Origin of the sequence: Paenibacillus motobuensis, from assembly GCF_039521865.1 — a bacterium.
In the GTDB taxonomy this organism is placed as follows: Bacteria; Bacillota; Bacilli; order Paenibacillales; family Paenibacillaceae; genus Fontibacillus; species Fontibacillus motobuensis.
The window spans coordinates 379,818-610,503 of record NZ_BAAACX010000007.1 but is presented as its reverse complement, the minus strand read 5'-3'; the positions used below and the strand labels follow the sequence as shown (position 1 = coordinate 610,503).

The 230,686-nt window shown below is 45.6% G+C and carries 228 protein-coding genes, 2 tRNA genes, 4 pseudogenes, 1 riboswitch and 1 other annotated feature (1 of these 236 running past the window's edge); of the genes and pseudogenes, 61 read left to right on the top strand and 173 right to left on the bottom strand.

Going from position 1 to position 230,686, the window contains the following annotated elements:
• Positions 1 to 68: 68 nt before the first annotated feature.
• The 3 genes from ABD014_RS08060 to ABD014_RS08050 form a co-directional block, all read right to left on the bottom strand.
• Positions 69 to 362: a hypothetical protein gene (locus tag ABD014_RS08060; protein ID WP_343859650.1), complete on the bottom strand. Its 294-nt coding sequence runs from the start codon at positions 360 to 362 to the stop codon at positions 69 to 71.
• 391 nt (positions 363 to 753) lie between these two features.
• Complete coding sequence (locus tag ABD014_RS08055; protein ID WP_343859647.1) at positions 754 to 1,104, bottom strand: YlbF/YmcA family competence regulator; 351 nt, start codon at positions 1,102 to 1,104, stop codon at positions 754 to 756.
• A gap of 125 nt (positions 1,105 to 1,229) precedes the next feature.
• Positions 1,230 to 2,393 carry a DUF445 domain-containing protein gene (locus tag ABD014_RS08050; protein ID WP_343859645.1) on the bottom strand — a complete coding sequence of 388 codons (1,164 nt, stop codon included), beginning with the start codon at positions 2,391 to 2,393 and terminating at the stop codon, positions 1,230 to 1,232.
• A 191-nt stretch (positions 2,394 to 2,584) separates the two neighbouring features.
• On the opposite strand from ABD014_RS08050, the gene ABD014_RS08045 reads away from it, so the two are divergent.
• The 6 genes from ABD014_RS08045 (at position 2,585) to ABD014_RS08020 (ending at position 9,299) form a co-directional block, all read left to right on the top strand.
• Positions 2,585 to 3,952, top strand: a complete 1,368-nt coding sequence (locus ABD014_RS08045; RefSeq protein WP_343859643.1) for a YheC/YheD family endospore coat-associated protein — start codon at positions 2,585 to 2,587, stop codon at positions 3,950 to 3,952.
• 13 nt (positions 3,953 to 3,965) lie between these two features.
• Positions 3,966 to 5,075 carry a YheC/YheD family endospore coat-associated protein gene (locus ABD014_RS08040; protein ID WP_343859640.1) on the top strand — a complete coding sequence of 370 codons (1,110 nt, stop codon included), beginning with the start codon at positions 3,966 to 3,968 and terminating at the stop codon, positions 5,073 to 5,075.
• A 72-nt stretch (positions 5,076 to 5,147) separates the two neighbouring features.
• Positions 5,148 to 6,518, top strand: coding sequence for a YheC/YheD family endospore coat-associated protein (locus ABD014_RS08035; protein WP_343859637.1), 1,371 nt, complete (start codon positions 5,148 to 5,150; stop codon positions 6,516 to 6,518).
• Positions 6,518 to 7,630: a YheC/YheD family endospore coat-associated protein gene (locus ABD014_RS08030; RefSeq protein WP_343859634.1), complete on the top strand. Its 1,113-nt coding sequence runs from the start codon at positions 6,518 to 6,520 to the stop codon at positions 7,628 to 7,630. Before ABD014_RS08035 ends, ABD014_RS08030 begins: the two co-directional genes overlap by 1 nt.
• A gap of 26 nt (positions 7,631 to 7,656) precedes the next feature.
• Positions 7,657 to 8,187, top strand: a complete 531-nt coding sequence (locus tag ABD014_RS08025; protein WP_343859632.1) for a GNAT family N-acetyltransferase — start codon at positions 7,657 to 7,659, stop codon at positions 8,185 to 8,187.
• Positions 8,188 to 8,195: 8 nt separating this feature from the next.
• On the top strand, positions 8,196 to 9,299 hold the full coding sequence (locus tag ABD014_RS08020) for a YheC/YheD family endospore coat-associated protein (protein WP_343859630.1): 1,104 nt from the start codon (positions 8,196 to 8,198) through the stop codon (positions 9,297 to 9,299).
• Between the two features lie 35 nt (positions 9,300 to 9,334).
• Here ABD014_RS08020 and ABD014_RS08015 read toward each other — a convergent pair whose 3' ends face one another.
• Positions 9,335 to 10,030, bottom strand: a complete 696-nt coding sequence (locus ABD014_RS08015; protein ID WP_343859628.1) for an HAD family hydrolase — start codon at positions 10,028 to 10,030, stop codon at positions 9,335 to 9,337.
• Between the two features lie 153 nt (positions 10,031 to 10,183).
• Between ABD014_RS08015 and ABD014_RS08010 the strand changes: the two genes are divergently transcribed.
• On the top strand, positions 10,184 to 10,597 hold the full coding sequence (locus ABD014_RS08010) for a NusG domain II-containing protein (protein ID WP_343859626.1): 414 nt from the start codon (positions 10,184 to 10,186) through the stop codon (positions 10,595 to 10,597).
• Positions 10,598 to 10,722: 125 nt separating this feature from the next.
• Here the strand turns inward: ABD014_RS08010 and ABD014_RS08005 are convergent, their stop codons facing one another.
• From ABD014_RS08005 to ABD014_RS07985, 5 genes are all read right to left on the bottom strand, one after another.
• Positions 10,723 to 10,923 carry a hypothetical protein gene (locus tag ABD014_RS08005; RefSeq protein WP_343859623.1) on the bottom strand — a complete coding sequence of 67 codons (201 nt, stop codon included), beginning with the start codon at positions 10,921 to 10,923 and terminating at the stop codon, positions 10,723 to 10,725.
• Entirely contained in the window at positions 10,920 to 12,335 is a 1,416-nt protein-coding gene (locus ABD014_RS08000) for a sensor histidine kinase (RefSeq protein WP_343859620.1), read from the bottom strand. Before ABD014_RS08000 ends, ABD014_RS08005 begins: the two co-directional genes overlap by 4 nt.
• Complete coding sequence (locus ABD014_RS07995; RefSeq protein WP_343859618.1) at positions 12,322 to 13,038, bottom strand: response regulator transcription factor; 717 nt, start codon at positions 13,036 to 13,038, stop codon at positions 12,322 to 12,324. Before ABD014_RS07995 ends, ABD014_RS08000 begins: the two co-directional genes overlap by 14 nt.
• A gap of 137 nt (positions 13,039 to 13,175) precedes the next feature.
• Positions 13,176 to 13,394, bottom strand: a complete 219-nt coding sequence (locus tag ABD014_RS07990) for a DUF2933 domain-containing protein (RefSeq protein WP_343859616.1) — start codon at positions 13,392 to 13,394, stop codon at positions 13,176 to 13,178.
• Between the two features lie 229 nt (positions 13,395 to 13,623).
• Positions 13,624 to 13,911 carry a hypothetical protein gene (locus ABD014_RS07985; protein WP_343859613.1) on the bottom strand — a complete coding sequence of 96 codons (288 nt, stop codon included), beginning with the start codon at positions 13,909 to 13,911 and terminating at the stop codon, positions 13,624 to 13,626.
• Between the two features lie 371 nt (positions 13,912 to 14,282).
• Here ABD014_RS07985 and ABD014_RS07980 point away from each other — a divergent pair, with 371 nt between their 5' ends.
• Positions 14,283 to 16,313, top strand: coding sequence for an acyltransferase family protein (locus ABD014_RS07980; protein WP_343859611.1), 2,031 nt, complete (start codon positions 14,283 to 14,285; stop codon positions 16,311 to 16,313).
• Between the two features lie 205 nt (positions 16,314 to 16,518).
• Positions 16,519 to 17,469 carry a class I SAM-dependent methyltransferase gene (locus ABD014_RS07975; RefSeq protein ID WP_343859609.1) on the top strand — a complete coding sequence of 317 codons (951 nt, stop codon included), beginning with the start codon at positions 16,519 to 16,521 and terminating at the stop codon, positions 17,467 to 17,469.
• A 74-nt stretch (positions 17,470 to 17,543) separates the two neighbouring features.
• Here the strand turns inward: ABD014_RS07975 and ABD014_RS07970 are convergent, their stop codons facing one another.
• Positions 17,544 to 18,101, bottom strand: a complete 558-nt coding sequence (locus ABD014_RS07970) for a GNAT family N-acetyltransferase (protein ID WP_343859606.1) — start codon at positions 18,099 to 18,101, stop codon at positions 17,544 to 17,546.
• 66 nt (positions 18,102 to 18,167) lie between these two features.
• Positions 18,168 to 18,983, bottom strand: a complete 816-nt coding sequence (locus tag ABD014_RS07965; RefSeq protein ID WP_343859603.1) for a GNAT family N-acetyltransferase — start codon at positions 18,981 to 18,983, stop codon at positions 18,168 to 18,170.
• A 254-nt stretch (positions 18,984 to 19,237) separates the two neighbouring features.
• Here ABD014_RS07965 and ABD014_RS07960 point away from each other — a divergent pair, with 254 nt between their 5' ends.
• The gene (locus ABD014_RS07960; protein WP_379338090.1) at positions 19,238 to 20,695 is read left to right on the top strand and encodes a 4-hydroxyphenylacetate 3-hydroxylase family protein; all 1,458 of its coding nucleotides are present in this window, start codon (positions 19,238 to 19,240) and stop codon (positions 20,693 to 20,695) included.
• Between the two features lie 40 nt (positions 20,696 to 20,735).
• On the opposite strand, the gene ABD014_RS07955 is transcribed toward ABD014_RS07960, so the two are convergent.
• The 15 genes from ABD014_RS07955 to ABD014_RS07885 all read right to left on the bottom strand — a co-directional run bounded on the left by ABD014_RS07955 (position 20,736) and on the right by ABD014_RS07885 (position 31,427).
• Positions 20,736 to 21,425, bottom strand: a complete 690-nt coding sequence (locus ABD014_RS07955; protein WP_343859599.1) for a class I SAM-dependent methyltransferase — start codon at positions 21,423 to 21,425, stop codon at positions 20,736 to 20,738.
• Positions 21,426 to 21,456: 31 nt separating this feature from the next.
• The gene (locus tag ABD014_RS07950) at positions 21,457 to 21,840 is read right to left on the bottom strand and encodes a DUF6508 domain-containing protein (RefSeq protein ID WP_343859597.1); all 384 of its coding nucleotides are present in this window, start codon (positions 21,838 to 21,840) and stop codon (positions 21,457 to 21,459) included.
• 522 nt (positions 21,841 to 22,362) lie between these two features.
• Positions 22,363 to 22,869: an AAA family ATPase gene (locus tag ABD014_RS07945; protein ID WP_343859594.1), complete on the bottom strand. Its 507-nt coding sequence runs from the start codon at positions 22,867 to 22,869 to the stop codon at positions 22,363 to 22,365.
• Positions 22,870 to 22,914: 45 nt separating this feature from the next.
• Positions 22,915 to 23,310, bottom strand: coding sequence for an RDD family protein (locus ABD014_RS07940; protein WP_343859591.1), 396 nt, complete (start codon positions 23,308 to 23,310; stop codon positions 22,915 to 22,917).
• Between the two features lie 108 nt (positions 23,311 to 23,418).
• Positions 23,419 to 23,880: a DinB family protein gene (locus tag ABD014_RS07935; protein ID WP_343859588.1), complete on the bottom strand. Its 462-nt coding sequence runs from the start codon at positions 23,878 to 23,880 to the stop codon at positions 23,419 to 23,421.
• A gap of 29 nt (positions 23,881 to 23,909) precedes the next feature.
• On the bottom strand, positions 23,910 to 24,305 hold the full coding sequence (locus tag ABD014_RS07930; RefSeq protein ID WP_343859586.1) for a GNAT family N-acetyltransferase: 396 nt from the start codon (positions 24,303 to 24,305) through the stop codon (positions 23,910 to 23,912).
• A 30-nt stretch (positions 24,306 to 24,335) separates the two neighbouring features.
• Positions 24,336 to 25,007 (bottom strand): pyridoxamine 5'-phosphate oxidase family protein, encoded by a 672-nt coding sequence (locus ABD014_RS07925; protein WP_343859583.1) that lies wholly within the window; start codon positions 25,005 to 25,007, stop codon positions 24,336 to 24,338.
• 19 nt (positions 25,008 to 25,026) lie between these two features.
• Positions 25,027 to 25,425, bottom strand: coding sequence for a hypothetical protein (locus ABD014_RS07920; RefSeq protein WP_343859581.1), 399 nt, complete (start codon positions 25,423 to 25,425; stop codon positions 25,027 to 25,029).
• Between the two features lie 25 nt (positions 25,426 to 25,450).
• The gene (locus ABD014_RS07915; RefSeq protein ID WP_343859579.1) at positions 25,451 to 25,915 is read right to left on the bottom strand and encodes an NUDIX hydrolase; all 465 of its coding nucleotides are present in this window, start codon (positions 25,913 to 25,915) and stop codon (positions 25,451 to 25,453) included.
• A 2-nt stretch (positions 25,916 to 25,917) separates the two neighbouring features.
• A complete protein-coding gene (locus ABD014_RS07910; protein ID WP_343859577.1) occupies positions 25,918 to 26,916 on the bottom strand; it encodes a phosphotransferase enzyme family protein in 999 nt (332 codons plus the stop codon).
• A gap of 75 nt (positions 26,917 to 26,991) precedes the next feature.
• On the bottom strand, positions 26,992 to 27,333 hold the full coding sequence (locus tag ABD014_RS07905) for a GNAT family N-acetyltransferase (RefSeq protein ID WP_343859574.1): 342 nt from the start codon (positions 27,331 to 27,333) through the stop codon (positions 26,992 to 26,994).
• A 196-nt stretch (positions 27,334 to 27,529) separates the two neighbouring features.
• Positions 27,530 to 28,042, bottom strand: a complete 513-nt coding sequence (locus ABD014_RS07900; protein ID WP_343859572.1) for an HXXEE domain-containing protein — start codon at positions 28,040 to 28,042, stop codon at positions 27,530 to 27,532.
• A 317-nt stretch (positions 28,043 to 28,359) separates the two neighbouring features.
• Positions 28,360 to 29,217 carry a GNAT family N-acetyltransferase gene (locus ABD014_RS07895; protein ID WP_343859569.1) on the bottom strand — a complete coding sequence of 286 codons (858 nt, stop codon included), beginning with the start codon at positions 29,215 to 29,217 and terminating at the stop codon, positions 28,360 to 28,362.
• Between the two features lie 242 nt (positions 29,218 to 29,459).
• On the bottom strand, positions 29,460 to 30,530 hold the full coding sequence (locus tag ABD014_RS07890) for a polysaccharide deacetylase family protein (protein ID WP_343859566.1): 1,071 nt from the start codon (positions 30,528 to 30,530) through the stop codon (positions 29,460 to 29,462).
• 249 nt (positions 30,531 to 30,779) lie between these two features.
• The gene (locus ABD014_RS07885) at positions 30,780 to 31,427 is read right to left on the bottom strand and encodes a FusB/FusC family EF-G-binding protein (protein WP_343859564.1); all 648 of its coding nucleotides are present in this window, start codon (positions 31,425 to 31,427) and stop codon (positions 30,780 to 30,782) included.
• Between the two features lie 358 nt (positions 31,428 to 31,785).
• Between ABD014_RS07885 and udk the strand changes: the two genes are divergently transcribed.
• Both udk and ABD014_RS07875 read left to right on the top strand, forming a co-directional pair.
• Positions 31,786 to 32,418, top strand: coding sequence for a uridine kinase (gene udk, locus ABD014_RS07880; protein WP_343859562.1), 633 nt, complete (start codon positions 31,786 to 31,788; stop codon positions 32,416 to 32,418).
• Positions 32,419 to 32,535: 117 nt separating this feature from the next.
• On the top strand, positions 32,536 to 32,952 hold the full coding sequence (locus ABD014_RS07875) for a VOC family protein (RefSeq protein WP_343859560.1): 417 nt from the start codon (positions 32,536 to 32,538) through the stop codon (positions 32,950 to 32,952).
• A 90-nt stretch (positions 32,953 to 33,042) separates the two neighbouring features.
• Here the strand turns inward: ABD014_RS07875 and ABD014_RS07870 are convergent, their stop codons facing one another.
• The 14 genes and pseudogenes from ABD014_RS07870 to ABD014_RS07805 all read right to left on the bottom strand — a co-directional run bounded on the left by ABD014_RS07870 (position 33,043) and on the right by ABD014_RS07805 (position 41,786).
• Positions 33,043 to 33,525, bottom strand: coding sequence for an NUDIX hydrolase (locus tag ABD014_RS07870; RefSeq protein ID WP_343859558.1), 483 nt, complete (start codon positions 33,523 to 33,525; stop codon positions 33,043 to 33,045).
• A gap of 31 nt (positions 33,526 to 33,556) precedes the next feature.
• Positions 33,557 to 33,991, bottom strand: a complete 435-nt coding sequence (locus ABD014_RS07865) for a GNAT family N-acetyltransferase (protein WP_343859555.1) — start codon at positions 33,989 to 33,991, stop codon at positions 33,557 to 33,559.
• Complete coding sequence (locus ABD014_RS07860; protein ID WP_343859553.1) at positions 33,978 to 34,472, bottom strand: NUDIX domain-containing protein; 495 nt, start codon at positions 34,470 to 34,472, stop codon at positions 33,978 to 33,980. Before ABD014_RS07860 ends, ABD014_RS07865 begins: the two co-directional genes overlap by 14 nt.
• A 42-nt stretch (positions 34,473 to 34,514) precedes the next feature.
• The gene (locus ABD014_RS07855; RefSeq protein WP_343859551.1) at positions 34,515 to 35,045 is read right to left on the bottom strand and encodes a hypothetical protein; all 531 of its coding nucleotides are present in this window, start codon (positions 35,043 to 35,045) and stop codon (positions 34,515 to 34,517) included.
• A 113-nt stretch (positions 35,046 to 35,158) separates the two neighbouring features.
• Positions 35,159 to 35,797: pseudogene (locus ABD014_RS24825) on the bottom strand (transposase); the annotation flags it as partial.
• 139 nt (positions 35,798 to 35,936) lie between these two features.
• Positions 35,937 to 36,503 (bottom strand): hypothetical protein, encoded by a 567-nt coding sequence (locus tag ABD014_RS07845; protein WP_343859549.1) that lies wholly within the window; start codon positions 36,501 to 36,503, stop codon positions 35,937 to 35,939.
• A gap of 338 nt (positions 36,504 to 36,841) precedes the next feature.
• Positions 36,842 to 37,087: a hypothetical protein gene (locus tag ABD014_RS07840; protein WP_343859546.1), complete on the bottom strand. Its 246-nt coding sequence runs from the start codon at positions 37,085 to 37,087 to the stop codon at positions 36,842 to 36,844.
• A gap of 29 nt (positions 37,088 to 37,116) precedes the next feature.
• Positions 37,117 to 37,545 carry a DUF1801 domain-containing protein gene (locus ABD014_RS07835; RefSeq protein WP_343859544.1) on the bottom strand — a complete coding sequence of 143 codons (429 nt, stop codon included), beginning with the start codon at positions 37,543 to 37,545 and terminating at the stop codon, positions 37,117 to 37,119.
• 25 nt (positions 37,546 to 37,570) lie between these two features.
• Positions 37,571 to 38,035: a DUF4871 domain-containing protein gene (locus ABD014_RS07830; RefSeq protein WP_343859541.1), complete on the bottom strand. Its 465-nt coding sequence runs from the start codon at positions 38,033 to 38,035 to the stop codon at positions 37,571 to 37,573.
• Positions 38,036 to 38,061: 26 nt separating this feature from the next.
• On the bottom strand, positions 38,062 to 38,271 hold the full coding sequence (locus ABD014_RS07825; protein ID WP_343859539.1) for a hypothetical protein: 210 nt from the start codon (positions 38,269 to 38,271) through the stop codon (positions 38,062 to 38,064).
• Between the two features lie 31 nt (positions 38,272 to 38,302).
• Complete coding sequence (locus tag ABD014_RS07820; RefSeq protein ID WP_343859536.1) at positions 38,303 to 38,728, bottom strand: GNAT family N-acetyltransferase; 426 nt, start codon at positions 38,726 to 38,728, stop codon at positions 38,303 to 38,305.
• Positions 38,712 to 39,272, bottom strand: coding sequence for a GNAT family N-acetyltransferase (locus tag ABD014_RS07815; protein ID WP_343859534.1), 561 nt, complete (start codon positions 39,270 to 39,272; stop codon positions 38,712 to 38,714). The genes ABD014_RS07820 and ABD014_RS07815 overlap by 17 nt, the downstream gene beginning before the upstream one ends.
• A 314-nt stretch (positions 39,273 to 39,586) precedes the next feature.
• Positions 39,587 to 40,363 carry a response regulator transcription factor gene (locus ABD014_RS07810; RefSeq protein ID WP_343859532.1) on the bottom strand — a complete coding sequence of 259 codons (777 nt, stop codon included), beginning with the start codon at positions 40,361 to 40,363 and terminating at the stop codon, positions 39,587 to 39,589.
• A 1-nt stretch (position 40,364) separates the two neighbouring features.
• The gene (locus ABD014_RS07805) at positions 40,365 to 41,786 is read right to left on the bottom strand and encodes a sensor histidine kinase (protein ID WP_343859529.1); all 1,422 of its coding nucleotides are present in this window, start codon (positions 41,784 to 41,786) and stop codon (positions 40,365 to 40,367) included.
• 376 nt (positions 41,787 to 42,162) lie between these two features.
• Between ABD014_RS07805 and ABD014_RS07800 the strand changes: the two genes are divergently transcribed.
• Entirely contained in the window at positions 42,163 to 42,492 is a 330-nt protein-coding gene (locus tag ABD014_RS07800) for a NusG domain II-containing protein (RefSeq protein WP_343859525.1), read from the top strand.
• 38 nt (positions 42,493 to 42,530) lie between these two features.
• Positions 42,531 to 44,315, top strand: coding sequence for a flavocytochrome c (locus ABD014_RS07795; protein WP_343859522.1), 1,785 nt, complete (start codon positions 42,531 to 42,533; stop codon positions 44,313 to 44,315).
• A gap of 90 nt (positions 44,316 to 44,405) precedes the next feature.
• Here ABD014_RS07795 and ABD014_RS07790 read toward each other — a convergent pair whose 3' ends face one another.
• The 3 genes from ABD014_RS07790 to ABD014_RS07780 all read right to left on the bottom strand — a co-directional run bounded on the left by ABD014_RS07790 (position 44,406) and on the right by ABD014_RS07780 (position 46,164).
• Positions 44,406 to 44,912: a DinB family protein gene (locus ABD014_RS07790; protein WP_343859519.1), complete on the bottom strand. Its 507-nt coding sequence runs from the start codon at positions 44,910 to 44,912 to the stop codon at positions 44,406 to 44,408.
• 39 nt (positions 44,913 to 44,951) lie between these two features.
• Positions 44,952 to 45,488 (bottom strand): hypothetical protein, encoded by a 537-nt coding sequence (locus ABD014_RS07785; RefSeq protein ID WP_343859516.1) that lies wholly within the window; start codon positions 45,486 to 45,488, stop codon positions 44,952 to 44,954.
• 172 nt (positions 45,489 to 45,660) lie between these two features.
• Positions 45,661 to 46,164: a GNAT family N-acetyltransferase gene (locus tag ABD014_RS07780; RefSeq protein ID WP_343859513.1), complete on the bottom strand. Its 504-nt coding sequence runs from the start codon at positions 46,162 to 46,164 to the stop codon at positions 45,661 to 45,663.
• A gap of 230 nt (positions 46,165 to 46,394) precedes the next feature.
• On the opposite strand from ABD014_RS07780, the gene ABD014_RS07775 reads away from it, so the two are divergent.
• The 5 genes from ABD014_RS07775 (at position 46,395) to ABD014_RS07755 (ending at position 51,152) form a co-directional block, all read left to right on the top strand.
• Complete coding sequence (locus ABD014_RS07775) at positions 46,395 to 47,084, top strand: response regulator transcription factor (RefSeq protein ID WP_343859510.1); 690 nt, start codon at positions 46,395 to 46,397, stop codon at positions 47,082 to 47,084.
• Between the two features lie 160 nt (positions 47,085 to 47,244).
• Positions 47,245 to 48,375, top strand: a complete 1,131-nt coding sequence (locus ABD014_RS07770) for a sensor histidine kinase (protein ID WP_343859507.1) — start codon at positions 47,245 to 47,247, stop codon at positions 48,373 to 48,375.
• Positions 48,376 to 48,505: 130 nt separating this feature from the next.
• Positions 48,506 to 48,886: a hypothetical protein gene (locus ABD014_RS07765; RefSeq protein ID WP_343859505.1), complete on the top strand. Its 381-nt coding sequence runs from the start codon at positions 48,506 to 48,508 to the stop codon at positions 48,884 to 48,886.
• A 28-nt stretch (positions 48,887 to 48,914) separates the two neighbouring features.
• A complete protein-coding gene (locus tag ABD014_RS07760; RefSeq protein ID WP_343859502.1) occupies positions 48,915 to 50,471 on the top strand; it encodes an ABC transporter permease in 1,557 nt (518 codons plus the stop codon).
• Positions 50,472 to 50,480: 9 nt separating this feature from the next.
• Positions 50,481 to 51,152: an ABC transporter ATP-binding protein gene (locus ABD014_RS07755; RefSeq protein ID WP_343859499.1), complete on the top strand. Its 672-nt coding sequence runs from the start codon at positions 50,481 to 50,483 to the stop codon at positions 51,150 to 51,152.
• Positions 51,153 to 51,458: 306 nt separating this feature from the next.
• Here ABD014_RS07755 and ABD014_RS07750 read toward each other — a convergent pair whose 3' ends face one another.
• Complete coding sequence (locus ABD014_RS07750; RefSeq protein ID WP_343859497.1) at positions 51,459 to 51,929, bottom strand: NUDIX hydrolase; 471 nt, start codon at positions 51,927 to 51,929, stop codon at positions 51,459 to 51,461.
• Between the two features lie 13 nt (positions 51,930 to 51,942).
• A pseudogene (locus ABD014_RS07745) lies at positions 51,943 to 52,356 on the bottom strand (inositol monophosphatase family protein); the annotation flags it as partial.
• Between the two features lie 161 nt (positions 52,357 to 52,517).
• On the opposite strand from ABD014_RS07745, the gene ABD014_RS07740 reads away from it, so the two are divergent.
• Positions 52,518 to 53,030, top strand: coding sequence for a GNAT family N-acetyltransferase (locus ABD014_RS07740; RefSeq protein WP_343859495.1), 513 nt, complete (start codon positions 52,518 to 52,520; stop codon positions 53,028 to 53,030).
• Positions 53,031 to 53,035: 5 nt separating this feature from the next.
• On the opposite strand, the gene ABD014_RS07735 is transcribed toward ABD014_RS07740, so the two are convergent.
• Positions 53,036 to 53,830, bottom strand: coding sequence for a phosphodiester glycosidase family protein (locus ABD014_RS07735; protein WP_343859492.1), 795 nt, complete (start codon positions 53,828 to 53,830; stop codon positions 53,036 to 53,038).
• Positions 53,831 to 54,123: 293 nt separating this feature from the next.
• Here ABD014_RS07735 and ABD014_RS07730 point away from each other — a divergent pair, with 293 nt between their 5' ends.
• Together ABD014_RS07730 and ABD014_RS07725 are read left to right on the top strand one after the other, a co-directional pair.
• Complete coding sequence (locus ABD014_RS07730) at positions 54,124 to 55,506, top strand: ADP-ribosylglycohydrolase family protein (RefSeq protein WP_343859488.1); 1,383 nt, start codon at positions 54,124 to 54,126, stop codon at positions 55,504 to 55,506.
• A gap of 125 nt (positions 55,507 to 55,631) precedes the next feature.
• Positions 55,632 to 56,480, top strand: coding sequence for a helix-turn-helix transcriptional regulator (locus ABD014_RS07725; protein ID WP_343859486.1), 849 nt, complete (start codon positions 55,632 to 55,634; stop codon positions 56,478 to 56,480).
• A gap of 70 nt (positions 56,481 to 56,550) precedes the next feature.
• Here ABD014_RS07725 and ABD014_RS07720 read toward each other — a convergent pair whose 3' ends face one another.
• The 8 genes from ABD014_RS07720 to ABD014_RS07685 all read right to left on the bottom strand — a co-directional run bounded on the left by ABD014_RS07720 (position 56,551) and on the right by ABD014_RS07685 (position 61,467).
• Positions 56,551 to 57,306, bottom strand: a complete 756-nt coding sequence (locus tag ABD014_RS07720; protein WP_343859483.1) for an ABC transporter permease — start codon at positions 57,304 to 57,306, stop codon at positions 56,551 to 56,553.
• Positions 57,300 to 58,076 (bottom strand): ABC transporter ATP-binding protein, encoded by a 777-nt coding sequence (locus ABD014_RS07715; protein WP_343859480.1) that lies wholly within the window; start codon positions 58,074 to 58,076, stop codon positions 57,300 to 57,302. The genes ABD014_RS07720 and ABD014_RS07715 overlap by 7 nt, the downstream gene beginning before the upstream one ends.
• Positions 58,057 to 59,040: an ABC transporter substrate-binding protein gene (locus ABD014_RS07710; RefSeq protein WP_343859477.1), complete on the bottom strand. Its 984-nt coding sequence runs from the start codon at positions 59,038 to 59,040 to the stop codon at positions 58,057 to 58,059. Before ABD014_RS07710 ends, ABD014_RS07715 begins: the two co-directional genes overlap by 20 nt.
• A gap of 222 nt (positions 59,041 to 59,262) precedes the next feature.
• Complete coding sequence (locus ABD014_RS07705; protein ID WP_343859474.1) at positions 59,263 to 59,796, bottom strand: hypothetical protein; 534 nt, start codon at positions 59,794 to 59,796, stop codon at positions 59,263 to 59,265.
• A 164-nt stretch (positions 59,797 to 59,960) separates the two neighbouring features.
• A complete protein-coding gene (locus tag ABD014_RS07700) occupies positions 59,961 to 60,314 on the bottom strand; it encodes a VOC family protein (RefSeq protein WP_343859471.1) in 354 nt (117 codons plus the stop codon).
• Positions 60,315 to 60,369: 55 nt separating this feature from the next.
• Positions 60,370 to 60,651 carry a hypothetical protein gene (locus tag ABD014_RS07695; RefSeq protein WP_343859468.1) on the bottom strand — a complete coding sequence of 94 codons (282 nt, stop codon included), beginning with the start codon at positions 60,649 to 60,651 and terminating at the stop codon, positions 60,370 to 60,372.
• Positions 60,652 to 60,726: 75 nt separating this feature from the next.
• Positions 60,727 to 61,113 (bottom strand): VOC family protein, encoded by a 387-nt coding sequence (locus ABD014_RS07690; RefSeq protein ID WP_343859466.1) that lies wholly within the window; start codon positions 61,111 to 61,113, stop codon positions 60,727 to 60,729.
• 93 nt (positions 61,114 to 61,206) lie between these two features.
• A complete protein-coding gene (locus tag ABD014_RS07685; protein WP_343859464.1) occupies positions 61,207 to 61,467 on the bottom strand; it encodes a DUF3024 domain-containing protein in 261 nt (86 codons plus the stop codon).
• 82 nt (positions 61,468 to 61,549) lie between these two features.
• Between ABD014_RS07685 and ABD014_RS07680 the strand changes: the two genes are divergently transcribed.
• Complete coding sequence (locus ABD014_RS07680) at positions 61,550 to 61,897, top strand: nitrous oxide-stimulated promoter family protein (protein ID WP_343859461.1); 348 nt, start codon at positions 61,550 to 61,552, stop codon at positions 61,895 to 61,897.
• Here ABD014_RS07680 and ABD014_RS07675 read toward each other — a convergent pair.
• The 4 genes and pseudogenes from ABD014_RS07675 to ABD014_RS07655 form a co-directional block, all read right to left on the bottom strand.
• On the bottom strand, positions 61,894 to 62,883 hold the full coding sequence (locus ABD014_RS07675; protein WP_343859750.1) for an amidohydrolase family protein: 990 nt from the start codon (positions 62,881 to 62,883) through the stop codon (positions 61,894 to 61,896). The two genes, ABD014_RS07680 and ABD014_RS07675, sit on opposite strands and share 4 nt — an antisense overlap.
• A 103-nt stretch (positions 62,884 to 62,986) precedes the next feature.
• Positions 62,987 to 63,388 carry an SRPBCC domain-containing protein gene (locus ABD014_RS07670; RefSeq protein WP_343859459.1) on the bottom strand — a complete coding sequence of 134 codons (402 nt, stop codon included), beginning with the start codon at positions 63,386 to 63,388 and terminating at the stop codon, positions 62,987 to 62,989.
• 128 nt (positions 63,389 to 63,516) lie between these two features.
• On the bottom strand, positions 63,517 to 63,882 hold the full coding sequence (locus ABD014_RS07665) for a DUF4180 domain-containing protein (RefSeq protein WP_343859457.1): 366 nt from the start codon (positions 63,880 to 63,882) through the stop codon (positions 63,517 to 63,519).
• Between the two features lie 861 nt (positions 63,883 to 64,743).
• Positions 64,744 to 64,965 (bottom strand): annotated as a pseudogene (locus tag ABD014_RS07655) (isochorismatase family protein); the annotation flags it as partial.
• A 161-nt stretch (positions 64,966 to 65,126) separates the two neighbouring features.
• Here ABD014_RS07655 and ABD014_RS07650 point away from each other — a divergent pair.
• The 3 genes from ABD014_RS07650 (at position 65,127) to ABD014_RS24820 (ending at position 68,840) form a co-directional block, all read left to right on the top strand.
• The gene (locus tag ABD014_RS07650) at positions 65,127 to 66,668 is read left to right on the top strand and encodes a hypothetical protein (RefSeq protein WP_343859455.1); all 1,542 of its coding nucleotides are present in this window, start codon (positions 65,127 to 65,129) and stop codon (positions 66,666 to 66,668) included.
• Positions 66,669 to 66,694: 26 nt separating this feature from the next.
• Entirely contained in the window at positions 66,695 to 68,599 is a 1,905-nt protein-coding gene (locus ABD014_RS07645) for a TOMM precursor leader peptide-binding protein (protein WP_379338197.1), read from the top strand.
• A 112-nt stretch (positions 68,600 to 68,711) separates the two neighbouring features.
• Positions 68,712 to 68,840 (top strand): YjcZ family sporulation protein, encoded by a 129-nt coding sequence (locus ABD014_RS24820; RefSeq protein WP_379337991.1) that lies wholly within the window; start codon positions 68,712 to 68,714, stop codon positions 68,838 to 68,840.
• 198 nt (positions 68,841 to 69,038) lie between these two features.
• Here ABD014_RS24820 and ABD014_RS07640 read toward each other — a convergent pair whose 3' ends face one another.
• The 14 genes from ABD014_RS07640 to ABD014_RS07575 form a co-directional block, all read right to left on the bottom strand.
• A complete protein-coding gene (locus tag ABD014_RS07640; RefSeq protein WP_343859449.1) occupies positions 69,039 to 70,028 on the bottom strand; it encodes a hypothetical protein in 990 nt (329 codons plus the stop codon).
• A gap of 345 nt (positions 70,029 to 70,373) precedes the next feature.
• Complete coding sequence (locus tag ABD014_RS07635; protein ID WP_343859447.1) at positions 70,374 to 70,847, bottom strand: GNAT family N-acetyltransferase; 474 nt, start codon at positions 70,845 to 70,847, stop codon at positions 70,374 to 70,376.
• Between the two features lie 327 nt (positions 70,848 to 71,174).
• Positions 71,175 to 71,714, bottom strand: a complete 540-nt coding sequence (locus ABD014_RS07630) for a hypothetical protein (protein ID WP_343859445.1) — start codon at positions 71,712 to 71,714, stop codon at positions 71,175 to 71,177.
• A 59-nt stretch (positions 71,715 to 71,773) separates the two neighbouring features.
• The gene (locus ABD014_RS07625; protein ID WP_343859443.1) at positions 71,774 to 72,361 is read right to left on the bottom strand and encodes a hypothetical protein; all 588 of its coding nucleotides are present in this window, start codon (positions 72,359 to 72,361) and stop codon (positions 71,774 to 71,776) included.
• A 314-nt stretch (positions 72,362 to 72,675) separates the two neighbouring features.
• The gene (locus tag ABD014_RS07620; protein WP_343859441.1) at positions 72,676 to 73,410 is read right to left on the bottom strand and encodes a YfjL-like protein; all 735 of its coding nucleotides are present in this window, start codon (positions 73,408 to 73,410) and stop codon (positions 72,676 to 72,678) included.
• 854 nt (positions 73,411 to 74,264) lie between these two features.
• On the bottom strand, positions 74,265 to 75,203 hold the full coding sequence (locus tag ABD014_RS07615; protein ID WP_343859439.1) for a phosphotransferase enzyme family protein: 939 nt from the start codon (positions 75,201 to 75,203) through the stop codon (positions 74,265 to 74,267).
• A 397-nt stretch (positions 75,204 to 75,600) separates the two neighbouring features.
• Positions 75,601 to 76,929 (bottom strand): D-arabinono-1,4-lactone oxidase, encoded by a 1,329-nt coding sequence (locus ABD014_RS07610; RefSeq protein ID WP_343859436.1) that lies wholly within the window; start codon positions 76,927 to 76,929, stop codon positions 75,601 to 75,603.
• Complete coding sequence (locus tag ABD014_RS07605) at positions 76,917 to 78,062, bottom strand: amino acid deaminase/aldolase (RefSeq protein WP_343859747.1); 1,146 nt, start codon at positions 78,060 to 78,062, stop codon at positions 76,917 to 76,919. The genes ABD014_RS07610 and ABD014_RS07605 overlap by 13 nt, the downstream gene beginning before the upstream one ends.
• A gap of 344 nt (positions 78,063 to 78,406) precedes the next feature.
• Complete coding sequence (locus tag ABD014_RS07600; protein WP_343859433.1) at positions 78,407 to 78,886, bottom strand: hypothetical protein; 480 nt, start codon at positions 78,884 to 78,886, stop codon at positions 78,407 to 78,409.
• Between the two features lie 25 nt (positions 78,887 to 78,911).
• Entirely contained in the window at positions 78,912 to 80,069 is a 1,158-nt protein-coding gene (locus ABD014_RS07595; RefSeq protein WP_343859431.1) for a phosphotransferase, read from the bottom strand.
• A 266-nt stretch (positions 80,070 to 80,335) separates the two neighbouring features.
• Entirely contained in the window at positions 80,336 to 80,818 is a 483-nt protein-coding gene (locus ABD014_RS07590) for a GNAT family N-acetyltransferase (protein WP_343859428.1), read from the bottom strand.
• Between the two features lie 213 nt (positions 80,819 to 81,031).
• Positions 81,032 to 81,370: a cupin domain-containing protein gene (locus ABD014_RS07585; protein WP_343859426.1), complete on the bottom strand. Its 339-nt coding sequence runs from the start codon at positions 81,368 to 81,370 to the stop codon at positions 81,032 to 81,034.
• Positions 81,371 to 81,439: 69 nt separating this feature from the next.
• A complete protein-coding gene (locus tag ABD014_RS07580; RefSeq protein WP_343859424.1) occupies positions 81,440 to 81,949 on the bottom strand; it encodes a P-loop NTPase family protein in 510 nt (169 codons plus the stop codon).
• Positions 81,950 to 82,279: 330 nt separating this feature from the next.
• Positions 82,280 to 82,447, bottom strand: a complete 168-nt coding sequence (locus ABD014_RS07575; RefSeq protein ID WP_343859421.1) for a hypothetical protein — start codon at positions 82,445 to 82,447, stop codon at positions 82,280 to 82,282.
• Positions 82,448 to 82,727: 280 nt separating this feature from the next.
• Here ABD014_RS07575 and ABD014_RS07570 point away from each other — a divergent pair, with 280 nt between their 5' ends.
• A complete protein-coding gene (locus ABD014_RS07570) occupies positions 82,728 to 83,438 on the top strand; it encodes a CAP domain-containing protein (RefSeq protein ID WP_343859419.1) in 711 nt (236 codons plus the stop codon).
• Positions 83,439 to 83,637: 199 nt separating this feature from the next.
• On the opposite strand, the gene ABD014_RS07565 is transcribed toward ABD014_RS07570, so the two are convergent.
• From ABD014_RS07565 to ABD014_RS07485, 17 genes are all read right to left on the bottom strand, one after another.
• Positions 83,638 to 84,111, bottom strand: a complete 474-nt coding sequence (locus ABD014_RS07565) for a DUF4937 domain-containing protein (protein WP_343859417.1) — start codon at positions 84,109 to 84,111, stop codon at positions 83,638 to 83,640.
• Between the two features lie 357 nt (positions 84,112 to 84,468).
• On the bottom strand, positions 84,469 to 85,254 hold the full coding sequence (locus ABD014_RS07560) for a DUF695 domain-containing protein (protein ID WP_343859415.1): 786 nt from the start codon (positions 85,252 to 85,254) through the stop codon (positions 84,469 to 84,471).
• 14 nt (positions 85,255 to 85,268) lie between these two features.
• Entirely contained in the window at positions 85,269 to 85,517 is a 249-nt protein-coding gene (locus ABD014_RS07555; RefSeq protein ID WP_343859744.1) for a GNAT family N-acetyltransferase, read from the bottom strand.
• A gap of 38 nt (positions 85,518 to 85,555) precedes the next feature.
• Complete coding sequence (locus ABD014_RS07550; protein WP_343859412.1) at positions 85,556 to 85,798, bottom strand: hypothetical protein; 243 nt, start codon at positions 85,796 to 85,798, stop codon at positions 85,556 to 85,558.
• 75 nt (positions 85,799 to 85,873) lie between these two features.
• Positions 85,874 to 86,191 carry a hypothetical protein gene (locus ABD014_RS07545; protein ID WP_343859410.1) on the bottom strand — a complete coding sequence of 106 codons (318 nt, stop codon included), beginning with the start codon at positions 86,189 to 86,191 and terminating at the stop codon, positions 85,874 to 85,876.
• Positions 86,192 to 86,527: 336 nt separating this feature from the next.
• Positions 86,528 to 88,333: a vWA domain-containing protein gene (locus ABD014_RS07540; RefSeq protein WP_343859408.1), complete on the bottom strand. Its 1,806-nt coding sequence runs from the start codon at positions 88,331 to 88,333 to the stop codon at positions 86,528 to 86,530.
• A complete protein-coding gene (locus ABD014_RS07535; protein ID WP_343859405.1) occupies positions 88,333 to 89,394 on the bottom strand; it encodes an AAA family ATPase in 1,062 nt (353 codons plus the stop codon). The genes ABD014_RS07540 and ABD014_RS07535 overlap by 1 nt, the downstream gene beginning before the upstream one ends.
• A gap of 294 nt (positions 89,395 to 89,688) precedes the next feature.
• Entirely contained in the window at positions 89,689 to 89,784 is a 96-nt protein-coding gene (gene comI / locus ABD014_RS07530; protein ID WP_343859402.1) for a competence inhibitor ComI, read from the bottom strand.
• Between the two features lie 187 nt (positions 89,785 to 89,971).
• Positions 89,972 to 90,358, bottom strand: coding sequence for a VOC family protein (locus ABD014_RS07525; protein ID WP_343859399.1), 387 nt, complete (start codon positions 90,356 to 90,358; stop codon positions 89,972 to 89,974).
• A gap of 124 nt (positions 90,359 to 90,482) precedes the next feature.
• On the bottom strand, positions 90,483 to 90,944 hold the full coding sequence (locus ABD014_RS07520; RefSeq protein ID WP_343859395.1) for a pentapeptide repeat-containing protein: 462 nt from the start codon (positions 90,942 to 90,944) through the stop codon (positions 90,483 to 90,485).
• Positions 90,945 to 91,603: 659 nt separating this feature from the next.
• Positions 91,604 to 92,173, bottom strand: coding sequence for a manganese catalase family protein (locus ABD014_RS07515; RefSeq protein WP_343859393.1), 570 nt, complete (start codon positions 92,171 to 92,173; stop codon positions 91,604 to 91,606).
• A gap of 209 nt (positions 92,174 to 92,382) precedes the next feature.
• Positions 92,383 to 92,658, bottom strand: coding sequence for a spore coat protein CotJB (locus ABD014_RS07510; RefSeq protein WP_343859391.1), 276 nt, complete (start codon positions 92,656 to 92,658; stop codon positions 92,383 to 92,385).
• A complete protein-coding gene (locus ABD014_RS07505; protein ID WP_343859389.1) occupies positions 92,651 to 92,881 on the bottom strand; it encodes a spore coat associated protein CotJA in 231 nt (76 codons plus the stop codon). The genes ABD014_RS07510 and ABD014_RS07505 overlap by 8 nt, the downstream gene beginning before the upstream one ends.
• Positions 92,882 to 93,195: 314 nt before the next feature.
• A complete protein-coding gene (locus ABD014_RS07500) occupies positions 93,196 to 94,542 on the bottom strand; it encodes a hemolysin family protein (protein ID WP_343859387.1) in 1,347 nt (448 codons plus the stop codon).
• Positions 94,543 to 94,593: 51 nt separating this feature from the next.
• Positions 94,594 to 95,730: a radical SAM/CxCxxxxC motif protein YfkAB gene (gene yfkAB, locus ABD014_RS07495; protein WP_343859385.1), complete on the bottom strand. Its 1,137-nt coding sequence runs from the start codon at positions 95,728 to 95,730 to the stop codon at positions 94,594 to 94,596.
• A gap of 16 nt (positions 95,731 to 95,746) precedes the next feature.
• A complete protein-coding gene (locus ABD014_RS07490) occupies positions 95,747 to 96,844 on the bottom strand; it encodes an HD-GYP domain-containing protein (protein WP_343859382.1) in 1,098 nt (365 codons plus the stop codon).
• Positions 96,845 to 96,874: 30 nt separating this feature from the next.
• Positions 96,875 to 98,308 carry a bifunctional metallophosphatase/5'-nucleotidase gene (locus tag ABD014_RS07485; RefSeq protein ID WP_343859379.1) on the bottom strand — a complete coding sequence of 478 codons (1,434 nt, stop codon included), beginning with the start codon at positions 98,306 to 98,308 and terminating at the stop codon, positions 96,875 to 96,877.
• Between the two features lie 143 nt (positions 98,309 to 98,451).
• On the opposite strand from ABD014_RS07485, the gene moaD reads away from it, so the two are divergent.
• Both moaD and ABD014_RS07475 read left to right on the top strand, forming a co-directional pair.
• Positions 98,452 to 98,700 (top strand): molybdopterin converting factor subunit 1, encoded by a 249-nt coding sequence (gene moaD, locus ABD014_RS07480; RefSeq protein ID WP_343859376.1) that lies wholly within the window; start codon positions 98,452 to 98,454, stop codon positions 98,698 to 98,700.
• Positions 98,701 to 98,895: 195 nt separating this feature from the next.
• Positions 98,896 to 99,942, top strand: coding sequence for an HD-GYP domain-containing protein (locus ABD014_RS07475; RefSeq protein WP_343859373.1), 1,047 nt, complete (start codon positions 98,896 to 98,898; stop codon positions 99,940 to 99,942).
• A gap of 137 nt (positions 99,943 to 100,079) precedes the next feature.
• Here the strand turns inward: ABD014_RS07475 and ABD014_RS07470 are convergent, their stop codons facing one another.
• From ABD014_RS07470 to sufC, 6 genes are all read right to left on the bottom strand, one after another.
• Positions 100,080 to 100,196, bottom strand: coding sequence for a YjcZ family sporulation protein (locus tag ABD014_RS07470; protein WP_343859370.1), 117 nt, complete (start codon positions 100,194 to 100,196; stop codon positions 100,080 to 100,082).
• Positions 100,197 to 100,659: 463 nt separating this feature from the next.
• A complete protein-coding gene (gene sufB / locus ABD014_RS07465) occupies positions 100,660 to 102,057 on the bottom strand; it encodes a Fe-S cluster assembly protein SufB (protein WP_127001460.1) in 1,398 nt (465 codons plus the stop codon).
• A 45-nt stretch (positions 102,058 to 102,102) separates the two neighbouring features.
• Positions 102,103 to 102,525, bottom strand: coding sequence for a Fe-S cluster assembly sulfur transfer protein SufU (gene sufU / locus ABD014_RS07460; protein WP_251408030.1), 423 nt, complete (start codon positions 102,523 to 102,525; stop codon positions 102,103 to 102,105).
• Positions 102,525 to 103,739, bottom strand: a complete 1,215-nt coding sequence (locus tag ABD014_RS07455) for a cysteine desulfurase (RefSeq protein WP_343859360.1) — start codon at positions 103,737 to 103,739, stop codon at positions 102,525 to 102,527. The genes sufU and ABD014_RS07455 overlap by 1 nt, the downstream gene beginning before the upstream one ends.
• Positions 103,736 to 105,037 (bottom strand): Fe-S cluster assembly protein SufD, encoded by a 1,302-nt coding sequence (gene sufD / locus ABD014_RS07450; protein WP_343859357.1) that lies wholly within the window; start codon positions 105,035 to 105,037, stop codon positions 103,736 to 103,738. The genes ABD014_RS07455 and sufD overlap by 4 nt, the downstream gene beginning before the upstream one ends.
• Positions 105,038 to 105,057: 20 nt before the next feature.
• The gene (sufC, locus tag ABD014_RS07445; RefSeq protein ID WP_127001468.1) at positions 105,058 to 105,837 is read right to left on the bottom strand and encodes a Fe-S cluster assembly ATPase SufC; all 780 of its coding nucleotides are present in this window, start codon (positions 105,835 to 105,837) and stop codon (positions 105,058 to 105,060) included.
• 430 nt (positions 105,838 to 106,267) lie between these two features.
• Between sufC and ABD014_RS07440 the strand changes: the two genes are divergently transcribed.
• Complete coding sequence (locus ABD014_RS07440) at positions 106,268 to 106,822, top strand: hypothetical protein (protein ID WP_343859354.1); 555 nt, start codon at positions 106,268 to 106,270, stop codon at positions 106,820 to 106,822.
• A 131-nt stretch (positions 106,823 to 106,953) separates the two neighbouring features.
• Here ABD014_RS07440 and ABD014_RS07435 read toward each other — a convergent pair whose 3' ends face one another.
• The gene (locus ABD014_RS07435; protein ID WP_343859351.1) at positions 106,954 to 107,346 is read right to left on the bottom strand and encodes a DUF423 domain-containing protein; all 393 of its coding nucleotides are present in this window, start codon (positions 107,344 to 107,346) and stop codon (positions 106,954 to 106,956) included.
• Positions 107,347 to 107,507: 161 nt separating this feature from the next.
• On the opposite strand from ABD014_RS07435, the gene ABD014_RS07430 reads away from it, so the two are divergent.
• The 3 genes from ABD014_RS07430 to ABD014_RS07420 all read left to right on the top strand — a co-directional run bounded on the left by ABD014_RS07430 (position 107,508) and on the right by ABD014_RS07420 (position 109,799).
• Positions 107,508 to 107,924 carry a hypothetical protein gene (locus tag ABD014_RS07430; RefSeq protein WP_343859348.1) on the top strand — a complete coding sequence of 139 codons (417 nt, stop codon included), beginning with the start codon at positions 107,508 to 107,510 and terminating at the stop codon, positions 107,922 to 107,924.
• A gap of 116 nt (positions 107,925 to 108,040) precedes the next feature.
• Positions 108,041 to 108,898: a DegV family protein gene (locus tag ABD014_RS07425; protein WP_343859345.1), complete on the top strand. Its 858-nt coding sequence runs from the start codon at positions 108,041 to 108,043 to the stop codon at positions 108,896 to 108,898.
• Positions 108,899 to 108,944: 46 nt separating this feature from the next.
• The gene (locus ABD014_RS07420; protein WP_343859343.1) at positions 108,945 to 109,799 is read left to right on the top strand and encodes a DegV family protein; all 855 of its coding nucleotides are present in this window, start codon (positions 108,945 to 108,947) and stop codon (positions 109,797 to 109,799) included.
• Between the two features lie 501 nt (positions 109,800 to 110,300).
• On the opposite strand, the gene ABD014_RS07415 is transcribed toward ABD014_RS07420, so the two are convergent.
• The 7 genes from ABD014_RS07415 to ABD014_RS07385 form a co-directional block, all read right to left on the bottom strand.
• Complete coding sequence (locus tag ABD014_RS07415; RefSeq protein ID WP_343859341.1) at positions 110,301 to 111,731, bottom strand: SpoVR family protein; 1,431 nt, start codon at positions 111,729 to 111,731, stop codon at positions 110,301 to 110,303.
• Between the two features lies 1 nt (position 111,732).
• Entirely contained in the window at positions 111,733 to 112,896 is a 1,164-nt protein-coding gene (yhbH, locus tag ABD014_RS07410; RefSeq protein ID WP_343859338.1) for a sporulation protein YhbH, read from the bottom strand.
• A gap of 210 nt (positions 112,897 to 113,106) precedes the next feature.
• Positions 113,107 to 114,891 carry a glycoside hydrolase family 9 protein gene (locus tag ABD014_RS07405; protein WP_343859335.1) on the bottom strand — a complete coding sequence of 595 codons (1,785 nt, stop codon included), beginning with the start codon at positions 114,889 to 114,891 and terminating at the stop codon, positions 113,107 to 113,109.
• A gap of 93 nt (positions 114,892 to 114,984) precedes the next feature.
• On the bottom strand, positions 114,985 to 115,956 hold the full coding sequence (locus tag ABD014_RS07400) for an ROK family protein (protein ID WP_343859332.1): 972 nt from the start codon (positions 115,954 to 115,956) through the stop codon (positions 114,985 to 114,987).
• 44 nt (positions 115,957 to 116,000) lie between these two features.
• Positions 116,001 to 116,723 (bottom strand): 6-phosphogluconolactonase, encoded by a 723-nt coding sequence (locus tag ABD014_RS07395; RefSeq protein ID WP_343859329.1) that lies wholly within the window; start codon positions 116,721 to 116,723, stop codon positions 116,001 to 116,003.
• A 109-nt stretch (positions 116,724 to 116,832) separates the two neighbouring features.
• Positions 116,833 to 117,669, bottom strand: coding sequence for a YitT family protein (locus ABD014_RS07390; protein WP_343859326.1), 837 nt, complete (start codon positions 117,667 to 117,669; stop codon positions 116,833 to 116,835).
• A gap of 438 nt (positions 117,670 to 118,107) precedes the next feature.
• A complete protein-coding gene (locus tag ABD014_RS07385) occupies positions 118,108 to 120,003 on the bottom strand; it encodes a PrkA family serine protein kinase (RefSeq protein WP_343859322.1) in 1,896 nt (631 codons plus the stop codon).
• A 685-nt stretch (positions 120,004 to 120,688) separates the two neighbouring features.
• Here ABD014_RS07385 and ABD014_RS07380 point away from each other — a divergent pair.
• Positions 120,689 to 121,426 carry a DUF2161 domain-containing phosphodiesterase gene (locus tag ABD014_RS07380; RefSeq protein WP_343859319.1) on the top strand — a complete coding sequence of 246 codons (738 nt, stop codon included), beginning with the start codon at positions 120,689 to 120,691 and terminating at the stop codon, positions 121,424 to 121,426.
• A 96-nt stretch (positions 121,427 to 121,522) separates the two neighbouring features.
• Here ABD014_RS07380 and ABD014_RS07375 read toward each other — a convergent pair whose 3' ends face one another.
• Entirely contained in the window at positions 121,523 to 123,091 is a 1,569-nt protein-coding gene (locus ABD014_RS07375; protein WP_343859316.1) for an aminotransferase class I/II-fold pyridoxal phosphate-dependent enzyme, read from the bottom strand.
• A gap of 545 nt (positions 123,092 to 123,636) precedes the next feature.
• Here ABD014_RS07375 and ABD014_RS07370 point away from each other — a divergent pair.
• Positions 123,637 to 124,041: a hypothetical protein gene (locus ABD014_RS07370; protein ID WP_343859741.1), complete on the top strand. Its 405-nt coding sequence runs from the start codon at positions 123,637 to 123,639 to the stop codon at positions 124,039 to 124,041.
• Entirely contained in the window at positions 124,038 to 125,105 is a 1,068-nt protein-coding gene (locus ABD014_RS07365; RefSeq protein WP_343859313.1) for a phosphodiester glycosidase family protein, read from the top strand. The genes ABD014_RS07370 and ABD014_RS07365 overlap by 4 nt, the downstream gene beginning before the upstream one ends.
• A 438-nt stretch (positions 125,106 to 125,543) precedes the next feature.
• On the opposite strand, the gene ABD014_RS07360 is transcribed toward ABD014_RS07365, so the two are convergent.
• The 8 genes from ABD014_RS07360 to ABD014_RS07325 form a co-directional block, all read right to left on the bottom strand.
• Positions 125,544 to 125,789: an AbrB/MazE/SpoVT family DNA-binding domain-containing protein gene (locus ABD014_RS07360; RefSeq protein WP_068780187.1), complete on the bottom strand. Its 246-nt coding sequence runs from the start codon at positions 125,787 to 125,789 to the stop codon at positions 125,544 to 125,546.
• 251 nt (positions 125,790 to 126,040) lie between these two features.
• The gene (trmL, locus tag ABD014_RS07355; RefSeq protein WP_127001502.1) at positions 126,041 to 126,505 is read right to left on the bottom strand and encodes a tRNA (uridine(34)/cytosine(34)/5-carboxymethylaminomethyluridine(34)-2'-O)-methyltransferase TrmL; all 465 of its coding nucleotides are present in this window, start codon (positions 126,503 to 126,505) and stop codon (positions 126,041 to 126,043) included.
• Positions 126,506 to 126,925: 420 nt separating this feature from the next.
• On the bottom strand, positions 126,926 to 128,014 hold the full coding sequence (gene serC, locus ABD014_RS07350) for a 3-phosphoserine/phosphohydroxythreonine transaminase (protein ID WP_343859308.1): 1,089 nt from the start codon (positions 128,012 to 128,014) through the stop codon (positions 126,926 to 126,928).
• Positions 128,015 to 128,174: 160 nt separating this feature from the next.
• Positions 128,175 to 129,065: a hypothetical protein gene (locus ABD014_RS07345; RefSeq protein ID WP_343859305.1), complete on the bottom strand. Its 891-nt coding sequence runs from the start codon at positions 129,063 to 129,065 to the stop codon at positions 128,175 to 128,177.
• Positions 129,066 to 129,245: 180 nt separating this feature from the next.
• Positions 129,246 to 131,357, bottom strand: a complete 2,112-nt coding sequence (locus tag ABD014_RS07340) for a glycoside hydrolase family 36 protein (RefSeq protein ID WP_343859302.1) — start codon at positions 131,355 to 131,357, stop codon at positions 129,246 to 129,248.
• 95 nt (positions 131,358 to 131,452) lie between these two features.
• Positions 131,453 to 132,769, bottom strand: coding sequence for an ABC transporter substrate-binding protein (locus tag ABD014_RS07335; RefSeq protein ID WP_343859299.1), 1,317 nt, complete (start codon positions 132,767 to 132,769; stop codon positions 131,453 to 131,455).
• 123 nt (positions 132,770 to 132,892) lie between these two features.
• A complete protein-coding gene (locus tag ABD014_RS07330; protein WP_343859296.1) occupies positions 132,893 to 134,539 on the bottom strand; it encodes a response regulator in 1,647 nt (548 codons plus the stop codon).
• On the bottom strand, positions 134,532 to 136,355 hold the full coding sequence (locus ABD014_RS07325) for a sensor histidine kinase (RefSeq protein WP_343859293.1): 1,824 nt from the start codon (positions 136,353 to 136,355) through the stop codon (positions 134,532 to 134,534). The genes ABD014_RS07330 and ABD014_RS07325 overlap by 8 nt, the downstream gene beginning before the upstream one ends.
• A gap of 190 nt (positions 136,356 to 136,545) precedes the next feature.
• Between ABD014_RS07325 and ABD014_RS07320 the strand changes: the two genes are divergently transcribed.
• The 3 genes from ABD014_RS07320 to pepT all read left to right on the top strand — a co-directional run bounded on the left by ABD014_RS07320 (position 136,546) and on the right by pepT (position 139,699).
• Positions 136,546 to 137,433: a carbohydrate ABC transporter permease gene (locus ABD014_RS07320; RefSeq protein ID WP_343859290.1), complete on the top strand. Its 888-nt coding sequence runs from the start codon at positions 136,546 to 136,548 to the stop codon at positions 137,431 to 137,433.
• Positions 137,433 to 138,263 carry a carbohydrate ABC transporter permease gene (locus ABD014_RS07315; protein WP_343859287.1) on the top strand — a complete coding sequence of 277 codons (831 nt, stop codon included), beginning with the start codon at positions 137,433 to 137,435 and terminating at the stop codon, positions 138,261 to 138,263. Before ABD014_RS07320 ends, ABD014_RS07315 begins: the two co-directional genes overlap by 1 nt.
• Positions 138,264 to 138,460: 197 nt before the next feature.
• Positions 138,461 to 139,699: a peptidase T gene (gene pepT / locus ABD014_RS07310; protein WP_343859284.1), complete on the top strand. Its 1,239-nt coding sequence runs from the start codon at positions 138,461 to 138,463 to the stop codon at positions 139,697 to 139,699.
• Positions 139,700 to 139,723: 24 nt separating this feature from the next.
• Here the strand turns inward: pepT and ABD014_RS07305 are convergent, their stop codons facing one another.
• The 18 genes from ABD014_RS07305 to metA form a co-directional block, all read right to left on the bottom strand.
• On the bottom strand, positions 139,724 to 142,456 hold the full coding sequence (locus ABD014_RS07305; protein ID WP_343859281.1) for a GH36-type glycosyl hydrolase domain-containing protein: 2,733 nt from the start codon (positions 142,454 to 142,456) through the stop codon (positions 139,724 to 139,726).
• Between the two features lie 221 nt (positions 142,457 to 142,677).
• Positions 142,678 to 144,102 carry a type I glutamate--ammonia ligase gene (gene glnA / locus ABD014_RS07300; RefSeq protein WP_343859279.1) on the bottom strand — a complete coding sequence of 475 codons (1,425 nt, stop codon included), beginning with the start codon at positions 144,100 to 144,102 and terminating at the stop codon, positions 142,678 to 142,680.
• Positions 144,103 to 144,352: 250 nt separating this feature from the next.
• Positions 144,353 to 145,396, bottom strand: coding sequence for a 3-deoxy-7-phosphoheptulonate synthase (gene aroF / locus ABD014_RS07295; RefSeq protein ID WP_343859276.1), 1,044 nt, complete (start codon positions 145,394 to 145,396; stop codon positions 144,353 to 144,355).
• A 354-nt stretch (positions 145,397 to 145,750) separates the two neighbouring features.
• The gene (locus ABD014_RS07290; protein WP_343859273.1) at positions 145,751 to 146,698 is read right to left on the bottom strand and encodes a 4-hydroxy-3-methylbut-2-enyl diphosphate reductase; all 948 of its coding nucleotides are present in this window, start codon (positions 146,696 to 146,698) and stop codon (positions 145,751 to 145,753) included.
• 84 nt (positions 146,699 to 146,782) lie between these two features.
• Complete coding sequence (locus ABD014_RS07285) at positions 146,783 to 148,231, bottom strand: sensor histidine kinase (protein WP_343859270.1); 1,449 nt, start codon at positions 148,229 to 148,231, stop codon at positions 146,783 to 146,785.
• Positions 148,232 to 148,235: 4 nt separating this feature from the next.
• Positions 148,236 to 148,925: a response regulator transcription factor gene (locus ABD014_RS07280; protein WP_343859268.1), complete on the bottom strand. Its 690-nt coding sequence runs from the start codon at positions 148,923 to 148,925 to the stop codon at positions 148,236 to 148,238.
• Between the two features lie 220 nt (positions 148,926 to 149,145).
• A complete protein-coding gene (locus ABD014_RS07275; RefSeq protein ID WP_343859266.1) occupies positions 149,146 to 150,759 on the bottom strand; it encodes a S1C family serine protease in 1,614 nt (537 codons plus the stop codon).
• A 138-nt stretch (positions 150,760 to 150,897) separates the two neighbouring features.
• On the bottom strand, positions 150,898 to 151,551 hold the full coding sequence (locus ABD014_RS07270) for a response regulator (RefSeq protein WP_343859263.1): 654 nt from the start codon (positions 151,549 to 151,551) through the stop codon (positions 150,898 to 150,900).
• Positions 151,544 to 152,590, bottom strand: coding sequence for a sensor histidine kinase (locus ABD014_RS07265; protein ID WP_343859260.1), 1,047 nt, complete (start codon positions 152,588 to 152,590; stop codon positions 151,544 to 151,546). Before ABD014_RS07265 ends, ABD014_RS07270 begins: the two co-directional genes overlap by 8 nt.
• Before the next feature lie 4 nt (positions 152,591 to 152,594).
• A complete protein-coding gene (gene liaF, locus ABD014_RS07260; protein WP_343859257.1) occupies positions 152,595 to 153,608 on the bottom strand; it encodes a cell wall-active antibiotics response protein LiaF in 1,014 nt (337 codons plus the stop codon).
• 260 nt (positions 153,609 to 153,868) lie between these two features.
• Positions 153,869 to 154,024 (bottom strand): hypothetical protein, encoded by a 156-nt coding sequence (locus ABD014_RS07255; RefSeq protein ID WP_343859255.1) that lies wholly within the window; start codon positions 154,022 to 154,024, stop codon positions 153,869 to 153,871.
• Between the two features lie 180 nt (positions 154,025 to 154,204).
• Positions 154,205 to 154,948, bottom strand: a complete 744-nt coding sequence (locus ABD014_RS07250) for a 3D domain-containing protein (RefSeq protein WP_343859253.1) — start codon at positions 154,946 to 154,948, stop codon at positions 154,205 to 154,207.
• 131 nt (positions 154,949 to 155,079) lie between these two features.
• Complete coding sequence (gene thrS / locus ABD014_RS07245; RefSeq protein ID WP_343859250.1) at positions 155,080 to 157,017, bottom strand: threonine--tRNA ligase; 1,938 nt, start codon at positions 157,015 to 157,017, stop codon at positions 155,080 to 155,082.
• 467 nt (positions 157,018 to 157,484) lie between these two features.
• Positions 157,485 to 158,402: a sporulation protein YtxC gene (gene ytxC / locus ABD014_RS07240; RefSeq protein WP_343859248.1), complete on the bottom strand. Its 918-nt coding sequence runs from the start codon at positions 158,400 to 158,402 to the stop codon at positions 157,485 to 157,487.
• A gap of 154 nt (positions 158,403 to 158,556) precedes the next feature.
• A complete protein-coding gene (gene mqnC, locus ABD014_RS07235) occupies positions 158,557 to 159,693 on the bottom strand; it encodes a cyclic dehypoxanthinyl futalosine synthase (protein WP_343859245.1) in 1,137 nt (378 codons plus the stop codon).
• A 128-nt stretch (positions 159,694 to 159,821) separates the two neighbouring features.
• Positions 159,822 to 161,000, bottom strand: a complete 1,179-nt coding sequence (locus ABD014_RS07230) for a trans-sulfuration enzyme family protein (RefSeq protein ID WP_343859243.1) — start codon at positions 160,998 to 161,000, stop codon at positions 159,822 to 159,824.
• On the bottom strand, positions 160,993 to 162,177 hold the full coding sequence (locus tag ABD014_RS07225) for an aminotransferase class I/II-fold pyridoxal phosphate-dependent enzyme (protein WP_343859240.1): 1,185 nt from the start codon (positions 162,175 to 162,177) through the stop codon (positions 160,993 to 160,995). The genes ABD014_RS07230 and ABD014_RS07225 overlap by 8 nt, the downstream gene beginning before the upstream one ends.
• Before the next feature lie 36 nt (positions 162,178 to 162,213).
• The gene (metA, locus tag ABD014_RS07220) at positions 162,214 to 163,149 is read right to left on the bottom strand and encodes a homoserine O-acetyltransferase MetA (RefSeq protein ID WP_343859237.1); all 936 of its coding nucleotides are present in this window, start codon (positions 163,147 to 163,149) and stop codon (positions 162,214 to 162,216) included.
• 272 nt (positions 163,150 to 163,421) lie between these two features.
• Positions 163,422 to 163,543, bottom strand: a riboswitch (SAM riboswitch).
• Positions 163,544 to 163,975: 432 nt separating this feature from the next.
• On the opposite strand from metA, the gene corA reads away from it, so the two are divergent.
• Positions 163,976 to 164,911: a magnesium/cobalt transporter CorA gene (gene corA, locus ABD014_RS07215; RefSeq protein WP_127001542.1), complete on the top strand. Its 936-nt coding sequence runs from the start codon at positions 163,976 to 163,978 to the stop codon at positions 164,909 to 164,911.
• Positions 164,912 to 165,204: 293 nt separating this feature from the next.
• Here corA and ABD014_RS07210 read toward each other — a convergent pair whose 3' ends face one another.
• Positions 165,205 to 166,209: an HRDC domain-containing protein gene (locus ABD014_RS07210; protein ID WP_343859234.1), complete on the bottom strand. Its 1,005-nt coding sequence runs from the start codon at positions 166,207 to 166,209 to the stop codon at positions 165,205 to 165,207.
• A 227-nt stretch (positions 166,210 to 166,436) separates the two neighbouring features.
• On the opposite strand from ABD014_RS07210, the gene ABD014_RS07205 reads away from it, so the two are divergent.
• A complete protein-coding gene (locus tag ABD014_RS07205) occupies positions 166,437 to 166,736 on the top strand; it encodes a DUF3055 domain-containing protein (protein ID WP_343859232.1) in 300 nt (99 codons plus the stop codon).
• Positions 166,737 to 166,777: 41 nt separating this feature from the next.
• Here the strand turns inward: ABD014_RS07205 and modB are convergent, their stop codons facing one another.
• From modB to ABD014_RS07150, 11 genes are all read right to left on the bottom strand, one after another.
• Positions 166,778 to 167,434, bottom strand: a complete 657-nt coding sequence (gene modB / locus ABD014_RS07200) for a molybdate ABC transporter permease subunit (protein WP_343859230.1) — start codon at positions 167,432 to 167,434, stop codon at positions 166,778 to 166,780.
• 8 nt (positions 167,435 to 167,442) lie between these two features.
• Positions 167,443 to 168,309, bottom strand: coding sequence for a molybdate ABC transporter substrate-binding protein (gene modA / locus ABD014_RS07195; protein WP_343859228.1), 867 nt, complete (start codon positions 168,307 to 168,309; stop codon positions 167,443 to 167,445).
• 102 nt (positions 168,310 to 168,411) lie between these two features.
• Positions 168,412 to 169,302, bottom strand: a complete 891-nt coding sequence (locus ABD014_RS07190) for a 5'-3' exonuclease (RefSeq protein WP_343859739.1) — start codon at positions 169,300 to 169,302, stop codon at positions 168,412 to 168,414.
• Positions 169,303 to 169,327: 25 nt separating this feature from the next.
• A complete protein-coding gene (locus tag ABD014_RS07185) occupies positions 169,328 to 169,693 on the bottom strand; it encodes an arsenate reductase family protein (protein ID WP_343859226.1) in 366 nt (121 codons plus the stop codon).
• 40 nt (positions 169,694 to 169,733) lie between these two features.
• Positions 169,734 to 170,684, bottom strand: a complete 951-nt coding sequence (locus tag ABD014_RS07180) for an RluA family pseudouridine synthase (RefSeq protein ID WP_343859224.1) — start codon at positions 170,682 to 170,684, stop codon at positions 169,734 to 169,736.
• Positions 170,681 to 171,250, bottom strand: coding sequence for a cob(I)yrinic acid a,c-diamide adenosyltransferase (locus tag ABD014_RS07175; RefSeq protein ID WP_343859222.1), 570 nt, complete (start codon positions 171,248 to 171,250; stop codon positions 170,681 to 170,683). The genes ABD014_RS07180 and ABD014_RS07175 overlap by 4 nt, the downstream gene beginning before the upstream one ends.
• 191 nt (positions 171,251 to 171,441) lie before the next feature.
• Positions 171,442 to 171,633 (bottom strand): aspartyl-phosphate phosphatase Spo0E family protein, encoded by a 192-nt coding sequence (locus ABD014_RS07170; RefSeq protein ID WP_379338187.1) that lies wholly within the window; start codon positions 171,631 to 171,633, stop codon positions 171,442 to 171,444.
• A 222-nt stretch (positions 171,634 to 171,855) separates the two neighbouring features.
• Positions 171,856 to 173,064, bottom strand: coding sequence for an aminotransferase class I/II-fold pyridoxal phosphate-dependent enzyme (locus ABD014_RS07165; RefSeq protein WP_343859216.1), 1,209 nt, complete (start codon positions 173,062 to 173,064; stop codon positions 171,856 to 171,858).
• Positions 173,065 to 173,077: 13 nt separating this feature from the next.
• Positions 173,078 to 173,578 (bottom strand): Lrp/AsnC family transcriptional regulator, encoded by a 501-nt coding sequence (locus ABD014_RS07160; protein ID WP_127001558.1) that lies wholly within the window; start codon positions 173,576 to 173,578, stop codon positions 173,078 to 173,080.
• Positions 173,579 to 173,800: 222 nt separating this feature from the next.
• Positions 173,801 to 174,199, bottom strand: coding sequence for a spore coat protein (locus tag ABD014_RS07155; protein WP_343859212.1), 399 nt, complete (start codon positions 174,197 to 174,199; stop codon positions 173,801 to 173,803).
• Positions 174,200 to 174,239: 40 nt separating this feature from the next.
• The gene (locus ABD014_RS07150; protein ID WP_343859209.1) at positions 174,240 to 174,473 is read right to left on the bottom strand and encodes a hypothetical protein; all 234 of its coding nucleotides are present in this window, start codon (positions 174,471 to 174,473) and stop codon (positions 174,240 to 174,242) included.
• A 61-nt stretch (positions 174,474 to 174,534) separates the two neighbouring features.
• On the opposite strand from ABD014_RS07150, the gene ABD014_RS07145 reads away from it, so the two are divergent.
• Together ABD014_RS07145 and ABD014_RS07140 are read left to right on the top strand one after the other, a co-directional pair.
• Positions 174,535 to 175,263: an FAD-dependent oxidoreductase gene (locus ABD014_RS07145; protein ID WP_343859206.1), complete on the top strand. Its 729-nt coding sequence runs from the start codon at positions 174,535 to 174,537 to the stop codon at positions 175,261 to 175,263.
• A complete protein-coding gene (locus tag ABD014_RS07140; RefSeq protein WP_343859736.1) occupies positions 175,179 to 175,841 on the top strand; it encodes an NAD(P)/FAD-dependent oxidoreductase in 663 nt (220 codons plus the stop codon). The genes ABD014_RS07145 and ABD014_RS07140 overlap by 85 nt, the downstream gene beginning before the upstream one ends.
• 95 nt (positions 175,842 to 175,936) lie before the next feature.
• On the opposite strand, the gene ABD014_RS07135 is transcribed toward ABD014_RS07140, so the two are convergent.
• Both ABD014_RS07135 and ABD014_RS07130 read right to left on the bottom strand, forming a co-directional pair.
• Entirely contained in the window at positions 175,937 to 176,464 is a 528-nt protein-coding gene (locus ABD014_RS07135; RefSeq protein ID WP_343859203.1) for a hypothetical protein, read from the bottom strand.
• Between the two features lie 430 nt (positions 176,465 to 176,894).
• Positions 176,895 to 179,258 carry an endonuclease MutS2 gene (locus tag ABD014_RS07130; RefSeq protein ID WP_343859201.1) on the bottom strand — a complete coding sequence of 788 codons (2,364 nt, stop codon included), beginning with the start codon at positions 179,256 to 179,258 and terminating at the stop codon, positions 176,895 to 176,897.
• Positions 179,259 to 179,422: 164 nt separating this feature from the next.
• Between ABD014_RS07130 and ABD014_RS07125 the strand changes: the two genes are divergently transcribed.
• Together ABD014_RS07125 and ABD014_RS07120 are read left to right on the top strand one after the other, a co-directional pair.
• Complete coding sequence (locus ABD014_RS07125; RefSeq protein ID WP_068780150.1) at positions 179,423 to 179,785, top strand: phage holin family protein; 363 nt, start codon at positions 179,423 to 179,425, stop codon at positions 179,783 to 179,785.
• Positions 179,786 to 180,021: 236 nt separating this feature from the next.
• Positions 180,022 to 180,393, top strand: coding sequence for a cupredoxin domain-containing protein (locus ABD014_RS07120; RefSeq protein ID WP_343859197.1), 372 nt, complete (start codon positions 180,022 to 180,024; stop codon positions 180,391 to 180,393).
• Positions 180,394 to 180,488: 95 nt separating this feature from the next.
• Here the strand turns inward: ABD014_RS07120 and zapA are convergent, their stop codons facing one another.
• The 3 genes from zapA to pheS form a co-directional block, all read right to left on the bottom strand.
• The gene (gene zapA, locus ABD014_RS07115) at positions 180,489 to 182,489 is read right to left on the bottom strand and encodes a cell division protein ZapA (protein ID WP_343859195.1); all 2,001 of its coding nucleotides are present in this window, start codon (positions 182,487 to 182,489) and stop codon (positions 180,489 to 180,491) included.
• A gap of 118 nt (positions 182,490 to 182,607) precedes the next feature.
• Positions 182,608 to 185,058 (bottom strand): phenylalanine--tRNA ligase subunit beta, encoded by a 2,451-nt coding sequence (gene pheT / locus ABD014_RS07110; RefSeq protein WP_343859193.1) that lies wholly within the window; start codon positions 185,056 to 185,058, stop codon positions 182,608 to 182,610.
• 21 nt (positions 185,059 to 185,079) lie between these two features.
• Entirely contained in the window at positions 185,080 to 186,114 is a 1,035-nt protein-coding gene (gene pheS / locus ABD014_RS07105) for a phenylalanine--tRNA ligase subunit alpha (protein ID WP_343859190.1), read from the bottom strand.
• A gap of 63 nt (positions 186,115 to 186,177) precedes the next feature.
• Positions 186,178 to 186,458: a binding site (T-box leader), on the bottom strand.
• A 242-nt stretch (positions 186,459 to 186,700) separates the two neighbouring features.
• On the opposite strand from pheS, the gene ABD014_RS07100 reads away from it, so the two are divergent.
• Positions 186,701 to 186,777: transfer RNA gene (locus ABD014_RS07100), tRNA-Pro, on the top strand.
• 14 nt (positions 186,778 to 186,791) lie between these two features.
• Positions 186,792 to 186,862, top strand: a tRNA-Gly gene (locus tag ABD014_RS07095).
• A gap of 125 nt (positions 186,863 to 186,987) precedes the next feature.
• Here ABD014_RS07095 and ABD014_RS07090 read toward each other — a convergent pair.
• Both ABD014_RS07090 and ABD014_RS07085 read right to left on the bottom strand, forming a co-directional pair.
• The gene (locus ABD014_RS07090) at positions 186,988 to 189,036 is read right to left on the bottom strand and encodes a putative bifunctional diguanylate cyclase/phosphodiesterase (protein WP_343859733.1); all 2,049 of its coding nucleotides are present in this window, start codon (positions 189,034 to 189,036) and stop codon (positions 186,988 to 186,990) included.
• A gap of 241 nt (positions 189,037 to 189,277) precedes the next feature.
• Positions 189,278 to 190,237, bottom strand: a complete 960-nt coding sequence (locus ABD014_RS07085) for an aldolase catalytic domain-containing protein (protein ID WP_251408198.1) — start codon at positions 190,235 to 190,237, stop codon at positions 189,278 to 189,280.
• Between the two features lie 303 nt (positions 190,238 to 190,540).
• Between ABD014_RS07085 and ABD014_RS07080 the strand changes: the two genes are divergently transcribed.
• The 3 genes from ABD014_RS07080 to ABD014_RS07070 are packed head-to-tail and all read left to right on the top strand — an operon-like array spanning position 190,541 to position 193,005.
• Positions 190,541 to 190,783, top strand: coding sequence for a FeoA family protein (locus ABD014_RS07080; RefSeq protein WP_251408201.1), 243 nt, complete (start codon positions 190,541 to 190,543; stop codon positions 190,781 to 190,783).
• Complete coding sequence (gene feoB, locus ABD014_RS07075; RefSeq protein ID WP_343859186.1) at positions 190,780 to 192,798, top strand: ferrous iron transport protein B; 2,019 nt, start codon at positions 190,780 to 190,782, stop codon at positions 192,796 to 192,798. The genes ABD014_RS07080 and feoB overlap by 4 nt, the downstream gene beginning before the upstream one ends.
• A gap of 33 nt (positions 192,799 to 192,831) precedes the next feature.
• Positions 192,832 to 193,005, top strand: a complete 174-nt coding sequence (locus ABD014_RS07070) for a FeoB-associated Cys-rich membrane protein (RefSeq protein WP_343859184.1) — start codon at positions 192,832 to 192,834, stop codon at positions 193,003 to 193,005.
• An 85-nt stretch (positions 193,006 to 193,090) separates the two neighbouring features.
• Here ABD014_RS07070 and ABD014_RS07065 read toward each other — a convergent pair whose 3' ends face one another.
• The 11 genes from ABD014_RS07065 to ilvB all read right to left on the bottom strand — a co-directional run bounded on the left by ABD014_RS07065 (position 193,091) and on the right by ilvB (position 206,447).
• Positions 193,091 to 194,197: an ATP-binding protein gene (locus ABD014_RS07065; protein ID WP_127001586.1), complete on the bottom strand. Its 1,107-nt coding sequence runs from the start codon at positions 194,195 to 194,197 to the stop codon at positions 193,091 to 193,093.
• 361 nt (positions 194,198 to 194,558) lie between these two features.
• Positions 194,559 to 195,830, bottom strand: a complete 1,272-nt coding sequence (locus ABD014_RS07060; protein ID WP_343859179.1) for a cytosine deaminase — start codon at positions 195,828 to 195,830, stop codon at positions 194,559 to 194,561.
• Positions 195,827 to 197,095 (bottom strand): cytosine permease, encoded by a 1,269-nt coding sequence (gene codB / locus ABD014_RS07055; RefSeq protein WP_343859176.1) that lies wholly within the window; start codon positions 197,093 to 197,095, stop codon positions 195,827 to 195,829. The genes ABD014_RS07060 and codB overlap by 4 nt, the downstream gene beginning before the upstream one ends.
• A gap of 289 nt (positions 197,096 to 197,384) precedes the next feature.
• Positions 197,385 to 197,789, bottom strand: coding sequence for a hypothetical protein (locus ABD014_RS07050; RefSeq protein ID WP_343859174.1), 405 nt, complete (start codon positions 197,787 to 197,789; stop codon positions 197,385 to 197,387).
• A 205-nt stretch (positions 197,790 to 197,994) separates the two neighbouring features.
• Positions 197,995 to 198,543: a peroxiredoxin gene (locus ABD014_RS07045; protein WP_343859171.1), complete on the bottom strand. Its 549-nt coding sequence runs from the start codon at positions 198,541 to 198,543 to the stop codon at positions 197,995 to 197,997.
• Between the two features lie 96 nt (positions 198,544 to 198,639).
• Positions 198,640 to 199,716: a 3-isopropylmalate dehydrogenase gene (gene leuB / locus ABD014_RS07040; protein WP_343859168.1), complete on the bottom strand. Its 1,077-nt coding sequence runs from the start codon at positions 199,714 to 199,716 to the stop codon at positions 198,640 to 198,642.
• A 388-nt stretch (positions 199,717 to 200,104) separates the two neighbouring features.
• Entirely contained in the window at positions 200,105 to 201,214 is a 1,110-nt protein-coding gene (locus ABD014_RS07035; protein ID WP_343859166.1) for a glycerol dehydrogenase, read from the bottom strand.
• A gap of 142 nt (positions 201,215 to 201,356) precedes the next feature.
• Entirely contained in the window at positions 201,357 to 202,880 is a 1,524-nt protein-coding gene (locus ABD014_RS07030; protein ID WP_343859164.1) for a 2-isopropylmalate synthase, read from the bottom strand.
• A 165-nt stretch (positions 202,881 to 203,045) separates the two neighbouring features.
• Positions 203,046 to 204,038: a ketol-acid reductoisomerase gene (ilvC, locus tag ABD014_RS07025; RefSeq protein WP_068780130.1), complete on the bottom strand. Its 993-nt coding sequence runs from the start codon at positions 204,036 to 204,038 to the stop codon at positions 203,046 to 203,048.
• Positions 204,039 to 204,222: 184 nt separating this feature from the next.
• On the bottom strand, positions 204,223 to 204,702 hold the full coding sequence (gene ilvN, locus ABD014_RS07020; protein WP_379338180.1) for an acetolactate synthase small subunit: 480 nt from the start codon (positions 204,700 to 204,702) through the stop codon (positions 204,223 to 204,225).
• A complete protein-coding gene (gene ilvB / locus ABD014_RS07015) occupies positions 204,702 to 206,447 on the bottom strand; it encodes a biosynthetic-type acetolactate synthase large subunit (RefSeq protein ID WP_343859159.1) in 1,746 nt (581 codons plus the stop codon). Before ilvB ends, ilvN begins: the two co-directional genes overlap by 1 nt.
• Positions 206,448 to 207,071: 624 nt before the next feature.
• On the opposite strand from ilvB, the gene ABD014_RS07010 reads away from it, so the two are divergent.
• Complete coding sequence (locus ABD014_RS07010; protein ID WP_343859156.1) at positions 207,072 to 207,527, top strand: GNAT family N-acetyltransferase; 456 nt, start codon at positions 207,072 to 207,074, stop codon at positions 207,525 to 207,527.
• Positions 207,528 to 207,536: 9 nt separating this feature from the next.
• On the opposite strand, the gene ABD014_RS07005 is transcribed toward ABD014_RS07010, so the two are convergent.
• The 5 genes from ABD014_RS07005 to ABD014_RS06985 all read right to left on the bottom strand — a co-directional run bounded on the left by ABD014_RS07005 (position 207,537) and on the right by ABD014_RS06985 (position 210,689).
• On the bottom strand, positions 207,537 to 207,830 hold the full coding sequence (locus ABD014_RS07005) for a hypothetical protein (RefSeq protein WP_343859727.1): 294 nt from the start codon (positions 207,828 to 207,830) through the stop codon (positions 207,537 to 207,539).
• Between the two features lie 182 nt (positions 207,831 to 208,012).
• Positions 208,013 to 208,372, bottom strand: a complete 360-nt coding sequence (gene rplT, locus ABD014_RS07000; RefSeq protein WP_068780126.1) for a 50S ribosomal protein L20 — start codon at positions 208,370 to 208,372, stop codon at positions 208,013 to 208,015.
• Positions 208,373 to 208,404: 32 nt separating this feature from the next.
• On the bottom strand, positions 208,405 to 208,605 hold the full coding sequence (gene rpmI, locus ABD014_RS06995; protein ID WP_251408238.1) for a 50S ribosomal protein L35: 201 nt from the start codon (positions 208,603 to 208,605) through the stop codon (positions 208,405 to 208,407).
• A gap of 79 nt (positions 208,606 to 208,684) precedes the next feature.
• A complete protein-coding gene (gene infC, locus ABD014_RS06990; RefSeq protein WP_343859150.1) occupies positions 208,685 to 209,182 on the bottom strand; it encodes a translation initiation factor IF-3 in 498 nt (165 codons plus the stop codon).
• A 268-nt stretch (positions 209,183 to 209,450) separates the two neighbouring features.
• Positions 209,451 to 210,689, bottom strand: coding sequence for a glycosyltransferase family 2 protein (locus ABD014_RS06985; protein WP_343859148.1), 1,239 nt, complete (start codon positions 210,687 to 210,689; stop codon positions 209,451 to 209,453).
• A gap of 580 nt (positions 210,690 to 211,269) precedes the next feature.
• On the opposite strand from ABD014_RS06985, the gene ABD014_RS06980 reads away from it, so the two are divergent.
• Together ABD014_RS06980 and ABD014_RS06975 are read left to right on the top strand one after the other, a co-directional pair.
• The gene (locus tag ABD014_RS06980; protein ID WP_343859146.1) at positions 211,270 to 211,797 is read left to right on the top strand and encodes a phosphatase PAP2 family protein; all 528 of its coding nucleotides are present in this window, start codon (positions 211,270 to 211,272) and stop codon (positions 211,795 to 211,797) included.
• A gap of 50 nt (positions 211,798 to 211,847) precedes the next feature.
• A complete protein-coding gene (locus ABD014_RS06975; protein ID WP_343859144.1) occupies positions 211,848 to 213,002 on the top strand; it encodes an MGDG synthase family glycosyltransferase in 1,155 nt (384 codons plus the stop codon).
• Between the two features lie 158 nt (positions 213,003 to 213,160).
• Here the strand turns inward: ABD014_RS06975 and trmB are convergent, their stop codons facing one another.
• Positions 213,161 to 213,928: a tRNA (guanosine(46)-N7)-methyltransferase TrmB gene (gene trmB / locus ABD014_RS06970; RefSeq protein ID WP_343859142.1), complete on the bottom strand. Its 768-nt coding sequence runs from the start codon at positions 213,926 to 213,928 to the stop codon at positions 213,161 to 213,163.
• A 453-nt stretch (positions 213,929 to 214,381) separates the two neighbouring features.
• Here trmB and mnmL point away from each other — a divergent pair, with 453 nt between their 5' ends.
• Genes mnmL through ABD014_RS06955 form a run of 3 tightly spaced genes read left to right on the top strand, consistent with a single transcriptional unit; the run spans position 214,382 to position 216,900 of the window.
• The gene (mnmL, locus tag ABD014_RS06965) at positions 214,382 to 215,332 is read left to right on the top strand and encodes a tRNA modification radical SAM protein MnmL/YtqA (RefSeq protein WP_343859140.1); all 951 of its coding nucleotides are present in this window, start codon (positions 214,382 to 214,384) and stop codon (positions 215,330 to 215,332) included.
• 1 nt (position 215,333) lies between these two features.
• Positions 215,334 to 215,915: a tRNA 5-(aminomethyl)-2-thiouridylate-methyltransferase MnmM gene (gene mnmM / locus ABD014_RS06960; RefSeq protein ID WP_343859137.1), complete on the top strand. Its 582-nt coding sequence runs from the start codon at positions 215,334 to 215,336 to the stop codon at positions 215,913 to 215,915.
• Positions 215,916 to 215,970: 55 nt separating this feature from the next.
• The gene (locus ABD014_RS06955; protein WP_343859134.1) at positions 215,971 to 216,900 is read left to right on the top strand and encodes an alpha/beta hydrolase; all 930 of its coding nucleotides are present in this window, start codon (positions 215,971 to 215,973) and stop codon (positions 216,898 to 216,900) included.
• Between the two features lie 68 nt (positions 216,901 to 216,968).
• Here ABD014_RS06955 and ABD014_RS06950 read toward each other — a convergent pair whose 3' ends face one another.
• From ABD014_RS06950 to recQ, 5 genes are all read right to left on the bottom strand, one after another.
• The gene (locus tag ABD014_RS06950; protein ID WP_343859131.1) at positions 216,969 to 218,144 is read right to left on the bottom strand and encodes a hypothetical protein; all 1,176 of its coding nucleotides are present in this window, start codon (positions 218,142 to 218,144) and stop codon (positions 216,969 to 216,971) included.
• Between the two features lie 18 nt (positions 218,145 to 218,162).
• On the bottom strand, positions 218,163 to 219,233 hold the full coding sequence (locus tag ABD014_RS06945; protein ID WP_343859725.1) for a nitric oxide synthase oxygenase: 1,071 nt from the start codon (positions 219,231 to 219,233) through the stop codon (positions 218,163 to 218,165).
• Positions 219,234 to 219,321: 88 nt separating this feature from the next.
• Positions 219,322 to 219,558: a hypothetical protein gene (locus ABD014_RS06940; RefSeq protein ID WP_343859129.1), complete on the bottom strand. Its 237-nt coding sequence runs from the start codon at positions 219,556 to 219,558 to the stop codon at positions 219,322 to 219,324.
• Positions 219,559 to 219,567: 9 nt separating this feature from the next.
• Complete coding sequence (locus ABD014_RS06935; RefSeq protein WP_343859126.1) at positions 219,568 to 221,358, bottom strand: B12-binding domain-containing radical SAM protein; 1,791 nt, start codon at positions 221,356 to 221,358, stop codon at positions 219,568 to 219,570.
• Between the two features lie 15 nt (positions 221,359 to 221,373).
• Complete coding sequence (gene recQ / locus ABD014_RS06930) at positions 221,374 to 223,218, bottom strand: DNA helicase RecQ (protein ID WP_343859123.1); 1,845 nt, start codon at positions 223,216 to 223,218, stop codon at positions 221,374 to 221,376.
• A gap of 209 nt (positions 223,219 to 223,427) precedes the next feature.
• Here recQ and rlmD point away from each other — a divergent pair, with 209 nt between their 5' ends.
• From rlmD to ABD014_RS06905, 5 genes are all read left to right on the top strand, one after another.
• Positions 223,428 to 224,912, top strand: coding sequence for a 23S rRNA (uracil(1939)-C(5))-methyltransferase RlmD (gene rlmD, locus ABD014_RS06925; protein ID WP_343859121.1), 1,485 nt, complete (start codon positions 223,428 to 223,430; stop codon positions 224,910 to 224,912).
• 662 nt (positions 224,913 to 225,574) lie between these two features.
• Positions 225,575 to 226,375, top strand: a complete 801-nt coding sequence (locus tag ABD014_RS06920; protein WP_343859119.1) for a CPBP family intramembrane glutamic endopeptidase — start codon at positions 225,575 to 225,577, stop codon at positions 226,373 to 226,375.
• A gap of 56 nt (positions 226,376 to 226,431) precedes the next feature.
• Positions 226,432 to 228,759 (top strand): ATP-binding protein, encoded by a 2,328-nt coding sequence (locus ABD014_RS06915; RefSeq protein ID WP_343859116.1) that lies wholly within the window; start codon positions 226,432 to 226,434, stop codon positions 228,757 to 228,759.
• Positions 228,756 to 229,388 (top strand): response regulator transcription factor, encoded by a 633-nt coding sequence (locus ABD014_RS06910; RefSeq protein ID WP_343859114.1) that lies wholly within the window; start codon positions 228,756 to 228,758, stop codon positions 229,386 to 229,388. The genes ABD014_RS06915 and ABD014_RS06910 overlap by 4 nt, the downstream gene beginning before the upstream one ends.
• Before the next feature lie 43 nt (positions 229,389 to 229,431).
• Positions 229,432 to 229,632 (top strand): winged helix-turn-helix transcriptional regulator, encoded by a 201-nt coding sequence (locus ABD014_RS06905; protein ID WP_343859112.1) that lies wholly within the window; start codon positions 229,432 to 229,434, stop codon positions 229,630 to 229,632.
• Between the two features lie 40 nt (positions 229,633 to 229,672).
• Here the strand turns inward: ABD014_RS06905 and ABD014_RS06900 are convergent.
• Both ABD014_RS06900 and ABD014_RS06895 read right to left on the bottom strand, forming a co-directional pair.
• Positions 229,673 to 229,888, bottom strand: a pseudogene (locus tag ABD014_RS06900) (transposase); the annotation flags it as partial.
• 253 nt (positions 229,889 to 230,141) lie between these two features.
• Positions 230,142 to 230,686: the 3' portion of a poly(ethylene terephthalate) hydrolase family protein gene (locus ABD014_RS06895; RefSeq protein WP_343859110.1), read on the bottom strand. It continues 28 nt past the right edge of the window; the window shows 545 of its 573 coding nt (coding positions 29–573); the start codon falls outside the window, past its right edge; it ends in the stop codon at positions 230,142 to 230,144.

Below are 230,686 nucleotides of genomic sequence, written 5' to 3'. Positions count from 1 at the left end.
TGTATCCATAAAAAAGCGCGAGCCTTCCAGTTCTATTTGAACCGGAAGATTCGCGCTTGCTGTCAAATTTACATGCTATGATTCTGACGCTCCGTGGTGCCCCATGTGCTCTGCCACTCGCTCAGTTTGGCGCGGCGGACAGCATCCAGGGCCCGCTGCTTCTCCTCATTCACACCGAGCAGGAAATGTAAATGCGCTCCGATAACCAGTAGGGCAAAAGCTGCCCAGACCATTCCGAACCAGGATACAAAGCCCCCGCCTGGCTGGAATTTAATCAGGGGAATGGCATATACCAGCATAGCCAAGGCTAGGATCAAATACACGGCATGTTTCCACTTGCTCTTCTTCTTAACAACTTTCATCTTAGCTACAACTCCTTCATTTCTTGGAATAGACTATGTTCCATCAGCTCGTACATGGAATCTATATATCTACTCTATGAAGGAGATTCGAACAATATGATAGGTTGTTCAAAAAGTCGCTTTTGATCACGAAGTAACACTGAAAGCTTATTCGACATCGAATCTTGAACTCAGCCGGGCCTTCCGGTGCTCACGTAGGTTTTGCCTACGCTCCGCTCCTCAGTCCCTAGCTTCATCCAACCTTCTCGGTGCTGAAAACCGACCTTTTTGAACTCGCAATATGATAGGTTGTCCAAAAAGTCGCTTTTGATCACGAAGTAACACTGAAAGCTTATTCGACATCGAATCTTGAACTCAGCCGGGCCTTCCGGTGCTCACGTAGGTTTTGCCTCTACCCTTGGATCGATGGTCCATACAGGTCTTGCAGGCTGTCAGTAATGATCTTGTTAACGTCCTGGATAATGACGCTCAAGCGGCGCTCTGCATCGAACAAACGGCGAATGTTAAGGTTTAAGCTAAGGCTCTCGAATTGCTTCTCCATCTGCCCCATCTCTTCCTGGGATGGCATATCCCCGGACATCATACGCTGCTGCATTGCATTCTGTTGTGCACGGAACTCGTCCAGCATCCGCTTGCTATCCAAGTCCAGATCGATCAGCTTCATCGCCGATTTGATATCCGCAACCTCCTGACTCTCTCTCAACGATTTCGCTAATTCATTCGCTTTATCATAAATATTCATTTCTATGACCTCCTGAAATTTTGTGAACAGACTCCAAACAATAATAACCGATTCATGGGGTACCTGCCACTATTAGTACGTACTCTCAAGGATCGGTTACCCTGAAGCTTCTTGAAGCAACCTATCTATCGCCACCACAGCATGAACAAAGACTGTAGTAAGCCGATCATTCCCCCAAGGACTACGCCCAGCCACGTAATTGCGCGGAATTCCTTACCTGAGACGCTTAGAATGACTTCCTCCAACAATTCGATCGGGAAATTCTGCACTTGCTCATGCACCAGCTTAGGCAATTGAATAGCTGCCATCACTACCGGAATCCCACGAACAATCCCTCTAAGCATGCGGTCTGTAAAGCCAGGGATCGCATGCTCCAATTGAGGCTTCCAGGAAGCCAGCAAGGATGATAGCTTCAATTCTTCGGCCTTGCTTATCCATTTATCCAGCGGCAGCTTCTGGATCTGTGAGATGATCCAGTCCTTGCCCTCTTCATTCGCTAAGAGCTGCAGCAGTTCGTTGACTGGCTTCTCAGCATATTCCTCAAGCTTATCCTTAATCGCTCCCGCTACCTTCTCTCTCGTCTCGTCCCCCCGTAGAGCACGGACTAGGGCAGGGGTCAGCTTGCGCACCATCTTATCTTCATCCATGAAGATCGCTGCCATGGTACCCAAGAATCCACCAGCTTGATCAGCCAAGCCCGCCGCCATCTTCGACAGCATCCGCTGACCTCCAGCAGAGAGCAGTTCCTCTTCAATCGTTCGCAGAAGAACCTCCGCAGCTATCTCGCTCCAGCGTTCCCGGTTCTCTTCTGTCCAACCAGGGATAACCTCTTTGAGCGCCTTCTCACCCAGACCATATTGATCCCATAGCCAATCCATCCCACGCTCAAGAACCGAGTTGGTTGTATCGGTAAGCTTCAGCTTGATCGCTTCCCACTTATCCTCCTCCCACACGGTTAAAACGGCCTCTTTCAACGTGAGTGGACTTTGCGTCCATTTATCGAGAAGCGCCCGTAAATAATCCTCTACCTTCTGTTTGAAGGAAGGGCGGAGCACCATATCCTGCAGACCTTCCGGCGTTACTAAGTAATCGGCAACGACATTTCCGAGCGACTGTGCGATATCCTCTCTACGCTTCGGTATTAATCCCGGAGTGAACGGGACGCGAAATCGACCGATCATGATCCTCTTTCTCGGATGGAATAACATCTTGATTGCAAAATGGTTCGTGATACCGCCGACGAAAGCAGCGACAGCTACACTGACCATAATATAAATCCAAGGATTCATCTCAATACCTACCTTCCCCTTGGCCCCTCATGTCCCATCCGCGAAATCCCTGAATATAGGCTAATGAAATCAAACATGGGTCAATCACCAAGGATTCTATGTCCTCATATGATGCATTACATGCACTTACGCAGATACCCTTATTAGCATCCAGGATATCAAGCTTAAGCTTGGAAGGAGACTTACGCTTCATGCCCTCCAAAAAAATAAAGATTCAGATTATGAGCCCGAATCTGTTGGATAATGATTATCTCGTCCTAGGCGAACAGCTGATAAGGCAATGGAAAATCCCGACCCATTACCCGGTGCAGCTCGCATTCGGCTCATTTCGGCACACCGTCAAAGTCATTCCCTTGGCCAGATTCGATGGCGTAAGGATCAGCCAAGAACTGGCCGGGAAAATGGGTGTTCTGCCCCGTTCCTCGTTACGGCTCAGCTACCGTCCGCACTCCACTACTCTCCAGTTTGGTCCACTTGTCGGAGTGTTAATCAGCAGAGATTATGCAGGAGCTTCGGATAGGCCCTTCGGTCCAATTACGATGTTCTGCAGAGAGCTCGTGAAAGCCTGCCAGCGTCAGGGAGTGTATGTTTATTTCTTCACACCGGATCACATTGGAACGAGTTCGAACTCTTTGTCAGGCTGGGTCTTCAGTGAAGCATGGGAACAAATTACCGTGCCTGCTGCAGATGTATTCTACAATCGTCTGACAACCCGCAAATTAGAGAATAAACCTAGCGTACAGCATTTTATGAAAGAAGTAAAATCCAGCTATGGAAGCCACTTCTTCAACGAAAAATTCCTTGACAAAACCGAAGTCTTCGACGCGCTGGGGCGAGACGTATCCGTATCGCGCTACTTGCCTGAGTCCCATTTGTTCCGCGGCTACTCTACGCTGAAGATGATGTGCGGCAAGTATCCGACCGTCTTCCTGAAGCCGGTCAAAGGAAGTCTCGGCAAAGGCATCATACGGATCTCCCGACTAGAAGGCGGGGCGTATCAATCGATGACCGCATTGGTCGGGGGAACCAAGAGACAGGTCTATCCTTCGCTCACCAAGCTGTATTCCGCTATATCGCCCAAGATGAAGACTACACGCTACCAGATCCAGCAGGGACTTGTTCTCATCGAAAGCGATCGGCGTCCAGTCGATTTTCGCGCTTTGGTGCAGAAGAACCGAAGCGGAGCCTGGAACATTACCTCGATCGTAGCCCGAACAGCTGGCAGCCAGCATTTTGTCTCCAATCTGGCTCGCGGAGGATCACTTAGCACCGTTAAGGACGCCGTCTCTCGAAGCTCGCTTCCAATCGGGGTCAAATCCCGGGTCAGCGCTCAACTGCGCAAAGCGGCACTCAATATTGCCAGGGGCGTTGATACACAGATTCCGGCCCACTTCGGAGAGCTTGGGATCGATCTAGCCGTGGATCACCATGGGAAAATCTGGCTGCTCGAGGTGAATTCCAAGCCATCCAAGAATGATAACACACCCATGGGCGGGGGCAAAATCCGTCCCTCTGTGAAGCAAGTGATTGAATATGCTCGTTATTTGTCCGGATTCTAAGGAGGAGAGAAGTTTGGCTAAGCTGTCAAAAGGAGCGGTTGGCATTCTGGTAGCAAGAAGCGAAGGAACAGTTCCTTTCGCTGAATCGGCCTTTTGCCGCAATCTGTGCATCATGGGAGAGAGAGAGGGGCTTGAGGTCTATGTATTCAGCCCGGTCTCCGTCAATCCGGATAGCGGACTTGTAGCCGGCTATTTCTATGAGGATGGACATTGGGGAAGGAAATGGTTCTCGCCGCCGGATATCGTATATGACCGGTATTTTTCCCGTGACCGCAAGCAATTGAATCAGAAGCAGCAGACCCTCTCCTTGCTGAAGAAGAACCATCCTTTCATCTATTTGACCCGGAGTCTGTCAGGAAAATGGGCCGTGTACCGGACACTAGGCAAATTTTCGCAGTTCACCTCCTATTTACCGGAAACCGTAAAATATCAAGGTTCTACCGCATTGTCCGAATGGCTGCATGCCCACCGAGGAGAAGCATTCCTTAAACCGCAGTTAGGCACACAGGGCAGACGGACCTTGCACGTCAAGATGTCGACATTCGGAAATGAGCTCCATATCACCGGGAGAGCTGGAAATAACAATGTCATTAACCGTCGCTTCCTAAATCTGAAGCAAGGCCTGGAATGGATCGATAAATTCATTGGACGCCGCCCCTTCCTGATCCAGCCCTATCTGGAGCTTACCAATGCAGAAGGTGAGCCGTTTGACATCCGGGTACTAATGCAGAAGAACGAGACCGGCCGTTGGGAGCAGACCGGCAAGGCGGCACGAGTCGGCCGCAAGCAGTCCGTCACATCAAATCTGCACGGCGGTGGAACAGCCCATAAGGCGATTCCCTTCCTGATCGAGCAGTATGGGAGCGGTGCTGGAAGAAAGATTGCCACATTAATTCAAGAGCTCGCCGCGGAGATTCCGGAAGCCCTGGAAGCCCACTACGGCCGTCTGGCAGAGCTGGGTATCGACTTCGGTGTCGACCGGAAAGGCAAAGTATGGATACTGGAGGTCAACTCCAAACCAGGGCGCACTTCATTTGTGAAAATCGGCGATATGAAAAGCGCCAGAAAATCGATACAAAATCCAATGGGGTACGCTCGCTATTTATTGCATAGCAAATCCTGAATGTGGCTCGGAAAAACCGTTAGACCCCAATATCTGACTTTTGAACCACGTACTTTTAGGAGGAAAAAATTCATGAGTTTGACTTTTGGCAACGTCCATTTCACGCAGCAGCCTCAACGGGTCGTCTACGTGTCCGGCTCCTTAATGAAAAACCTGAAGCTGTCGGGAAAAAAGTCGGTCCACCTCAGATTCGGCGGAGAACGCGTTCCCGCTACAGTCAAGTCCATTAACAAAACAGGAAAACATCTATACCTGGCCTCTGGAATTCGCAAAGGAATAAAAATTCCGAAGGCAGGCGGGGTGTTCCTGCGCGCTCAGGAAGGCGAGGTCCAGATCGGTCCGCTCATCGGCGTACTATCCGATGGCCCAACCTCGTCGCTGGCCCATCCCTTCGGGTCTAGGACCGGCTTCATCAAGCAATTGCTGACGATGGGCAGCAAGCAGTCCTACATCTTCGCCTTCACACCGAGAGATATCAATTGGACCAACGAGACAATCAACGGATTCTTCCTTGGCGAGAACGGGCGCTTCACGCGCAAGAAGGTACCGTTACCCGATGTTGTCTACAACCGGTTGCCAAGCCGCCGTGCAGAGACGACGAATTCCATCAATCAGCTGCGTGAGCGATTTATCCGCCGAAGAATCCCGTTCTTCAACTGGAGCTTCTTCAATAAATCCGATATCTATCGCTTGCTGGAGAGAGATACGCTGGTCAGTCGTTTCGTTCCTGAATCGATCAATAGTCCTTCACCAGAACAAATTAAAGAGCTGCTGGATCGTCACGCACTTATCTACTATAAACCGAGCGGCGGCAGTCTTGGGAACGGCATCTATCGCCTGTCGCATGTGGCGAAGAACGGATATTATGCTCGGTACCGCAAGAACGGGCGCAACGCCCTGCTGCGCTTCAACTCCTTCAGCAGCCTGATGCGTACGCTCCAGGCGAGGCACGGACGCGCCTTGCGCGGCTATGTCGCCCAGCAGGGAATTCGGCTGATAGAGATCGATGGTTGCCCGATCGATTTCAGATTCCATATGCACAAGAATGGCCGCAACCAATGGGTCGTCGTGGGCATTGGTGCTAAGAAGGCAGGCAAGGGCAGCGTGACGACACATCTGAAGAACGGCGGCTCACTGTTAACTCCGGAGCAGGCTCTCGGAAGAGCCTTTGGCGCAAGAGCGGATGATGTACTTAGAAATGCCAAGATAGTCGCAATTAACCTCGCCGAATCGATCGAGGCCCACCACCAGCATCTGCTCGGAGAGATCGGGTTCGACATCGGGATCGATAAGGACGAACGGGTCTGGATGTTCGAAGCGAATGCCAAGCCGGGAAGATCGATATTCAAGCATCCCTCTCTCCGCGCGGAAGGCAGAGCCTCCATTGAGCATATTTTGGAACATTGCTTATATCTGAGCAAATTCCGGAGGAGGGATGGCTGATGAGTCATCTTCTAGCTGACCAAAAGCCTGTCGTAGCCATACTCACGGTACACGACAAACTTAAACAATTCAGAGGGAACCGCGCCAACTTTCGCGATCTTGTGAAGATCGGCAGGGAACTTGATTTCCCCGTCTATATTCTCACAACAAAGGATTTGAAATTGTCAGCGAAAAAGGTGCATGGCTACTCCTATAGTCCAGAGGAAAAAACCTGGAAGAAGCTATGGTTTCCTCTGCCCAATGTCATATATAACCGGATTCCACTACGTGAAGACGAGAATAAGCCGCAAGTAAGACGTATCATCGACCAATGTGTCAAACACCACTCGATCCAATTGTTCAACCCGTACTTCTTCAATAAATGGCGCCTGTTCGACTGGCTGAAGAAGAACCGCTCTACTCGCAGCCTCGTTCCCGATACGAAAAGAATGCGCTCTCCACGGACATTGCTCGATATGCTAAAGCAGTACAGAAGCTTGTATTTGAAGCCCGAGAGCGGTAAAGCCGGCAAAGGAATCATGCTGCTGAAATATAATCCTGACAGTCCCAAGGCGTATCAATTAACGATCCAGGGGACCCGAAGAAAGAATGTACTCTATATGACCGATAATATGGCAAGTATGTGGCGGAGAATTAGAGCCGAGACGGTCCGTGTGCCTTATATTATGCAGCAAGGCATTCCGCTTACTTCCTATATGGACCGCCATTTTGACCTGAGATTGCTGGTGCAGAAGACAGGAAAAGGCGTATGGAGCGTAACCGGGGTCGGCGCCCGTCTGGCCGGGCCACACCGGATTACGACCCATGTTCCACAAGGAGGAAGCGTAGAGGACCCTGATAAGTTGCTAACCCCGACCTTCGGCTCCGACATGACCACATTCCTGATCAACCGGCTTAAATCGAGTGCTCTGCTCATCGCCAAGCAGGTGGAACGAGGCTGTGGTCATACTTTGGGGGAGATGTCCATGGATCTTGGGATCGACACGGACGGCAAAATCTGGTTCTTCGAAGCGAATGCCAAACCGATGAAATTTGATGAACCTCATATTCGTAGAAAATCACTGGAACGTGTCTTCCAATTCAGCAATTACCTTGCTCATCAGGACAAATAACATCCGCAAGGGGGGGATGGACCAAGATGGACTGGTTAACTCTGAAGCCTGACAACGAGATAGACTGGAGAAGAAAGCAAAGCGAGATTCTGGCATTTATCAGCAGGTATGGCGGCAAGCGATTGTACCGGAATGTCTACCAGGAGTTGCTGAAACTCAAGCACCTGGATCTAAGCAAGCCAGGCACATTATTACAGCTTGTCACAGTTCAGGCAGAAGACGGCCCAAGAATTGCTGCCTTCTCCGGCGCAACAGGCTATGGGCAGGACCTCTGCATCATCGTGGTCCACCCTCTATACCGCGGGATCGGTCTTGGAACGGCCTTGCTCAAGCAGCAGCTTGCCGCCCTCGGCTCGCTGACCTGCCGGATTGCACTGGATGATCTCAGCGCCCTGCAGATGGGATTCCGGGCCGGGCTCTGCGCCAGGGGCTTGATTAAAATCCATGGTGGCAGACGCGGACTGCTCCTACAGGACTCAACGCAAGATCCTATACTAGGACTATCAGAGTCCAGTGGAAAACAGGAATCTGTCCCCAACCTCGCTCAAAGAAGGTGAATATGTAAGTGGCACAACCCGTTCTTGGCATTTTGACATTATATTTGAATAATAAAAAACAGCTTGAAGAACGGCACATCTATCAAAGAATGATCTCCGAAGGACAGAAGCTCGGATTAGATGTGTTTGTTTTTACCCCTATGGATGTTGACTCTAAGAAGAATATGATTCACGCTCTTATCTATGATCCCAAGCAGCGGAAATGGTCTCGTAAATGGCGGAGCTTCCCGCATATGATCTACGACCGCTGCCGGATCCAACGCAGCATACGCTTCGAGCAATTAAAAAGATTCCGCGCCCGATACAGAAATATGACTTTCTTGAATCGTCCGCTCCGGGATAAATGGACCGTATATCAAACCTTGCTGCGCAAGTCGAGGTTTCGCACCTATCTGCCCGAGACAACACTATTTCACAATTCCGCTAACGTCTATTCACTTCTCAAAAGCTATCCGACCATTTATATCAAACCGATCAACGGTACTGGCGGAAGAGGCATATTGAGAGTAGAAAAGGTAGGCAAGGATACCTTCTATATTCAAGGAAGAAGACTGAATCGCAAGATCATCCCTGCCCAGAAAGTTCATAAATCGCGGCTCGTTCCATATCTAATCGGCTGGAAGGGCGATAAGCGCTTTGTTGCCCAACAGGGGATTCAGATTGAACTGCCGAGCGGTAGGGTTCATGATTACCGCATGCTGGTGCAGAAGAATGGGCAGGGCGTATGGGACGTAACCGGATGTGCCGGACGCGTTGGTCCTCCTCGCAGCATCACCTCCAATCTACATGGCGGAGGTCAGGCAGTGCCCATGAATACGCTGCTGCGGCAAATTGCTCCGAATGAAGAGAAGCGTATGGAAATTCGCCGTACTGCCGAGAAGCTGAGCGTCGAGGCTGCTGCGTATCTGGAAGATTCGTACGGTGCACTCTGCGAGCTAGCCCTCGACCTGGCCATTGATAAGAATGGAAAAATATTCATTCTTGAGGTCAATCCTAAGCCCGCGCGAGAGGTGTTCATCCAGTCCGGAGATCCTGAGGCTTATCACCGCTCGATTGTCAGACCATTGGAATATGCGCTGTGGGTCTATAAACATAAAGTCGCCCCTTCTTGAAGGAGCGACTTCTTTATTTTGTCCAGATGGTCATATTAATCAGCAGTTGCATGATCATACAGCTTCAGCAGCTCGGTAAAGTCCGCAATCAACCGATCCGATCCTTCCAGCTCCTGCCCGTTCCCGAAGCCAGCATAGGCACAGCCAATGACGGTCTGTCCATTCTTCTTGCCAGCCTCTACATCCGAGGAGCGATCTCCTACCATCCAGGCATTATGTATATGATGAGTGTCCAGCAGCAGCTTCACAAGATCCACCTTGGATGCTGTCTCATATTCGCCGGCACTATATAGACCTTCAAATAGCGGGAAAATCTGATGAGCTCTGGCTACTCCTTTTACATAGTGTTCTAGTCCATTACTGGCTACGAACAGCTTAACGTCTCGCTTGTTCAGCTCGGTTAGCGTCTCCAGTACTCCTGGATACAGCTTCGAATGATGCTTCTGTAAATCCTCCAGCTGCAGTTCGAGCAGTAACTCATTTGCCCGCTGACGGGCAGCCTCGCTAGCATCGGGAATGACTTTCTTCCAGATATCATCAAGCAGCATGCCAAGGCAACCAAGAATAACGTGCTCAGGCGGAGTCTCCCCCATATACAGCTTCTCTTCCCGCAGTTGGTCGAACATGCGATGATACGCCGGTAACAATAATGTCTCCGTCATGAACAGCGTCCCATCCATATCGAAGATCATCGCCTCCGGCTTCGTCAGTCTACTCTCTGTTTGCTCCATATCCACATTCCTCTCTATCTCATCGTTCATAGCCCCATCATAAGTTAATGAGTCTAAGAAGTAAACCGCGGAAGCGCTGCATTTCCACACGAAAAACACACATTCTTATTATAAAATACCGAGAGAAATTAACAGCTACTGGAGATGACCTCTATGATTCATCGAACCTTCAAGCAAGGCGACCTCGTACTGATCGCCGTCGTACTGTCCATCGCTCTCCTCATCATCGGTGCAAGATGGATTATGGGCAGCTCCGAAGCAACTGTTAAGCCAACGGGACATTACTATGCCACAATTAAAGTGGACAATGAAATCTACAAAACAGTAGAACTCACTTCCGAGACGCAATATGTCGAGGTACGAACTTCGCGCGGATATGATCAGCTCAAGATCCATGACTATGGCATCGAGGTTGTCGAATCCGACTGTCCACAGAAGATTTGCTTCACCTTCGGACATATTACGAAACCGGGAGATGTGATTATATGCTTACCTTTGCGGATGATTATTGAAGTAGAAGGACATGCCCCCGAGTCAGAGACGGAGATCGATGCAGAGGTCTATTAATCCATAAACGAATAAGACAAGCATTTATCCCCCATTTAACATAATATTCTCGAAATAACATGCCAAATCGAATAAGAGCCTTCTTGTCTTCCAGGAGAGGCTCTTATCAATTTATATATATGCTGTTATTGTCGGTTAGAGCGGTTCACCAAGTAATAAACTCCTCCGATCAGTCCAGCAACTGCCATCATCTTCAGGCAGTATTTGCTCATCGTCCTGACGATCTGGAGAATCGACATGTCGCGAGACATGTTGGCAGAGACGAGCATGCAAATCAATCCCATAGCGATAATCACCGCAGCGATCAGCCACTCAGCCCGCTTCATGTCGAACCCCCCTGTTCCTCCTGCTTGAATCTAATCTCAAAGGTCGTACCTTGGCCAAGCCTGCTGTTTACAAATATTTCTCCGCCCTGCAGCTCTACCAGTTTCTTGGCAATGGATAGTCCAAGACCGCTTCCTCCATGCTGACGGGAACGGGATTTCTCAACTCTATAGAAGCGCTCGAATACATAAGGAAGTTCCTCAGCCGCGATGCCTATTCCTGTATCCTTGACCTTCACGAATACATAGCTGTCTGTCTGATCCAACATAATACTGATTTCGCCTTGCTCTGTATAGCGGACACTATTCTCCAGCAAGTTGAGGATCACCTGCTCCATGCGCAGCCCATCGCCGTATACCCAAGAGGTGCGCCGATTCAATTTGGTGCTGAGCGCAAGCCCCTTATCACTCGCTTTCAATTGTACCTTATGGACCGCATTGTCGATCACTTCGGCCAGATCAATCCACTCTAGTGACAGACTGATCTTGCCTTCCTCCATCTTCGACAGTTCAAATAAATCATCAACGAGATGCTGGAGACGCTTCGCTTCCTGATGGAGCACATCCAGATACTGATCACGCTCTTCCTCCGTACTGTACAGCCGCTCCTTAATGACCTTGGAATATCCCTCCAGATAGGTAATCGGAGTACGCAGCTCATGTGAAATATTCGCAAAGAACTCCTGCCTCGTATCCCTGTAATTCTGCAGATCCTCGGCCAGATTATTAATGGCCGCTGCCAGAGAGCCAATCTCATCATCACGCGAGATATTCAGCCTCGTCTCTAATTCCCCAACAGCGATCTTGCGCGTCGCCTGCTGCATTTGCAGTAAAGGTCTGGACAGCAGGTGAGCCACAATCCAGGTAATGCCAAGCGCCAGTAGAAAGGCACCGATCCCAGAGAGGACGAGCAGCCTGCGCATCGCTACGACGGAGTCATCCATATGCTTGGACGATGATAATACATAAAGCGCCGACATAACCTGACTCTCTCCCGCCTGTTCCTTGACAATCGGCTTCGCTGTTACAAAGTAACGGTTACCACTCGCAGCCTCATATTTCAGGCGTATTGTCTGGCCGGAAAAGATCGTCTTGATATCTCCCTGATGTATGAACGAAGCCTCAGCCAGTTCTTCCTCTCCGGAGTAATCCTGCACCTTCCCGTCTTTATTAACGTAGAAGATGCTGACGTTGGAGAAATCGGCGAATTTGAGCAGCATTTGCTCTGTCGGTGCATCCGGGGGCTGTGCCATCATAGCGAAATGCGTGGCCAATTCATCAACCTCTGTGCTCATATCACTAGTGTAGAAATTCGAGAACATCCGATCGATCGTCACGCCAAGAATGCTCAGTACGACAATAAACACAGCGATAATGACAAAGCCGAGCTTCATTCCAACTTTATTTTTTAGCATGGTCCGCACCATCTGCATTGAATTTGTAACCTACTCCCCACACCGTCTGAATCGGGTTGTAGGCCAATCCAGCCCTCTGCAGCTTCTCACGAATATTTTTGACATGGGTATCTACCGAGCGGTAATCGCCGTCATAATCATACCCCCAGATCAGGTTGACGAGATCCTCCCGGCTGTATACCCGGTGCTGATTACTTGCTAACGTAACAATCAGATCGAACTCCTTGGGGGTAAAATCCACCGATTGGTCGTGAATATAAATCTCGCGAGCATCGGGCATGATTCTGAAATCTGGAAAATCAAGCGTCTGCTCCTGTACTACCGATGACTGAGTAATGACAGAACGTCGGATCAACGAGAAGACTCTGGCAACCAACTCCTCAGGTTCAAACGGCTTGGTCAAATAATCATCGGCGCCAATCACTAGACCATAGACCTTATCCTTCGTCTCGGAACGGGCCGTCAGCATAAGTACAGCTACATCGCTCTTCGCACGGATCGCCTTTAATACCTGCCAACCATCCATATCCGGCATCATGACGTCCAGCAGCACAAGATCAAATTCATGCTTGTCGATCATCGCGAGGGCCTCCATGCCGTTCGATGCTTCTTTTATCTCGAATCCTTCCTTAATTAAATAAATACGCAGCAAGTTACGCATATTCCATTCGTCATCAACGACTAAGATCTGCAATTTTGACATCCTGCTCACCATCCCTTATTGCCTCGCAGCAAACAGCCGCTATTTACGATTCTGCTCCTATTGCTCCTATTATATAGTATAGTGCTGCTGACATATAATTCGATGGCTTTAGGATCTTAATGATCCTGCATGCCTAGCTACATCGGGTTCCGTGACAGCTTGTCAACCTCTTTGCGAAGCTGTTCGTTCTGTTCCCGTAGTTCACTTAACTGCTGCTGCACTCCCTGATCTATGTTCGAATGCGAAGCTTGCCCACGTCCATGACTATGTCCGTGCGCGTGCGATCCCTTCATGCCGAACATCATGAATATCATCATCAAGGGACAGACCAATACAAGCAACCAAGACCACTCCATATGAATGAACCTCTCCTTTTTCATTTGAATGTCCTTATTGTATAGATGAGTTATGTAGAAATCTTGTTGAAATTACAGAGTCTTGATGTGATTCTCACAAATTTATGTAAGAAAGGAGCTCCCTGAGGTCATCCATACTTGCAACCTCCTGGCAGCTCCGTCTGTCTTGGTATCGCATTTCTCAAATGGCACTTACTTATTGCCTATGGATTCATGGAGAATATGCCTCTTAGAATCCTGATTGCATCATACCGCCATACTGCATCATACCACCGGACCGCGTTGTATTGCTGGAACGCATCATTCCTTGTCCATTTTGCCCACTGTTACCATGGCAGCTCTGGTACATATCCTCCAACTGCCGATCCGTTAGATCAGGATGTACCTCCCTCATATGAGGAAGCATGTCCTGGAAGGATGCCCACAAGCCCTGTCCATCTCCCGCAGCATACGCAGCTGTGCCAATTCCTAGTGTCAGGACAATGACGCCCAAGGCGATAACGAATTTTGATCTCATAGCAATCTCCTCCTCAAGAGAGAATTGTAGACCCTATTTATGTTGAAATTGTGAGGATCGGGTGGCAATCCAAGGACTTAAATATTCGTGGTAATCTATCCTAATCTTTCCTGTTAAAAAAACAACCAAAATGTGTTAAAATTTTGAATTCCAATCGTAATCTGATTGTCATTAAAGTCATCCCGCAACGTTTTATAATGAGAACACATCAACTGTGACAGCATGAGAGAGGATGGGTTAAAAGTGGTGCAAAACGGGTTGAAATCTGTAAATTCAAAGCAAACGATAAGGTTAATAAATAAGTTGGATCCCTACGAACTTCCGTTAATATCCAGGGAAATCCTGATGAATCGGTGCGGGGGATTTTATTTATGTCTACTCCATTAGCAAACGGAAAAAGCCATTATATCGCCGGGCTCGATGGTCTCCGCGCTCTGGCCATTATCGCAGTTATCGCCTATCACTTGGACATTCCCCGAATTTCGGGTGGGTTCCTAGGCGTCGATATTTTCTTCGTACTATCGGGATATTTGGTAACTAATCTACTCATCGAGAGGCGCAGCGATAGGCATAGGCTTGATCTATCCAGCTTCTGGGTACGACGCTTCCGAAGGCTGTTCCCCGCTCTGATCGTTATGCTCATGGTTGTAGTAGCCTGGGCAACGCTATTCGACCACAGCATGCTGCAATCGCTTCGTGGTGACGTTGGATCGGCGATGGTTTACGCCAACAATTGGCGGCTCATTTTCCATCAGGTCTCCTATTTCGAACAATACAGCACACCTGCACCACTGATCCATCTCTGGTCACTATCGGTTGAGGGGCAATTCTACATAATATGGCCGCTACTGTTAACTCTAGGCTTACGGTTCACACCTAAACGAATTCAAATGGTTCTCATTACACTATCTCTCGCATTGGCTTCCATGCTGACTATGATTCTGTTATATCAGCCAGGCAGCGACCCAAGCAGAGTATACTATGGGACTGACACGCGGGTGTTCGCCCTACTGATCGGAGCCACATTGGCACTGATGTTGCCTAGTCAAGGCATTATCACGAATCCTTCTCGGCGTACCCGGGTATCCTTCGAATGGATTGGCTGGCTGGGCCTAGCTGCTATCGTAACCTTACTGCTGCAAGCTAATGAATTTGATGACTTTCTCTATCGCGGTGGGTTCATGCTGGCCGCGATTTCTACAGCAATGATCATTATAGCTCTTATCCATCCGTTTACGTGGGTCAGCAAGTTGTTCAGCTTGAAGCCCTTGCGCTGGATTGGCATGCGCTCCTACGGAATTTATCTATGGCATTATCCGATTATCGTCCTATCGAGACCTTCAGTGAATACAGGCGCATACAACTGGAGGCTAGCCTTGATTCAGGTAGCAACGAGCGTCATTCTCGCCTCGATGTCTTACAAATATGTTGAGGAACCAATCCGGCGCGGACAATTGTCCACCACTCTCAAGCAGATAAAGAAATTTCCGTGGAAGCTTCGGCAATTATCCGTCAAACAATGGACTATTAGCTCATTATCCGCAATCATTATTGTTTTGTTCGTATCTGGCATGCTCCTGCATGTTCCGGCTACAGCTTCTACAGTTGGGGAGGTTGTCTCCGTACCTACTCTAGCACAACCTGATCATAAGCAGGGGGCGGATCAACCCGTCCCTCCTAAGAAACCGAATAACGGGGACTCTAAAGCGTCTCTTGGAACGGATGGAAAACAAATATCCGCTGGGAAGGGAAGCACTAGGGACGGTGATTCTGCTGCAGCGAATACAGATCCGGGTAGCGACGCGCATAAAACGGAGGATATGACAACGAAGCAGGAGCCAGGTTCATCTGCTACGCAACCGAATGATTCGAAAGAATCTGGCAAGGATTCTCAAACGCCCAAACCAGTAAAATCCTCTAAATCGGACTGGGGGAATGTTACCGCCATCGGAGACTCAGTCATGCTTGACGGTGAGCCTTACTTGGAAGAACTATTGCCCGGCATCAAGGTTGATGCGGAGATTGGAAGGCAGATGTCCAGCGGTTCCAAGCTCCTAACTCAGCTTCAGAGGCGGCGTAAGCTCGGCGATACTGTCATTATCGGCCTAGGTACCAACGGCGTGTTCAATAACAAACAATTAGAGAACTGTCTCGGGTCATTGAAGAATGTCAAACATATAGTTCTAATCAATACTCGGGTTCCCCGTAAATGGGAGAGTCAAGTTAATAAGCTGTTGGCGGATATCTCTACAAAATTATCTGGCATAACGCTAGTTAACTGGTACGGTGCCAGCGAGAATCATGATGAGTATTTTGCTAAGGACGGGGTCCACTTAACCAAAGAAGGTTCGCAGGCTTACGCTCAGCTTATTGCAAATACATTAAGTTCTATAGAGAAGTAACTCCACAAGAGAAAAACAGGCTGTCAAAACGCGAAGTTCTGACTGCCTGTTTATTTATTATCTCTACAATCCTGGAATATCCAATAGAAAATTGCTTTGTCTGCAACTGGATAGATGGAACTGTAATTTTTATCGCTTTACTGGTTGGATTTGGAGGAATATAATACTTTTACGATTACATTATTTATACAGGTCGGGGATATATATGGCATATTTCTCAAAGCTAGAAGCTAGTCAAATATTATCTAATGAAATAAGTGTAGAAGCTTTACTGCGGAAATACCCGGAGTATAAAGAGGCTGTATTGGATGAGCTCGCTGCCTTAAAGAGCAATCAAGGATCTAAACTTATCGAGGCGATTATCGTGAAATATACGTCCAACGCCAAGATGGCCAGTTCCAAAATACATAAGAGCGGCATGAATGAAAAGACGATTGACACCTTCCTTCCCGTAGTTATCAAAGCGAGGTTTGCGATTTATTTACTAGAACAGACTAATATTGCTGTTGCTGCTACTTCTCAGAACACGGTCAAGCCGTTAAGACTAAATCTATGGGACGGAACGATTCTGCAGAAGCTTCTATTCAAGCAAGGACTCGAGCGAAAGCCGGTTTCCTTAAGTGCGTTCAAATGGGGTTGGAGACTAGTTATACATAAGAAAAGATTGATGCCACTCGTCAATCAGAAGGGAATCTATTGCTTCTATTCAAAGCCGCTGATCAACGAACTGTCTGGATTAATTGGAGACAAACGTTGCCTTGAAATTGGAGCCGGGGACGGCACGTTAAGCCTTTTTCTGAAGGAAGGCCATGTTCATTGTATAGCTACCGATGATTACAGCTGGGGGCAATATATCTCCTATCCAGATTTTGTGGAAAAGGCGGATGCGAAGACGGCTCTCCATAAATACTCGCCGGAGGTCGTGATCTGCTCCTGGCCCGTTGCCAATAATACATATGAGAAGCATGTCTTCAGAACCAGCTCCGTTCAGCTGTACATCGTGATCGGCACGAAAAACCCGGCGGTCACCAGCAATTTTGAAACTTATCATAGCGCTGATAATTTTTATATGGAGTATAGTGAACGATTGTCGACGCTCATCCTCCCTCCTTCAGATGATAACGCCGTATATATTTTCAGAAGGAGGACTGGATGAGTCAGAACTGAAAGAACCGCCCTCATCGGGCGGTTCTTCTCTTAGAGGCACTGAAGTTTTAAAACTTAGGGCTTCTATAATTTAAAAATAACAGGAATGTCGCTCGTTTGTCGTCTCCAGATCATATGGTCGTTTCCTTCACTCCAGTAGTTCTCGAATCGGTAATCGGGTTCTCCTAATTTTTTCACCCAATATTTCTGTGCACGATTGTACCCGCTATCCAGGCAAAATTCTCCAATCCCCTTATTCTTTAAAGATAGAAGTAATACATTCAAGAGTAGGCTTCCAATACCTTGCTGTTGATATTCAGGATGGACGAGGACTGTGCCTATCTCGATCATATTTTGCAATGCGTCTTGTGTCAGTTCGTGAATCAAGCGGCTGGATGGCCCATATTCAATAGTTCCGATAATCTGTTTATTCGCTATCGCAAGTAAAAAGTATCTATTAATGCCTAAGCTATCGTAATCTATCTTGAGATAACTTTCTTTCGTCTTAATTTCCTGTTCAATATCTTCTACTAAATCTGCTAGATTCTCTTTTGCAAAAGTATCCGTAATTACTGATCGAAAGAACTGATGCAACTCCTGACAATCACCAAGTTCTGGTCTTCTTATCTCTATTTGTTGCACGAATGGAATGGCCCCCTCTCCTTGATCATAATGCTCTGTTGTTAGGTTTAGGCGATCCACCTTAAGTTAACACTCCATTTCCGTCCATGTCGTTCTGATATACCCGATCTTCATCCCAACCTTCTCCATATTTCTATGGCTCTGTGTTAGAAAGCCGGCTTGACCGATTACTGTACTGCACCCATTCTTAGCAGCCTCGTAGATTCTTCTACGAATGAGAGCTTGCTGGCAGCCTTTGTTCCTGTATTCCTGGAGCGTCCCGGCAAACGTCAACGAGGCTACGGTCTGATTCATGTACATGACCCCGACAGCCGCTGGTTTTCTATCGATCAAGGCCATGAAAAATCTCCAGCCAGGCCTCGCGTACAATACTTGGTTATTGTCAGCGACATACGGAATGCCATCATCCGGGAGTCCGGTGCTCCGGCAATGAATCAAGGCATACGTCATGAACTCTTCTTCTGAGATTTCCTTGATGTCAATGCCACTATCCCGCCAATCAGGTGGCAGCTGCTCTATGGGATAGTACATTGACGTATGAAAGCCAGACTGATAAAACCCTCGCTCAGCTAGCTTCTTTAAGATTTCCGAATTCACCCTCGAGGGAACGATTTCAAACTGCGGCTTACGCCCTCTCGACTTATAAAAGTCCACAATCGCATCAATGCAATCGATATCGTCTGTACTTAAACCTTTTACCGTGTTGAATGTGGGCCAAGACATCGTCCTGCTATAGAACGCCACTGTCTTACCAAACGACCTAATTTCTGCCCCTTCCGGATTCCCTTGTCTCTCCTCAATCGCCCGCATTCGGTCTACCATATAATCGATCTCAGATCGCTCGATTAAATGAACTAGATCCTGGGTTAATGCTCGAGTCATTTCCTCACCTCATATTAGGTTTTTATCCAATTGGAGATATAAATAGTCGGTAAAGTTCTGATCATGTTCCCTCATCATTGAAATATAGAACCAAGCCAAGCTTCAATCAACTAAATATTCGATACCCTAAGGCTCGCTTCCTTCAATTCAAATTGTCCAAGTCTCTGGACCAATCACTTTCATTATTTAGACCGCATAAGATAAGTGGTAAACAACTACTACGCTTATCAGAATAACGAAAGGGTGTGTATGTCTTGTCAATAAAAAACGGTAAAGAGTATATCGAGCGGATCGATCGTCAGCAAATTAATCTATGGTATAATGGCCAGCGTGTCACCGGTCTGATATCCGAACACCCTGCATTTCGTGGACTGATACACACCCAGGCTGATCTGTACGATATGCAGTGCGATGCTCAATTTACCCATCTAATGACTTATAAATCCCCGCACAGCGGTGACCCCGTTGGTCTATCCTTTCTGCCTCCTATGAATAAAAGGGATTTACGGAGAAGGAGACAGATGATTGATCTGTGGTCCAAGAGGCATCACGGATTTCTCGGCCGCTCTCCTGACTATATGAATACGGTCCTTATGTCGTTATATACGGCTGCATCGATTCTTGAAGAAAATGACCCTAGGTACGCCAGCAATTTAAGAAGCTATTATGAATATTGCCGTGATAACGACATCACTCTATCGCATGCTTTTGTTCAGCCGTTTGCAAGCAAATGGTCAGCAGAGGCAGATCCTGTTGAGGATACCATCGCTTGTAAGGTCATTGAAGTAACTGGCGAAGGCCTCATCGTTAGCGGTGCATTTGTGATGGCTACTCAAGGTGCGACATGTGAAGAAATCCTGGTCCTACCCACACCCTCCCTCACGTTCTCAGAGGAGGCGAATCCAACGGCTATAGCTTTCGCAGTCCCGAATGATCTTGATGGGATGACATTTATTTGCCGTGACAGCTATGCGCACGATTGCACTTTCGACTACCCGCTTAGCTCCCGATTTGATGAGATGGATACAATGGTTATTTTCGACAAGGTGCTCATTCCGCACAACCGTGTGTTCTTATATGGGAATGAGACTATGGGGAATCGCTTATTTACTGAGGGGAATTTTCTAGCCCATGCAGGTCATCAGGTCGTCTCCAGATATATTGCCAAAACGGAGTTCTTCCTCGGTCTTATTCAAAACTTGGCAGAGGAACAAAATGTCACCCTGGAAATGTCCACGACCCAGCAAATATCCCGTGTGATGATGCTGCTTGAGAATCTGAAGGGATTAAGACTAGCTTCTGAGGCAGAAGCAGCAACCGATCCTATGGGATACTTTACACCGAAGACCAGTCCTCTGCTTGCTGCCTGTCTGCAATTTCCTGATTTCCATATGGAGATCACAAACATGATTCAAATGATGAGCTCCAGTAATTTGATCATGAGTCCTTCGGGCGCTAATCTCGAATCAGATATTCAGCCTTATCTGGAGAACTATTTAAAAGGAATTTTCACGACTGCCAAAGAACGAGTCGCTTTATTTAGATTGGCATGGGAGCTAGGAGCCGGGCCATTTGGCGGAAGACAGAATCAGTATGAACTCTTCTTCCTGGGTAATCAGAAAATGATCTCCTCGCGGTTATACAACTTATTCCCTAATCAAGATGAATACAAGAACTTGGTTACTGACTTTCTGCAAAATAATAAGGCCTGACTCTACATGAGTTGGGCCTTTTAATTTAAATAGTCTATATTTACAGATGCTTCCACCATATCCCCGCACATTCTGGAACTGTAGACCAATGGTTGTCTATAATTTTCTTCGCTAACTCCTCGCCAAAGAAAAATTCGGTGCTCTGTCTCGCTTCTTCAACATTTCTAAAATGATAATCCATCCGTATCCACTTATGATGAAATCCATGAACCTCTTCAAGCGCTCTATAATAGTCTGTTAGGAACTCAGGCGGGTTAGGAGTTTCTGTCCCCGTCCCCATCGTCTCAAAAATAATGATCGTTCCATCCGGCCTCAATACCCGATGAAGCTCTGAAATAATCTGCCTAAGATTATCTTCCCATTGATTATTCTCGGAACCTGTTAAATAACAGATGCTCCAACCTGAGACCGCTAAATCAATGGATTTATCGGCAATCGGGAGGCTTCGATGATCAGCTACTACGGTTGACCAATTCCTTGCTATTCCTAGCTGCATTAATTTATGCTCCAACAGGTCCAGCATAGCTGAAGAAATATCCGTACATAGGAGCGATTTGGCTTCCTCAGCGAGAACCCTTGATAATCGGCCAGAGCCTGCGCCTAAATCTAGAATATCCAAATCCTGAAAAGGTCTTATCTCCTTAATAACCTCAGCTAATTCAGGTTGTCTACTAATCATAAATTCATATGTATCCGCCTGATTACGATAGATATGCTCATGCGTGGCCATGAATGATCACTCTTTTCTATGGATTGGATTTCTATACTAATTCCTTAAGTCTCAATAATATATTTGTGATATGTCCATTTGCAATTGCAGAAATAAACAATCCTTCGTTGAATCTATCTCCACGAATGTAGCTCGTCATTAATTTCCTCAGTGTCTTTATATCAGCATTCCGGATCTGATCTTGGATGTTATGGTCGATATCTTTATAGACCTCATGCTCATGAAGCCAGCTCGTCCAGTCGAACACCAATAAAAATCCAGTCTCATTCAGTGCTTCACGAAACCTGCGAACTTCGTCGCTCTCCTGGTAATCCCCATTCACCTCAGTAAAGAAAACACTGCTAGAATCTTGAAAAAAATCAAGATAGCTAAGCAACTTATTGATCTCTTGTTCTGTAATAATTTCATTGGTCATGTGCGCTTCCTCTTTATCTATTAATTGATCTTGGCGGCTTGGGAATAATACGGCGAACCACCAAGGGCCTTAATCTTCTTCAATTCTGTGAGTAAAAACATCGTGGTTGTATTGGACAGAAATAAAAAGCAGTGTCTATTGCAGGATAAATGGGAATGAATCTGTGCCACTACCTAATTAACAACTCACTGAAGTTGACCACATGTTCTGTTATTTTAGGATATATTCCACTTAATACAAAGATACTAAGAAACAAAGTTATAGCGATGCTGGGATACCTTATCTTCATATAACGTACTGCTTGAATGAAGCACATCAATAATAGGGGAAGCGCAATGACTGATGATATGTGTAAGCCTAGCTTCCCCTCCTTAGTCCAACTTCCAATCCCAATAGCATCCAAGAAACTGTCTATGAATGAGTAACCATATAAGTGATTACTGCCAAGTATGATTATAATCAGGCAAGCGGTAACCCATATCCAACCAACTTTTACATTGTCCTTTGGTTTCAGCAAGAGAGTCATCCTCCTTCATCATCATATATAAATTCGAGGTTGTTATTGTCGGTTAATCTTATAACTTTATCCTTATATAATTTGAGCTTGGCTTCAAATTCCGATCTATTCCGCTCAAAATCTTTTGTCCATTGAAACATCATTTTCAGCATATTTAAATCAGATTTGTAATGCGGCTGCTCGATTCCAATTTGATGTTTTAGATAGCGGGTTATTATCCTGATTTTGCGTTTCCATAAGGGTGGATCTAGAAATATGATGGTATCAGCCATATCATACAAACTTTGGTATGACCCTCGATCGGTCCCTTCAAAAATCCACGGTCCTTGCTTATCAATTTCTTTTATAACCCTCATCTGCTCTTGTGGCGTACGTTTTACTCTCTCATTACTCGTTCGATAATGAACAATACAATCCAACTCATACCAAGGTATTTCAAGACGCTCTGACAAGCGCCTCGCCAGTGTCGTCTTTCCGCTAGCTACTATTCCGGTTATAACGATCTTCTTCATTTAATTAATCACCTAATATCTCATGAAGACTATAGTGTAATCTGTTCATTTATCATGTACTACTTCTGTACCCGCAATAAAATCATGAATCGCCCTTCGATCTTCCCGCGTCCCCACCATGAATGCACTGACAATCAGACCAATTCCAAGGGTCAGGGCATAAATTAATCCTGCAAGGACATTCCGCAGCAACATGGTTCCAAGTCCAGGTGGAGTTTGATCATCGACTTTTCTTATTTTGATTCCACAGAGACGCTTTCCAACGGTATATCCTCCCCAGAATATTGGCAATAGCAACGAGTACAAGAACCTCAATATGCTCTTGACATTCTCATCGTCTGAACCACCTGTAATTAAAAAAGAAACTATTGCTACAAGGATTCCGATGATGATTGAGTCTATTAACAAAGCCCCAAATCTAACCCAAAAACCTGCCCCCATCACTCTTCACCTTCCTTAAGTGGCCTGATTCGATTATTACTTTATGGATATGTAGAGGCTTCTTATTTGTTTCTGGATATTATTCATGGGAGTACGTTATTAGTGAAGTCACATTAATTCTCTACCGATAAAATTCGAACTTATTACTGGGATTTCTATTTCCTTCGACCAAATCGATAATTGGCCAATATGATGAACTTCATGGACCAAAATATGCCTTAATATTTCACCTTTGTAGAAGGGCCTATCCTGCCAAGAAGGGTGTACCATTTCATATTCCATCTCGTGTACCCATTGATTAATAAACTCTCTAATCTCAACTCTGAGTTCATTGGACAGGCCTCTCAAAGCTTGAACATCTTGATAGTCCTCAAGCCGAAATACGATGTCCGGTTCATTCTGCATGGCTCTTACCCAGCTATATTCCACATCAATGATATGAAAAATCGTCTTGAGAAAGGAGCCCACCCCAGCTCCACGTTCTTTTATTAGTTCAAGTGGTGGAATTGATTCCAATACGTCTAACCATTCATCCCTGACCTGCCAATTGTATTGAAATAGAGCTTTCATCTTATCCCCCTCATAAGCACTTAAGCTGCTTACTGGTCTCTTCTTATCAAAAATGCTTTATCCGTTCGTTCAAATCCTAAACTAGGATAGTAATCAACTGCTGTTGGAGCGGAGATTAGTATTAATGAACATTGATCTCCTATTTTTGTACGTACACTTTGTACTAGTTTTTTTCCAATTCCCTGTTTCTGATATCTTTGGTCTACCGCCAGATCAGATAAATAACAGCAATACGAATAGTCAGTTATAGCTCTGGCTACTCCAACCATCCTACCATCAGCCCAGGCGGTAATCATAATATCTGAATGATCGATCATGCTTTGGATTCTCTCAACATCTTCATAAGGTCTCTTGATTCCTGAATTTCGAAAAACTTCAGCTACATCGCGTGCATTTTGTTCTTTGTCATCTGAATAAACGATCATAATCATTTCTCCTTCGGCTAATGACTTTATTCAATATAATCTCTTCTCGTAGCTCTCCTCTAACCCTTTTCGAATAACCTCTTCCGTATATTCAGATGAATTCACATGATCCTTTAATATGGCCGAAACTGACGGCAAAGCGTCGTCCATGGCCCACGACTGGTTATCCCATACCTTAGATCGCTTAAAAGCTTTAGCACAATGTATGAAGCATTCCTCGACTTCTACTCCAATCCCTAATAGGGGCTGTTTATCTCTAGATTTCATCTGTTCCAGAATGTTCTCATCTTTGATCACGAAGGCTTTCCCATTGATTCTAAGCGTCTCTTCTAATCCAGGAATAATAAATATTATGCCGATCTTTGGGTTTAACAAGATATTTGTTAATGAATCGATTCTGCGATTGCCTGGCCGCTCTGGAATCACTAAGTGATACTCATCTATGACTAGAACCGATCCAGGAGCATCTCCACGTGGAGATACATCACAAAACCCTTGATCATCCGCAGTGGATATAAATAATAATGGGGACATAGCAATAAAATTTCGACAATGATCATCTAAGTGTTGTATGGCTTTCTTTTTGACAATCTCACTTGGATAACCTATGAGATCTCTAATCTCATCTTCTGAAGACAAGATTTCTTTAAATGGGTTCTGCATACCAGCACCTCTATTCATCTTGGTTTCTAGCTTCCTCATGCTCCCAGGATCCTCTGTACTAATCCCAATCCATATAAAAGGCGACCACGAGTTTCTCTTGTTTACAGTCTGGACAATCCAATACTCCACTTTTAATTTCTTCAAGTAAAGGTTCTGTCGGCATTTTGGTATTACAGCGGGGACAAATATAACGGTTTGTATAAGATTTGGTTTCTGACTGCATATGTAGATAGACATGATTTAATAAGTAATTGCACTCTGGGCAGACATAAAGACCATCATAGCAATGAAAAGTCGTTTTCTGATCACCCCTAAATTCTTTGATTCGTTGTCTTCCTTCTTCTTCCTCATACCATTCCAAAATTGAATCCAGATCGATATACCTGAAACCTATTCCTAGAAAAACATTTTGATGATAAGAGCAATGACCACAAGACAACTTGCACGCTACTCCCATGAAACGATATACCCCTTATGAATTCTCATAATCTTCCACCCCCAGCCCTCTCCCTTAATTCCTCAACGATAGGTCGTACAGGAGGACTGATCTTCTCAGGCAGTTCATCCATTTTAAAGAATCTGATGTCCTTCCCTTCATCATTTAATCTTATCTCACCCTTATAGGAGTCACTCACGTAAACAATATCTACGTTGTACACTTCATCTCCGTTTGGATATTTATAATACAATTCTTCGCCAGAAAAGACACCAAACAGATTCAAGTTCTCAACAATGAGCCCAGTTTCTTCAAATACTTCCCTTGCAGCCGTCTGCTCAACCCTCTCACCTGGCTCAACTGCCCCACCTGGAAAACACCAGCTGTCGTTATCCGTCCTATGCAGCATCAAAACTTCTCCGGCCGGATTATAAATAATAACACTTGATCCGCACATGATGATGGGACGAGTTCCCACTAACTTTCTCATTTCTTTCATGTATTCTTTCATATTTACACCTCAATGCGATTAAATAGAAATGGTGTTCCATTTAAATAGTTTCTCAATATAGCCTGAGCATAGGGCTGTTCTTCTCTCAGCCCCTCAGTTTCTCTTGGATCAGGAGCATGGTGGCAATAGTTCTCGATCATAACCATCACCGAAAAACTTTCTAGGTCCGGTAGCCAATCCTTATCCAACTCTCTTATGCTTAGATACCCCTTAATGACTAATTCTCTTTGCAAAGGATGAAGCCCTAAAATCGTGTGTGCTACATCGTAAAGAAAATATCCAAAACCACATCTTCCAAAATCAATTGGCCGGGGATTACCATTATGAAATACAATATTGCCTTGGTGTAGATCTCCATGAATTAGCCCGTAATTATGTTCGTTCTTGTGTATTGTATTAAACCAACATAGAACTTTCTCGATGGCCAATCGATACAATTTATATTCAGCATCAGTTAGGAAACGAATATAGTGTTCAGCTAATCGGGTTGTAGCTTGTATAAAACTTTGCTCCCCCCAAACGGGACGTATAAAATTAAATGGTAATTCGAAATCCTGCACAGCGGAATGTAAGTTTGCCAGAAGTATACCTTCTTTATAGATTTGGTCATCGGTAAGGCCACTGTTAATATGTGTTCCCTCTACCCAACGCATCAAAGAAGCATGCGCAAAGTAACCATCCCCACGATCGATCGTAACCGTTCTTGAACCATTACGGTCTACAATTCCTAGTGGAACAATCTTCAACTTATCGTACAAAGACTCTAACCAAACTAATTCAGAATCTATCGCTTCTTTTTTCATTCCAGAATGAATTCGCAGTAGAAATGTTCCATCTACATTTGTCTCTATGATAAAAGTAGCTGTGTCAGATAGTTGGTGAAACCGAATTTGAGTCCAATCTAGGTCATAATTATGAAGTGCCGACAGGGCCATCTTCTTTGTCTGTACAATAGTCTCTTTGATCGATTCTGCAGAATCTAATTGAAATATTTTATCCATGTCATTTCCTTTCAGAGCGTCTCAAATCTTTAAAATTACATTGCCTACCTTACCTTTCTCTATTGCTTCCTCAGGTTAAGATCCTTCAACTGTCTTCTCATACATAACTTGATCAGACAATGAATAATTCGCTTTTTGATATGTTTTTTGAGCCCTAACATTGTCCTGTCCCGTTAATAGCTTAATTTCCTTAACTCTGATCTGGAGTAATTTTTCTTCTAAAAAACAAATGATTTGCGAGCCCCATCCTTTTCCTCGTCCCTCCTCAATAATAAATAGTTCAGTTATTTCCCCGTGAGGCTCAGGGTAACAAAAGGAATTGTAGTATTGAGCACAGCCAAACCCTGCTGCTTGATCGTTACAGATGGCTAAAACAATAATCTCATTCGTGTTCAGAAGGCATTGCCTAACTTCCACAGAAGTTCATTCCACACCATTAAATTTGTAATTTAATTCAATTAACGATAAGCTGTCTTCTAAAGTTGCTAACCTTAAAAATCCCAAACCTTAGATAATCGGGACCGCATTTATTTTCATTACCAATCAAAGGTCTTGAAGCTAGCTCTTCGGCGATTTACGCCAGGATCTCTCTTCGGCTCACGGATTGTCCTCCTTAATATCTAACCATTTTCCTTCCCAGTTCATGACCCAGCAATACGACGGGTATGATGAGGAGTCCGACTGGAATGCTTAATAGAATCTCTGTCCAAGTGACCAGATTATCCGTGATCAATGTATCAAACAAATATATTGTATAAGGCAGAACGAGGAGCACGGCACTAACCACACCTGGGGTATACATTTTTAAATATAAGGATTGTCCGACATGCGTAAATACATGAAGAAAGAACAAAGTATTAAAAGATAGGAACACAAAGAACTTTCCTTGCTCTGCGGCAATAAAAACAAACGGAATGAAAATAATAAATTCCAGTAAAACGGCAACCGCAAATTGACCGCTTGTAATATTAAATATCTTATCAAGCCGCTTACCTACTTTTGCAGGAACCTTGCTGATCACTTGATTTCTATTTTTCTTAATCCAGGATTCGACATATATGATTTCCTCCAGGTCATGGAGTAAGAATACAACGATAAATAACCATACTAGTGTTTGAGTTGTCATGCTTCATCACCTCTTTGAACCCATTTGAATTATTGTTCCTTATCATCGATGAACATTAGGAAGTATTCTTTCTGATCTGGATCGCTATAGCCAATGTCATCGTTACAAGAGGTCAAGTAATATTCCGTTTCTTTGCGCTCTCCTCGCGGCCCGGTACGTTTATTCATTTGTGTACAGGTCGTGTGCTGTACCCCTTTATTCTGACGGAATTTCCCGATGTTGCTTCATTTTCACAAGTTTCAGTCAATAGATAGCTTTAGATTATTACTCATTCCTTTTCCTTGTCTCACCTTCTTCTCACCTTTCAGCTCAACAATTCACCTTTTAGTCATTCGTGCAAATCTTGGGCCAGCTTGGAAGCCTACTTTCCTATACAGTATTTCTGCACAATTTCCTATAGTAACACATAATTTCACAACCTCTGTGTAGGCACTAGCGGACTCTCTTATGTAATTTAACATGAACTCTGCAATCCCTCTGTTTCTATACTGGGGAATGACACACAACTCACCGATCTCAGCAAATCCAAGTGGCATTTTTTCACTAATACCTGCTATGCAAAGGCCAACAATCTCTTGGCTCTGTTCATTTACAACATATATAGAAAGATTTCTATGCTTGTAAACCTGCAAAAGATACGTTAAATCCTCCATGATTTTCTCATCATTAGGAACACCAAAGAGGTCGTAGTCAATTCCTCCGCGGTATCCTTCCTTCATTACATCATGAATTCTAGTTATATCGAAAGAATCTCCTAGTGAGTATAAGGTTAGTCCATCAGGGGTTATCGGCTTGTTACCTCCGCTCGCCGGGCAACACATGACCTGTCTGGTCAAATTTACTTTGAATCCAAATGATTGCAGTATATTAACATCATCTTGTAGAACCCCGTTAATATTTCTTATATCCTCGCAGCATTTCAGTAATCCTCTCCACAACTCTTGTCTATTAGAAAATGGAGGAATCATGAAAGGGAACAATACAGTATCATTTAGTTTTACCACCCCTCCAATCCGATCCTCATCGCACATAATCCAAAAACACTGATCAGTAAACTTCGTATCTTCTAACCGAGTATTCCAGTCGTACCACATCTCAAGATCGGATTTGGAGTAGATCACCTGATGAACAGCAAATACATTTTGATCTGCTTGTTCTAATCTATACTGTTTCACTAGATTGCACCTCACAATTCTGATAGAAATTGTATAAAGCTTCTTTCTCTACAATCGTTGTTATTGTTAAACTATCCCTCGATATCTCTAGCGTAAATAAAACGCCCCAGCCTTAGATAGCTCTCATCCTAGGCTGGGGCGTATGTTGTCTGAGCTTTCCCCTGATTATACATCTAATAACCATAAAGGGAAAAGCCTAGCATCAAATCAATGACTATAAAATTGCATTACCATTTCACGCTTTAGCTGATCTCTAAATAATCGATATAAACATCCCATGTCCCGTTATCAGCTGTTACGACGAGCTCAATTTGCTGATTACCGGTACCATGGCTGACATTGTTTAGGGTGTTGACCGCCGGACTGGTTCCACCAAAGTAGAAGGTCCCCTTCGTCTGCCCATCTATTTTCAAGTCGACCCTGGCCATATTGGAGTTATTGGAAGCACCTCGGAGTGAGAAATTATGAGTTCCGCTCGTGAAATTTTGCGTGTACTTGACCGAGTCTCCATTGGCGTATAAAGCAACCCCGTTGAACGGAGAGCTGATGTTCCCCGTGTACTGACCACTCTTCGTCATGCTCTCGGCTTCCACTCTCGTCGTATTACCTGGAGGATTTGTTGTACCGCCCCCGTCAGGTTCGACTGCCCGGCCAGTTGACGTTGAGATCATGCCGGAGCATAGACCACGACTCTTAAGATTCTGTGCAATCTGCGGAATCGCTTGGAGCGTTGTCTGATACTGGTCATGCATTAGAATCACGTCACCGTTCTGCAACGTGCCGACGGCAGCTACGATTTGAGCGGTCGAAGCCCCATTCCAGTCCTGGGAATCAACGTTCCACAGCACTTCGGTAAGACCGTTCTGTTGTTCGATCGATTTCAGAGTAGCGTTCGTCTCACCATAAGGTGGACGGAACAGCTTCGGCACAGTTCCAGTAGCCGACTGGATTGCCTGCTGAGTCCACGTAATTTCCAATGACATTTGCGAAGTGCTCAATGTAGTCATATGTGGATGTGTATAGGAGTGATTGCCAACCCACATCCCTGCGTTCACTTGAGCCTGGACCAAAGACGGGTAACTTTGCGCGTTTTGTCCTATGTTGAACATTGTTGCGCGTAGACCATTCTGCTTCAGTGCATTGAGCAAATTTGTCGTATTGCTTGGATTTGGACCATCATCGTACGTCAGACCTACGTAACCGTTCGGACAGCTAGCATCAGCTGCACTAACTGCTGGCATCATTGGGATCGAGAACAAACTGCTGAAGAGCCCGAGGACCGCTACTACTTTTACTATCTTGGATTTGAACATTATAATGCCTCCTTATTAATTAGTTGATTTCTATTACACTGTGATAAAATATTCTTCTTGGAAGATATTGTAGGCGCTTGCAATTAATATATTATCAAATAATTCCCATATATTCCAATTTCAAAAGTAAAGACTATACTGTTAATAGAATAGATTTTGTTATTTTATTCCAAATACAGCTTCGCCACATCCGTAAAAATCAATTCAAAAAAGGCTGCCTTTAAAGGCAGCCTTACATCGATTAAAGTGCTATTTACTGACCGAGAGAATAAATTTCTCCAATGGCCCTGTACTTGTAATACAGTGATTACAATCTTGGTTCTCCAGGCACACATAATGCCCCATGAACGAAAGATTATCCGGTGAAGAATGAGCAGGCTTCGTCTTGACCGAGAAAAATGCAAGCTCTTGATGCCGATTGCAGAACAGGCAGTATCCCTTCTTGTGAATCGGCGTAATTCTTCCCTCAATACCGACAAACTTTCCTTCAATGGGGTATACAATAAATAACTTGTTCGTGGCAATATCTACCCAACTCAGATATGTTAAATATCGAAAATCGGTAGCATTCAAGTCCGGTAATTTCAACTTCTTATTCTTAGGGAATAGCTTCTGGATCTGCTTCAGCGTAATCTGCGGAAAAGGCTCTAGGTAAGGCACCAATGCGCTAAGGTATCTCTGGAAGTCACTTGCCGAGTCCAGAGTAGATATTTGTTCCAGCATCTGCTTCTGATCCTCTGTCAGTGAAGGAAATGCTTCAACAATGTTCGTTGCGGCACTGTACCTTACGGTTTCCAAGACACTCCGATCCGCGACCGTTAGCAATGTTTTCTGAAGGAATTCCGCTTGTTTCTTAATCACATTATACTGATGGTTTCTAATAAATGGTGTACTCATAGCTTTCAGCCCCTTATTGTTATTTGAAGATAATAAGGTGCAAAGCCTGTATTAGAAACGATGAAGTTAAGTATGGGCGATCAAACTCATATTATCGCACCCCACGCAAAGTATCGCCCTAGATCAGGCTTTGCATGAGTCCTTCCTAGCTAACGAGCAATTCAGCATTGCCACCGATATAACCCCCAATCACCATTGATACGCAAATTATAGCAGCGATTTCTGTTAAGAGCAATTTATGTCCATTGTTTCACTTTTGTGTACATATGTGTTGTTTCATGATGAAAAAATAAGTCTGCTATGCTACAATATAAAAATTGTACAAGCTCATAGGACTAGGGAGGATTTTTGAATAAACATGCTGATTATTGGTATTTCCGGCGGCACCGGATCAGGTAAAACGACGGTTGCCCATTCCGTTATTGACCGACTTGGTTCGGACAAAGTCACCTTCATATCCCAAGATAACTACTACAAAGATAATCCCCATCTTAGCTTTGCAGAGCGCGAGAAGATTAATTATGATCATCCTTTCGCCTTTGATACCGAGCTCATGATTGAACATATTCAAGATTTGGCGGAAGGCAAGACTGCCTATGCCCCTGTATATGACTTCACGATTCATGCCCGTTCCAAAACACAAACGCTCGAACTGAAGCCTAACCATATCATTATCCTCGAAGGCCTTCACATCCTATCCGATGAGAATCTTAGAGCCATTCTGGACATTAAAGTGTTCGTCGATACGGACCCGGATGTTCGTATTCTTCGGCGTGTGGTTCGAGATATTGAGGAACGAGGGCGCTCCATTCGGTCCGTACATGATCAATACTTAAGTACGGTCAAACCTATGCATGAGGCATTTATTGAGCCCTCTAAAAAGTACGCTGATCTTATCATCCCCGAAGGCGGACATAATGAAGTTGGCATCCAATTGCTCACCACGCTGACTGAGAAATACTTACAAAGCGGGGAGAATTTTAATGGCTAACTGAAGCAAGCTTCAAGCAAGGATCAAATTTTTAATTCACAGATTCACATGGTACAATTTTTAAGTAAATTGATTTCTCTGATTTCTAAATTGAATCCATGATGAGGAGTGAAGTTAGTGGCTGTTGATGTTTATTTGTATTTCAATGGAAATTGCCGTGAAGCTGTGGAGTATTATGCACAAGTATTCGAGACCGAGAAGCCACAAATTATGGCTTTCGGTGACAACCCGCCTAACCCTGAATTTCCACTTCCTGAAGAAGCCAGAAATTTAGTTATGCACTCACGACTTAACATCAATGGCAGCAATGTCATGTTCTCCGATGTTTTTCCTGGTTCGCCATTTACAGTAGGGAACAACATTGGTCTTGCTTATGGCAGCAAAGACATGGATCAGATCAAACAATTATTTAACAAGCTGAAAGATGGCGGCACGGTAAAAATGGAGCTGCAAGAAACATTCTGGAGCAAATGCTATGGCAACCTCCGAGACAAGTTCGGAATTGAATGGCAGCTTAGTCATGAAAGTGAATAATTGTTGATCAGAAAAGACGCTAAATAATAAAGGATATAGATCATCTCTTCTCAGAGAAAATCTATATCCTTTTTTTACCCTAAGGGGAAATTATTTTGGATATATTTGTTTTAAATAATATTGAATCCCGGCTCGATCGATATCTGTGAACTGCAGAGGATGACTCTCTATCAGATCTCTTAACTCACTCGTTGTGATCCATCTGATATCCGTTGTCTCATCTCCTGTTTTCAATAATTTCCCCTTTGCTCTGCATCTAAAATAGTAGCCCACAGAATCTACAGGCCCTTTAATCGTTTGATATGCGGCAAAGGGCTTCATGCACTCTACTTCAAACGAATGACCTTCAGTAACGGTTCGTAGTTCTTCTCCTTCAATTTCATACACATCCAAGCCAGTCTCTTCTTTAACTTCTCTCCTCAGAGCCTGGACTAATGATTCAAAGGGTTCAATGCGCCCCCCAGGAAGTTCAATAGATACGCGCTCGTTAGGCTTCACTCTATTCTGAATCACAATTTCTATTTGCCCATCGCGCTCTCTTTCAATGATTGCCCTGGAATTGACATAGAACAAAATAAATACCTCCTCCAAGATCCAGTTCTAATTAATATTCTAGCTTATACACAACTTCCCCTTCGATCACTCGTCCATCTGCCTGAAAGCCTAATTGTTCATACAAATGTCTTGCTCCAATATTCGCTGGTTCAAAACTGATATATATCATCCGATGTTGAAGATCTTCTTTAATTCTATCAATAAGCAGCTCCATAGCAGCCTTCCCATATCCTTTTGACTGATACTTAGAATCTATCATTAAGCGATAAATCCAATACTCCTGATCCTCATGATCTATACAATACATCGTAAAGCCCACAAGAACTTCATCATGATAAATAGCTAAGCAGATACACTCTGGGTATGCCTTAGCCTGTGCGAGCGAGAATAAATTTGACGCAACGAACTCTTTCTGGTCATCAGTTACACTCAGCTTAATAACATCATAGAAATTGTCTCGATCTACCTCTCTAAGTGCGATCATAGGTGTTCCCCCATTCAAAATGTGCTCTTTCTTCTTGTTTTGAACTAAAAATATACTCTGGATAATTGTTCGCTATCGGCGGAAGCTTGTGCTCTGAGAAAAATTGTAGTTCCAGCATCTCTTCATTATCTGATGTTAATTGGCCACCAAGGATCATACATTCAAAAACAATCGTTAAATATTCTACTTGATGTCCATTATTATAAATAAAGCGATGATCTTCCCCACCATACACCCCAATTATTCGACTCGGTTCAATCACAAGCCCTGTCTCTTCTTCCGCTTCTCTGACCATGGCTTGAGCTGGAGTCTCTCCAAGCTCTATGGCACCTGCAATTAGTCCCCAATTCTCCTCATTATGTTTTCTGCCGAACAAAATCTCTCCGCGTTCATTTCTAATAATTCCAGCAACAGCAGGCATAAATATGAGTTGATTGCCTACGTTATCTCTTAATTTTTGATAGTAATCTGACATTCCCATAGAAAGCCCCCTCCTTTCACCCCAATTTTGTATGCATTTAAATTACAAAGCTAGATACCGACTCAACCCTAATATGGCGAAACAGAACAGCACTGTGCCGGCACCAATGCCGGTTATGGCACTATTCGCAACGCTCAGTTTTTTAGATAACCAGAATGAAATAATTACTACTCCAATAAGTAGAATCCCTAGAATGTTCAGACTGGAATCTTTAAATACATCTTTGAGCCAGAAAAAATGAACCCCAACAATAAAAGCAATCCACGGGGCAACATAATCACTTCTTTTTAATCTAATAATTAGGAAAGCGCCAACACCCGCAAGGAGAAACTCAATAATCACAAATATCAAGTAACTTCTGAATGTACTTGTATCTGATAATGCCGAAGCTTCATTCCAATTGATAATACTTAAGTAGACACCAATCAAGCAGACGATAAGTGCGACCCCACTAGCGATCCCAATATATAATCTCCAGCTCTTTCGGGGCTTCTCCTGAGCCCATCCGAACCATATAAAACTGAACATTCCGAAAATCGCCATGTACATCGTATAGTCCCGTAGATATTCCATATCATCACCCCTCCTAATAGTTATAAAAATAACCCAGCCCTAGATCAAACTTATCTCAGGCTAGGCCATGTTGTGAGCTTTTTCGGCATTCGGATTTTATAGTGGAAAAGGGCTTATAGTTCGCCCTTCTCCAATTTCTCAATTAAGGTGGAAATGTCGATGCCAAGAAGCTCGCCAGATTCACAAACAACGCCAAAAGGAGGCATTCTATCAAAAGAAGGATAGTTCATATCATAGTGGTCAAGGTCAGAAAGGAAATCACACTTCTCATACTTGGGCTTACGCTCTTTTGTAAGACCCTCTGTAAAGTGCATTTTGGCTCTAAGGGCTTCAAATGAGTATCCTCTACCCAAACGATTCATTACACGTATAAGGCTGTTCAGAGTCTCCGTATAAGTGTTTGTGATGCGATGGTCGAAGTAAGGCATATCTCTGTCTCCCAGTTCGCCATAGCCTTTGTAAGAGGCTCAAAAGCGGATTGTAGTTCCTTTGGTATCTTGGCTTGTAGCATATTACCTTTTCCTTATTCCTATTGGGTAGAACGTCTAACAACATCCGTTCCTCGATGTTGGTTAGTACGCACCGCAGCTTAATGATATGGATTTCATCTATACCCAGCCAGTTAGGAAACCTTAGCGTCTCTTCTAATCGGTTAATGTAACACGAAAGATATTGCGTATCGTCTTTTCGTTTTGTCCAACGTCTTCTGATATGCTGACGGGTTGAATTTTGATAGTTTCAAGATGTCCATATATTTGACCTCGTATTGTTCTTCTGGGAAACCTGCTCGACCACGTAAGCCAGTAAGTTTAAATCGAGTCTTCCTAAGTCAACCATCGTCTTAAACCGTAGCGAATCGAACAACGTTTCACCAACGTAACTATTTCCTCGCTATTCGCCTGACCTGATTCCAGCCCAGTTTCGAAGGTGTTGAGATGCTCTTAGTTCCTCTTCAAATCTTCGGATCTCAGAGTCTTGCAGATGAATGCGAGAGACCATGTCCTCCAACTTCGAGGCAAGATCCAATTCTCCCATGGCGACAGCGATCTCGCCACGAGCTGCCAGCAGTCTTGCATGCCCGATGCCGGATTCGTCCTTCGTTTCTTCCAAAGCGCGGTCGAGCGTTTTGGCTGCCGCACGATCATTGGCATAGATATCGCGCAGGAACCAAACCTGATTGAGGATTTCCTCCGTGTGATCTTGGGCTTCAAGGTACAGAGGAGGCGCGTAATACTTGTCCATGTATACGAGCATGTTGCCGAACGGGTCGAAGACCCGAAACTGACTCCCATCCCGTGAACGGCGCGTAAGACGGGGGAAGCCGCTAAGCGGTACAGTCCCGAGGTTGTTCCTAAGATTAACCGCAAAACGATCATGGAATTTTCCCAATTCCGTCACGTTAACGATGAGGGCACCGAACGCCTTCTTGCCCCCGAATTGGGCATAGTTAGACGTCATAAGCCAAAGATCCCCATCCCGAACTTCTGCGAATCGGTATGGAAACGTCTCGTCACGGACAATTTCAAAACCAAGCGACCTGTAAAAAGTGACGCTTTCGTCAACGTTTTCGCTGGGTAGCATAGGTTCTATACTTATTGAAGATTGCTCCATCCCCTTAATTCCTCCTTTTCGAGAGATCCATAGGCGCACATATATATGTCCCTATGGATTTGTCTTTCTCTGATGATCTTTTATTTCGTTACATAATCCGATTTTACATCAATATGTTATCAATCAGTTTTCAACCATATTTCCGAAGAGCCCTTTTTTCATTGCAGCACTCTGGTCACTACAGTTCATTTAGCTGATTTGCCCTCTTTCTCATTTCCACGTTTAAAATTCCCTGTCAATTTAGCCATGACTAGCTGGGTTTCCAGATGGTCCTTCCCGTCTATAGATTTTAAAAATTTATCACTTGCCTTACCAGTGAGTATGGATACTTGCTTCCCTTTCCAATAAATAAAAACTTTTTTGTCTTTCGTCGTTTTATAAGTGAATACTTCATCTTCACCAAGTCGATTCCGTTTATCGATGTTATTCATTTAATCACTCCATATTGATAACATGATTACTATATATTGTTTGTCGCCTCTAACCATTTAGTTACAACTTTCATGAGATGATTACGATTATTTTCCACATCACTTGCTGATAAGAACTTAATCATTGCCCGATCACCAGTGATCCAGTCAAGTAATTTCGTGTCATCCTCAAAAAGCGGGCCTTTGTCCGCATATTCCGTACGTTTAGACCCACAATGAAAAATCAGACGAAAACCTTCCTTGCCATGTAAATTAAACGTAATTCGATCTTGATTATTGATACAAAAACTCGGTGCATTCCATTTAACATGTTCTGTAATCTGATCGCTAGCACCTAGAATAATTTTTCGAACTTCTTCAATTTCTGTCTTTAGAGGATGCTGCAACTGACGAAGAAATTCAATCACTTGTACATGTCCTGAAAGTTCTTCACCTTGCTTTTTATTATTGGGTCCCATAACCTATCCCTCCAAAATTATTATTTTACTCTTCCTGGACATTGACAATGATTGAACCCAAAGACTTCCCGCCAAGGTAAGAATCCAATCGCCATAATCCACTTGAAGGAAGCATTAGATTGGATGGCCTATGTGCATCTGCCCCATTATTCGGGCCGGTAATTGAGTCATATTCCCATACTAATCTTTCCTGGGAGGTTCCTGCTTCTGCGACTAACGCTTTTATCTTCTGTTTTGACTTAACATTTATGGCCTCCACTCTAAAAGGTCCATTTTCAAGTTCTTCTTGAGTCCCCCAGAAATGCCACATATATTTATTAGATTGATTTGCAACAAATTCTGGGCCCAGAATGCCTATTTTCCCCTCTATACCAATCATGGCTACCTGATCCGAGTAAAATATAGGACTAGGTTCTATAGCAGCCTTATTAGAATTACAACCGGGCAAAGTAAAAAGTGCAGCAAGTAGTAAGTAGACAGCAGCTCGCATAAGCTCAACTCCTTCCCATTCTCAAATCATATATTCCAATAATTATTCTTATCCTTGTAATATTTCTCTTCCGCTTTGGACCTAGAATCAAATGCTAGTATGCTCAGAACAGGAATAATGGAGAATACGATAACATAAATCAGATTGTCTGGATTAAACCTAAAAATCAATCCATAACCTGCGAAACAAAGTAAAACCGCAATAATCATCGCTATTATCTTTGCTTTCCATGACATACTGACTCCTCCTCTATGGAAATACGCAACCTCAATTATTCCTTCTGCCCTGAGGCTGCCTTCTCATAAATCTTTCCGAGTCTCTTTCAAATCCATATTCTTCATAAAGTCCATGGGCATCTAGTGTCCCTAAAACTCCTGTCATCCATTCATATTCCTTAGAATTAGTGATTATTTCGATTAGCTTCTTTGCTATTCCTTGACCTTGATATTCTTCTAGAACAAAGACATCGCATAAATAATAAATTGTAGCTTGGTCTGTGACTACTCTGGCAAATCCTATTTGTTGTTCTTCAAGGTAAACACCATAACAGTGAGAATGATCTATTGATCTAAGGATACGTTCAGGCGGCCTTCGGTTTGCCCAGTAACTTTGAGCAAGAAAGTCTAGGATAACTTGTTTGTCTAACTTGGCTTTATCATCAGAAATTAAGTAATTTTTATAATTGACCTCCATGAACACCCCTCCTTATTGAATATTCCAGTTGAAAGTCTCTTGGATCGTTGTCATACAATTTTTTATTTATTTCCTTCGCTTCTATACAGCCTATAGCGAAATAAAACGCCACTGTCTCTTCAGCAGAACCAGCACATATGTATATTTTATCCGCTTTCCATTCCAATGCCTTATCTGAAATAATCGAGAACAGTCTTGTTCCAATGCCTTTATTCCGATGTTCTAAGGTTATAAATAATTGATCCAATAAAACGTAATTATACTTAACACCAAAAAATTCATGATTCAGTGTTGCAAATCCTATTAATCTATTTCTTTCATCAAAGGCGCCAACTGCATAGCCATCTTGCAGGATGGTTTCTCTCAGACTATTGAAATGATAGTCATATCCGCTTGGCCAATCGTTATCCTGATAATTAATAACAACTAATTGACGCTTTCCATCGACTTCTCTCCAGGCTCTGTTTATATACTGAGAGGGATCCATGTCTTTTATTTGTTCACAATCATCAAGGGTTAATGCTCTATAATTTACATTTAACATTTATAATTTCTCCGCTTCAGTCAAGTTCATTTGCCTCAGCCTTCTTCCACAATTATACATCTATCAAGCAAAGGGACGATAGCCCCGCAAATGTATTTAATTAAACTATCCCATTAATCTGAGCACAATTGTATTCCAAACTTACGCAAATCAAAACGGAGAAAGACCCTGTCTGGATCATTCTCCGTCTTAAAATAGGGAGCCTCTATCTTCCCCATACCATGTTCCACATTCGTCTACGATGGTAAGGGTTCTGCGGATCTACTCCGCATCCCATCAACCACTGTACCGCATTATCCCGTTCGGCAGCCCTCTTATTTACACGATTTATTCTTATATTCGATCGGACACATACCAACTCGATTTTTAAAAAGACGACTAAAATAATACTGATTCGTATAACCTACCTTCACCGCTAGCTCGCCGATTTTGATATTATGCATCGAATGATCCAAAATTTCCTTTGCTTTCGAAATGCGGAGCTCTGTTAAATATTCGAGAAAAGAAGCTCCCAGCTCTTGTTTCATTTTTTTACTTAAATACGTATGATTTATATAAAATAATGCAGCAACACGCGATACAGTTAATTCCGGATCATGGTAGTGATTATCGATATATTCCGTGATTTTGCTCATGATCACCGTGCTCGTTCCTTGATCTATCTTGCTATTCGGTTCTCCCCCGCAATCTTTCATCGTATCGTCCGTCGGATAGCATTGACGTAAATGTACATCTATCTTCTGCAATACCCGCTTTAAATCGCTTTTAGGAACCGGCTTTAACAAATAGTCATAAGCTTGCAACTGCACAGCTTGCCTCGCATATTCAAACGAGTCATATCCGCTAACAATAATAGCAATCACTTGTTCATAACGACTTTTCACATGCCGCAACAGATCAAGTCCATTCATATCTGGCATATTGATATCCACGAATAATAAATGAGGAGGGGTTCTCTCCATCAAAGCTAGCGTCTCAGCTGCATTTCTCGCTTTGCCGACCACTTCAAAAGGTAATTGACTATCTTTAATATATTGAGTAAGTCCTTCACGTATCGTCTTCTCATCATCCACGATAATTACTTTCCACATCTTATTCAATCTCCTCTAAGGGTAAAATCAAAGTCATCGTTGTCACACCATGTCTACTATCTACCTTCAGTCCATAAGGTTCGCCATAGGTTAATTTCAATCGATGGTTTACACTGTATAAACCAAAGCCAATGGTTCCATCCTTCCACCGGCTGCTAGACAACGCCTGCTGAATGACCTTCATCCTATCTTCTGAGATTGGCAATCCATTATTCTCGACTACAATATGCATATCCCGGTCCTTCTCATAGGTGCGAATGGAGATTTTGCTCTTCTGATCAATTAATGGCTTAATTCCATGATAAATGGCATTTTCAACAAGAGGTTGCAGTAAGAAGCGAATGATTCGCTTTGAACCCAGATGTTCATCATACATCAACTCATATTCTAATATCTCTTCATACCGCACACATTGAATTTGCAGATAACTTTCAACATGATGGAATTCCTGTTCCAAGGTAATAAATTGATTGCATCCCCCTAAGCCAAGTCGGAAATACGTACTTAAAGACTCGACCAATTCGACGACATCATCCGCTCCATATGCGCCAGCCTTCCATTGAATTGTATCCAACGTGTTATATAGAAAGTGAGGCTTGATTTGTTCCTGGATGAGACGCAGTTCCATTTCCTTCTTTTCTTGCTCGTAGTGATAGAGCTTCGCTAACATCTGATTGAAACTTCTCCCTAAATCTCCGATCTCATCCTGATGATTCTCGGTGGCACGAATATTTCGATCTCCTGCTTCGACCTTACCCATAATTTTCTGCAAAGAGCGGATCGGCTTGACGATCGAATTACCAAGCAGAATCAATAACAGGAAGAATACGAATCCGGTCACACCACCGACGAGCAATGCGGATCGTTGAGTTTTGTCGACCCCTTGCAACAATTGTGAATGAGGAACTTGAAATTTTAATTCCCAATGAGGAACCTGCTCAATCGGTGCTATAAAAGTTGCCATCTTATCTGCATTTCGGGCTGTCTCGTCATCTCTTCCAGGCTGACCCGTCTGCGGAGCATAAAACTCATGATCGAATAATAATTCACCCTTTCCATCATAGACATTAATATCCTTTGCAATTTCTTGCATCGCCTCAATGGATACTGCCGCCGAAATATAAGCTGCTTCATCATAGACCTGCGGCTTAATCCGATAAAGAATAACGACAATATCCGCTTGATTCGCATGGGATTGAATTCGATTGCTCACGACATAAGAAGCATCCGATTCACAAAGCCGCACATAATATTCTCGATCGACGATCGAAAAGGGTTTATCGTAAGAAGACCAGGATTGGCCGTACCGATTCACCACTCGAATGGATTCATATTCTTTATTACGCAGGAGAGCCAGCTTCTCAACTTCTTGTAACAACGCCTCCCGATCCCATTGATGGTCTGCAGCTAATGTTGCTAACATCTCAACCTCCCCGATTCGCTGCTTAAACCAATAGGAAATTTGTTCACTGCGTGCACTGACAATCTGTTGCGTCAAACTTTTATTCAAAGGAATAACCGTTCGTTCTAATTCAAAATGAATAGCGCCTAGGATGGCCAAAAATAAACATAAAAAACAACCACCAGCGTACCAAGCAATCTTCTTTTGTATCGATTTCATCTCCTATATTAGAACATGTTCTAAACACTTACTTATAGACCTGTCTCAACAATTGTCCGAAATAGATAAAAAAAGGACGGTTTGTGCAAATACTTTTTATACGATGCTCTATATAATTTTATTGTACCTTTTTTCACAAGGTAGGTGAAGCGAAATTAAAAAATGGGATTTCTTTATTGTGGTATCCATTGCTGTCATTGCGTTCATCGGATTCAGCTTCCATTCACAGCCTCAGTCTAGTAGCGCCGCAAGTATCAAATTTCTTGAGGTCTATATTGGGGATCAACTGGAGAAGCGAATTGAAATTCCTGATGACAATTATACGCAAACTTTCAGCATCGTCACCGAACACGGTATGAACACGGTACGCATTAAGGATGGCGCCGTGTCCATGGTTGAAGCAGACTGCCCAGATCATCTCTGTGAGCATAGTCAACCGATACATCGATTGAATGATCTCATTGTATGTATGCCCAACCGCGTTATTCTTACGTTGGTAAGTGAATGATTTCACTTAAATACCATAACATTATTCAAGGAGGAACTATGCGTACAAGAACAACCCAATTTCTATCCCTCATTCTCATCCTATGTCTGGTATTGACCATGACTGCCTGCGGCTCTAAAGATAATACGACTGCATCGGAAGATGGAGTTGTGAAGTCTATCGGTGTTGGCAATGGTAAGCATGGAGAAATCAAAGTTGAAGTCTCTTTTGCGGACGGTAAAATCACGAACATTGAAGTTTTGGAACAGAAAGAAAACGAGGTATTGTCTGAGCCCGTATACACCAAGCTTAAAGATAGCGTCATGCAGGCGAACACAGCTGATGTAGATGCCATTAGCGGCTCCACAGAAACTAGTAAGGGCTATTTAGCTGCGATTCAAGATGCGATTAGCAAAGCTGGTATTACTCTTGCGGCAGGTTCGGCAGTCAGCGGAAATGCGCAGCAAGAAGATGCTGAGCAAACTTACGACGTCGTTGTCATCGGTGCAGGCGGCGCAGGCTTCAGTGCTGCAATTGAAGCGAAAAAAGCAGGGGCTAACGTCGTAATTCTCGAAAAAATGCCAACCGTTGGCGGTAATACCCTGATCTCTGGTGGCGAAATGAACGCACCGAACACATGGGTACAGAAAGCCGTAGGTATTACTGATGATTCTGTTGACCTCTTCTATGAGGATACGATGAAGGGCGGCGACAACCTCGGCGATCCTAAAATGGTGCGAATCCTTGCTGAACAAGCTTTAGGTTCAGCAGAATGGCTTCGCGATGAAATCAAGGTGGAGTTTCTTCCCGATCAGCTATTCCAATTCGGCGGTCACTCTCGTAAACGTGCCTTAATTCCAGTTGGCCATACAGGTGCCGAACTTATCACGAAATTCAAAGCGAAAACCGATGAATTGCAAATTCCTATCAAGACGAATATGAAGGCAGAAAAATTGCTTACTGATGCGGGCGGTAAAGTAACTGGCGTAGAAGCAACAAGTGATTCAGGTCAGAAGATCACGTTCCATGCGAACAAAGGTGTTGTCATCGCATCCGGTGGATTTGGCTCCAATGTTGAAATGCGTATCAAATACAATCCGACTCTAGATGATAGCTATATGTCGACAGACTCTCCAGGTACAACGGGAGACGGCATTATCATGGCACAAGAGATTCAAGCAGCCATCACCAATATGGAGAACATCCAAACGTATCCAATTTGCGATCCTGTGACTGGCGTTATTTCCCTAGTAGCGGACTCTCGATTCGATGGTGCTATTCTAGTGAATCAAAGCGGGGAACGTTTTGTGGAAGAACTGGAACGTCGCGACGTCATCTCGCAAGCGATCCTGGCTCAGGAAGGCAAGTATGCTTACCAGTTGTGGAATCAAGATCTAGAAGGGATCAGTAAGACGATTGCCGCACATCCAGATGAATATGAACAGCTCATTAAAGAAGGCATGCTCTACAAAGCTGATACCATTGAAGATGCAGCTAAATTCTTCAACATTGATCCAGCTAAATTGCAAGCAACTGTCGATAAAGTAAATCAATATGCAAAGACAGGCAAAGATTTAGACTTTAATCATCGTGCAGGCCTCGCTTCGCTTGAAAATGGACCATATTACATCCAAAAAGCTGTACCATCGGTACACCATACAATGGGTGGTTTGGTGATTGATACCGAAACACGTGTATTGAATACAGACGGCAAGGTAATCCCAGGCTTATACGCAGCTGGTGAAGTTACAGGCGTTATTCATGGTTCGAATCGTCTCGGCGGTAACGCTATTGCCGATATCATTACATTCGGTCGAATTGCTGGCCAGCAAATTGCAAAATAATTGAAGCTTGACCCCAGTTTGTTAAATATAATTGGCTGCTCCGATCGTACAACCCCTATAGGTTTGTTTCGATCTGGAAGCAGCCTTTTTTTACTTAAAATCATCTTTAATCTCATTAATTTGTTCAATATGTCTTTGCTCATGCAAATACAGTGATTCTAACCATTCAATTAATAACATTTCTTGAAAAGCTGGGTGTTTAAAATATCTTCTACTCAGCACAGATGGGTCTTCTAACGTATTTAAGAATTCATTAAACTTCACTCTTGAATTTCGTAGTTGTTCAACGATTTCATCACGTTCTAATATTTCTTCAGTTGGTTTAACAATGTCCGGAGCTTCTAGCTTTCTACTTCTATCTAGTAGCGATTCTACTGGCTTACTCTCTATAATTGAATCTTCATTGCTCCTTAGCCCTCTCTTGATTGCTAAGACATATAATTCTTCTGTCTTAATTAAGTGTTGACATATCTGTGCAATACTCCAGCTATTTATATCTTTTCTTTGGTTTAATTGATCGCGACTCAAATCATTAAGAGTAGTTAGTAACTTCTCTCTCGTTTCTTTCAACTTTTGATGGATATGTTGAAATTCCATTTGAAACCTCCCTTATTTACTTCGTTACTGGAATTTCTCTCAAGTGCAATTCAAAATTTTATTAATAACATTGATTTCGTTTAATACTCGTGCTCTGCCTTTCTCGGTTGTATGCCAATTATCCTTGTCAATTCCCCTCTCATCTACAAGCGGTAATACATCAAAGGTTTTATCTGTCCTATTGAGTGCTGCCAATATCATAAATCGTCTACAAAAGAATGCCTTACCTGCTAACAAAATATTGTGCATTCCTGGATCTAATTGACTTACTCCTCCTACAACAACTTCTGAACCATCTTTAAAATCTCCTGATATGGGACAAATAAGTTCCTCCGGAATCCCCATTTCAACTAACAGAGGTTTATGGTACACGAACTCATTTGCTTCTAAAAAACAGTTATAAATATTAGGAATAAGTAGCTGTTTGAAGCCTTCTGATTTGTATAAATCCACAATTTTACTATTCAATTCTGGAAAATGCCCTGGATGATAAATAACAGCATCAGGGCTAATGAAATGATGTTGTCTTTGAAGGAATACCATTTCGCTAATATTCGTAATAAGCTGTTGATTCATTGCCTTTTCACCTGCCTTATAAACAAAAATTCACCTTAGATCATTAAACTCTCTGAGTAATTGATCTAAGGTGGCTGTGTTTGGTTTATTTCTATTTGATTATGTTATCATCTTGTGTAAGAAGCCGAGTGCTGCTAACACTCGACTACACAATTGGCTCGGAGTTCAATTTTCAAAACCTGAGAACCATTAAATCTTCATCATAATATTGATCCTCATATTTAAGAGCATTTCGTTCCTGACCATAAATTTCAAACCCTAACGATAGATATAATCTTTTCGCATTGTTATTAGTAGAGACCACTGTTAAATTGATTTGTTCCATCCCTTCCATTTCTCTTGTTTTTCTAATTAATTCTCCCACTAGTTTTCTTCCTAACCCAGTTCCTCTTTTCTCTGGAACCACATACATTCCAAAAATATGGCCTTTATGGCGAGTCTTCATGCCAGTATCCCGCATAAAAGTTACAACTCCAAATAAATGGCCTTCATCTCCAAATGCGCCTAACACAAACTTATCCATACTAGGTTTTATTCTTTCAGCTACAGCCTCAAGAGAGAATTTCACTTCACGGTCATAAGTAGAGCCAAAGGCACCAGGATCATTCCTTAAGCCATCCAATCGAACTTGTTGATACGCCTGAGCCTCTGATTCTTGTAAGATACTGATCCTCAATTTATCTCCCTCCTAACTCTCAATGATCCACAAACCTTTGATTATTTTTCTAGCTCTACCTTTTATGATTCCTCACCTTATTAAATTTTCCTCCTCTGATTGTTCCTTCTTCATGTTGTTCGCATTGCCCGAACCTCTTTACCCCATAAATTGATAAAAGCCTACTCCGTGAAAATTAAGGTTAATTAAAGGTTGCATTGCTAGAATAGGAAAGACAAGGAGGTATCTGCGTGCGAATACTTATCGTTGAAGATGAAATACACTTGGCTGAAGCCGTGGCACAGGTTCTCAAGAAGAACAATTATAGCGTCGATTTAGCTCATGACGGTGAATATGGGCTAGACTGCGCAATTTCTGCTATTTACGACTTCATCATTCTTGATATAATGCTCCCAAAAATAGACGGTATCACGATACTTAAAGAAATCAGAAAGCATGGTCTTTCTGTTCCTGTCGTCCTTCTAACGGCAAAAGGTGAGACAGAAGATACAGTAAACGGGTTAGATAGCGGTGCGGATGATTATATTGCCAAGCCATTTAAGTCCGAGGAACTTCTTGCCCGCCTCCGTGCGCTTAGTCGTCGGAAGGGCGAGCTGACTCAAGATGGTACATTGTCCTACGGAGACATCGACATCCATCCCCATTCCCTCGAATTATTTTGTGATAGTAAATCGTACAAGCTCACATTGAAGGAATTTCAGCTAATAGAGTTGCTTATTAACATGAGAGGCATGGTTGTATCTAAAAATACAATTATTGAAAAGCTGTGGGGATACGATGGCGAAGCCGAAGATAATAATGTGGAGGTATATATTTCGTTCTTGCGAAAGAAATTAACTCATATTAAATCTGTGACCTCGATCCATACGATCCGCGGAGTCGGGTATGTTCTGAAATCTCATGGTGATAGACATGTTTAAGAGATTACGGAACAAATTTATGATTCTGAATATGACCATCATTACGGTTGTCATGATCTCTGCGTTCGCTGCCATTTACATGATCACTTACAGTAATATACAGCGTGAGAACCAAATCAAACTGACAAATATTATGATGTCACCCATTATGATGAATTCGATGAGTAAATCAGATGAATACAATAATACCGGTAGGGTATTTGTTGGGAAAATACCAAATGATTATGCTTCTACTTTTAGTGTATTAGTTGGTGAAAATAACACTTTGCTAAATGTTCATTCCTATTTAGATTTAACGGAAGATGTCTATACTAAAGCAACCAAACTGGCCACCTCTTCGAATAAAGACAGTGCTGTCATCTCGATCGATGGACAACGTTGGCTTTTTCAAATCAATTCCATGAATGCAAATCTTATAATCAAGGGGAAGAGCGGTATCACCCAAGCGCCCGTTCTTGAACAGATTTATTTTATGGATGTGACCGAATCGTATAACATACTTTCTCAGCTTTTGCTCACATTTGGGGTCATCAGCATTGTGATGTTGTTTGTCATTTTCGGTATAAGCCTGTTTTTTGCCCGGCGTGCTATTACACCTGTAGAAATAGCCTATGAGAAACAAAAGCAGTTTATCGCCGATGCTTCTCACGAACTGAAGACACCGATCGCTGTCATTAATGCCAATACTGAAGCTTTGTATGCCAATAAGACCGAGACGATTGAAAGCCAGCAGAAATGGCTGGATTATATTACCGCGGAAACCGATCGAATGGGAAAGCTCGTCAGTGACCTATTGTATCTGGCTAAAACCGACAGCGAGGCTATAAACAGTCAGTTTGCCCCTTTTAATATCAGCCATGTTGTTACCGATGTACTGCTCACGATGGAAGCTATTGTCTTTGAAAAAGGAATAACACTTTCTCAAAACATTGAGCCAGATCTCATCGTGAACGGTGCTAGTGATAAAATGAAGCAAGTCGTCATCATACTGCTTGATAATGCCGTAAAGTATGTGAATGAAAACGGTAAAATTGAGGTTGCGCTCAAAAAGTCTCGAAACCACGTACTCTTTTCTGTGAAAAATTCAGGGAGTGGAATTCCAAAAGAATGTCTGCCAAGACTATTTGATCGCTTTTATCGTGTAGACGCTTCAAGAGTTCATGACGGAGGTTATGGTCTTGGACTGTCCATTGCTAGAGCAATCATAGAAAATGCAGACGGGAAAATTTATTGCACAAGTGTTGAAGGAGAAAGCACAACTTTTGTATTTGAACTAATCAGAAAAGAATGATGGAATCCTGTATAAGCCTTCGGATCATACTCCGAGGGCTTTTTTTTGTTTTGTATTTACGATTTAAGGTTGGTTAAAGGTTTGTCCTTTTAAATAATCAATATGAATTCTAGGAGGAGGAAAATTGATAGTGAAAAAAAATCTAACCAGCGTCATTATCTTTATACTATCCGGTATTATTCTAGCTTTGGGCATATGGCAGCTCATCCTGTACATCCCGCCACAGCTTGAAATGCTAGATAATGCCGTCTTGCAAGGCGCTACTTCGGAACAAACATCCGATTACTACTGGCATGATTTTATACCGCAAGTGCTTACCTATGTCATTACTACTCTTGGTTTTACTGCGGTATTATTGACCGCTGGCATGCTTCACTTAAGACTTGCTGCCAAGCAACCATCTGACAATCGTTATATAACCAGACCATTCCAGTCCAAAGCTTCGGCGGAGGACGAACTGGACGATTTCTTTGATGGATTTGAAGTAGTGGAAGCGGAGCACGAAAAATAAAAAAGTCCCCAAAAGGAGTTTGTTAAGCATGTATATCTTACAAAATGCACTAAAAAACTTAGTGCGAAACAAAGGTAGAAACTTGATGATCGGCGCGATTATTTTCGTCATCATACTAACAACCGTTGTGTCTTTAATCATTAACAATACTTCTTCGGCAGTGATTGAGGATTACAAAGAGCGCTTTGCCTCGGAGGTGTATATTACGCCCGATATGCAGAAGGTTATGGAGGAAGCACAGAAAAACTCTACAGACGGTAGAGTGATGGTCAAAAAGCCTGAGATCCCTTCAGAGCAGTTGTTGCAGTTCGCCAATTCGGAATATCTCAAAGAAAGTATCGCAACAGGTTCAATAATGGCCAACAACTCGGAGATTACAGCGATTGACCAAGATGACTCTAATACGTCGGGGGAAGGCACCACATCTATTGTCGGTCAGGGCGCTATGATGAAAGGCCCAGGCATGAACGGAAATTACAAGCTGATGGGTGATAACTGGGAAGAATTTAACGATGGACTTAGAAGCCTTGAAAGCGGCAGGTTGCCAGAAGCAGACGAAGAAATTGTGATTAGCAACGAGCTTCGTGACTTAAACAACATTAGCCTTGGCGATGTAATCACTTTTACAGCCAATATGAGCGTTGACGCCCCCTCTGATATGACTTCCGACAATGTACAAGAAGGCGACAAAGTAACCGTAGATGGTGTGGAATACACCGCGTCTATATCTGGAATGGGGACTGTCCGTTTACAACGTGAGGTTACTTATCCATTAACCGTTGTCGGTGTTTATAATGACTTGACCGATGAATATGCAAATGACAATATGCCTAAATCCGCAGCATTTAATAGGCGTAACGAGGTCCTGACCACACTCGACACATTAATTGCCCAGCGCAAGGCTAATGAGACCGGAGTGAATGTAAATGTAACCTATTATCTGAAAAGCCCCGAAATGCTGGAGCCATTTGAAGCAGAGGTTAGAGCAAAAGGACTTGCTGATCTTTTCAATGTAAATACGGACACAGCTTCCTATGAAAAAGTAGTAAAGCCTGTTGAGGGATTAAAGAGTATTTCTATCACTTTTATGATCGTTGTTATCATTCTTGGCTCGATTATTTTGCTGTTGCTTGCTTCGATCTCAATCCGGGAGCGCAAGTATGAAATTGGCGTGCTTCGGGCGATGGGGATGAAAAAAGTTAAAGTGGCACTGGGACTCTGGTTTGAAATTCTTACAATTACTTGTTTTTGTCTTGTCATTGGATTAGGTGTAGGTACTGTTGCTGCACAGCCAGTATCCGACATGCTGCTGCAGAATCAAGCTGAAGCGGCTGGGTCAAACACATCGCAAGGTGCTGGTGGAAATGTCATGATGGGCCCCGGGGGTATGCAATTAGGCGGCGCACAGCTTGGAGGAGCACAGACTAGCGCAATGCCGTTGTCTGAAATGAAAATCTCACTTGACCTTGTAACGATATCGGAGATTATCGCCATTTCTATTCTGCTGGCTTCATTTGCCGGTTTAGTCTCCATTAGCAAGATCACAAAGTTTGAACCCATCAAGATCCTCATGGAAAGGAATTAGGTGATAGCAATGAGCGTACTTACAGTAAATAATGTATTCTACAGATATGAAGGTACGAAGAAGAATGTTCTCAAAGGAGTGAATGCCTCTTTTGAACCTGGAAAAGTTCATACGATCGTTGGCAAGTCCGGATCCGGCAAGTCAACTTTGCTATCTTTAATTTCCGGACTTGATGTATGTACCGATGGAACCATCATGCATAACGATCAAGACTTAAAAAAGCTCGACCGTGACGAATACAGGGCTAAAGGGATTGGGGTTGTATTTCAGAGCTTCAATCTCCTTACCAATGCAACCGCAATTGAGAACATTGTGCTGTCCATGAATATTAACGGGAGCCCCATGAAGGATAAAAGAGCATATGCCTATGCTTTACTTGAAAAGGTCGGCATCGACAGAGAAACGGCGGACAGGAGAATACTAAGGCTATCCGGTGGCGAACAGCAGCGTGTTGGAATTGCCCGGGCAATATCACATAATCCCGATATCATCATCGCCGACGAGCCGACAGGCAATCTGGATAGTGCAACAGAGGAAGCTATCTTAGATATCTTCACTTCACTTGCCCATCAGGAAGGCAAATGCGTTATTATCGTTACACACTCTAAGAAGGTAACAACCATAGCTGATGTCATTTACGGGATGAGTGAGGGGAAACTATCGCAGATGAAGCAAAAATAAAGCTCAAGAGGGGGCTGTTCTCCAAAAGTTGATTTACCGACTTGGAGATGCCCCCTTTACGCGCCCAAAAGTGTGGACATACCCCTGTTTTGACCTGCTACCCGGACACTTTTGACCGTTAGCGTTGATTCTTTGGAACGTTGTTCTTGTAACGGACAACGAAGTCCGTTACAAGGGGATAAGGTCGCGAAAACCGTATTTTTTGCTTCTAATGGTCAAAGTTGTTTTTTCGTTGCTCTAACGGATTTTTGACCGCTTGATACGTCCGATCACGTTAGTCTTAGATACCTGTAGGTTATATGCTCCTTATACTAAAATAACTCTTTCATTCACTTTATCTAAGTTCCTGATATCTATAGCATATTTCTCCAATTTCTTATCCTTACGTTCATTCCATCTAGCATACAAATCATAAAACAAATCTCCGAAATTCATTCCTTCAGGCAAATCATCTTCGAACTTTATTTCTTCAATCTCAAATCCTGGTAATGTGCTCATCTCTTCTACTTCTGCGAAGAACACCATTCCAAAACTTTCGTTCAATTGGTAAATTCCGAATGGCGTTAATCCAAATCTTACTGCTCCTGTCTCTTCATATAATTCACGACTGGCTGTATATAATATCGTCTCCCCAATTTCTCTGGTCCCTCCAGGGACCTCCCATCCTCCTCGCTTCTTATTATTTATGATGATAAATTGGTTGTTGTATTTCGCGATCAGAACAGCAAACTTCAGGAGTTCGTGATTGATTTCATTTAATTCATACCATTGTCTCATTTTGTTCATTCCCTCACTGTAGTCCTTCTCTTACAATACGGAGCATTTCCTTATTGTCTGGATGACAGGCAATTAAATAGGGTTCCTCTTTCATTCCACTGAACGGATTCCCTTCAAAATCAATAACAATCCCTCCCGCTTCCTTGACCATCAAAATACCTGAATACAAATCATCACCTTCAGAATTGTACAGTACAATTCCATCGATATCTCCTTTGGCAATATGATTATTACACATCGCTCCTTCCCCAATAGCAGATACAAATAGACGATCTGTCAATGGCTCATATACCACCCCAAGCACAGGTTCTCTTCTGTACATGAGCGTAATAGATGTCGTAAAGACAGGTAAACCAATAGCAAAATTATTTGTTCCATCTAAAGGATCAATTAACCATAACCAATCGTCATTCGAGCCAATTCCCCCGTTTTGCAGCTTGGATATTTTGATAGTTCATTTAGCACCTCATATTAGATATTTTTCATTTGTACACTTTCAGACACATAAATTAATTACTCATATGACATATAATTGATTTGTGCATAGCTCTTTCAACAACGAATGAAGTAATAGGAGGAAATAATATAATGGAAACCCTTGAAACCGAACGCTTAATCCTTCGAGAATGGCAGGATAGCGATGCTAACGATTATTTTGAAATATATAGCAACAGTGATGTAGAAAATGCTGGAGCGAAAATTTGTGAGAGTATTAATGAAAGTCTTGAATCTATCCATCAATTAATTAAAAGTCAGGAATCTTGGGCTATCATTTTGAAGAAAAATGACAAAGCCATCGGTTCAATATCTCTTAGCGATATAAACAGACATGACCGCTATAAAGAGTTAGAATATATTATTTCTATGGATTATCAAAATAAAGGGTATGCAACGGAAGCAGTTAAGTGTATGTTAAAATACGCCTTTACTGAACTTGACTTATTGGTTGTGGCAGTTTGCCATTATTCATCCAATTTAAAATCCAAACGTGTTATCGAAAAATGCGGTTTTACATATGAAGGGACACTACGCAAGTACAGTAGAAATTTAACCGACAGCGTACGGTATTCTATGATAAAAGATGAATGGGAAAACCTATAAAAAGCTTACTCCCCATTCACCACAATCATCTGCACCACTGCTCGGCTGTCGCCTTTCAGTTTAACCTTATCGGCCAGTAGTTGTGAGGAACCGTCCCCATCCAGAAAGATAGCTTCATTCAGATTTCCTGCGTCAGTCATTCTCTTCATAGCAGTACGAAATTCCTCTGCAGTACACTTGGTCGAAGTGACTACAAGATACACCTTTCCATCATTATCATAGGCCATACCGCTGCGGAGACGCTCAACATCCGGAAACGGCAGTCCTTCTTCTTTGACCGCTATTCTATACCAATTGCTGTCGTCCTGAAGATTCATACTGATTCCGCCCTGTGCCCAGAACCTTGTAGCGTCTGTCATGTACAGATCGACCACGCTTGAAGCTCGCTGTACGTTAACCATTTTGGTAACCCGATCATATACCATGGTCCCTCGGGCATATTTGGTGTTAAACCAACCTGAGCCGTATTCTTCAGGACTCCCGTTTACAGGTATACCATCCATAACTGCGATGCTTAACAATTGATTCTCCCAAAAGAATCCGCCATTTATTCCGCTAATTCCCGATTGCACGACGTTGTCGTTTATACTGGAAAACGAAATATTACTCGGATCTGTCTTCAGCACATGTAGAGTAACCTTATTATTAGCGATGACTTGAAAGTACTTAGTTCCTTTGGGAATACCGTCCTTACCTAAGTTCCATCCAAACAAGGCCGATAAAATGAGGACTAAGGTACATAAATAAATCGGAAAATAACGTTTTATTATGATGAATCTTTGATCCCCTGTTCCTTCCATATCCGTTAGTCCCCTATCCTATTCTTGTATCTTTACTGTTTCTTGAGTTCAAAACGTTGTGCTATTCACGAAAAGACCCAGCCATTAGATAGCTCTTATCATAGGCTGGGTCTTGTGTAGTCTGAGCTTCCCCAAGCGTACCAGTCAACGGAATGTTATGCAAGCAGGATCTCGAACTATACTCAGTTACGCAAAAAATGAGAATATCGCTTTCATTTTTTGAGAAGTCATAGGCGAGAATGCTGGCTATAATCAGTGATAAAGAAATTCACAAAATTATGGAGGAATCCGTTATGACGAAATGGATTGGACTGCGAGAACTTGTCAGGCAAGAAATACAGCAGCGCGGAGAGGAAGGCTGCCATGTAACAGGTTTCATGGATCGACTTGAAGCGGCCGATATGGATGAAGCTCAGATTATGGGGATATATCATGAATTAATGGCACTTGAAATAAGCCCTGATTTTAAGTATATTGAGCCATCAGATTTGGAAGCGATTCGTGCTGAACGCCCAGAAGGGCCGCGTATGATTAGTAGTGATTGGGATGACGAAGTATGGCAAAACAAGTTTTATGGTGCCTGGCTCGGCCGAGCAGCCGGTTGCGCATTAGGTAAGCCGCTGGAGGCTCCAGCCTTCATGCAGGGATCAGCAGGTAGACCCGGCTGGCATAATATTAAGCTCTGGTTCGAAGGCGCCGAGCAATGGCCGATTCGCCACTACACACCAAGCAAATCGACTGCCGAGGCTCAATATGACATCGAGATTGCCCACTGGAGCAGTCTGGCCAGCTGCCAAGATCATATCCGCTTTATGGAGACGGATGATGATATTCGTTACACGGTGCTTGGACTGCTCATGCTTGAGGAGTACGGTCTAGAATTTAACTCCTGGGATGTCGGCAAGATGTGGCATCGTCTCCTTTCCTTCGGTCAGGTGTTCACGGCTGAAACACAGGCATACCTGAATTTTGCCCGAGTCACTACACGTATTAGCGGTGAGCAGCCTGATGACTGGGTGAAGCATATCCAGTGGGTACGTTCCTATCTGAACCCTTTCCGGGAATGGATCGGTGCTCAAATCCGCGTAGACGGCTATGCATATGGCGCTGCCGGCCAGCCTCAGCTTGCTGCTGAACTTGCTTGGCGGGACGCCTCTTTCTCTCATGTGAAGAATGGGATTTACGGCGCTATGTTCTGCTCAGCGATGATTGCAGCTGCATTCGTTGAGAGCGATGTGAAGCGGATCGTTGAGATCGGGTTAAGTGAGATTCCGCAGCGCAGCCGGCTGGCAGAAGACATTAGACTGGCGGTCCAAATTGCTGAGGAAACGCCAGATCAGCTTGAATTGGTTGAGAAAATTTGGGATGCCTTTAAGCATTATCACTGTGTGCATACTAACAATAATGCCGCATTATGCGCGGCTGCGCTCATTCATTCCGGCGGCGATTTTGAAAAAGGGATTACTACAGCCGTTCTTGGCGGCTGGGACACCGATTGCAATGGCGCCACCGTCGGATCCATTCTTGGCGCTTCGCTTGGAGCGTCCGCACTGCCTGAAACCTGGATCAAGCCCCTGAACGATACTTTGTACGCGGATATCAGCGGCTTCCACCCAATTGCCATCTCAGAATGTGCTCAGAGGAGCTATCATGTTTTCCGGAGACTTCAGCGGTAAATGCCAATCTTGTTTCGTAACCCAGGCCTCCTCTATGAACTGTCTTGGATGATTCTACAACCACAAATGCAGCTCTTATTGTATACTTGCCTTATACATGATTAATGTCAGGGGGCGATGGAAAAATGAAGCTGCATATTACATACGATCATCCAATTCCGATCAATGCTTTCGAATGGACGCCTGCTACGAATCGACAATCACCCCATATGCATTCAAGTCTGGAAGTCGGCCTCTGCCTGTCAGGCAAAGGCTGCTTCTTCTTTGGCAGCAAACGCTATACGGCTAGTCCTGGCGACTTATTTATCGTCAACAACGAGGAACATCATATCGCTCAATCTGACCCGGATGATCCAAGCCGCTATCTCTTTATTAACTTTGATCCGACGCTACTGCTCACGGAAGAGCCAGGTCTTTTACTGCCCTTCTCCTATCGTTCTACTCATTTTCGTAATCATATTGCCGGTAGCTCGCCGCTTGCAAGGGAGCTTACGCCTTGGATCCTTGCAATAGCGGAGGAGCTTCGAGAGAAATCCCCCGGCTATTTGGCGATGGCTAAAAGCGCGCTTATTCAGTTATGCGGCCGCCTGCTCAGACATTACAACGAGCTGCTTAGTGATGACGAACGACAGGCGATGGTACAAACGGTTCGTCAAGCACAATCTTTAGCCACTTTGGTGGATCGGCGATTTCATGAACCGCTGAGTTTGGTGGGGCTGGCAGATGAGTTGGGTATAAGTGCTTCGCGCCTCAGTCGTGCATTTCTGGAAACGACCGGGTACCGTTTCTCTGATTACGTATCTCTGCTGCGAGTCCAAGCCGCTAAACGAGAATTGACAGGGACAGATAAAGCAGTCACCAATATTGCATTTGAATGTGGCTTTCAAAGCTTGCCAACCTTTTATCGGGTTTTCAAAGACATTGCTGGGGTATCCCCCGTGACTTATCGTCAATCTATGGGGTTTATGCAATGAGTCCCCAGCCATAGATAGCTCTTATCTAAGGCTGGGGCGTTTGTTGTCTGAGCTACTTCCGTGCCTTATCCTACTTCCGCCACTTCATGAATCGGTAGTCCAGCAGATCCACCAGCAAGAACAGAACGAAGCCGACCAGACTAAACAGCAGAATCCCAGCGTACATTTGCGGATAATCCAGTCTGAGCCATGCATCCATAATGAAGAAGCCCATACCATGCTCGGTGCCGTAGATTTCAGTAAAGAACAGAACCGATATGGCCGTACCCAGCGAGATGCGGATGGTGCTAAGGATTACAGACAATGCGCCGGGTAGGGTGACATGCCAAAATTTCTGTCCAGGCCCTGCGCCAATGCTTGTCAGCACATCATACGTGTTCGCTGGTATGGCTTTTACCCCGTCCCGTACAGAAATGATAATCTGGAATAGCAGGATCAGCATAATCATGAGAATCTTGGAGGTCTCGCCAAGCCCGAAGAACAGCATAACCACCGGGAGCAGCGCGATCTTGGGCACCGGATAAGTCAAATACACCACCGGGTCCAGCAGCTTGTTCCAAAGCGCCGAACGCCCCATCAGTAGCCCGATCAGCAGGCCAACGATCAGTGCTAACAGAACTCCAGCAAAGATTCGCATCAGACTATAGCCAACATTCAGCACAATATCCTTTCCGCCAAGGTGTCCCATCGCCTGATAGACCTCCAGCGGGCTGGGCAGCATCGGATGATGCACTAGCAGATACGCTACGTACCAGACCACATGCATCCCCAAGAACACTAACAATAATCTCAAAATATAGTTGAGCCGACGTCGTTTTTTCACCATTTCTCCTGCATTACCTTTCTGATTCTCTTGATCTGGTCAAAAAAGGCATCACTGGCTCGCTTCTCCCTATGCTCCAGCCCGAATACTGCCTCATTATCCATAATCTCCGGCGCCTCGCTCTTGCTCGACGGGAGCACGATAATCTTCTGCCCTAGCAGGATGGCCTCATCTACATCATGAGTCACGAACAGCGCTGTGGCGGGATTCGCCTGCCAATGCTCCAAGAATAACTGCTGCAGCACTTCCCGCGTAATGGCATCCAACGCAGAGAATGGCTCGTCCAGCAATAAAATAGACGGCATAATCGCAAATGCCCGTGCAATGGCAACCCGCTGCTGCTGCCCCCCGCTTAGCGACAGCGGGTAACGGTCCGCTAGCTCCTGGATGCCCATCGCCGACAGCCAGCGATCAATTTGCGCTTCCTGAGACCTCCTATCCTGCCCCTTGGGATTCGCAATCTTCATTGCTACCCTGATGTTAGACTTGACTGTCTTCCAGGGCAGGAGACCGTAATTTTGTGGTACCAGACCAATCAGTATGTCCTGTTCGCGCAGGGACTGTCCATTGAACATCAACTCGCCTCGATATTCCGGCAGGAGGCCAGACACAGCGCGCAGCAGTGTGGATTTCCCGCTCCCGGATGGCCCTAGAATGGTGTAAATCCCGTGCTCCGGCAAGGTGAAATCCACTCTCCCAAGCGCCAGCTCCCCGCTCTTGTATTCAACTTCAAGCTCCTTTACGCACAGTCCGTTATTTCTTGAACTGGACATCGGATATCACCTCTTCTGGGGTGATGTCTTTTGTCAGCAGACCCTGCTCGCGGGCCCAAGCAAATGCCGACTCGACCTCTTTCACATCGACCTGATTAGCTGGAATGTAAGCCGGTACCTCAATTTGGTCCTTCAAGGTTTCCGGATAGCCGACTTCCTTGATCACCAGGTCAATATAATCCTTCTGATCATGAGATTGCATGTACTCAACCGCATCATCATAGGCTCTATACATAGCACGGATCGCCTCCGGCTTGGCATCAATCACGCTTTGCGGAAAGGCCAGCACGAATGGGTTTACCTGAGCCTGTTTCGTGGAGCTAAGCACGCGTAAGTCCGACGCTTTCCCCATCGTAACGAATGGTTCCGGCAAGATCGCGGCATCCGCTTTGTTATTTTTCAGCAGCTCCAGCCGTGTTGGAATTTGCGGTACTTCCGTTATATTAATGTCCTTCTCCGTCAGTCCGGCCTGCTTCAGCATCATGGCAACGGTGTACTGCGTAGAGGTATTCTTAGACAGGATCACGGTTTTTCCCTTCAGATCCTTCACTTCCTGAATCCCGTTATTGCCGGTCAACAGATCAAATTCTCCGAAGGTTGTGCTGGTTATTTTCACGTCTAATCCAGCTTCATTATAGATCGAAATGGCAACCAGATCGGCGCTTAACCCATCAATCTTGCCGGCTTGAAAAGCTACATCGCGGTCTTTGGCGCTCTTGAATGTCTGGATGTTCAGGTTCACTCCGTGCTTCTGATCAAAGCCCTGTTCATGAGCAATAATGAATGGAATCGCATCTATTGATGGCAGTAGGCCCAGAGACAGCTCCGGTGTCTCCGATGCTTTACTGCCACCGTTGCCTGCGTTGGCATTATCCGTCTTGCTGTTGCATGCCACGCCTACTATGCTGATGATAAGCGCTAACGCTAACAGCATCATCATTCTTCTTGTTGTTTTGATCTTCATGGTTGTCCCATCTCCCCTATGTTTTCTATATAGAATTGGCATACTATGTGCCTTCTTCTTACTTGAGGCATCTTTTGCAACTTTGCACTTTTATTCACAAATATTGTCGCACATTGTTTATATGCCGGCCAAAAACCTCAAGTAATGTTATTTTACATCTATAATTGCATTTTGTATATTTACAAATTTAATTATTTTCAAAATAAAGGCACCCATTATCACTTATAAATATTTTTGAATCATTTGTTCGTCCCATATTTGGACTTCTATGTATCTTTCTGGTCCCCGATCACCGTCAGCATTCCAATCTTGTGGTAAGCCGAACTGATCAATAACTTTAACAATTTCATCTTTAGTGTAAACTTGTTTTCTATATGGTTTCTCATCTGGATATCGCATAGTCGGAAATAGATCACCATATGTAAAGCTCATTGATTGTTTAGAGATTTCATTCCAATCTATTGTTATAATTCCTGGTTCCATGTACCATGTCTGAAGCCAATTACAAGCCCCCAAAGTCATATAGTGGGGAAATGCATTGATGGGTTTCCCACCTTTTTTTATAAATATGTCTCTGGCTATTCTTTCTAATTCTCTTCTGATCATCAAATAATCATCATTTCTTTGACTGGCAAATACGTCCCCCTTTTTCTTAATTTGATTAGATATTTTTGTTGCATCATCCATTGATAACTTTGATAAATTTTTAAATGGACCGATTTCTTTCTCAAAATAGTGATACAGATCATATGTCATGAGCACTGTCCTTTATATTAGTTTCAAGAAATAATCCACAGGAATATCCATTCCGTTCAAATTGATTTGATAAAAACCGCGCAAAGGTTGATTTACCTGAACCCGGAATACTCAATTAATACAAGCTTCTTCTTCACCAAATCATCCCTCCATGTTCACCGAATTTATTCTCTATGGGTAAGAATATTAACCAAGTTGTTAAAAGGATCTCGAACATAAAATCTTCGTACACCCCATGGTTCATCTACTGGTCCGTATTCAATATTGAATCCTCCATCTTTCATTCGTATATAGGCCTCATCTATATCATCCACCTCGATGGATAAATCAGGCGTGTCAGTCTCTGAACCTCCTTGGGATGCAAAGCTGATTTGAATGTCCATATTATCCTTTGATCCGTAGGTTGCTATCCATCCATGGTCCATCAATAGGTCGAGCCCCAAAACGTCTTGATAGAATTTTTTAGCCTTCTCTATGTCTTTCGTCTGAATATTGGTCACGATTCGTTTAACCTTCATTTCGCCCGGTCTCCCCTTCTACTCTACTTATCTATTTCTTTTTTAATAAACTCATTTAATTCTTTATGTCGTCTGTTACATCATCATTTATCGTATCCAGACTCTGATTGACATCAATTTGCTCGATAGGCTGCACCGTTCCGTACTTTTCCATCCATTCAACTAGGTCATTAAAATGGCTTTCAAAACTTTCCCTTGCTTGAAATAGCCTTTTGGTAGATACAAGCTTCCCATCCTCAGAAATATCTATGGAGTAGTTGCTTAAATCCCGGTTAACAATCGTCATATATAAGCAGTTTCTATTGGTACCGTGGTTGTCCGGTCTTCCTTGCTTCATTATCCAATATTCAGGAATTATTCTTATAGCTTCATTGTTCGGATCTATGTCCCTTCGAGTTACTGTAGTTGCTGTTTATTCCTTTCGGGAAGTCCATTCTATTAAATTAATTGCATTTCCATCTGGATCATAAATATCAAAATCGATATGGTCATTCCATTCCGAAGACCACCTATTAATTGATCCCAAGACAACTCCTTTATTATTCAGTTCCTCATAGGCTTCTGAAATGTTATTACAATATAAATTCATAATGGGATGTTTTAAAGGTTCATACGATTCTCCAACTTCAATTAATGTAAGTAACGTGGATTGGTTTGGAATAGTATAATTTGCTCCTCTACCATTATCCCATTGTTCAACATCTCGCAATTGTAAACCAAGCACATTAGAATAGAATGGTAATGCCCTATCCAAATTACTAACTCTAATAAATATTGCCCCTAGATTTTGTACTTTCATATTAATCGCTCCTTCAAATAAGAATTTATTTTTGCCTCACAGAGAACTCGGTACCGAATGCGGTGTTAACTAGAGTCATTCCCCTTCTCCAGGTTACATCCACATATATCCGAACTCAAAGTCTTCTATCGGTTTTATATCTTCTACAAAATGCCATTTATCTTTACTATCCTTCCAATATACTTTCCATTTGTTTTCATCGTATCTAAATTGAGCAATCGGTAACTCGACTCGTCTCCCCGGTATAAATGAAGGTCTATCTTGTGATAGAGTATCCGTGTTTCCTCGAAACTTATAAATGACCTTAAGCTCTGCCTGAGATGAACAGGTATCTTCTATTTTTATGAGATTCATACTATTTTTCTTTGATGATTAGATGATATTGTTTAATGTATAATTTTAAACTTTTTATTACATTGAAAAGAGGTCTTCATACATGGAAACCGAGGCAAAACGGCAGTTGAATGATGGTCCTAAAATCCGTAAAGAAAAAGATATTGTTTCAAAAATGATTCGTCTATATTGTAAGAAAAAACATCATCAAAAAGAGCTCTGCGAGGAATGTCAGGACTTAAATGATTATGCTATGAAAAGGCTATCCCTCTGCCAATTTGGTGAAGAAAAAACAGCTTGTGCAAAGTGCCCTATCCATTGTTACAAACCGAATTACCGTCAAAGAATTAAGGAAGTTATGCGTTTTTCAGGTCCGTGGATGCTACTGTACCATCCAATTGAGTCCATTAGGCATATACCAACGCCAAGTAAGTTAAGAAAATACTTTTAGTTAGCGAAGGCATTTTCCCTTATTTCATTTAATTCTTCAGCGCTAAACAATCCTGCATGGTACAGATTAAAAAATTCCTGAGATACACTTTGGTCAAAAATAAGCATATCATCCGTATTCACCGTAACCCTAACTCCATGGTCGAACAATATTCTTATGGGGTGTGCTTGATAATTCTCTACTCTCGAAAGGAGGATATTGCTTGTCGGGCAAATGTTCAATTGTATGTTGTGGTCCGATAACCACCTCATCACTTGAGGGGAACTCGCTGCGGCGATTCCATGCTGGATTTGATCCAGTTCCAATACTTCAATTGATTGTCTAACCAACTCAGCCGTTCCGAATTCACCGACATGTGCCTTAAGAATCAATCCTTTATTTTTCGCCTTTCGAAAAACCTTCTTAAATGCGGGAACAGCAAATTCATCACCGAATATGTCTATGGATTTGAAATAATTCAACTCTAGAAACTGGTCTAACTTTTCAGAGGTTTCATGAATCGGTGTATATGTTAGAAATGCGATCTCTGGGACAAAAATGACCTCTGGTGCAACCCTCTGATGGATGTCCTGTATAGCATATACCAATTTTTCAGCTGAATTATCAAACAAAGCCTCTTCACCAATAGTTACACTCATATGAAGTAAGTGGACCCCATCCATCTTCGCCTGCTCAAAGGCCGCTTCTATACGCTTTTCATAACCAGGCCGACCAGGCAGCAATGGTTTAATGTTTATGGTGTTCCACTGATTCATTTCATGAAGATCTCTAAACTTTGGGCAATCGGGTATCTTTGTACCACACCATTTTTCTATATACCTCTTGTTCCCACCCCTGGTGCTATGATTGTGTAAATCTGCTTTGGGTACTTTTCTCATTTCAGCCAAGTTATTTTCCTGTAAAGCAGCTATAAACCGATCTTTCAAGAGTTGCTCGCCCCCTAAATTCCTCTTGGATTCCAAAATGGCCCAGCCCTTCTTTCTCATCAACACTTAAATCTCCTTCTAATCTCAGAACCCGACGGATATTTCAATCCCTTATTCACCTTTGGAGTAGTTTGAATACAACATATGATCCTCCTGTTTTTGCTTATATTCCTTGCATCAATTTCTCCAGTACTTCTTCCCATCTTACTTTCATTTCTTCCCGATCCTTAGAACTAGGTAAGTTCTCTTGATGAAAACTAATTGTGCACTTGCCATTCAATTGTTCTATTGTTCTAATTTGTAAAGTTGAAGCTCTCTCCCATTGATCTTTCTTCCATGTTAATCGAACATTCTGTCTCTCATTCAGCACTCTAATCTCTCCAGAGATACCCTCCTGAGTAGAATAATTTGCACCGACAGAAAAATCATACGAAGAAATCTCTCCTAACCAAACATTAATTCCCCGGGGAGACACAATCATTTCCCATGCTTCTTCCAAAGTCAGGGGAAGTGTTCTTCTGACTCCAACCTGGTAGCCAACAGATTTTGTCTTACCTACTTCCATTTTGAATCCCTCCGAGAATAATTTTTGGAATTTTTACGAAAATGACCCAGCCTCTTAGATAGCTCTTATCTTAGGCTAGGGTCATTTGTTGTTCGAGCTTCTTCTATGATTATACATCTGGGAGAATCCTATATCTGGCTTAATCTATCGACGGCCTGTTGTTCATCGGGTAAGAAAAATGTATTCTTTCCATGATTACTCTCATATATGAAATCCTTAAGGCTTTTGCTCGGATAGATTGTGAAGTCACCTACGACAGCAACTTTAGCTTGATAATTGATAAATTTCTGCAGAACTTCTCCTGCAAGACCCGTTTTTAAATCGAAAAATTTCTCATCAATTGCAGATTTGCTTAGAATAAATCGATCTGCTCCTGTTTGATAACTAATTGTAGCTATAAGATCCAAGGCTGATTGAGTATCATAAATCAAAATATCATTACTATCTACAATAGCAATTTCAATCCCGTTTTCGGTTATTTTTCTAATATTCATATCATTCTCCTTTCTGCTATTTCAAGAAGCTTGTATATTCCAACATCAAGTTCTTCCGCCCATCACTATAATGATATATATAGCTAGGTCTTTATTATGTGTTGTTCTTCATTCATATACTAAAACCCAATACTACCCACCAGTCTTTCCCTCTTCAACCACCTTATTCCATCCGATTTTCTCATAGAACATCAATGCTTTATGATTTTCAGATACTCACTTTAATCGAACCGGCTATTTCTTTTATTTTTTATTGTTAATAATTCGCTGGTAAGTCTTCAGGCTAATTGGGATATGTCCGATCGCTAATAACAAACTACTAAGAAATAATAAAGGAGAATGCAATACGAACGACGCACAAATGAAATATAAGATTGGACTAATAGCTAGAGGTATCGGAATTCCAATCATTGGTGAGAACAGCAGTTTGTAATCCCTGCCCCGCCTAAAGTATCGTATCCATCCAATATAATATAGCAGCAGAAAAATTGACATTCCAATTAGCGATAGAACTTCGTAATATTCTTCATGGTGTATTGATGAAAGAATAGGCAATATAAATACTCCGAGCCTTCCAATACCTTCAGAAATCTTAAAAAGCAAACTTTCTTTATCTTCCATAATACCAGGTAAATTTCTAGGCGGTAGTACGAAAAAAAATAGATTAGGTAATAATACTGCAATTGGGATGATTATACTGATAAAATGAAACAAGCCAATCTTGCCTCCCTTTTATTTATAGATATTTCCGTATTTATGACACGAGCCGGCTTATGATAGCAGTATCATAGGCCGGCTCGTGTCATCTAAACCATCTTCCATTATTATACATCCCATAACGTAGAGACGATAGTTCATATCTCACTTATTCAACAAATATTTAATTACTGGATATGAAATGATATTTCGATCTCTGTACGTTGAGGTTATTACATCATGATGTGTGCTTAATATTCCATTCTGCAGAATCACAGTGTTAAACCCTCTTTCAAGAGCTCCGTTATAGGTAAACAAGACACAATGCTCCGCTGCATTTCCTGCGATGATTAAAAATCCATTGCCTTGATCTCTTAGAACCTGTTCTAGCTCTGTCTTCCTGGGCTTTTTATATTAGCACTACATGTCATAGAAAAACAGCAGGCCACATATCTTTAGAATGAATTTTGTCGTTCGTTAGAATCAAGGTTTTGACCAGCTTGAATAGTCAGTTATGCTTCACAAAGCCTCGGAAGGAGTTGTGCAGGATGTCTCTTCAGGAGGAAGGTACGCTTGCGATCGGTTCCGGCCAAATCTTGCTCTCGCTCGCTGAGTCATGGTATGAATCCGGTTCGTCCAAACTCACGCTTTATATAACTAATAAGGGACCAACAGACATGGGAAAACTCATGGAACTTTGCGAACAGACTCTAAGTAGTGAGACCGAGACCACGTTATATATGATTGCTGCAGAAGAAGATGAGGTGCTGGATTGGAGGTCGATCGTTCGGCCCTTTCAATTTATTTGGTATGTTTCGGAGCATGGCGAATTGGAGGAGCTTCAGAGTGTTCAGCATGCTTGTATAGCAGAAAGGAAACAGATGCTCCCTGCCATCGCGATAAGAGAAATAGGAATGGCAGGGCCGCTGCTGCATCCTGACGGGGACGGACACTGGGAGTCAGCATGGCTGAGAATTCATTCGTCCGTTTTTCCCGAGAAACAAACACAGGAGGTCTTATCCACTGCTGCCGCAGGCATCTTATCGAGTCTTATTATCCATGAATGGCATAAAGCGATTAAGGGTGAGCATGAATTGGACCATAGGAATCAATGCTTTATCCTTGACCCCATCATGTTAACCGGAAGCTGGCATTCTTTTCTGCCTCATCCTTTAGTATCTGAGTATGACGAGGCACGTCGGGTGGAAAATATGGAGCTTAAACTAAAAATAAATCATGAGCAGGTAAGTCCGGAGGTATGGTTTACTGCCTTCAACCAACTGACTTCGACGGTAACAGGCATTTTTCATGCATGGGAAGAAGCCGACCTAATCCAGCTTCCGCTGGCACAGTGTCTTGTTCAGCCTGCAGACCCCTTGTCAAAAGAACCTGTACATCTTTTGCCAACCATTATCCGAAGTGGACTAACGCATGTAGAGGCTCGGCGAGAGTCAGGATTGGCAGGGCTAGAAGCCTATGTGGCCCGCATAATCCCGCTGCTGTTTGCTGGCTTACCTCCACATCAGCAGGAAGGAATCAGCATAGGAGCAGGGTGCGATATAACTGAAGCCGTTGGGCGAGGAGTTAGAGCTTGTTTAACTAAAGAGTTAGGCAAGCGGAGTTTGTCTGATGAGCCTACTGTTGTTCAGCCTATAGCGTGTCCGCAAATTGAAGACGTCCGTTGCCTGTATTATTTACAAGCTTTAACCACCTTAGAGGGGGAATGTCTTATTGCAGTAGGTGAGCCATTGCTCGGTTTTCCGACAGTGTGGGTCTATTCCGATTCCTCGTGGTATGGCAGCGTAGATCTTAGTTTCACGCTTGCCCTTCGTCAATCCCTGCAGAAAGCTTTGAGTAAGACCGAGCGAACTGCGGCTTCCCCTATCCTTCGTAAGGACCATGAAGTGCAAAACCTTACAATTTCTGATGGCGAACCTCTAAGCTACAGCTCTTTGATGTTATCAGCCATTGAGACTCTGAAGCAGCGCGATAAGCATCTTGAGGTGTTTGAATTGAACAGCAACTCTTTATGGGGCAAAGGGCCGTTTGTGGCATATGGAGTAGTTCTCGGAGAGGAGGAATCCCCTTGAATTCTATCGCTATTATTGGGGAGGGAATGCTTGCCGACGCCGTGTACAAGCGTCTGTCCAGGCTCTTTCCTGTCCGAAGAAAGAACCTTAGTGAAGATATACCCGCTGTAGACTTGGTATTGGTGCTGAAGGATGAGGAAGACTCCTCCTATTTTTATGAAGCTGAACAGATGCTGCGACTACATGGTATTCCTTGGTTATGTGCCTATGTATCCTTGGGAGAAGGGATCATTGGGCCGCTCATTGTTCCGGGAACGACCGGATGCTTCATATGTGCAGAAGCACGGTTATCTTTGGCGGGGAGCAATCGCAATGAAGTCAAGGATTTGCTTATGAAGCTCATGTCTGATGATTATATTCCTCATCATACTGCTGAAATATCTCCCACGGGAGCTAGTTATATGGCGCATATTATCTCAGCGGAAACGGATAAGGTGCTGCGGGGCGAAAGAGCGAATACGGAAGAACATCTCTATTTAATCAACTTGAATAATATGAGCAGCACAATCCATTATGTCATGCCACTAGGGACTTGCTCGGTTTGCGGGCAATTGCCTGATGATTCGGCGGAATTAGCGGAGATATCACTACAGAAGTGCCTTAAACGGGGCAACAGCTACCGCAGCCGCGGGGTGAGTGATTTGAAGATGGTTCTGCTCAGAGATTATTGGGATAGTCGTACCGGCATCTTTAATGATAAGAAGTGGGGTCTCGACTCTGTCTTTGCCAGTGCCGGTATAAACCTTCCTTTAGGTTTTTATGATGAGATCACGGGGGGCCGTTCACACTCCTATGCGGAGAGCGAGCTCGCAGGGATATTAGAAGGGCTGGAACGTTTTTGCGGTGTGACTCCACGCGGCAAACGAACGATCATGCGGGGCAGCTATTCCCAGTTTAAAGCTACTGCGCTAGATCCATCTACGGTAGGGCTTCATGCAGAGGAGCAATACGAACAATCTGATTTCCCCTTCATCCCGTATAATCCTGATTCTCCAATGGAATGGGTCTGGGGATATTCATTTCTACAGGCACGTCCGATTCTGGTTCCCAAACTGTTGGCTTATTATAGCCTGGGAGGAGAAGAGGGCTTTGTATATGAAACCTCCAACGGGAGCGCGGTAGGAGGAAGCTTAGAGGAGGCCATTTTGTACGGGATTTTCGAGGTGGTTGAGCGAGATTCCTTTTTGTTGACCTGGTATGCAAGGCTACAGGTTCCGCGACTTGACTATAGTTCATCAGGTGATTCGGAGCTGATTCTGATGATTGGGCGTTTAACAGCGGTTACGGGTTATGAAGTAAGGTTATACAATACCACGATGGAAAACGGAATCCCCAGCATATGGGCATTGGCAAAAGGAGGAGCGCAAGACAGCATCAACCTCATCTGTGCTGCTGGAGCTCATCTCGATCCGGTTCGGGCGGCCAAGAGCGCCATACATGAGCTGGCGGGCATGATCCCGACGGCTGAGAGGAGATTGAAGGAACGAAGGCTAGAAGCCGAAGCTATGCTTGATGACTCGTTCCTTGTACAGAATATGGAAGATCATTCCTTGCTCTATAGCCTGCCACAGGCAGAGGAACGGCTTCACTTCTTATTTGACGAAAGGAACCCTGTCCGTACTTTTGCAGAAGAGTTTCATTCACTGACGTGGCAAGAAGATTTAACAGAGGATTTAAAACAAATTCTTCAAGTTTTCCGCAGTCTTCAGATGGACGTCATTGTAGTTGACCAGTCATCAAGTGAGACACTTCGCAACGGACTGCGTTGTGTGAAGGTGCTCATACCAGGAATGTTACCCATGACATTTGGACATCATCTTACCCGGCTCAGTGGCCTGAATAGGGTACTGAGTGTACCGATGAAGCTAGGTTATTCAAATCATAGGCTGACTCCGCAGGAGCTTAATCCTTATCCGCATCCATTTCCGTAGACGAGGGCAATATGCTTAAGGCAATTCGCTTATTTTTTGTGATAAGAGTCCAATCCACCAGTCGTTTACATTCATACAATTTAGCATATACAGCGGAGGGAGGAATGTCGCGATGGGAGAACTGGGTGGAATAGGAAGCTGTAGCTGTAGTTGTAGCTGTGGTGGCTTGTTTACAAATACAGGTGTAATCCTCGTATTATTCATTCTGTTGGTTATTATTACTCGTACATTTTTTATTTGAAATTTGCAGCATACAGACTATCGAGTCCTAAGTTGAGGTATGAAAAAGACAACATCAGTAGCCCTTGTCATGTCCTAGGTAGTCGTTCTCGGATTTTTTATCTAGTCTGTTAAAGCTTAAGTGGAGATACCGCTTGAGCTTATTTTTTTAAAATAAGCAGAAGCCTCCTGTGATTTCTTATAACCATGTCCGCTTAAGTTACGCTTTCTTCAATGAAAACAGATTATAGATTGTATCAATTTCATGGGATTCTTCCAAAACCCACGAGGTTTGGGCTAAAATTCGCTGCAACCCTTCCAGCCCAAGATATCGGATTTGCACACCAATAAACTCTGTAAACCCCAGGTATCCCTTATTTACCTGCTCCCGATCGAAAATCAAGGAACCTGTGACCCGGGCATCCGCCGGGGAGTTGGTAAAGAAATTGTTTAAATTTCTAATAATATCCGAATCCGAGCCGTACTCAAAAAGCCCACCCTCCGATGAACAAAGCTGAATCCAGTCGGATCGTTCCAAACTCATCTTTAGTAAAGCCTCCGATTGGCTCCAGTCATAATGAATGAAATTGAGGGTAATGTCTAAGCCATGGAATCTTTGCCCCGGCTCCTTCAAAACATCGATGCACCGTTTAGCAAAATTGGGTCCATAGGTATCGATATCTAAAATGTTTATCTCAATCTTTCGTCCTTTTAGCAATTTCGGATCTGATTCTTGAATTAGAATTAGGGTATTGATACTGTCTGTAGCGGGTCCCCCGGCGATATTGAAGAAACAAAGATTTCGTCCAGGGAATTGTTTAAGCTGGGTCTGCACAAGTCTCGACTGGCTCCGACAAAGATCTCTTAGCCTGATCCGAAGTCCCATAAAAGAGGTTTGCTTCACCGCCCACTTGTCTCGGAAACCTAATTTAATCCCCCGGCTTAAGTGGGGGCCAAGTTTGTACAACAAGGTACGCATGCCACTAAGATACGAATTATCAACATTCGACATTTTCACAAAGATGCTCTGAATGAAGCCAGGCATCTTCTTTAAAGAGTCAATACTTCGGGCTGACTTGAGGCAACTCAAATGATATGCCTGTTCATCAATACTTGCGTTGAATAGGGGATGAGTAATATCCAATATCGGAAATCGAATATCATTCTCGCAAACCGCATAGGGAATTGGCTGATCTTGATTAGCATTCATAATTTTTAACTCCACCTCACTTGGACGATGATTCTTATTTAATTAAAAAATCAAAGCGAGCGTAATTAATTTACCGGAATACTGCACAATTATCATGAAGGTCTTTTGATGCCCATTGTGTATTTAAAAAGCTACTGAGTTCATTGATCAATTTCTATGATTTAATCATTCTATAGCGTAAGATCGGGTCACCACACTCTTCATACTCTCCGGTTTCTTCAAATCCACAACTCTTATAGACTGCATTTGCTACGATATTACTAGGAACATGTGATACTCTTTGCATGCATTAATGAATCTGAGTTTGATACAACTAAACTCATCTGGTCTTCTTTAAGAGTTATGCTAAATCATACGTTTATTATAAAATACAATGGTCATTTTATCGTTAATTCGCTTTATTTCTCCCGTTTTTTTATAACCTAACTTTTCATAAAGATAACAATTACCCTGCTCTTGCAATATTGTATCCAACTCCCAATTTCTCGCATCGATATACATATTTTCGATAATCGAAAATACTTTTTGGGCAATTCCTTTGCCTCGATATTCAGGTAAAATAAATATAGGGCTGACTCGATAGGTCTTATTCTCATACTTTACAATTCTAATTGCACCTACGGGATTATTAGATATTTTTATAATGTAATAATCCGTAAATGATTGATTTAATCGATCTATTATTCGTTCTACAGATTCATTAGCAGGGCTGGTGTCATAATCCTGATATTTTTCTAACAGCGGCATAAAAGCTTTGATTTGCATCTCGTGAATAATCGATGCTTCATTAAGACCTGATTTGAATAATGAGATATCCATTTTATTCCCCCCTATACAAACTTATGACTTCTGGTAGACCAACCTAATTATTAAAAATTATGATTTTTACTCCATTTTCTGCTAACGTTTTGTATCTAAGTGCCCTAAGGCTTAAGGCGATAGCACCAGGTCCGATGGACTTCACCTCGTAGAATTCCTCAGTAACACTCCCTCTTTCCACTCTATTAAAGCCCAATCATAATCTACTAGCTTTTGGCTTGTATCAAGATATATAATCGGCTACTAGCACGACACCACGCAACTCTCAGCGATTACTTTTTCTTTTGAAGCTATATCTGAACCTCTCCTAGTATCCTCAAATTCAATTTAATAATTCCTATATACTTCTTTTCCTTTTTTATTTATACCTATAACTTGTGGATCACCATTAACCGGATTATCAGAAATTGAGAACCATTTTCTTCCTCGCTTAGTATCAATTATAGTAGCTGACTTTATTTTTGTATCTTTAAACTGTACATTAAGTTTTTCAATTTCATTTAAATTTACAGAACCAAATGCAATGGATACAAAGCTACTTACCTCCCCATGATGCTCAACTGGTAAATTTGCAATTGCTAATGATACTGGAACATTAATTCCAGAAACTTGTCCGCTGCCAGATCCCATTATCCATTTGTATCCCAACCAATTTTTCTTTAATAATCCAACACTAAACACTTCATTTTCATCGGTATCATATAGAATTAAAATTCGATTTTTGACTTTGCTTGTTTGATAGATTTCATCATACTGAATATTGGCTTTATTAGCAGCCTCTTCAATTGTTGAAGTGTAATTATTCTTATAGAAATAAGAAAAATACATTAGCACAATAACAAGAAAGATTAGTATTGTTTTCTTCAATTTATATCTCTCCGTATTAGATTAAGTCGTTTGCCTACTTGAAATATCCAAAATTATTATTAAAGGAATGCAAATTCATAATCTGCAATCAGCAAGAAACTTAGGTTGTCTAGTTTATCAAAATTCATGGAGAATATAATTATATTTTTTTTCTCTTTCATCTTTTCTAATGAAGACATTATGTTATATTGACCATTATCTGTAATTTCTAGGAAGTAAGTTATTGACTTCGTACCGTATGGCGAAGAAATATTACCATGGTCACTATAATGCTTGATTACATCCTCAAATCCACTACCATAACCGATTTCCCTTATAGTTTTAAATTCTCTAAGATTGATTGTATTATCATCAATTATTATGCCATTTACTTTATTGTCTTTATAATGAATCTTTACTCCGTCATACTCAAAGATATCCTTATAATCAATAGTATCAATATAATTTCCTAATTTCTGTTCGACATCTTCTCGATTATCTCCGATTCCTATTATTATATCTTTGCTTTTATTTTGAAGTTGCAAATCACTTTTCATTAACTGACCAGGTGCAACATTCGATTTCGTAGTTACATCACTTGTTATTTCAGAACTATTAAAAATGTTAAATAAAAATACTAGGATAAAAAATATACTTTTCATTGTCATCTATCCTTCCTCTTTAAGAGAATTTGCAAGTATTTCACTGGTTCAGGAACATCCGCTGATTCATCTTCTCTGAAAATATTTCTTAGGACCAAGGGCGACGTTATCAGAAATTACCCTCAATATATATTATTATCTGGTTCTCTTGAAATTAGAGGTCATCAGAGGTACACCCGGAAATAAGTTCCACATAATGTTCTTGTATTCACGAAACGACCCAGCCTTAGATAGCTCTATTATCTTAGGCCGGGTCGTTGTTGACTGTGCTTCTTCCATGATTATACATCTATGAATTCTAACATGTCATTCTTCACTCGTTACCAACTCTTTATCTCTTTTTTCAATTCCTCAATTGAATGGAAGGTTTTCAGTTTATCATGTTCAATATGAAGAATAGCAGTCTTCGACATCTCCTCTTCCTGTTCCCCACGATCATCAGCTGCCCTTACGAATACATCCATGGATTGGGAGGTTTTCACCATATCATTAATTACCTGACGCAATTGTTCCAACAGATGATCACCGATATCAATCGTCTTCAATCGTATAGACAATTCTGGAACATCCTTAGGTATTGCTGGAATAAGAACTCCATTTTGATCCTTATCACCGTTAAGTCCTCTTTCAAGCGATAACGTGTAATAGGTGTATTCAATCTGAATCGTATCGATATCCTGAAGACTGAATAGATCAGGATACTTTTTTTGAAGACTATCCCTAATATGTGCAGACCAATATACTAGCGTATAATTATCTTGTAATCGCTTCCCAACATAATTGCCCTTGTTGTCGAAGTCCCCATCATCATCTACACGAATAATGGCTTTGTTCGTATCCTGCACATTATATACTTTAGCTGTATATATTTTGAATTTATAATTATAAGAACTCCCCGCTGCAGCTACATCCATATTGTATTTTTGTTTCATATACTCGATTGCTTTCCGCTTTACTTCAGCATGCTTCCACGGCAATCCTTCTATTTCAACATAGAGGTAATACACAAAGGACACAAGCAAGACAGCGACCACAATAGAGATTGTTCTCTTCATATAGCTCCCCTCCACCCGAACTGCTTTCCTCATCCAACCTCATCATAGGAACATAATTCCGCCGCTTGCCACCTTTACCATTTTAAGTAATCCTAACTCTGGCCGGACCGAAGGCAGAATGTCCGACGTAAAGCGCCTTCTTCAAAATACTTATATCTATCGTTTTCTTTGTCCAACTCGATTTTATTCATTAACATTTAAATCATTACATATTTCTACTAGAACATGGGGAAGAAAATCCAGTTTACTTCTCGGGTCGTTTTTTCAAGAATATTCATCCAGCGACAAACTGTAACCTTCCTGGTGCAGTGATAAATTTACTCATATTTTTAATGCTGGTTCGTGTTTAGAAACACATCTTAGATACGCTAGATATCGTGTTATACGATGTAAATACCATCTTTGAATTAGTCCTGAACTTCTAGTTTTATTGTTTTTGTATAACTTTCTATCACGTTCCAGCTTCTATATTGAATTAATCTAATAATATTTACAGTAATTGAGTAAAGGATTCCCACTCCAAGTAATATAAATATTGTTGCATTTGGACTCTCTAATAAAAAATAGTTTGAGAAATTCACTAGTATAAGAACTAGCCAAATTACTCCTAATAATAAATATATATATCTTCTAATATTAGATTTCTTAATCTTATTAGAAAGGAATGTGTAGCAATCTTTACAAATTACCGTTTTTCTTTTACCTACTAAAAGTAGACAATCTTCACAATAATCTTTACTGCAAAATGGACAACTTTTGGCATTTGGTTTTTCAGCATGCTTATAGCACACTTGCATTGTTTCAGCTCCTCTTCCATATGTATTGTATAAAGCTGATGATCATATGACTTCCTGTTATACTAACGAAATTCCCAAATAAGTTTTCTGGTTAATTATTGTCCGTTCCATTTCTTCTAAATACATAAGCTGTTGTCTATTCAACTGCTCTTTTTGTAAGAATTGATTATGATAAACAAATGAATACAGATGCCTAAAGTTAATAAAAAAATCTACGTGTTTCAATATTCCATTTACTGAATTACCCATTGAATATCCTTCAATAAATGAATTGAAAAATATAGACGCAAACTGATCCCGCTGGGCTCTATCTTTAATCGTTTGCGAAGCATGATATATAGCAATTGCAATATCATATGCAAACCAATTAAATTCACTATCTCCAAAATCAATATAGGTGATTTCGCCTTCATCACATAGAAAATTATGGTGATTTAGGTCGCCGTGTATGATTCCATATAATTCTTTAGAATTGCTCATTGATTTGATATCTTCAAGACATTGCTCCCATTTCTCTTTAATCTTACAATCAAATGAATTCATATTCATCTGATAAATCTTATGCTCATTCCATTCTGGCCGTTTGTACTTACTTTTGTATATTTTGGATAAGGAATGCATTGTCCCCATCCCCTTACCCCATTGCTTGAATAACTTTTCGTTCCAGTCTTCACCATTAATATCAATATGAGTTCCCTTAACTTTCTCGTAAGCAACAAAAAATAGATTATCCGTCAAATTATTGATATATGATCCTCTATTTGTTATAGGAATCGTTACTTTTATTCCATTCTCTTTAAGAAATTGAGTCCATTCGATTTCAGACAAAATTTCCTCCTCAGTATTAAACTCTTTACTAAAAATCTTAACAACTATCGGTACTTCGGAAGATATTTCGTAGACGTTATTAGAGTATCCACCGAGTAAATGAATATCTGTTCCCTGATAGTCTAATAAATCAAGAATTTGATTTATTACAGATTTATCAACCTTCATTGATCTCCCCCCAATTGTCATTGCATATCATTTCAGCTAACGTATTGTATCCACGAAACGCCCCAGCCTTAGATAGCTCTTATCTTAGGCTGGGGCGTTTGTGGACTGAGCTTCTTCCATGATTATACATCTAGACAGCCAAGGGGCGATAGCCCTGCAGCGTGAAGTCATTGCATTCTGAAGCCGCTTCTAAATGTCCTTGTATGTATTTCAATACTTCTTTATTATTCTTTACTATAATTCTCTTCTCTACATAAATATCAGTTAATTTAAGAATATCTTTTAAATTCTTTTTATCAAAGTCCTTATTCCATATAATCATTTGGTACAAATTCTTAAGTGTTGTCGTTGCCAGATATGTTTAAGAGCTTCACAGTAGCCTGCCCAGCTAGCGCGCCTACTCGCTCTGTTGCAGCATTTCTGTCAAGTAAGGGTTCAAGAATACGCCCGAAGGATCAAGCTCTTGACGAAGGCGAAGAAATGCATCCCACTTCAGATATACCGTACGCAGCTGCTCCGCCCGCATCGTGTGCATCTTGCCCCAGTGCGGTCTCCCGCCATTCTGTCTACATATCTCCTCAACTTTGGCAAAATAGTCGGCATACTCCATCCCACGGTACATATGTACAGCGATATAGCCAGAATCACGTCCATTCGCCGGACTGAGCCATATATCGTCTCCCTGGACATAACGGCATTCGATTGGAAAATGAACAGCAAATTGGTAGCGATCAACTGCATCGCGTATTTCCTCAAGTACAGTTCGCATGCGGTCTGTGGGTACGCTGTACTCCATTTCATTAAATCGTACGAGCCGTGGCGTCGCGAAAATACGGTGACTATCCCCCACTTCCTGCACATCCGGTACGGCTGTTGCTGATAATCGGCTTATTGGCTTACAAAGGCGCGGAATGAAACGGCAGCACTCTGACAATAACCAGAATAGCGCATTCTCCATCAGCATGACTTTCCAGTAACTCCAACGGCTTGGCGTTCCGGGGACCTCATCCGTCTTATTGGTCAGTTTTACTTGAACGATATCCGTATAAGGGAACCAATAAAATTCGAAATGACGGTTTTCCTTATTGAATAGATCGAGCTGATCAAGGCATTGGGAGAATGGCATTTTGCTGCTTGTATAGCGAAGAGCGTACGAAGGTTCAACACGAAGCTTCACCTTTACGATAATCCCGAACATCCCTAGTGACACCTGCATCGCCCGAAAAAGTTCTTCATCCTGCCGGGCCGAACATTCGAAGATTTCCCCTGACGCTGTCACTACCGTCAAACCCACCGCTTGCGTTGCGAGGCTCCCGAGCCGCTCCCCTGTCCCATGTGTACCTGTACTGATCGCTCCTGCAATGGATTGTGCATTAATATCGCCCAGATTCTCTTGCGCGACCCCATAGGCATGCAATTCTTTCCCGAGCCGGTCCAGCTTTGTTCCACCCCACACTTCGGCAATCCCCTTCTCCGAATCAACAGCAATCACACCCTGCAATTGATCCAAGGAGACCAACACATCATCCGTCTGGACAAGCCTTGTAAATGAATGTCCGGATCCGACAACACGTAGCTTCCGTCCTTCGGCGGTACATTCCTTAACAATCCTGACCACCTCATCTATGCTGACTGGATATACAATGCTTCTCGGCAATCCACGTACGAGTCCTGACCAATTGTGCCATACTTTCGTATTGCGCTCCTTCAAATTTACAGAAAGCATAGTCCGTCCCCCCGATATGTCGTTGTCTTGCCAACGATACTGCCATTTGAAATGTAGTAGAGATGTGCGAATCGTTCACATAACTCTCCTGCTTTGCTATGACGCATGAAGATCGGATCTCCGAGTTTCAGCTCCTCTAGCCCGTTGTAGCGGATCGGCGTCTGGACTTCGCCCGCCCCTTCCATCGCAAGAAGTGCCGTTCCTTGCGGCAGGTATGGACGCGGCAGTTTGTCGCTGCCTGCAGCGCCCGAAGCTGTGTATCCACCGCCTAAGCAAGTGTAGAGATCGCCGCGGGGCTGACGCACGATCTCTATTGCATACCCTGCGGCGGGCAGCAAAGTGAAGTCCCGGTAGTGGTCAAACAGACCGGGCGAATAGAATCCCGAGCCGGCTGTAACCTCAGTGACGGCCGGCTCCACGCTGCTTGTATGCAAGCTGCCCGTGCCGCCTGCATTCACGAACCGCAGCGGAGGAATACCCAGGCGCTCGATCGCCGCGACCAGTTCGGCCCTCCGGGCAGCGGCTTCACGGATTGAGCGGCGCTTGAGCAGCCGGACGATTGCGTTCTTCATCGTCTGCCCAGGCACGTGGTCGCCTAATCCTGCAACCTGCGCTTCGTAGCCCATGAGCCCGTCGAGCATAACGTGCTTTGACTGCGCGATGCGCTCGATGAGGCCGAGCGCCGCTGCTGTAGAGCGTATAGGCGAGCGCCATACGCCGAAATGAAGCCCCGGGACATCGATCGACATATCGATGTCCACACAGAGCGGCAGCCTCACACCGTATTTGGCGGCTGCCGTTTCCGCCTGCTCGACATGCGTCTCGCAGTCGACCATCAGCGTGATACTGCGCCCTTCACGCTGATGCATGGCGATGGACCCAAGCAGTCGTGCGTCCATCGCAGGGTAACCTAGCAGCAAGTCGGTGAATCCTTGCTGCGCGAGATATAGTGCTTCGGGCACCGTGAAGCACATGATCCCTTGAAACTGCGCATTTGCCTCCAAGATGCGCCGAAGCACATCAACAGAGCGGATCGATTTGCTCGCAATGCGGACTTTTTTTCCATTCGCAAGGTGAAGAACGCTCTGAATATTCTGCTGTAACAGATCCAGATCAACGAAGGCAAAGGGCATCGGAAGCCCAGTGCAGACTTCTTTATAGTAACAATAATCACGCACTTAACCAGGCCTCCTTTGTCTGGAAGATACAAGATTTCTTGTATTATTATTATTCTAACAACAGAGAGATAGCCCATTTTTATTAGGTATTTTCTCTACAAATGATCTTAAATCAGGAGAGCGTAAATATTTTATGTAAATAGATAAATAACAAAAGAAGACCTTTTCTTGTAAAACCATAATTTACAGAAAAGAGGTCTTCCTTATTCGTAAATATGTATTAGCAGATGTCACGCATTCTTTCGTTAAATTTCTTTAGTTCCAATGATCATCTTTACACGTTCTTGTTCTACGAAGTACTACTGGATAAAAATTATTTGACTTGATCTAATTACATTTATTGTATTTTTATCTTCATAATTTCGTTTTCCATTTACGATTGATATATATAAGCCAAATTCTTTATTAAAGATAGAGTCTGAATCTTCCTTGTTTTTTGATAACTTCAAAGTGTAAACATTACCTTTGAATGTTTTGAAATCCCACATTACCCCTGTCGTATTGCCGATAGCTACTACGTCTGAAATTTTTGAAAGAGAATACTTCTCTTTTGATTTAGCTACCTCGCCTAAATAATATTCATCTTGCATCTGTTTAAATAGTAAAACAGTCTCTTGATTTTCTAGATCTATCTCCAAAATGGATCCCTTAAATGAATTCTCTTCAATATAATTTTTTAATGATTCATCTTTTGTTTCAAACAGTATCAGATTTGAAGCACCTGACTTACAGCCAGATACAAAAATGAATACTACGATTAATAAAATGAATTTCTTCATTAAATTATCCCGCCCTTTTCGCATTTCATATGGCACTTAATGCTCTCTTAAGAGAATCCGCCTCTTCAATCAATTTTTTGTGTATCTTAATAATGCTATCTAGCTGGTTAAGTTTTTCCCTAAGCTTAGTATTGTTTGGTTCTTCCTCTAATTTAGAAAGGATCGAAAAGAATTGTGGGACCTCCCAAACACTTCTTAGAGCAGTACTTAAACAGAATCCATACTGGGCCATTCTTGCGTCTCCCTGCCACCCCATTTCTCGCAATCCTTCTATGTATGAAGTAAATAAAGAGTTCTGATACAGTTGATACTGACTAGGTGGAATAATTCCCAGGCTCATATTCACCCCAAATAATTTACCCAAATCTTCGCCAATACCAGAGATACTCATGAACTGCCAGTCGATTAGCACGAGATGGCTTTCACTCGATTCTTTCGGGACGAGCAACATATTCATCTGACTTAAATCTTGATGTGCCAGTACGCGTGGCAACTGTTGGAGCGAGTCTAATGATGAGTCAATATTTTTGAGCACCTCTTGATACCAAGTCCACGTACTCTGAAAATTGTCTATTGGTATCCGACTTACATACGCCTCCATATTTGGAGCATACTTGCGACATGCTGTTGTCCATGACTTGAGCCATTCTCTGCATATCCACTCATGTTCAGGTAACTTTTTTGCTCCTTCTAAATAAGCCCCGTTAAACCTGCCTAATTGCCGGGCGATATATGAAAATTGCTCAATTGTATACGGATAGTCGCCCTCAACATATTCCATCCAGAGCCAAATAGTACCATCTTGTTGTTCTTCAACCAAGTAGCTTTTTGTATTACAAATAGAATTGGGGAGTTCCTTTAAAACTCCTGACTCAAATACAAGTGCTTCACGTCGCCAATAGTTGTGATGTACAAAGTTATCTTTCTCCTCTGTGTCTGGTTTAATGATTTTTAAGATAACGTACCAAGGCTTCAATTCATCGTATAACTTCACTAGACCATGCAAACGTAATATAGCAGATGTTGTGAAATTCGGGGTTTTATAACCAATATCATCACAAGTTATTGATACAAGTTCAACAGTTTGATTTCCATAAATGGATTGAATGCAAGTTATGATCTGTTCAATCTTATTCTCTAAATTAATGGTAGAATTATTTATCAACATAATTTTTGAGTTCATTAAATCGGTCTCCTTGTTGAACTTTTCCTTGCTTGTATTGATTTCCGATAACGTTCTTGATTCACGAAACGCCCCAGCCTAAGATAAGAGCTATCTAAGGCTGAGGCGTTTGTTGTCTGAGCTCATTCCATAATTATACATCTGACAATCAAAGGGCGATAGTCCTGAAGGTGAATACGGTGTTAAAAGAAGTCGCATCCTCGCTTATAAGTTTGAAATTATCCACAGTGCGGATGTGTCTGCCTGTTTAGTTGCTTTGAAATTCCTCAGAAAAGTTCCTTACTCATATGTATTGTTATGAATTTCTTTGCATCTATACTTGTAACCTTCATATCGAAAGGTTTAAAGCCATACTTCGAATAGAAAGCTAATCCTCTTGAATTAGTGCTATGACAGGCTAATTTTATCCTCTCGATTCTTAAATTGTTCTTTGCTTTATCAAGCATTACATTTAAAAGATATTGAGCTGCCCCTTTACCCCTATATTTAGGCGAAACTATTACATTTCCGAGCCAAAAACTACTTTCTTCGGAGTCATCTTTATAAATATTAGCATATGCCACCACTTCTTTCGTTACATTATTGAGGATGACAGTTGGTTCAAATCTATCTTTTACTATATTTAAAATTTGGTCTGTTGTTAACGGATAAACAAACCTAGGACTAACATAAAATAATTCTTCTTCACATTGCGGAAACATACAAATTGTTTCCAGATCTCTACTCTCAAGACTTCTTTGAGAATACATAACTTCAACTCCCTTAGACGGTTTCGCATAATGTCTGTGCATTCACAACATGACCCAGCCTTAGATAGCTCTTATCTTAGGCTGGGTCATGTGTTGTCTGCTATTCTACCATGATTATTATCATCTGGACAACCGAGGGGCGATAGCCCCGATGCGTGAATATGGTGTTATCGGATTTCACCGCTTCATCGAGGAGCTATCCAAATGTCCTTGTCAGTCTACTGTAATCCTATCATTCCTTACATTTGGTAGTGATACCACTAGAAATTCTAATTCATTATCTGACTTATTAAATACTTGGTGTGGTACTGTTGGTAACACTTCAATTCCTTCATGTGCCATTAAAATATATTCTTTTCCGTCCACTTCAATTGTCATTTCTCCCGACAATATAAAGAAAAATTGCCTTGCTTTATAATGTAAATGTCTTACCTCTCTTGTACCCGTTGGCATTCGTTCATGAATAATACTTCTGTCTTCTTCATTTATGAGACGCCAGCCGTCACAATTATTACCCCAAATATAGTGTTCCACATTATTTTTACTTATCATTAATTCTTCGTTCTTGTATCTACGAGCCCGAGAGGTTTAAGACGTTAGAAGATGATCGCCTACTTCGAATTACTTGGAAAAGCTCTTAAAATAATTGTTTACTTCCTTGGGATTTCTGAAAATAACAATATCCTTACTTCCCTCGTGCTTCTCTAATACTTTAATTATTCTCATTCGTTGATTTTTCCTGAAATTCCATACGGACTTAATAAATTCATAATCGATACCTTCCGGACAATCCTTCCCCATGTATTCTGTGGTCTTACCATGATTCAAGATTCTCCTTTTTATTACCCGATAAAGACATAGATATCGTGAAAAATCAAAAAAGTAAACAGTATCTGCGAAAGATATTCTAAAATCTATTGTTCTTGAATAGTTCCCATCCATGATATAAGTTTCTTGAAGTAATAAATCCCTAAGAATTTCATCAAACTCCTGATTACTACAACTGATCCATCCTGGTTTCCAGTAAATTGAATCTAAATGAATTACAGGTATGTCTGATTCTTTGCTAAGTCTTGATGAAAAAGTTGACTTGCCAGATCCGGGACAACCAATGACTAACACTCTTTTCATTTTTCCCTCCAGAATAGCTTTCGAAAACTATTGCGACGATTTCATCTAACGTTGTTGTATTCATGAACCCTCCCCGACTTAAGGGCGTCAGGCCGGGAGCGACCACGCTTAGTCGGTGCAGGGTGTCCGCTGATATCCCACCTTCTCCGAAATACTCGGGCGTACCAAGGTCGGCGCCAGCCCGCCTCAATGTGAATGCCGATGTTAGGCGATGATATTGCTGCTTCGAATAGCTCACAAGTTCATTAATTTGTTATTATATATTTGATGTATAAGGTTTCTGCCATACTCTCTAACTCTTGGCGAGTTATTATGAGTTCCCAGTAACTGTCAGGGCGGCCAAACCATTCCCCAATCCACATTTGCGCCATTATTAGGTCCTCCAATTGAATCGTATTCCCAAACTAATCGTTCTTGAGGAGTTCCGGCATTTTCAATTAGAACTTTAACTTTTTCTTTTGTCTTAACATTTACTGCTTCAACTTTAAATGGTTTCATTTCAAGTTCGTACCCCAAAAATGCCACATATATTTATTAACTTTGTTTGCAATAAAATCAAGACCTAAGATTCGTTTGTTGTCTGAGCTTCCACCATGATTATACATCTGTCAACCAAGGAGCGATCGCCCCCCACCGTGAATATTTTGTTATGATGTCAGCGCCTTCTTCGAAATATCAACATCATCAGGAGAAAAACATATTGGGGAATAAGTGAATGACATACAGGAAAACCTAAATCCGGTAACTTCATTAACTAACGGATCTAGGAGGTTGGCAAATGGCAAAATTTTTCGTTTTAACAATATTATTATTGGTGGCAGGCTGTTCGTCCCATAACAATATGATGCAAAATCAAGTGACTCCTAAGCAAAAACAAATTTCAACTCATAATCATGCTGCTGTACCAAACTCTGTCCTCACACAGGCATCATCAACAGCAACATCTTGGCAAAAAAGATCATCTATTACAACAAAAGAAGCACAAAATGGAATTCCATCGGATTTGTTGGATCTGATTCGAACACCGGATGGAAATCCAGCAAACCAGGCACCTGTAGGAAATCCTGAAAATAAGGAGCCAACAGGACAAGTACAGGAAGGTAAAAAAGATACTACGGATAAATCCGATTTCGAGCAGCAGGTTCTGGATCTAGTCAATCAAGAAAGGGCTAAAACAGGATTAAGTTCCTTGAGTAGTAGTGAAGAATTGTCAAAAGTGGCTATGGTCAAGGCACAGGACATGTACAACAACAATTACTTTGATCATAATTCTCCAACACATGGATCCCCCTTCGATATGATGAAGGAATTCGGGATCACATACAATACCGCTGGAGAAAACATCGCAAAAGGGCAAACCACCCCTACCCAGGTTATGAAGGAGTGGATGAATAGCCCTGGCCACAAAGCAAATATACTGAATAATAGTTATACTCATATCGGTATTGCTTATTATAACAACACATGGGTCCAGGAATTTACTGGATAGCGCCTTTCATCTCCCTATTATAAAGTATCGAAAACCCGCAATTTATGTCGGGTTTTTGATACTTACAGATCCTGCATATTCCACCAGTTGTTTTGTGTCCTCGAACTGACTCGGATTGTCAATCTCATCCATCTTTATCTTATTTGCATTAATTTCACCTAACGTTTTTATGTTTATGAACCCGAGAGGCTTAAGGCTCCTAGATTCCCTTTACATTCCATACAGATTCTAGTTCAATGTTTAAAGTACAATTGTTCATATCATTAATCATAAACACTTCACCTTCTGAAACCACTGTTCCTATCTTGTACATCTGATAAAAAGCTTTGTTTTCCCTTATTTCAACAATTAGCCTATCTATAGATTCTAGATCAAAATGTTTTTTATTTTCTTCCAACTCTCCGAACCGAATCTCTAATGATTCATATGTCCCATATTGTTGAGTATGTTTAAATATTTCATCATGAATATCATCCATAAATTTGTTATAACTTTCCCTATCTCTCCATATTCCAAAAATGTGAGCCTTCAGAAAATTGTTTGTGCGTTCCCAACCCCCAAATTGTGCAACAAAGCCAGAAACATGAGAAAGTAATCCCCACCTAGATTGGCTGGTCGAAAAAACCTCTTCTTTTGCTTTTTCTACATTGCATTCTACCCATTTGAAATACATATGTCACCTCAAATAAACCTTGATCTGCAACTATTTCTTATAACGTAAATGTGTTCCTAAACCTGAGAGGCTTAAAGGAGCGTAGCGACTGGGTGGCTCTGCCACTTAGCCTCGAAGGGTTGTTGCCTAATTTCACTTCCTCGAAATGCTTCGTGCAAACCAAGGAGCGGACGCGACACAGCAGGAAAACGGTGTTATATGATGTGGGAAAGGGCGGCCGCGATCCGGTTAGGGAATTGGATGTGTCCGGCTGATTCTGCTTCCCTGCTGCTGCAATTACTTCTCCGAAACCTCTTCTAACTCCTGCCGGACCGAAGTGTGAACATGGTGTTGTTAGAAGTAACTGACTTCCTTGAATTACTCATTCTCTATTACTGGGCTTTCCCAGCCATCATAGTTTCCGCCAGCCTCTATTGCTTTCTTTATTAGTTCTGTTGTGATGTGATTTATCGTTTCAAATTCAACATTACTTGTGTGTGAAATCACTAATTGAAATGGGAAGTCTGATTCTTGTAACGTATCTTCCTCAACAATTCTGTACAGGTTTGAATCAAGCTTTCTTTTAAAGTCTTCCCTGCTCACATATTCAGGAAAATAGATCCAATGGTTTATTTCTCGTGGTATTTTGAGATTATCTTTATTAGCTTTTAGTTGTTCTACTACTTCTGAATCCATTTTCCACTGCTTCTCATAAACATCTGGATATAGAGAGTTTAAGTAAAATTTCCATTCAGGATCTTCCCCAATTAAGATTTCACATTTGAGTTTTCTATATTGCGAAAGAATTTTATTCAGTCTATTGAAAAGTAAATTTTCCTGCTTCGTATAATAGTAAAAAGACTTTGAGTCTGCATAAGTGATGGCACCTACAACAAAATCATGATCTGTCAATTGACTATCTATTTCATCTTCAACTTTACTTATAAGTTCAGAATCTAATTTCTTCGAAAAAAATTTCCTTGATTTCATATTTACTTGTATTAATGTTTTTGCACCATCGATTGGAACATTTTTAAGTATTCCTAGATCTACTCTCACTATTGTTTTGTCTTTTGATAGATATACATCCCAATGACCAGACATTTTAATTCTCCTTTGATATTTTGTATTTTCAACCATTTCTGATAGCGTTCTTGTATTCACGAAACGACCCAGCCTTAGATAACTCTTATCTTAGAAGATTCCAAAAAATTCTTGTTCTCCGGTACTATATACTCATACTGTATCATTCGCCCTTGCCTACCTCTATATTCTTCAATTCCTTCTCTACCTTTTTCTTCGTATCCGAGCTTCTCCAGCATTCTTCTTGATCCTATGTTATATTCGTTCGTTTCTGCATGGTAAGTCCTTATGCCCAGTTGTTTTGATCCGTACTCCATCATTTTCCTTGCCGATTCACAACCTATTCCCTTGCCCCAATAGTTGCTTTCACCTATTGCTATTCCTAATTCTGCTGCTGATCTTTAATGAAGGCCAAATCCGTATAACCTATTAATCTTTGGTCATATTCGATTCCTTTTCGTATAAAATCATCGGCCGACATATGGACACATGCTGCCCACCATTTATATAGTTCTTCCTCGCCCCTATTCTGTTCCCATCCATTTGCTGAACAAAAAAGCTCATTCCGACTCCAGCCTAAGACCGCTTCATAATCATCCAATGTGATGCTTCTTAGATTTATCAATGTAGCTATTCTCCTTTTACTTCTAATTTCTTCTAGTTAATATTCTTGCCCCAATTTTTGATAACGTTCTTGTATTCACGAACCCGAGAGCCTTAAGGCGCAAAGCGCCGGGTCCGGCGTACTTAGCCTCGCAGGGTTGTTCGCTGAATCCTCTTCATCGCTTGCCGCTTCTTGCGACCTAGGGCGAAGCCCGCAGCATAGATACTTGGTTACTGAAATATAATCTTGGTTTTTTAGCTGCTCTTGAATCCATGTCTGAAATTCTTTAATTAGTTCTCTCAGTTTTTCGATGTTTTTGTCATAGTCTGTAATAAATTGACCAAGGTATTTACCTGGTAAAACCTCAATATAACAACTTCCTTCAAGGTCTTTAGTCTCTCTTATTATCTCCATTGGCTTAATCCTCATTTATCAATTTCGTCGATTTCACCTAACGTCTTATCTACGAACTTCGTGAATTACTTCCATATTACGGGTATTCCCCTACTTCGTAAACACTCCTTTCATCAGGATTCCTTGGGTTTATACACTATTCTTACAAAAAAAGACCCGCAGATCACATTGTGACACCTGCAGGTCTCCGAAGCCTTTTATTCATATCCGACTTTCAAAACATATAATTACAAGCATGAAGCTCTTTATTGGATTTTATTTTTTGAGGTGAGTTGTGTCTAACACACTTTTAATCCTCAGCTTGCTCAGTCCGTATATTCATTCTGTTATTGTTTCTTAATCGATACGGAAAACAGGACCTTTGGGAGAAAAAGGTAGTTCATTTCCTTTTGGCAGTAAATAAGCATGTTCTCGCCGAATGGTCAATTTGTCGCAATAGCCATCGGTAATAATTAGAAGTGGTCCATTTTTCGGAAAATCCTCAGCATGAGAGATTAGATCAATCGCAGGCTGCAAAACGGTCCCCCCTCTACCTCTAACTTGAACACGATCAGCGATTGTCTCTGGTGCAACATAACCTGCATCGTAAGGAGCTGCATCGCAAAACACAAGACGAGCAAAAGGTACATCCCGAGCTTGTGCGTAACTAGCAATAGCACCAAGCGCCTTAGCCAGCAATTTTTTATCCATTGAACCAGACGTATCCAAGATCACACCAAACGTGCGACCATCCTCAGATGAACCACTGTGAACCCATTGAGGTCTTGGGATATCTGGAGTTGAAGATTGACGACGGCTGACACGGGCATAGGACCGCGTTTTTTCAAGTGGAGAAAAATATGCATCAAACCATTTGGCAAGCTCAACGTCCCATTTAATCGGTGGTTGACCGAGTGCTCTAATTTCTTCAACAAGCCCAGAAGGAAGTAAACCCCTAGCTTGTTCTTCGTGATACATTAAACCTTGTTGAAGAGCATTTTTGCAAAAATCATCGAGCGTTTGCCCATTTCGAACATCCCAGAGTGACGGATCACCTTTACCAATCATATCGCCTAATCCATTGCCGCGAAGTGTAGCCAGTTTTCTATATAAGCGAATATCTCCAACCATTTTGTCGTAAATCGATTCTGCAGATAAACCTTTCAACTCTGAGTCCAAAAGTAAACCGATTTTAGGATATTCACCAACTTGCATTTCAACCAACCACAGGTTGATGACATAATCACAAGCGACATTCCACAAATAAGGATCGCGACCTTGGCAGCGTTCATGATGCTGAAGACCTGCATGTAATAACTCATGCGCCATCACAAAAATACATTCTTCGTCGGTTAGTCCAGCTGCAGGATTCATGTAAATTTCCCGTTCTACAACATCAATAGCCGCAACCGAAATGCTTAATCGTTGAGAAATGGTTTGGTCTTCAATAATTGTAAAACCGGAAGCAAGAGCGCCGAGCAATGGATAACGGTCCATAAACCACCGTTTTGCCCGTTGCGCAGCACTTTTAACATTCGTAGAATCCGATAAAGACGTGGAGTGACCTCCCGCCACACTTACAGCACTTGTGACCGCGTTAGATAACCCAATTGCAAAGTATTTTTCCCATTCGGGTTCTCCCCCCCAATAGCTACGCGCTACTGTATTTCGAACATCCATATCCGAATTTGCTACACCTGCTGTACCAAAATATTTCAAAACTTCAGGCACGCCCCGTACACAAAATTGCTCATAAAGAAACTCCTCATCCTTTACGGTCATATCTGTCCGTGTTTCCATGTCAGAAGGGGGTGTTCCCAGTTTTAAATCAGCAAGAAATTTGGCAATGTACAAATCACAAGCTGCATTCCATGCCACTGGATGATCTTTCGTTATTAAATGACCAAGTCCTAAATGCAACAAACAATGAGCAAGCACATAAACCCACTCCGAGGTTTCGCCTCGACGTTTAGGGTGCGTGTAAATATATCCACCTTTTGTAACGGTTGCCCAACCATTTATTGGATAAGGGGTCCCATCACGATGGACAATACTGGTTCTTGAACATAAAGGTGAAAAAATAGGATGGTTTTCAATTATTTCTACTGCTGCTTGAAATTGTTTTAAAGCTGGATTTTCAGGTGTCGATTTTTTTGACATCATTACCCCTTATCTTTAACAGCGAGCCGTGGCAAATCACGAACAATTTCCACCATAAGCCAGTCAGGAATATTAGAGGATTGTTCATTTTTCGCAACAACGAGCTGTGCAAGTTCGAAACTAATGGCAGACAAGTCTTTAATCAGTTTTTTCACCGTGTGAGCAAACTGCCTATGATTCCCACTAATCTCATCTTTTCGAGCAGGAAGCTCTTTAATAATTTGGGCTCGGAAAGATTGAGCCAGAAAATAGAGAACATCACGATCTTCTGGAGAAGACGGAAATGAAATTTTTCCCTCTAAAATAGCATTTAATTGATATTTACCACTTAGATTTTTGTAAAAGGCTTTAAATTGTGTTGCATGAGCAGGAGTTAAAGAACCACCCGCTAAAATGCTAACCACTTCTGGTGATAAGTTATCACCAAACTCGCGAAGTGCATCCGAAAGCATGTGCCAGGACCTTGGCGTGGAGAACGGTTCTTCCGTTTTCGGAGGGGCACTCCACAGATGATCGGGGCGAGACTCTAAATATTCAATAACGATCGGATGAATTTCGTTTTCGTACGCCCAAGAAATCCAGTCTTGAAACGATACATTAAGTTGGACATGAAACATACGGTTAATGAGCGCAGAGGACATCGGTTTTACAATTGCACTATCTTGCGCACGGTTGCCAGCACCGATTACAATCGAGCCTTCTGGAAGATGATAATCACCAATTCGACGCTCATGAATAAGACTGTAAAAAGCTTTTTGGACTTCTTGCGAGCAAGCATTAAGTTCGTCCAAAAATAAACAGTATGGTTCATTGCGAGCAATCATTTTGGGTGGACAAAATTGACTTTTGCCGTCAACGATCTGAGGTACACCAATAATATCTTCTGGCGCAAGCTGAGAGCCTAAAAGTGAAACACATGGAAGTCCGACTTGATCGGCAAATGATTCAACTAAAGCGGATTTTCCAATCCCTGGGGCACCCCAAATAAAAACAGGACGAATAACAGAGACATTAAGCAAAACCTGCATCAGTTGAGATTGTGTAACGGGAACAGCAAGATTCAATATATGTATACTCCTTTTTTCTTAAAAGATAATCTTATTATAACTCGCCTTGTAGAATTCTTGGAATTTTTCATGCAAGTATTCTGGTCACCAATAAATACCTTACTCGAAATGCTCAATGTCTTGTATTGTAGTAAGTAAAAAAATGTTATCTCTTGATGCATCTTCGGTTTACCTTCAACACATCTTTCCTATTTATTTTCAAATTTCACTTCACGCTTTGATACATTTTTATTCCCTTCTAAGGCTTATAGGAACAAAACCCACCTCTGGCCTTAACCTTTGGGTAGGTTTTTACTTTCTCTTGTTGTTATTATTGATGTATGTTAAAAGAGCAAAAATGAATGTTCCAAAGAGGAACATGATCGTTAATGCATCTTTCACTTCCATGGCTTCACCTCCTTTCGAAGGGAAACCATGCCCACCCAAGATTCAATAGTTATGTTTTACTTCCATTCCATCTGCTTACAAGCGTTCTTATATCAACTTTTATAAGTCTGCGAACAAGGACCCGTAAGGGTCTGCCAGCGAGAATACTGTGTTATGCGATGCCCCGGACATCTTTGAGAAAGCTCAATCAATTATGTATTTCTGGAGTTACGTTTGTATATATGTTTACAATATTTCCATCTATATCCTGAATCCATAATGATCGTCTTCCCCAAGGGTAAGTCTCTGGTAATTTAATGATTTTGACATTATATTTTTTTAATCTCTCATATTCTTCATCAATACTATCAACTTCTAATTCAATAGTACATCCACCATGACCGATTCCACTTGTGCTACCAGGCGCCAAATTTTCCATTCCCTGCTTTGAACAAATATCAATATGGTAATCTCCTTTGACCCGTAAGCGTGCTGCTATTTCATCTCCTACAGCCTCAACTTGTAAAATATTTTTATAAAATTCCATTAGACTAATTACATCATCTGTGATTAAACACACTCCACTAAATTTCATATTTCTTGCCTTCTTTCATTATTTTGTTTGTAATTAATTCTGTATGGTTATTGTTTTGTTTCCGGGGTTTCGCCTAACGTTGTTGGCTTCATGTTATATGATGTCAGCCGCTTCATTGAGTTACTTAAACTTTGTTATTGCTCTTATAATGTTCTATTAAATCTTTTATTAATATGCCATCGATCTTTAATCCTTCAATATTACAGTTATTTAATTCAACGTTAGATAAATTACATGATTCAAAAACAGCTCTACTTAAATCACTGGTCTTGAACTGTACTGGTTCTAAATTAATCCATCCTTCTGTTCCTGGTTCTTCTTCAAATTTACTTTCGTTTCCTTCAGGGCGAACAATATTCTCAAATATTGTCCCACCCATTTGGATCATATTTATTTGAACATTTGAGAAGTATATATGTTCCCACTTCGCATTGACGAAATTCGTATGCGCTACTGACGTGTCCCTCATATCAATTCCATGGAACTCTGATCCCTTGAAACAAACCATATGAATTTGTTCATTCCTTAAATCTTGAAGTTCTAATCCATTCTTTGAATCCATTATTCTCTTCTCAGTAAGAGCCATTTAAATCTTCCTTTCAGAATTTTATTTTCTAGGTTTCGGCTGATTTAATATAACGTTACGGCATTCACGAACCCGAGAACCTTAAGGCAGCTGGCTGCCGGCCGCGACGCTATTAGGTTCGCAGGGGTTGTCTGAATATCAACCAAGATTATGCAGCCCTTGTGTGATGACTCCACCCCAGTCATACATTGTTGGTCCCCAATTGTTAATCGTTTCTACCCGTGGGTTATTAAGTTTCATTGATTTACACCTCGTATATTTTTAGTGCTGTTTCATATAACCCCCATATCTCTGCACGTCACAAATCCCCACCACCCGTGAGTATTTGCACCCTTACTTAGTCTCCATGATTATACCTCTATTTCATAATTATGTAATCCCATTCCTTCCAGCCCTTCTTAATCTAACAGGGTATCCTTCCATCCTCTGGCCAACACTTACGTGAAGCTATAGATTTTCAATTCAATCTTCTTATAAATCCTCTCCATAAATACGGTCGTGGGGACTTTGCTTATCGTTGACCCGCCCAATATGCAGCTTCATGGTTACAACCCCTTTTCATATATTTATCAACGCAAAAAAAGACAGCTCTCCTCAAGGAGTTCTGCCTTTCCGATACTTTCGGATCATTTGTTGCTATGCCCTCTACATCCGCCTCACTAGAACACCCTCTTCTTCCCCTGCTCATCCTTCAAGATCTCTACCGCCTCGCGGAAGCGCAGTGAGTGGATAATCTCACGCTCGCGCAGGAACTTCAGACTGTCTTGTAAATCGACGTCATCGGTCATATCGATTAGCCATTGATATGTAGCCCGGGCCTTCTCTTCTGCGGCAATATCCTCGTACAAGTCAGCGATGGGATCGCCTTTCGCCTGGATATAGGCAGCCGTGAACGGTACGCCCGAAGCATTCTCATAGAAGAGCGCACTGTCATGAGCTACATAATGAGGCGCCAATCCGCTAGCTCGAAGTTCCTCCACAGTCGCATCCTTCGTGAGCTTGAACACCATGGTGGCAATCATCTCGAGGTGCGCAAATTCCTCCGTCGAAATGTCGGTAAGTAGTCCTATAACTTTCTCCGGAATCGTGTACCTTTGGTTCATATAACGCAGCGCGGCCGCGAGCTCCCCATCGGCACCGCCATACTGCTCCAACAGCAGCTTCGCCATTCCGATATCGCATTTACCTATGCGAACCGGGTATTGCAGCTTCTTCTCGTATACCCACATTTTCTCCGCCTTACCTCCTCCTGCTTATTTTCATAAAGACCACTTTTCAGCGCCGAAGCATATGCTGCAGTCGTGTGTTTTTAGAATAATTAAGTGCTTGAAGCTAAAGACTGTGGAGTGCAGTCGCTCATCCTATAACTTGCCTTAGGTGGAAAGGTCTTAATCAAGACCGTATTTTTGAACACTCTCTATAAAGAATCAAGGCAGGCTTAGACCTGCCATGGCCATGGGACATTAACCCATTCCCACGGATATCTTGAGAAAGAATGTCCGAAATTCTGCAATGGACCGTATAACTGCTGAAAGTGGTCTGCCAGATGCCGTCTTTCCAATGCCAGTTGATTAAATTGCTGGAGTGCAGCCAAGTCCCTCGGATGCGTATCCAGATACAGGTTCAGCTCGACGAGCGTGAAATCGAGTGCCTGCAGCTTCTCCAGCATGTCATAAAACTCCTGATCGAAATGCGGCTTAGTTACCTCATTCATTCGTCTGCCTTCCTTTCCCCCACCGGGATTCATAGGGGCTGTATAATGCGGGCCATAACGTACCATGTCTTAATGCTTCCTGCGGACTAAACTGCGGCAGATTGGGCGGCTGGAAGCGCATATATAACTGCGGCGGTGTGCTAAAGGTTTTAATCAATATCGGCGGGCAAGGATCAAAAGGGCCAATGAAAGGGGTATATGACTTCTCCTGAGTAAAGTTCAAACCACTTCCTCCTTTACATATTGATTTTCAAGATCGCTGGGGTCTTGGGACAGAATTTAGCCGCGATCTCCTCATTCTTTAACATATGACATTCGCCCAAATAATGAACTAAAAAGCGTGAATAAACTGCAAAAAACCGCCCTCTCCAGAGCGGTCAAGCCAAGTGCTTATAAAAAAACCATCAGCATCACACTACACTCCAAGTTCTCAAGTACAGCATGACCTGACGGCTTTGTTATATTGGGTTAACCTCATTTGCAAGAAATCATTATTCCATCTGATCTTGCCAGAATTTTAGGAAACCAGAAATCCTATCATTCCTCGCATGGATCATCAGGTTGTTCAGGTTCTTGCAATTTAATGATCATCACCCGGGTAATACGCAGGCGGCTTGCTTCAGCCACCTCAAAAATAATATTGTCCTCCTGCTTCTTCTTTCCCTTGGCTGGAATCCCTTCCAGCTCCTTGAACAGCCAGCCACCGATCGAATCGACCTCATCGTCCACCAACTCACTTCCGATCAGATCATTGACCTCTTCGATCAACAGACGGCCGTCTACCGAGTATACGCCATCTTGCAGCTTCTCGATTTCCGGGCGCTCATCCTCGAACTCATCATGAAGATCGCCGACGATCTCCTCGAGAATTTCTTCTACCGTCAGAATACCGGCTGTACCACCATACTCATCCACCACGATCGCAAGCTGTGAATGCCGCTTCTGCATCAGACGTAGCACATGGCTAACTTCCATGGATTCCGGTACGTTTAGAATCGGACGCACCATATCCACGAGTTCCTTCGGACCATCCGGCTCCGGCAGCAGCAGATCGGTAATATGTACAAAGCCAATGATCTGGTCTTTATCCTCCACAGCCACCGGATAGCGTGAATGCTTCGTATCGTTGATAATCTTCAAATTCTCTTCCCAGGATAGATTAGTGAATAAGCAATCCATATCCGTCCGCGGAAGCATAACCTCCCGCGCAAGCATATCCGAGAAGTCAAAAATATTATCCATCAGCTTCATTTCATCTTTGTCGATCACACCGCTCTTAGCACTTTGATTCATCAAGATCCGTATTTCTTCTTCGGAATGCGCCGCTTCGGCCTCATTCGCCGGCTGAATGCCGATTAAGCGCAGCAGCCCGTTAGCCGCTGTATTAAGCAGCCAAATGACCGGCAGGAACAGCTTGTAGAAGAATAGCAGCGGCGCTGACAACCACAGTGATGTCGCCTCGGACTTCTGTATAGCCAGCGATTTAGGAGCTAGCTCACCGACTACAATATGCAGGAACGTAATAATCGCGAAGCCTACTGCTACGGAAATCGTGGAGATCAGTGCAGGATCCGTAACTCCGAGCTTATACATAATAGGCATGACAATAAGCTCGGATACAGCTGGCTCACCAACCCAGCCAAGACCGAGTGATGCAAGCGTAATTCCTAACTGAGTAGCCGATAAGTATGCGTCCAATTTCTTATTGACTCGAAGTGCATAGGAAGCTCTTCGATTCCCTTCGCTGACAAGCTGGGTCAGCCGTGATTGGCGTACCTTAACAAGCGAGAATTCCGCAGCAACGAAGAACCCGTTAAAGAACACCAGGATTAAGACTATAAGTAGGTTAGAAATAATCTTGCCAACTTCAAAATCGGTGTGCAAGATGAACGCCTCTTTTCTGTGTGATTACGTATAATGTCGTATTGCTAAATATTATAGCGTGATGGCTTTACGCGATTTGAAGTCGATACCCTTATAATACATATCGGCAACCAGCAGATTTGGACCACAGCAATTCGCAGCAGGGCAGTGGCAGTTCACCTTCTGATTGAGCGGATGCTCCATAAGCCACTTCTCAAAAATATCATCCAGACGCCCGTCACGCAAATTGCCGAAGGCTGGAATCGCTGCGAAGTCGGTGACGAATACATCGCCTGTGAACATGTTCACGTTCACCCGATTGCGTCCGTCCGGGTCATTGCGCACCGTAACATTCGGTTCCTCGCGTAGACGACGCAGCAGCTCAGCATCCTCCGTGCTTGGATTGCAGGCGAAGAAGGGAAGCGTACCGAACAGCATCCACAGATTAGGATCACGAGCATCAAGCAAGGAATGGATGGCTCCGCGCATCTGATCTAACGACAGCATAGGCAGTCCCTCTGCGAAGTCAGCCGCGTACATCGGATGGACCTCATGGCGTTTACAGCCCATGTCCAGAATCAAGCGATGAATCTCCGGCAGCTTCTCATAAGTCCGGTAATTGATCATCGATTCTGCGGAGATGAACATCCCTTCCTCACTCAAGCGGCGGGTGTTCTCCACCATTTTGTTATACATTCTGTAAGCAACCTCAGACTTGACCGGATGCCCACTGCGGGCGAAGCCTACCTCATGGAAGTCCCGCTCGCTCGTGTAATTGAACGAGATATGCATGACATCCAGGTAAGGCAGCAGCTTCTCGTAACGCTCATAATCAAGCGTCAGATTGGAATTGATCTGAGAACGAATCCCCCGTGATCTTGCGTATTTCAATAGTGGAACAATCAGCTCGTCGACCGTCTGCTTCCGAAATGTAGGCTCTCCGCCTGTGATACTGATCGTCTGTAGGTTCTCGACCTCATCCAGCGCACTTAGCATCATATCGACTGGAATATGCTCCGGCTCCTTCATCACAAGACTATCGCCTACTGCGCAATGTTCACAACGCATATTGCACAGATTGGTTACCGTCATCTCCACGCTGGTCAGTACATGTCGACCGTACTGCTTAAGCGACAGAATCGGATCCCACGGATCATAACTCGGGCTTATTTGCCGAATCGCTTCATTGTTCATACTCATTATCTTCATATTATACTCACCTTATTTATTTTATAGCTTCTTTTGCACCATCTACTCCGGTAATAACGACGGATAGACGGTTTGACAGATCGATATCGTACGGAGACTTCAAATCAACTCCGTCAGGATTGGTCAGTACTCTGACCACAGGTCTATGCGGAATCGCCTTGTGAATCTTGGCGACAACACCTCGTTCGCCAGTGCTTAGATCAACGGTCATACCCACCGGATATATAGCCATATGATCTCTGAATAGCTCCAACTTCGACTTCTCATACCATTCTCCGCAGCCTGCATAGAGCACCTCCAGTGCCTGATGCGGCAGCATCGCCGGACGGTATACCCGGTGCGTTGTCATCGCATCAAACGCATCTGTGATTGCGATCCAGCGGGCGAATTCATGGATCTCATCGCCCTTCAAGCCTCGCGGATAACCGCCGCCGTTAATGCGTTCATGATGCTGATAAGCACAGTGGGCTGCCTTGAGCGGAATCCCTGGTTCATCCTTTAACAGCTTGAACCCGATCTCGGTATGCTGCTTAATCTGTGCGAATTCTTCGTCAGTCAATTGTGACGGCTTATTCAGAACATCCCGCGGCACCTTCGTCTTGCCGATATCATGCAGCATGGCTCCAAGACCAAGCAGAGTCAGATCCTCTTTGCTATAGCCATAGACTTGGCCCAGCAACAAAGTATATAAGCATACATTCAAAGAATGGCGGTACAGGTAATGATCCATACTATCAATATTCATCATCATGATCATTGCATCTTCCCGAGAGCTGAGGTCATCGACGATGGATTCGACCAAGCCGGAGAAGGTCTTGCCCAGATAGGGATAGACCACCCCTTTCATCGCCGGCTCCATCAGCTTCTTGAAATTGACCCTTAATTCATTCAGCGCGCGGCGGCGCGTAGTTTCTTCGATCATCTCGCTGATCTGAATATCGTCCGTACGATGATCAGCAATATAGATATAATCGAGGCCGTGGTGACGCAAGCGGCGAATGATAGCATCATTTATTTCTGCATTTTCCGATAAGAGAACAATCCCGTCCTCATTATAAATTTTTTTACCCAGCTTCATTCCTGGTTGTAGAGAATTTATAGCTATTAACCGCAACTAAACCACTTCCGTCTCGTTATAAATCGCTTAAACTTGCTTCCATCTGGTGAAGAAGCAACTATCTACGGCCCCTGCCGTCTGTAATTCCAACCTGAGTAGATCACGTATAAATAAAGGAAGCATAAATTTCTGCTCGCTTCCTTGCTGCAACCGTTCGTAGCCTACTCCGAAAGTAAACATATCCAGAGTACCTACCTTATATGTCGCTTCAGGGTCTAGAGGAATCCCAGCGACACTTGTTCGTATAATTCGCTGATCTGGCTCGGCATACGGATCATATTCGACTTCCATACCATCCAGACAGATCCCGCCCAGAACCTTACCGCGGAAGCCATAGCCGAATATGGTCTTATCCATCATATCTGGACGCAATGATTGCTCTAGGGTATATAGAATGTCCTCACCTTTCAAGATCATGGTACAAGGATTAATCGGAGAAGGGCACCGTTCATGCAGCATGCCTTCACTAATATCACCAGCTGGAAGGTCGCTCAGCAATTGTCCGCTATTGATAATCGATAGTTCGCTGTTCGTAAACCTTCTGACCGCCTGGGCCAATAAATTGCCGAATGGAGACTCCCTGTTGTAAGAGATCGACAGCTTCCGATCCGTCGTTGTGACCGTCCGATCCAGACGGGCTTTAGACTTCCTACGATAAGTGTCAATGGAGCTCAGGATCACTTCACTTTCCGCCCCTGGCTCAACTTGAAGCACCTTTCCATCGTAAATTTCCGGTAGACCGCTCACTGGGTTCCTGCGATATTTTATTTTCCCAAGATAATTACCGAATTTGCCCGCAGCCGTGATCGCTGTCTTCCCTATAATTAATGGCTCCTCCAGCAGATGATGTGTATGACCGCCGATGATGAGGTCAATGTCTGGAATCGTCTCTGCCAGCTGTCGATCGAGCAAGATCCCCAAATGGGACATGACAACAATCAGATCCACCTGCGGACGCAACTGTTCTACATCATATTGGATCGTCTCTATTGGGTCAAGAGCATCCCACCCCAGCAAGCTGTAGAAATCAGAAAATGCCGCCGTCGCACCAATCAAACCAATCGTGAACGGACCCCGCTGTACAATATGATGCCTTCTCATCCATCCTGGAGGCTGGCCTGTTCTTTGTTCAACAATATTGTTGCAAATTACGGGACACCGCAGACTTGCATACGTCTCCCCTAGAAGTTCAGGAGTAAAGGTCAGCCCCTCATTATTCCCGATCGTAATCGCATCATATCCTGTCAAATTCAGAATATCGACATTTGCCTGACCCATTGTGCCTTCCGTCTCTGGTGCGGCTCGATCCATATGGTCGCCTATATCAAGGAGCAGCATTTCACTATTTGGCTCCGACCGCAAATCATCGATCATCGCGGCGATTCTGCCCATGGCGCCGAAATGGCTGTGCAAGTCATTCGTATATGCGATCGTTATTGTAACTTCATCCTTATCCGGCACATGAAAGCCCCCTTGTTGTTTTTTTATTCAATAGACCAACAAAAAATGAAGATAAATCTAATTATATACCTTGAAAACGCCCACTGTCTTCTTATATATGATATATTATAGGGATTTAAACACAAAATCCGAGGTGCTTAGACATGAAAATAGAAATTTCTCTCTTTGCCGGACTGGCCGAACGACTCGGTACATCCCGGATCTCTTTAAACTGCAGCGAATCCAGCCTAACTGTCGAGCGTTTGAAGAAGCTGCTAAGCGATACTTATCCCGATGCTAGTCCACTCATATCCGCGGCAATGGCTGCCGTCAATCAGGAATACGCAGCAGCCGATTGTCCGATCCGGGAGACGGATGAGATCGCTTTGATTCCGCCTGTATCTGGAGGTTGATGCTTAAGCATCAACCTTTTGTCCTCCCAGTGCTCTATTTTACAGGAGAGATAATGACTATAAGTCTCCCACGCAATCCTGCCCCGGTCATAATCTTCCTCTAATAAATAGCAATAAAGAACTATGATACCGTTGTCAACCCATATATTTCCTGATATGATTAAAAAAAAGCACAGTATAGAGGTGTCATCTTTCTTGAAGGTACATATTATGGATCTTAACCCTGGAGACAAGCTTCAGACCGACGTATTCAATCATTTTGGCGTACTGGTTCTACAGAAAGAGAAGGAACTGTCCAGCGAGGCCATCGTTAAGTTGATGCAGCACGGGATCGATTATATTGATATCATCCCTCATACCATTGATGTCGTCGTGCCGACCGCCTCAATTACTCCGCAGTTCATCCAGAAGATACAGCCTGTATTTAACGAAGCGATTGACGGATTTGAGGCAATATTCCTGGAAGCGCTGGCAACTGGAAATTTCGACAATTCTCAAGTAGACCAACTGCTTGAACCCATGGTCGAACAGCTCGATGACCAGAAGGATGTCGTATCACTGCTTCTGCTGCTTGGCAATAATGATAATTATACATATAATCATTCTTTGCAGGTTGGAATGCTATCCTATTATATCGCTTCCTGGTTAGGATATTCAAAGGAAGACGCCTATAAAGTTGGCAAAGCTGGTTACTTGATCGATATCGGGAAGTGTAAAATACCGGAGGATATCTTATTCAAACCTGGGAAGTTGACACCTGAGGAATTTGAGGAGATCAAGCGACACACGCAATACGGGTATGAGATTATTATGAATTCCACCGGGGACGAGCTATCGGCCCTCATCGCTTTGCAGCATCATGAGCGTGATGATGGTAGCGGTTACCCACGCGGACTAACCGATAAGGAGATCCACCCATACGCCAAGATCACTGCAGTGGCAGACGTCTACACAGCAATGACCTCTAACCGTATCTATCAATCGAAGCAGGAGTTATTCACCGTACTCAAAGAATTGAATAACATGAGCTTTGGCAAATTAAGTCCTGAGCCTACCCAGGTGTTGATTAACCACCTGCTACCGAACTTTATCGGTAAGAGAGTACTGCTGAGTTCCGGCGAAGTTGGGGCGATTATCATGACTAACCCATCCGATTTCTTCCGTCCGCTAATACGTACGGAATCGCGTTTTATCGATTTGTCCAGGGAACGTGAGCTTACGATCACTGAGATTTATATGTAACAGCACTAATACACCCTAATTTAGAAGCCCATTGACCTTAATGAAGGTCAATGGGCTTTCTTTCAGTTTTCATGCGGCATGGGCATATGACGTACACCAACTATTGGAAAGTTGAAGTAGTCGATTAGAGTTATCGATTAAAAAACAAAGGCTCTTGTAATGATAACGAGCAAAATGAACAGAACTAAGATCGCTGCAGTTGATGTAAATAATCCACCGCCACATGATCCTACACCACCAAGTACTTCACCCATGTCTGCATACCTCCTTGTATTTAGAGTACACACCATCCTATTCTATTTTCTATAGAAGGATTGGGCACCTTTCCCTCGTAAATAGTCCATTTTATGTGATGCTTGTACTACAAGTTATATCCCTCCACTATCTGGTAAGCCCTCCCTTCTATTTATGTCCACCAGATAAAATAAAAAAGAATCCGCAGAAAAAATCTACGGATTCAGTGAGGATATGTTTGTATTTGGTGGAGTGGCCCATACCACTATTCCCACTTTCACAAATATTTTAAACGTGTATTTCCTGAACTACGTATCCACAATATACGTCATAGCTACGGTTCATATTTGATCAATAACACCTACAGACATCTCTACATGGAGTGAAAGCAAGAAGTAATGAGCGTATTCGACTAAACGGTATCATTTCGGGTATCACGCACCGAAAAATAAACCGGAAACAGTTGATACGCTTAGCTTTCACTTAACCTATACTACCTTCCATCTCAAACTTGATCAATCTGTTCATCTCAACCGCATACTCCATCGGCAGCTCTTTCGTGAACGGCTCAATGAAGCCCATGATGATCATTTGCGTTGCTTCCTCTTCAGTCAGACCACGGCTCATCAAGTAGAAGAGCTGCTCCTCCGACACCTTCGATACAGTCGCTTCATGCTCCAGAACAATGTTATCATTCATGATCTCATTGTATGGAATAGTATCCGAAGTAGACTCATTATCGAGAATGAGTGTATCGCACTTGATGTTGGACTTCGCGCCATCTGCTTGACGTCCGAATGAAGCAAGACCGCGGTACGTTACTTTACCGCCATGCTTACTGATCGATTTCGATACGATCGTCGAAGTGGTGTCCGGAGCGAGGTGAATCATCTTCGCACCCGCATCCTGAAGCTGGCCTTTGCCGGCAACAGCGATCGACAATACGCTGCCTTTGGCTCCACGGCCCTTCAGAATAACCGCTGGATATTTCATCGTCAGCTTAGAGCCGATGTTGCCATCAACCCATTCCATTGTCGCATTCTCTTCGGCAACGGCACGCTTCGTAACGAGGTTGTAAATGTTCGGTGCCCAGTTCTGAATCGTTGTGTAACGAACGCGGGCGTTCTTCTTACAGATAATCTCCACGACCGCACTGTGCAGAGAGTTCGTGCTGTAGATCGGTGCTGTACATCCCTCTACATAGTGTACGAAGCTGTCCTCGTCAGCGATGATCAGGGTACGTTCGAACTGACCCATATTTTCCGAGTTAATACGGAAGTAAGCTTGCAGTGGAATCTCACACTTCACGCCCTTCGGCACATAGATGAAGCTGCCACCAGACCATACCGCACTGTTCAGAGCGGCAAATTTATTGTCTGCTGGAGGAATAATCGTACCGAAATGTTCGCGGAAGATCTCAGGGTGCTCTCTCAGAGCAGAGTCGGTATCCATGAAGATAACGCCTTGGTCCTCGAGATCCTTCTGCATGCTGTGATATACAACCTCGGATTCATATTGAGCCGATACCCCAGCCAGGAACTTCTGCTCCGCTTCAGGAATACCAAGCTTGTCAAAGGTCTCTTTGATCTCGTCAGGAACTTCATCCCATGTCTTACCTTGCTTCTCAGATGGTTTGACATAGTATTGAATTTCGTTAAAGTCAAGATCGTCCAGATTTCCGCCCCAGCGCGGCAGCGGCATTTTCTCGAACTGCTCCAGCGATTTCAGACGGAAGTTAAGCATCCACTCCGGTTCATTCTTCATACGGGAAATTTCCGTGACAATCTCTCGAGTCAAACCTTTACCCGATTGAAAAATTGACTTGTGCTCATCACGAAAGCCATATTTATACTCTTCCATTTCAGGCGCTTTCTTAGCCATGGCTGCATTACCTCCTTAAACTTTCATTAATTGCTTATGCTTAGGTTATTCTTCTTCGTGAATCCCTTTCTTGAGTGCGTTCCATGCCAGCGTCGCGCACTTGATCCGGGCAGGGAATTTATTAACCCCGGATAGAGCCTCAAGCTCTTCATATTCGTCAAAATCAACAGCCTCTCCCTGCATTAAGGAAGAGAATCGACTAGCCAAATCCATCGCTTCCGCATAGGTCCGGCCCTTCACTGCTTCTGTCATCATCGATGCTGAGGACATGCTAATCGAGCAGCCCTCTCCGGTAAAGCGAGCGTCCTTCACAACGCCATCCTCCAGCTTCAGCTGGAGGGAGATGCGATCCCCACAAGTTGGATTGTTCAGATCAACAGTCAGGGAATCATCATCAAATTTTCCACGGTTGCGCGGGTTTTTATAATGATCCATAATTACGCGGCGGTATAAATCGTCAAGTTGCATTATCCAAAATACTCCTTTGTCTGGACTAAAGCTTCAGCCAGACGGTCAATGTCCTGCTCCGTATTGTACAGATAGAGGCTAGCTCTAGCTGTTGCACTGGCCTCAAGCCAGCGCATCAACGGCTGGCAGCAGTGATGACCGGCACGTATAGCTACTCCCGACGCATCCAGAACAGTAGCTACATCATGCGGATGAATATCCTGCAGATTGAAGGTCAACAATCCTACCTCGCGTTCGCGCGGCCCGTATAATGTCAGTCCTTCAATTTCAGAGAGTTTGGCAGTGGCGTACTTCGCCAGCTTCGTTTCATGCTGGTGAATCGCATCCATACCGATCTCCTGCAGAAAATCAATCGCAGCGCCCAGTCCAATCGCTCCAGCGATAATCGGTGTCCCACCTTCAAATTTCCACGGAAGCTCCTTCCATGTCGATTCATACAGGCCGACATCATCGATCATCTCTCCGCCGAATTCGATCGGCTCCATAGACTCCAGCAAATGCTTCTTACCATATAGTACCCCAATTCCCGTTGGTGCGCACATCTTATGGCCAGAAAAAGCGTAAAAATCACAATCCAGTTCCTGCACATTCACCTTCATATGAGGCGTACTCTGTGCTCCGTCAACAACCATTACAGCTCCATGACGGTGAGCAATCTCAGCCAGCTCTTTGACCGGATTTACTACGCCAAGCACATTGGAGACATGGGCGATCGAGACGATCTTCGTACGATCGGTAATCGTCTTTTCCGCATCTTCCAGAGCAATATTGCCGTCAGGCTGAAGCGGGATATATTTTAAAGCAGCACCCGTCCGTATGGCCAACTGCTGCCAAGGGATCAGATTGCTATGATGCTCCATAGGAGTAATGACAATCTCATCACCCTCTTGGAGCACTGCAGGTCCGTAAGCGGAGGCTACCATATTCAGCGAAGTCGTCGTCCCCCGGGTGAAAATAATCTCCTGGGTCCGTGCAGCGCCGATAAACCGCGCCACTTTCTCTCTCGCCCCTTCATATGCATCCGTTGCCCGGCTGCCAAGTGTGTGGACACCACGATGCACGTTAGAATTTTCCCACTCATAGTAGTGCTTCAGTGCATCGAGCACAGCGCGTGGCTTCTGAGAAGTGGCAGCACTGTCAAGGTATACAAGCGGATGACCATTGATCTCCTGATGCAGAATAGGAAATTGTTCCCGGATCAGTTCTGCATTCATTGACCTAACTTCCTTTCAACCAGTCCTTGCAATTGCTGCTGCAATTGTTCCATAGGAATCTCCGTAACGACTGGGGCAAGGAAACCATAAATAACTAAGCGTTCAGCTTGCTCACGCGAGATACCACGAGACATGAGATAGTAAATTTGCTCTTGATTGACTTGGCCAACCGAAGCCGCGTGACCGGCTTTGACATCATCCTCATCGATCAACAGAATTGGGTTTGCATCCCCACGGGCCTTCGGACTAAGCATAAGAACCTTCTCGGTTTGCTCGCCGTTTGCCTTGGTTGCACCCTTCTCGATCTTCGTGATCCCATTTATGATCGCTGTAGCTTGTTCACGCATAACAGCCCGGGTAATCATTTGACTCTCAGAGCTCTTGCCGAAATGGACTGCCTTTGTCGTATAGTTCAGCTTCTGCGAACCCGAACCGACCGCGATCACCTTCATATCCGAGAGAGATCCGTTGCCTTTGAGAATCGACAGCGTCTCACTCATCGCATCACCAAAGTTCATCTCGCCGATGATCCATTCGATCGAACCGTCATTGTCGATGATCGAACGGCGATAGCTCAGGTCAATGGTATTGGTGCCCAGATTATGAACTGTAGCGAACTGTACCTTGGCTCCCGCTTGAACGAATACTTCCGCTACTCCGCTATGAACAACCGTCTTGTCAAATTGCCCGGAGAAGTAGTTGTCTACATAAGTAACACGGCTATTCGCTTCGGCAACAATCAAAACATGCGGTGCAAAGGTCGTCTTATCATCCTCTTGAACAAAGATGCTTTGCAGTGGAATATCGATCTCTACATTGCGCGGTACATACAGGAACACACCACCATTCCACAGTGCGGAATGCAGAGCGGTCAAGCGGTTCTCATCGCTCTTGACAGCCTGATGCAAATACTTCTGTACAAGGTCGGAATGTTCGCGAACGGCAGTCTCCAGATCTGTGAAAATAACACCTTTGGCAGTCAACTCAGGGGATAACTGCGCAAACTGTGTTCTACTGTTCACCTGAACGATCAGGTTGCTGTGCTCTTTCAGATCGACGAGAGAAGCCACACTTTCAGGCAACTGCTGCGCCGATGCTGCATAGCCTTCTCGTTGTTGACCGAAATTACTGAGATCCCAGCGTTCGATTTTCATCTTTTCCAACTTAGGCAATTCAAGCTCTTGAGCAAGCTTCACGCCATTAACACGACTTTCCGTCAACCAGGCCGGTTCCCCATTATTAACGGATGTTTGTCTTACTGTATCAAGTTCCACCGGAAGAACGATTTGTGTCGTCATTTCAGTTCCCTCCTTCCGTCTTAAGCTTCTTGACCGACAGTTTCATCCGTAATTCCAAGTTCTTCTTTGACCCAATCATATCCGTCGCGTTCCAGACGTTCTGCCAGCTCAGGGCCACCCGATTTAACGATTCGACCTTGCATCATTACGTGAACGACATCCGGTTTAATATAGTTAAGCAGACGTTGATAGTGTGTAATGATCAGGAATCCGCGATCTTCATCACGCATGCTATTCACACCGTTAGCTACGATACGCAATGCGTCGATATCCAGACCAGAGTCGATCTCGTCCAGAATGACAAGCTTCGACTCAATCATCATCATTTGCAGAATTTCGTTCCGTTTCTTCTCTCCGCCAGAGAAGCCTTCATTTAAATAACGGTGAGCGAATTCAGGATTCATCTCCAGCTCCTTCATTTTGCTCTCCATTTGACGGATGAATTTAATCAATGAGATTTCATTGCCTTCTTCACGGCGTGCGTTGATTGCACTACGCAAGAAGTCAGAGTTCGTTACGCCAGCAATTTCGCTTGGATATTGCATTGCCAGGAACAGACCCGCGCGAGCACGCTCGTCCACGGCCATTTCCAACACGTCTTCACCATTCAAGCTCACTGCGCCGTCAGTTACTTCATATTTAGGATGTCCCATTAATGCGGAAGCAAGCGTACTTTTACCTGTTCCATTCGGGCCCATGATTGCATGGATTTCTCCGCCCTTTATTTCAAGGTCGATTCCCTTGAGAATTTCCTTCCCTTCAATGGTCGCCTTCAGACCCTCAACAACGAAATGTGTCATTTTTTATCATGCCCTCCATCTACTCGTTCTCTTTTTTGTAAAGCCATTATAGCATAAAATAATTCTAATAATTATTTAATTAGAATTATTATTGGTGATTCTCACTGATTCTCATTCCATTCTACCCTACTTTTCAAGTCGAATCAACGCGAGCTGCAAAGATTCTCAAATGAATTACATCACAATAGAGCAAAATTGAGCTTATCGAAAGCGATTTATATCTAAATACAGTCTTACGTTCTAGGTCTGTAGAACTGTTTTAATTAATAATTATAAAGACATCATTCAATATTAATTGAATTCCGGTATGTTTATAAGATTTTAGGACTATGCTTCCCCTTGAAGCAGTGCTATGATAATCAGGTGTATTAGAGTTATATTATGAAATCTTTTTTTATTACATATCATGACATGAGCTTTTGGGGGAAATATGAAAAAGACAAGTGCAACCGATCAAGAAGAACTAGGATATCTATTTAATGTAGAAATTCTGGTCAAAGAACAGACAAATGCCAAAGCACTGCAAAAACTGCTGCAGCTATTGAACAGCAGTGACGATATTATCGATTACCGGATCAACTCAGGAATTGAGCTAGGCGCCATTATTAACTCCATGCTTGCCAATAAGAAGCAGTCACTTATCAACAAGTCCTATAAAAGAATCAATGAAGGCGCTTCGAATCCGACTCCCTCGGAGACCAAGGATACAAATACACCCCCTGCTCCTAAGGAACAGCCGGAGAGCCCGCAACAGAACAGCTTTGTAAGCATGGCAAAGAGTCAATATTTTGAAAACTGGGTTCAAAAATACATCGCCGAAAATTCACTCGTCCGTCTATTAGTCAATCGTAACGGGAAGCGCGTTAGCATTCCTTGCCGGATTTTGAACTTCCTGACGGATACCTATACAATGACGGTCTACCATGTAGATGAGAAGCAAGTCTACTCCTTCCATCTCAGCGAAATTATCGATCTTAACGAGTAATGACTCATATAGAGGTTCAAATAGGCCATGTTTGATCCCGTAGCAATACTCAGACATCGAATCTGAACACGAACATTTTAGGTACACAAACAGAGCGGACGATCTAATTAATCATAGATTGTCCGCTTTTATTACTTACTACTGTTCTGCTGTGTTTTGTCCCATGCGGCCAGAATGAACATCAGCCAGCCAGCGATAAAGGATACGCCACCCAGTGGTGTAATCGGACCAAACCACTTCCATCCCGTAAGAGCAAGCAGGTACAAGCTTCCAGAGAACAGGATCGTACCGATCAGGAACAAAATATTCGCCCAGCGCCATTTGCTCGCACTGCCGCCAAAGGCAGCCGCTATGGACGCGAGTATCATTCCGATTCCATGAATCATCTGATAGTGAACCCCCGTCTCATAGGTACCGAGCGATTCCTCTCCGATGATCGATTTTAGCACATGAGCGCCGAACGCTCCCAGTGCCACAGACAACAGCATAATTATAGCGCCGATCCCGGCATATTTGCGTTGCATACTAACGCCTCCTATACAGCTCAATCTTCCTTAATTCATCTTAACCCAATGGCTTGATACATTCTAGTACTACAAACAATTGAAATAGTCATTGATTTTTTGGCAAAGATATGAAAAATTATACAGAGTAATCATTATGGCCTAAAGGAGACTTATTTAAAATGGAAAACTTTGACCAGAGGAATTATACTACATACCCTTCTTATCCTGGCCCCGCACAAGGCGGTCAACCTACCCAAATCATTAAGCATTCGGGTCCCGGTATCGCTTCCTTTATCATAAGCTTGGTAGCTTTCATGGGCTATCTTTTCGCTACAGTGCTTGTATCTGTCGCAGCTGCCAATGTTCTCGGAGGCCCTGAAGAACTGTTCGAGGAGTATTTCATACAGCAGGGTAGCGCAGTTGTCGGAGTATTGCTACTATTGATTACTATAGTCTTAAATCTAACCTCACTCATACTAGGCATTGTCGGAATCAGCATGAAGAATCGCAAGAAAGTGTTCGCGATATTAGGCACGATTTTCTCGGCAATACCTATACTACCGGTGATTTTCGTAGTATTGTTTGCTTATCTTTAAGAAACCTGGCCTCTATTTGATACGTATTCAAATATAGTATGTGCCCAAAATCCCACTTTTCAGCACCGAGAAGGTTGGATGAAGCTAGGGACTATCCACAAATAAAGGAGATGCATATGTCACAAATAAAAATATTCGCAGACAGCACCTCCGATCTGCCAACAGATTGGATTACAAAATATGAAATAGGAATTATACCTCTCTACGTTGTATTTGGTGATGCGATTTACCGGGACGGGATTGACATCACTCCGGAGGAGCTATATCGCAAGGTTGAAGAAGGCGGCTCTCTGCCGAAGACCACGGCGCCATCGCCAACCGATTTCGTTAATGCTTTCAGTCCGCATATCGAGCGTGGCGAGACAATCGTCTATCTCAGCTTGTCGTCCAAGCTGTCCGCAACCTATCAGAATGCACTGATTGCAGCGGACGAACTCCCGCCCGGGCGGGTACATGTCGTCGACTCTCTGAATCTGTGCAGCGGAATCGGTCTGCTCGTCATGAAGGCCGTCAGAGCGGCTGAACAAGGCAAGACCGCGACGGAGATTACAGCTATGTTAGAGCATACTCGGCAATTGGTAGACACTGAATTTGTTATCGATACGCTAGAGTATCTGTACAAAGGCGGGCGCTGCTCCGGCATGCAGAACTTCATCGGCAGCTTGCTGAAGATCCGGCCAATCCTTAAGGTTGTTGACGGTTCTATCATCCCCGCTTACAAAGTACGCGGCAAGAAAGACAAAGCCGTTCAGAAAATGCTGGATAACGCACTTGCAAATCTAGACGCAATGGATAATGATGTAATTATTGTTGTACACACGCTTGCTGAGGAAGAAGCCCTCTACTTGGCGTCCGTATTAAAAGAGAAGACCGGTGCGCGCGAAGTAGCGCTCTCCCAAGCAGGATGCGTTATTTCGAGTCATTGTGGCCCACATACGGTAGCTATCATGTATACTAAGAAGTCTGAGGCCTGACGGATCAGACAAGGCCTAACTTAAACCATATAAGGAGGACTACTCAATGGGAAACCTCAAAATATTCGCTGACAGCACATGTGACCTGCCATCCGATTGGATTGGGAAATATGACATTGGAATTATTCCCCTGTATGTCACCTTTGATCAGCAGACCTATAAAGACGGCATTGACCTGGATACCCCGATGTTATATCAGAAGGTAAGCGAGACCAAAAAGCTGCCGAAGACGGCTGCCCCTTCACCCGCTGACTTCATTCAGGCCTTCACTCCAGCCATCAACGAAGGCAAGGATATCCTCTATATCAGCTTGTCGTCCGAGCTCTCCTCTACGTATCAGAACGCACTGATCGCGGCAACTGAATTCCCTGAGGGCCGAGTTCGTGTATTTGATTCACTGAACCTGTCTACCGGCATCGGTCTGCAGGTGATGAAGGCATATAGAGCAGCCGAAGCAGGCAAGAGCATCGAAGAGATCATGGACCTTCTGCACAGAACCCGCCCGCAGGTGGAGACGGAATTCGTGATCGATTCCCTCGACTATCTCTACAAAGGCGGACGCTGCTCTGGGATGCAGAACCTGGTTGGCAGCCTGCTCAAGATCCGTCCAGTCATCAAAGTGATCGATGGAAAAATGACGCCCGCCTACAAAGTGCGCGGCAGCCGTGAGAAGGCTCTTCATCAAATGCTGGACAACGCGCTTGCTCGCATCGGTGAGATGGACAATGACCTGATCTTCGTCACTCATTCGCTAGCGGATGAAGATGCCGACCAATTGAAGAGCATTCTGCAGGAGAAGACCGGAGCTAGAGAAGTCGCCATCTCCAAGGCCGGCTGCGTCATTTCAAGCCACTGTGGTGCGAAGACAATCGGCATTCTGTACACGAAGAAAACAAGCTAACTTTCTAGCTTGACGCTTAAGAGTACAAGCATAGATAAAATAAAAACCCGTCTATCTAGGCGGGTTTTTATTTTCGCGGAACCTTCTCTAACGAAACAGGATATCGCTATTTAGGCCAAAAAGGGCAGAAAATCATTTTAACGAAACTGGGTATCGCTATTGAAGCAAATAAGCGGCTAAAAGTCTGGATTTCATTCAAATAACGATATGTAGTTTCGTTAGATATAATTTCCCGCTGTCTTTGAGCCAATAGCGATCTGTAGTTTCGTTAGCAATTGAAAAGGGCTCCGCACCGCATGAGCTTTTCAACAATCTTGCATCGTGCGCATTTCTCCCTGTGTGCCAAGCCTGCAAAGATGCAGGCTTGGAAGCGTATATAAGCTCTTTAGGTTATCATTCCCTGCAAAAATGCAGTTTTCTTCTCAATCTTTTCACTTACAAGCCTAAGGTGGACCTGTGATACCCCGAATCGGCATTGAGCAGCCCTGGCCTGAACATCCGCTAGACAATCCTCCTGCTCACTTTATTGCCGTCATAACTGAACAGGGCGAACTTATTCTCTACGACTGTCTCTAGATGAACCGGCCTGCCCCAAAGCGTGTAGACATAAGGGAGAGTGCGCTCCAAATACTTAAGGTCCAGCTCAAGCCCGTCATATTGATGCTTCAACAGCAGCTCACCAGATCGGTCATAATCTCCGTCCTTCACGACAACGTAAGGAAATCCTCCGTTCATGCGGGAGACGACTAGTTGATCACGTACATTCTCCCACCCCTTGTCGGTAATTTTCCACTCTGGCCCTTGCTTCTCGAAAATATACAGATCCAGATCGTTCACTAACTGCTTCGTTAGATAGCTGCGCAGGAACGAAATATCTGAATCGAGCTCCCGCACCTCGAAGATTTTCTCCCTGCCCTGCCCTGGAACCCGCCCGAATCTCGTTCGTTCCTCCTCTGTCGGCTCGTTCCAGCGCCGTTCGATATCCTCGAAGATTTTCAGGCCTAGGTAATAGGGATTCAGACTTTGCGAAGGCTGCACAACGGAAGCGTTAAGCTTGGCGAATTCAATCGTCTCCTCACTGCTCAAATCCATCTCGCGCAGAATTCGCTGATGCCAGTAAGAAGCCCAACCTTCATTCATGATCTTCGTCTCCATCTGCGGCCAGAAATAGAGCATTTCCTCGCGCAGCATGCTCATAATATCCCGCTGCCAGTCCTCCAGATGCTCCGAATACTCCTGGATGAACCAGAGAATATCCTTCTCCTGCTCCGGTGGAAAAGGAACCGCATCCTCACCGTCCGAGAGCGCCGCGCCCTGATTCTCCAGCTCCCACAGATCGTCATACTCTCCCTGCCGGACAGGCGCCTTCTTCTTCTCCTTGGCTTGGCGCTGCTTCTCTTCCATTTGCTGTCGCTTATCATAGCGATGTGGCTTAATTAGCTGCGGATCGACATGCTCCTGAATGGCTAGAACGGCATCGATGAACGCCTCCACCTTGCCCGCACCATGAATCAGCTCGTAACGATTAATCCGCTCTGCCGTCGCGGACATACTCTCAACCATATCGCGATTCGTAGCCGAGAAGCGGAGATTGTTCTTGAAGAAGTCGCAGTGAGCCAGCACATGGGCGATGATCAGCTTATTCTGTATCAGCGAATTACCTTCCAGCAGAAAGGCATAACATGGATTGGAATTAATGACGAGTTCATAAATTTTGCTTAATCCGAAGTCATACTGCATCTTCATTTTATTGAAGGTTTTACCGAAGCTCCAATGACTGAAGCGAGTCGGCATCCCATAAGCCCCGAAGGTGTAGATGATATCAGCCGGGCAGATCTCATAACGCATCGGATAATAATCCAGCCCGAATCCATCGGCGATCTCCATAATTTCCCGAATCGAATACTCCAACTGTTCCAGCTCAGCCACCACGTTATTTGCCTCCTTCCCGTTTGTGGAAAAAGCGTTTCAAGGCCTGGTACACCTCACCCTTCTCCTTAATCACATAGTACAGAAACCGTTCATGCTTCAAATTGCGATAAGCGGACATTAAGGTGCTGCCGCGGTTGTATTGATTAACCTCCCCATAGCCGAACATGTTCGAGCGCTTCAGGAGCTCGTTAATAAGCCTCGTGCAGCGTTCATTGTCTGAAGTCAGATTATCGCCATCGGAGAAATGGAAGGGATAAATATTATAGCTGGACGGAGGATACCGTTCATCTATAATCTCCAGCGCCTTCTGATAGACGGAAGAGCAAATCGTTCCGCCGCTCTCGCCGCGAGTGAAGAAATCCTGCTCGCTGACCTCCTTCGCTTCCGTATGATGAGCCAGGAACACGATTTCCACCTTCTCATACTGCCGACGTAGAAATCGGGTCATCCAGAAGAAGAAGCTGCGAGCACAGTACTTCTCAAAATTGCCCATAGATCCACTAGTATCCATCATGGCAATAATGACAGCATTGGAGCGGGGGACCTTGACATCCTCCCACGTCTTATAACGTAGATCGTCCGGTGAGATGCCATGGATGCCCGGAGAGCCGGAGGTCGCATTACGACGCAGGTTTTCTAGAATTGTCCGTTTCTTATCGATGTTGGACATCAGTCCCTTCTTGCGGACGTCGCTGAATCGGAACGAGACCGTCTCCATCTCCTCTTTATCCTTATCCTCAATAAAGGGGAGCTCCAATTCATTGAACAGCATATCCTCTAGGTCCTCGATGCTGATCTCGGCTTCTATTACATCATGTCCGGGCCGATTGCCTGCTTTCCCTCCTTTGCCAGCATCCTTCGGTTGATCCTGAGCCAGCACATCGCCAACTTCGCTGTCCCCATTCCCTTGCCCGACATGCTTCTGCTTCTGAAAGTTATGGATGAAGCGATATTCCTCCAAGTTACGCAGTGGAACCTTGATAATCTGCTTGCCGTCCGACATTATGATATTCTCTTCCGTAATCAGGTCCGGCAGATTCTGCCGAATGACTTCCCGCACCTTCTCCTGGTGTCGCTGCTGATCCTGATAGCCTTTGCGATGCAGCGACCAATCTTCCTTGGAGACGACGAAGTTGAACTTATTCTGTTCAAATGAAGATGACACAGTGGGCACCTCCCTATTGGAATGTCAGGGGATTAAAAAGTAGCTGTAACTAAGTATATTCAAGCAGCGTGACGATATGTGAGGGAGAAGTTGCGCAAGTATAGCCCATTGCCCGAAATAGAGTAGAGCAGCTATAACAAATAAAACCACCGGAGCCTCAGTCCAGTGGTTTATACATGATCTAGTCTATATGTTCCCAAATTGACTCGCTTACTGATCTTCGGAATCCGATAGGTCGCCAAGCACAACCGCATACATATACCATGAAGCATGCGGCAGCCACTGCTCGGCCCAGCGCCAATTGTCGTCAACGACACCGGGCTCGGATCTGACGAACAATTCAATGTCTTCTTCATCAGTTAATCCAGAGGTAATGCCATTGCAGATTCCCCCCGGACAGTTCATATAGTCGAACCCATTCACAAAATGGTACTGCGGATTGTTCCGCCCGGAGCCCTGCAGCATGCAGCTGTCAAATGGATTAAGTCCAAGAATCCAGCTCAACTGGGCGTCGGCATAAGCTAACAGCTTTTCCTTAAACTCAGCATCCTTCGCTTCGGTCAACTGCTTGGCCAGCAGTCTGGCTGCTACAGCTAAAGACGCAAGGCGTGCGTTCTCCCCTTGCCACCAAGGTGAGACCTCTGTCTGGTGAGGCAGGAAATAAGAAGTATATCGTCGTCCATCACTGCTCTGTACCCATTGTCTCGCCAGCCCGAATGGATTGACACCCTCTGCGGTAATCCTCAATTCAGATTCCATGACCCGAAGGGCCGCTTCCATTACCTTGCTACGGCGTGACGAATTCTTCTCAATCTGCAAATAATTCAGCAGCGATACTACCGGAAGGCCGGCATCTGAAGCATGGAAGAACGGGCGTCCCTCCTCATTGGCACTCCAATAGCAGCCCCATTCTGCACTTGGCTGTAAATAACCGATTAAGCGCTCGGCGCTCTCGCCTGCTTGTTTCAGATAATCTGGATCCAGGGAGGCCTGGTACAATTCAACTAATGCGGTTAATATACAATATTCATCCAACAGATTCGGTTTGCCATCATTCAAATACTTGGCATTATTCTCTGCAAGATATTCATACGACTCACGGGCTGCCTGTAAATATTGCTCGCGCGAATAGTCTCCAGGGTAGGCGTGCCGGCTCGCAGCAGCCAGCGCAGCGATGGCAAATCCAGCGCCTTGACGGAATCCTGTCTCATAAGACTCCTCGGTAATCACTTCAACATCCGCCGTTGCCGCAGCTCCGAACTGGGAAGAAGAGTTCTTGTACAGGAACGAGATCCTCCGGTCCTCCGCCTTCATGAACTCTCCGCTGCGTCTAACCGAGCGGAAGAAGCTGCCCGAGGGCGCCCTCATCCGGAACATATAATCCGCACCATAGATCGCTTCATCTAGAAGTCTGCGCTTGAATTGGTAATAATGCCGATTTCCCGATTCCTCGAGCAGCTCATGCGCCTTGAACAGAACCCAGGCCGTAAAGGAACCTTGCTGCGGATTGAAATAAGTCGCATGCGACAGATGTGATAGATGCTTGCCGTAATCCCCGGTCGCATCGTACCAACCCCCGTGCAAGTCATACTGTCCTTCCCGCTCCCCAGCGAACGGGATATTCCGGTCAGCCCGGTCAAAATCTCCGCTGCACCGCTGAGCTTTGAAGTAGAAGATGACATCCGATAGACTTTGCTTCCCAAGCAAATTATCTTCTACAGCAAAATCATAGGAACGAATGACGCCCTGTGTCGTATCACATTCGATTACATATCGCCCCGCGGCCTGCAACGCATCAAAATCAGCCGTCCAGAAGTGCCAATCCCTCCATCTATCCACCGTTCCACAGCGCTGAGCACTTCCTGAATAGACCGTCTGCCCGCTCGCCTGATCCACAACCCGGAAGCTGCTGACCTCATCGGTGCTGTCGCCCATGATGACAGCATGCTTAGTTCCCTTTCGCTCATATCCGATATGATTAATTAATATTTTCATCCAGCCATTGTCCTCTCTCCCTAAGCTACTCACATCATTTATTAGTTGGAATCATGTTTGTCCGAATGAGGCATTCGGGGAAAATATACGTAGTTACCCAATCTTCTCATAGTCCCATGCCAGACAGGCCGCTCCGAGCAATCCGGTCACCTGTGGACCGAGCTCGGTGAGTGATATCTCTTTCAGCCCTCTCCTCGACACCCCGATCGTATTCTGATATATAAAATCACTAAGCTCCTTCAACAGCCAGCTATCCCTCATCACTCCACCGCCAAGAATAATCGCTTCTGGGTTGAGGATATTCACCAGGTTAACCAGCCCGATCCCGATCGACCAGATGAACTCTTTATGTATCTTCATCGATAGTGGATCTCCCTTACGCGCCTCTCTAAAAATATCCACGGAAGTAATACCACCTGATTGAATGAGAGGGGCCAGTCTCGATTTCGGATAGTCGCTAATCCAGCGGATTGCCCGTTTGATCATTCCGTCTCCTGATGCGGCAGATTCCAGACACCAGCTACTTCCACACATACACTGCTCCATATCACGTCCGACGAAGGTATGACCAATCTCTCCGGCATAATTGGAGGCTCCCCTAATCAGCCTGCCGTCACTAATGATCCCCGCGGCAATTCCAGTGCCGATATTAACATATAGAAAATGGCGATACTCCCGGCCTTTGCCGAGATGAAGCTCAGCCAGAGCCGCCGTATGTACATCATTATCGATCGCTACATTCATTCCGTAACGTTGCTTCAGATCATCCCTGAAGCGAATCATTTCCATCCCGGGCACCCTCATTGTCCCAAGCCAATCCCCCTGTTCAAAATCAACGTGGCCAAACACTCCAATTCCGATATTTACAGACATATTCTCTTCACGGCGTCCATGGATATAATCCGCAATGGAACGATAGATACTACCCTTCAGCGAGGACTCTGTGCTAAGATCGATCCCGTATCTGGCATGATGAATAATATCACCCTGACGCGTTACCGACCCGATCAATATTTTCGTCGCACCAATATCAATTCCTACAGTTACTGGCTCATCAACACGCATTTGGCTAGATCTCCTTTCTATTTATCCCTGGATCTGAATCGTGACTACAGTAGCTCAGCTGCTGCCTTGTCCATAATAATCGTCAGGCTAGGATGCAGTTGCAGAACAGAAGCTGGGACATCCGTAGTTATCGGCCCCAGTAAGGCCCGCCTAATGATCTCGGACTTGCCCTTCCCTTTTGCCAGGAGCAGAATCTGCTTCGATCTCATAATCCGTCGGATTCCTACGGTAATCCCTTGTTCGGGTACGCTGCCGACTGCGCCGAAGAATCCGGCCTTATCCTGAGTCGTGCGACTGGCTAGATGAATTACATGTGTATCCAGATGGAAAGGGGTCCCCGGCTCATTAAATCCAATATGACCATTGCTCCCGATCCCGAGAATCTCAAGATCAACAGGATACTCATCAAGAAGTCTATCGTAGGTACTACAAGCCTGCTGCAGATCTTCGGCCATGCTGTCCGGCATATAAATATGGTCGCTCTGCACGCCGATAGGGTTCAGTACCTGATGACGAATCCGATAGCTGACACTTCGCGGATCATCTGGAGATAGACCGACATACTCATCCAGTGTAAACGCCTTCATTTTTGAGAAATCAATACGCCATTGACGACACAACTGGGCCAACTCCCGATGAACCCCAACCGTAGTCTCGCCTCCTGCAAATGTAATTACGCTCTCAGGCTTCGCTACAACTTGCTTTGTAACTTCAAGTGCAGCCGCAATATGAAACTGTTCTTCCGTATCTTCCACAATGATCCTCATGAAGCACCTCCCAAGATGTGTAATCACCTCTATATTAACCCCTCTCTACCTGGAAGTGAGGTAGAAAATCTTCTAATAAGGGGTTAATATTCTACAAAAAAAGAGCCGTCTATTTTGACAGCTCCATAAATCCTTCCCCGAACACATCGCGTACATCATGGATGGTAATAAATGCATTCGTGTCGATCGCCTTCACGATCTTCTTCAGTTGACTGATCTCTTGCTTATTAATGACAATATATAAAATTTCCTGCGGTAGCTTCGTATAGAAGCCATGTCCGTGAAGCACAGTCACGCCCCGCTCCATCAGAACATTCACCTGCTCCGCGATTCTGTTCTGCTCCTTGGATACGATCATCACCGCTTTTCTCGGATTCAAGCCTTCAATGATGAAATCCATCACCTTAGTACCGATAAACAGCATCACAATGGTGAACATCAGGCTCTGAACACCAATAATGAACAAGGATGCAAACACAACGATCAAATCGAAGAACAGCAAAGCATAGCTTACATTCCAATCCAGATACTTATTCATGAGCCGTGCGAGAATCGTCGATCCTGCTGTCGTTCCGCCAACCTTAATAATGAGCCCGATACCCACCCCGGCAAATACGCCGCCGAAGACAGCATTCAGCATCAAATCATGGGATGCGATGCTCCAGCCCTCTGTAAGATACAAGAAGAGAGAATTAAATACGACAGCGATAATTGTATATATAGTTGTCTGCTTATCCAGGAATTTGTACCCGACCACCAGTAGTATAGAATTAAATATGAAGTTAACAAGACCAGGAGACCATTGGAATAAGTAGTACAGAATGATGGTGACCCCGGTAACTCCCCCCTCGCCAAAATCATTAGGAATAACAAACAGATTCACATCCAATGCAAAAATTAAAGCGCCCAAGATGATAGTTGCAATATCGGTTATTCTCTTTTTCATGAAGTAAGCCCCTTCTTGTGAGTATGTATGGTGTTACCACTCGCGCTAAAATCATGTAGTTCCGGCCGGTCCGTAATAAATTGGAAAGAGCGCACCGCGGCAAGGGTACGCTCTTCTTCTCAATATGGATTGTACTGTGCTCCGAACCATTTAGCCGAACAAGCCTGCTATTTCATTGTAGTGGAAATATTATGATTTGTTAAGCCATTTTCAGAAAACGAATAAATATACAAATGATAACGTCTTTGGCTGATTTCACTGTGCATTGGCTCATAAAGCAGCAGCTATGTTGCTATAAAATCCCCCCTTCTTATCGCAAAAAAAGAAGCCCGCCACTATCCAGTGGCAGACTATAATCCATAAGATAAGCTTATCTTCCTATAGAAGCAGAAAGCCCATACCCCCAGTCATGTCTCCTGCTCCTGATAGCGGGATAATCTAACGGTTCAACAGGCTCCCCACATAGCGCAGCAGCTCATTCGCGCATACAGGGCAATAGCCATGCTCATCAATCAAGCGCTTGCTGACTTCATTGATGCGTTTTAACTGACTCTCATCCGGTGTCTTGGTCGAGGTCGTTATCTTGACGATATCCTTCAGATCAGCGAACAGCTTCTTCTCGATCGCTTCACGCAGCCGATCATGATGATTGTAATCGAATTTGCGGCCTTTACGGGAGTAAGCGGAGATGCGAATCAAGATCTCTTCACGGAACGCTTTTTTGGCATTTTCAGAAATACCGATTTGCTCTTCAATGGAACGCATCAGCCGCTCATCCGGATCAAGCTCCTCATCCGTAAGCGGATCGCGCCGCTTCGTCCAGTTGCAGAACGCTTCGATATTGTCGAGATAATTCTCGAACAGTGTCTTGGCCGACTCTTCGAAAGAATAGACGAACGCCTTCTGTACTTCCTTTTTCGCGATCTCGTCATACTCCTTGCGAGCAATGCTGATGAAGTTCAAGTATCTATCGCGTTCCTCCTTCGTAATCGAAGCATGCTGATCCAGTCCATCCTTAATCGCCCGAAGAATATCAAGCGCACCCATGCACCTAATATCCTGCTTGATCAAGGCGCTGGATATCCGGTTAATAACATAACGCGGATCGACCCCGGACATCCCTTCCTCCAAATACTCATTCTGCAGTTCTTTTAAATCCGCATCTTTATAGCCCTCTACCTCTTCCCCATCGTAGAGGCGCATTTTCTTAATGAGATCGACGCCTTGCTTCTTCGTCTCCTTCAGACGAGTCAGTATAGAGAAGACCGCCGCGGAGCGCAGAGCATGCGGAGCAATATGCACATGTCCCATATCGCTCTGGCCGATCAGCTTGGCGTAGATTTTCTCCTCTTGCGATACTTTCAGGTTATACGGGATTGGCATGATGATCATCCGCGATTGCAGCGCCTCATTCTTCTTGTTCGCGATGAAGGATTTATATTCCGATTCGTTAGTATGCGCTACGATGAGCTCATCGGCTGATATCAAGGCAAATCTTCCCGCTTTGAAATTACCTTCCTGTGTTAAGGACAACAGGTTCCAGAGGAACTTCTCATCGCATTTCAACATCTCCTGGAACTCCATCAGACCGCGGTTTGCTTTATTCAATTCACCGTCAAAACGGTAAGCTCGTGGATCGGATTCAGAGCCAAATTCCGTGATCGTCGAGAAATCGATGCTTCCTGTCAAGTCAGCGATATCCTGTGATTTCGGGTCCGAAGGACTGAATGTGCCAATCCCGATCCGCCCTTCCTCAGATAACAGCACCCTCTCTACCGGCACCTTCTCGATATCTCCATCAAACTCTGTACGAAGTCTCATCTGGCAGACCGGGCAGAGGTTCCCCTCGATTCTAACTTGAAGCGCCTTCTCCACCTCCGGGCGCAGTTCATGAGGAACGAGATGCAACGGCTCCTCATGCATCGGGCAGCCGGAGATTGCGTAGACTGCACCGCGTTGTGTACGAGAGAATTGCTCTAGACCGCGCTTGAGCATCGTAACAATCGTCGATTTGCCCCCGCTCACCGGACCCATTAACAGCAAGATGCGTTTGCGGACATCAAGCCTTCTGGCCGCGGAATGGAAGTACTCCTCTACCAGCTTCTCCACAGCCCGATCCAGTCCGAAGATTTCCTGTTCAAAGAACTTATACTTTTTCCGGCCATTCAGCTCTTCCACGCCGTAAGACTCAATCATTTCATACACCCGGGCATGGGCCGTCATGGCAGGTGAAGGATCCTCAGCGAGCAGAGCGACATAGTCCTTAAATGTTCCGTTCCATGTTAAAGCATCGCTTTCCGCCCGGTAAGCCGCTATACGTTCAAAAATGTCCATGTTCGGTACCTCCTGTACTCCGCTTGGGGTCTCCCCGTCCCTTTGATCCTGACCAGCAATGGAATAACCTGCAGCATCATCATTTATTTAGTGAATTCTCTACACCTGACTCAATTAGAAAAAGTGTATTACATACCTATGCGGAAACAAGCAAGAAGTTGACCTTTTTTATCCTTATTAATTATTCCAGTCGGAATAGTACACTTTAATGCTTACATCATGCATATCATCGAGGAGAATTTCAGGCTGTGCTATAATTTGGGTTATAAGCTGGACCTAACCATCGGTGGATCGCTGAAGTCATGGCGACAGCATTTGCGATAGATTGAGTAAATGGGGAGTGCACCAAACCTTTCGACGATCTTTGCCTAATGGACAGGGATTTCTGTTCACGCACCTCCGATAAAATGGAGTCGAATGGCCTAACGTAACGCAGCAGGCTGGCATAAAACGGATCGATAGATAATCCAACGAAACTAGGTACCGCTATTTGTGCTAAAACAGGTCATTCGAAATTCTAACGAAACTAGGTATCGCTATTTAGTAAAAATGACGGCACTTTGGCCATATTTTCTCCTAATAACGTGTCTGTGTTTCGTTAGAATTTAAATCAGAGCTTTCTAGCGACAATAACGTTTCCCAGTTTCGTTAGCGTATAAATCTTGGAAGTAGAGGGAGATAGGGCATGGCAGTCAAGCATGAGACGGAATTGTATGCTCCGCTGAAGGCCTTTTTTGAGGAGCGGGGATATGAAATAAAAAGCGAGGTACGGCATTGTGATCTGGTCGGATACCGCCCAGAGAGCGATGAGCCGTTAATCGTAGAAATGAAGAAGAGCTTCAATCTGCCCCTTCTCCTGCAAGGGTTGGAGCGTCAGAAGCTCAGCGGCGAGGTATATTTGGCTGTAGAGCGAGCGCGAGCCAAGAAGGGAGCGCATAATCAGCGCTGGAGCGAAATTACGAACCTGTGCCGCAGACTCGGTCTTGGCTTCATAACGATTACGCAGTACAAGACGAAGAAGCCCTTTGTTGAGATTCACTGTATGCCTGGGGATCATCTGCCCGCGCCTTCGCAAAGGATCGTTAAGGCCCGGGCCGCCCGCTTGCAGTATGAATTTAATGAAAGAAGCGGCGATTATAACGTAGGCGGCAGCCATGGCACGAAGCTGATGACCGCGTACCGCGAGAAAGCGCTGCGTATCGCGATGGTCCTGCAGGAAGGCGGAGAGATGGCCCCCAAAGACATTAAGCTGCTGAGCGGCATCGGTCAGACTGCAGGGATTCTGCAGAAGAACTACTATCTCTGGTTCCGCAGAGTCTCGCGCGGACGTTATGTCTTGACCTCTGAGGGCGAGCATGGTTTGAAGCAATACGGTCACATCATCGAGGCATGGCGTAATGCCGCTCCTTCTGTGGAGGAGTAGACGCGTAGTCACCCCCTCCCCTTCAGCAGGAATTTTGCCTCCCATTCCTGCCTCTCACCGCATGCAATCCAGCATGGGGTTGTTTCATTTTTGTCTCTAACTCCTGGCCGTGAACTCGGCTAGGGCGTCTTCAATACGCGCTATTCCCTCGGCAATTCCCATTGCCGGATAAGCTGCAGAATTCAACCGAATCCAGTCCCCTTCCATGATCGGGGACTGTTTCAATTTCTCTGAAGCGGCGGCATAGCACCGTATGCCCGGTGTAAATGCCACACCTTCTAGCATGGAGGCCTTCAACAGCGCCTCTGAGACGATTCCTTCGGGAAGCCGTACCCACAGAAATAATCCGCTGCCCGGATCATGAACCTCGGCCTTCCTCCACTCTCTTCCTGTAAGCAGCTCCTTCATATATATCCGTCGGGTATTTAATTCATCCAATACCGCCGCAGTATGCTCTGATAATGAGAAGCGATCATCTGTCAGTAGCTTGTAGAGCATAAGGCAGGTCTGATTAGAAGCAGGGGCAAGCCCAGCTTCTTCGGTACGGGCGGCGGCGAGCCTGGCGAGCATCGCCGTATTGCCGCGCAGCCAGGCCAGCGGCAGCGATGGGAACATGGCCCGCTCGAACGAATCCAGCAAGACGACGCTCGTTCTTCTCCATTTGGCTTGGCTAAGCCATAAGGAGAAGATGGAGTCGGACGCTGCCCGGATCGATGCGGTGCCCGGACCGGGCACGCCTGCGCCTTGCGGCCTGGCAGGCGCCGGCCCAGCCCCTCCGGTAACCTGGCCCCCCTCCGGGGCCGTTACCGGGCCATCCTCGCCGCCACGCCCGGCGGCGTGTGCGAACCCCGGCACCCCGCAGGCGGTGCCGTCCTCGACGATCGGCACACGGTGCCGATCGCACTGCTCCAGCAGCGCAAGCATGCGCTGCTGGCTCCACACCGCGCCGGACGGCGTGGTGCTGTGCAGCGGCGTTACGTACACCAGCGCTGGCTTCGCCGCGCGGAGTTGACGCCGCAGGTCGTCCGGCAGCATGCCGTCCCGGTCACACTGGACCGGGACAAGGACCGCACCGCGGCGGCGCAGCGCCCACAGCGCCTCCGGCGAGCTGGGCGACTCCACCAGCACCGCGTCGCCCGGCAGCAGTAGTGCGCGGATCGCAAGCTCCAGCGCGCCTGCTGCACTGTCCGCCAGCAGCAGGCGGTCCCCCGCCTCTGCTGCTCTCTCCCCACCCTCCGCTTGCCGATAAGCGGAGGCCAGCCACTCCCGCAGCCGCTCCGAAGCCTTAGCCTTTAACTTCGTTGCTTCATCGATCTGGTCAGTCTCATTCGTCCGCGCCTTTATCGTTTCATCGACCTCACTAGTCTTATCTGATCCCAACTTTACCGCTTCTTCGGTCTCACCCTCTCTGGCGGCTCCATGATCATTAGCAGCCCCGTTTCTCTGACGGCGCTCTGTCCCCGGTTCTCGTCCAGCATCCTTCTTTCTCCTTCCCGATAATCCTAACTCATCCGCAATCCTCGCCAGAGGACCGCTCAGTGAAGACAACTCCCCAACATAACTCCCAGCAAAGGATATAAAATCTCCGTCACGAATCAAACCTTCGACATCGCTGCGGAATATGTCCGGCAGACGCCCGATCGTCTCCTTAAGCCAACCCTCCATATCCATTCCTCCCCTTCCGAATCATCGCCTTACGGCGATTGTACCTGAGGACAAATTGTAGCAGCAAATCTATTGTTACCTTTTTTCTTCTACTAGAGATTATCAACAAGTCTCTCATTTGATCAGCAAACCTGATCAAGGCCATCGAGGATGAGCGACTGCACTCCGATCACCCCGTATTTGACCTCAAGAATCCGATGCTCGGACAGGCGAGTAGTATTCTTATTTATGCATTTTAGTGACATCGATTCGAAACGGGTAACGGTAGACACAATGATCATTTAACGACAACACGGTCGCTTAGGAGGATAATTTCGAAAATTCTCATATCTAAGGGACATAGCTGCAGGCTATTTAGTGAAAATGTCTCTTTTTGCTATGTTCGCAGCATTTAGGTGTCCGTTACAGAATACACATCGGAAGCATAAGCTTTGGTGCTGAAAATCATACTTTTCGAACATGCACTATTAGAAATATTACGTTTTGCGAGAAACGATACCACATGATAGAATGTAATCTTGGAAATAAAAACTAGAGGTGATATGATGCATTACTCCACGGAGCCTATGTCAGATAGCGTCCCAAGCAGAAAGAAGCGCCGGCCTTCCGTTAAGATGATTCTATTAATCTGGATTCTTCTTATCGCCCTCGGCGTAACTGCCGCTTACTTATACAGCAATCATTTGAAAGATTCGATGATCGTACAGATGAACCTGGAGATACAAACCCGCACGGAAGCGATGAAGACGGATTACACGACCCAGCTATCCGCTCTTTCCGCTGAGATTCAGGAGCTTAACAGCAAGGTAGAAGCCTTCAATGAGCTACTGACCTTCACGAAGGATAATTCCAGCAATAAGACGGATAACAGCAATAAGCTGTACTCCCAGCTGAATGAAGTCAAAGAGCAGCTTGCCGCGCTGCAGAAGAAGATGGATCTGTTAAAATGATGACGTCACATAAACAAATCAATCGCTTCTTTTTATTAGTGACGGGTCCTTTTCTTGGACTTCTTATCGCCATGCTGATCAGCGGAACTAGTCTGCATGTTCAACAGAAACCTGTGCCATTTACAGTCAGCACAGATATCCCTGCCACCGCTGCAGCCATTTCCGGCCAGTTGGATCAGGCAAAGGAAGCAGCCCAGACAACGATATCTTCCATTAAGAAGACAGCTGAGCTGTACAATAAGACGACATCGACCATGTCGAAAATTGTGCAATCGTCGCAGAAAGCTGCCAAACAGCCTGAAACGATCTACAACAACAAAATTACGAGCAAGCTGGGTTCTCCATACAAGACTGTGGAATCCGACCGTATCAGGCTTGAGCTGTTCACCGTCAACCCGGGTACTTATCATGGCTATGCCATGAAGATCAAGCTGAAATCGCCGGAAGCGATGCGAATGACCCTGGGCAAGGACAAACTAGGCAGTTCTGAGACGACACTCGCTGCAGCCAAACGTTATGGAGCGGTCGCAGGAATTAATGCCGGCGGGTTCGCTGACTCCAAGAAGGGACGTTTCCCGCTAAGTACAACCGTACTGGACGGCAAATATTTGGGCGGATTTGAGCCCAGCTACAAGGATCTCTTCTTCGTAGGATTGAACAAATCTGGCAAATTGATCGGTGGGCAGTTCTCGTCGCAAGAGGAGCTGGACCGGCTTCATCCGGAATTTGGCGCTTCCTTCGTACCGGTTCTGCTTAAGAATGGACAGAAGAAGCAGATTCCTGACAAATGGAAAACCTCGCCCTTGCGGGCTCCGCGCACCGTCATCGGTAATTATAAAGACGATCAGCTGCTTATTATCGTCGTGGACGGATATAACGAGAACGGCGGGTCTGGAGCGACCCTGGAGGAGATTCAGACCAGATTGTACAAGCTCGGCGTGCAGGACGCCTACAATCTGGATGGCGGCGGTTCTTCTTCACTCGTCGTTAACGGGAAAATTGTGAATCAGCCCTCTGATGGGCAGCTTCGTCCGGTCCCTACTCATTTTCTGTTTTTTAAATAGCAAAAAAGACCCCTTCACCAGTAATCTCATTCTGTCTGTGAAATATATCATATTTTGATTTATTTTTACCGCAGAGATGGATATAATAGGAACAAGAGATGTTAACCTGGAGGTGTCGTCCTTGTCTTTCTCATTAACATTCTGGATTATTGCCATTGTACTGGCTATGTTCCTGTGCGGAATTCTTACTGCATCCTATAACGATGATAAAACAAAAGGCCTGTAATAAATAAGCTTCCCTTCATAGGGAAGCTTATTTATTACATTTAGAGGTTGTTCAAAAAGTCCGCTTTGGATAAGAAAACCTCAAACGAGGCTATTCAAGGATAGGTGGCCGCGATTTAAAGGTTGGTTTTCTTCGATTGAAGCGTTTTGAAAAAACGCACATCGGTAGCCTAAGCTTCGGTGCTGAAAACCGAACTTTTTGAACAAACACAATTAGGTCAAATGGTTCATCTCGACCAAGCACTGATTGCAGATCGAGCGCTCCTTGAAGTCGCTAACATTGTCCATAGAGCCGCAAAATACACATTTTGGGCGATATCTTTCCAGAATAATATGATCACCCTGTACAAGGATTTCTACAGGATCTCCCTCATTCATTTGATATCTTTTGCGCAGCGACTTAGGCAATACGATTCTCCCCAGTTGATCCACTTTTCGGACCACTCCAGCTGGTTTCATGATACGATACACCTCTCCAACATAAAATTATTATGTAAAAAATAGAACGAAATACCTATCTAATAATATATATTTCGCTATTTTTTTGCAGATTCCTGCTAATCTCGACAGTAAAAATGCTTCGCCTGGTTACTCCGATCCCGAAACTGGTTAGCAGTAGGTTATGTATTTGACCACGCCGACTAATATCTAACATCAGTATCGACAATTTAGCGGGCGCGGCCCGGTGATCAAACAGCGCGTAAGCGAGCTTACTCCATTCCAGGGAAGCCAATCTGTCTTAATGCCTCGTAGACAATAATTGCCGCCGAATTCGATAAGTTAAGCGAGCGCACTTTATCGCTCATCGGCATCTTCATTAATGTATCCGGATGCGCCGCGAGAATCTCCGGCGAGAGCCCTTTGGTCTCTTTACCAAACACTAGAAAATCCCCATCACGGAATTCAAGATCGGTATAATACTGCTTCGCCTTCGTCGTAGCAAAAAAGAAGCGGCTGCCCGCGTATTTCTCTTCTACTTCTTGGAACGAGTCATGATATTCAATATTTACCGCATACCAATAATCAAGACCGGCCCGTTTCATCGTTTTATCATCTGTACGGAAGCCGAGCGGACGCACCAAATGCAGATGAGCCCCCGTTGCCGCACAAGTTCTGGCTATATTCCCGGTGTTCGCCGGAATTTCCGGCTCCACGAGTACGATATGCAATGCCATGCTGATTAACACCTCATCAAATAATAGAATCTGTACTTTCCATAGCTGTCTAAGGGTAGTCCTCACCTATTATAACAGTTTAGCTCCCAAAGTATAAGAATGGTTTTAAAATTATAATCATATTAAAAGAGGTAGTTCAAAAAGTCCGCTTTTGATAAGAAAACTTCTAACGAGGTAATTCAAAGGGGAGCGACCGCGATTTAGAGGTAAGTTTTCTTGCGATATAGAATTTCATCAGCTTCCGCTGATAACGTATAAATTCTCTATCTAACACGAAGTGAATCAAGAAGATAACTCGGCATCGAATCTTGAATTCAACCGGGTCTTCTCGGTGCTGAAAACCGGATTTTTTGAACTCTCATTAAAAGAAAAACCCTCCGTCGCCATTTGCAACGGAAGGTTGATAGATTTCATGCTGTATTAGCCATTTTGCTGTTGGAAATGGTTCATAAAATCAACAAGAGCCTTGATGCTGTCATATGGCACTGCATTGTAGATCGAAGCGCGAAGTCCGCCGACACTGCGGTGGCCCTTGAGTCCGACAAAGCCCTCTTGCTCCGATTGCTTAATGAACTGCTTCTCCAGCTCTTCATTAGCAAGGCGGAACGTCACGTTCATCAGAGAGCGGCTCTCTTTGTCCGCACAGCCACGGAAGAAACCGCCGCTATTGTCGATCGCATTGTACAGCAGGTCTGCCTTCGCGCGATTGTTCTTCTCGACCGCTTGCAGTCCACCTTGTTCTTCAATCCAGCGCAATACTTCATTCACCATGTAAATAGAGAAGGATGGAGGTGTATTATAGAGCGAATTGTTGTCCGCCTGAATATCATAACGAAGCATGCTTGGCAGATGCTTAGGAGAATTGCTTATCAGCTCCTCACGGGCAATGACAACCGTTACCCCGGAAGGACCCAGATTCTTCTGTGCCCCTGCATACACCATGCCGAACTGAGTCAGATCGAATGGACGGCACAGAATGTCACTCGACATATCCGCAATCAGCGGCACGCTGCCGGTATCCGGATATTGTGTGAACTGGGTGCCTTCAATCGTCTCATTGGAGGTCAGATGCAGATAAGCCGTATTGTCTGGCAATTGGAGGTTGCTAAGATCAGGAATGGACATGTACTTGTCTTCCTCAGAGGAAGCAGCCACATATGTCTCGCCGATCAGCTTCGCTTCCTTAATCGCCTTGTTAGCCCAGCTTCCCGTCTTCACGTAAGACCCGACCTTGCCTTCAGTCAGGAGATTCATCGGAATCATCGCGAACTGCGTCGATGCCCCTCCTTGCAGGAACAGTACTTTATAGCCTTGCGGATTGCCTAGCAATTGCAGCAGGCGGCTGGACGCTTCATTATGAACTCCTTCATACACAGCCCCGCGATGGGACATCTCCATGATCGACATTCCTGTACCATGAAAATCAACAAATTCAGCTTGCGCGCGTTCCAATACCTCAAGCGGCAGTGCAGCCGGTCCGGCATTGAAATTATAAGCTCTCTTACTCATTTCTCCCATCCTCTCCTATTTCCCCTTATACCTGCGTAGTTTTTTGATAAGCATAATCATAGCAACTATTCTTTTCTACAGCAAGCTGATATTTCATGATATATCACCAATTCGCAGAATTGACACATTAACGCTTCACCAAGATGTAGCGATAATCATTTTATTTTGTAAAAAACTCATAGATTCTGGACCAGCTATAACTCTCGCCGGGAGCGACATTCAACTTAATAAATATTTCTGGCGAAATAACATGTTTCTCTCCCCATACCGCGATAGAATCTACCGGATATGTGCTAATCTCTCTGACTCCTGCCTGACTCTCGTGGTTATACAGCTCCCAGATCCACCCCTGAGGATGATAAGCTTGGGCTTCCCCCTGCAAACGAAAGTAAAACCAGCTATCCTGAGCACCGCTCCAGTTAACTTCACTGCCTTGGAATAATAGACTATCCATCGATCCCTCTTCATCTACTTCAGGAACCAGCTCGAACGGGAATTTCAAAGTATAACCAGGCCCAATCCCGTGCTGATCAATCCCAAGAAAATTATGATTATATTCTTTCGTAGAGATTGGCTTGCTGCCTTCATTATGCAATTTGTAATCTACTATCAAACGGTTGTCTTCTAAGCGAATCTCCTTCTCCAGTCGCACTGCATAGCCGCGGCACTCCTCCGGCATTACCGTAAAGCATAACTTGGACGAACCTTCTTGTTTAACCTCCTGCTGAAAAGGAATCACCGGATATTCTTTATGAAATTGATATGCCTCATCATCCACCCGAGTCAACAGACCCACTCCCAGCTTGGGAAACAACTCACCGACCTCGGCATCCTCATATCCGATCGGATCGGCGATGCCAAACTCATTGCACAGCCCTGCGCCACCTGTTCCGAGTCCGGGAACAAGGCTCTCCGGCACACAGAAGCTATGATTCCCCTGCCTTAGGGTCACTCCCGTAATAAAACCGCTCCAATCAAAACGCTTACCTTGATAAAATCCTTGCTCAGCAAAATCTACGATTAGATGATCGTTCTTTAATTGACAGCTCATTTAAGTTCATTCCTCTCCAATTGGCGCGTACATCTCTCCTTATCCTATCAAATAAGTATACCTCCCTCTGTATCATTCGTTAATATACCAAACAGCTTTTCTTAAAAAAAAGCCATATCTGCTCGGGTTGCTGCAGATATGGCTAATATATAAGCTGAACTAATAGTTGCCTGTCCGACTCTATTTCAGCTTTATTTCTAGCAGCCGCGCCGTCTTCGTCTCCGGCAGCGTAACCTTCAAAAGGCCTTCTCCCTCACTCCATCTCCAGCTGCAATCAAAACTTTGCGGATATGCACAACGAATTTCTAACCTCTTACCTTGCAGTTGTGGAAGCGATAGGCTGATTTCAGCCGATTCTCCATGGATGCGCCAAACTCCCAGGTAGATAGCGTCTTCGTGGCGAAGCCCGAGACAGATCCACTCATCCTGCTGCTTCGGCAGACCGAGCGGCCAGAATGGCAGCGCCTGCGGGATATGGTGGCGAATCGACTTGTAGTAATCCAGCGCCTCCTTGACCAGTTCGCGCCGGCGTGGGCTAAGCTCAGCCAGATGGCCGCTCTGATGAACACGCAGCAGCAGGGCGTTCACCATATTGAATACAACCTCCTCATCATCTCCTTCGCGGAGCGGGTACGACCAGATTGCCGACTGTTCCGGAGTGAGTGCAGAAGGTGATGCTGCAGCGATTGCCGCATAGTTCACATAATTCTCCTGATCACTCGTAGATTGAATGCTGTGGCGGCTAAGCATAGCATAATCCATCCGCATTCCACCGCTGGAGCAATTCTCAATTACCAGCTCCGGATAGCGTGCAAAAATACGATCCAGCCAGGCCAAATAAGCACGGTTATGCTGAAGCAGTCCATCGCCAACACTGTCAGCATCCTTCTCCGTACCGATACCCGCATTAATGTTGTAATCCATCTTGATATATCCTACCCCGTAATCCTCCACAAGTCTCCGAATGACTTCATCAGCGTGGGCAATGACATGCGGGTTGCGATAATCGAGCTGGTAACGACTGCGATCCTTTACTCTCTTTCCATGACGCTGAAAGAACCAGCTGTCATCCGTATCTTTTAACTTCGGGCTGTTGATGCCCATAACTTCAAGCTCCAGCCACAGACCGGGGATCATTCCTTTGCTGCGGATATAATCCAGCACATATTTAATTCCTTCTGGAAACCGCTCTGCAGATGGCATCCACTCGCCAACACCGTCCCACCATTCACCAGGCGCATACCAACCGGCATCGATACAGAAATATTCACAGCCTACAGCGGCAGCCGCATCGATTAGCGGAAGCAGCTTCTCCGTCGTCGGGTCCCCCCACAAGCAGTTCATGTAATCATTAAAGATGATCTTCAGATTACGATTATCTTCATTCGGCCGCCGGATCAGGCGGCGGTAACGTGTTAACTGCTGGGCGGCCTCATCGATAGAGCCTTGAACCTCCCCCACCGCAGCTGGCACTGAGACGAACTCTTCTCCTGGTTGCAGCGATATCCACCAATGATTATCATGCTCGGTCGGTCCGCTGATCAAAAGTGTCAATAAATCAGACTGATCGATAATTTCCCAATGCCATGATCCATTATGTTCGATTTGCCAAAACAGGTTTGTTCCGGCTTCATTATTCTCCAGAATAGCCATAGGAACATGCTCCGCCGCGGACCAAGAGCCAGTATTACTGCATGAGATGCGCTTGGAGCTTTTGTCGATCAGATGCGACAAGCCGAGCTCAGGCAGATAATACGACCGCCATTGCAATTCGCTCTGCCAACCATGATGCGGGATCGATAACAGCATTTTGCTATCCCTGTCCTCCTTGCCTACCTTATCAATTCCTGTCAACGCAAAGGAGGAAACGTATTCTACATCGATTGGTTCTGATCCTTTATTACACAGCTTCACCCAACAGCGGACAATGGGTACATCTTTATAGAATTGAAAGTGTTGAACCGCCTGTAAAGAAGTAACAGGATCGTTCAGTACAATCTCTAGCTTTCGTCCGTGCTCATTGCGAGAATCACGATGCGTCTCATAATGAAGCCTTAAGCCCGGATACGTCGCCCGATGTGTTCTTCCGTGGTACTCATCGCGATCCTCTCCCGTGATTTGCAATTCCATTAGACGGAACCCTCTTTTATACGCAGCAGACAACCCATTTACTTGACTCTCAACGTCCCGCCAAGCCGTCGTACCGAAATGCAATAATAAAATATCAAGCTTATCTGTCACCTCTAGTACCAGATTCAGCCCGTTCTCTTCAATTTTAATCAGCTGACTCATCGCTTCAGCACTTCCTTTCCTTTCAGCCTCCATATATAACTTAACTCAGCACCGAGATGCTGAGTTAAGGATAGAAATATTAGGGTTCGCAAGTGTTATTCCGCAGATCCAAGCTGAATCCAAGCTTTTTGAATTTCGTCGATCGTTTGTTCTTTGGATTGATTTCCGCCAATATAAGCCTGCATAAGTTCACCGAACTTTTGATGGAACGTATCCAGTGAGTAGTTGATAGACAAATCGCCAGAAGGCTGAGTCTTCAGAATTTCAACCATTTGTTTAGGCATATCCAGAAGCGGCATCGGCGCATCCTTAATTGGAGGAATTACTTTGGCTACATTGGAGAACCAGCCTTTACCGTAATCCGAAGTATATAACCAATTGAAGAATTCGATCGTTTCCTTGGCAACCTTCGAGTCTTTATTAATGCGTAGCGCTTGGTCAGCACCCGTAATAATGAGAGCCTGATCCGCTTTATCACTTACAGGGTAACCAGCGATACCGATATTGAAATCCGGATTGATTTTCTTAATTGCTTCTTCATCCCATGCGCCCTTACCAGTCATAAATGCGGCTTTTCCGGAAGCGAAATCACTTACCTCAGCGTTGCTGTCACGTTCTAGCGGCTTGTCAGTACCATGCTTAACTGTCGTATCTATGAAATTGAAGAAGTTATCGGACAGAATCGGATGTTCTTTGAAGGTTGTCTTTCCTTCGATGAAGCTGTCAACAAGCTCTTTCGGGCTCATATTTGCATCCTGGGCTGCAGCATCCACGAAATGCTGGAATACGTGCTTCCATACCCACCATTCTTTATAGGCGTTGGCAAATGGAGTGATGCCTTGAGCCTCCAGCTTTGTAACCGCGTCTTCCAATTCAGCTGTTGTCTTAGGTGCTTCTTGGATACCTGCTTTTTCAAGGAGATCTTTGTTATAGATAAGTGCGAATAGATTACCTTTGACCGGTAGGCCAAGCACTTTGCCGTCCGATGAACTCATATTCGAACGAATGGCATCTGTCATAGCTGCCGCAAGCGGCTCATTGGTCAAATCTGCGCTGTATTCGGCAAAAGTATCGATATCTCCGCCCGCAGTTGTTTGAAATACGTCAGGAGTGCTACCGGCAGCAATTTTCGATTTTAATACCGTGTTATAGTCAGCTTGCATAATTTCCAGGTTAATCGTTACGTTCGGTTTTACTTTTTTGTATTCTTCAATGTAAGCGTTAAATGCGTCTGTGTATTCTGGAGAAGCTGTAAACATGTTAATGGTCACCGGTTTAGAGGAATCCGCGTTGCCGCCATCGCCTGCCGCACCATTTGCCCCGTTGTCAGCCGCCTTGTTGCCACCGCACGCCGACAGAAGCCCCATCAACAATACTAAACTGAATGAAATGGCAAGAAACTTCTTCTTCATAAGGTAATGCCCCCACTTTCTTTGATTAGTATGTCTATGTTGCTTATTCTAAAGAAAAGGCTTACTAAGAAAAATGGAGATAAGTGACAATCTAAGGGTAAAAAAGTGTTGTTATCTGGTTGTTCACTTTTTATCCCCTGCTCTTCCATTTCGATATTCCGTAGGTGATTCGCCATAATAATTGCGAAATGCCTTACTGAAATAATTTTTATCTTTATACCCCAGCATTTCAGATATTTCCTGAATTTTCAGAGCAGAATCATCCAACAGCATGCAGGCCTTATCCATCCTCACCTTCTGCATATACTCATGAATCCCGAATCCGAATTGCTGCTTGAACAGTTTCATCAGGTATTCTCGACTAAGATAATATTTATCCGTGAACATGGAGATTTTGATATCTTCAAAATAGTGCTGATCGATATATTCCTTAATGTCCTCGATGTTAAACGGACGATTGCTCGCCATCGCCTCACGGATCCGGTCGCCATAGAATTCAAGAATTCGTGCAAGCAGTTGTTCGTATTCTCCTAAAGTCGCAAAGTCTGTGAATAGACCGGCGGTAGCAAACGAACTACGTGAACCGATGGCGAGCAAATGATCCGAGGCCACGCCCAAATCTATCGCCATATCGTTAAATAGAACGATCATTTCGCGGATTGCCCGCTCCGCTTCGCCGATCGCGAAATAATCAGCCTCCCTAATTTTTTGCGTCAACTCACTCAGAATGATCTTCCCGTGATTTATGTTTGCGGACTCCAGAGCATTTCGTATAGCCGTCATCCGATTCGTAAAGGACAACACCTCGGAATGGCCTGTCTTCTCCTTAGAAGCAAAGGCGTTCACTCCCTTCAGCTTAAGCAGATTAAATCCATAAATCGCAGCTCTCGCTTCCTCATAGGAATCCGCCAGTTTGGAGACTTGTTCATACACTTGTCCGATTCCTGCCACCGATACAATCCCAAACAACTCGCTTAGCATCTGTCCTACTTTTCTCATCAGGAAATCAGCTCGGAAAGCCAAATCCTCCGGATACCCGCCTCGCATCGTAAATACAGCGATAATTTCCCCATCCTTCCTCGGATCGGAAAAGCTGAAGCAGATCGTATCATCCATGGCGACTTCGTTAATCACGTTCGCCACAGCGAAATATAGCAATTCGGAATCCCGATTGAATCGTTTGTCACGCACGACCTGCATGTTTAGTAATTTTAATACGAGCGCACCAAAGTGGTTATCTTCTCGATCCGCGCCGATTAGTGGGAGAAAAGCGAGATTGTTCTGTTGCTTAAAGGAGCGTTCGATAATCGACAAATAAATTTTCTCCTTCAGCTTGGGCAAAGACATGTTGAAGGCGATATTCCTAGTGATTAGTTCGCTATGGCTCTGCCGCTTCGCTTCCAGCACATTTATCGCCTTGCGGAGCGCTTGATTAAGATCCTGCCGATTAATCGGCTTGAGCAAATAATCGACGACCTTGGAATGGATCGCCTGTCTCGTAAATTCAAAATCGTTATACCCGCTGATCACGATCGTCAGCAACTCGGGGTAGTCGCGCTCTACGATCCGTAGAAACTCGACCCCATTCAGCTCCGGCATCTTCATATCCAGCATGACCAGATCTGGACGGTGCTTGCCAAGCAAATCCAGCCCAACTACTCCGTCGGTTGCCTCCCATACTTCATCGACCTGGAGTCCCTCCCAGTCTCCCAATATTTTGATAGCCTCGCGTAGCGGCTCCTCATCATCAATGATCAATACTTTATACATAGCCCGCGCCTCCCCGTGGTATTCTCATCGTCATTTCAGTCCCGGACTCGTCGCTATGAATCGTTAGCCCATATGGATCGCCATACAGTAGCTTCAGGCGAGTATTCAAATTTTTCAATCCGATATTCTCTCCTTCCTGCTCCTCCCACTCGACTTCCAGAGTACGTAAAATTTGCTCAAGCCTGTCCCGAGGAATACCCGGCCCGTCGTCATAGACCGAGATCAATGCAAAGCTCTCGCTAACCTTGGCCTTGATTTCAATCGTAATCGGCGCGGACACCTTCTCGACCGCGTGCTTAATCGAATTCTCCACCAGTGATTGTAGGGATAGCTTAGGAATTTGCAGCTCCATCAACGACTCATCCCAATCAATATTCACTTGAAGCCGGCTGCCGAATCTTGCGCTTTGCAGCGCCAAATATCTCTCAATATGTTTAAGCTCTTCTCTTGCATAGATTATATCTTTACCGCTGATGCTGTATCGCAGCGTTAAGGCCAAGGCGTCTACCATATCAGCAACATCATCATTTCCGCTCTTTAAGGCTTTGGTTGATATGGCCTGAAGTGCATTATAGAGGAAATGAGGATTAATTTCCGCTTCCAGCGCTTTTAGAATCGCATTCTTCTCCACCAACTTCATGCGGTAGCGTTCATTGATCAAATCATTGGTCCGCCGCACCATCTGATTGAAACGACGGGTTAAATAAGCGATCTCATCCTTCCCTTGCACCGGTGCTTCCACATCGAACGTCCCCTCACTGAACTGGCGCATATGCTTAGAAAGCCGATTTAGCGGTTTTGTAATCGCATTCGAAGTAAGGGTAACGAGAATAACCGAAATAAACAGAAATATTATGCCGATGATATAGCTCAAATTTCTCGCTTTGGTTGCGGCCTTATAAATGGTGCTGTAAGGAATCGGCTTGACCAACTTCCAGCCATCCTGTTTCCCGATATCGTATACAACGAGGTAGCGCTTATCACCATCCTTCCAGGTAACAGGACGCGCCGCCTTATCGCTGATCGTCCGAAACCATTCTGCCGAGCTGATCGCTTCATAAGTATCCAGATCATCCATATGAAAAGGAACATTATCCGGACCCAGGAACATCAGATGCTCCCCTTCCTCAAATGGAATATCGTTTATAATGACATCTTTCACCGTTGGCTTCAAATAGAATGATAGAACGGCTCTAGGCTCACGCGAAGCAATAGAGCGCAGCACGCGATGATAACCCATAAATTTCGGCTCAGTCTCCATCTTGTAACCGCTTTTAGCACCAGGCGCGACAAATGATTGGTAAGAACGATTTTGCGGGCTGTTCATCGCTTCTTGATACCATGGCTGCTTGTCGATTCCTTCTTGATAGCCGACCCGGACCGTAATATTGTAAGCCTCTCGGGTAATCGAATAATATTTATGTTGATCGATCAAATACAAATAGATGCTCTCCAGATCTTTACGACTGAAGAACATATCCCGTAAATAATCTTCAAGATACATTTTCGAAGCATAGTCATCGCTTTCACGTATGACCGCCCGAATAATATCGTCATATTTGTTGTAAGGAAGCGAGAATTCTTCAATTCCATCCAAATAATCCTCTAGCTTCTGGTTTACGAGCATTAGATTGTTCGTCGTACTATCAATGCTGTTATTGACCGCTTCCTTCTGGAGCATTTGATAGGATATGACCGTAAGCGAGCCCACAATAAGAATGATCATTGACGTAAAAAGCAGAATAAGCTTATTGACCAGTCTGCGGGATATCCTATCTGTAAACGCTTTTATAGCAGCTGATAACCTTTTTATCATTGCTGTTCCTCCTCTATACAGCGCTATAGTTTACCTTTTTACCCTTAACTGTTTTCTTATGTCCATTTAGACATATTCTTTGCTGAATTATAATCGATTGTAGCTAAAAACGACAGAGTGTATATAAATCCAAATACTCTCTTGTCTTAAAAAGGTTGTCTTAAAAAACGTTACGAAAAAGAGGTGCGATATGTTAAAAACGGGGAGAAAGTGGACTGAAAGGCTGGAATTCGGGGCTTTTACGCTGCCTGTTCTGATCAGTGTGATTGCTGTATTCTATTATCCTTTTATCATGACGATTCGATATTCGTTAACCAAGTGGAATGGGATTTCCAAACACCCGAAATTTGTAGGGCTGGACAATTTCAAGCAAATTTTCAGCGGTGACACCAACTTCATGAATGCAAGCTGGTTCACGATTAAATATGCGATTCTGTACATCGTGCTTGTGAACGTACTGGCGATATTGCTGGCTCTGGTTCTAGATATGAAATTGAAGAGCACCACCTGGCTAAGAGCTGCCTTCTTTATTCCTTACATTCTTAGTCTGGTTATCGTCGGATTTATCTGGAAATTCATTTTCATGCAAGGCTTCGAATCATTAGGGGCGAGTACAGGCTGGGGGATCTTCAAGCTCAGTTGGCTCGGTGAGCAGAATCTAGCTTTTATCTCGGTACTGCTTGTCTCAATTTGGCAATCTGTAGGTTTCTACCTCGTTATTTATATCGCCGGTCTGCAATCGGTACCGGAAGATCTGAAGGAAGCTGCAAGAGTAGATGGTGCAGGACCAGTTCGTCGTTTCTTCAGTATTACGCTTCCGCTGCTTGCACCGTCCATCACCATTTCCGTGTTCATGGCATTAACAAACTCCATCAAAGTGTTCGATGTGATCCTGTCCCTAACAGGCGGTGGACCAGGCGGTACTACATATAGTGTCGCATATGATATTTATCGTGATACGTTCCAGAACAACCTGTATGGCTATGGTTCTGCCAAGGCGTTGATTCTGTTCGTGGCCGTGCTGATCATCACGGTGATTCAATTAACGATCTTCAAGCGCAGGGAGGTTGAGGCATAATGAAGAACAAAAAAGCAGGGCTTATCATCTTTGAAGTAGTTATGGTCATTCTCTCACTATTGTTCTTGTATCCATTATTCTTGACCATTATCAACTCTTTGAAAAATTTCTCAGAAGTCATGACGGATGTTATTGCTTTGCCAAAAAAACTAACCTTCGAGAACTATAGCTATGTATGGAAATATATTAATTACCCACGATTGTTCTTGAATAATACGATCATTACTGTATTAGGTTTAGCTGGGATTATCTTAATTTCCTCTATCGCTGCTTATAAGCTAGCCAGAACAAAATCAAAGTTGAGTACTCTGATTTATTTCCTTTGTATTACACCGATGCTTATCCCGTTTCAATCAATCATGCTGTCTGTATTGCAAATGTCCAAGACTTTTCACCTCTCCGAAAGTACATGGGGACTTGGGATTCTATACTGGGGCTTTGGCGCACCGCTGGCTATGTTCATCTATCACGGCTTTGTGAAGGGAATTCCGAATGAGATCGATGAGAGTGCCAAGATTGACGGCGCCTCCGGCTTCCGGCTATTCTTCCAGGTTATATTCCCTCTCTTGAAGTCGGTAACGACGACGATCATTATTATTGATGTTATGTGGATCTGGAATGACTTCCTGCTTCCACTCCTGATGGTTAACGGATCGCCGACCACGAAGACATTGACACTGGCTGCCTACACCTTTGTCGGACAATACACGTCGGACTGGCAATATGCCATGACGGCGATGGTTATGGCCGTTCTGCCATCGATCATCGTGTTCATGTTCCTGCAGAAGCACATCGTCAAAGGCGTTGTAGCCGGAGCTGTAAAAGGCTAAGACACTCCAAAAATCAAACGATATGATTACGGCATAAAGAAGAGCCGGGTAGCGGTATATTAACCACTGCCCGGCTCTTCTTATGCCGCTAAATTTGGATATACTTTCATCCCCCCTCCTGGTTTGATACAATTTACTTAATAGAGGTTTAAACACGAATTTAATAATGATTAAATCGATGAAAAGGGGCTATTTTGATGAGAGACGAGCTTATCAACAGGTTTACTTCTTATGTTAAAGTCGATACCCAATCCAACGAGGACAATCTGGTCTGCCCATCTACACCAGGGCAGCTCACGTTGGCCAGACAGCTCGTGGAGGAGCTGGAAGCCATCGGCATGGAGGATATCAGTCTTGATGACAACGGTTATGTCATGGCAACCCTGCCGGGCAATACGGTAAAAGATGTTCCCGTCATCGGTTTCCTGGCTCATCTAGATACCGCTACCGACTTCAGTGGCGCTAACGTTCAGCCGCAGATCCTAGAATCCTATGATGGCGGAGATATCTTATTGAATGAACCCGGTGATATCGTATTGTCTCCGCGTGACTTCCCCGAGCTAAGTCATTACAAAGGCCATACGCTCATTACAACCGATGGTACGAGCCTGCTTGGCGCAGATGATAAGGCCGGCATCGCCGAGATTATGACCGCGATGAACTATTTGATCCAGCATCCGGAGATCAAGCATGGCACGATCCGCGTCGCCTTCACACCGGATGAGGAGATCGGCCGCGGTCCAGACCGCTTCGATGTCGATGCCTTCGGGGCTGAATTTGCCTACACGGTGGATGGCGGGCCATTAGGCGAGCTGGAGTACGAAAGTTTTAACGCTGCTGCAGCCAAAGTAACCTGCAAAGGGGTCAGTGTTCATCCCGGATCAGCGAAGGGCAAGATGGTCAATTCCGCCAAGATTGCGATGGAATTCCACGCCATGCTGCCTGCGGCGGAAGCCCCTGAATATACCGATGGCTATGATGGCTTCTACCATCTGTCCTCAATCCAGGGCGATGTCGAGCAGACACGGCTGCATTACATCATTCGCGATTTTGACCGCGAACAATTCGAGGCCCGCAAGGCCAAAATGCAGAGCATCGCCGAAGAGCTGAAGGCGAAATATGGTCCTGAGCGAATTAACCTTGACCTGCGCGATCAATATTACAATATGCGCGAGAAAATCGAGCCTGTTATCGATATCGTAAACGTAGCCGCCGAAGTTATGAAAGAATTGAAGATCGAACCGATCATCACCCCGATTCGCGGCGGTACTGATGGCTCTCAGCTCTCTTACATGGGACTGCCTACGCCGAATCTGTTCGCCGGCGGTGAGAACTTCCACGGCAAATTCGAATACATTTCCGTGAATAGTATGATCAAGGCAACCGAGGTTATCGTCGGAATCATCCGGAAATTTGAAGAGAGAGCGCAGTCCTAAGACTGCGCTCCCTGCGCTTCTATACTATGGAATTCGTTCTAGCAGCACTTCAATGACTTGATTGCCCTGCTCCGACAGCACGTCCAGCAGCTCCCGCGAAATGAGGCAACCCATTCCATTCATTTTGAGGTCTGCCTGCTGGCCATTTATTTTTACCGAACCTATACGATATTGACCGTAATCAATTTGCTGCGGATTGTGATAGACGACCTCCAGCGTCCGCCCGGCGAACAGTGTCTCGACAGAAGCTGCGCCCTCAGCATCGAATTGCGTTCTCATCAGCTTCGGTTCCAACAGTAAATCACCGTAGTACCCCTTCACCCCGTACACTTCCGTAAGCTGTGTCAACAACAGCCAGCTGGCTGAGCCCGTCAAGTACGTATACATCCCTCTGCCCCGTTCGTTAATATACTCCGGTACACCCGGGTACATTTTACTAACGGCAAAATCACTGGATAACCGATATATTGAGTCTAGAACCTGGTAGCCCTCCTGTACATATCCACGTTTATACAAGGCATTGGCATACATGACCGTCATATGGCTGAACATCGCCCCGTTCTCTTTATGACCAAAGGCAAAGCCAAAGGCGCGGCCGAGATTTTGCTGAACGCCTCCAAATCGTGAGTTCAGGCGATAGCCGATGCGCTCATCCTTCAGGTATCGCTCTACTGCGGCATGGATTTTATCGACCTGTTCATCGGTTGCTACTCCGCCCATGATAGTGAACACTTGCCCCGTCAAAGTCATTCTGACTCCCTCAGGATGGTCCCCCTCAACACGCTCGCCATCATTGTTATAGTAGCCGTTGAACCATGCATAACCTTCCTGGCTAGTCACCCATTCGTTGCGACGAAGATGCGTGATCATCCATTCCGCTTTAAGCTTAAGGTCTTGCGCCACATCCTCAATGCTTAGTTCGACGAACTTACCGCTTACGGTCGGTACGATTGATTGATAGTAGCTGTCCAACAGAGCGAGCTTCGATGTTGTGCTATCATAAGAGATCGGATGTGACAAGCTGTCCAGCAGTCTAGCGATCTCTTGGGCTAACTTGATCGTATTTATTCCCGATCTATGCTTCAACTGCAAGAGCAGATCGGACAATTCCAGCAAATTGCTGGCATAGAAGGCGGTAAAAGCGACGCTCTCCCCGCGGTTCGGGGCCAGATCAAGTCCGTCGTTCCAGTCCGCTCCCTCCAGCTTGATATTGTTGTGTTCCCCGACATTAAAGAACGGAACCAGATTCTGCAGCAAAATATGCTCCAAAATCGTCCCTTCATAGATATCCCCTTCGCCAGTCAACAGCTTGTTGCCCTGTTCCGGCAGCCAGCTTGTGTCCCGTCCCTTGGAGCGCTCAGTGAAGCTGTCCCGGAAATAGGTCTGTAACTGCAGCAGAAAATCGAGATCCCCGCTTTGATGAATATACAGCATTGTCGTGAGCAGAGGCCAGGCACCATGGTCCATCCACACGCGCGGGATATTGTTGCGATCGGCGATAAATTCCCCTGGCCTAGCCCCAATGATCGTCGCGTTGCTTCCATCGATGCGTACCCCGGCATAATTGTTCAGCAGCAAATAACGAACCTCCGCAGGCTCCATAACCATCAGCGCAAGACAGTCCTGCCATAAATCGCGCCAGCCCCGGCCACCGCGGCCATAATCATGGTAAGGGAGAAACGAATTACCATAGAGGCGCCGCAAAACCGGCTGCAATGTCACCCATCTCATCCATAGATCCTGTTCCTCATCCCCGGAATGGAAGATGATCGTATCCAGCTTCTCGCGCCAATAACGCTCGTTCTGTGCGAGTAAATTATCAAAGCGGGCCTCGGATAAATATTTTGTCGCGTACTCTTCGTCGCTAATTCGTTCCCCAGTAATCAACATCGCAATAATATAGGACTTCGACTCACCTGCGGCTAGTTCCACCTCTTCAAATCTCAAGCCGCCGACCGCTTCATAACCTTCGAAATGGACGTCGGGACCTGCCTGCGCTTTTCGGTTAAGAACGACAGCCTCTGGCCAATCTAGCGCCCCTCCTTCTCCAATGAAGTCCTCGTTCACCGGGAAGAAGCCCGAAGGACGCTTGCCATGATCCTCTGCCCCAAGCACGCTATAGGTGACTTTATTGACCCGATGTCCCCGTTCATCAAAGGACAACGAGGGCTGTACCTCAATGCCATATGTAGATGTATAGATGCGATGCAGCAGGGAGGTCACATGCCGGTGGTCGCGAAGGTCATCGGCTGAACGTCCGTACAACGGAATCGCCGCTGTGGCAGTGAAGCGGATAGGAGTATCCCCCGTATTCGTGAGCTTCACCTTCATTAATTCAACTTGATCTTCAGTAACCGGGACAAAGTTCATCGTCTCTGCAGTTAGCGGAAGCATGCCATGCTTGCGTGTGACGCAATGCCATAGAAATCCGGCCTCCACCTGGCTGTACTCGCGGCCCTCGGCAAATTGTTGAGCGTTCTGCTTCGCAGAATTGCCGCTGACGGACCAAGCCCCTTCCTTCTCTGTGTAAATCCAGAAATTCCGTGCTGCCTTTGAATTGTGTAATGCCTCGGCCGATACAGGCTCCGTCAGGAAGCTGTTATGGCCGGATGTGATCTGCCCATGCAAATTCGGAGTGATCGATGACATCATCCCTGCCTCATTGACTAACGGAAAATACAAATAGCTATAACTCTCCGGCTGTTCAAGTTTGAACACCCCTTGCTTCCCCGCATATTGCCATCCCCTTGCCTTCATCCCATCTTCCTCCTCATGAATAATTGCTCTTTGATTCGAAACCGGTTTCGTTTTGTCTATTATCTCATTCCAAGCTCTCTGATGTAAAGGGATGTTCACGAATCTGGAACACATAATCTGAGATTTATTATGATCAGAATAAAAAAGAAGAAGCTCCCCTAAACCTATTCCGGTCCATGGAGAGCTTCATCATCTTCTATCATTGGAAGCTAGATTCGATTCTACAAATCATAATATAGGCCGAATTCATAAGGATGAACACGTATCGCTACCGCTCTGGCCTCAGCCCGCTTGAATTCAATATAGTTAGCAATGAATTCGTTCGTGAACACCCCTCCTGCGGTCAGGAACTCGCTGTCCGCCTCAAGCGCATTCAGCGCTTCCTCAAGCGAACCCGGTACACTGCGGATACCTTCCTTCTCCGCTCTGGACAGTTCATAAATATTTTTATCGAAGGGACCGTAGCCTTCCTTGACCGGATCGATCTTGCGCTTGATCCCATCCAGCCCAGCCATCAGCATCGCTGAGAACGCCAAATACGGATTAGCGGTAGAGTCCGGGGTCCGGAATTCGATGCGGCAGCCTTTCGGCGTTACAGCGGCGACCGGTATCCGTACGGCTGCGGAACGGTTACCTTTGGAATATACGAGGTTGACCGGAGCCTCGTACCCTGGAACTAGACGCTTGAAGGAGTTGGTACTCGGATTGGTGAAGGCGATCAGTGCCGGAGCATGATACAGAATGCCGCCGATATAATGCAGTGCAGTCTCACTCAGGTTTGCATACGCCCCTTTTTCATAGAACAGAGGAGTATCGCCATTGAAGATCGATTGATGCACATGCATCCCGCTACCATTATCGCCGAAGAGCGGCTTCGGCATGAAGGTCGCTGTCTTGCCATAGTGAATCGCCGTATTGTGAACGATATATTTATAGACCATCAGATTATCCGCCGTTTTCAGCAGTGTGTCGAAGCGGAAATTGATCTCGGCCTGGCCAGCAGTCGCCACTTCATGATGGTGACGCTCCACCACAAGTCCAGCTTCTTCAAGCAGGCGGCACATTTCGCTGCGGATGTCCTGCTGCTTGTCAGCCGGGGCTACCGGTACATAACCGCCCTTCACAGGGATTTTGAAGCCCGTATTGCCGCCTTCCTCAGTACGGCCTGAATTCCAAGACGCTTCCTCGGAATCCACCGAATAATAGGTTCCGTTGATCTTATTCTCATAGCGAACATCATCAAAGATGAAAAATTCCGATTCAGGTGCGAAGTAAGCGGCCGTACCGATCCCGCTCGCTTGCAAATATTCCTCCGCTCTTACCGCGATACTTCGCGGGTCGCGCTCATATCTCTCACCCTCCGGCGTGAAAATATCACAAAATACGTTTAACGTCGGATGGGCGGTGAACGGATCTACGTATACTGCGCCATGATCCGGCATCATAACCATGTCAGATTCCTCAATCCCTCGGAACCCGGGAATAGATGAGCCGTCAAAAGCTACTCCATTAACAAATGTATCCTCATCAACCTGCTTCGCTGGAAGCGTAATATGGTGAGCCCGGCCAGACAGATCAACAAACCGGAAATCCACCCATTCGATCCCTTTTTCCTTGATAGTTCTCATTACAAGCTCTGCTGACATGTCGTTTCCTCCCCAGATCACGAACATTAAATATAATTATCACATTCAATGTTCATGCTTACGATTTATTCTGAGGTCATTATAAAACCGTGAAATTATGCCGTCAATAGTGATGTCAGGTATTTTTACATCATAAATAAGGTATTATTACACCAAGTACAAACTTATGGCTAAATAGTATAAAGGCCCTCCGTCATAAAGACAGAGAGCCCTGTTTATTGAATGCCAAGCATTTATCTTTTACGAACGATCAGCTCTGTAGTGCAACCTTCGGAGTGTCGAATCTCTTGCCTACAATCGGAGCTAACTTCTCCAGATCTTGCAGCAAGGCGGCAAATTGATCCGGGAATAAGGACTGCACGCCATCACCGGTCATCGAATTGTCAGGGTCGGTATGCATCTCAATAATGAGTCCATCCGCCCCGGCTGCTACTGAAGCCTTTGTCATTGGCTCAACCAACTCGCGCCGTCCAGTACCATGGCTCGGGTCTGAAATGACCGGCAAATGACTAAGCGATTGGAGCACCGGAATGGCCGACAAGTCCAGCGTGTTGCGGGTATAGGTTTCAAAAGTACGAATACCGCGTTCACAGAGCATCACATTCGGATTTCCCCCAGCAAGAATGTACTCGGCAGCATTCAGGAACTCATCGTATGTAGCGCTGAAGCCCCGCTTGAGCAATACCGGCTTGCCACAAGCCCCCAGCTTACGCAGCAGATCGAAGTTTTGCATATTTCTTGTGCCGACCTGGAGAATATCAGCGTATTCCGCACAAACATCAACATATTCCGGAGTCATGACTTCCGTAATCGTCAGCAGGCCATGCTTCTTGCCAGCCTCGGCCATCATCACAAGTCCTTCCACACCGATTCCTTGGAAGCTGTAAGGACCCGTACGCGGCTTAAATGCGCCCCCGCGCAGCACCTGGCCACCAGCCGCCTTGACCAGACCAGCGATCTCATCAATTTGTTCCGGAGATTCAACCGCACAAGGACCACCCATGATGACCAGATCTCCGCCACCGATCTTTACATCTCCGATCGAGATAACCGTATTCTCAGGATGAAAATCACGGCTCGCCAATTTATATGATTTGGATATTTTAATGACGTTCTCAACATCCTTCATTTGCCGCAGATGCTCAGCAAGCTTCGGTTCAATACTTCCGATGAGACCGATCACTGTACGATCCTCCCCGCGTGAAATATGAACCTGCAATCCCTCTTTCTCAATAACGGCTATAATCTCCTGAATCCGTTCCTCAGATGTTCGATTTGAAGTTACTATAATCATATAATTCCATCCTTTCCTTATCCTTTGACATTATCTAGGGGTATTATATATAGTCCCCTATAACAATATTTCACTGTCTCGCTTAAACGCTTGTTCGCTTTTAAGCTTTTAATCGTTAAAGAGAATATACTCTATTGGACCACTTCCGTCAAGATTCCCGAGTTTCATCAAGATAGAAATATGAATCTCGTATTTAAAAAACCGCATAACAAAGGAGCTCTTCGACCGAAGGTTGCAGGAATACGAGAACTCGATGACAATAAATTCGAACTACTGCTCGAATACAAAGTTCCCGATCCCAAAGCCTCAAGTAACGAAAGAGCTCCGTGATTCATTGTATGTGATTATGAAGCTTTATTTCTTGGCAACCTTAACCGGAGGAAGCAACTTCTGCATATTGACCGTCCTGACGATCTCCCAGGTGGACGGTTCATCCGGATTATACTGCTCCAAATAATTGATGACTTCCTTAGTGATCGGCGTTGGCGTTGAAGCTCCTGAAGTCACCGCTACCTTACTAATTCCCTGCAGCCATTCCTGCTTGATCTCGGACACATCAGAAATCCGGTATGCCGTTACCCCGGCGATCTCCTCTGATACTTGTGCAAGCCGATTGGAGTTATTGCTGCGCGGATCGCCTACGACGATAACTAAGTCAGCTTGGCTGGCCTGCTCAGCTACTGCTTGCTGGCGCATCTGGGTGGCCAGGCAGATCTCATTATGCACCTCAGCCCTTGGGTACTTCTCCAGCAGCTTCTTCATAATATGCTTAATGTCCCACTGGCTCATCGTTGTCTGATTCGTGATGACGATTCGGTCAGACATCAGATGAAGATCAGCAATCTCCTCTTCCTTCTCAATCAGATGAACCTTATCAGGAGCGACACCGACCGCACCTTCCGGTTCCGGATGGCCTTTCTTGCCGATGTAGACGACTTCATAGCCTTCAGCCACCTTCTCCTTGATCAATACATGGGTCTTGGTCACGTCTGGACAAGTCGCATCTACCGTGGTCAACCCTTTCTCACGAGCCAGCTTTCTGACCTCTGGAGATACCCCATGAGCCGTGAAGATCACAGTCCCACTCTCCACCTGACTCAGAATTTCCATCCGATTCGGGCCATCCAGCGTAATAATGCCCTCATCCTCAAAGGATTGGGTCACATGACTGTTGTGAACAATCATGCCCAGAATATATATAGGCCGCGGAAGATCGAGATTTTGGGCTGCCTGTCTGGCCAGCACCATCGCATCGACGACTCCGTAGCAATAACCGCGCGGCGTAATTTTGAGCACTTCCATGAATTATTCCCTTCTTTCCGTGCGCTTCTCCTAGAACCTCTACTAGGGAGAGAAGCGGATAATACGAATCCTCCCTATTATAGCCTATTCCGGCAAGGCATTAAAGAGAGCTGGAAGCCAGATGATAAAAGAAGTCCCTTCGCCCAGCTTGGTAACTACTTCAACCGATCCATCATGCTCATCGATAATCCATTTTGCAATTGATAATCCGAGCCCGACTCCCTGGATAACACCGCGGGAAGGATCAGCCCGATAGAATCTCTCGAAGATATGCGGGATCTCGCTCTTATCCATTCCTATGCCTGTATCCGTAATGCGGATACCAATCTGTTCTCCCTGTCTGGCCGCATCGATCGTTACGCTGCCCTCAGGCGTGTATTTGAAGGCATTCTCAATAAAGATGAACAACAGCTGCTGCAAATAATCCTTATTCCCCATCACAGTGACACCCTTAATCGCTTCAAGATTTCCTTGCAGCCAGGCTGCATTGCGGGGAAGGAATTGCGCTCTGCGTATGACCTCTTCTATTAACGGAGAGAGAGCAAGCGGTTCTTTGTTAATGGTCTTACCAGCATCGGCACGAGCAAGCGACAGCAAATCGTTGACTAGACTACTCATCCGCCGAGATTCATCGGCGATGTCCGTAATCGCCTCCAACGTATAGATCCGCTTCTGCTCTTCATCCAACTCTACCCGTTTTTCACCGCCCTGGCCCCACATCTTCTGCAACAGATCAACATTACCACGTATCGTCGTCAGCGGCGTCCTCAGTTCATGAGAGGCATCGGAGACAAAGCGGCGCTGAGCTAAATAAGCCTCATCCAGCTCGTTATAGAATCCCTCGGTGCGCTCTAACATTCGATTGACCGTCCCAATCAATTGGCCAATCTCATCGTCCGGACCCTCATAATCTATTCGTACACTCAGATCATTTCCAGTCTGGATTCCGTTAGCTGCCTCAATAACTTTACCGATCGGCGCCATAGACTGACGAGCCAGGAACATACCCAGTGTAGCGGCAAAAATAAGCGAAATCGATGACCCAAATAATAACACACTTCTGACCAACCCCAGCAAACGTTCCTCAGCCCCGGTATAGGCACCAAGTTGAAGAAGACCAATATTCGTATTTTTAAACTGTAAAACAGTCTGATACAGTAAAAATGAATTTTCACCGATCCGAATGCTCTGATATCCATTACCATTTTTAAGCGGCCCCTTAGGTAGCGGAAATTGAAGATTTAATTCCTGCATATTATTCGATCGGTTAATACTCTTCTTTACATCGTTATAGATTTGCGCAAAAATTTGCGCATCTTCCAAGCGATTATTTTGGCTAGGCTCTAAAGAGATGTCCAGATTCACTGGATCCAAAATTAAAGTTTGAATCCGATTAGCCTGCTCCTCCAGCCGATTCTTTACTTCCTGATACGTATAGAAGCGTACCAATCCATAGAACGAAGCACCGAACAATATCAATACGACTGCTAATATGCTAGTATACCAAGCCGTGAGCCGTAATCTTATCGACATGCTCTTAGTCTCCTCTCAGAATGTAACCGGCTCCGCGAATCGTCTGAATAATGCGTTTACCGCCGAACTCCTCCGTCTTCTGCCTCAGCATGGCAATATAGACCTCAAGTACATTGGACTCGCCGCTGTAATCATAGCCCCAAATTTTATCCATAATCAGATCTCTAGTCAGGAGGCGCTTCGGATTCTGCATGAACAGATGCAGCAGATCGAATTCCTTCGCAGTCAGCTCCAGTCTCTCCCCGCCACGAATGACTTCCCGTGAATCAAGATCCATAATAATATCCTCAAAGATCAAGCGATGCTCGCCGGTCTCGCCGCCCCCTTGATCTTTCCGTCTGAGCAGCGCACGGACCCGGGCCAACAACTCCTCAAGAGCAAACGGCTTCACTAAATAGTCGTCCGCCCCAGTGTCTAACCCCTTAACGCGACTCTCCACTTCATCCTTGGCCGTCAGCATTAGCACTGGCACCGTACTACCGCCTTCGCGCAATCTTCGGCACACCTCGAAGCCATCCACCTTCGGCATCATCACATCCAGGATGATCATATCCGGCTCTGCCGTCATCACCATAGATAAGCCCTCCGCACCATTTTGGGCCGTATATACATCATACCCTTCAAATGCCAGGCCACGCCGCAGCATTGAAGTGATTTTCTCATCATCATCGATAACTAGAATAACTGACCTCATAAGCAACCTCCTCTGATCAAGAGCCATATGTAATGATCGATAAATTACGGCTCAAGTCTCTGTATATATTCTATCAAAATTCAAGCCCAAACTTAAACTTGTCACAAAAAGGCGGCAGGCCCAAGGGCCCGCCGCCTCCTTACGCCTAGGATCAGACGCATCGACCTGCCGATAAGAGGTAGTTCAGGTGCTGAAAACCAAACTTTTTGAACACGCACTATTATTGAACATTCGAAAAGTCGTTCTTATTGCCAATCTTAATCTTCAAATCCATCTTGTTTCCGTCACGGACAATATTGAAGGTAACCTCATCGCCAACATTTTGCTTCTGAATGTATTCAATCAGCGATTCCTTGGTGGCAAATTTCTTGCCATCGGCTCCTGTAATAATATCGTACGGGCGCAAGTCTGCATTATAGGCTGGTGATTTGAACACAACGCTTGATACCACCGAACCCTCCTTCACATCTGAACCCATTTGGGCAGCCACTTCATCACTCATCGTCATCAGTGTAGCACCGATGAATGGAACTGGTTTTTCCGGAATCTTCTCGTTATTCTTCAGCTTTTCGATAACTTCTTTGACCGTACTGGTCGGAATCGCAAATCCGATACCTTGGGAATCCGCGCTAACTGCAACGTTAATCCCTACAACCTCACCATTCAAGTTCAAGAGCGGACCGCCGGAGTTGCCGGGGTTGATCGATGCATCCGTCTGTAGCAAGTGCTCATATTCACGGTCTTTCTCTCCGTTCTCGCCAGCGATGGTAATGCTGCGCTCCTTTGCGCTAAGTACACCCGTTGTAACGGTATGATCGAAGCCTTTCGGATTCCCGATAGCAACTAACCAATCGCCCACCTGCGAGTTGTCAGAGCTTCCAAGTGGGATGGACGGGAAGTCGTTATTGCCCTCGATCTTCAGCACGGCGAGATCAAGCTCATAGCTCTTGCCAAGTACCTTGGCTTCATATGGTTTCTCGGTATTCTGTACCGTTACTTGAACTACATCGGCATTGTGGACCACATGTTCATTGGTCAGAATATAGCCGCTCTTATCGAAGATGAACCCTGAACCGATGCCGGTTGGAACCAATTGATTCGAATTGGACGAGGAACCACCGCCATCACTATTACCATTACCGTAACCTCCGTTATTCGAATCATCACCGAAGAAGAAACGATAGAACGGGTCATCACTGTAAGAATTACTGCGGTTTGACTGTTTGCCAGCTTTAACCAGCGTCTCAATCTTAACAACCGCCGGTCCGGCTTCCTTAACAACACCAGCAACATCTGTAGAACCTGCCACCGGATAAGAAGTAGTCGAAGCCTTCGAAGCTGTAGTATCGTTACTGCCTTGATTCATATTCTGTTCAGCTACAGTTGGTTCGGATCGATTTCCTGTGAACAGGTGAGCATAGTCTGCAAATGCCATCCCACCGCCCATGATCAGCATGCCAGCCAGGAAAGCAGCGATAATGGATTTTGCAGAAGATTTCTTCTTCGGCTTATTGAACTGCCAGTTGCCAGAATTTTTTGGAGGTAGTGAACCCCCTCCTCCGCCATTCAATGCGCCAGCGTCCTCAGTTGAAGAACGGTAACCATATGTGTTAGGTAGCGGCTTCACCGGTTGCGGTCTTGTAATTTCAACATCCTGTGATGGGCCTTCGCTGCCCGAGTAACTACTGGTGCTAGTTCCTTCCGGCTCCCTGCTATAGGATTGGAATGGACCGTAAGAATAATAGTAGGAAGCTCCGGAATCCTGATTTCCTTGCGATCTATCACTTTCATTCTCTTTGAACGGTTGACCCGATTTGTTTTTATCCTCTTCCATGATTGATATACCTCCTTCCCCTTGGTACTACAGGGGTAATTGATTGTTTGAGTTGTTATCTCGTTTACATTTATTATTTTGTACCAAGAACCTTAAACATACCTTAAAAACAATTAAAAAGGAGATAAAAGCTGGAAGTTAGCTGACCCACCCTTGACGATGAGCATAAATGGCCAATTGAGTACGGTCTTCGAGATCGCATTTCATCAGCAAATTGCTGACATGGGTCTTGACTGTCTTGATGCTAATATGCAGTTCTTCTCCAATCTCTTTGTTACTCTTCCCTTCAGCAATAAGCAACAGTACTTCTTTCTCACGCTCTGTCAGATCTGTATCATCGCTCTGTACCGTTCGCTGACGAAGGCCGCGTGTTAGCGCTTGAGCGATCTCCCCCGTCATCACCGGCATACCGCGACTGGCCTGCTGCAGGGCATGAATAAGTTCATCTGCAGATACCGTCTTGAGACAGTAGCTAACCGCCCCGGCTTCCACGGCCTGCACGACCAGATCATCCTCTATGAAACTCGTCAGTATGACGATTTTGATTTGCGGATAACGCTCTAGTACCACCCTTGTTGCTTCTACTCCATTCATAACCGGCATCATAAGGTCCATTAATACAATATCAGGCAATGCATTCTCTGGGTTAGCGTTCATAAAGTCAACCGCTTCTTTTCCGTTCCCTGCTTCAGCGATAACCTCAAAGAGGGGATCCATCATTAAATAAGTTTTAAGCCCCATTCTAACCATATCATGATCATCAACAATCATCACTTTAATTTTATCACTCATTTACAGCCGCCTCTTTTCCCGTCTCAAATTTCGGAATATGCACACGGATGGTCGTCCCCGCTCCTGGCTTACTTATAATCTCAACATGACCACCAAGCTTCTCAGCCCGTTCACGCATGGTGGTAAGTCCATAAGACCCCGGTCTCTGGGTGGTACTACTGAAACCTTGGCCATCATCGCTAACACTAAGAATGACCTGCCTTGGTCCCTCCTTGAGCGACATGCTGACTACCTTAGCACCGGCATGCTTAACAATGTTGGCCATTGCTTCTTGAATAATCAGGAACAATTGATGTTCCTTGGCTTCCGATATGCCTCCTTGAACATCAAGGTCTTTCATCCCTTTAAGCCCGTTTTGCCGACAATAATCAGGGAACCACTGATCAAGCGCTTCTGCAAGCGACTTGCCTACGAGCTCCATCGGGCGGAGCTGGGCAATCAATGCACGCATCTGCTTCTGCGCCGTATTCGACATCAGGATCAACTGCTCCATCACCGTCTGTGCCTGGGCTTCATTATTCTCCAATACTTTGGGAAGCGAGGATGCAGCCATATGAATGGCAAATAGCTGCTGACTGACTGTATCATGCAGGTCACGGGCAAGCCGGCGGCGTTCCTCCAGCACCGCAAGCTCAGCCGCCTGCTCCTTCCCAACAACCTCCTGCTCACCAAGCTGCTGCAGGAGCTTCATCTTCTTCTCTACCGCATCCGTCATATTGTTGAACTCCTGATATACCCCGGCAAAGGATTGATCCAGTGTATCAGGCATCCGTACGGATAAATTGCCCTTTGCGGCCTGAAGCATATTTAGATGCAGCAGATCGATCCGTCCCTGAATACGACGGCCAGCGATATAACCGATAATTAGTGTTAACACGACGATCGCTATCATCTCATAGAACCAGATATAGGGATCACCAATGATGATGATCCCCGCCCTAACGCCGATATAGGAAGCAATGGCTGCCAAACTGCCTGTCAGCAGAAAGAATCCGAGCAGCTCCCATTTTGTATTTTTTAGAATCCGTTGAACGATCATATTATCAACCCACCATATTTACTTTAACATCCCCGATAAATACACTGATGATCAGCTTCACTTTCTTATTAGCTTCATTATAATATGGAGTCTGCGCCTTAATATTGCTCATGAAACCGCCCTGCTTCTGGGAGAAGACGGCCAGGTCGCCGATAAATGCACTCGACACAGCTACAACGGCGACATCCATATCGTCAGGCACAAAAATTTTCACGTCGCCAATAAATGCTGAAATGTTAATCTTCGTCTCACCGTAAGGAATCTGTGCCTTGGTTAAATCGATAATTGTATCTCCAATAAAATGGGATATGTTCATCGGCTGCAGCTGGAAATATTCTTGGCCCATATGAACATCGCCAACGAAGCCTGATTTGTTAAGCGTCTCCTTAGAACCAAAATCGTTGAACTTCTTCTGAAACTGCTCTTTCCAACCTGATTTGTTATTCATTCCCTCTGGATCGTAGGATCCATGCATTCCATTCCCCTGCTGCTTCATTTCAAATTGACTGTCGCCAAAATGATCGTAATCGAAGTTGCCCGGTCCCATTTTCTTCTCTTTCTTAGGCTTCTCCATCGCTTCAAAGATCGAGTCCAGCGATGATTCCATCTCCGAAATTGGCGGAACCGGCGGCTTCGGAGGTGCCGGAGGCGGGAACGGAGGCTGCTTGAACCTTGGAGAACGCGGCTTGAAGAGTAAATTAATACCGGCAATGATCAGTGCAAGCGGCACGAAGAACTTGAAGAACTGCCCGGGATCAACCTGTACCAAGTCTAAATTTCTGGCCAGGAAATAACCACCGATCACAATGAGAATTACACTGCCGATTAAGCTACCTCCACGTCTGTCTCCATTGGCGAAACTCGCGATACCGCCAAGAATAAGAAATACCGGCCAAAATGTTCCGAACAAATAGCCTATACTGATATTTGTATAGCCCAGCATATTCAATATAAAGATGCTGCCGATTGATATTAATACAAGCCCGCCGATCAAGCGACCTATGTAATTATGTTTCATTTTCGTTCCCTCCATCATACTCGTCATCTACTGTAACAACAGTGTACCGCATTTCAATGACAAGCAACAGCGGCGCGGGATGGAACATGCTATCGGTCTCGAGACCGAGTCGTTTTACTTTTTTTTACAGACTGAATCGAAACTTTACAAATGAATCCTTTAAGGCAGAACTTTATAGGAATTTTGAAGTAGCCAGCAGGGAATTACACAAAAAAGGGCAGCCCTAACGGGTGCCCTGTAAATCTCGTTGTATCGATCGGTTATTGTACGTGAGAGCCTTGTTTATGTTTGGCATTCTGAGAAACTTTTTTAGCAGTGGTTGTTGTCGTGTTCTCCTCAGCGAACTCGGCATTGAACTTTTCGTTAGGAGTCTTATAGCCAGGAGAAGCTGCTTTGTTTTTATTTTGATTTGGCACTGATTTCACCTCCCTTGCACTTTCGCGACAAGAAGTCTTTCTTATCGACTTAACAGTACGTCCTTTTAGAACGAACCATCCTTATTATGCAAGGTGCTCAGGGAAACTATGCACCTATAAATCAGGTTAAAACTACCTCATGAATCACTTCGTCATCAAAAGCGAATTTTTGAACTTCCTCTATACGGCTTTGTTCCAGAGGTCTTCGGGGATCTCCTTATTAACCTCCATCGCCTCGCCCAGTTCACGCAGCATAGCCTCCGTCAACTTGCCGTTTCCATTCCGGATGACCTGAACCTCAACTTCTTTCTTGCCCCATTCTTTATAGACCTGCTTGGTCGTCTTGAAATACAGATCAATCTTCTTGCCTTTGATCGCTGAGCCTTTATCTGCTACAACCCCATAGCCATAGCCAGGAATGTACAGAATCGTTCCAAGCGGGAACACCTTCAGATCCGCCGCAATCGTAGAGACTGTATTTTTATCGCGGCGTACCTTAACTCCTGAATACGTTATGCCATATTCCGGGTGGTTGGGTTTTTTACCTGTTGATTCATAACCTGCGGTATACCCCGTAGCCATCACCTTGACCGTCTTCACTTTCTTCTTAACCTGCTCCGTCTTCTCCGCCTTATCCACCTTTGGTTGTAGCGGCCTTTGCAAGGTATCCATTGACTTCGGAATCAGTACCGTTTGCTGCTGGACAACTGGATTTCCAGGCGATTCCTGCTTTGATTGAGTCTCCAGTCGACGCATCATCTCGATATATTTCTTTTGTTCATAGTATGGATCTGCATACGATATATTCGTCACATTTGCCGATTTGGCCGCCGCAGGAATATGATCCAGTGAAATCCCGTGCAGAAGCAAGCCCGTCAAAATACTTACCAATACCATTCTTTGCCATAAAATAATTTGGCGCATACGAAAAACCTCCCCCTTATTCCAAGAGGTTCTCCATATGCGCCGCAATTTATACATTTAATTTTATAAAAGATATTGCTGCCGCCTCTCTCATCACTAGAAGTGACAAAGCGTGCCGACTATGTGGTTTATTAAATAGTGTGGTTGGCAATATCATTTTTCAAGGAAGCAAGTACATCATCCAATGGCTGCGCGCCCAAGTCCCCTTCACCGCGCTTGCGCACCGAGACTGTACCGCTATTCTTCTCGTTCTCACCGACAACGAACATGTATGGAATCTTCTCGAGCTGAGCTTCACGGATCTTATAGCCAAGCTTCTCATTGCGCAGATCACTCTCGGCACGAATGCCTCCAGCACGCAATTTATCCTCTACCTGACGTGCATATTCCTCGAAATGAGCCGAGACCGGAATGACCTTCGCTTGTACTGGAGACAGCCAAAGTGGCAAATTGCCAGCAAAGTTCTCAAGCAGGAACGCTGTAAACCGCTCCATTGTACCAAGAATACCGCGGTGCAGCACCACCGGACGATGCTTCGCTCCGTCTTCTCCGACATATTCCAGCTCGAAGCGCTCCGGCAGAAGGAAGTCGATCTGAACTGTGGACAGTGTCTCTTCCTTGCCCAGTGCGGTCTTGATCTGTACGTCCAGCTTCGGACCGTAGAATGCCGCTTCGCCTTCTGCTTCATAGAATGGCAAGCCTGCTTCTTCTACAACTTCGCGAAGCATACGCTGTGCTGTGTTCCACATTTCGTCATTCTGATAATACTTCTCTGTATCCTGTGGATCGCGATAGGACAGACGGAAGCGGTATTCACCGATACCGAAGTCACTATATACTTGCTTGATCAAGTCAAGCACACGAGAGAACTCGCTCTTGATCTGATCTAGGCGGCAGAAGATATGAGCATCATTCAGCGTCATCGAACGAACGCGGTGTAGACCTGTCAATGCGCCTGACATTTCATAACGGTGCTGCATGCCGAGCTCAGCGATACGGATCGGAAGATCACGGTAGCTGCGCATATCGCTCTTAAATACCATCATATGATGCGGACAGTTCATCGGACGAAGTACGAATTCCTCGTTATCGACTTGCATTCTTGGGAACATATCCTCTTCGTAGTGAGCCAAATGACCGGAAGTCTTGTACAGCTCTGTGCTACCGAGTACTGGAGTATAGACGTGTTGATAGCCGAGGCGTTCCTCAATATCAACAATATAGCGCTCAAGAGTACGGCGCAGAGTTGCCCCTTTTGGAAGCCAGATCGGCAGACCTTGTCCAACCAAATTGTTAAAGGTAAAGATGCTGAGTTCCTTACCAAGCTTACGGTGATCGCGTTTCTTCGCTTCTTCCAACATATGTAAGTGCTCATCAAGTTGGGCTTTCTTCACAAATGCTGTACCATAAATGCGCTGCAGCATCTTATTGTCGCTGTTACCGCGCCAGTAAGCGCCAGCCACACTGAGCAGCTTGAAGATTTTGATCTTGCCTGTGGAAGGTACGTGCGGCCCCCGGCACAAATCAGAAAATTCGCCTTGATCATAGATTGAGATAGTCTCGCCTTCCGGTAAATCACGAATCAATTCAAGCTTGTAAGGGTCACCCATTTCAGTGAAGATCGCAATCGCTTCCTCACGGCTTACTTCGCGGCGTGTTATCGGCAGGTTCTCGCCAATAATCCTCTCCATTTCCTTCTCAATCTTCTGCAGATCTTCAGGATTAAGCGGATGTTCCAGGTCCATATCATAGTAGAACCCGTCCTCAATAACAGGACCTACACCAAGCTTAACCTCTTTACCGCCGAATAACCGTTTTACGGCTTGAGCCATCAAGTGAGCGCAGCTGTGGCGCATAATTTCCAGACCATCCTGCGAATCCAGCGTAATGATCTCTATCTTCGCCCCGTCCTCCAGCTTCGTGTTCAGGTCAACGGCAACCCCATTCAATTTCCCAGCTACTGCATTTTTGCGAAGGCCGCTGCTAATCGACGCCGCTACATCTTCAAAAGTACTTCCTTCTGCATATTCCCGGACCGATCCGTCCGGCAAAGTAATCGATACTGCCACTTTCATTTCCTCCCTCTCATTGTTTGGCCGCCGGAAGCGGACATACAAAAAACACCCGTCCCGTAAAAGGGACGAGCGTAATTTACCCGTGGTTCCACCCTCATTCGGCTGTCTCAATCAACAACAAGACAAGCCCTTAATTAAGCATTGTGTAACGGTTATGAACCGGCTATTCCTAATACCGGATAACCGAGCAACAGCTGAATCAACTATAAGCCCGTTCTCCTATGGTTCGGAACAGCAGCTACAAAGGGGTAAACCAGAAACGAATCCGAAGGGAATTCCAGCCAAAGTTCCCTCTCTCTGTGCAGTTCAAAATCCGGTTCATATCTTTGTCATCGCTTTTAGAGGTAATTCAAAAAGTCACTTTTGACCGACTTTTTGAATCCATACTTAAATTAAAACTAATGTGTAAATTATATAGCGATCCTGTCCTACAGTCAAGGAAATGGGCTAGTTATGGCGGCTTAGGTGCACTGATCCCTCGATCTCTCCGATTGATGGAACATGGTGCATTGTGGGCATTGCGAGCAGATCTCCACCCGCTCTCCAAAAATCCGGCAGATTGTCGAGATCATCTGCATCTCCGGCCATGGCGTATGGATTAAAATGCGAACTGGTGCCAGGGAAATCAAAGAGCTGACAACGGCATTTTCCATCTCAAGCTCCTGATCGTCTATTCGTGCGACCATACCTCCACCGGCAGGAATATGGATCGACGTAAATTTCTCATCCAAAACAACGAATTCTTGATCCTTCTTGTGCATCAAATGGACGAGGGGAGTCAACGGCTCCTGAAAATGAACAAAATACTGGAGCAGGCCGATGAATTCTTCATACTGCTTATCAAGCAGGAGCTCATCCACCGCATAATCGATAATCTCATCCAGTTTGTCCCTATATTCCCTTAGCCGAAAAGCGATCAGACCGTCCAAATGCACAAAAGCGCTTTGCTGCAAATATTTTCTCAGTTCTTTCTTAATTAAGGACATCCGCGTCCGTCTGGCAGATAAACCTGCTTCATCCGTTCCAAGTAGGCGTAAACTCAGCTTCCAAACTGCTTCATAATCTTCAGCTGAAGCGAAGGAATATTTCCTGGATAGCATCGTGGACAGAATGCCCGCCTCCTTCACCTCAACTACATAACGTGCGATTCCCTCTGTTAACCGTTCATGTCCATCGCCCCATACCGGGTCTGGATACTTGTGTCCGTGTGAAGTCTCACCAGATATCCCAACAAGAACATCCATGATTTTTCCGTCTGTGGAGTAGCTGATTGCTGACTGGCCTGAGTCAATATACAGATCTTGTCCTGAGAAGCACTCTGAAAAGCGGGCACCCGAGTCTGTACCGTCAATATTGATCCGAATTGTAAAAAAATCCATGGACTTTCCCCCTTCCGCTTCCTCTCCACAAGTATATGGTGAGGAGAAAACGGATATACGGATCAAGCCCATGGAATGAAAGGTAGACTTTCCAATGTTACCTAGACCGGGTCAGGAGCAGGTTGGATTAACCTAACTGTCGCCTGGCTCCAGCCTAATTTTGCATTACAAAATCCCGTTCAACATGAGATTCCTTATCGAACACACGCAGAATATCATACTTCGTATTACGCTGTGCCGGGATTTTCCCTGCTTCACGAATAATGGAAAGAATCGCTTCAATATTTACTTTATACGTTGCACCTGCCGATGAGACAACATTCTCCTCAATCATCGTACTGCCGAAGTCGTTGCACCCATACTGCAGGGATAATTTACCTATCTCAGGCCCCATCGTAACCCATGAGGACTGTAGATTCTTAATATTATCAAGGACAATCCGGCTGATTGCTACTGTCTTCAGGTAAGCTTCCGGTGTTTGTCGCTCCTTCTTCAAGTTCGTGTTATCCGGCTGGAACGTCCAAGGGATAAAGGCCAGGAAGCCTTCCGAAGGATACTGATTCTGGATGCATTCATCCTGAGCTTCACGTACACGCATTAAATGGAGCGCACGCTCTTCCATGGATTCCCCAAATCCGATAACCATCGTTGCCGTCGTGTTCATTCCAATCTTGTGAGCGGTCTGCATCACATCCATCCAGTCTCTCCAGGAGCCCTTCAGACGGCTAATCTTCCGCCGTGTGCGGTCATCCAGAATCTCAGCGCCACCGCCCGGCAAGGAATCCAGGCCCGCAGCATGAATTTGCCGCAATACTTCCTCAAGCGAGAGGCCATCCGAGACTTCTTTCATTTTCATAATTTCCGCCGGAGAGAAGGAATGCATCGTAATGTCAGGGAAATGAGTTTTGATTTCTTTTAGAAGATCCGTATAATAGCTGAATGGCAGATTAGGATTGGTTCCGCCTTGCATCAAAATCTCCGTTCCACCAACATCAATGGTTTCCTGGATTTTATGCAGAATCGTCTCTGTTGGCAGAACATAGCCTTCTTCCGATCCAGGTCGACGATAAAATGCACAGAAACGGCAATAGACATCACAAATATTGGTGTAGTTCACGTTGCGTCCGATGACAAATGTCGTCAAAGGCTCAGGATGTTTGCGCTCCATCAGAATGTTCGCCACATGTCCCATCTTCTCAACTTCATCAGATTCGAACAAGGCGATCGTCTCTTCCAGATTAACGCGCTCTCCCTTAAGTGCTTTATCAAGTATATGATCAATAGCTGTCATACAGTGCCCTCCCTTACTTCAATATAAAACTATCACAAATGTAATTAATTATCAGATAAATTTATCCTAACACACTCAAGCCCATAAAAACAGCACCTGATTTAGCATCAGGTGCTAACGGGTGAATACTAGATCGTACTGCTGCTAAGAGCTTGTTCTAAATCAGCGATTAGGTCATCAATATCTTCTAGTCCGACCGAGAATCGCAGCAAACCATCTCCGATTCCACGTACCAGTCTAACTTCGCGCGGCATCGAAGCATGCGACATCATCGCCGGATAGGACAGGATACTCTCGACCGCGCCGAGACTCACTGCGACTAGTGGTAGCTTAACCTCGCTGAGCAACTTTTTCGCACGTTCTCCCGAGCCAACATCGAAGGAGACAACCGCGCCATACCCTGTCGATTGCTTCTCCTGAATTGCCCGTCCAGGATGCTTCTCTAGTCCCGGATAGTAGACTGCTTCGATATCATTTCGGCTCTGCAGCCAACCCGCCAGTTTGCGAGCGCTTATCTCACTGTGCGCCATTCGTGCACCTAGCGTCTTCATTCCTCTCATAAGCAACCACGAATCCTGCGCACCGAGCACAGTGCCAAGCCCGTTCTGCACATATTTTAGACGCTGGGCCAACTCCACGTCACGTGCAACAGCGAGCCCGGCCAGCACATCGCTGTGTCCGCCAAGAAATTTAGTCGCGCTATGCAGCACGATATCTACGCCAAGTTCAATAGGACGTTGATAATAAGGGGTCATAAACGTATTATCAACAATGCTGAGCAAGCCGTGCTCTCTAGCCCAAGCAGCAATCTCGGCCATATCGGTAATTTTCAGCGTCGGATTAGATGGTGTCTCCATATATACAGCTTTCGTATTTGGTCTCAAGGCCGCCTTCACTTGCTCCGGGTCAGTCATATCGACGAAGGTCGTCTCGATATTCATTCGGCTCAGCACATTCGATAACAGTCGATAAGTTCCTCCGTAGACGTCCTCAGTCACAATCAGATGATCTCCCGCCGAGAACAGCATGAAGGTCGTTGATATCGCGGCCATGCCGCTAGCGAAGGCAAAGCCATTCACACCGCCTTCTAATACCGCAATATAATCCTCCAAAGCCTGGCGCGTAGGATTCCCCGAGCGGCTATAATCGTATTCCGGAGGATTATAGATATCATGATGATGGAAGGTGGAAGCTTGATAGATCGGTACGCTCGAAGCTCCCGTACTTCGATCCACTTCGCCACCGAAGTGAATCAATTTAGTCTCAAACTTACGATCTTGTTCATCGCCCGAATGGAAGTTACTCATGAGTCTCTCCTCCTTCAACCTCGACTCTAGCTGCCTCCAAAGCCTGGCCCAAATCCCCGATCAGATCGCTAACATGCTCAATCCCTACCGAGAATCTTAGCAATCGATCATCAACGCCTACGGCTTCACGAATCTCAATCGGAATATCAGCATGGGTCTGCACCGCTGGATAAGTCATTAGCGATTCAACACCGCCGAGACTCTCCGCGAAGGCAATCAATTTAAGATGTCGCAGCACTGGCTCAACATAACGAGCGTCCGTCACTTTGAAGGAGAAGATGCCCGTATTGCCGCTGCTCTGCTGATTTTGAATTTCATAGCCTGGGTGGTCTGGTAGAGCTGGATAGAATACCTCCGCCACCTGTGGATGCTTCTGCAAATATTTAGCGATCGTCAGCGCATTGCTCTGGTGACGATCCATCCGCAGTGCCAACGTCTTCATACCTCTCATGAGTTGATAGCTATCAGACGGACTAAGCACAGCTCCCAAGGAATTGTGCAGGAAGAACATCTCGGCAGACAATTCCTCCCCCTTGGTCACAATAATTCCGGCCAAAACATCATTATGTCCGCCCAAATATTTTGTCGCGCTATGAACTACAATGTCTGCACCAAGCTCAAGCGGCCGCTGGAAATACGGCGTAAGCAGCGTATTATCGACGATGGTCAGCAATTGATGCTGCTTTGCCCAACTGCATACCTTTCCGATATCTGTCACCATCATCAATGGATTCGTCGGCGTCTCGATGAATACAGCCTTTGTATTCGGCTGACGTACGCTCTCCAGCTTATCCAGATCATTCGTGTCAACATAGGAGGCCGTTACTCCGAATTTCGTCAATATCCGTTCAAGCAGCCGATATGTACCCCCGTACAAATCAAGCGATACGATCAAATGGTCGCCTTGAGCGAACATCATAAACACCGTCTGTAGTGCCGCCATACCGGAGCTACAGGCAAACCCGGCATCTCCGCATTCCAATTCAGCCGCCGCTTGTTCGAGTACTGCCCGAGTCGGGCTCTTCGTACGCGCATAATCGAATCCCGTGCTCTGTCCGAGCCGTGGATGACGAAACGCCGTTGCTTGGTATATAGGATAATTAACCGCTCCCGTCACCGGTTCCTCTACTGAGCCGATTTGTGCCAGCTTACTCTCAATATGCCACTTCTTATCCATGCCAATCTTTCCTCTCATCATTTTTTCATCTCAGAATTAAATCTCATATGTGAAATCTTTCGCCTCATCAATGTCATAAGGTGTCTCTTGATACACATAGTAATTGAGCCAATTGGAGAATAATAAGTTTGCATGCGATCTCCAGGTAGACACCGGCGTCTTGGATGGATCATCATTTGGATAGTAGTGAAGCGGCAGATCAATTTCGAGCCCTTTGGCAACATCGCGATCATATTCCCATTTCAAAGAGTCCGGGTCATATTCAGAATGACCAGTTACGAAGATCTGCTTGCCATCCTTGGTGGCTACGAGATAAATACCTGCCTCCTCGGATTCCGCAAGAACTTCCAATTCATCTCTAGCTTCAATATCTGCGCGTAATACATCGGTATGACGGGAATGTGGCACCTGGAACACTTCATCGAAGCCGCGCAGCAGCTTCACATGAGGCTTATTCACCGTATGAGGAAACACGCCGAAGCATTTCTGGTCCAGAGGTATTTTGCGCACGCCATAATGATGATACAAACCGGCTTGTGAAGCCCAACATATATGCAGGGTCGAAGTAACATGGGTCTTGCTCCAATCGAATATCTCCTGCAATTCCTTCCAGTAGTTCACTTCTTCGAATTCGAGCTGTTCGACCGGAGCACCTGTAATAATCAAACCGTCAAAGCGGCGATGCCTGATTTCATCAAAAGTTTTATAGAACATTTCCAAATGCTCCGCCGATGTATTCTTCGATGTATGGGAGCTTGGATGCAAGAGCACGATATCGACTTGTAACGGTGTATTTCCCAGCAAGCGTAGTATTTGTGTCTCCGTTGTTTCTTTTGTTGGCATAAGATTTAGTATCGCAATGCGGAGTGGCCGAATATCCTGACGATATGCCCGACTTTCATCCATCACAAAAATGTTCTCTTGATTCAGTACTTCCTTGGCCGGCAAATAATCCGGGATCTTGATTGGCATAATGTTCCCACTCCTCATTTCATGGATTTGAATACAAATCATCTGTCATCTCAAAGAGGAAATTCAAAAATCCCGCTTTTGATCACGAAGTGGATCAAGAAGTAAATCGGCATCGAATCTTGAATTCAGCCGGGCGCAGACCCTAGCTTCATCCAATCTTCTCGGTGCTGAAAATCGGTCTTTTTTGAACTCACTTAATAGCTGGAGATACAAACAAATGGCCTCACTCGTATAAATCGAGAAAGGCCATTGATATCTGACTGAATATACCTCTCTCATCTCTCAGAGATCATGCGCCGATATGGCATCTGATCCTGCAAGAATTAGCACCGTGCAAAATTCGCCGGTTGCCGGGTATCATCGGGCTAGTCCCTCCACCTACTCTTGATAAGAAAAAATGTATTTTGTATTCATTTGTTTTAAATTTGAATTTACTGATCTCATTATACATCATTTCTGCATTTTCACAAGACTTTCATTTCTTTCAGTTTATTAAGCCTCTAACCCGGCCCCGGAAATGAACTTTTGTCTTGAAACATTTAATGGCACAGCGTTATACTAGACAAGTGTTTTAAAATCAGGAGCAAAGAGGTGGAAAATCCGAGATGGAAGGCGACCCGAGTCCGCAGAGTTATAAGATACAACCGCATAGGAAAAACGGTCAGCAGGCGACCTGTGGAATTAGCGCGGGCACTTTCTTGTCACGGAGCTATATGTAGTGGCGCCTCTTTCGCATGTCTGCCTCGACTGACGCTGTCTTTTCCTGTGCTCGACCTTAAAGAGAGCATACCTGACGTAATAGCCAGGAAGAGGGAGTGAACTTAATATGAAAATTCGTCATGTCAAGGAAGGTGTATTCACACCAATAGAGGACGTGGAAATTACGACAACCCCTCCAGAGGAAGGGTTCTATTGGATTGATGCAGATGCCGAAGATCTCGCTCTGCTTCAGCCTCTATTCTCATTGCATGATCTGGCAGTGGAAGACTGCCTGTCTGAAGAAGAACAGCGGCCAAAGATTGAAACCTATGAGAATCACTATTTCATCGTTGTGAACAGTATCCGTTACGATGATGAGGAAATTTTCCTGCGTGCACTGAATGTTTTTCTTGGACGGCATTATATCATTACAGTTACCAAGCAGAAAATCAATGAACTTCGCGCGGTCAAGCCGCTTCTATGGGAGCAGGAGGTTAGTTCGCCAGACTGGTTCCTCTATCTGCTGATCGACCTTGTGGTTGACAACTACTTTACTGTCGGCGACCGGATTGAAGTGAAGATTGAGAATTTGGAAGAAGATATACTGATGCATACGAAGCGCTCGCACCTGAATGAAATTATCGGTCTGCGAAGCGAAATACTATGGCTGAAGAAAGTCCTTGGCCCACAAAAAGAAGTTATCAACATTTTAAATAAAAAGGATTTGCGCTTGATCGATGATCAATTGCAAAAATACTTTAGCGATATATATGAGAACGCGGTAAAAATCGCCGAAAACTTTGATACGTTCCGCGAATTGGTTGGAAACTTAAGAGAAGCCTATCAGGCTTCGATCGCCAACCGGGCGAACGAAATCATGCGCGTGTTTACGGCAATTACGACGATCTTTATCCCCTTAACCCTAATAACGGGTATTTACGGAATGAACTTCGACAATATGCCTGAGCTGCATTGGAGATACAGCTACTATGTTGTCCTTGGCATTATGGCCATACTTGGGGCTGGGATGTTCTATCTCTTCCGCAAGCGGGACTGGATTTGAACAGATAACGAGGAATATTCACCATCGGGTCTCCCCTTGATGAATATTCCTCGTTTTTTATACAAAAAGTTGTACAAAAAGTCCCCCTTTGATCACGAAGTAACACTGAAAGTTTATTCGACATCGAATCTTGAATTCAGCCGGGCCTTCCGGTGCTCACGTACACACTACAAGTAAATGCTTCCGAGGTCGTTTTCTACGAAAACGTGTAGCTCCGCTCCTCACGCCCTAGCTTCATCCAACCTTCTCGGCGCTGAAAGTCTGACTTTTTGTACTCTCGCTAATAGACACCTCTATACCGCTTTCCGAACCGAACCCGCATTGCGTCTGAAAGAGAGACGAATTAGTCTTAGACGCTCATATAGCAGATCCACTTGACTGTTCTCTGTTGCCTCTAATCCAAATACACGCAATAACACCGGCTTAAGGAGATTATCACCTAGCTCTTCGAACGCTTGCCATACTGCAGCTTGCTCTTGCTCAGGCATACTCTGAAGCTCTAGCTTGATCAGATCATCCAGCTGATAGCCGTCCTTCTCCAGACTCTCAAGCAGTTCTAACGCCTCCCTGCGTTCGAGTCCGCTATGAAGACAGATATCGCTGATATTCTGTCCTTCTGCCAAGCATTCCAGCACTTTGCGACGCAGGCTGAACTTCTCCATCTCAGCACGGTATTTAGCCTCCTTCTGCTTGTACACCCAGGATCGGAATACTTCATCATCAATCCTCTCCTCCACCCAATTGAGCGGGAATGCTCGAGGTTGTTCACGAACCATCGACAGCTCTACTAGTTCGGCTCCATATTCATTCGCTTTATTCTCGCCAACACCAGGTAGCTGTAATAATTCTTCCTTGCTATGCGGACAAAATACACTAATCAGCTTAAGCAGACGATTGCTGGCAATCAAATAAGGAGCTTTGCGTTCCAGGGACGCCTTCCTTCTACGCCAAGAGACAAGTTCAGCATAAAATTCCTCATTAGGGTGCAGCTCACTGTAACAGATCAGCCTCTGTGCGGCCATTCCCCGACCCTGCGCAAGTTCCCGCTCATCCCATATGCCATCGATAATGGGCCTGAAGCCTTCACTCAACTTGGCAGCCAGACGATGACGATAGACGAGCAGCATTTCCGACCACGATGCCCCTTCGAACCAGATCGTCTCCCGCTGACCTTCCTGCTCCAACTCATTCCAGCCCATATACCATATACCTTCATCTTCGCCAATCCAAATCTGTGCCTCAACAGTCCTGTCCTCCTGCGTCCTTCTCTCCAAGCTGTTCAAAAATACGATCCGCATCCTTCTATTTCGCCTCCTCTATGTTTTCAGCAACGCTGTAGGGCGCTACAACGACAAAAAGCACCTCCCCTGCGATAAGCAAGAGAGGTGCTTCCCCTAGACGTATACTGTTATTCCTAATTGTACCATTTTCTAAAGTGCTGTCAACGATAAATGCTGTTTTCCCACAAAAGCCGTTTTTTCAGATATAATGACAAAAGACATTGCATTTTAAGGAGGGCTATACTATGACTGGCTCAATTGATCTTGATTTCTTATCCGACAGCACTGAGAGCACTTCAACAAGATTTGTAACCTTCATCGGACATTCATTGAAGCGCTTTGATCTCGCTGTAACGACAACGAACCGTTTCTACGGCAAGAAGCTTGTCACCGATTTACAAAATGGACGTACGGCCATCCTTGGTACCGACGACCTCGAAGAGGAAGGCTACCTAGAGCACCTCTTCTCTCTCGAAGAGCAAGAAGGCGAGGAAATGCGCAGTTTCCTGTATCAAGTCGTAGGAGACCCTTATTTTACGGATTAAGCAACGAACAAATGTCACGCTTATAAATAATAGGCCCCCATTCATTCTGAACGGGGGCTGGTGACTGCAAGCAATGCGAAGGAAATTAATATCATCAAGCCTGCCCAGAGCCAGGCCGAGTTCATATCCCCGGATTCTACCGCCATATAAATCGCCGTTGGCAGCGTCTGTGTTCTACCTGGTATATTGCCGGCGATCATCAGCGTCGCCCCGAATTCCCCCAGCGCCCTGGCAAATCCTAAAATGAATGCTGTCATAAGTGAACGATAGGCAAGCGGAATCTCCACAAGCCATAGCAACCTCCATTCCGAGGCACCAAGTGAACGTCCGGCCTCAAGCAGATCGCGATCAATGGAGGCGAAGCCCGCCTTGGCCGCCTGATAAGCGAGTGGGAAAGCGACGACCGTTGCCGCCAACACAGCGGCTCCCCATGTGAACACAATCGGCATCCCACTGAGGAACTCAAACGCTCTCCCGATCCATCCACGGCGTCCAAATACAATGAGCAGCAAAAATCCCACAACTGTTGGAGGTAGCACCATAGGCAGCATGAAGACCGTTTCCAGCACCAGTCTGCCTCTAAACTTCCTGCCCCCTAAGCGCCATGCGGCGAAGCCGGCAAGTCCAAAAGCTAGTACGCCAGAGAGCAGCGCTACCTTTAAAGATAATAGTACCGGAGTAAGAATATCACTGGTCATGGGCCAGCCTACTCCGCAAGAACGAAGCCATATTTGACAAAAGTATCCCGAGCTGACGCGCCCTGAAGGAATTGCAGGAAGAACTCAGCTTCTTCCTTATGCTTCGTTGCAGCAACGATCCCAGCAGGATAGACGATCGGCTGGTGGTAAGAATCCTCGACAGCAAATGCAGTTTTTACTTTATTGGAAGACTTGGCATCGCTCAAATAGACAAGCCCGGCATCGGCATTTCCAGATTCGATATAAGTGAGTACCTGGGTTACATCCTTCGTAAACACCATTTTAGAAGAGAGTTTATCCCACAGTTGCCCATGCTCCAGCGATTCCTTGGCATACATTCCTGCAGGGACTACCTCGGGTTCACCAAGTGCGATCGTCTTGATCCCCTCATGCTCCAGACCACTTAAGTTCTCAGGTACAGCTTCGGCATCGTCAGGCACAATGACAACCAGACTATTCTTTAACAGATTAAAGCTCTGCTTCTCGGTTATATGTCCTGATTCAATCAAGGCGTTCATCTGCTTCTGTCCAGCTGACAGGAATATGTCTGCAGGTGCACCTTGCTCGATCTGCTTCTGCAGAGACCCGGAGGCACCGTAATTATAAACGACGGTTATCCCCTTATGTTCCTGCTCGAACTGAGGTGTCAACTCATCGAGACTATCCTTCAAGCTTGCTGCTGCAGATACGATCAGGGTAACAGGTTCCGTAGATCCCCTTTCCCCTGCCCCACTGCCCGAATTATTTGTGGTAGCTGAGCCAGGAGAACTGCAAGAAACCAACAATAAAGCGCTAAGCAGCAATAGTCCCAACCAACCCAATAATCGACCTTTTTTATGTAATATAGATACTTTATTTGCAGCCACTTTTAACATTTTCATCCCCCAATCAGGCATTCTCTATTTATTATAAAGGACCGCTACCCTCATGAGACTAACTTTTGAGAGAACGGCCCTTATTCGAACCTATAATTATGTCTATCTTGCTACCGCCAATCCCATCCATGAAGAGACGCTCGCCATTTCGAGCTCTTCAAATTTGGATACCACAAGCGCCGGGTTCAACTCGAAGCAGCAACCCTCAAGCGTACACTCCAATTCTACGTCACAGCGGATCTCGGCAAGCTGTCTTGAGAGATGGAGCATATCCAGATCATTCTCGATTTTCGTGCGAACCGACTTGGACAGCCCGTCCAGATTAGCCAAAATACCGTCCACAGAGCCATATTCCTGAACCAACTTCATCGCTGTCTTCTCGCCGATTCCGCGAACACCAGGATAATTGTCGCTCGGGTCGCCCATCAAGCCTTTCATATCGATAATCTGAGCCGGTCGTAACTGCTTCTCCTCCATCAGACTCTCCGGCGTATATACCATATAATTGCCATGGCCTTTTTTCATTATGATTACGCTGGTTCGGTCAGTCACAAGTTGAAGCATATCATGATCACCAGTCAGGACGAACACTTCCATGTCCTCGCTGAATTTGACGGAGAGCGATCCGATGCAGTCATCCGCCTCAAACCCAGGCGAACTGATATTAGGAATACCCAGGCTATCCATTACTTCACGAATCACACTGAACTGTGGTATTAGTTCGTCAGGGGCATCTGAACGGTTGCCTTTGTAGGCCGAGAACTGCTCGGTACGAAAAGTCTTGCTACCCAGATCCCAGCAACAAGCTATATGGGTCGGTCCGAACTTCTGCACGGCATCCCAGAAATAACGCATAAATCCATAGACGGCATTGGTCGGCAGCCCCTCCTTGGTACGCCGAATATATCCGGTTGCAGCCGAAGCATAGAAAGCCCGGAACATCAATGCCATTCCATCAACTAACAATAAACGCTGTTTTGTTTGTTCCATAATCGTAAATAAGCTCCCCTATTAAAATCTATTTGTCTCCCCACGACTGCTCATAGCTATCCTCTTTAAAGCCTACGGTAACTTTATGTCCGTTCGTCACAAGCGGCCGTTTAATCAGCATACCATTAGAGACGAGCAACTGGATCGCCTCTTCGCGTGACAAACCTGGCAACTTGTCCTTAAGCCCTAGTTCTTTATATACCTCACCGCTCGTATTGAAGAACTTCTTAAGCTCAAGCTCGCTGCGGTCGATCATCTCTGACATTTGTTCACTTGAAGGAGTTGTCTCCTTCAGATTGTGCAGCTCCAGCTGATGGCCATGCTCCTCCAGCCATTTAACCGCTTTGCGGCATGTACCGCATTTAGGATAGTGATAAACTGTAAGTGTACTCATAGTATCGTTCCTCTCTAAAAGGTTGTTCAAAAAGTCCACTCTAATTCAACCTTTTCTGTAAATGAGCCATATCTGCAGGCAACGAAGCAGAGAATACCATCTGTTCGCCCGTTAATGGATGAATGAATCCAAGCTCAGCGGCATGAAGCGCCTGGCGATCAATAAGAGTATCCAGTGCATTCATGCTTGTCTGCTCCTGCTCATCAAGCTCGTCGAAGCCTAAGTAACGATACATCTTGTCGCCAATCAGCGGGTGACCGATTGAGGTCATATGAACGCGGATTTGATGCGTTCTCCCAGTCTCCAGCCTAAGTTCCACAAGAGCCCCTTGTCCATAGCAAGCCTTTACCTCATAATGAGTCAGGGCAGGATAGCCATCCGCTGTCACGATACGGCGATGCAGCTCCTGTGGGTCACGATCAATAGGACTGTCAATCGAGGCGCTCACAGGCTGCGGACAACCGTGAACGAGAGCGATGTATTTCTTGGTTACTTGCCCCGCTATAAGCTGCTCCGAAATATGCTGATGGATATAGGCATTCTTGGCGATCGCAATAATCCCGCTCGTCTCCTGATCCAGACGGTGCACCGGACGAAACCGGTACTTCTCGCCTTTGGCCTGCCAGTAGTGTACAACCCCGTTGGCCAGCGTGTTCATATAATGACCATGAGTTGGATGAACGATGATCCCTGGTTCCTTGTTGACGATCAGCAGTGCGTTATCCTCATACACGATATCGAATGGAATCGGCTGTGGCAAAATATCCTCTGACATCTCCTGCTCCAATGAGATGGATACGATATCGCCCGCTCTTACTGGCACACTGATGTACACTCGCTCCCCGTTCAACATTACACCGCGCTCCGTCAACTTGATTCGTGACAGCAGCTTCCGCGATACGCCTAAGCGCCGCTGTAACACCGTCTTTACCAGCCAACCTTCCTCTAACTCTGTTACTTGATAAGTAATCGGTTCATAGTAGTCTGTCATGATTTATTGCCGAACACCTTCCGACTGCGCAAGTATTCTATATCGGGAACCGCCAGACGAGCGTTGGCTGTCCTGGCCACTGTGAAGAAGAAGTCAGATAACCTATTGATGTATTTCAGAGCGTCCTCGTTAATTTCCGTCTTATGACTCAGTGTCACTACGCGGCGTTCAGCGCGGCGGCAGACTGTACGACAGACGTGAAGAACAGCTGCCAGTTGGGAACCGCCAGGCAGAATGAAGCGCTCAAGCTTAGGATTTTCCTGTTCATAGCGGTCTACCCACTGCTCCAATCTCTCCCATAGCTCAGACGTTACCTTGTATTTGCTCTCTTTGATCTTGACGTAAGCCAGATCGGAGCCACAATCGAACAACTCCTGTTGAATCTGCAGAAGATCCTCTCGCAGGTCGGCAAATTTCTCTCCTTCCGCAAGGCTCGCAGCCTGCCCAACAAAGGAGTTCAATTCATCTATCGTGCCGTAAGCTTCTACTCTCTCATCATCTTTATATACTCTTCCGCCGATCACTGAGGTCTGCCCCTGATCACCAGTACGTGTGTAAATCGTCATTAGAGAAACTCCCCCTATCCTTAGAAATCGATATTTCCAATATACCATAAAACGATGCTGAGGGCTTTTCCATATGATTACTAGGCTTCTTCAACTTTATGTAGCCCTCTCGATAACTTGAATCACATAAAAAAAGAAGATCTGTAAAAGATCCTCTTCAATCGACTGAACTCCGTCAGGTCGCTAATTGATTATTGTTTCTTACTCCGCTTCTTCATAAATTCATTAATCTTCAGATCCAGCAAACGGCTGATTTCGATTACAATATCCGAGGTAAAAGACTTCTCTTGCAAGAACATCTTCTCCATTCTATTACGAAGTATATGAATTTCATCCTCCAAGGTCACTGCTTGTGGTGAAGTCTTACGGCTCGCTTCTACCATCCACTTGTTTGATTCATTGTCTTCAGCGATCAATAGCCCCGACATATCATATACTAGATTGTATTCACCACAACCCAAAAGTTATCCCTCCCTGAGAAACTATAACCTTCCTCCGAAAACATATTATACCATATTAATTGGACAATGATCAATTAATAAATGAAAGAAATGTTAAATAGAACCATTTTCCCGGGTGAATAGTTCATGGGCACAGCGCCAGCCTTAGCCTTGCTTCAGCTTATGGACGAATTGGCCCATTCGATGTAGTGCTTCGTTAAGTTGACTGACCGATGTCGCATAGGAACAACGTAGGAAACCTTCTCCGCCACCGCCAAAAGCGTTCCCAGGTACAGCTGCTACCTTAGCTTCCATAAGCAATCTCTGCGAGAACTCCTCGGAGCTAAGTCCGGTCGATTGGATACTTGGGAAGGCGTAGAATGCCCCTTGAGGATCATGGCAGGACAAGCCGATATCTCGTAGTCCCTGTACGATCAGGCGTCTTCTCTGGTTATACGATTCTACCATATGATCCTTCTCCCCAAGGCCGTTCTTCAGAGCCTCGAGCGCAGCCACTTGGCCCATAACAGGAGCACACATCACGGTATATTGATGGATCTTCAGCATTGCGTAGATCAGGTCAGGATGTCCGCATACATACCCCATGCGCCAGCCTGTCATGGCAAAGGCCTTGGAGAAACCGTTGACAAGTAAGGTACGGTCCTTCATACCAGGGATCGAAGCGAAGCTGACATGCTTGTAATCGTAAGTCAATTCCGAATAGATCTCGTCGGCGATGACGATCAGATCATTCTCTTCCACCACTTTGGCTATTGGAAGCCAATCCTCATAGGTCATAATACCGCCTGTAGGATTGCTTGGATAATTTAAAATTAATATTTTGGACTTCGGCGTAATCTTAGCTTGCAAATGCTCAGCCTTCAGCTTGAAGCTGTCCTTAGCAAAAGTCTCGACTTCGACCGGTACTCCTCCGCCAATTGAAGTAATTGGGGAATAGGAGATATAACAAGGAACCGGCACGAGAACCTCATCCCCTGGCTCGATCAGAGCTCTAAGTGCAAGATCGATCGCTTCGCTCCCGCCCACAGTAACGATCATTTCATCCTTGGGATCGTATTTCAGATCATAGCTATTATATAGGTACTCCGCAATGGCCTCGCGAAGCTCAGGCATACCTGCATTGGATGTGTAGCTCGTAAACCCACGCTCCAGCGAATATACACACGCTTCTCGTACATGCCAAGGAGTTATAAAATCCGGCTCACCGACACCTAGAGTAATAATATCCTTATTGCCACTCACCAAATCAAAAAAACGACGAATACCCGAAGGCTGTATCTCCCTTACGACGGGGGACAGATAAGATGTCATCGATTTGCTATTGTTCTCTACATCCTGTGAATTTACACTCATATTATTACTTCCTTTACGGAGATATCAAAAGTCTGCGATCCTCTTCAGGATCTTCAAAAATAATGCCATCCTGCTTATACTTCTTCAAAATAAAATGCGTCTTGGTAGATAGTACGGACTCAAGTGTAGACAGCTTGTCGGATACAAAGCTTGCCACTTCCTTCAGGTTGCGGCCCTCCACCTCAACCAACAGATCGTATGCACCGGACATCAGATAGACACTCATTACTTGCGGGAACAAATAAATGCGCTCGGCGATCGTCTCAAACCCTCTTCCGCGCTCAGGCGTAATTTGTACCTCGATTAACGCCGTCACCTTCTCATCGTCCAGCTTGCTGGAATTAACTACCGTGGCGTACTTCACGATCACGTTATCCTCTTCCAATTCCGCGATCGCCTCCGCAATCTCCTCAGGAGTCGCGCCGAGCAATGTCGCCAGCAAATTAGGGTCACGCCTCGCATCCTCTTTCAGAAGATCCAGCACTTTCAGCTTAAGCTCGCTTATTTGTCTCATCCTTCATCCTCCAGCGCTGTTCCGGCAAATGTCAGGGTGGTAGATCGTGTGCATTCTCCACGCGCCGCCTGCCGAAAACTAAATTTAATACTAATATTACATGAATTTCATGCGTCTGCAAAGAAAAACCGTCCGCCATAAGGATGAGTTCTCCCCTGGACGGACGGTCGCTGAACTATAGCCGGTAAGCCGAACTAGTCGCTTCTCCAGCCGTTTGAACGGTTAGGTTAAGTATGGATTCTGTACGTTCGAAGTGTGATTCGGCACATTGCTCTGATGGTAGAAAGCACCGGATTGCATACCGTGCTGCTGGGCCATCTGATGCGTCTGTTGATGATCCTGCTGCGCAGTCTGAATCTCCTTATCAATCATTTGGCGTGGTGCTGGAGAAGGCGTGGTATACATTTGATTCTGCTCCATCACCTGAAACAATTCACCCTGTAAACGCAGCGTGCTGTTAGTCAGATCCGTGAACATGCGTCTGACAACAGGACATGCCGATTCTGTCGTCGCCGTTGTGTATTCCCGCGCCGTTCTCTTCAGATCGGACAGCATAACATTCAGGTAATCGGACTCGGTCAACATTTGCTGACTTTGCGATTGATTCTGTTGTTGATTCATCTTTTCTATCCTCCTAGATGTTTAATAAATAAAAGTTGATTTAATGACTTTGCGTCGGAGCCATTTGTTGGTGCTGCTTCAGCATTTCAATCATCTGATGCGTATGCTGCTCATGAACCTGTAGATGCTGATCGATGACCTGGCTGATTTGCGTGTTGGCCGATACGCTTCTTGCTGCTGCGCACAGCTTGATAAGCATATTCTCATTGGACAGTGAATCGGAGATGTAGTCCAATTCCTTACCTGAGATAGGCTTCATTTGCATATTGTTCATGCCTATTCCTCCTGATTTTTGATTCAATTCTTGCCTATTATGCTCCCACAAGCGGTTTTTTATGATGTTTCTAATTGGACATACTAACGACATTCTCGTGAACAACAGCGACCTTATACCTCTAAAGGAGTGGCTTATTTTGAAGCTGCATTCCGGTCATTATTACTGGCCCACCGTATCTCCCAAGCCTAACAAGTATCCCATTTTAAACTCAGATATCTCCTGCAATGTATTAGTTGTCGGAGGCGGGGTGAGCGGAGCAATAACTGCATTTCTTTTAACCCAAAGGAACATCGATACTGTTCTGGTTGAAAGTCATCAAATCGCCTCCGGCAGTTCCCTGGTAAATACCGGCCTGCTCCAATTCTCCAATGACAAGACGTTAACTTCCCTGATCCATACGTTCGGCGAGCAGATGGCTGTTCATTTCTACCGGCTCTGCCGTGATGCTATCCAGCATTTAATCCATCTTAGTCAGGAATTTCCCGAAGATGCCCGGCTGATTCCCCGCAGTAGCTTATATTTCGCTAGCACTACTGAAGACGCCGACATGCTCAGAGAGGAGCATAGCACGCTGCAGCGCTACGGGTTTGATGGGTCGTGGTGGAATGAAGACCAGATCTCCACTAATTTTCCATTCAAAAAACCCGCTGCCATCTTAACCAAGGGGACGCCGAGGTCAACCCTTATGCCCTCGTTCATAGTCTGGTCGAACATTCAGTTCAGCAGGGAGCACGAGTCTATGAAGAATCCCCGATCAGCGGCTGTGAATTTACCCAAGACCAGGTGATCTGCCGATGCGGGCAGTCACAGATTACAGCCAAGCATGTTATTTTTGCGACCGGATACGAGACGCAGCAATACAAGCGTGAGAGAGGTGCTGAATTAACAAGTTCTTATGTCATCGTTACTGAACCGCTCAAGGACTTGCAGGATTGGTATGAGCAATGCCTGATCTGGGAGACAGCCCGTCCATATCACTATCTCCGAACAACCCGAGACGGAAGGATTATAGCCGGAGGCTTAGATGAACCCTTACCTGGAGGTCGGCTTGTAGAAGGGCGCTATCTAGCCAAGAGCAAGCAGTTGCTTGATTATGTACATCAAATGTTCCCGCGATCCACTGCACTCCAGGCGGAGTACAGCTGGGGCGCTGTATTCGGGCATACTCATGACGGGCTTCCTTATATCGGGACCCACCCTGATTATCCGCACTGTTATTTTCTCGAAGGGTATGGCGGCAATGGTACGGCATGCAGCACGATCGCCGCGGAGATGATTACGGATATTATCAGCGGAGTTGAACGACCTGACATACAGATGTTCTCTTTAACACGATCCCCCCATCCTCCCCCTAAACATCATTAGACCCCGGATTGGTAATCAGCATAACCGTAACCCAATAAATAAGAAGGAGCTATCCTAAAAGTACTACTAGGGATAGCTCCTTCTTATGCCAACTATTATTCTTCTTCAGTCACTGTACGGATGAGATGCATTCTCTCATCTTCTGTTAGGAAATGACTCACATGAAAACAAGCCGAGCAAATATATATATCTAGCTTGGCCGCCTTCTGCACTAACGGCCTCGTAAGTCCGGCCGGAACTGCGGGGACGAAGCTGTCCGGTAATGATTGGCTGCCAGCAAATAGCATGTACTCACGGCAATGAGGGCACTCAGGTACCTCTTCCTGTCCATCCAGTACTCTCTCCACTCCAGAGTCATAAGCCAGCAAATCCCCGCCTGCCTTGGCAAATGTCTCTACTCTGCGAATCGCATCGAGATGCCCGCTCTCTTCATGTTCCCAAAAAACCTTCTGATCCTCATCCTCGTCGTACTCGTTCTCTTCATCCTCAATTTCATCAATCCCAATATTCAGAGTACGGTAACCCTTCAACTCATTGTTACAATAAGGGCAGTACTCCTCGGGCCCTATTTCTTCATCCCATACAATTTCTGTCTGGCACCATGGACAAATCGTCGTCTCCATCGTCCCCATCCTTTCTTTAATCCAACTTTGATCACGAAGTAGTACTGGTAGCTTAATCGGCATCGAATCTTGAATTCAGCCGGGCCTAAAGCAGATGCTTACGAAGTCATGTTTCCTACGGAAACATCTTAGGTGCTCACGTACAAACTACAAGTAAATGCTTCCGAGGTCATTTTCTACGAAAACGTGTAGCTCCGCTCCTCAGGCCCTAGCTTCATCCAACTTAAGCGTTTTGAAAAAACGCACATCGGGAGCATAAGCTTCGGTGCTGAAACTGGAATTATTAAACTCGCACTTAAATGTATTAAGCCACCCAGAGATAGATAATCCCAGCGACAATAAAGCATACGGCAGCTGCGAATAAAACCCTGACCAGGTTCTTCAGCATGATCTTACTCCTCCTACATGGATCATATTCGTTCCATACGAATTATTTAAGTTCCGCCACCGTAACTCCTGTGCCGCCTTCTCCGTAATTTCCAAGACGGTAGCTCTTGATATGCTTATGTCTGCGCAGATAGTCGGATATTCCGCTGCGCAGAATCCCGGTTCCTTTACCGTGGATAATATAGATTTGACCCAGATTGCTCAGGTACGCCTCATCAATAAAGCGATCTACTTCAATCAATGCCTCTTCCAGATTGGCTCCACGCAGATCCAACTCTGTCCGCACATGCTCGTCCCGCGTACGCTTCACATTAGCTGCGGTTCGCTGAACCGGCTTCGTAACGGGTGCTGAACCAATCAGTTCAAGGTCATCAAGCTCAACCTTCATCTTCATAATTCCCAGCTGAACAAGTGCTTCCTTGTCGCCGGACAGCTCAACAACATGCCCCTTCTGATTCAGGCTGTGTACCTTCACCTCATCACCAGGCTGGATCGAGCGTTTTGGCTTGGCAGCCTTATGAGCAACAGACTTCTTGCGCATCGCTGGCTCAGCATCGTCAAGCTGCTTGCGGGCAGCGATCAGCTTATGTTCCTTCACCGAGGCTCCTTCTTCCATGGCAAGCAAGCGCAGCTCATCGATAATCTTCTCCGCTTCGCTGCGAGCCTTAGCGATAATCACCCTCGCTTCCTCATCCGCCTTCTCCAGATAGCGCTCCTTCTGTTGCTCCAGCTTCTCAAGCTCGGCCTCATGCTTACTGCGAAGGCTTTCCATTTCCTTGCGTAGCTTCTCAGCATTCTCGCGCTCTTGCTCTGCAATATTCCGATTCTCTTCGAGCTTGGCAATCATATTCTCCACCCGAAGGTCTTCTTCCTTAACTTCACCCCGGGCAAATTCAAGAATCGGAGCCGGAAGCCCGAGCCGCTCAGCAATTGCAAATGCATTACTTCGGCCAGGTACCCCTACCAGCAAGCGATAGGTTGGGCTCAATGTATTGATATCAAACTCCATGCTGGCATTGATGACACCCTTACGTTCATAGGCGTAAGCCTTAAGCTCGCTATAGTGCGTTGTCGCTACCATTCTGCAACCCAGTGAATGTATATGCTCCAATATCGCGATCGCCAATGCCGAGCCTTCGGCAGGATCCGTCCCCGCCCCAAGCTCATCGAGTAGAACAAGGCTCTTCGGCGTCATATTTTTCAGAATGGAGATAATGTTCGTCATATGGCTGGAGAAGGTACTCAGGCTCTGCTCAATACTCTGCTCATCGCCGATATCCGCATAGATTGCGTCAAATACACATAATTGACAGCCTTCTTCAACCGGGACGAACAATCCAGACATCGCCATCAAGCTGAGCAGGCCGATCGTCTTCAGCGTAACCGTCTTACCGCCTGTGTTAGGACCGGTGACGATAATCGTCGAGAAGTGATTGCCGAGCTCAACGTCAATCGGAACAACCTGGTCGATCGAGATAAGCGGATGGCGTCCTCTCCGTAGTTTAATGAAGCCGCGGTCATTCATTCGAGGCAGCGTGGCCTTCATCTCGCGCGCCAGACGTGCCTTGGCGAACATAAAATCAAGCTGGGCCAGGATATCGACATCATATAACAACAGTTCCGCCTGCTCACCTACAAGCGCAGTTAGCTTCTGCAGTATAACCTCAATCTCCCGCTCCTCGCGCAGCTTCGTCTCGCGCAGCTTATTGTTCATCGCAACAATCGACTCTGGTTCAATGAACAGGGTAGCCCCTGAGCCAGACTGGTCGTGTACGATTCCGCCGAAATGCGAACGGTATTCCGCCTTAACAGGAATAACAAAGCGATCGCCGCGAATTGTAACGATCTGATCCTGCAACATCTTCGACACCGTCGACGATCGGATCATCGAATCCAGCTTCTCACGGATCCGTACTTCTCCACCGCGTAGTTCACGGCGAATTTGCGACAACTCTGCACTTGCTGAGTCCATAATTTCCGCACTGTCATCCACGCAGCGTTTGATTGCATCCTCTAACGGCTTCTGCTCACTTAAGGAATCGCTCAGTGTAAATAATATTTCCACCGGATTGTCCTCATGAACTGCAGACAGGTAGCGGTTGATCCGTCTTGAACCTTCAAGCGTTGTCGCAATTCCTAGCAGTTCGTGGGGATTCAGCGTACCGCCAATGCGGGCTCGTCTAACAGCTGACGTTATATCTACAATTCCCCCAAAGGAAGGATAACCCTTGAGCCGGTCAACGGTAAACGATTCTTCCGTCCCCTGCAGCAACAATTTCACATCTTCCAAGCGTGTCACTGGCTGTAATTCCTCTGCCATTTGCTTGCCTAGTGAGGTCTGCGTATAACGTGCTAATTGATTTATTATTTTTGGATATTCCATCGTATGCAGTATTTTCTGATCCAAGAAACTTCACAACCTCTCTCGAGCTATGGTTACATTATATCGAAACCGCTCAAATTTCGCTATTTAGCCTTAATTTAAAAATAAAGGCACATAAGAACCGACTTTCATGAACATCATAATATGGAGTTGCCACATGTATTTCATTAAAGAAGGAGGCAAATACCGTGCATTTTCTTGGGCATGTTGTCCGTTTTATCGTCTCCGCCCTAGTACTGCTGGTTGTGGGCTGGCTCGTTCCACAATTCAGTGTAGGTGGGTTCTGGAGCGCTCTTGTGCTCGCTCTTGTAATTGCCTTATTGGGTTGGGCCATTGAGGGCATATTCGGCAAGAAGGTTACTCCATTTGGACGCGGCATCGTCGGTTTTCTGGCCAGTGCGCTCGTGATCTGGCTCGCTCAATTCGTCGTATCCGGTGTCTCAGTGTCTGTAATCGGCGCCTTACTAGCGGCACTAGTGATCGGGATTATCGACTTGTTCATCCCCGTATCTACGCCCTTTGAGGCAGGCCGAGATAATGGCTCTCGATAAGCTTACTAATTAAAAGCTACAAGATGCAGCAAGAACTACCCCGCGCCCCTACATCTGGAGGCTTCGGGGTAGTTTTCTTTATGGACTCATATTTCCCGATTACATGCTCATACGGAAATCTGAAAAATTTGGAAAATGTTCACTAATTATTCATACCGTCCCCCTCTTTCGATTGAAAACCTGCGCTATAATATTCTTAAATTTGTCACAATAATACTATATTGCAGGTGATGATTATGAAGAAAACTATTGCATTCATGGCTACATCTGTGTTACTGCTAGTCTTGGCTGCTTGTGGCAGCGGTTCCAATACCAGCTCCGAAGATAACAACATTACACCAGAAGCCGAGCTTACGATCGAAGCGACCGATTATCAATTCGACCAGCCTGAGTACCACTTGAAGAAAGGCGTTCCGGTGAAGATTACTTTCAAGAGCAAGGAAGGCAATCATGGAATGCTCGTGCCTGGACTTAAGCTGCAGTTAAGCGGCAAGAGCCAGTCCAAGACGATCATCCCGGAGGAAGCCGGGGAATTTGAATTGGCCTGCTCCATTATGTGCGGAACCGGACATACAACCATGATCTCCAAAATTATTGTGGAAGAATAAATCATCAAGAGAGAGGTAGTTCAATAAGCACAATAAGGGTCCTTAGGGCGAATCACCTAAGGACCCTTCATTTAGTACCGTGACTATTCACAATGCTAGTTATTATCCTGCTCGATCAATTCAATCCACTCGTCATACTCCGTCTGCAGCTTCGCATAATCTTCCTTCAGCCGCTTATATTCCTGCTCAAGCTTCTGCGTATTCTCTTGGTCCAGCTCTTTGGCTGATTTTAACAGATGATACTCATGTGACACAATTTCGTAGCCTTCGGTAATTTGCCGAAGCTGCTCTGACATCTGCTCCTTCTCCTGCTGCAGCGCATCGTACTGCTCGTTCAGGTCCCTGGCCTTCTCCGAGCTGACCGCGCATTCCTGCTGCCATGTATTCAATTGTCGCTGCAAATCCGCCTCGATCTCCCGCCAAGAAGCCAGTTCCTTCTCTGCTGAGGCCAACTGGGTCCTCCAGGCCTGCTCCTGCTGCTCGGCATCCTTGCGTGCCTGTTCTTGCTCTTCCGCAAGCTGGGCGTAACCTTTGGCTTCTTCCTCTAAGGAACGAATACGATCACTTAGACTTTGAACCTTCTCGTCCAAGCGGCGCTTCTCCACTTCACTTGCTTCTACAAGCTGAGCATAGCCCCCGGACTCCTCTCTCATCTCCCGAATACGTTCGTCCAGACTCTGAACCTCCGCTTGGAGCTGCTCTTTCTCGGCTTCACTTGACTCTGCAAGCAGAGCATAGTCCTGTGACTCCTCCTGAAGAATCCGGATCCGATCTTCAAGATTATGAATCTTCTGCCGCAGCTGTTCATTCTCTGCTTCGCCAGATTCTACAAGCTGTTCATAGTTCTTAGCCTCTTCTTCCATACCTTGAATGCGATCGACAAGACTTTGAATCTCATCTTGCAGACGATTCTTCTCTATTTCACTCGCTTCCGCAAGCTGAGCGTAGCCCTTGGACTCTTCTGCCAGCTCACTTATGCGCTCACCCATACTTTGAATCTCTTCTTGCAAACGGTTCTTCTCTGCCTCGCTCGCTTCCGCTTTCATAATTGCGGTTCCCCGATCAGACAGCGCTTGCTTCAATTTAATACGCAACTCTTCCAACTCACCGGCAGTCCGCTTAAGCTTGTCCTGTTCAACCTGCAGAGCTTGGCGGGCGGCATTCGCTTCCTTCGTTGCGAATTGTAGCTGCTGCTCGTTCTTCTCTAGCTCTTCGGATACCCCGAGTAGCTTCGCCTCGAGACCGCTCAGCTCCTCATTACGTTTCTCAGCCAGCTTCTGCCACGATTTCTCATTTTGCAGGACGCCATCTAATTCGGAGCGGAGCTTGTTCTCCCTTTCATTCGCATCCTGCACATGCTGCTGCAGCTTCTTGGTCTCTGCTTCTGCACTCTGTAGCGATTCCTTCAGACCTTTCTTCTGCATCTCCAGCTTATCCACGCTTGCTTTCAACTGTTGTCCATCAGCCTTAGCTGCTTCTTCACGCTGCTGCACAGCCTTCAACTGAGCGTTAAGCTTGTCACGATCGCTCTTCTCCCGCTGTACATTTTGTTCCGTAGCACGTAGCTTATTCTGCAGTTGAGTGTTACTGTTCCGCTGTTCGCTCAGCTGACGTTCCAGTTCCTGTACTTTGTTCTTGTGCCTCAGGTTCTCGGCCTCTTGTTCCTTGGCCTGTTTAGCACTTTCAGCTTCATGCTGATTGAACGCTGCTTCGGTAGCCGTAAGCTTGTCAGACAACGCCTTCCTGTCGTCCTTCAAATTGCCATACTCCTCCTGAAGCTTGGCATATTGCTCTTCTTGCTTGGCATTTAACGTCTTGAGCACTTCAAGCTCCTGAATGATGGACGCCTTCTCCTGCTGCAAACTCTTCAATTCACCTTCAAGCTGATTGACTCTGGCAGCCTCTTCTGTCATCCGAACAGCAGTCAGCACCGCTAGACGAGGAGTATCCAAATGTGAATACGCCTTGGAAATGGAACGCATCTGTTCGTCCACTCGCTTAGCGATCTGCTTCATATACGTTTCATTACTGCCAACAATTTTATAAGAAGTACCGTAAATATCTACGTTTACACTAATTCGGTCAGGGGTATTCAAACTTTGTGCCTCCTTTATTGCGCTTTGTTCTAGGTGTCTGAAATATGCATTTTTTTGCACGAAAGTCACATCGAATCGTTACTTGTACTTGATTCGATGTGACTTTGTACAATTCCTGCTATTTTCTTAATTCAGCAGCAAAAGTTTGCTCAAGTGCACTGACCACCGATCCATGCACTGCAGTGATCTCCTCATCCGTCAATGTCCGCTCCTTGTGGCGGTATACGAGAGACAAGGCCACACTCTTCTTGTTATCTCCCAGCTTGCTGCCGGTGAATACATCGAATACTTCAACAGATTCCAGCAATTCGCCTGCGGTCTGACGGATCGAGCTGATCAAGTCACTAGCTTGAACTCCTTGGCTGACCACAACAGCAATATCACGCTGCATCGAAGGGAAACGCGGCAAATCACGGTATACCACCGTTGCCCCTGCATGACGGTAGATCGGTTCAAGCAGCAATTCTGCTGCATACGTATCATCAAGATCCAATTCATGCTGCAACTCTGGATGAAGCTGTCCCAAGGTACCAATCCACAGCTTTCCTTCCGGTGTATCGAGATACATGGAAGCAGAACGTCCCGGATGGAACCCGACTGGCTTGTTTGCTTCATAAGAGACTCTTTCACTTAATCCCAGCGCTTCAAATACACTTTCCAGAGCTCCTTTGATATCGAAGAAGTCCACCTTCTCCGCAGGCACATTCCAGCGTTTCTCACCACGATTTCCAGTCAGCAGCATACCGAGCACAGACATCTCCTGTGGTTGCTTCGTCAGCTTTTCTTCTGCGGAGAGGAATACGTTACCGATCTCGAACAATGCCAGATTATCCTGCTTGCGATTACGGTTATATTCCGCGATCTCAGTCAGCCCCGGCAGCAGGCTGCTGCGCAGCACCCCACGTTCCTCACTCATCGGCATTGCCAATCTCACTTCATATTCTCCTTCGCCCAGACGAGGGAACAGCTTAATACTGCCTTCCTTCACGAAGGAATACCCCATTGCTTCCTGCCAACCGCCATGCACCAGCAGTTTGCGCAAGGAACGGCGCAACGCTTGCGACTTCGTATATCCGCCTGCAGTTGTCGGCCCTTCTATTACTGTAGTCGGGATATTGTCATATCCATACAAACGTGCAACCTCTTCGATTAGATCAACATCACGGGTAATATCCCCGCGGCGTGTTGGAACACGAACTTCGATGGTATTACCGGCCACATCGCCGCAATCAAAATGCAATCGGCTCAAAATCGTCTTCGTCTCCAGCGACGAAATATCTGTTCCAAGGAAAGCATTCAACTTGCTAAGGGACAAGGAAATGATCTGCTCCTTCGGCTGATTGACGACGGTCTCCACTACGCCTTGATGAACGCTGCCAGAAGCATGCTTCATCATAAGTGCAGCCGCCCGGTTCAAGGCCGGAATTACCGCGTTCGGATCAACCTCTTTCTCAAAACGGAGGGACGCCTCTGAACGAAGTCCTAAATGACGGGACGTAACCCGTACAGAGCTGCCGCTGAATTTAGCCGATTCCAGTACAATATTCGTCGTCTGTTCTGTTACTTCCGAGTTAAGACCACCCATAACACCGGCTAGAGCGATCGGACGATCTTCTCCATCCACGATCAAGAGCGTTCCCGCTTCCAGCTTGCGCTCCTGTCCATCCAACGTGACCAGGCTCTCACCTGCTCTTGCTTCACGAACGCCGATTACACCGCCAGCAATCTTATCAGCATCAAAAGCATGCAGAGGTTGACCATATTCCAGCATAACGTAGTTCGTTATATCAACAATATTATTGATCGGACGAACTCCCGCAGCCATCAGTCGATTCTGCATCCAGAGCGGTGAAGGAGCAATCTTAACGCCTGTAATATATCGAACCGCGTAGTGGTCGCACAATGCCGGAGCATCGATCTTCACAGCGACATATTCACTGGCTGGCTTCTGCACTTCCACCAGATCCTTCTCTGGTGTCGGTAGTTTGACTTCTCTTCCGAGAATCGCACCCACCTCGTAAGCTGCACCCAGCATGCTCAGGCAATCGGAACGGTTCGGCGTTAGATCGAAGTCGAGGATTTGATCATCAAGCCCTAGCAGCTTCGTAATCGGCGTGCCGATCTCCACTTGCTCCGGCAGCACGAGAATTCCTTCCTGCTGTTCCTTCGGCAGCAGCTTGTCGTTCAGCCCCAGCTCTTTCGCGGAGCAGATCATGCCATGGGAAGGAACACCACGAAGCTTCGCCTTCTTGATCTTCAAGCCGCCTGGCAGTTCGGCACCCACAAGCGCAACCGGAACCTTCTGGCCAGCGTCTACATTCTTGGCTCCGCAGACGATTTGCAGATCCTCACTCTCGCCCGCATCTACTGTACACACGTTCAGCTTGTCTGCATCTGGATGCTTCTCCTTATGCTTGACATAACCAACAACAACCTTAGTCACACCTTTGTTGCGGTCCTCGATCGAATCAATTTCAATGCCCGAGCGCGTAATTTGCTCTGCGAGCTCTGTAATATCTACATTTTCAAGCGATACATATTTAGATAACCATTCGGCTGAAACTTTCATCTGACTTTCCCCTTTCCGCTATTAAATTCTGGCATACTGCTGCAAGAAACGAAGATCATTGCTGAAGAAGTGACGAATATCGTCCACTCCATATTTCAGCATCGCGATCCGCTCCACACCCATACCGAATGCAAAGCCGCTATAATTCTCAGGATCATAGCCGCTCATCTCCAGTACGCGAGGGTGTACCATGCCGCTGCCCAGAATTTCAAGCCATCCGGTGTGCTTGCACACCCGGCAGCCGTTGCCACCGCATTTCACGCAGGTTACATCGACCTCAACACTAGGCTCTGTGAACGGGAAGAAGCTCGGACGCAGACGGATTTGCGTATTCGGACCGAACATTTTCTTCGTAAACTCCAGCAAGGTTCCCTTCAAATCACTCATCCGTATTCCTTTACCGACAACCAGACCTTCGATCTGATGGAACTGGAAGGAGTGAGTCGCATCATCATCATCGCGGCGATATACTCTTCCCGGGCAAATGACCTTAATCGGCACCTCGCCCTTCATCTTCTCCATCGTGTGTACTTGAACCGGAGAAGTCTGTGTACGCATCAGCAACTCTTCCGTTAAATAGAAAGAATCCTGCATATCGCGAGCCGGATGATCCTTAGGCAAATTCAACGCTTCGAAATTATAATAATCGGTCTCCACCTCAGGACCCTCAGCAATCCGATAGCCCATACCAATAAAGATATCTTCAATGTCCTGGACCACTTGATTCAATGGATGAACCGCACCTTGCTTCATCGGACGGCCTGGCAAAGTCACATCTACCTGCTCGGCAGCCAGACGCAGCTCAGTTGCTTGACGTTGAAAGAGGTCACTCTTCTCCTCCACAAGCGCTTCAATAGCCCCGCGAACTTCGTTGGCCACTTGACCGATAACCGGGCGTTCCTCAGCGCTTAAAGATCCCATGCCGCGCAAAATTTCTGTAAGCGCACCCTTCTTGCCCAAATATTTAACACGCAGCTCATTCAGATGATTTCCATCTGCAACCTTGTGAAGCTGTTCCAATGCATCCTGCTTGAGTGCTTCCAAACGATCTTTCATGAACTTATCCTCCCTAAACGTTAAAAATCATGTTGTTGCAAACAAAAAAAGCCCTTTCTCCCGAAAAGGGACGAAAAGACCGTGGTACCACCCTTGTTAGAGCCTACAGCGTTCAGGACACGCTCCAGGCGTATCGCTGTTACAGCAATGCTCTCACTTTAACGAATAACGGCTCGTAACCGGTATCCCCTACTTCCTAATTCCCTTTCTGGTGGAACAGGCGGTTCAAGGAACTGCTCCGGAGCGAACTTCAGCAGTCTGAATTTCGTAGAGACGCTCTCAATCTGCGGCGTCCCCTCCCTGTAAGAAGGCTTCTGCTTACTCTTCTCCATCATTGCATTTACATGTTTGGCTTGACTGATTACACTTACCCCATATTATATGCAAACTCCCCTCAAATGGCAAGCTTCCCGGACCCTCAATGACAGTCCAGCTTCCCCCCCAATCGTAGTTAGATACAAGTAACCTGAAATTTATAGAAGAGAATCAATAGATATTTAATTCAAAAAAGGTCTTGCCTTCCATCTCAAAAAATGATATATTATTTCTTGTCTTCAAAAGCAGTCAGCTTCTCAGATTAAGACAACGGGATGTAGCTCAGCTTGGTAGAGCACCTGGTTTGGGACCAGGGGGTCGCATGTTCGAATCGTGTCATCCCGACCATATTTTTTATATTTGCGGGTGTAGTTCAATGGTAGAACTCCAGCCTTCCAAGCTGGTAGCGTGGGTTCGATTCCCATCACCCGCTTACTCATGTAAATCCCTTGCGATGCAAGGGATTTACTTTTTTTATCTCACAATTATGATTGCTCCTGATGAACTGCTCCTCTGCTCTCTATCAGACGGGTGTCTCACCTCATATAAAAAAGCTCCCTAGCCGGCAAGCCGACTAAGGAACTCATTCTCAAATACGCCTGCAGGAACAGGCTTGCTGAACAGGAAGCCCTGCCCCTCATGGCAATTCTGCTGCTTCAGAAACTCAAGCTGCTCCTCGTTCTCTACCCCTTCGGCCGTCACTTTGAGCTGCAGATGGTGTGCCATCGTCGTAATTGTAGATACGATGGCGGCATCATTTCCATCCAACATTAGCTCCTGTACGAAGGCTCGGTCAATCTTCAAGCGGTCAATTGGTAGGCTCTTCAAATAGTAGAGCGAGCTATAGCCTGTTCCGAAATCATCGATACTAATATGTATTCCGAGTTGCTTCAAGCTGTATAACTGGCTTAACGCTGTCTCAATATCATAGGTCATACTCTCCGTAACCTCAAGCTCCAGATACTTCGCTTCCATTCCAACTTCCTTCAGGATCGCTCCGACCCTCTCAGCCAGGTTATATTGGCGGAATTGGCGCATCGAGAGATTGACAGAGATACATATTGGCGGATAACCAGCTAGTTGCCAGTTCTTATTGTACTGACAGGCTGTCCTTAATACCCACTCTCCAAGTTGAACGATCAAGCCGCTATCCTCAGCGATCGGAATGAATTCCCCTGGTGAAATGATCCCTCGCTTCGGATGTCTCCACCGCACTAACGCTTCCATTCCTACCATCTGATTGGTCTGTAGACTGAATTGCGGCTGAAACTCCAGGAAGAATTGCTCCTGATCCAACGCCTTGCGCATATCGTTCTCCAATTCGATTCGAGCCTGGGTTACCAGCTTTAACTTATCAACGTAACGTGAGAATTCCTGCCCTTGATCCTTGGCATGATGAACAGCCATATCAGCGTATTGGATGACCTGCTCGACGGATGCTCCATCTACAGGATAGACGGCTAACCCCATCGAAAGTGAGATGTGGTACTCTGTCTCATCAATAATGACTGACGGATTCACTGTATGAAGCAGGCATACTGCACGGCGTTCAGCCGCTTCTGCATCGCCCACTTCGCCTAAAATGAGAGCAAATTCATCTTCTCCCATTCGGTAGACCTTCTCTGCAGCTTGGCACACCTCTGACAGCCGTTCGCCTACCTCCGTAAGCACTTTGTCGCCAGCGCTATAACCAAGGGAATCATTAATCGCCTTGAAGCGATCGATATTGACCACGGCTATACCGATACATGAAGCGCCAGAACGAGCTGCTTGCCCAAGCTCCTCCTTCATCCGCCGTAAATTAGGTAATCCGGTCAGTTCATCATGATCGACCATATGCTTTATCATAGCTTCAACAGCCTGTTGGCTGCGGAATGGCTCTTCAATAGTAAGGCGGTATACTCCCTTCATCACAAAATAATAAGAGAGAACCATATACCATTCGCCGACAGCATGAAGCAAGCTAGCCTGCATGTCCACTAACATAAGCAGAATATGCCCCAGCAGCATGAACATCAACGCCCGAACCATCGTTATCGCTGCAGACGAGCTTACCTTGCGCGATCGGCGAAACATGGATATTATCGCCAATAAGATGATCGGCAGAGTAGCTATCCAAATTACCGAATTGCCGAGGCTGCGTCCATTGTACTCCAGCCATTCAGGGTGCTTCCATTGATATGTATATAACAGCCCGATCCCGATCGCACTGACCCATGCACCACCGATAAAGGCCATAAATTTATGTTTGTCCGACACTTGCCTATCTTCCGTACTGAAAATAAGCAGAATCCCCAAAGCCCCGAGCAAATGCGAAATCGCAAGCAGCGTATCCGATAAATGAAGCCCGGTCTCTATTCCGAACAGCTTAAGCCCGCTATATGCCGATATATGTAATACATCCAATAATCCGATTATGAAAAAGAGGACCGCGGTATACAAACGCTGTCTAGACAACTTGTCCGCAAACAAGATCCAGCCTTGAGCAAAAATCGCAAATGATACTGTTCCAATAACCAATCCAGCCAGAATCAACAATGCTCGCATGCTATCCGCGGAAATCCCCAAGCTGTCTAACCTAACGGATGCTATAATGAAGGCGAGCATACCTGCCAACCCGATTCCTCCCTGGATCAAAGCTGTTCCTCTCTCTGTCCTTGTACCCATCTTTGAGCTCTCAACCCCCGGAGGTATATTCTTTAGTTGTACAATTCAACATCATCTGCTATTTTCCTGCCTTCTCCCTAACCCGAGGACAAAAATCGCTAAAAAACGCGTCGCTTTTCTGAACATTCAAAAAAGCCCGGCTATTCGAACATAACCGGACTTTTCCTATATATAATCTCTATTACTTTTTCTTAAAGTTTACTTCAGGCGTCGTGAGCTTATCATAGAAATCAACAACTTTATCCTTATCGTCTGATACACGAAGCGCCATAGCTGAACGCGGATGCTCGTCCAACGTTCCAGTGATCATGTAGGGGATCAGGTAACCCCACTCCTCCTTCTCGCGAAGCGGCACCATTAGCTCTTCAAGCACAACAAGCAGTGGACGAAGATTATATTTTGTATTTTTCAAATGAGTGACGAGTAGTTCTGTAGGACAGTTGCCCGCTGCGCGACCCATCCCGTATACAGAAGCGTCAAGAAATTCTACCCCATTGTCTGCTGCAACCAGCGTATTTGAGAAAGCCAACTGCATATTGTTATGGGTATGAACGCCCAAGCGTTTATTAGGCAAATGGGTCTTGAATTTGTCCACCAAGTACTCCATATCTTTGTAATCCAGACTACCGTAAGAATCGACGACATACACAACGTCAACTACGCTCTCCTTAATCATCTCGAACGCTTCTAGCAATTCATTCTCCATCACGTTCGACAAAGCCATAATATTCAGCGTCGTCTCATACCCGCGGTCATGGAACAATTGTACAAGCTCCAGAGCTTTATCGACATCCTTGATATAGCAAGCTACTCGAATCAGATCAAGCATACTCTCGCTGCGAGGCAAAACATCATTCTCATCTACCCGACCGATATCGACTAGAGCAGACAGTTTGGTGGTTCCTTTCTGCGGGATCACCTTACGAAGGAAATCGTCGTCCAGGAAGCGCCATGGCCCTGCCTCATCTGCTCCCTTAAGCAGCTTTGGAGAGTTTTTATATCCAATTTCCATATAATCCACGCCTGCTTCATTCAGACCGGTATACAATTTTTGTACAAAATCTACACTAAAATCCCAATTATTGACTAACCCGCCATCTCGGATAGTACAATCGACAATCTTACATTGGTTCGCTTTCATCTTCCTATCCCTTTCACTCGTTTGTTTTATTATTCATCTTACTTGAAGGTAAATGAAAATGTAAAGTGAAAGATACAAAACGCTGTGATCCATATCACAGTTGGTTACTTTCCGGTTTGTTATATTTATTGAGAACTAATGAGAGTGATTATCAATATCAGATTATTAGCTAAGAAATACTACCATTTGATATTAATTATTATTAGATGGATTTCATAAAGAAGTTTATGAATAGTACCTAATTAATGAAGCAAATACAATTACCAATTCTAATCCTTTCATTATAATAAGGGGCGATCTACCATGTCTGACTGCCAAAACTGTCTGCTCGGTCTGAGACCGGGAATCTCTGCTGAAATACGTCACTTCGGATCCATTGATCCTGCGCTGAAGCGCCGACTTGCTGATCTAGGCATCTCTGTTGGCTCAAACATTACGATCAAGCGATATTGTCCATGTGGAGGACCATTAATGCTGGAATGCAGCGGTCAGCTATTCGGAATCCGCCAGAAAGAAGCGGCTGAAATCAAGGTGGCTGTCTCATGAACAATGCGGCCCTTATCGGCAATCCGAATACAGGTAAAACCTCGCTATTCAATACGCTCACCAGTTCATACGAATATGTAGGTAACTGGTCAGGAGTTACTGTTGAGAAGAAGGTTGGACATCTTAAGAATAAAAGTGGAGAACTAACCGACCTCCCCGGCATTTATACCTTGCATCCTTTATCGAGGGATGAAGGTGTTGCCGCTGAATATTTGGTGTCGGATTCCCCCAGCCTATTAGTTAATATCGTTGATGCTTCTCAACTTGAACGAAATCTTTATTTAACTTTTCAGCTTTTGGAATATGGGAAGCCAATTGTAATTGGTCTCAATATGATCGATGTTGCTAAATCGAACGGTCTCAGCATTAATCTAGAGGCCTTGGCAGATAAGATCGGCGTTCCTGTAATGCCCCTTGTAGCCCGTACGGGAAAAGGCGCTGAAGAACTGCTTGATCTAATCAGCAGCTCTTCGGTAAAAGCACCTGATTTTCGCATCGATTACGGAAATGCCGTCGAAGCAGCAATCAGTAACATTTCCCGGGAATTAAATTCTGTCATCCCTGATCACATCTCGTCCGAACGCTTCATCGCCCTTCAGTTGATGGAGTGCAATGAAGCTGTTATTCGTTCACTTAAGCTCAGCGATGAGCAAATGTCCAAGGTCCAATCTATTTGCGATTTGGCCGAACAGCGGCTGCGCACGGCAGGAACCCCATCCACTTTACAAGAGTATATCCGCTCAGTAAGAACGAAGCATATTCAAGCGATCTGTGCAATGGCTGTCGATACAACCCATCGCAAGCCTAACACGCTCACAGAGAAAATAGATGCCGTAGTGACCCACCCGATATGGGGGATACCCATATTTCTCGTCTTCATGATGTTTACCTTCAAGTTGACCTTTGATTGGCTTGGTAATCCGTTATCCGACCTGCTAGAATCCTTCTTCTCTGGTCCACTCAGTACATGGATACAGAACGGACTAGTTGCTGTGGGTGCCTCAGAATTTACGCGCGCACTCTTGATCGACGGAATTATCGGCGGTGTAGGCGGTGTGCTTGTGTTCATCCCGCAGATTTTCATTATGTTCCTGATTATTTCCTTCATTGAGGATTCAGGCTATATGGCACGGATTACCGTTATGATGGATAAAATCATGGAACTAGCAGGGCTTAATGGCAAGGCACTCATCCCTTTCATTATTGGCTTCGGCTGCAACGTCCCTGGCATTATGGCCTCGCGCAGTATTGAGCAACCGAAGGAGCGGATGCTGACCATGCTGCTCGTTCCGCTGATGTCCTGCTCAGCCCGTCTGCCGGTCTACGCCTTGTTCGCAGGTATATTCTTTGCCCGGGGCCAGGCACTCGTTGTTTTCTCTTTGTATCTGCTTGGGATCGTGTTGGCCTTAGTATTAGCCAAGTTGTTCTCGCTGTTCATGTTCAAAGATTCGAAGTCTTTCTTCATGGTTGAATTGCCGCCATACCGTATGCCGCAGTCTACCACCCTGTTCCGTAGCACTTGGGAGAAGGGCAAAGGCTTCTTACGCAAAGCAGGGACGTTCATTCTGGGCGGATCTGTATTGATCTGGCTGCTATCCTATGTTGGACCAGGAGGAGTAGCGGATACGATGGACGATAGCTTTCTGGCTTATATCGGCGGGCTGTTCGCTAGCCTTCTTCATCCGCTTGGCTTTGGAACCTGGCAATCCGGAGCAGCCCTCATGACTGGCTTCATGGCCAAAGAGGTCGTCGTATCCACAATGAATATCATCTATCATGTACCTGATATGGCCGGACTACAAGGCCAAATTGCGCTGGCCTTCACGCCACTTCAAGCAATCAGCTTCATGGTATTTGTACTATTATATACACCTTGTCTCGCTACGGTAGGGGTTCTTCGAAAGGAGACAGCTTCCTGGAGATGGACAGCGTTCGCTGTCTTCTATTCCTTAACGCTTGCCTATATCATGTCGTTCATTATTTATCAGGGTGGAAAACTGCTAGGTTTTGTATAAGAACCATATGAGTTCAATGAAAGGAAAGTGATAATGATGGCCGATATCCTGATCATTGGAGTGGTCTTCGGATTTGCATTATTTGCTCTCTATCGCGGCTTTAAAAAGAGCAAAAAAGGCGAATGCGCTGGCTGCTCACAGCGTAATTCCTGCGCGGCCTGCGGGGATGTCAATCAAACGTCGTCTTCTCCCCGCTGTGAATCCTAATCTTCATAAGTCACTGCATGTACTGTAAAAAAAAGGCATCTCATCGTTGTAACGATGAGATGCCTTTTTCTTCTTTGTGCAAAATCTATACCATGGGGAGCCAGATCTCAAAGATCGTTCCTGCTCCTTTGATACTATCAACGGAGATCGTCCCCTTATGGTTCCTTACGATTCGGTAGCTAACCGATAAGCCAAGCCCAGTCCCCTTCTCCTTCGTCGTAAAGAAAGGATCGAAGAGGTGGGCTAACAGCGTCTTGTCGATGCCATTCCCGTTATCCTGAATAGATATATTCACATATTTTCCTTCGGGCTTTGCTGTGATGTTAATAACTCCAGAGTGATCGCATTTTACCTCTTCAATCGCATCTAGCGCATTTTTAATAATATTTAATAGAACCTGCTTAATCTGCTTCACGTCAATGGACACATTCATGTTTGCATCCTCGGACAGGAGCAAGTTGATTTCGCAGCCTTTCATATGCCCCTCGCTTTCCGTCAGGAGCACAACTTCTTTTAACAAGGAGTAGACACTAACAACAACCATTTGTGGGGCGGTGGGCTTGGAAGAGTTAAGAAATTCAAAAATAATATCATTGGCGCGATCAATTTCGGCCAGAATAATTCTTGCATATTCATCCTTGCCCAATTGGACAAGATGAGGGCGAAGCAGTTGAATGAAGCCGCGGATGGTCGTCAGCGGATTGCGGATCTCATGGGCAATGGCTGCTGATATTTTTCCAAGCATGGCCAGCTTATCATTTTGATATGCAGTTTGCTCAATTTGCCTAAATTCAGATACATCCTTCACACTGAGCAAGAAATCTCCATCCATCTGGTCCCCATACTTCACCGTGATTAACCAATGACGGCCATATTCATCAATGACCTCATGATTCTTCTTGCGATAGAAGATTGTCTCGCGATAAATACGTAGAATCTTCCTCTTTTTAAATTGGTTCAGGTGTGGGTGAAGCAGTATTTGCAACAAATTACATCCGATCAATGCGTGTCGCGGGGTTTCAAGGAGCTTAGCCATCTGCACATTAATAAAAGTCAGCACTCCTTCGCTATCGAACAGCATAATTCCGCTATCCATATGTTGGAGCACATTTTCATACTTGTTCATTACAAGCTGGGTTGATTGAAATGCTTTGACGGACTCAAGTAATGTATCCTGGAATTCACTCAACAAGTTGATCCCCCTTTTTCAAATGATCTACCTGCCTATATACGTCAACCTACGGTCTAAGGTCATTTTGCAATAGTCCCATTCCACGTTCTTACGGCATTGATCTTTACTCAAAGGTTCTTGCTCTTAAATTCTTAAGGAAACCCCTCAATACGGATCATAACCAACTCCTCATATGCTTGTACAATAGCCCTAATTAAATCATAGTAAACTTTTCCAGAAAACGTCAATCAGAGATACTGTCGAAAAAAGAGGTATCGCTTAAATTTACCCATTTTCCTCAAAAAAATATCCAAAAAAGTTAAAAAGCACTCCCAAATGGAAGTGCTCTTGTTATTTTATCTATTTGTTTGTGTCTTAAAAATTAACCTCTATTAAAATCAACTTTTTCTGTTCCGTTCAGCAAGTTAATTGTTGTCTCACTGGGCTTCGTCTCAGAGATAAGTTTACCGTTACGGAAGGAATAGCGAACGGTGGCTTGCTTCCGGATCGCCTCATATTCATTCTCCGCTGATAGGACGATGAAATTGGCAGGCTTGCCTGGCTCAATGCCATACGTCTCCTCAATTTGCAGCGTCTTGGCACTGTTCGTCGTTATCATATCAATGGAATTTACAATCTGCTCGTAACCCATGAGCTGTGCCGCGTGAATTCCCATATGAAGGACCTGAAGCATCTTCCCTGTACCCAGTGGATACCATGGATCGAAGATATCATCATGCCCAAAGCATACGTTAAGTCCTGCTTCCAGCAGTTCTTTTACACGGGTAAGGCCTCTACGCTTCGGATATGAATCGAATCGGCCCTGAAGATGAATATTGACAAGCGGGTTAGATACAAAATGAATGTCTGACATCTTCAGTAGACGGAACAGCTTGTATGCATAAGCATCATTATAGGAGCCCATTGCTGTTGTATGGCTTGCTGTCGTACGTGCCCCAAGGCCACGCTCAAAGGCTTCTTTGGCGACAACCTCGACGAATCGGGATTGTTCATCGTCGATCTCATCACAATGGATATCCACCAGGCGGTCGTATTTCTCAGCCAGGTCGAAGACTACCTTCATGGAATCGACGCCATATTCACGTGTAAATTCAAAATGCGGAATCCCGCCAACCACATCCGCTCCAAGCTTCATCGCTTCCTCCAGCAATTCTACACCGTTCGGGAACGATAGGATGCCCTCTTGTGGAAAGGCGACGAGTTGGATATCTACATAAGGAGCCATCTCTTCCTTCACTTCAAGCAGCGCCTTCAGAGCGGTCAGATTGGGATCTGTCACATCGACATGGGTCCGCACATACTGAATGCCTTGAGCAATCTGCCATTTAAGTGCCGTCTTGGAACGAAGCACTACATCATCATGAGTCAAGGTCTCTTTACGCTGCGACCAACGCTGAATTCCTTCAAATAATGTGCCGCTTTGATTCCATTCCGGTTCACCAGCCGTAAGCGTCGTATCCAGGTGAATATGCGGTTCAATAAACGGTGGAAGCACGAGCGAACCGGCAACATCGATCACTTCATGGCCCTCAGCATTCACCGGAGACTCCGTAATGCTCACAAATTTCCTATCCTGTACAACGATATTCCATAGTCCCTCTTGTGCTCTTAACTTTGCATTTTGAATAATCATTGATGAACCCCCTCATTAATCAGTTTCTTTGTTGTTTGCTCCTCTCGCAGAGGGAAGCATTTCATGGCGATCACATAAATCACTGCTGTGCCCAAAATTCCATTGACCGGCGGAATCCCCGGTACAAACTTGGCAATAAGTACGCCCCCTACCCACGCGATCAGAGCGTTCCAGTTCACTTGTCTGAATTTCATATCTTCGAACTTCTGATACTTACCGCGTTTCAACAAGAAGAAATCGGTCAGTAGAATCGCCCCAATCGAAGGCAGAACAGAGCCCAATACTGTAAGGAATCCAACAAAATTGTTATAGAGCCACATCGCTGCAACCGTACCTAGAAGCCCATTTCCAATTACAAATTTATTGCGCGATAACTTCGTAATGTTAGAGAATCCTAAACTTGAAGCGTACAAGGCATTTTCATTGGTAGTCCAAATATTCAGACCAAGTACGATGATAGCCGGAATGATTAAGCCTTGCAGATACATCACGTCAGAGATATCCGATTCCCCGTATACAATCGCTCCAACGGCGCCAAATAGGAACATTAATGAATTACCAAGGAAGAACGCAACCACCGTGGATACTACTGCGGAACGAGCCGTTTTTGCGAATCTTGCAAAATCGGGCGTCAACGTTCCTCCGCTAATAAAGGAGCCGATACAAACCGAGAGGGCCGTAGCAATCCCGATTGCTTGGGCTGGCTCATAGGACAGTAAGCCCTGAAGGCCTCCTGCCTTGTTAGTTGCCTCGAGCACCGAGTAACTTCCCAAGATCGCGATCGAAGGCACGGAGACAATACCAATAATCGCCAGTGCCTTAATCCCGTAAATAGCAGTGACCGTCATCAGCACTCCGAAAATAAGAATCAGCACATATACGTTCATGCCAGTCATCTTCTGTACTGGAACGGCGAACATCGCAACACCTACACCAAACCAGCCTACCTGCGTTAAGCCGAGCAGCAATGATGATAGATAAGACCCTTTCTCCCCAAATGCATATCTCGTCAGCAAATGTGTCGACAGCCCTGTTTTTGCAGCGATATAAGCCAGTGACCCGGTATATACACCAAGAATCAAATTCCCGGCCAGAACAATCCAGATAAACTCAGAAAACTTAAGTCCGTTTCCAAGGGTTCCGCCTGCCCACATGCTGGCAGAGAAGAAGGTGAAGCCCAGCATGACGGCGAGAATTTTCCAAAATCCGTTGCGATGTGCCTGGGGCACAGGTTCTAATGAGAATTCCAAATCTACTTTTTCCATAGCAGCCTCCAAATAACATGATAATTGATACCGTATGATGCTTGTACATGCTTGGAGAGCACCGAACCGTGCAAAGAATATAATGTTTGCAATAAAAAAGACGCATTGCCGTTTCTGACAATACGCCTCTTCTACTTATGATCAAACCAAATAGACATAGAAATGCCTTGTTGGATCATAAGGTCCGCTGTCCTTGCCAGTCTCACGGGACTGATTTAAAGGTATCAATATAAAGTTGTTAACATTATTACAGAAAAAAATCTCTTTGTCACTGGCAATACGTGGAAATCTATTTCTGCAGCAATTTAGTTCTGCGTCGACTCATTACTGCTAACCGCTTCTTAAGCTCTCTTTCCCACTTGTCATCGCCGATATGCTTCGAGAAAGCCAAAAGGTCAAGCGCCATATCGATTTGGCTCTGAACAATATCAAGCGGGTCCTCTTCCTCACAGTTCACACAATTGCAGAAGATCGATTCTTCATCCTCCATTACGAAATCCTGAAAATCAATTTCCGAGGCACCATCACCATGTGCGTACTCAGCCAAAATCTCATATTCATTCTCCACTTTGTAATGGACTTCCACCCGATGGCATACCGGGCAGAACAGCAAGGGAACATTATGGACCTGGGTACGATAATGCTTCAAAGTCCCCTTAGTTCCAAGCATACTAGCACCGCAGCAAAAACTCATCCCCTGTCACCCTTTCCAGATCCTTGTTCATACACTCAAGTATTATATCCACCTTCAATATGTGATTTCAAATAATTTATTCGAGAATGGTGCGAGTAATTCCTCTGTAGAATACGAAATTATTACCAAATATCTATGACGAACGACATACCGTAGGCAAAAAGCCCCCTGCATGGAACACCACCATGCAGAGGGCTTGCAAATGTCACTTCGACTGGAGATTCTTGTCTCCAGGTTTCCAATCTGCGGGGCAGAGGCCACCGGATTGAAGAGCCTGAAGAACTCGGAATGTCTCGTCAACACTACGTCCGACATTGTTATGATGAACAACCTGGTATCTCACTTCGCCCTCCGGGTCAATGATGAACAGGCCGCGAAGCGCGACGCCCTCTTCCTCGATGAGTACGCCGTAATCACGGGCAGCACTCTTCGTCATATCGGACGCAAGCGGGAAGTTCAACTGCCCCAGGCCATTACGATCCTTCGGAGTATTAATCCACGCTTTATGGCTATGCTCAGAGTCTACGCTGCAGCCAAGAACTTCAGCATCAAGCTTCTTGAACCGTGGGTAAGCCTCACTCAGCGCCATAATCTCAGTCGGGCATATATCAGTGAAGTCCAACGGATAGAAGAAGAACACCAGCCATTCGCCACGATAATCGGACAGCTTCTTGCGTCCAAATTCCCGGCCGTCTCCGTTTACAATCGCGAGATCGAATTCCGGAGCTGGTCTGCCTACCAAACGTTCTGCCATCTGAAAAATTTCCTCCTCAACAAATGGTAAGAAACAAAAGGCGCTTCTATTTTTAGGTTGGACTACTTATTTTCATGCTATGCATACAAAATTACGCTATTTCATCGCAGCGACGATGAGATCGCCCATCTCCTTCGTGCCGATCGCCTTGCTCTTATCAACAGCGATATCACCAGTACGATGTCCTGCATTAAGTACATCAGATACAGCCTTCTCGATCGAATCTGCAGCATCCGCATAGCCAAATGTCATTCTAAACATCAGAGCCAGCGACAAGATCGTCGCGATCGGGTTAGCCAGATTCTGGCCAGCAATATCCGGGGCAGAACCATGGACAGGCTCGTACAGACCGAAGCTGCCTTCACCCAGCGATGCGGAGGACAACATGCCTATTGATCCAGTCAACATCGCAGCTTCATCACTAAGTATATCTCCGAACATATTCTCAGTTACGATAACATCGAAGCTCGCCGGACGACGCAGCAGCTGCATTGCACAGTTATCCACCAATACATGCTCCAGCTCAACATCCGGATATTCCGGAGCAATCCGGTTCACTACTTCACGCCATAGGCGGGAAGTCTCAAGCACGTTCGCCTTGTCAACGGAAGCAAGCTTCTTGCGACGCTTCTGAGCGATCTCGAACGCTTGACGCACGATCCGCTCCACTTCGCTCACATTATAAGCACAAGTATCAACCGCTTCCTGTCCTTGCTCTGTATCACGGCGGAACTTCTCACCGAAATAGATACCGCCTGTTAACTCACGTACTACGATCAGATCCGTACCTTCTAATACTTCCGGCTTCAAAGTGGAAGCGTCCTTCAGACAGTCGAAGACAACGGCTGGACGTAGGTTGGAGAATAAACCGAGCGCTTTACGAATACCGAGCAGCCCTGTCTCTGGACGAAGCTCCTTCGGGTTGTTATCCCATTTCGGTCCGCCAACCGCTCCAAGCAATACCGCATCTGCACTGCGGCAAATATCGAGCGTCTCTTGCGGCAACGGTGTTCCCTTCTCATCGATTGCAATCCCGCCGAACAAGGCATGCTCTGTCTCAAAGCGGTATCCGAACAGTTCCTCCGCACGTTTCATTACTTTTTCTGTTTCAGCAACAACTTCAGGTCCGATCCCATCGCCGGCAATAACGGCTATTTTTTTTACGTCAGCCATGATTCATCTTCCTCTCCTCAAGCATTTCACGAATAACATCCTTACTCTGTTGTAACACAATCGGAGAGGCTAGACCAAGATATAGATTCTATTAGACTAATAGGTTTTAACTATAAGCTATTTTAAGGACTATCTCGCATTTGATATAATTTTGGCGATTGTGATTCTTTCGGGCGTATCGTATCCACTGGCCATCGAATCAAAAATATCGGTATTTCCCATGGTTGTTACCCCCAGTCCATTTCTTTCTAAAAACTCTTCCAGTGCGTCTCAATGACTGACTTGTAATAGCTACAGTATCACATCTTGAGCATTGATATCAAAAAAAGGCAGGGTATCTCCCTTAAAGTTTCGAGAGCCCCTGCCTTGCTATTGTCAGCTATGTCCCTTAATCATGATATGCTTCAGCAATGGCGTTCGCTGTCACGATCGCTTGGTATACATCATCCGGGCTGACTGGGAACGGCATATTCCCCATGGTGTCGCCCTCTGCACATGCATCAATTGCAACCTGGCGCCATTCCTTCTCCTCAAACTTTTCCATCCCGAGATCCTTCAATGTTAGCGGCAAGTTAACGGCTTTGATGAGATGAATCACAGTTTCCAATTCTTCACGGGGAGCATTCTCCAGTACTAACTGAGCCAACAGACCAAAGGTCACTTTCTCCCCATGCTGCGCTTTGTGCAATGATTCTACAGCTGTCATCCCGTTGTGAATCGCATGTGCTGCGGCCAATCCCCCCGATTCCGCACCTACACCGCTCAAGTAAATCGTAGCTTCGATCGTCTCCTCCACAGCACGTGTCACAACATGGTGATCCACAGCGATTTTAGCCTCGACCGCATTTCTCAATAACGATTCATAGCAGAGCCGTGCAATTCCAAGCCCGGTTGCGGAAGGCTTCATGAGCACCAGATTGTCGCCAAATGACCGATAGCAGGCTCTCGCTTCAAAATAGGTTGCCAGCGCATCACCGATCCCTGCAGCAAAGAAGCGAGAAGGCGCAGCAGCCAGTATTCCTGTATCTGCCAGTACAATATCCGGGTTGCTCGGCAGGAATAAGTACTCATCGAAAGAGCCATCTTCTTTGTATATTACAGCCAGGGCTGTACATGGTGCATCAGTAGATGCAATCGTCGGGAAGATCACGATCGGCAGCTTCTCATAGTAAGCCGTAGCCTTGGCCGTATCCAGTGTCTTGCCTCCGCCGATACCGACAATGATATTAGCCCCTGCCTTACGGGATAAATCGCGGTGCCGTTCAATTTCCTGCTTCGTAATCTGATAATTGAACTTCTCAAATATGGCTTTATTGCTCCCGTTCTGGATGGACCTTCCAGCTTCCTCCTTCGCCCGTTCCAGGATGAATTCATCGCAGATTACATAAGCTGAATCACCAAATGTTTTCATGTAATCGTTAATTGAAGCAAGCAGGCCCTGTCCGATAATAAACTTCTTAGGCGAGGTTACCGACTTCACATATTTGGCATTGGTCATTTATAATTCTCCTTTTATCGCTCGTTTTCGCCGCTTTTAGGCATTCTTAGAATGCACAGGTACGCCCAACATTATAATTTCCGGATATGTATGGAAAAAGAAAGAGCCCCAACTCTTAGTTGGGACTCTTCACATGAGATTGCTATAGCTTTTGTATCGCTTTCTTCTCAATCAATCGATTCAATGCATCAACATAAGCTCGGGCACTCGCTTCCAGGATATCTGTACTTACGCCCCGACCCTGTACAATGTGTTCGTCTTGCGTCATGACGACGTGAACCTCACCTTGAGCATCCTTACCATAGCTGATCGATTTGATAGAGTAATCGGACAGTGTTACCGTCTCTCCGGTAGCCAGATCGATCGCATTGTATATCGCATCTACCGAGCCATTGCCTTCTGCTTCCCGCTCCAGTGTCTTGCCGTCGGCTGTCAAGATGCGCACCTTGGCCGATGGCGTCGATTCATTACCGTAGGACACATAGATTGCTTGCAATTGATAAGCTTCCGGTGTGTCCACCAGCTTCTCTTGCAGCAGAGCATGCAAGTCCTGATCGGTAACATCCTTCTTCTTATCGGCCAACACCTTGAATTTAGCAAAGGCTTCGTTCAACCTCTCATCATTCAGTTTGTAGCCGAGCTCGATTAATCTTTCACGGAAAGCGTGGCGTCCGGAATGCTTGCCAAGCACCAGCTTGCTCTCCTTCAGGCCGATCGTCTCCGGAGACATGATCTCATAGGTCGTCTTCTCCTTCAGCATACCATCCTGATGAATCCCCGACTCATGAGCAAAAGCATTCGCGCCAACAATTGCTTTGTTCCCCGGCACGACCATACCTGTCAACCGGCTAATCAGACTGCTCGTACGAGCGATCTCCGACAGTTCAAGCGATGTCTTGGCTCCGAAGAACTCACTCCGGGTCTCCAGCGCCATCGCTACTTCCTCCAGAGCGGTATTGCCGGCTCGCTCGCCAATCCCATTGATCGTTCCCTCGATCTGATCGGCCCCGCCGAGAATTGCGGCCAATGAATTCGCTGTTGCCATTCCCAGATCGTCATGGCAATGCGCACTTAATTGGATCTTCTCAATGCCCGGAACTCTCTCCTTCAAGGTTTTGAAGATATTTCCGTATTCATAGGGATACAGATACCCTACCGTATCCGGGATATTTACAACCGATGCTCCTTCACGGATCGCCATCGCCGTCATTTCGCACAGGAAGTCAATCTCCGTACGACCAGCATCCTCGCAAGAGAACTCGATCTTGGAGAAGTACTGACGCGCATATCTGAGCGCAGCCTGAGCCGTCTCCAACACCTGATCCTTCTCCATCTTCAGCTTGTATTTACGATGAATCGGACTAGTAGCAAGGAAGATATGAATGCAAGGATCTTCCGCTCCCTGCAGCGCCTCTCTAACCGCATCGATATCCTGGGTCCGCGAACGGGACAAACCAATAATCGTAGAGTTTTTGATGGCCCTGGCGACCGCATTAACCGCTGCCAAGTCTCCCGGCGAAGCAGCCGGAAAGCCCGCCTCGATCCGATCAATGTTAAGCTTCTCCAATTGATAGGCGATTTCCAATTTCTCACGGGTATTCAGATTCACTCCCGGGGATTGTTCTCCATCCCGCAGTGTTGTATCAAACATATAAATTTTGCGCACTTATGTAACACCTCCTGTACAAACTACCTATAAAACCCAATGCGGCACACGCGAAGGGCACGGCCGCATTGGGGGGATGGATAGAAGTTTGAATTCATTTTTGGAAGACAACGTCGCTACGCTACATACATATGACGCTCGATGAAATGTATAACGGGAAAGATATTATTTTTTGATCCAATGCATAAGTCCGCGAAGCTCGTTACCTACTACTTCGATCGGATGATTTGCCTCGTTGCGGCGAGTTGCCGTCAAGAAAGCACGGTTCGATTGGTTCTCAAGGATGAAGTCGCGAGCAAATTTACCTTGTTGGATATCTGCCAATACTTCCTTCATCGCCTTCTTCGTCTCATCAGTCACGATGCGAGGTCCTGTTACATAGTCGCCATATTCAGCCGTGTTGGAGATCGAATCGCGCATTGTAGCCATTCCGCCTTCATAGATCAGGTCAACGATCAGCTTCATTTCGTGCAAGCATTCGAAATAGGCCATTTCTGGAGCATAACCTGCTTCAACCAAGGTTTCAAAGCCGGCTTTGATCAGGGCTGTTACGCCACCGCACAATACCGCTTGTTCACCGAACAGATCCGTCTCTGTTTCTTCGCGGAAGGAAGTCTCGATAACCCCGGCGCGAGTACAGCCGATCCCTTTGGCATAAGCAAGACCAATTTCCTTCGCTTTGCCTGTAGCGTCTTGATGAACAGCGATCAAGCCTGGAACCCCGAAGCCTTCTACGTAAGTACGACGAACCATATGGCCCGGAGATTTAGGAGCTACGAGCAATACGTCATTGTCTTGGGAAGGAACGATTTGACCGAAGTGAACGTTGAAGCCGTGAGCGAAGAGCAGCGCTGCGCCTTTCTTCAAGTTCGGAGCAATTTCGCTGTTGTACACGGAAGCTTGAGTCTCGTCCGGCATCAGGATTTGTACTACATCAGCGCGCTTGGTAGCTTCAGCTACAGACAGCACTTCGAATCCATCCTCTTGGGCCTTGTTGAATGATTTGCCTTCACGAAGGCCGATGATTACGTTCAAGCCGCTTTCACGCAAGTTCTGTGCATGAGCATGGCCTTGGCTGCCATAACCGATAATTGCGATTGTTTTTCCTTTCAAAACACTAAGTTCTGCGTCCTGTTCATAATACAAAGTAACTGCCATGATAATAACCCTCCTAGATAATGTCGGACTGCTTGCAGCATGTCCCATAAATTTGATCCTCCGCCTGTTAAGCGGGTGCTTCAGAGGGCCGTCGCGTTAGCGAAGTGCAGACGATGGTGGAACGGCTCCTCTCAAACCCCCGCTTACAGGAACGGAAGGTATTACGTGTCATGAATCTAAATGATTAACCGCGCGTCATTGCTGTTACGCCGGTTCGCGACAACTCGCGAATACCGTAAGGATGGAGCAGCTCGATCATCGCGTCGATCTTCTCGGTATCGCCAATGACCTGAACCATCATGCTTCCTGAACCGATATCTACCACTGCGGCGCGGAATGTCTCCACGACGCCCATGATTTCCGGGCGTTCCGCCGGCTCTGCCTTCACTTTAATCAGCGCCAATTCTCTTGATACCATCGGGTTGGCACTCAAATTAACAACCTTGATGACATCGATGAGCTTGTAGAGCTGCTTCTCAATTTGCTCCAGCGTCGTGTCATCCCCTTCAGTAACAATGACCATCCGGGACAATCCCGGCTCCTCCGACTGCCCCACCGTAATACTCTCGATGTTATAGCCGCGGCGTCCGAACAAACCGGACACACGCTGCAGAACACCTGGCTGGTCATTCACTAATACGGCAATAACATGGTTCTTCATCATCATTCACAGTCCCCCATCAGCATTTGATCAATGGTGGAACCTTGAGGAACCATCGGATATACGTTCTCTCCCTTGTGAACCACGAATTCCACCAGCACCGGTCCATCGGTATCAAGCGCTTCTTGCCAAGCACGCTCCGCTTCTTCCTTGCTGGTAGCTCTAAGTCCCTTAACTCCATAAGCTTCAGCCAGCTTCACGAAATCCGGACTGCCGGCGAGGTCGATATGGCTGTAGCGGTTGTCGTAGATCAGTTCCTGCCACTGCCTTACCATTCCGAGTACCTGGTTGTTAATGACCACGATCTTCACTGGAATTTTGTTGATTGCACAGATCGCAAGCTCCTGCGCACACATCTGCATTCCACCGTCGCCGTTGATGGAGATAACCAGTCGATCGGGATGAGCCATCTGCGCGCCAATCGCTGCCGGGAAGCCAAAGCCCATCGTGCCAAGTCCGCCGGAAGTGATGAAGGAGCGAGGCTGGTTAAATTTATAATACTGAGCGGTCCACATCTGATGCTGACCTACATCCGTCGTTACAATCGCTTCGCCATGGGTCGTGTCATTTAACAATTCAATTACCCATTGCGGCTTCAGCATCTCCTCGGAATCTTTGTACTTGAACGGCTTCTCTTGCTTCCATCTGCTAATCTGTGCTCTCCAGGCATCAGCCTTGCTGCAGTATCCTACCATCGGATTCAGCATTTCAAGCACGGTCTTCACATCACCGACAATCGGGATATCCGTCTTGACGTTCTTGCCGATCTCCGCCGGATCAATATCGATGTGAACGATCTTGGCATGCGGTGCGAACCCGTTGAGACGCCCCGTGACACGGTCATCGAATCTTGCCCCGATGCTGATCAGAAGGTCCGATTGCTGGATCGCCTGATTTGCGGTATAAGTACCATGCATTCCCGGCATTCCCATCCACAGATCATGTCCGCTTGGGAAGGCGCCTAGTCCGAGCAATGTCGTCGTGATCGGAATGCCTGAACGGTTGGCGAATTCGAGCAATCCTTCGTGTCCTCCGGAATAGATGACACCTCCGCCAGCCAGAATCACCGGCCGCTCCGCTTCGGAGATCGCTGCCACAAGCTTATCAAGCTGCAAGCGATTCGGCACAACCGTCGGATGGTAGCCGCGCAGGTCAACCGATTGTTCGGGCTCAAATCTTACTTTCTGTGCTGAGACATCCTTCGGAATATCGATCAGTACAGGGCCTTTCCGCCCGGTGTTAGCGATATGAAATGCTTCGTGGATAATCCGTGGTAAATCCTCTGCATCTCTCACCAAGTAACTGTGCTTCGTAATCGGCATCGTGATGCCCGTAATATCCGCTTCCTGGAAAGCATCGGTACCAATCAAGCTCGTTGCCACGTTACCGGTAATCACCACTAGTGGAACCGAATCCATATAGGCGGTTGCAATTCCTGTTACTGTGTTGGTTGCTCCTGGTCCGGAGGTCGCGATGCAAACTCCTACTTTGCCGCTGGCGCGTGCGTAACCATCTGCCGCATGAATCGCTCCTTGTTCATGTCTTGTTAACAGGTGGTGAAAATCATCGAATCCGTACATCGCGTCGTAAATATACAGGACCGCGCCACCCGGATAACCGAAGACACATTCGACACCTTCCAAAAGCAAACTGCGAAGCAAGATTTCCGAACCTGAAATGACTTCCGGTTTCATCCATTTCTCACGTAATTGTTCTGTAGACCGCACTGCTGGAATTTGCGCGCTCATCAGTCATCCTCCTTCCAAGATTTAAATCATCTCTTGATTAATGAATTTGATATACAACAAAAAAACCTTCCATCCGCCGAAATAGTCTCCTATTCCGAGGGACGAAAGGTTGTTGCTTCCGTGGTACCACCCATGTTTACCTGACACTTCACAGTATCAAGCCTTGACAAGTATTCGCGATCTGTTGCCTTCTCGCGCTTACCTGTGGTCTCTAACGCAGACCTGACGATTTTCCCTAATAAGCTTCGACTGGACTTTACCTAGGATAAGTCCGCTAGCCTTTCAGGAAAACAGCTCCGAGGTGAGCTCGCATTTAAGGGATATTGGTGGTGGTCTCAGCAAATCCATCCACTCTCTGAGCAAAGAGCCCCTAAACCTTCGTCCTCTTCATCGCCGATTCAATATTTTGTCATGAAAATGTTTAGAAACATTATATGATCACTTTACATCCAGAGTCAATACCCATTTTTCTAACAGAAATCCAGGCATATGGTCTATAGCCCGTTAGGAACCCTTCTCCCCCCTAGTGTCATATGATAAAAAATAACGCCTAATTTTTAACATATTCCTGCTGAAAGTCAGGCTATTATGATCTCCACCCAACACAAAAAGGAGGTTGACTGAATGATCCGCTATCGAAGACCCAGGCAGGATGATCCTGTCATTATCGAGTTGATTGAAAAGGAGCTTGTCCCCTATTCCCACCTTCCGCCTGAGGAAATAGCTGCGATTTTCAAAGACCTTCCCAAGCGATTAGCACGCGGTATTACACTGGTGGCTTCGCCATATTATGAAGCCGATTCGGTCGCCTTTATTCACTTTATGATTCATGGGGAATTGTTATATATTGACATGATGGCAGTCGCACCCGCGCATCGGCGGCAACGACTAGGGAAAACACTGATGTCCCATGCTGAGCAGTATGCCGGTTCACGCGGTTGCAGACGGGCCAAGGTGATGGTCGATCAAGGAAATTCCCGAGCCCACTCCTTCTATCGCAAGCTCGGGTACAAGACCATTCGTTATATCGATCAATCGGAATGTTATGAACTAGAGAAGATGCTTCCCGTTCGGGTATAAGCTGAGGGCTTAGAAGAATGGCCCATAGCCGTACCCGTACGGACCAACACCGCCATAAGGGCCATACCCACCGCCAGGGTATCCATACCCGTAAGGCGCTGTGCCGATCGCGAGCAAATCAAATAATACGAGCGGGATCAGTGCCTTCGTCTTCACTTTTTTGCCCGAATCCTGCTTCAGTACCAAGCGGTTGCCGCTAATCTTTACGAGTTTGCCGGTTACGAAGCCGCCATCCTTCTTGTAAGCAACGATAGATTTGCCAATCCACTTCTCTGCTTCCTTCTTGGTCACCGTTCTACCCATCACAATAACCTCCTTCCAGATTCGTCCGTGAATCCCCTGACAAAGCGCCCAGCTTCTTGTTTTGGAGCGCGCCCTATCCTCCATCAGCTTATTCAACGGCGATTCCTTCCGCATATGCCATCGCCTTGATAACAAAAAACAGGCATCCCAAAAAGGATGCCTGTCCTGCTTTATTTATAAAATTAAGCGTTGATTTTTTGTTTAGCTACGTTAGCCAAAGAGTTGAACGCTTCAAGATCGTTCACAGCAAGATCCGCAAGCATTTTACGGTTGATGTTCACTTCAGCCAGTTTAAGACCGTGCATCAATTTGCTGTAAGTCAAGCCGTTAATGCGTGCAGCCGCGTTAATACGCACGATCCACAATTTGCGGAAATCGCGTTTTTTCGTACGACGATCACGGTATGCATATTGCATGGATTTCATAACTTGCTCATTAGCTGTTTTGTAGATGCGGTGTTTCGAACCAAAATAACCTCTAGCTAATTTCAATACTTTTTTATGACGACGACGAACCACGAATCCGCCTTTAACTCTTGCCATATTAATAAACCTCCCAGAAAAGTTGTGTTAGATTATTTCAAATTTGCAAGCTGCTGTTTCATGCGGCTAACGTCACCCGAATAAGTTACTGGGCTGTTAGCCAATACGCGTTTGCCGCGTTTGGACTTGTGAGACAGCAAGTGGTTGCGGTTCGCTTTGTAGCGTCTTACTTTACCAGTTCCAGTAATTTTGAAGCGTCCTTTCAGACTGCTGTGGGTTTTCATTTTAGGCATGGTATATCCCCCTCAAATTGTGTGATTCGGCGCGCATCAGCAGAGATCACTCGGAGCAATCCCCTGATGCTGCGCTCGATTAATTGCTTTTAGGTGCTAAAATCATAATCATGCTGCGGCCTTCCAATTTTGGAATGCGTTCAACTGTAGAGATTTCTGCAACCTCTTCCTTAACTCGGTCAAGGATCTTCTTCCCGATGTCAGCATGGGTAATTTCCCGGCCGCGGAAGCGTACCGAACATTTTACCTTGTCGCCATCCTTCAGGAATTTGATGACATTGCGAAGCTTGGTTTGGAAATCATGCTCCTCAATGTTGGCACGGAACCAAACTTCCTTGACGTCGACAACCTTCTGGTTCTTGCGAGCCTCTTTCTCTTTCTTCTGCTGTTCGTAGCGGAATTTGCCATAGTCCATAATCCGGCATACCGGCGGCTTAGCTGTAGGGGCTACGTTTACGAGATCAAGGTTCAAGTCTATGGCCATCTGCAACGCTTCACGGAGCGGCTTAATGCCGATTTGCTCACCTTCAGCACCTACTAAGCGGACTTCCTTCGCACGTATCTCATCATTGATCATATGTTCCTTACTAATAGTTCTCCACCTCCGAAAAATATTCTGGTCTTACAACCGATATCTTCAAAAGAAAAGGGATGCAGGTCAACGCCCGCATCCCACTTGATCGTCAATTCGCCATGAATGTACATTCATCAATTAACGGATCAATACCAGCCAACAATACGTCGGACAGGTGAGAAGCCACGGCCTCTGCTTGCAATCCTAAATAATAACCGCAGATTAATGTATCATACTCTTATATCCTATGTCAAGAGTTGAATCTGAAATATTAGCCTTGCTTGCTCTGAACCTCTTCCAAGCGCACCACTCGGGTATGCTGTGTATGGCTCCAATGTTTGTTGTTCTGTGTGAAGAAAGCATAGAACGTAATCGGCCACCAGGAGATCAGGTAAATCGGGAACAAGATCAAATAAGCGTAGACCTTCTTGGATTTAACCTTCTCCAAAATCATCGCTGCCAAGAAAATAAATACGTTGGCTGCGATTGCCAGGAACGAAATCCACATCGGCATGTAACCATACAAGGTATCAAGATGCGGCCCGCTAAGCAGCGACTGGTCAACCCAAATGACCGCAGTCAGCAAAAACGTAAGCAGAACGATATATACGTTCACACCATAGAGCGCCATGTCCAGCTTGACCAGATTACGCTCTTTGATGCTCTTCCACAGCAGTGGGAAGAAATAGCGGCGGGCAACCGTAAAGTGCCCTTGCATCCAGCGCAAACGCTGGCGTGCCGAAGCCTTGAACGTGAGCGGCTTCTCGTCGAACAGCTTAGCATCGTAGTTGAACACCGGATATACACCGCGATCAACACAACGCATCGTGAACTCGAGGTCCTCTACAAGACTGGTTGCGCCCCAGCCCATTTCCTTGAGCAGGTTAGTCTCAAAGCACATGCCCGTACCACCAAGGAAATTCGCCATTCCCAGATTGTGGCGAGACAACTGCCACAAGCGATTACAGTACCAATACGAGATTCCATACGCAGCAGTAATCCAGGAGTCCTCTGGATTCTTTGTATCGATATAGCCTTGAATGACACGTGCGCCACTGCAGAGATCATTGTTCATCTCACTCAGGAAATCCGGATGAGCCAGATTATCGGCGTCGAACATTACTATCGCGTCATATTGACGGGGCATTTTCCACAATTCCTTAAGCATCCATTCGATCGCGTAGCCTTTACCTCTTAAATTAGGGTTGCTGCGAACGCAGGCATTCATACCGTGGCTGCGAACGATCCCAGCCGTACGGTCCGTACAGTTATCGCAAATTACGAACACATCATACAACTCTTTTGGGTAGTTCAGGTGCTTGAGGTTCTCCATCAAGGCCCCTACCACTTTCTCTTCGTTATGCGCTGCTACGAGTACGGCAAATGATTTTTGCGGTTCGTAATGTACTTTGCTCTTTTTCTTGTACAAGCCGAACAATGATAAGCCGAACTGATAGATCCCTACAACAGCGAGCACAACCTGCAGTACAATCAAAATAGCCTGAAACATGTTGTTTTTGTACCCCCTTAAACTCCATCTTTTATTTTTGTTTTACGGAGTTTTTTTTGACCCTTCTTCTTCATTATTTCTGAAAAACATTTTCTTACATTGCATTACGATTTTCCACGACTTCGGCACATTTGTCAAAAACGATGTAACGCCTCCCTAGCGGAAATATCGGCCGGAGCCAGCTTTTATTCATGCATGATCCACCGCAACTCTTTTTCAGTGCAGTATGGTCTTATTTTCAGCATTTTTGACGGTTTTTATTTCTTCGGACCCCCTTTTTTTAACGTAGTGTAAAATTTTTTGCTTTCTCAGCTCATTCTTAATAACGAAAACATCACAAAAAAGTTACTTAATTCTCCAATATTGTTTACAGAAGTCTGCTATTATTTAAACATTGTAATGCGCCTTGAACCAGAAATCAAAAAATAGCGCCCTACCCTTGAAAAGGCTGCGAAATAAAAATATGATAAGTCTAACTCGGAAATGCCATGCTACAAACTGATGAAGCATCGATCATCAAATGAACAGCTCATGAATTTTGCTTGGCCCGTTACAGAGCCCTACAAATCGGAGGTATCCTATGAATTCCTTGCTTCAAAAGCTTACATCTCTAGATCAGAAAATATTCAAAGGAATTAACGGACGTTTACATCGTAAATCCTTGAGTATCGGATTTTATTATATCACTCATCTAGGTGGAGCCTGGTTTACTATTATTGCCACTTTATTGATCTGGTATTTCAGTGCGAATCCTTGGAGCCGTCTTGGTATTCAGGCCTTGGTTGCCTTGGCCTTAAGTCATATTCCTGTAGCTATCGCCAAGAAAATATATCCGCGCATTCGCCCATATCTGGCACTTCCTGGCACAAATACTTTTCCCAATCCGCTGACGGACCATTCTTTTCCTTCCGGGCATACAACAGCGATCTTCTCGGTTACGATGCCGTTTATGGTCGTCATGCCATCTCTCATTATTGTCCTTGGTCCGCTCGCTCTGCTCGTAGGAATATCCAGAATTTATCTGGGGCTTCATTACCCGTCCGACGTGCTTGCAGGGGCCGTAATTGGTTCCTCTGTAGCGTTCGGAACTGTTGCATTATGGGCGTAAACGGGATATTGTAGTTGGTAGAAAACCTTGCAGGAAAAGGTGAAACCAAAGTGCAAAAACAAAGAGTATTGCTTTTATCTGAGGGGTTTGGAGCAGGTCATACGCAAGCGGCATATGCACTTTCCAGCAGTTTACGCAAAATTGCTCCGCATGTTCAGACGAGAGTGCTGGAATTGGGTAGTTTTCTCAACCCTAGAGTAGCGCCGGTCATTATAACTGCCTATAAGAAGACGGTCTCCTCCCAGCCTCGGCTCGTTCGCATGATGTATCGCAGCAATTATAATAAATCTTTAAACCGATTGACGACGCTGGCGCTTCATCGGATATTTTATACGCGAACTTTACAGATCATCCGTCAGCTGCGTCCCGATGTCATCGTCTGCACTCACCCGATCCCAAGCGTCGTGATCTCTCGGATCAAGCGGCTTGGCTTTGATGTACCACTGTGCACCGTTATCACTGACTATGACGTGCACGGTGCATGGGTAAGCCGTGAGGTGAATCGCTATCTCGTATCAACCGAGCAAGTGAAGGAGAAGCTTCTTGAGCGCGGTGTCGGTGCATCAAAAATTCAAATTACCGGCATTCCTGTACACCCTAACTTCTGGGAGAGACATCAAAAGGATGATATCCGGGCACAGTTTGCTCTTAACAATTTGCCTACAGTGCTTGTCATGGGCGGCGGTTGGGGCTTTATGAAGGATGAAGCCGTCAATTCATTGCTAGCTTCCTATAGCAATGATATTCAAATTATATTTTGCTTCGGCAATAACACGAAACAGCTTGAGAAAATGAAAAAGGATCCGCGGTACATTCACCCTAATATCCATCTACTCGGCTTCACTAAAGAGGTTGATAAACTGATGGAAGTAGCTGATCTGTTAATTACGAAACCCGGAGGCATGACCTGTACCGAGGGCTTGGCGAAGGGAATTCCCATGCTGTTCCATAAGCCCCTTCCTGGCCAGGAAGAAGAGAATTCGCAATATTTCGCATCACAGGGTTGGGGAACCGAGATCCACTCACTCGGCGATATCGAAGGTTGGATCCATCGTCTGTTATACAATTATCCTGAAGTGCTCCGCACCCGTGAAGAAGTTCTAGAACATATCGCTAGCTATCACCCTATGCAGAGTGCCCAGGCGATCCTGGATCTCCTGGCAGATAGCCACAAATGGAAAATCGACAATCATGAAATTAAATAGCTGCCTGTTTACTTAAACGTTTTCGGCAACATGCGACAATAATCGCCCTCGGTACTAATTATGCTGAGGGCGTTTTTGGCGTTGTAATAAATAAAAAGGCTGCTCTTGCGCGGTGCATAACCACATAAGAGCAGCTTTTTTTTAGAGGTAGTTCAAAATTAGAATTCATCCATCTTATGTTCATGATAGCGTCTTAAAGCTGCTTCTCCAATAATGACTTCACAGCGGTGAATCGGCATCCCTTTGCCGACGAACTTGCCCTCATACTCGGTCATCACATGCTTCTCGTTAATGCCGCCCTCATGTAGGCTAAGCGATATATCGTTCATCTGCAGACCAGTTGCAGCGAAGGAATTAAGCGAAAATTGGAATAAAGATCGTGAATCCGTCTTTAAATGGATCTCTCCATTCTCGTTCAGAATAGAACGGTATTTATTTAAAAATCGCGGATGCGTAAGGCGTCTTCTGGCATGCTTCTTCTTCGGCCACGGGTCGCTGAAGTTCAAGTAGATCCGCTCAATCTCTCCTGGTGCGAATATCTCCTCGATCTGTTCCACATTGCCAAGCGCAAGCCGAACATTGAATAAGCTTCCTTCACCAGCTGGAGTGGCTTCAACGGCCCGATCCGCTTCACTAGACGCATCAGCCTCTTCATGATCAACTTGGCCATGAATCGCACGTACTTTCTCACTGCCGCGACGGATCAGTTCATCGTACATGTCCATCCCGATGAAATTCACATCCGGATATTTGACACTCATACCGCTAATGAACTGACCTTTGCCCATGCCCAGCTCTACATGGATCGGACGATCATTGCCAAATAGCTCGGACCAACGCCCTTTATATTGCTTGGGATCAAGCACAACCAATTCCGGCTGCTGCTCCAGATTTTCCCTAATACCTTTTCTACCGCGTAAACGCATGATATTCCTCCACTTTCCTGTGATTATACTACTAAGAGGTTGTTCAAAAAGTCCGTCTTTTTGAACACGACTATTACAGCGATCATTCAAAAGATGTTCCACTATGGATCACTATTTGAATTCAAGCTTTTTGCAAAATAAACCGATTACTGAAATATTGTGCCGAAGTTCGTCGGAAAAGTAAAGAGTTACAGAGAAAAAGGAACCCTCCACACCGCCGGGGAGACAGTGGGAAAGATTCCTTTTTCATATATTTTGGAATTGGGGTCCAACGAATGTTATTACAACCAAAATAACATAATCAGTTAACCATCGCAAGAAAAGTACGTAGGCCTTCATTCCCTTTTTTAATTGAACTTTGATACAATAACTCGTAAGAGCCTGTCAGATGGCTGACTTGGCAGGTCATGATACCAATTCGCATATTTCTGTGACAAATAAAGGAGTTTTTCAATGAATACCTCATTATCTGCTTCTCCACTGCTTTGGTCTGACAAAAGATTCCATACATGGAACTACGAGATGCGGCATGAATTTGGTGATAAAGTGTTCAAAGTAATGCTGGATGCCGGATTTACCTGCCCGAATCGGGACGGCTCCATTGCCAAGGGCGGCTGCACCTTCTGCAGCTCGAGAGGGTCTGGTGATTTCGCAGGCAGCAGGCGAGATGATCTGGTGACGCAATTCAACAAAATTCGCGACAAACAGCATCAGAAATGGCCGCATGCCAAATATATCGGTTATTTTCAGGCTTATACGAATACTTACGCTCCGGTCGAGGTACTTCGTGAATATTACGAAGCAATCCTTGAACAGCCCGGGGTCGTTGGTCTGTCTATAGCTACTCGCCCGGACTGTCTGCCTGATGATGTACTGGATTATCTGGCCGAACTCAATGAACGGACCTATTTATGGGTGGAAATGGGACTGCAGACGATCCATGATACAACCTCTGAACTCATTAATCGGGCCCATGATACACAATGCTATGTGGACGCTGTTGAGAAGCTGCGCAATCGGAACATCCGCGTATGCACTCATATCATCTACGGATTGCCTCAGGAATCACACGAGATGATGCTCGATACCGGCCATGCAGTTGCAGCAATGGATGTTCAGGGCATTAAGATTCATCTGCTTCATCTGATGCGTAAGACACCAATGGTCAAGCAATATGAATCAGGACTGCTCCGTTTCCTGGAGATGGATGAATATGTGAAGCTGATTGTGGACACATTGGAATTCCTTCCGCCGGAAATGATTGTTCATCGTCTAACCGGAGATGCGCCGCGTGATCTACTGATCGGGCCGACGTGGAGCCTGAAGAAATGGGAAGTACTGAACGCGATCGACGCCGAACTGAAGAACAGAGACTCCTGGCAAGGCAAGTATTGGAGGGGTTAAGATGGGCTTTCTATCCGTACTAAGCTATGCTCATAAGCTGGTCGCAGACAGACTCCAGCCTGGAGACGTGGCTATCGACGCTACCGCAGGCACCGGAACCGACACCTTGTTTCTGGCCAAAGCCTGTGGACGAAGAGGTCGTGTGTGGGCATTCGATATTCAGGCTGAAGCGCTCCGTCTAACCCAGGAGAGATTGGATCGCGAATCCGGTGATGAACTGGCCCAGGTCACCTTGCTGCAGCAGAGCCATGCCGAGATGAAGGAGCAGCTTCCAATCTCGATCCACGGCCAGATTGGAGCCGTTATGTTCAATCTGGGTTACCTGCCGGTCGAAGAGGCTGATCAATCGCTGATCACACTGCCAGAGAGCACGATTGCCGCGCTGGAAACAGCTGTCTCACTTCTGCGCCCACGCGGGATCGCAACGATCGTTCTCTATCCGGGACACCCTGGCGGGGACCAAGAAGCCGAGGCTGTACACGTCTGGGCCGCGAACCTGCCTTCATCGATCGGCCAGACGATTCTGTACCGACAAATTCAACGCCCCCATGCACCTTATCTCATAGCGATTGAGAAGAAATAACTGTAAACTATAATTAGACATAACAGGCTAATTGGGAGAGGAAGTGTCCTTATAGATGCAAGAGAACACCTTTACTTTCGAAAATGACGCTGGTCAATCCGTGTTCGTCTATCATTGGTATCCGGACGATACAATGCTGCCGTTACGCGGCGTTGTGCAGATTGCCCACGGTATGGCGGAGACCGCCAAGCGATATGCCCGTTTCGCTGAGGCGCTCACCGCCTCCGGCTTCCTCGTGTACGCGAATGATCACCGCGGTCACGGCTTGACGGCAGCGAATCAATCCCAGCTGGGATGGCCTGGCAAGGACGGTTTGAACGGTATGGTCCGGGACATGACAAAATTAAGAGATATAATCCATAATAAGCACCCGAATTTGCCTCTCTTCTTGTTGGGCCACAGTATGGGGTCTTTCCTGACGCAAAAGGTGATGTACGCTGCACCTGAGCATTATACCGGCTTTATTCTGTCCGGAACCAACGGACCAAGGGCTTTTCTTGGCTTCGGTGAAGGGCTTGCCAAGCTACAGATGAACCTGCGGGGACCAAGCCATCCGAGTGTACTTATGAATGCAATCTCCTTCGGCAGCTTCAACCGCCAATTCCGTCCTGTACGAACGGCCTTTGATTGGCTGTCCCGTGACGAGGCGGAAGTCGACAAATTTATTGCCGATCCTTATTGCGGATTCCTATGTAGCGCGGAATTCTTCCAAGGCTTATTCGGGATTTTAAGAGATATTCATCGTCCGGACCATGTAAGCCAAATTCCGAAGGATAAGCCGGTCTACATATTTTGCGGTGATCAAGACCCGGTCGGATTAAACGGTGTTGGCGTCAAACGACTGGTGCAACTGTACGAACAATTGGGCATAAAGGACCTGGAACTGAAATTATATCCTGGCGGAAGACATGAAATGCTTAATGAGATCAACCGCGATGAGGTCACAAGCAATGTTATTAACTGGCTGGAGCGACATGTATCTTAATGTCGTAGTGCAATAGCGTTTTGTAATTTCGTTATAAAAATGAACAGGGGAAACTCTTTGGAGGCTGATTACTTCGCCCACTCAAAGGATTTCCCCTCGATTTGTTGTCGCATCGTATTGAATAACCAGGTTACGCCCGTCCACCATTCCGGGTCCTCCGCATAGGTCCGATTCAACCATTGAATCGGATGATCATCTCCCAGACGACGACTGCTTATATTCTTAACCGTCTTGGCAGCAATATCAGCCGACACCTCGATGGTCGTGTTATAACTCTCCCAGCTGCCAAATACGTTGAACGGATTATTCGCTATTTGCTTCGCTTGCTTTTGATCCTTCGGCACAAAACCCTGCTCCTGTCCCGTAATCGCGAACAACAGTAATGGATGAACATCATATCGCTTCGCCGATGTAATGATCGCTGATAGATACGGTTCTTCAGCCAGCAAAGAATTTCTATCCTGTAAAAATAGTGATAACTGCTTCTTATCCACATCCACATAGCGAAGTTCGGCAGGAATACCACCGGCTCTCCGCAAGCTCTCCCGCTCACGAATATCGCGCAGCATAATCTCCATCACGCTTGGATATGTCTGTGTTCCGGCCGCAGGTTGTTCGTTCGGGAAGCTGTTCATTGTGAACACAAGGATGATCGCAGCAGCCACACAACTTGAGACGATCGCCACCATTGTCCAAGGGCGGACAATCCATCTTCTATCGGCTGTTGGAGTATATAGCTCTGCCCTATTCGCCGTGTTGGCTGTCTCAACAGATACAGCTATCTCTTTAGCGACGCAGCTAGCGTCATTCATGTGCTGAGGGGCGTCTGAAGCTTCGGACCCTGCCTCTATCAACGCGTTCAAAGAGATTTGGTCGGGTGAATGCTGGGACCATTGGAATAGGGTATCCCTAAGTCTCTCACCTTCTAAAGGCATGGGGGATCTGCTGCTTACCCATACTGTCAGCGCACCCAACAGCTCCTCCTGATTCATATCTAGAGTCAGGCACTCACGCAGTGCATCATCCTGATGGATGATCAGCGTATCTCTCTGTTTGTTCAGCAGCTCAAATCGTACCTTCTCTTTCACTTCATCCGGAAAAGAGGGCAGACGGCTGTCAATGACTCGATGAGCTGCATCTGACCAAATGGCCCGTCTCTGATCTGAGTCAAGATCCACATACTTTTTCTCTATGTACTTCTTTAGCCGAACCGCTTCTCTATCCGATAAAATAAATGGCTGCATTTATGTATCCCATCCCTACTAATAGCATTTATCCTGCGTATAGAAATTGGGAGTGATGTACGAATTATCGTACTGTTTATGCCATATATGCGTGGTTGCCGGCGACATCGGCGGGATTAACCAGGTCCAGTTCCCAGTGACGGCGCGTTCCTGATTCGCCTCCCTTTGCTCGAACAGCGTGAACTGCTCTGCCGCTGTATGATGATCGACAATGCTCACACCTGCTTCGCGATAGGACTGCAGTACAGCGGCATTCAATTCGACCAAGGCTTTATCCTTCCACAAGGAGCGGTTGGATGTCATGTCTAATCCCATTGCCTCAGCCATCGCGGGCAGCAAATTGTACCTGTCTTCATCGGCAAGATTGCGGGCCCCGATCTCGGTTCCCATATACCAGCCGTTAAAAGGCGCAGCCGTGAAATGCAAGCCTCCGATCTCCAACCCCATATCTGAGATGATCGGCACACCATACCACTTGATATTCAATTCATTAAAGCGAACATATTCAGGATGCCTGATTGGAACCTCCAGAATCGAGCCGTCTTGTAGGGCAAATACCTGCGGTTGCTGCTCATTCACCTGCACCACAATAGGCAGAAGATCGAAAGGAGTCCTTTTTCCCACCCAGCCTAATTGCTTGCATTGATTTGTAAAAGCCACAGAGACTGGGTCGCCGATGACTCCCTCCTCTTCGGCATAACCTGCATATCGAATCAACTGATGATTCCAGATACGAATATGGAGATCGGACGTACGTTGATGGAATATCGTGATGGCCGGGCGAATCTTCCCGCCGTTCGTCGCATAATCGATATGCTGCAGCAAAGCCTCCGCGATCTCCTCCCCTGTGGACAAGCGACGTGCATCGATTACGTTCAGAGAATCCCAGAACAACCGGCCTATACAGCGATTGCTGTTCCTCCAGGCCATTTTTGCCCCGTGCTCCAGTTCTTCATAGGTTAATTCATAAGTTCCCAAGCGTTTTATCTCCGCTTCAATCCTAGCCAATCGACACTTGGCTTCTTCCTCCGATTTATTCAACTCGCCATAACATTGACGGATGAACTCCTCGGCTTTGACATAGAGGATACGATCACTTTCTTTATCCCGCTTCTTGGCCCCTGTGTCCGTGATGCTCAATGACGACACCTCCACTTAAACTCCAAGCTATCAACAGTTAGTCGAGTCTTTCAATAGTTCCCTCTTTCAAGATGAAGAAGCCTTTTTGAGCGAAGGCAATAATCTTACTCACGCTAATTCCTGTCTGCCGAGATATATCGATTACCATCATATCAGGTTTAAACTCGGCGATGCTGCGAATTTTGAGGTAGGCATCCTCACAACTCGGGCACATTTTCCGGCTTCTTCTCTCTGATAAATTACCGCAGAAATCACATATTTGATAGTTTCCCATGAAGTCTCCTTATATACGTAATCTTGATATAACTGCCGCATCTAAAGAAAGCGAATAGTAGACCGGATGCTCGTCAGCTTCTTGCTGATACAGAACAACAAGCAATGTTCCCTGGCTATCCTTGACCTCGTCTGCAGCAACAGAGTGGCCTGCTAGAACATCGGTAAGCGAGAATGGCAGCTCCTCAATGACCGCATATTTCATAAGCTCACGCTCGTCCATATTCCGGGCGGCGAGTTCCTCAGGCAGCTCTATCTCTCTTGAGGCCAGAGCCTTGAAGTAGCTGTTCCGTTCATGCTTGTGCATGCGGTCCTCCCACCATATTTTGCGCGGCTTATACTTATGTCCCAAATAGTAATCGAGCTTCATCAAGCCCAGCACGATCTCTGGCTCTTTAAGCCCGTGCCGGGTCAGAAATTCATACAGTCGTGAGAACAAATCCTCCAGCTGATGGCCGATCCGCTGCCAGCCCCGTTCTTCCCAATAGTCGCCGAACTCCTGGAAGAAATCGAATGGTGACGTGAATTCCTGTGTGATCAGGTATTCGATCGTATGATCCATGCGGTGATCGTTCCAATACTTCTCCAGTACATCCTCCAGCCGCTTCAGCCTGATTACATCACAGAAAGGAAGCACATCATTGCTCAATATTTCATATGGCGCATGATCCATGAACGTATATCCATACTTATCAGCTTCATTACGCAGTCCGGTGCCGCGCAGCATTTTCAAGAAACCGAGTTGCAATTCCTCGGGACGCATCTCGAACACATCATTAAACGTCTTGCGGAAGGTTGAATAATCCTCCTCCGGTAGACCAGCAATCAAGTCAAGATGCTGATCGATCTTGCCGCTCTCTTTAATCTTGGTCACGGTACGCGTCAGCTTGGTGAAGTTCTGCCGCCGCTTCACCAGCAGGTTCGTCGGGTCATTCGTCGACTGCACGCCGATTTCAAAGCGGAAGATTCCCGGCGGCGCATTCTCGGCCAGAAAATCAAGCACTTCCGGCCTCATAATATCAGCGGTGATCTCGAATTGGAACACGCAGCCGCGATGATTATCGATCAGGAACTGGAACATCTCCATCGCATAACTGCGGTTAATGTTGAACGTCCGGTCGAGGAACTTGATCACCTTTGCCCCATTATCGATCAGATACAAGATATCCGACTTCACACGCTCGATATCATAGTATCGTACCCCGACCTCAATACTGGACAAGCAAAATTGGCAGCTGAACGGACAACCACGGCTCGTCTCGAAATAAATGATCCGTTTGCTAAGATTTGGAATATCCTCGGGAAACCGGTGCGGTGAAGGCAGCGTGTTCAGATCCGACTTCGGCCGCCCCGGGTTGACGATAACCTCATCACCCTTGCGATACGCAGCCCCAAATACGAAATGCAGTTTGCGCTCGCCCGCCAATTCCTGTAATAAATGATGGAACGTCTCTTCTCCGTCCCCCATCACGATCGCGTCGATGTTCGGACAACGCTTCATCCAGTACTCTGTATCGTAGGACACCTCGGGACCGCCGAGCACGATGAACGTTTCGGGCAGCACTTTTTTTAATAAATCTACGAGCTTTAGCGTCTCTTCCATATTCCAGATATAACAGGAGAATCCGATGACATCCGGCTTCCGCTGATATAGATCAGACACGATATTCATCGCCGGATCTTTAATCGTGTACTCTACCAGATCGATATCGAACTCATGGCCACTGTAAGCCTTGAGTAGCCGGATCGCCAAAGAGGTATGAATAAATTTTGCGTTTAATGTAGTCAAGATGACTTTCATACTCGGTTCACAACCCTATTCCATATTTTGAAAAAACTCCAGAAAAGGCGCGCCGTACTTGCGGAACTTCACTTCGCCGACGCCCTTTATTCTTAGCATATCCGTCTCGGATGTCGGACAGACTACGCTCATTTCCCGTAGGGTCGCATCATTGAAAATAATATAGGACGGAACCCGTTCCTTCTCGGCCAAATCACGACGAATCAGGCGCAATTGCTCGAACACCGTCTCATTCACCGCTGATGGCCCATCGTCGTAATTACGGCCTCGGCGCCTTGTACCACCGCTCGATCCCGCAGCCGCCGTCTGAGGTGTTTCCGGTGCGCGCAGCATTACCTGCTGCTTACCCTTTAGCACATCAATTGCTAGCGGCGCAAGCTTCACGATCGGATATTGGCCTTCAGACAGCGATAAATATCCCTCGGCGATCAATACGTTAATCAGCTCGGAGATCTCCTTCTCTGTCCGTCGCCGCATCATACCGTAGGTAGATAGCTGGTCGAAGCTGTATTGGAGCACCTTCTTGTTCTGAGATCCCTTCAAGACGGAAGACACAAGTGCTACGCCGAATCTCTCCCTCATCCGATGGATGCAGGAGAAGATAATCTGAGCATCCGTGGTAGCATCTACGAGTTCGCGCTCATCCCGACAGTTGCTGCAAATGCCACACAGTGAATGATCATGCTCCTCGCCGAAGTAGTCAAGCATCCCCCAGCGCAGGCATTTGGTAGAATAGCAATATTCTATCATTTGCTGCAGCTTGCGGTACTCATTGTGCTTGCGTGTCTCATCCTGAGGATTTTGCTCGATCAGAAACTTCTGGGTCATGATATCCTGGGCGCTGAACAACAGAATGCATTCGCTCGGTTCGCCGTCCCGCCCTGCCCGACCCGCTTCCTGTACGTAGGCTTCCATGTTCTTGGGCATATTGTAATGAATTACGTAACGGACATTGGATTTGTCAATTCCCATGCCGAAGGCGTTCGTCGCTACCATAACGCGAATATCGTCATAGAGAAAAGCCTCCTGGTTCTCCTCCCGCTCTTGATCGGGCAAACCCGCATGGTAGCGTCCCGTCGGAATCCCCGATGTCCGCAGCCGTTCATACAGATCGTCCACGTCTTTACGCGTCGCGGCATATACGATGCCCGGCTGGCTGCCGTGAGTGTTGGCGTAATTCAGTACGAATTCCCGCTTATTCTCCCCACGCAGCACGGACATGGCTAGATTGTCTCGGCCTAACCCCGTGACGAACACAGACGGATCATGAAGCTTCAATAGTCCGATCATATCGTCCATGACCTCCGGTGTAGCCGTCGCCGTGAAGGCCGCGACGATTGGACGGCGTGGAAGCTCAGCCACAAAAGGCGTAATCGCCAGGTAACTCGTACGGAAGTCATGCCCCCACTGCGATACACAGTGCGCCTCATCGACAGCCAGCATCGAGATGGTCAGTTCCTTCATTTCCTCGCGGAACCAGTCGAGCTCCAGCCGTTCAGGGGCGACATAGAGCAGTTTAAGCTCACCACGTTTGGCAGCGCGAATCCGTTCATTTACCTCTTTACCGGACAAGGTACTGTTAATATAAGCGGCGGATACTCCTGCTGCAAGCAATGCATCTACCTGATCCTTCATTAATGAGATCAGCGGCGAGATTACTAGTGTAAGCCCTGGCAGCATTAGCGCCGGAATCTGATAGCAGATTGATTTCCCGCCCCCAGTCGGCATAATGCCAAGCGTATCCGCCCCAGACAGCACACTCGCTACGATCTTACGCTGGCCCTCGCGGAAATCAGGATAGCCGTAATATTTTTGCAGCAATTGCTTGGCTTCTTCCATACTTTGCAACTCTGTTCTCATATCATATCTCCTTATTGCACCGTTCCTGCCCACGCTAAATAGCGGAGCCCAGTTTCTATTAATTAAGTTTACTGGGCTTTTCCCAATTGGGCAACCGAGTCAATCCTCACTTAAGCCTCTTAATACATTAAAAAGGTGATTCATTGACCATGGACACGCTACACTGTATCATTTGCATTAAACAAACTGATGCAGGATGGAGATTTAAGATGAAAGGCAAACCTTATCATAAAGCAAATACCACTTCAAAACCGAATTTTAAAAGTGGGCCAAGGCAAAATCCGAAGAAAAAGCACCCTGCCCCAGACCGAGTTACTAGCCGCGACTCTGCGGAGGAGCTACGTGCGGGGGACCGCATTGTCGTAACGATCAAACGGCTGGGCATAAATGGCGAAGGGGTCGGATATTACCGCCGCAAAGCGGTGTTCATTAACGGGGCCTTGCCAGGAGAGGTCATTAAGGCAGAGGTCACTAAGGTAGAAAATAAATTTATTACGGCTGAGCTTAAGCACATTGAGAAGCGATCCCCTTATCGGATGGATGCCCCTTGTCCGGTATTTAACATCTGTGGCGGCTGTCAGATCCAGCATTTATCCTACGAAGGGCAAATGGCAGCGAAGGAAGACATCGTACGCGAGGCCTTCTCGCGATATGCTGGACATGAAAATGTCCGTATGAAGCCGATCCTTGGTATGGATCATCCCTGGGGATACCGGAACAAGGCGCAATTGCAGCTGGGGATGGGCAAAGATGGCATGATTGCCGGCCTGTATGCGGCTGACTCCCATCAATTGGTCGATATTACCGGTTGCCCGATTCAGCATCCAAAGGTGAATGAAGCTGTAGATCAAGCCCGCAAGGTACTGCAACGGCTGCAAATCCCTGTCTATAAGGAGAAAAGTAATCAGGGGCTGGTTCGTACTATTGTGGTTCGCTTCGGCTTCCAGTCTGAAGAACTGCAAATAACATTCGTGACTAGCAGCGACAAACTACCGAAACAAGAGCAATTAATCAAGGAATTGCGGCTCGCGATTCCCGGACTGACGAGTATCGCTATGAACATTAATCCGAAGAACACTTCGCTGGTATTCGGGAATCGGACGGTAATCCTGTGGGGCGGGGATAGTATCCAAGAATCGCTCGGCGATCTGGAATTCACTTTGTCTCCGCGTGCCTTCTTCCAGTTGAACCCGCTGCAGACGGTGAAGCTGTACGAGATGGTAAGAGCTGCTGCCGGACTAACTGGCAAGGAGACGGTCGTCGATGCCTATTGCGGCACGGGTACGATCGGACTGTGGCTCGCTCCCTATGCACGCGAGGTACGCGGAATCGAATCGATCCCAGAAGCTGTCGAAGATGCCAAGGCCAATGCGCTTCGTAATGGGCGTTCTAACACCGCCTTCTACGAAGGCTACGCCGAGGAACTGCTACCGCGCTGGGTGAAGAGCGGCTTCTCCCCTGACGTGATCATCGCTGACCCGCCGCGCACCGGTCTGGATTCCCGCTTCATCGAAGCGGTGCTGCGCACGAAGACGAAGCGCTTCGTCTATGTCTCCTGCAATCCGTCTACTCTAGCCAAAGATTGCAAGGACCTGCTGGACGGCGGCTACTCCCTGGAATGGGTACAGCCAGTAGATATGTTTCCGCAGACAAGTCATGTGGAATCTGTGGCTTTACTGATGAGGGACGTGTAGGCCCCAAATAAACCCATGCTATTCATATAAACTCGTGCTTCCACATTCCCTCGGACACGTACATGTTTGTCGTCACTCTCTACTCGTCACATGTGAAGTGTTGTGTGTTGCTGGTGAGAACGTAGTGATTTAGAGCCACATTTACCTGGTTTCAAAAACTCAAGTGCATAGCCGCTTGAGTTTTTGAATTTTTATGTCGGACAGTTTTTTTAGCACGTTATACAGTAGTCGTAGGTCTATACTACTGCTTTATAAGAAGGAAACAGGTCATTTTTTGGCGAATATTCACATAAAGAAAGGGATGATATTTTTTTGCTGATCCATCATCAGTAGTTGAATCAGAGCAGGTGGAGTTGGATCTGTATTGATTATTCAGAACCGTATCGTACTTCACTGGTCGGCATCGAACTGGAGGATACTCAGACGCAAATGCTTATGCTATACACGCCAACTGAAGGGGTGAGCGATGCTTAAGCCGGACGGACATAGTAACGCTGCGGAACATTTTTTTACGTACGCCAAACATATCAGACACTTCCGGACGGATTGCGCGATCGCGCAAAAACATTTGCGGCCCGCAACGAAACATTCGCGAGCATTACGGATACGGGTTCTCTCTTGATTTGCTAAATTAAGTCGTAGCAAACGAGAGGAGTGTCGTTATGAACGCCGTTATCCAAAAAACCAAAAACTTTTTTAACCTATCCGACTCCGAGTATGTTCAATTTCTCAAGCAACACGAGGCGAAAGACCGCAAAAGCATCGCCTTCTATTTGTTGCTGGGCCTGCTCCCCGGAGTAGGGATGTACTTTCTCGTCTACCACTTTCGCGAGACGTTTATGGCCTGGACGGGATTGTCAGCGCATTACACGCAATTCGTGCTGCTCGCACTGGTAGCTGCAGGCTGGCACACGTTATTTCCGTTTTTTATGTTAAAATTTGTAGATAAACTTACGTTTAAGGAATCGCTGAGGTATTTGGGATTTACGCGGCTCGATTTGAAGGGGCTTCTTACCGTAGTGCCGATTATTATCGCGCTGTTTACTTTGTTGTCCTTGCCGTATATGAAATACGTTTTCCCGCCGATAAACGCGTGGTTGGATGCAATCCCCTGGCTTCATATGGGCGAGTGGCATATTTTTAATTTGGGCTATTACGACTTCCCGTGGTATTTGCTGGTGATCGGCGTGTTCGGCAATTTTGTAGGGGAAGAAATTTATTTTCGAGGATACTTGCTGCGCAAAGTCGGCTCTCTCAAATACGACTGGCTGGTAGTATCTGTATTATTCCAGTTTTACCATATGTGGCAGGCGCCGATGAACTGGGCGTTTATCCTGCTATCCGTCATTATCCCTCACGAGATTCTCGTTAAGCTGAGAAAGAACATTTATGGGGCAATCGTGTATCACCTTTTCGCCAATACGATTTGGGGAGCCATCACGCTGTATCTCGTCGGCGTATAAGATGGATCACGGTTCAACGACAAACCGATAACGAGCCTGAAGGTCAGGTGAAGGCATTGTTCAGCAATAAATACAGGCACGCCATCGCGGTATATGGGGCTCTTCTCGTATTCAGCATTATCGCGGCATACGTGCATATCCAGACGCTGCAGCATCCGTATGTTGGGGCTGTGCTTAGGTACGAGCAAAACGGGTGGATCGTACAAGATGTGAAGCCCGAAGGAAAAGCCAGCAAAGGCGGCGTCCATGCAGGAGATAGGTTGATCAAGGCCGACGGCGGACGTTTGGAGCTGGGACAAGCCGGGGACATGCTCTATCTGGAGCGAATCGAATCGGCTGAATTCGTTAGGCCCGGAACGGGGACGCCCGAAATGTCGATGATACGCCTAGCCGTTCAAGTGGATCGCGGCGATGCCGTTAAACAGGCCATAGCTATATGTCTAGAACTGCTGCTGCTTGGCATCGGCTGGTTCGCTTACCGCAAAAAACCGGAATCCCATGTGATTCGCCGGTTTTTCGGCTTTAACATGCTGATGGCGTTTACCCTGTTGACTCTCCAATCGACGGTGCTGCTCATATCGGACTTGATCCTGGCGGTCTGTTCAATCTGGCTGCCCTACGTGCTATTGTCGTTTTTTATTCATTTTGTATTTCACTCGATCCGTAAGCCGATCCGTTTGGCTTTGACAGCTCTTAAATATTTGGCGGCGGGGATGTCCGTATTTATCTGTTTGTCCATTTGGGTCAATGTGACGCCGGGTTGGATTTTGGAACTTCTTCACACTGGGTTCTTGTCTGCGCTTGCCTGTATACTGCTGCTCGCAGCCGTATATTGTCGGAAGCTGGATTGGATCGAACGTAATCATTTGCTCGTATTTGTTACCGTATTGACGCTTGGTTTATCACCGTACATCTTCTTGTATGCCATTCCGGAGCTACTGGGAACACGTTACATCGTCCCGCCTGAATATGCGCTGATAGGCCTTGTCCCTCTATCGGCTACAATCATGATTCTGTTGGCGAAAAAGAAAATGATCGACATACGTCTCTACATCCCCCACATCACGCTGCATGTTCTTTTTGTCGGATGTACAAGCGTGCTGTTCATTGTGCCTACAGAAGCGTTGTACGGTGGCGTCGCGTTAAAGATTGTCATATTTATCGTCATGATTTTTGCCTATCAGAGAAGCTTGCATTGGTGCAGGCGGCAAATGGAAAAGCGGAACGATTGGCTGGAGCGGGAGAAGCTAAAGCTGTCCATCGAGCTGGCGGAACGCCAAAATACGCGCGATCTGGTCACAGCGTTGGCCGGATTGGCGCACCGGATGCTGGATATCGAGGGGGTGCTCTTCATCTGGCAATACCCTGGCGAGCGCCTGCAGGTGCATGCAACGGGGTCGTATGCGCACATGGACAACATGAAAGTGCAAGCTTCGACGAGCGCTGCGGATATTGCAAAGGAATGCAGCGGCAGCCTCGTTATGAGACTAGCAGGAACCGATGAGGATAAGGTGCTCGGGTACATGTGCGTAGGCCCAAAAATGAACGATACGCTTCTGTCCGGCGAGGAGAGAGTGCTTCTGGACAGGCTGCGGGCCGAAGCGTTCCGATTGCTGACGAATGCGAAGCTGCTGCACGATCTCCGGTACGAGTACGAAACGATGCGGGATCAAAACCGAACGTATGTGCAGCGCGTCGACGAGATGGACCGGTTTAATCTGAAGCTGCTGGAGGCGCAGCAGTCCGAACGGACGAAGACATCTTATTTTTTACATGATCAGGTTTTGCAGGTGCTTATATTTATTTCGCGGGATTTGGAGGAATTATACAGGTCTCAGGGTGATGCCGCCGGCAATAAAACCCGTTTGTGGCTCAAAGGGCTGTACGGTGCCCAACGCGATATTCGGATGCTATGCGACGACCTTTATCCGCATATAATCGATAAATTAGAATTAAAAGGAGCGCTCCGCTGGCTCGTTCGTTCGATGAGGGAAAGTGGCGAGGTGGAGATCGAGCTGATCGAAGCTCTAGAGGACGGAAGCGGAGGTGCGATGCCACCGGCTATAAAAGCGACTTTGTTCCGCATCATCCGCGAGCTGGCGACCAATGCGGCAAAGCATGCGCAAGCGACCCGGATTCAGCTTGAGGTTCGGCAAAGCCATAACATTTTCGCGTGTACTGTGAGCGATAACGGAGTTGGTTTCGCTGCTGCAGCGATGCGTCTTGACGATATGGATCAAGGTGCGCCTTCAATCGGGCTTATATCGGTCCGCAATCAAATACGCCATATGGGCGGTGCGATAGAAATCGACTCGGCCCCGGGCAGCGGTACTTCGATTTCAATCACCGTACCGATCTTGGAAAAAGGAGGAGGGCCGTCATGACCGCCATGGAAAAGTCGAAACCGATCAAAGTCATATTGGTTGACGATCATCCCCTCGTAATGGAGGGGCTGAAGAGCCGCTTAGAGCAGGAAGCGGACATCCACATTGTCGCTACGCTGGAAGATCCGCGCCAACTGCTCGATCAGATGAAAATGCTGCGACCTGATGTCATCGTTATTGATATCTCGATGCCGCATATCGACGGATTCGAGCTTGCCCAGTCTGTGAAGCAGCAATTCAAAGCGGTCAAAATCGTCATGCTGTCCGGCTATACGTACGACGAGTTTTATCAGAAGGCTTATGAATTGGGCGTTCATGCGTATTTGTCGAAGCAGACGACTTACCTGCAAATCATCGGAGCGATTCGCCAAAGCATGATGGGTCATGTGCTCGTCTCCGAGAGGGTAATCCGTCAGAACAAGCAGGATCAGTTGACCCCGACGGAGCGGGAGGTGCTGGTATTGATGGCTAAGGAAAACACGAATCAGGAAATTGCTGACGTACTTGCGATGAGCAAGCGGACGGTAGAGTATCATATCGCATCGATCATTCAGAAGCTTGGCGTGAAGACAAGGGTTGGCGCGGTGGCCAAAGGCTATGAAAACGGTTTGTTGAGCAGCAGCGGATAGGGAGAGTGACATACACAAACAGGAATCCAGGAGCTTCGCGAACTTGAAAAAGTGGGCTCGTAAGAAGATATGTGTACCAGCAGATGCCGCCAAAGTCGAATATAGTCTCAAAGAATATGGAGTTACAGCAAATAAGATCGTAGATGTTATGTGTTCTTGGGGCAAAGAGAATATTAAAATAAGACAACAAGGAGAAGAGATCATCTTACTAGAGGTTCGGTCACCAGAGAACATTTTAAGCTGAGATGTATTGGCGGAAATAGTAATGAGGGGCGGAGCCCCTAGCCGAGAAAAATCATCTTGAAAAGGATGACCGGATCAATGGCTGGGCGCCCGTTGTCCACACAGTACAAGGGACGAACCTTAGCCTCAATAAATGAGAAGTCGATATACTGGTCCACTTTACGCAGTAAATAATTCTGTGGGACCAACTCTTCGATCGAAACAAATTCATAGCTTTGTTGTTTTTCTCGGTTAGATCTTAGTATCAAAAACACCATCCGTTCATGAGTCGTTATCTATATTGTACAACATTAACGCGGTGTCGTCTTAAATTATTTTAACAAAAACAAGGCTGTCGAGACTTTCTCGACAGCCTGACGGCAAACATGCCGTTTTTTTGTTATTGATTATCATTCATATTTGCTTGTATAACGTCCTCCCAATTTGTATTATGCATCATCTCGGAATAATTCCCATGAAATGCCTTCATGGCTTCCTGATCATCAAGCAGCCGATATCTCATCCAAGCCGTCAAGTAACCCTAAGAGCGATGGATACAACCGTCTTAATGAACGATCCACTTTTATAGTTGGTATGAGCATTAATAACCCCAGTAGACCCTTGAGAATGCCCAGCTACACCAATGTGTTCCATTTGTATTTTTTGATAAAACAAGCTGTTTGCTAGTTGGTTTTCATTTCTCAAATAATCAATCGCCTCCACAATTTCTTTGCCTGTTCCTGTTGTCTTGCTATAGGAATCTATTACTATGAATCCCCAGCTAGCAAGATGAGTTAAGAGCTCATCATAACGATCTGGCGTGGCACCTGTTCCATTCCCCCAAGAAATAATAGGATAGGATTCGTCTCCTTGAAATGCTGGGTAGTATATTCTAAATAAAGCCTCTCCGCTCGTACTCTTAACTTCTTCTACCTTTACATGATAACTTCCTTGCCGTGCATACCGCTGCTCAATGCTTCCTTCTGTAAGTTCCGGTACATTAGAATGAATGATTATTTGCATGAAAATTGTAATTGAAACTGCAACGATCAGGACTAAAACTGACAACCATAAAA

Excerpts from the sequence above, each read along its gene's own strand:
- ABD014_RS08060 (WP_343859650.1), bottom strand. The coding sequence starts at position 362 with ATGAAAGTTGTTAAGAAGAAGAGCAAGTGGAAACATGCCGTGTATTTG.
- ABD014_RS08055 (WP_343859647.1), bottom strand. The coding sequence starts at position 1,104 with ATGAATATTTATGATAAAGCGAATGAATTAGCGAAATCGTTGAGAGAG.
- ABD014_RS08050 (WP_343859645.1), bottom strand. The coding sequence starts at position 2,393 with ATGAATCCTTGGATTTATATTATGGTCAGTGTAGCTGTCGCTGCTTTC.
- ABD014_RS08045 (WP_343859643.1), top strand. The coding sequence starts at position 2,585 with ATGCCCTCCAAAAAAATAAAGATTCAGATTATGAGCCCGAATCTGTTG.
- ABD014_RS08035 (WP_343859637.1), top strand. The coding sequence starts at position 5,148 with ATGAGTTTGACTTTTGGCAACGTCCATTTCACGCAGCAGCCTCAACGG.
- ABD014_RS08030 (WP_343859634.1), top strand. The coding sequence starts at position 6,518 with ATGAGTCATCTTCTAGCTGACCAAAAGCCTGTCGTAGCCATACTCACG.
- ABD014_RS08025 (WP_343859632.1), top strand. The coding sequence starts at position 7,657 with ATGGACTGGTTAACTCTGAAGCCTGACAACGAGATAGACTGGAGAAGA.
- ABD014_RS08015 (WP_343859628.1), bottom strand. The coding sequence starts at position 10,030 with ATGGAGCAAACAGAGAGTAGACTGACGAAGCCGGAGGCGATGATCTTC.
- ABD014_RS08010 (WP_343859626.1), top strand. The coding sequence starts at position 10,184 with ATGATTCATCGAACCTTCAAGCAAGGCGACCTCGTACTGATCGCCGTC.
- ABD014_RS08005 (WP_343859623.1), bottom strand. The coding sequence starts at position 10,923 with ATGAAGCGGGCTGAGTGGCTGATCGCTGCGGTGATTATCGCTATGGGA.
- ABD014_RS08000 (WP_343859620.1), bottom strand. The coding sequence starts at position 12,335 with ATGCTAAAAAATAAAGTTGGAATGAAGCTCGGCTTTGTCATTATCGCT.
- ABD014_RS07995 (WP_343859618.1), bottom strand. The coding sequence starts at position 13,038 with ATGTCAAAATTGCAGATCTTAGTCGTTGATGACGAATGGAATATGCGT.
- ABD014_RS07990 (WP_343859616.1), bottom strand. The coding sequence starts at position 13,394 with ATGGAGTGGTCTTGGTTGCTTGTATTGGTCTGTCCCTTGATGATGATA.
- ABD014_RS07985 (WP_343859613.1), bottom strand. The coding sequence starts at position 13,911 with ATGAGATCAAAATTCGTTATCGCCTTGGGCGTCATTGTCCTGACACTA.
- ABD014_RS07980 (WP_343859611.1), top strand. The coding sequence starts at position 14,283 with ATGTCTACTCCATTAGCAAACGGAAAAAGCCATTATATCGCCGGGCTC.
- ABD014_RS07975 (WP_343859609.1), top strand. The coding sequence starts at position 16,519 with ATGGCATATTTCTCAAAGCTAGAAGCTAGTCAAATATTATCTAATGAA.
- ABD014_RS07965 (WP_343859603.1), bottom strand. The coding sequence starts at position 18,983 with ATGACTCGAGCATTAACCCAGGATCTAGTTCATTTAATCGAGCGATCT.
- ABD014_RS07955 (WP_343859599.1), bottom strand. The coding sequence starts at position 21,425 with ATGGCCACGCATGAGCATATCTATCGTAATCAGGCGGATACATATGAA.
- ABD014_RS07950 (WP_343859597.1), bottom strand. The coding sequence starts at position 21,840 with ATGACCAATGAAATTATTACAGAACAAGAGATCAATAAGTTGCTTAGC.
- ABD014_RS07945 (WP_343859594.1), bottom strand. The coding sequence starts at position 22,869 with ATGAAGAAGATCGTTATAACCGGAATAGTAGCTAGCGGAAAGACGACA.
- ABD014_RS07940 (WP_343859591.1), bottom strand. The coding sequence starts at position 23,310 with ATGGGGGCAGGTTTTTGGGTTAGATTTGGGGCTTTGTTAATAGACTCA.
- ABD014_RS07935 (WP_343859588.1), bottom strand. The coding sequence starts at position 23,880 with ATGAAAGCTCTATTTCAATACAATTGGCAGGTCAGGGATGAATGGTTA.
- ABD014_RS07930 (WP_343859586.1), bottom strand. The coding sequence starts at position 24,305 with ATGATCGTTTATTCAGATGACAAAGAACAAAATGCACGCGATGTAGCT.
- ABD014_RS07925 (WP_343859583.1), bottom strand. The coding sequence starts at position 25,007 with ATGAGGAAGCTAGAAACCAAGATGAATAGAGGTGCTGGTATGCAGAAC.
- ABD014_RS07920 (WP_343859581.1), bottom strand. The coding sequence starts at position 25,425 with ATGGGAGTAGCGTGCAAGTTGTCTTGTGGTCATTGCTCTTATCATCAA.
- ABD014_RS07915 (WP_343859579.1), bottom strand. The coding sequence starts at position 25,915 with ATGAAAGAATACATGAAAGAAATGAGAAAGTTAGTGGGAACTCGTCCC.
- ABD014_RS07910 (WP_343859577.1), bottom strand. The coding sequence starts at position 26,916 with ATGGATAAAATATTTCAATTAGATTCTGCAGAATCGATCAAAGAGACT.
- ABD014_RS07900 (WP_343859572.1), bottom strand. The coding sequence starts at position 28,042 with ATGACAACTCAAACACTAGTATGGTTATTTATCGTTGTATTCTTACTC.
- ABD014_RS07890 (WP_343859566.1), bottom strand. The coding sequence starts at position 30,530 with ATGTTCAAATCCAAGATAGTAAAAGTAGTAGCGGTCCTCGGGCTCTTC.
- ABD014_RS07885 (WP_343859564.1), bottom strand. The coding sequence starts at position 31,427 with ATGAGTACACCATTTATTAGAAACCATCAGTATAATGTGATTAAGAAA.
- udk (WP_343859562.1), top strand. The coding sequence starts at position 31,786 with ATGCTGATTATTGGTATTTCCGGCGGCACCGGATCAGGTAAAACGACG.
- ABD014_RS07865 (WP_343859555.1), bottom strand. The coding sequence starts at position 33,991 with ATGATCGCACTTAGAGAGGTAGATCGAGACAATTTCTATGATGTTATT.
- ABD014_RS07860 (WP_343859553.1), bottom strand. The coding sequence starts at position 34,472 with ATGGGAATGTCAGATTACTATCAAAAATTAAGAGATAACGTAGGCAAT.
- ABD014_RS07855 (WP_343859551.1), bottom strand. The coding sequence starts at position 35,045 with ATGGAATATCTACGGGACTATACGATGTACATGGCGATTTTCGGAATG.
- ABD014_RS07845 (WP_343859549.1), bottom strand. The coding sequence starts at position 36,503 with ATGACGTCTAACTATGCCCAATTCGGGGGCAAGAAGGCGTTCGGTGCC.
- ABD014_RS07840 (WP_343859546.1), bottom strand. The coding sequence starts at position 37,087 with ATGAATAACATCGATAAACGGAATCGACTTGGTGAAGATGAAGTATTC.
- ABD014_RS07835 (WP_343859544.1), bottom strand. The coding sequence starts at position 37,545 with ATGGGACCCAATAATAAAAAGCAAGGTGAAGAACTTTCAGGACATGTA.
- ABD014_RS07830 (WP_343859541.1), bottom strand. The coding sequence starts at position 38,035 with ATGCGAGCTGCTGTCTACTTACTACTTGCTGCACTTTTTACTTTGCCC.
- ABD014_RS07825 (WP_343859539.1), bottom strand. The coding sequence starts at position 38,271 with ATGTCATGGAAAGCAAAGATAATAGCGATGATTATTGCGGTTTTACTT.
- ABD014_RS07820 (WP_343859536.1), bottom strand. The coding sequence starts at position 38,728 with ATGGAGGTCAATTATAAAAATTACTTAATTTCTGATGATAAAGCCAAG.
- ABD014_RS07815 (WP_343859534.1), bottom strand. The coding sequence starts at position 39,272 with ATGTTAAATGTAAATTATAGAGCATTAACCCTTGATGATTGTGAACAA.
- ABD014_RS07810 (WP_343859532.1), bottom strand. The coding sequence starts at position 40,363 with ATGTGGAAAGTAATTATCGTGGATGATGAGAAGACGATACGTGAAGGA.
- ABD014_RS07805 (WP_343859529.1), bottom strand. The coding sequence starts at position 41,786 with ATGTTAGCAACATTAGCTGCAGACCATCAATGGGATCGGGAGGCGTTG.
- ABD014_RS07795 (WP_343859522.1), top strand. The coding sequence starts at position 42,531 with ATGCGTACAAGAACAACCCAATTTCTATCCCTCATTCTCATCCTATGT.
- ABD014_RS07790 (WP_343859519.1), bottom strand. The coding sequence starts at position 44,912 with ATGGAATTTCAACATATCCATCAAAAGTTGAAAGAAACGAGAGAGAAG.
- ABD014_RS07785 (WP_343859516.1), bottom strand. The coding sequence starts at position 45,488 with ATGAATCAACAGCTTATTACGAATATTAGCGAAATGGTATTCCTTCAA.
- ABD014_RS07770 (WP_343859507.1), top strand. The coding sequence starts at position 47,245 with ATGAGTAAATCAGATGAATACAATAATACCGGTAGGGTATTTGTTGGG.
- ABD014_RS07760 (WP_343859502.1), top strand. The coding sequence starts at position 48,915 with ATGTATATCTTACAAAATGCACTAAAAAACTTAGTGCGAAACAAAGGT.
- ABD014_RS07755 (WP_343859499.1), top strand. The coding sequence starts at position 50,481 with ATGAGCGTACTTACAGTAAATAATGTATTCTACAGATATGAAGGTACG.
- ABD014_RS07750 (WP_343859497.1), bottom strand. The coding sequence starts at position 51,929 with ATGAGACAATGGTATGAATTAAATGAAATCAATCACGAACTCCTGAAG.
- ABD014_RS07740 (WP_343859495.1), top strand. The coding sequence starts at position 52,518 with ATGGAAACCCTTGAAACCGAACGCTTAATCCTTCGAGAATGGCAGGAT.
- ABD014_RS07735 (WP_343859492.1), bottom strand. The coding sequence starts at position 53,830 with ATGGAAGGAACAGGGGATCAAAGATTCATCATAATAAAACGTTATTTT.
- ABD014_RS07730 (WP_343859488.1), top strand. The coding sequence starts at position 54,124 with ATGACGAAATGGATTGGACTGCGAGAACTTGTCAGGCAAGAAATACAG.
- ABD014_RS07725 (WP_343859486.1), top strand. The coding sequence starts at position 55,632 with ATGAAGCTGCATATTACATACGATCATCCAATTCCGATCAATGCTTTC.
- ABD014_RS07720 (WP_343859483.1), bottom strand. The coding sequence starts at position 57,306 with ATGGTGAAAAAACGACGTCGGCTCAACTATATTTTGAGATTATTGTTA.
- ABD014_RS07715 (WP_343859480.1), bottom strand. The coding sequence starts at position 58,076 with ATGTCCAGTTCAAGAAATAACGGACTGTGCGTAAAGGAGCTTGAAGTT.
- ABD014_RS07710 (WP_343859477.1), bottom strand. The coding sequence starts at position 59,040 with ATGAAGATCAAAACAACAAGAAGAATGATGATGCTGTTAGCGTTAGCG.
- ABD014_RS07705 (WP_343859474.1), bottom strand. The coding sequence starts at position 59,796 with ATGACATATGATCTGTATCACTATTTTGAGAAAGAAATCGGTCCATTT.
- ABD014_RS07700 (WP_343859471.1), bottom strand. The coding sequence starts at position 60,314 with ATGAAGGTTAAACGAATCGTGACCAATATTCAGACGAAAGACATAGAG.
- ABD014_RS07695 (WP_343859468.1), bottom strand. The coding sequence starts at position 60,651 with ATGAAGCAAGGAAGACCGGACAACCACGGTACCAATAGAAACTGCTTA.
- ABD014_RS07690 (WP_343859466.1), bottom strand. The coding sequence starts at position 61,113 with ATGAAAGTACAAAATCTAGGGGCAATATTTATTAGAGTTAGTAATTTG.
- ABD014_RS07685 (WP_343859464.1), bottom strand. The coding sequence starts at position 61,467 with ATGAATCTCATAAAAATAGAAGATACCTGTTCATCTCAGGCAGAGCTT.
- ABD014_RS07680 (WP_343859461.1), top strand. The coding sequence starts at position 61,550 with ATGGAAACCGAGGCAAAACGGCAGTTGAATGATGGTCCTAAAATCCGT.
- ABD014_RS07675 (WP_343859750.1), bottom strand. The coding sequence starts at position 62,883 with ATGAGAAAGAAGGGCTGGGCCATTTTGGAATCCAAGAGGAATTTAGGG.
- ABD014_RS07670 (WP_343859459.1), bottom strand. The coding sequence starts at position 63,388 with ATGGAAGTAGGTAAGACAAAATCTGTTGGCTACCAGGTTGGAGTCAGA.
- ABD014_RS07665 (WP_343859457.1), bottom strand. The coding sequence starts at position 63,882 with ATGAATATTAGAAAAATAACCGAAAACGGGATTGAAATTGCTATTGTA.
- ABD014_RS07650 (WP_343859455.1), top strand. The coding sequence starts at position 65,127 with ATGTCTCTTCAGGAGGAAGGTACGCTTGCGATCGGTTCCGGCCAAATC.
- ABD014_RS07645 (WP_379338197.1), top strand. The coding sequence starts at position 66,695 with ATGCTTGCCGACGCCGTGTACAAGCGTCTGTCCAGGCTCTTTCCTGTC.
- ABD014_RS24820 (WP_379337991.1), top strand. The coding sequence starts at position 68,712 with ATGGGAGAACTGGGTGGAATAGGAAGCTGTAGCTGTAGTTGTAGCTGT.
- ABD014_RS07640 (WP_343859449.1), bottom strand. The coding sequence starts at position 70,028 with ATGAATGCTAATCAAGATCAGCCAATTCCCTATGCGGTTTGCGAGAAT.
- ABD014_RS07635 (WP_343859447.1), bottom strand. The coding sequence starts at position 70,847 with ATGGATATCTCATTATTCAAATCAGGTCTTAATGAAGCATCGATTATT.
- ABD014_RS07625 (WP_343859443.1), bottom strand. The coding sequence starts at position 72,361 with ATGACAATGAAAAGTATATTTTTTATCCTAGTATTTTTATTTAACATT.
- ABD014_RS07620 (WP_343859441.1), bottom strand. The coding sequence starts at position 73,410 with ATGAAGAGAACAATCTCTATTGTGGTCGCTGTCTTGCTTGTGTCCTTT.
- ABD014_RS07615 (WP_343859439.1), bottom strand. The coding sequence starts at position 75,203 with ATGAAGGTTGATAAATCTGTAATAAATCAAATTCTTGATTTATTAGAC.
- ABD014_RS07610 (WP_343859436.1), bottom strand. The coding sequence starts at position 76,929 with ATGCTTTCTGTAAATTTGAAGGAGCGCAATACGAAAGTATGGCACAAT.
- ABD014_RS07605 (WP_343859747.1), bottom strand. The coding sequence starts at position 78,062 with ATGCCCTTTGCCTTCGTTGATCTGGATCTGTTACAGCAGAATATTCAG.
- ABD014_RS07600 (WP_343859433.1), bottom strand. The coding sequence starts at position 78,886 with ATGAAGAAATTCATTTTATTAATCGTAGTATTCATTTTTGTATCTGGC.
- ABD014_RS07595 (WP_343859431.1), bottom strand. The coding sequence starts at position 80,069 with ATGAACTCAAAAATTATGTTGATAAATAATTCTACCATTAATTTAGAG.
- ABD014_RS07590 (WP_343859428.1), bottom strand. The coding sequence starts at position 80,818 with ATGTATTCTCAAAGAAGTCTTGAGAGTAGAGATCTGGAAACAATTTGT.
- ABD014_RS07585 (WP_343859426.1), bottom strand. The coding sequence starts at position 81,370 with ATGATAAGTAAAAATAATGTGGAACACTATATTTGGGGTAATAATTGT.
- ABD014_RS07580 (WP_343859424.1), bottom strand. The coding sequence starts at position 81,949 with ATGAAAAGAGTGTTAGTCATTGGTTGTCCCGGATCTGGCAAGTCAACT.
- ABD014_RS07575 (WP_343859421.1), bottom strand. The coding sequence starts at position 82,447 with ATGAAACCATTTAAAGTTGAAGCAGTAAATGTTAAGACAAAAGAAAAA.
- ABD014_RS07570 (WP_343859419.1), top strand. The coding sequence starts at position 82,728 with ATGGCAAAATTTTTCGTTTTAACAATATTATTATTGGTGGCAGGCTGT.
- ABD014_RS07565 (WP_343859417.1), bottom strand. The coding sequence starts at position 84,111 with ATGTATTTCAAATGGGTAGAATGCAATGTAGAAAAAGCAAAAGAAGAG.
- ABD014_RS07545 (WP_343859410.1), bottom strand. The coding sequence starts at position 86,191 with ATGGAGATAATAAGAGAGACTAAAGACCTTGAAGGAAGTTGTTATATT.
- ABD014_RS07540 (WP_343859408.1), bottom strand. The coding sequence starts at position 88,333 with ATGATGTCAAAAAAATCGACACCTGAAAATCCAGCTTTAAAACAATTT.
- comI (WP_343859402.1), bottom strand. The coding sequence starts at position 89,784 with ATGGAAGTGAAAGATGCATTAACGATCATGTTCCTCTTTGGAACATTC.
- ABD014_RS07525 (WP_343859399.1), bottom strand. The coding sequence starts at position 90,358 with ATGAAATTTAGTGGAGTGTGTTTAATCACAGATGATGTAATTAGTCTA.
- ABD014_RS07520 (WP_343859395.1), bottom strand. The coding sequence starts at position 90,944 with ATGGCTCTTACTGAGAAGAGAATAATGGATTCAAAGAATGGATTAGAA.
- ABD014_RS07515 (WP_343859393.1), bottom strand. The coding sequence starts at position 92,173 with ATGTGGGTATACGAGAAGAAGCTGCAATACCCGGTTCGCATAGGTAAA.
- ABD014_RS07510 (WP_343859391.1), bottom strand. The coding sequence starts at position 92,658 with ATGAATGAGGTAACTAAGCCGCATTTCGATCAGGAGTTTTATGACATG.
- yfkAB (WP_343859385.1), bottom strand. The coding sequence starts at position 95,730 with ATGAAGATAATGAGTATGAACAATGAAGCGATTCGGCAAATAAGCCCG.
- moaD (WP_343859376.1), top strand. The coding sequence starts at position 98,452 with ATGAAAATAGAAATTTCTCTCTTTGCCGGACTGGCCGAACGACTCGGT.
- ABD014_RS07470 (WP_343859370.1), bottom strand. The coding sequence starts at position 100,196 with ATGGGTGAAGTACTTGGTGGTGTAGGATCATGTGGCGGTGGATTATTT.
- sufB (WP_127001460.1), bottom strand. The coding sequence starts at position 102,057 with ATGGCTAAGAAAGCGCCTGAAATGGAAGAGTATAAATATGGCTTTCGT.
- sufU (WP_251408030.1), bottom strand. The coding sequence starts at position 102,525 with ATGCAACTTGACGATTTATACCGCCGCGTAATTATGGATCATTATAAA.
- ABD014_RS07455 (WP_343859360.1), bottom strand. The coding sequence starts at position 103,739 with ATGAATGCAGAACTGATCCGGGAACAATTTCCTATTCTGCATCAGGAG.
- sufD (WP_343859357.1), bottom strand. The coding sequence starts at position 105,037 with ATGACGACACAAATCGTTCTTCCGGTGGAACTTGATACAGTAAGACAA.
- sufC (WP_127001468.1), bottom strand. The coding sequence starts at position 105,837 with ATGACACATTTCGTTGTTGAGGGTCTGAAGGCGACCATTGAAGGGAAG.
- ABD014_RS07440 (WP_343859354.1), top strand. The coding sequence starts at position 106,268 with ATGAAAAAGACAAGTGCAACCGATCAAGAAGAACTAGGATATCTATTT.
- ABD014_RS07435 (WP_343859351.1), bottom strand. The coding sequence starts at position 107,346 with ATGCAACGCAAATATGCCGGGATCGGCGCTATAATTATGCTGTTGTCT.
- ABD014_RS07430 (WP_343859348.1), top strand. The coding sequence starts at position 107,508 with ATGGAAAACTTTGACCAGAGGAATTATACTACATACCCTTCTTATCCT.
- ABD014_RS07425 (WP_343859345.1), top strand. The coding sequence starts at position 108,041 with ATGTCACAAATAAAAATATTCGCAGACAGCACCTCCGATCTGCCAACA.
- ABD014_RS07420 (WP_343859343.1), top strand. The coding sequence starts at position 108,945 with ATGGGAAACCTCAAAATATTCGCTGACAGCACATGTGACCTGCCATCC.
- ABD014_RS07405 (WP_343859335.1), bottom strand. The coding sequence starts at position 114,891 with ATGAAAATATTAATTAATCATATCGGATATGAGCGAAAGGGAACTAAG.
- ABD014_RS07400 (WP_343859332.1), bottom strand. The coding sequence starts at position 115,956 with ATGCGTGTTGATGAGCCAGTAACTGTAGGAATTGATATTGGTGCGACG.
- ABD014_RS07395 (WP_343859329.1), bottom strand. The coding sequence starts at position 116,723 with ATGAGGATCATTGTGGAAGATACGGAAGAACAGTTTCATATTGCGGCT.
- ABD014_RS07390 (WP_343859326.1), bottom strand. The coding sequence starts at position 117,669 with ATGAAAAAGAGAATAACCGATATTGCAACTATCATCTTGGGCGCTTTA.
- ABD014_RS07385 (WP_343859322.1), bottom strand. The coding sequence starts at position 120,003 with ATGGACATTTTTGAACGTATAGCGGCTTACCGGGCGGAAAGCGATGCT.
- ABD014_RS07380 (WP_343859319.1), top strand. The coding sequence starts at position 120,689 with ATGGCAGTCAAGCATGAGACGGAATTGTATGCTCCGCTGAAGGCCTTT.
- ABD014_RS07375 (WP_343859316.1), bottom strand. The coding sequence starts at position 123,091 with ATGGAGGGTTGGCTTAAGGAGACGATCGGGCGTCTGCCGGACATATTC.
- ABD014_RS07370 (WP_343859741.1), top strand. The coding sequence starts at position 123,637 with ATGCATTACTCCACGGAGCCTATGTCAGATAGCGTCCCAAGCAGAAAG.
- ABD014_RS07365 (WP_343859313.1), top strand. The coding sequence starts at position 124,038 with ATGATGACGTCACATAAACAAATCAATCGCTTCTTTTTATTAGTGACG.
- ABD014_RS07360 (WP_068780187.1), bottom strand. The coding sequence starts at position 125,789 with ATGAAACCAGCTGGAGTGGTCCGAAAAGTGGATCAACTGGGGAGAATC.
- trmL (WP_127001502.1), bottom strand. The coding sequence starts at position 126,505 with ATGGCATTGCATATCGTACTCGTGGAGCCGGAAATTCCGGCGAACACC.
- serC (WP_343859308.1), bottom strand. The coding sequence starts at position 128,014 with ATGAGTAAGAGAGCTTATAATTTCAATGCCGGACCGGCTGCACTGCCG.
- ABD014_RS07345 (WP_343859305.1), bottom strand. The coding sequence starts at position 129,065 with ATGAGCTGTCAATTAAAGAACGATCATCTAATCGTAGATTTTGCTGAG.
- ABD014_RS07340 (WP_343859302.1), bottom strand. The coding sequence starts at position 131,357 with ATGAGTCAGCTGATTAAAATTGAAGAGAACGGGCTGAATCTGGTACTA.
- ABD014_RS07335 (WP_343859299.1), bottom strand. The coding sequence starts at position 132,769 with ATGAAGAAGAAGTTTCTTGCCATTTCATTCAGTTTAGTATTGTTGATG.
- ABD014_RS07330 (WP_343859296.1), bottom strand. The coding sequence starts at position 134,539 with ATGTATAAAGTATTGATCATTGATGATGAGGAGCCGCTACGCGAGGCT.
- ABD014_RS07325 (WP_343859293.1), bottom strand. The coding sequence starts at position 136,355 with ATGATAAAAAGGTTATCAGCTGCTATAAAAGCGTTTACAGATAGGATA.
- ABD014_RS07320 (WP_343859290.1), top strand. The coding sequence starts at position 136,546 with ATGTTAAAAACGGGGAGAAAGTGGACTGAAAGGCTGGAATTCGGGGCT.
- ABD014_RS07315 (WP_343859287.1), top strand. The coding sequence starts at position 137,433 with ATGAAGAACAAAAAAGCAGGGCTTATCATCTTTGAAGTAGTTATGGTC.
- pepT (WP_343859284.1), top strand. The coding sequence starts at position 138,461 with ATGAGAGACGAGCTTATCAACAGGTTTACTTCTTATGTTAAAGTCGAT.
- ABD014_RS07305 (WP_343859281.1), bottom strand. The coding sequence starts at position 142,456 with ATGAAGGCAAGGGGATGGCAATATGCGGGGAAGCAAGGGGTGTTCAAA.
- glnA (WP_343859279.1), bottom strand. The coding sequence starts at position 144,102 with ATGTCAGCAGAGCTTGTAATGAGAACTATCAAGGAAAAAGGGATCGAA.
- aroF (WP_343859276.1), bottom strand. The coding sequence starts at position 145,396 with ATGATTATAGTAACTTCAAATCGAACATCTGAGGAACGGATTCAGGAG.
- ABD014_RS07290 (WP_343859273.1), bottom strand. The coding sequence starts at position 146,698 with ATGGAAGTGCTCAAAATTACGCCGCGCGGTTATTGCTACGGAGTCGTC.
- ABD014_RS07285 (WP_343859270.1), bottom strand. The coding sequence starts at position 148,231 with ATGTCGATAAGATTACGGCTCACGGCTTGGTATACTAGCATATTAGCA.
- ABD014_RS07280 (WP_343859268.1), bottom strand. The coding sequence starts at position 148,925 with ATGAGGTCAGTTATTCTAGTTATCGATGATGATGAGAAAATCACTTCA.
- ABD014_RS07275 (WP_343859266.1), bottom strand. The coding sequence starts at position 150,759 with ATGGAAGAGGATAAAAACAAATCGGGTCAACCGTTCAAAGAGAATGAA.
- ABD014_RS07270 (WP_343859263.1), bottom strand. The coding sequence starts at position 151,551 with ATGAGTGATAAAATTAAAGTGATGATTGTTGATGATCATGATATGGTT.
- ABD014_RS07265 (WP_343859260.1), bottom strand. The coding sequence starts at position 152,590 with ATGATCGTTCAACGGATTCTAAAAAATACAAAATGGGAGCTGCTCGGA.
- liaF (WP_343859257.1), bottom strand. The coding sequence starts at position 153,608 with ATGAAACATAATTACATAGGTCGCTTGATCGGCGGGCTTGTATTAATA.
- ABD014_RS07250 (WP_343859253.1), bottom strand. The coding sequence starts at position 154,948 with ATGCGCCAAATTATTTTATGGCAAAGAATGGTATTGGTAAGTATTTTG.
- ytxC (WP_343859248.1), bottom strand. The coding sequence starts at position 158,402 with ATGGATTTTTTTACAATTCGGATCAATATTGACGGTACAGACTCGGGT.
- mqnC (WP_343859245.1), bottom strand. The coding sequence starts at position 159,693 with ATGACAGCTATTGATCATATACTTGATAAAGCACTTAAGGGAGAGCGC.
- ABD014_RS07230 (WP_343859243.1), bottom strand. The coding sequence starts at position 161,000 with ATGAGTAACTTCCATTCGGGCGATGAACAAGATCGTAAGTTTGAGACT.
- ABD014_RS07225 (WP_343859240.1), bottom strand. The coding sequence starts at position 162,177 with ATGGATAAGAAGTGGCATATTGAGAGTAAGCTGGCACAAATCGGCTCA.
- metA (WP_343859237.1), bottom strand. The coding sequence starts at position 163,149 with ATGCCAATCAAGATCCCGGATTATTTGCCGGCCAAGGAAGTACTGAAT.
- corA (WP_127001542.1), top strand. The coding sequence starts at position 163,976 with ATGAAAATTCGTCATGTCAAGGAAGGTGTATTCACACCAATAGAGGAC.
- ABD014_RS07210 (WP_343859234.1), bottom strand. The coding sequence starts at position 166,209 with ATGCGGATCGTATTTTTGAACAGCTTGGAGAGAAGGACGCAGGAGGAC.
- ABD014_RS07205 (WP_343859232.1), top strand. The coding sequence starts at position 166,437 with ATGACTGGCTCAATTGATCTTGATTTCTTATCCGACAGCACTGAGAGC.
- modB (WP_343859230.1), bottom strand. The coding sequence starts at position 167,434 with ATGACCAGTGATATTCTTACTCCGGTACTATTATCTTTAAAGGTAGCG.
- modA (WP_343859228.1), bottom strand. The coding sequence starts at position 168,309 with ATGTTAAAAGTGGCTGCAAATAAAGTATCTATATTACATAAAAAAGGT.
- ABD014_RS07185 (WP_343859226.1), bottom strand. The coding sequence starts at position 169,693 with ATGAGTACACTTACAGTTTATCACTATCCTAAATGCGGTACATGCCGC.
- ABD014_RS07180 (WP_343859224.1), bottom strand. The coding sequence starts at position 170,684 with ATGACAGACTACTATGAACCGATTACTTATCAAGTAACAGAGTTAGAG.
- ABD014_RS07175 (WP_343859222.1), bottom strand. The coding sequence starts at position 171,250 with ATGACGATTTACACACGTACTGGTGATCAGGGGCAGACCTCAGTGATC.
- ABD014_RS07170 (WP_379338187.1), bottom strand. The coding sequence starts at position 171,633 with ATGGTAGAAGCGAGCCGTAAGACTTCACCACAAGCAGTGACCTTGGAG.
- ABD014_RS07165 (WP_343859216.1), bottom strand. The coding sequence starts at position 173,064 with ATGAGTGTAAATTCACAGGATGTAGAGAACAATAGCAAATCGATGACA.
- ABD014_RS07160 (WP_127001558.1), bottom strand. The coding sequence starts at position 173,578 with ATGAGACAAATAAGCGAGCTTAAGCTGAAAGTGCTGGATCTTCTGAAA.
- ABD014_RS07155 (WP_343859212.1), bottom strand. The coding sequence starts at position 174,199 with ATGAATCAACAACAGAATCAATCGCAAAGTCAGCAAATGTTGACCGAG.
- ABD014_RS07150 (WP_343859209.1), bottom strand. The coding sequence starts at position 174,473 with ATGAACAATATGCAAATGAAGCCTATCTCAGGTAAGGAATTGGACTAC.
- ABD014_RS07145 (WP_343859206.1), top strand. The coding sequence starts at position 174,535 with ATGATGTTTCTAATTGGACATACTAACGACATTCTCGTGAACAACAGC.
- ABD014_RS07135 (WP_343859203.1), bottom strand. The coding sequence starts at position 176,464 with ATGGAGACGACGATTTGTCCATGGTGCCAGACAGAAATTGTATGGGAT.
- ABD014_RS07120 (WP_343859197.1), top strand. The coding sequence starts at position 180,022 with ATGAAGAAAACTATTGCATTCATGGCTACATCTGTGTTACTGCTAGTC.
- pheT (WP_343859193.1), bottom strand. The coding sequence starts at position 185,058 with ATGAAAGTTTCAGCCGAATGGTTATCTAAATATGTATCGCTTGAAAAT.
- pheS (WP_343859190.1), bottom strand. The coding sequence starts at position 186,114 with ATGAAAGATCGTTTGGAAGCACTCAAGCAGGATGCATTGGAACAGCTT.
- ABD014_RS07090 (WP_343859733.1), bottom strand. The coding sequence starts at position 189,036 with ATGCTCGCCTTCATTATAGCATCCGTTAGGTTAGACAGCTTGGGGATT.
- ABD014_RS07085 (WP_251408198.1), bottom strand. The coding sequence starts at position 190,237 with ATGAAAGCGAACCAATGTAAGATTGTCGATTGTACTATCCGAGATGGC.
- ABD014_RS07080 (WP_251408201.1), top strand. The coding sequence starts at position 190,541 with ATGTCTGACTGCCAAAACTGTCTGCTCGGTCTGAGACCGGGAATCTCT.
- feoB (WP_343859186.1), top strand. The coding sequence starts at position 190,780 with ATGAACAATGCGGCCCTTATCGGCAATCCGAATACAGGTAAAACCTCG.
- ABD014_RS07070 (WP_343859184.1), top strand. The coding sequence starts at position 192,832 with ATGATGGCCGATATCCTGATCATTGGAGTGGTCTTCGGATTTGCATTA.
- ABD014_RS07060 (WP_343859179.1), bottom strand. The coding sequence starts at position 195,830 with ATGATTATTCAAAATGCAAAGTTAAGAGCACAAGAGGGACTATGGAAT.
- codB (WP_343859176.1), bottom strand. The coding sequence starts at position 197,095 with ATGGAAAAAGTAGATTTGGAATTCTCATTAGAACCTGTGCCCCAGGCA.
- ABD014_RS07050 (WP_343859174.1), bottom strand. The coding sequence starts at position 197,789 with ATGAGTTTTTGCTGCGGTGCTAGTATGCTTGGAACTAAGGGGACTTTG.
- ABD014_RS07045 (WP_343859171.1), bottom strand. The coding sequence starts at position 198,543 with ATGGCAGAACGTTTGGTAGGCAGACCAGCTCCGGAATTCGATCTCGCG.
- leuB (WP_343859168.1), bottom strand. The coding sequence starts at position 199,716 with ATGGCTGACGTAAAAAAAATAGCCGTTATTGCCGGCGATGGGATCGGA.
- ABD014_RS07035 (WP_343859166.1), bottom strand. The coding sequence starts at position 201,214 with ATGACCAATGCCAAATATGTGAAGTCGGTAACCTCGCCTAAGAAGTTT.
- ilvC (WP_068780130.1), bottom strand. The coding sequence starts at position 204,038 with ATGGCAGTTACTTTGTATTATGAACAGGACGCAGAACTTAGTGTTTTG.
- ilvN (WP_379338180.1), bottom strand. The coding sequence starts at position 204,702 with ATGATGAAGAACCATGTTATTGCCGTATTAGTGAATGACCAGCCAGGT.
- ilvB (WP_343859159.1), bottom strand. The coding sequence starts at position 206,447 with ATGAGCGCGCAAATTCCAGCAGTGCGGTCTACAGAACAATTACGTGAG.
- ABD014_RS07010 (WP_343859156.1), top strand. The coding sequence starts at position 207,072 with ATGATCCGCTATCGAAGACCCAGGCAGGATGATCCTGTCATTATCGAG.
- ABD014_RS07005 (WP_343859727.1), bottom strand. The coding sequence starts at position 207,830 with ATGGGTAGAACGGTGACCAAGAAGGAAGCAGAGAAGTGGATTGGCAAA.
- rplT (WP_068780126.1), bottom strand. The coding sequence starts at position 208,372 with ATGGCAAGAGTTAAAGGCGGATTCGTGGTTCGTCGTCGTCATAAAAAA.
- rpmI (WP_251408238.1), bottom strand. The coding sequence starts at position 208,605 with ATGCCTAAAATGAAAACCCACAGCAGTCTGAAAGGACGCTTCAAAATT.
- infC (WP_343859150.1), bottom strand. The coding sequence starts at position 209,182 with ATGATCAATGATGAGATACGTGCGAAGGAAGTCCGCTTAGTAGGTGCT.
- ABD014_RS06985 (WP_343859148.1), bottom strand. The coding sequence starts at position 210,689 with ATGTTTCAGGCTATTTTGATTGTACTGCAGGTTGTGCTCGCTGTTGTA.
- ABD014_RS06980 (WP_343859146.1), top strand. The coding sequence starts at position 211,270 with ATGAATTCCTTGCTTCAAAAGCTTACATCTCTAGATCAGAAAATATTC.
- trmB (WP_343859142.1), bottom strand. The coding sequence starts at position 213,928 with ATGCGTTTACGCGGTAGAAAAGGTATTAGGGAAAATCTGGAGCAGCAG.
- mnmL (WP_343859140.1), top strand. The coding sequence starts at position 214,382 with ATGAATACCTCATTATCTGCTTCTCCACTGCTTTGGTCTGACAAAAGA.
- mnmM (WP_343859137.1), top strand. The coding sequence starts at position 215,334 with ATGGGCTTTCTATCCGTACTAAGCTATGCTCATAAGCTGGTCGCAGAC.
- ABD014_RS06955 (WP_343859134.1), top strand. The coding sequence starts at position 215,971 with ATGCAAGAGAACACCTTTACTTTCGAAAATGACGCTGGTCAATCCGTG.
- ABD014_RS06950 (WP_343859131.1), bottom strand. The coding sequence starts at position 218,144 with ATGCAGCCATTTATTTTATCGGATAGAGAAGCGGTTCGGCTAAAGAAG.
- ABD014_RS06940 (WP_343859129.1), bottom strand. The coding sequence starts at position 219,558 with ATGGGAAACTATCAAATATGTGATTTCTGCGGTAATTTATCAGAGAGA.
- ABD014_RS06935 (WP_343859126.1), bottom strand. The coding sequence starts at position 221,358 with ATGAAAGTCATCTTGACTACATTAAACGCAAAATTTATTCATACCTCT.
- recQ (WP_343859123.1), bottom strand. The coding sequence starts at position 223,218 with ATGAGAACAGAGTTGCAAAGTATGGAAGAAGCCAAGCAATTGCTGCAA.
- rlmD (WP_343859121.1), top strand. The coding sequence starts at position 223,428 with ATGAAAGGCAAACCTTATCATAAAGCAAATACCACTTCAAAACCGAAT.
- ABD014_RS06920 (WP_343859119.1), top strand. The coding sequence starts at position 225,575 with ATGAACGCCGTTATCCAAAAAACCAAAAACTTTTTTAACCTATCCGAC.
- ABD014_RS06910 (WP_343859114.1), top strand. The coding sequence starts at position 228,756 with ATGACCGCCATGGAAAAGTCGAAACCGATCAAAGTCATATTGGTTGAC.